Origin of the sequence: Ewingella americana, from assembly GCF_006438725.1 — a bacterium.
Lineage (GTDB): Bacteria > Pseudomonadota > Gammaproteobacteria > Enterobacterales > Enterobacteriaceae > Ewingella > Ewingella americana_A.
Map to the genome: position 1 here is coordinate 576716 of NZ_RCZD01000001.1, position 166373 is coordinate 743088.

Genomic DNA, 166373 nt, shown 5'->3' on the forward strand with positions numbered 1-166373 from the left:
AGTCAGCGCACTGGTCATTATTCTGGTCGTCACTTGCGGACTGAGTTTTTTAGATCTCAATCTGGCGCTGACACTGGGCGCCATTATGATGGCGCTGATGCTGTTGTTGCCGGTGATTTTCTACCGCGCCGGGCAGCCGATTGGCAGTGAACTGACCAGCCTGCGCGGCGCTTACCGCACGCAATTGAATGCCTGGTTACAAGGCCAGTCTGAACTGGTGATATTTGGCGCTGAAGCACGTTTTCGCCAAACGCTGGATGTTATAGAACGCAGTTGGATGTCTCGCCAGCAACAGCAGGCCAAACTTGCAGGCTTGTCACTGGCAATGATCATTGCATGCGCGGGGCTGACCGTGACACTGATGTTGTGGCTGGCTGCGGGCGGATTTAGCACTCTCGCCCAGCCCGGTGCACTGATCGCCCTGTTCGTCTTCACACCGCTGGCTGCCTTTGAGTCACTTGGCCCGGTCGCGGCCGCGTTTCAGCATCTGGGACAGGTCATGGCTAGCGCCAACCGTGTCAGTCAGGTGATCGAACAGCAACCGCTGGTCACCTTCCCGAAGCAGGGTGCTTCAGCACAACAGCAGGCCGCCCTGCACATTGAAGACCTGAATTTCACCTATCCAGGACAGCCGTTGCCGGTACTTAAAAATATTGTGTTGAATATCCATGCGGGTGAGCACGTGGCTTTGCTCGGCCAGACCGGCTGCGGTAAATCCACACTGCTGCAACTGATTACCCGGGCGTGGGATGCCGACAGCGGCAATTTAAAACTCAACGGCGCACCGCTGGCCAACTATGCTGAATCAACCCTGCGCCAGATGATGACCGTGGTCAGCCAACGGGTACATATTTTCAATAATACGCTGCGTGAAAACCTGCTCATGGCCTCGCCTCACAGCAGTGATGCAGAGCTCGCGAGCTCGCTGGAAGCGGTTGATTTACATGCCCTGCTCGAAGGCGAAGGGCTAAACGCCTGGCTGGGAGAAGGCGGCAGGCAGCTTTCTGGCGGCGAACAGCGCCGACTCGGGCTCGCGCGCGGTTTATTGCACAACGCGCCGCTGTGGCTGCTGGATGAACCGACAGAGGGGCTGGATGCCGAAACCGAGCGTCATATTCTGGCGTTACTGCGCAAGCACTGCCATAACCGGACATTGATACTGGTGACTCACCGTCTGTACGGCCTTGAAAATATGCACAAGATTTGCGTAATGGAAGAGGGTCACATTGTTGAGCAAGGCGATCACCAGACCCTGATGACCCTGGCTGGCCGCTATGCCCGTTTTCGCGCACGTGGTTAATCAAATCTCTTAATGATGAGTAAGGTCTCCGATGCAGCTAGTTAAACTTGAGGCGAATTCATTCAATTTCCCTGACCCTGAAACGGCCTTGCAGGAGCCTAATGGGCTACTGGCGCTGGGTGGGGATTTAACGCTGCCGCGCCTGCTTTCTGCTTATCATCAGGGTGTTTTTCCGTGGTTCGACCCCGGCGAGATGATCCTGTGGTGGTCGCCAGACCCCCGTGCCGTGTTATTCCCGTCCGAACGGCACGTTAGCCGCAGCCTGCGACGTTTCATGCGTCAGGAGCCTTACCGGTTCACTCTGAACCGCGCGTTCAGTGACGTGGTCAATGCCTGCGCCCAGCAGCGTGAAGAAGGTACCTGGATTGGCCCGCTGGTAAAACGTGGCTATCAGGAACTGCATGATGCGGGACACGCACATTCGGTGGAAGTGTGGTCCGGGGATGCGCTGGTCGGCGGGATGTACGGAGTAAACGTTGGCGGCCTGTTCTGCGGTGAGTCGATGTTCACCCGTCAGATAAACGCCTCAAAATGCGCAGTGATGATCTTTTGCCAACATTTTACCCGCTATGGCGGAGAACTGATTGACTGTCAGGTGCTCAACCCTCACACTGCGTCGCTGGGTGCGAGAGAGATCCCCCGCCGCCAATTTTTGCAGCTGCTTTCCCGGCTTTCACAGCATCAATTACCGCCGGAATGCTGGCTGCCCCAAGACTTATCCCCACGTTATGAAGACCTGCCGATAGTCCCGAAGGATAGGGAATAGATGCGATCGTGGTCCATATATCTTTACATAATGTGGGTTTTTCGGCATTATCTTGCCGGTTAAAAACTATGGTAGTTAGACCTAGAGGATTCGATGGCCAAAGAAGACAATATTGAAATGCAGGGCACCGTACTTGATACGCTGCCAAACACTATGTTCCGCGTTGAGTTAGAAAACGGTCACGTAGTCACTGCACACATCTCCGGTAAAATGCGTAAGAACTACATCCGCATCCTGACGGGCGACAAAGTCACTGTAGAGCTGACCCCGTACGACCTGAGCAAAGGCCGCATTGTCTTCCGTAGCCGCTAATAAGCGGTTTACTCATCGCTGATTTTTCTGGCGATACCTGAGGATACCCTTTTCGCCCTTCCTGCTATTGCAAGGGCGTTTTGTGGTATCCGCAATTCGGCTTTTATTCAGCGAGTCCCTGCTTTAGATTCTCTGTAAATTCCCGGTTTTATCTAACAGCAGGCATAAAAAAAGGCGATGAATTCATCGCCTTTTTCACTTTTACGCTCTCTGCTGCCGCTTAATGCACGGCACCTTCGGCTTTTTTCTTCTGCGCACTCATAAAATGGTACGTCAGTTTGTCAGTACTCTTATCGAGCGCAACGGAAACTGAACCGCCGTCAACCAGCGAACCAAACAGCAATTCGTTAGCCAATGGTTTCTTCAGGTTCTCCTGCACGGCACGCGTCATTGGACGTGCGCCCATGGCCTTGTCGTAACCTTTAACGGTTAACCAGTTGCGGGCTTCGTCACTGACTTCCAGCGAAACGCCCTTCGCATCCAGCTGCGCCTGCAGTTCCACAATGAACTTGTCAACCACCTGCTGAATCACTTCAGTGGACAGATGGTTGAACCAGATCACGTTATCCAGGCGGTTACGGAACTCTGGCGTAAAGACTTTCTTGATCTCATCCATCGCATCCGGGCTGTTATCCTGATGCACCAGACCAATCGACTTACGTTCAGTTTCACGCACGCCGGCGTTGGTGGTCATCACCAGAATGACGTTGCGGAAGTCCGCTTTGCGGCCGTTGTTATCGGTCAGCGTACCGTTGTCCATCACCTGCAACAGCAGGTTGAAGACGTCCGGGTGCGCTTTCTCGATTTCATCGAGCAGTACAACAGAGTGCGGATGCTTCAGCACAGCGTCAGTCAGCAAACCACCCTGATCAAAGCCGACATAGCCTGGAGGTGCACCAATCAAACGGCTGACGGTGTGACGCTCCATATATTCGGACATATCAAAACGCAGCAGTTCGATATCCAGCGCTTTTGCCAGTTGCACCGTGACTTCAGTTTTACCCACACCGGTAGGACCGGCGAACAGGAAGGAACCAACAGGCTTGTGATCCTGCCCCAAACCGGCGCGGCTCATTTTGATCGCCTCGGTCAGCGCTTCAATCGCCGGATCCTGCCCGAACACCAGCATTCTCAGGCGATCGCTAAGGTTCTTCAGCACATCACGGTCGGTAGAAGAGACGGTTTTTTCCGGAATACGCGCAATACGCGCAACCACGCTCTCAATGTCGCTGACGTTAACGGTTTTCTTGCGTTTGCTGACCGGCATCAACCGGCTGCGGGCACCCGCTTCATCAATAACATCGATAGCTTTATCCGGCAGATGGCGGTCATTGATGTATTTGACCGACAGCTCAACCGCCGCACGCACTGCTTTCGCGGTATAACGTACATCATGGTGCGCTTCGTATTTGGTTTTCAGACCGTTGATGATCTGCACGGTTTCTTCGACTGAAGGCTCAGTGATGTCAATCTTCTGGAAGCGACGTGCCAAAGCACGATCTTTTTCGAAGATGTTGCTGAATTCCTGATAGGTCGTCGAACCGATAACACGGATTTTACCGCTCGATAACAATGGTTTAATCAGGTTTGCTGCATCCACTTGCCCGCCAGACGCCGCACCCGCACCGATGATGGTATGGATCTCATCGATAAACAGAATGCTGTTCTTGTCTTGCTCAAGTTGTTTAAGCAGCGATTTGAAACGTTTTTCGAAATCGCCACGGTATTTGGTGCCAGCCAGCAGTGAACCGATATCCAGAGAATAGAGGGTGCAGTCGGCAATCACTTCCGGCACATCGCCCTGCTCGATTCTCCATGCCAGACCTTCGGCAATGGCGGTTTTACCCACACCGGACTCGCCCACCAACAATGGGTTGTTTTTACGACGACGACAAAGCACCTGAATCGCACGCTCAAGCTCTTTGTCACGGCCAATCAACGGGTCGATCCCTCCCACACGCGCCAACTGGTTAAGATTTGTGGTGAAGTTCTCCATACGATCTTCCCCCGCCGACTGCTCTTCGTTAACTGGGTTTTCTGCATTGTTTGGCGTCTGGCCCGGTTCGTCTTTACGCGTACCGTGAGAGATGAAGTTGACCACATCAAGGCGGCTGACGTCATGTTTGCGCAGCAGATACGCGGCCTGGGATTCCTGCTCGCTGAAGATGGCGACCAGAACGTTTGCGCCAGACACTTCACTACGGCCGGAAGATTGAACGTGGAATACCGCACGCTGCAACACGCGCTGGAAACTCAGCGTAGGCTGGGTGTCACGTTCTTCTTCACTGGCAGGTAAGGTGGGCGTGGTTTGTTCGATGAACGCTTCCAGCTCCTGGCGTAACGCCACCAGGTCAACGGTACAAGCTTCAAGCGCTTCACGGGCTGCAGGGTTGCTGAGCAACGCCAGCAGCAGGTGCTCCACGGTCATAAACTCATGCCGGTGCTCACGGGCTCTTGCGAAAGCCATGTTGAGACTGAGTTCAAGTTCTTGATTGAGCATAGGCACCTCCCAAATAGATTGCCTTAATCAGGCTTTTTCCAGCGTACACAGCAACGGATGCTCATTCTCCTTGGCGTACTCATTTACGTGTGCGACCTTGGTTTCAGCGACTTCCGCAGTGTAAACACCACAGATAGCTTTGCCTTTATAGTGCACCTGGAGCATCAGTTGCGTTGCACGTTCAATATCATAAGAAAAGAACTTTTGCAGAACGTCAATCACAAATTCCATTGGAGTGTAATCGTCGTTGTTTAATATAACTTTATACATAGATGGCGGTTTTACCTCATCCTTTAACTTATCCGCCGCTAAATGTTCGAAATTCAGCCAGTCTTGATTCTTACCCATTGCCTGTCCATCACCTTCTGAGGGGCTATTGTGACCAAAATGACAAGGACACCTGTGGTGTTTTGTCTTTAGTCATAACGTTTATCATTCATTTTACCATTTCTTACACCATCATGCCCCAGCACATAAACCTCTCTTTGTTATCGGCGACACTGTTTAAATAATGACCTAATTATTTCAATAGCGTTACCTGCTTCAAAGTTTGGTTATCTGCCCCAAGCCGACAAATGCCGTTCCCTTGACGTCCGGATCAATTCCACTAGAGTGTAATTTCGTGGGCTGAATACCTATCAGAAACGCCTGCATTCAGCGACGTACGGGCATTCGTGCTCACCAGCTGGCTTAATCTTTTCAACTCACCCAATAGTCATGAGAGGGAAGTAGAAGCATGGAGACGGGTACTGTTAAATGGTTCAATAATGCTAAGGGCTTTGGCTTCATTTGCCCCGTTAATGGTGGTGAAGACATCTTTGCGCATTACTCTACAATCCAAATGGAGGGTTATCGCACCCTCAAAGCCGGACAACAAGTCAGCTTCGATGTTCATGAAGGGCCAAAAGGAAATCATGCCAGCCTCATCATCCCAGTGGAAAGTGAAGCGGTTGCCGAACCAGCTGCATAACGCTTATCGTCATACCCTCTTGCTAAAGATTCTTTTCCAAATGCCGGTCTTACATTGACTGGCATTTTTATTTATGGGGGAGAATTGCCTGGGCTTCAAGTCCTGAGGCGGAAAAAGGCACTTATTTGTCAGGTTTAGCGGAGGAAAATTGGCGCACAACGCTACCTTCATTGATATCTGCTCATCCAAAATAAACAGAATCCAAACAATTGTAAGGATTTCTACACCACCAAATCACCGTTGCATTTTGGTTTATTAACCACCTGTTCAAATAGTCTCATTCGGCCTCTCAGGCCCGTGATGAACAGGTACTTAACAATGACAACCCTCGTTTACCCTTTCGAAACCGATAAAAAACTGTCTGGTTTACAACTGCTGTCAGCGCTGGTTTTACATCGACTGGTGCCCGGCAGCGCATGGAACCGAACCCGCTACCGCATAAAGTTTTTGCTGCGCACGCTGTGTTCGCCGCGTCTGACGCTAAGCTTACTCGGCTACGTGGCTCAGCACCCGCAGCGTGATGAGATCCTGCATGCCATGCCACCACTGCCCTGCAAACTGCACCGAGTCTATCAATCCGTGAACGTCAGCCGCGAGACGGCGCTGAACAATATTATCGCGCATTATGAGCACCTGACGTCACACGTGCCACCGGCGATAAACCATGCACTCCTGGCGGAAAAGCCTCTGTACATCGCCAGCCTGGAAGGCAAAGAGGGGCAACACTTTAGAATTCGGTTCAACGCCCTCCCCCGGCAGGACAAAGAGGGTGAAGTCTCTTTGGTGTTCACCAATGAAACCGACGAGCCTGTTGCCACGGTGACCTTCTCGTTGATTAATTACCTGGGCCAACCCACGCTGTTCATCGGGGCGATTCAGGGACCTAGAGCCTATGTTGACCATGCTGAAATCCAGCGCGTCACCAAAGCCTGCCACGGGTTGTTTCCGAAACGGCTGATCATGGAAGCGGTAATGCTGGTCGCCGAATTGACCCAAATGACGCAGATCGTGGCCGTAAGCAATGACACCCATATTTATGGGCACCCGCGTTACAAAAAACGTAAGGGCATGATCTTTGCCGATTACGACAACTTCTGGGAAACCCTGAACGGCACACGGAGCAAAGAGGGTTATTACCACCTGCCGCGCCAAATTTCCCACCGCCCGCTGGAAGAGATCGCCAGCAAGCGCCGTTCAGAATATCGCCGTCGTTACCTGCTGCTCGACGAGTTGGAAAAACAGATCCGTCAGGCCTTTTCGCAGAGATAATCGAAAGAAGCTACGCCAACGCGACTTAGTCCGCACGCCCGCGTGCCAGCCATGCTACCCGAGAAAACATCTGCTTCAGCAAAGGCGGCACAGAGCTGACGCCGCGCTGAGACGCCGCCAGAGCCACATCAATCGCCAGGTCCGGTTTTGAAGTACGGTGGATGGCCTTATCGATGATCCGGCGCGGTGACATCGGTACGTTTTCCGGTAACGCCGCGTGCCGACGGTATACCTCTTCAAAACCACCGCGATACAGGAAATGTTCAATGTCCTGCGTAGGCAACGCTGTCAGGCGGTAACGCAACGTGTCGTCATGAGCTTCAACGTTGCTTATTACCGTGGCGGCATATTTCTTGCCCGCGTCGTCCCCGTCCACTAACACATGCCATTCGATCCCCATCTGTCTGGCAAAACGCAATAACGGCTTCAGCCCGGATTGGGCAAATTCAATCACCTTGATCCCTTCCGACTCAAAATGATAACCGCACAGCCGCGCCAACTGGTTCAGGAGCCACACCTCGGTTTCTCCTTCCACCAGCAACCAGCAGCGGGCAAAAAGGGACGAGGGCCGGTTGAAGCGGATATGAAAAGCAATCCGGCGGCTGTCTTCTGCACTTAGCCCCTGTGGTCCGATGCTGTACGCCGCCACCCGCCCCGATTCGCGCACCAGTCTGCAGATCTGCTCGACCGGCACCAACGACAACAATTCGCCGGAATTGGTGGTGGTAATGCGTTGCAGAGGCAACTGGTCAAGAAGTCCCCAGGCCACCGACAGCATGATCGGATGCAAACGGGTTTCAGGGTCTTCTATCAATAATAGCGGACGAGCATCAGGATGCAGTAGCACAGAGCCTTTCGCCTGCAACAATGTCGAGAACATCCCCAGCAACATGACCCGCATACTGCGGCTATTGGGTTCGGCAATCATCCGGTTGATATTACCCAGTGACCGCCACGCCCGGCGGCTCTCTGCCCTGCCGTATCGCTTTTGCTGCCACGACACACTGTTGTTGGTTCCCTGCTCGGCAAAATAGTGCTCGAGCAGTTGCTGCATGGCCGCCAGTCCGCTGCGCAACTCACTGTTAGTCAGATTCTGTGGATTGTGGATCAGGCCACGCGTCAGCTCGTCCAGCTCTTTGGCCATCTGTTCGTTATTTTTTGCCAAACGCGGTGCCAGCGTTTCACTGCGTAACCGACGGATGAAACGCGCATCGCGCAAGCGTAAAACGGGGTTGAGGGTGATAAGCGCCTGAGCCAGAGGATCGATAGTTTGCAGATTCAACATCTGCCCATTGGCGGAGAGAAAGCTGCGCAGCGTCAGTACGCTGCCATCGTCATCCAGTTCGCCTTCAAGGCGGTAATAAATCCGCGTTAGCTTATCGGGGCATTTCACCCATAAAGGAGAGAGCGGATTAAAGCGGGGCGAAGTGTGATGTCCTGCCTGATTTTCACAGAACGTAAATACCACGTGCAGGTATTTGGTTTTTTCCTGCTGCTCTCCCGCCGGGAAGTAAAAATCCTCTTCTTTAAAGCAGTAAAGCTCCGGCTGCGGTGAGAGTAATAGCGTCAGGGCATCCAGCAAACTGGATTTACCCCAGGCATTTTCACCAATCAGTACGGTATTGGTGGTGACCGAAGAAACGCTGTCTTCGTTGAGCGGGCCGGTGATAGATGCCCCCCGCCGCACGGGTTGCGTCAGCGTCAGTGAAAGCCGGTTAAGACCGCGAAATCCTGCAATGTCGATATGTTCCAGATACATCAGACCGCTCCCCTGTGCTTTCCTCTGATATGAGCATGGCGGTAAAAACGCTTATCGGTCAAGCACTCTGCAAGCAGCCTGCGTGTTTAAGCGACTTTACAGTTCGATAACTTTTGGTTAGCGTGTGGACCGCCCATTCAGGATTTTTATCTTATACGGATTCATCTCATGTACTCAGGTTTGTTGATCATTCTTCTGCCGCTGATCATCGGCTATCTCATCCCGATAAAACAGAGAGCACTTCTTCATATCATCAACCGGTTACTGAGCTGGATGGTGTATGTGATCTTGTTCATTATGGGGATCAGCCTGGCATTTCTGGACAATCTGAGCACCAACTTAGTGCTGATATTCAAATACGCCGCCGTCTGTTTTCTGTGTATTTTCATCATCAACTTTGCGACCCTGTGGCTGCTCGAACGCCGCAAGCCCTGGAAAACCACTCATAAGCAGGAATCCCTGCCGTCACGTCTGAACATGGCGCTGGACTCGCTGAAGTTATGTGGCGTAGTTGTGGCCGGTTTCCTGCTCGGGCTGACCCAATGGCACTGGCTGACCTTTGCGTCTCAGGCCAGCGAAGCTGCGCTGATTTTCCTGCTGGCGCTGGTGGGCATGCAGTTACGTAATAGCAGCATGACGCTGCGCCAGATCATCCTCAATCGTCGCGGTATGCTGGTGGCCTCGGTCGTGGCGGTCAGCTCACTGCTTGGCGGCGCGCTGGCGGCCGTGATGCTCGGCTTACCCGTTAAAACCGGCCTGGCGATGGCCTCCGGTTATGGCTGGTACTCCCTTTCCGGTATCGTGCTGACGGACTCCTTCGGGCCGGTGGTCGGCAGTGCCGCATTCTTTAACGATCTGGCCCGCGAACTGGTCGCCATCATGCTCATCCCGACCTTAGTGCGCACCAGCCGTTCGTCTGCACTGGGTCTGTGTGGTGCGACCTCTATGGACTTCACTCTGCCGGTATTGCAGCGCAGCGGCGGTCTGGACATGGTGCCGCCTGCCGTGGTGCACGGTTTCCTGCTGAGCCTGCTGGCACCGGTCCTGATGGCCTTCTTCTCTGCCTGATTCTCCCCCTGCTGGTCTGCGGACCGGCAGTTTTCAGCCCGCCGAATACTTGCGTTAAATCAACTCTCTCGCACATATTCCAAAAAGCGCTTCAATTTTTGCCTCATCAGTTCTAGGCTCATTTTAAAACACGCATTTAAAATGCAACTTATAAAAGGAACTGATGATGTTTTGTGTGCAATGTGAACAAACGGTCCGCACCCCGGCGGCAAATGGCTGTGCTTATGCGCAAGGCATGTGTGGCAAAACGGCAGAAACGTCAGACCTGCAAGATCTGCTGGTTGCTGTGCTGCAAGGTCTGTCGGCCTGGGCGCTGGCTGCCCGAGGGTATGACATCGTCGATGCTGAAATCGACGCTTTTGCGCCACGGGCCTTCTTCTCCACCCTGACCAATGTGAATTTCGACTCTGAACGCATTGTGGGCTATGCCCGCGAAGCCATTTCACACCGTGAATCACTGGCCGCACGCTGCCGTCTGATGGACCCATCCATCACGGTGGATCACCCGCTGGCGCAGCTGACACTGGCAGGCGAAGCCCTCGCTGAATTACAGCTTCAGGCACAGCAATTTGCGCTCAACAGCGACAAAGCGGCGGTCGGTGATGACATTCACGGCCTGCGACTGCTGTGTCTTTACGGTCTGAAAGGCGCGGCGGCCTACATGGAACATGCGCATGTTCTCGGTCAATCTGATGTCAGTATCTATGCTGACTATCACCGTTTGATGGCGTGGCTCGGCACTCAGCCGGCCGATATGAATACCCTGCTGGAAAACGCTATGGGTATCGGCCAGATGAATTTCCACGTGATGGCGATTCTGGATAAAGGTGAAACCGACGCCTACGGCCATCCGGTACCGACCGTGGTAAATGTTCGCCCGCGCGCGGGCAAAGCCATTCTGATCTCCGGCCATGACCTGAAAGACCTGCAAATGCTGCTCGAACAGACCGAGGGCCGCGGTATTAACATTTATACCCACGGTGAAATGTTGCCTGCCCACGGATATCCGCAGTTGAAAAAATATTCGCATCTGGCCGGTAACTACGGCAGCGGTTGGCAGAATCAGCAGATCGAATTTGCCAAATTCCCGGGGCCCGTGGTGATGACCTCCAACTGTATTATCGATCCGAATGTCGGCAACTACGGTGACCGCATCTGGACCCGCAGTATTGTCGGCTGGCCGGGTGTGAAACATCTCGAAGGGGAAGATTTCGCGCAGATCATTGCTCAGGCGCTGGAACAGCCGGGCTTCCCTTATGACGAAATCGAGCAGGAAATTACCGTCGGCTTCGGTCGCGAAACCTTGCTGGGCGCGGCCGATACCGTGATTGATCTGGTGGCCACTAAGCAACTGCGTCACATCTTCCTGATTGGTGGTTGTGACGGCAGCCGTGGCGAACGCAGCTACTTTACCGATCTGGCCCGCGCCGTGCCTGAAGACTGCCTGATCATGACGCTGGCCTGCGGCAAGTACCGCTTCAATAAACTTGATTTCGGCACTCTCGGTCCGTTGCCGCGCCTGCTTGACGTCGGCCAGTGCAACGACGCCTATTCCGCCATTATGCTGGCGGTCAATCTGGCCGAAAAACTGGGCTGCGGCGTGAATGACTTACCGTTAAGTCTGGTGCTGTCATGGTTCGAGCAAAAAGCCATTGTGATCCTGCTGACGCTGCTTTCGCTCGGCGTGAAGAATATTGCCACCGGCCCGACGGCTCCGGCTTTCCTGACGGACAACCTGCTGGCGATACTCAACGAAAAATTCGGTCTGCGGGCCATCAGCTCAGTTGAGCAGGATTTGAAAATGATGTTGCCGGAGTAATACGCGATGAATTTTCCTTTATTTGCCGATCAACCCACGCTGCTGTGTCAGAACCGGATGCAGGTGCATGATATTCTCCGCGAAACGCCCGACGTCTGGACGATTTCGCTGTTCAGCCACGTCCTTTACCCGTACCAGCCCGGCCAGTTTGCGCTGGTCAATACCGGCCACGGCGGTGATGTGCAACGCGCCTATACGCTCTCGTCCACGCCGGGTGTCAGTCGCTTTATCACCCTGACCGTGCGAAATATTGAAAACGGCGCAGGTTCCGGCTGGCTGACGCAGCAGGTAAAACCGGGCGATTACCTGTGGCTGTCTGATGCACAGGGGGAATTCACCCATGCGGGCGAACAGCCACTGTTACTGCTGGCGGCAGGCTGCGGCGTGACGCCGGTAATGTCGATAGCGCGCGACGTGCTGGCTCATCACCCTTCGCAAAGCGTGCAGGTGTTTTACAGCGTACGCACTCCGCAGGACATTATTTTTGCCGCCGAGTGGCAACAGTTGCTGGCACAGTATTCACAACTTAGCCTGACCATTCTGGCCGAGCATGATGCCCAGCCCGGCCAGATCGCCGGGCGCCTGAGTCAGGATCTGCTGCAACAACAGGTGCCCGATATCCGTTCGCGCCGGGTGATGATTTGCGGTCCCGCGCCGTACATGCAACTGGCAGGAAACTGGGCAGGCGAGCTGGGCGTAAAGACGGAAAATATTGTCAAAGAACAGTTTCAGGCCACTGAAGCACCGGTTTCTGACCATGATCAGCTCACCCTTACCCGCCTGACGCCACTTCAGCACTATCGCGTGCCGGTCGGCACCACGCTGCTCGCCGCCATGGAGCAGCATGGCATACCCGTGACAGCAGCTTGCCGGGCGGGCGTGTGTGGCAGTTGCAAAACCCACCTGACCTCCGGCGACTATCGCACCACCAGTCAAATGACACTAAGCGAAGACGAGATCGCTCAGGGGTATGTACTGGCCTGTAGCTGTCAGCTTCAGGGCGACGCCACCCTCGCCTGATCCTCTGCCCGTTCATGACTTTTTACAGTCAGGGCGGGCAATTTTACAAATTTACAGATCCCTTGCGCCTCTACTTAGGTATGGTTTAACGCTGAGCATTCATCGCCGTAATCATTGAACTATGATTAACGCAGTTATTTTTGAATACACGGTAAGGATCTAAAAATGAAACACAGCGTAGCGTCATTACTGGCAAAAACTCTTGAGCAGGCAGGCGTCAAAAGGATTTGGGGCGTTACCGGCGACTCATTAAATGGACTGAGCGACAGCCTGAATAAAATGGGCACCATCGAATGGATGGGTACTCGTCATGAAGAAGTGGCGGCGTTTGCGGCCGGTGCCGAAGCGCAACTGACGGGCGAACTGGCAGTGTGTGCCGGTTCCTGCGGGCCAGGCAACCTGCATCTGATTAATGGCCTGTTCGACTGCCATCGCAACCACGTCCCCGTGGTGGCCATCGCCGCACATATCCCTTCCAGTGAAATCGGCAGCGGTTATTTTCAGGAAACCCATCCAACCGAACTTTTCCGCGAGTGCAGCCATTATTGCGAAATGATCACCAACCCGGAGCAGCTACCGCAGGTGCTGGGCATCGCCATGCGCAAAGCCATTCTCAACCGGGGTGTTTCGGTGATCGTATTGCCGGGTGACGTGGCGCTGAAACCTGCACCGGAAGAGGCCACTGCCAAATGGTATCCGCCGCAGTTGCCGGTGGTGCAGCCAAATGCTTCCGAGATGGAAAAACTGGCCGTTGCGCTCAATGGCGCGAAAAATATTACCCTGATGTGTGGCAGCGGCTGCGCCGGGGCCCATGACGAAGTGGTGAAACTGGCTGAAATCCTCAAAGCACCGGTAGTACATGCCCTGCGAGGCAAAGAGCATATCGAATGGGACAACCCTTATAGCGTCGGCATGACCGGCCTGATTGGTTTCTCCTCCGGCTTCCACGCCATGATGAATGCCGACACATTGATCCTGCTCGGCACTCAGTTCCCCTACCGCGCTTTCTACCCGACCGATGCCAATATCATCCAGATTGATATCAACCCAGGCAGCATCGGCGCGCATTGTCAGGTCGATATGGCGCTGGTCGGCGACATAAAATCAACCCTGACCGCCCTGCTGCCTAAGTTGCAGGAGAAAGCTGACCGCAAATTCCTCGACAAAGCGCTGAAGCATTACGCCGAAACGCGCAAAGATCTGGACGGCCTGGCAACGGCCAACGATAAACAGGCGATCCATCCACAATATCTGGCACAACAAATCAGCCGATTTGCCGACGCCGACGCGGTGTTTACCTGCGACGTTGGAACCCCGACCGTCTGGGCCTGCCGCTACCTGCAAATGAACGGCAAACGCCGCCTGATTGGTTCGTTCAATCACGGTTCTATGGCCAACGCTATGCCGCAGGCCCTGGGCGCACAGGCCATCGACCGCAACCGGCAAGTGGTGGCGCTGTGTGGTGACGGCGGGTTCACCATGCTGATGGGAGATTTCCTCACGCTGGCCCAGCAAAAATTGCCGGTGAAAATCATTATTTTCAATAACAGCGTGCTGGGCTTTGTGGCGATGGAAATGAAAGCCGGGGGTTACATGACCGACGGCACCGAACTGAAAAACCCGAACTTTGCTGCCATGGCAGAAGCCGCCGGTATCAAAGGTATTCGCGTGGAAAAATCCTCGGAGGTGGATGCCGCATTGCAGGATGCTTTCGCCTATCAGGGTCCGGTATTGGTGGATGTCGTCACCGCCACCGACGAGCTCGCCATGCCACCGCAGATAAAATTCGAGCAGGCCAAAGGCTTTAGTCTCTACATGCTGCGTGCGGTGATTAACGGCCGTGGTGATGAAGTGGTGGAACTGGCGAAAACCAACTGGCTGCGATAACCCAGACGGCGCTATAGTGGAGGATGACTACGGGGCATATTGCTTCTTTTATTGCTTAAATATGTTGCCCGTATTTCCTGCACTTACATTCACCCAGCAGAAGGAAACCGACGTTGATCGATTTACGCAGTGATACCGTAACGCGCCCGAGTGCGGCAATGCGTCAGGCAATGGCCTGTGCTGAAGTCGGCGATGATGTTTACGGTGATGACCCGACCGTCAACGCTTTACAGGAGATGGCCGCTACGCTTACCGGTAAAGAAGCCGCGCTGTTTTTACCCACCGGCACCCAGGCCAATCTGGTGGCGCTGCTGACTCACTGTCAGCGCGGCGAAGAGTATATTGTTGGCCAGAAAGCGCACAACTATATGTATGAAGCAGGGGGTGCCGCCGTGCTCGGCAGCATTCAGCCGCAGCCGCTGGACATGGACGCCGACGGGTCAATCCCTCTGGATAAAGTCGCAGCTGCCATCAAACCGGACGACATTCACTTCGCTCGCACCCGTCTGCTCAGTCTGGAAAATACCCACAGCGGTAAAGTCCTGCCTTTGGATTATCTGCAAAAAGCCTTCGCCTTCACCCGTGAAAAAGGTCTGGCGCTGCACATTGATGGCGCGCGTATCATGAACGCTGCCGTCGCGCTGAATGTGCCGCTGAGCGATATCACCCAATACTGTGACTCCCTGACTATCTGCCTGTCAAAAGGGCTGGGTACGCCGGTCGGTTCTCTGCTGTGCGGCAGCAAAGAGTATATCCACCGCGCGAACCGCTGGCGGAAAATGACCGGTGGCGGTATGCGTCAGGCGGGCATTCTCGCGGCAGCAGGCATCTATGCGCTGGAAAATAACGTCGCACGTCTGCAGGAAGACCACGACAACGCACGCTGGCTGGAACAGCAGTTACGCAATATTGGTGTGGAAATCGCCGAGCCGGGCGCGCAGACTAACATTTTGTATATCAGGCAAGATGCTGATCTCGCTGCTAAAATGGGGCCGTGGATGCGTGAGCGAGGCGTCCTTATCAGCGCCGGTCCGCTTACCCGCGTCATTACACATATCGACATCAGCCGCACTGACCTGCAGAAAGTGGTGTCGTTGTGGCAGGACTTCCTGCACCATCACGCCTGACAAGAGTTCTGGCGGCACACTTCGGCAGCTAAATACGCCCCGATGTGCCGCTGGTTTCCACTTCTTTCCCCCTCAATGAGCAAAATGGATGATGCCTGCTTCAACACGTAACGGACGGGTAGTGGTGCTCGGTGCCAGCGGTTATGTTGGCCAACACCTGACGTCTCATTTAAGCCAACAGGGCTTTCAGGTTACCGCTGCCGCCCGCCGTCTCGACTGGCTGCAACAGCAAAAGTGGCCCAATGTGCGCTGCTGCTTTGCAGATGTTTATCAGACTAAAAGCCTGAAAGAGGCCTTCGAAGGCGCCGAGGTTCTGGTCTATCTGGTTCATGCCATGGCAGAAGAAGATGACTTGCTGGAAAAAGAGCGTCAGGCGGCGCAAAACACATTGCTGGCGCTGAAAGGCTCCACCATCAGGCACATCGTTTATCTTGGTGCCATGCAACCTCATGAGAGCCAATCGGCACATCTGCAAGCCCGAAAACTGACGGGTGATTTACTGCGGATGGGCGATATTCCGGTCACCGAACTGCGTGCAGGTATTGTGATTGGTGCCGGCTCGGCCGCTTTCGAAGTCATGCGCGACATGGTGTACAACCTCGCCATCCTCACGCCACCACGCTGGGTGCGTTCCAAATCGTCGCCGCTGGCGCTCGAAAACCTGCTGACCTATCTCAGCGGCCTGATCGCCCTGCCTGCTGAATCGCACCGGCAGTTTGACGCGGCAGGACCGGAGTACATCAGCTATCAGACCCTGTTCGAACGCTTTATCGCCATCAGCGGAAAACGCCGCTGGCTGGTGCCTGTTCCGCTGCCAACGGCGATGATTTCAGTCTATTTCCTCAGCCTGATCACCTCGGTGCCAACGCCGCTGGCCAAGGCGCTGATTCAGGGACTGAACCATGATTTACCGACTGACAGCGCCGCATTGGAAGCCTTAATCCCGCAGGAGCTGATTCCGGTTGAAGAGGCTATCCGCCGAACGCTGGCGAAAGAAGAACAGCAGGTTCTCGACTCGTCTGACTGGCACTACGACGCCGATGCCCGCGCGCGTTGGCGGCCAGGCTACGGTTATTACCCGAAACAAGCCGGTTTTACCCTTGAAACCTCAGCCTCTAAAACCGCGTTGTGGCAGATCGTGCAGCAACTGGGGGGGAAAGAGGGCTATTTTTACGCGAATGCGCTCTGGAAGTTGCGCGCACGGATAGATGACCTGATCGGCGGGCGCGTGGTCTATGGGCGACCGCCGCGGGACTCGTTAAAAATTGGCGATAAAATTGACGGATGGAAAGTGATTGGTCTGAAACCGCAACGGGAACTGTCGCTGCTTTTCGGCATGAAAGCGCCAGGGCTGGGCCGTCTGACGTTCACCATCACCGACCACGGTGAAAGCCGCAGTATCGATGTTCGCGCATGGTGGCATCCGGCCGGTTTCAGCGGTTTGCTATACTGGTTCAGCATGATGCCTGCGCATCAGTTTATTTTTCGCGGCATGGCTAAACGTATCGCGAGCCTGGCACGGCAAAAAGACCGCTGCGGCCGCTGATAGCGGCTCATTTAGCGCGCAGTCGCACAGTTTCAGACAAGCAGACATACCTTACCCATTGCAACCCGCACAATTTCACGAAAGAATGGCATCCTTCTTGCTGAGGGGTGTCAGGCAGACCGTCAGCCCCAAAAAAAGCCTTGGAATTGATCTACTAATGAAGGTACTTGTTACTGGCGCCAGCAGCGGTTTAGGCCGCAACGCGGTGGAATTTCTGCTCAATAAAGGCATCAAAGTCAGGGCGACGGGCCGTAATGCCGCCATGGGACCCCTGTTGCAGAAAATGGGTGCTGAATTTATTCACGCCGATCTCACCACGCTGGTTTCCGCCCAGGCGAAAGCCCTGCTGGCCGATATCGATACGCTGTGGCACTGCTCCGGGATGATTGCCCCGTGGGGCAATGAACAGGAGTTCGAACTGGCTAACGTACGCGCTACCCGGCGGCTGGGTGAGTGGGCTACGGCGTATGGCGTCGGAAACTTTGTGCATATGTCCTCTCCGGCGGTTTACTTCGATTTCCATCACCATCGCAATATCAAAGAAGATTTCCGCCCACATCGCTATGCCAACTCGTTTGCCCGCAGCAAGGCGGCGGCTGAACAGGTGATAAGCACGCTGGCGCTGTCAAATCCGCAAACTCAGTTCACGATCCTGCGCCCTCAGGGGGTATTTGGCCCGCATGACAACGTTCTGTTGCCACGCCTGCTGCAGATGCTGAAATACAGTGGAACGCTGATGATGCCGCGCGGTGGTGAGGCACTGGTGGACATGACTTATGTAGAAAATGTGGTGCAGGCCATGTGGCTGGCATCCCAGGCGCCGATCACCGAGTTGGGGCGTGCCTTCAATATTACCAACCAGCAACCCCGCCCGCTACGCACACTGGTGCAGCTCCTGATGGATGCGCTGGAGATGAAGTACCGCATCCGTTCGGTGCCCTATCCTTTGTTAGACATGATGGCGCGCGGCATGGAGAAAATCAGCAAAAGCTCTCACAAAGAGCCGGTGCTGACCCACTACAGTGTCGCAAAACTTAACTTCGATTTAACCCTCGATACCCAACGTGCACAGGATGAACTGGGCTACCGCCCATTGGTGTCGCTCGATCAGGGCATCATCCGCACCGCCAATTGGCTACGCGACCACGGCCGCCTGCAAGGCCTGCACGGCGTCGGGCCACATCGCGACTGACCCCCTTCTCAGTTCCTGTCCGGGTATTGCTGTAACAGCGCGCTGACGATGGCGTCGGTTTCAGCATCGGCTTCACCACGATAATCCCGGGGTCTGAAATGCATCTGGAACGCAGCAATCACGCGGCGTTGCTGGCTGGCCGTCATGTTGTCGGCCAGTGGATAACCGTACTGCCCCAGTTTAGCCAAAAGAGTCGAGGTATCCACCGTCTGATGCGGGTCGCGTCCGGCCAGGTTTACCTGTACCCGATGTGCATCTGGCCATGCGCCAATGCCGCGCTTCGCCATTTCCTGCCAGGGAAAGAGCGGCCCCGGATCGTCCTTGCGTTGCGGCGCGATATCGCTATGCCCGACGACATTGCGCGGCTCAATCTGATAGCGTGCGATGATCTGTTGGCTCAGCGATGCCAGCAGGTCAATTTGCGCCGGCGGGAACGGATAGAAACGTTTGCCGAGCAAATGCTTGCTATAACCCTTATTTTCCAGCTCGATACCGATTGAAGTGTCATTCAGATTATTACGCCCGCGCCAGCCGCTGGCACCGGCGTGCCATGCCCTTTCTGACTCAGGGACCAGTTGCCAGGCCACCGGTTTACCCTCTTCCACCGGCGGGCTGGCTGGGATCAGATAATGCGCACTGACATGTTCATCGGTAAGCGTGTTTAATGCGTTGCTGAAATCTTCGGCGGTGTAGTGAATCACCAAAAAACGCACGCGCGGGTCAGCACCCTGTGCCTGACGCTGACTTTCCAGCCGGTAGGGAAGAGCATTTCCTGCCGGCGGCGATGACTGGCAACCCGCCAGCATCAGTATCCCAGTCAACACCGCGCACATGGCGTGAAGTCGCCGTCTCATAGCCAAAGTAATTGAGTTGAAAATTGCATAAGTATTCCTTATCAGTGGTCATCCATTAGAAAAGCTTGCCCCGAATGACCTGGCAGCCAGTATAGCGCAGGCCATTGCGCCTGATTTCGCAGCGCACCATGCAGCAATTCAAATCGGTTTTATACTGTATGATAAAGAAAGTCATGGTGAAAACGTTCAATCTTTCAGTAAGGAAAACGATGAAATATAAAACACTTGCCGCCGCGATCCCTCTGGTGCTGACTCTGAGCGCTTGTACTACAGTCGATCCCGTATTTAAGGACATTGGCACGCGGTCCGCACCATGCGTTGACGGCGGCCCGGACACTGTAGCGCAGAAATTTTACGACCTGCGAATTCAGAAAGGCGGCATGGGCATGCCCAATAGCAGTCAGCTGGCAGAATACCGCCCTTACCTGAGCACCGGCTTGTATAATGAGCTAATTAAAGCGCAGTCAGGGCATAAAGTAGATATTGCCGCCACCCCGAATGAAAAATCGGGCGCCCGCGATGGCGATGTGTTCTCAAGCCTGTTTGACGGCCCGACGTCAGCCACTGTAGACAGCGCCTCCACCATTCCGAACACAGATGCCCGTAACATCCCTCTACGCGTTACAATGTCGCGTGAAAAAGATAACGCCGCGAAATCCACCTGGAAAGACGAAGTGTTAATGGTACGTGAAGGCCAGTGCTGGGCCGTTGACGATGTGCGCTACATGGCTAACCTCGACTTCGCCTCCAGCGGCTCTCTGCGTCAGGTTTTGGAAAATCAGTAAGTTTGCATAACGTCAGTCGGGCCCGCGTGAGCGGGGCCTGACTTTCGCTGCGTTAACCGAACTGCAACAATATCTTGTGCTATCCTTTAGGGCTTACACCCCTCATTCATAAATTTTAACCCGCGATCGTTGCATAACTATGCTACGGAAGTTACCATCTGCGGCATCAATGGCTATTCACTATTTGCGCATGAGTATTCAACTTAATAGCATCAACTGCTTCTACGGCGCGCATCAGGCGCTGTTCGACATTCAGCTCGACTGCCCTGCCGGAGAAACACTCGTGTTGCTCGGGCCAAGCGGTGCGGGGAAAAGTTCTCTTCTGCGGGTGTTAAACCTGCTGGAAATGCCGCGTTCGGGCACCTTGCAGATAGCCGGGAACACCTTCGACTTTACTAAGAAACCTGACGAAAAAGCGGTGCGTGAACTGCGCCAAAACGTCGGCATGGTATTTCAGCAATACAACTTATGGCCGCACCGCACGGTGCTCGACAATCTCCTTGAAGCGCCCTGCCGTGTGCTGGGCCTGAGTAAAGATGTTGCCATGAAGCGTGCTGAAAAACTGCTCTCCCGCCTGCGTCTGACAGATTATGCCACCCGCTTCCCGCTGCATCTTTCCGGTGGCCAACAGCAACGCGTGGCCATTGCCCGTGCGCTGATGATGGAACCACAGGTGCTGCTGTTTGACGAACCGACCGCCGCGCTGGACCCGGAAATCACCGCCCAGATCGTCAGCATCATTCGCGAACTGGCTGGCACCGGCATTACTCAGGTCATCGTGACCCACGAAGTGGAAGTGGCGCGTAAAACCGCCAGCCGCGTGGTGTACATGGAAAACGGTCGCATCATTGAACAGGGCGATGCCACCTGCTTTACCCAGCCGCAAACCAAAGAGTTTGCCAGCTATCTGTCTCATTGATCTCATTGATGGTTAATACGGAGTTTGCGATGAAAAAATTATTAATTGCTGCTGTTCTGGCAAGCGTCAGTTTATCCGCCAGCGCGGCTGACACTATCCGTTTCGCGATGGAAGCCTCTTATCCTCCGTTCGAATTCATGGATTCCACGAATAAAATGCAGGGCTTTGATGTCGATCTGGCTAACGCCATGTGTAAACAGATGCAGGCAGACTGCACCTTTACCAACCAAGCCTTCGACAGCCTGATCCCAAGCCTGAAATTCCGTCGTTTTGACGCGGTCATTTCCGGCATGGACATCACCGAAGATCGTCAGAAACAAGTGGCCTTCACCGATGCTTACTACGATAACTCCGCCATTTTCATCGCTGAGAAAGGCAAATTTGCCGACCTCGCCGCGCTAAAAGGCAAACGTGTCGGGATGCAGAACGGTTCAACCCACCAGAAATTCCTGATGGAAAAACACCCGGAAATCACTGCCGTGCCTTACGACAGCTATCAGAATGCCGTGTTGGATCTGAAAAATGGCCGTCTTGACGCCGTGTTCGGTGACACCGCCGTCGTTAACGAGTGGTTGAAGCAGAATCCCAATCTCGCTGCGGTTGGCGACAAAATCACCGATAAAACCTACTTCGGCACCGGTCTCGGCATCGCTGTTCGCCTGAACAATACTGAACTGTTGACTAAAATGAATGCAGCCCTGGCGAAAGTGAAGCAAGACGGCACTTACCAGACCCTGTATTCAAAATGGTTCCAGCAATAAGTTTTGCAATCAATGAATGAACTCCAACCTTTAGCCAGCGCCGCCGGGATGACCGTCGGCCTTGCCCTTTGTGCATTGATCCTCGGCCTGTTTCTGGCGATGATTTTTGCCGTTTGGGAATCCGCACCCTGGAAACCACTCAGTTGGCTGGGTACCGCCTGGGTCACTGTCCTGCGCGGCTTGCCGGAAATTCTGGTGGTGCTGTTTATCTATTTTGGCTCATCACAATTGCTGGTAGTACTGGCCGATGGCTTCAACATCAATTTCGGCCTGTTCCAACTGCCGGTAAAACTGCCTATCGATAACTTCGAAGTCAGCCCATTTGTCTGTGGGGTGATCGCGCTGTCACTGCTTTATTCTGCCTACGCGTCACAGACGCTGCGCGGCGCACTAAAAGCCGTACCGCAAGGCCAGTGGGAGTCAGGTCAAGTATTGGGCATGAAAAAAGCGGCGATTTTCTTTCGTCTGATCATGCCGCAGATGTGGCGCCATGCCCTGCCGGGCCTGAGTAATCAGTGGCTGGTATTACTTAAAGATACTGCACTGGTGTCACTGATCAGCGTCAATGATCTGATGTTACAAACCAAGAGCATCGCCACCCGGACTCAGGAGCCATTCACCTGGTACATGATTGCCGGTGGCATTTATCTGATCGTTACCCTGTTCAGCCAGTTTGTTATCAAACGCATCGAACTCCGTACCACCCGCTTTGAACGGAGTGCTTCCTGATGTGGGATTACTTACCTGAAGTCATGAAAGGGCTGCACACCAGCCTGACCCTGACCGCTGCGGCGCTGGTCGTTGCCCTCTTGTTGGCGCTGATGTTCACCGTCGTGCTGACGCTGAAACTGCCGGTGGTGAGCCAGATAGTGAAGGGTTACATCACGCTGTTTACCGGTACACCGCTGCTGGTGCAAATTTTTCTGCTCTACTACGGCCCTGGGCAGTTTCCCTCCATTCGGGAGATCCCATGGTTATGGGAAGTGCTGTCGCAGCCGTGGCTCTGCGCGATGTTTGCGCTGGCGCTAAACAGTGCTGCGTACACCACGCAACTGTTTGCGGGTGCGATGCGGGCCATTCCGTCGGGCCAGTGGCAGTCGTGTGAAGCGCTTGGGATGTCAAAAAAACAGTCGCTGCGCATCCTGTTGCCTTTCGCCTTCAAGCGCGCACTGTCGTCCTATTCCAATGAAGTGGTGCTGGTATTTAAAAGTACCTCGCTGGCCTACACCATCACGCTGATGGATGTCATGGGCCACAGCCAGTTGATGTATGGTCGTACCTACGACGTCATGGTGTTTGGGGCCGCTGGGGTCGTTTACCTCTGCGTCAACGGCCTGCTGACGCTGATGATGCGCCTGATTGAACGCCGTGCACTGGCCTTCGAACGCCGCAACTGAGCCATTGTCTTTAAAGACGCTAAGCTGAAAAGGCGACCTTCGGGTCGTCTTTTTTATGCGCGGGAAAAAGTATTTTCCACACAAAACTTGCGAGACATCTCGCATCCCTGCAACAACGCATTCAATTTTCATAAAAATAGAGATACACGTCACATAAAAACAGGTAAAAGGCTCATAGAATGATTTCCCGTAAATCCTGAAGGATCACACCTCATGCATTCCCGTTTCTCTGACGCATTCGCCACACTGCCCGCCGCTCTTCAGACCGCACTCGAACCGTTACTCCGCCGTGACGATTTCCCGGCTATGCTGACCGCCGCGCAGGTTGCCGACGTCCGTGCGCAAACCGGTTTGGATGATGATGCACTGGCATTTGCATTGCTACCGCTCGCCGCTGCCTGTTCCATTACGCCAATTTCGCATTTCCACGTCGGTGCCGTCGCCCGTGGGGTTTCAGGGAATCTTTACTTCGGCGCTAACATGGAGTTCAGCGGCGCATCCATGCAACAAACCGTGCATGCTGAACAGTCCGCCGTAACTCACGCCTGGTTGCGCGGCGAAGCCAAACTGGCTTCCATCACCGTCAACTACACGCCGTGCGGCCACTGTCGCCAGTTTATGAATGAACTCAACAGCGGTACTGAGCTGAATATTCATCTGCCGGACCGCGACGTCGCGACACTTGGCGACTACCTGCCCTACTCCTTCGGCCCGAAAGATCTGGATATCGCCACGCTGCTAATGGATAAGGTCGACCACGGTTACACCCTGACAGAGACTGATGCCCTGACCCAGCAGGCGTTGCAGGCCTGCAACCAGAGCCATGCGCCTTACAGTCAGTCGCACAGTGGTATCGCACTGGAAACCCACAGCGGCAAAATATTTGCCGGGCGCTATGCTGAAAACGCCGCTTTCAACCCAAGCCTGCCGCCGTTACAGGGCGCGCTTATCCTGCTGAATCTTTCCGGCGAAGACTGCCTGAAAGTGCGCCGCGCAGTGTTGATTGAACGCTCACAACCGCTGGTCAGCCAGCGCGATGCCACCCGTTCAACGCTGGCCGCGCTGGGTTGCAATGAACTTACTGCCCTGACATTGTAATTTCCCGCTAAACACATTGACGGGGGCTTCTTCGCCGCTGCCCGTCAATGCACCCTGATTTGAAATCCTCCGTTGCCATTGTTACCCTTCCCTGCAGAAACTCGATACAAATCACAAATTCCCGGCCTTTCGTCATAGACTGATAACAAATACTGTACATATTTACTTAATCTCTTAGGATCAGCTTCCTAACATAGTGAATACTAAGAAATCAGCCACCCGCTCCGAGAGCCTGAAGAGTAAAATCAATGGAACTTGAATACGAGAGTAAACGCCCGCTGTATATCCCCCATGCAGGCCCTATCCTGCTGGAATTCCCGCTGCTCAATAAAGGCAGTGCCTTTACCGAAGAAGAGCGCAGTAATTTCAACCTGCACGGACTGCTGCCAGAAGCCGTTGAAACGATAGAAGAACAAGAAGAACGCGCTTACCGCCAGTTTCAGGATTTCAAAACCGATATCGATAAGCATATCTATCTGCGCAATATTCAGGACACTAACGAAACCCTGTTTTACCGCCTGATTGACTCCCATCTCAGCGAAATGATGCCGGTGATTTACACCCCGACCGTAGGCGAAGCCTGCGAACATTTCTCGGACATTTATCGCCGCGCACGCGGGCTGTTTATCTCTTATCCGAACCGCGCCCACATCGACGACATGTTGCAAAATGCCACCAAGCAGCACGTTAAAGTGGTCGTAGTGACCGACGGCGAACGTATTCTGGGCCTTGGCGATCAGGGCATCGGTGGGATGGGCATCCCGATCGGTAAGCTGTCGCTCTACACGGCCTGCGGCGGCATCAGCCCGGCTTACACCCTGCCGGTCGTGCTGGATGCGGGCACCAATAACCCGCAACTGCTCAATGACCCGCTTTATATGGGCTGGCGTCACCCGCGCATTACCGGCGACGAATACTACGATTTCGTGGATCAGTTCATTGAAGCCGTCAAAGTACGCTGGCCGAACGTGCTGTTACAGTTCGAAGACTTCGCACAGAAAAATGCCATGCCGTTGCTGACCCGCTACCGCGACGAACTGTGCTGCTTCAACGACGACATTCAGGGCACGGCGTCCGTGACGCTCGGCAGTCTGATTGCCGCCTGTAAAGCAGCGAACAGCCGCCTGCGCGACCAGACGGTGACCTTCCTCGGCGCCGGTTCCGCCGGTTGTGGCATCGCCGAACAGATCATTGCCCAAATGAAATCCGAAGGATTGAGCGAAGAAGAGGCGCGTGCACGGGTCTTTATGGTGGACAGATTCGGCCTGCTGACCGACAAACTGCCTAACCTGCTGAATTTTCAGAGCAAACTGACGCAAAAAAGTGCCGACCTGAGCATCTGGGGGCTGAACAATGACAGCATCTCGCTGCTGGATGTGGTTCGTCATGCCAAACCGACCGTGCTGATTGGCGTATCAGGCCAGCCGGGGCTGTTCACCGAAGAGTTGATCCGCGAGATGCATAAACACTGCGCCCGCCCGATTGTCATGCCGCTGAGCAACCCGACGTCACGCGTTGAGGCGCAACCGGCCGATATCATCAACTGGACCGACGGTGCGGCGCTGGTCGCAACCGGCAGCCCATTCGCGCCGGTGCATTACAAAGGTCAGGTCTACCCCATTGCCCAGTGCAACAACTCCTATATCTTCCCAGGTATTGGTCTGGCGGTCGTCGCTTCGGGTGCAACCCGCGTCACTGATGGCATGCTGATGGCCGCCAGCCGCGCGCTGGCCGAGTGTTCACCGCTGGCGACCGACGGCGTAGGTTCTCTGCTGCCAGACGTTGACGATATTCAGGGCGTATCAAAATGCATCGCGATGGAAGTGGGTAAAGCGGCACAATTGCAGGGAGTGGCCATGGTGACCTCAGAAGATGCGCTGTCTAAAGCCATCGAACATAACTTCTGGGCACCGCAGTACCGCGATTACAAACGCACCTCCTTTTAACTGAAAGAGATTTTGCGTCATAACGTGTCCGGGCCAATGTTAAAGAATATTGGCCCTTTTTTATCTGCAAAATGCAGCGCTGATTCCAAAATCTGGAGTAATTCACTGAAAAACGCTGGAAATTTCCGCGAAGCCCCGCGATCGCGCTTTGTGCTTATTGCATGGTTCTCACAGGTCAAGTAGCCTTGAAATCCTGGTTTCCGGCTATTAACTTCCACACAGGGCACAACCATGTTTAAAAGGCTCCTCTTAGGCTTCACCGGCATCATCATTCTGATGCTGGTTGTCGCTATTGGGCTTGACCGATGGATGAGCTGGAAAACTAAAGATTTTATCTATGATGAAGTGCAGGAATTACCGCACCGCCAGGTGGGTGTGGTGCTCGGCACGGCGAAATATTACCGGGCTGGCGTTCCGAACCAGTACTACCATTACCGCATTCAGGGTGCCATCAACGCCTATAACAGCGGCAAAGTGAAATATCTGCTGCTCAGCGGTGATAACGCCCAGCAAAGTTACAATGAACCTATGACCATGCGCCGTGACCTGATGGCAGCAGGTGTTCCGTCTAGCGATATCGTGCTCGACTACGCCGGGTTCCGCACGCTGGACTCCATCGTGCGCACCCGCAAGGTGTTCGACACCAATGATTTCATCATCATCACCCAGCGTTTCCACTGTGAGCGTGCACTCTACATCGCGCTGCATATGGGCATTCAGGCGCAGTGTTTTGCCGTGCCATCACCGAAAGATATTATGACCGTGCGGGTGCGCGAAATTTTTGCCCGTCTCGGTGCGCTGACGGATCTTTATATTCTTAAACGCGAACCCCGTTTTCTCGGCCCGCTGATCCCTATCCCAGCCGTACAACATATTCCCGACGACGCACAGGGCTACCCAGCGGTGACACCAGAACAGCTGCTGGTATTACAACAACGTCTGGCCGATGAGAAAAAAGTCGCCGAAGAAAAAGCCGCACAGCTCAAAGTGGCCGCAGAGAAAGCGGCAGCAGACAAGGCAGCGGCAGCAGAAGCCGCCCGAATTAAAGCCGAGCAGGACGCCCGCGATGCCGAGCAAGACGACACCGAAGAGGTCACTCCGGCTCCGGCGCCTGCTATTCCAACCGTTCCCGGTAGAAACCCGTTCTCACAGACACGGCCTTTCACCCATTGATATGAAACGCCAAAGGGCGCCGGGGCGCCCTTTGGTTTATTTACCGACTCTCAGTGCTGAAATAGCGCTTACTTCTTCTTGGCGTATTTCAGTGAATCCAGCGCCACAGCGAAGATAATGATCGAACCCTTGATGATGTACTGCCAGTAAGGGTTAACGCCAATGTATGTCAGGCCGTAGTTGATGACGGTGAAGATAAGTACCCCGGTCACCACCCCCGCAACAGAACCTACCCCCCCGGCGAAAGATACCCCACCGACCACACAGGCTGCGATAGCATCCAGCTCATACATAAAGCCGAGGTTGTTGGTGGCACTGCCGATACGCCCCGCTTCCAGCAGACCGCCGAAGGCATAGAACACGCCGGATAAAGCATAAATCATGATCAAGTTTAACGGTACGTTAACGCCAGAGACTTTCGCCGCTTCCGGGTTACCGCCGATGGCGAAGATGTTTTTACCGAAACGGGTTTTATTCCACAGTACCCAGACGAAGCCAATAGCCACCAGCGCGTAGAAGGTAATATAGGAAATCTTCAGGCCACCCAGGTGGATAAAGCCCTGTGCGAAATGCGAGAAGCCCGGATCAAAACCAGCTACCGGTGAGGAACCCACATAGTCGTAATACAGTGAGTTAATACCGTAAACGATGATCATGGTGCCTAAGGTCGTAATAAATGGCGTTACGTTCAGATACGCGATAATAATACCGTTGAGTAAACCGATCAGTGCGCCAATAATACAGACGGTCAGAATAACCAGCGGAATAGGCACAACGTCAAGGCTCGGGAACACCTTGTTAACGTTGTCCATCGCTTGCAGCATGGTAGCCGCAACCACCGCAGCCAGACCGACCTGACGCCCGGCTGACAAGTCAGTCCCCTGCGTCACAATCAGACCCGCTACGCCGAGTGCAATAATGACGCGCACGGAGGATTGGGTAAGAATGTTACTTAAGTTGACCAGGCTGAGGAAACTTGGATCCTGGATAATAATAATTGCCAGTAATACCAGCAACACCACATAAATCCCGCCCTCTTTTAAATAAGTGAGCAAACTTTTCTTATTTAATGCTTTCATAATAAGAACCCTTAAAAATTAGAGGTGCAAGGATGCAAGGCGTAAGATTTCATTCTGCGACGTTGTTTTTGTGTCAACAATCCCCGCAACCTGTCCATTGCTCATAACCAATATTCTGTCTGTAATTCCCAGAAGTTCTGGCATTTCGGAAGAGATAATAATGATCCCTTTCTCTTTTTTCGCCAGTTCGGTGATTAACTGATAAATTTCAAACTTAGCCCCAACGTCAATACCGCGCGTAGGTTCATCCAGCATTAAGATCTCAGGCTGCGTTAATAACCAGCGGCCAATGATCACTTTTTGCTGATTGCCGCCAGAGAGCGAACCAATACTGGTACGATGCCCTGGCGTTTTCACTCTCATCGCATCGATAACCCATTGGGTATCGCTTTTCATGCGACCGACATCCAGCAAGCCCATTTTATTTTTGTAATTACGGATATTCGAAATCAGCGAGTTAAAGCCGATATCCAGATACGCATAAATACCGGTAGAACGGCGCTCTTCGGTGACCAGGGCAAAGCCGTGGTTAATGGCTTCGTTGGCGCTGTGATTATTAATTTTCTTGCCATGCAGCTTAATGGTACCGGCCACTTTCTCGCGGATCCCAAACAGGGTTTCCACGATATCAGTACGTTTTGCACCGACCAGACCGGCAATCCCGAGAATCTCACCCTTGTGTAAATCAAAGGAGATATCACGGATGGAAGGCTGGCGCAGCGACGTCAGATTACGGACTTCAAGAATGACCTCTCCCGGTACATTCAGGCGATCTGGAAAACGCTGGCTAAGAGAACGGCCCACCATCATGGAGATAATTTTATCCATGTCCAGGCCTTCAAGCGGCTGGGAAATGATCCACTGACCATCGCGCAGAATGGTTATTTCATCGCACAGCTGGAAAATTTCTTCCATCTTATGAGAGATATACACAATGCCGCAGCCACGGTCTTTCAGCTTGCGGATAATAGTAAACAGATGGTTGACCTCTTTTTCGGTCAGAGAAGAGGTCGGCTCATCCATAATCACGATTTTCGCGTTATAGGAGAAAGCTTTGGCAATCTCGATCATCTGCATCTGTGAAACCGACAACTTACCCACTTTTTCGCGCGGATCGATCTCAATATCCAGCTCGTCGAAAATGGCTTTGGTGTCTTGGTACATCTTGTCATGATCGACAAAGAAGCCCTTGGTCGGATAACGCCCGAGCCACATGTTGTCCATCACGGTACGCTGTAACACCAGGTTTAACTCCTGGTGAACCATCGACACGCCCTGTTCAAGCGCTTCTTTCGAACTTTTAAAATTGACTTCCTGCCCCTGAAAAAGAATGGTGCCGGAATCTTTGCTGTAGATACCAAACAGGCATTTTAATAATGTGGATTTTCCCGCGCCATTCTCGCCCATCAGGGCATGAATAGAGTACGGGCGTACTTTTAAATTCACATTATCTAATGCCTTAACGCCAGGAAATGATTTATTGATGCCACTCATTTCCAGCAAAAACTCACGCTGTTGCTCGCTGTTTTTATCAGACAATATTATGTCAGGGCTGTTCATATCGGCCATAGTTGTACCAGGCTAAAAATAAAAAGAAACTGAGTTATTAATTCCTGACATCGTTAAAACGACCGGTCAGCGAACTGACCGGCGTTTCCGACATAACGTCCTGTTAGCAGGTATTAACGTCGTTCAACCTATAAGCGAAAAACATCTTTCACTTTTATTACTTATTAATGCCACTGCTTAGCTATATATTTAGCTATTTCTTATCAGCCCAACTTTGTGCCTTTCGCCATAAAAAATGACGGGTCTTTACTTAACAAAGTTAGAAAGATTGTCTTGATCTACTGCCACGTAAGGAATACGGACGACTTTGTCTTCAATTTTCCAGTTGGTGCCTTCAGCTGCTGGTTTACCTGCTGCCAGGTTTTTCGCCAGATCAAACGTCGCTTTAGCCTGATTGGTCGCATCGTTTAGCACGGTACCGGCCATTGCACCGGATTTCACCAGCGCCAGCGCTTCTGCCAATGCATCCACACCGAAGACTGGAATGCTCGACTTGTTGTGAGATTTCAGTGCTTCTACAGCGCCCATTGCCATCGCATCGTTGTTGGCGATAACCACTTCGATTTTGTTAGCGTTTGGACCCGACAACCAGGCATCCATCTTGTCTTTCGCCTGTGCGGTATCCCACATGGCGGTATCAAGTTGTAACTGCTGGGTTTTCAGACCTTCTTTACCATTCAACGTACTGATGACGTACTTGGTACGCGCTTCGGCATCCGGGTGGCCCGGCTCGCCTTTAATCAGCACGTATTGGATCACGCCGTCTTTGTTCAGGTCCCAGGCTGGGTTCGCTTTCCAGTGTTTTGCAATCAGTTCGCCCTGGATAACGCCAGACTCTTTAGAGTCAGTACCTACGTAATAAGCCTTGTCGTAGCTGTCCAAATCTTTACGGGAAGGTTCTTTGTTATAGAAAACAACAGGAATGCCAGCACCGCGGGCTTTCTCAATAATGACCGGGGCCGCAGCCGGGTCAACCAGGTTGATTGCCAGCGCCTTAACACCCTTCGCCAGCATGACGTCGACCTGGTCATTCTGGGTGGACTGGCTGTTTTGCGAGTCATTCATCAGCAGTTGCACATCTGGAGAAGCTTTTGCATCTTTATCGATGGCTTTGCGAACTTCTGACATGAAGTTGTCATCATATTTGTAAACGGTGACGCCGATTTTTGTATCGGCAGCATGCGCGGCAAAACCAAACATCATGCTTGCAGCCAGAGTCGCCAGGGTGAAGACCTTCTTATTCATTTGTATCTCCGGTTATGTAGGGTGTTACAGAATTTGGCACCGGCAATCCCTGCGGGAGCAGTGCGTCCGCGCCTCGACAATCGTGCGGTGCCTGCCTTCCTTGACGTCTGACTTCCTGACTCGCTGTGAAACCTGTCCGTACGTTCGGACTAAAACTAATTCATATAGAAAACGCATGAATCATAATGGCGCCGATGTTAATAAACTGTGAAAGTTCTCACAGATTGAAAACGGTTACACACCGTTATTTAATCAATAAGTGACGGGTGCCACATTTTGCCAGGGTGCAACCGAATGGCGCCTGACCAGCGTGGGCATAAAACAGTGCGAAACCCCTGCTACCAGCTGGTTTGCGGCCCCCTGAAGAGCCAGTTCAGTGGCTAATGTCGCCATAGAAACAATTGGATAGCGAACCGTCGTTAATTTCGGGCTGGTGTAGCGCGCAATCGGGATATCATCGAAGCCAACCAGTGAAAAATCCTGCGGAACATTGATACCGTTTTCTTTCAGCACCGCCAGCGCACCCGCTGCCATCGCATCGTTGTAAGCAAAAACGGCGCTCAGATGCAGGTTGCGGCCTAATAATTCAACCATCGCCGCTTCTCCGCCCTGCAAATCCGGTGACCCCTGCGCCCGCCAGCTGTCTGGAGGTGACTGACGTGCCTGCGTCATTGTCCCTGACGTGTCCGCCGTCATCGCTGCCAGATATCCCTGATGGCGCTGCAATTCGTCTTCAATTCCATGGTTCGAACCGATGTAACCGATACGCTTATGCCCCTGCGACAGTAACAAACGCGTGGCCATTTCCGCGCCGACGACATTGTTGAGACAGACGCAGCGATGCTCATAACCGGCGATCACGCGGTTGACCAGCACCATACCCGGCACTTGATCGAGAAAGCGCGCAAGCTCAGCATCTCCTAACGCTTTTGCATGCACTATCAGCGCGTTACAGCGCTGTCTGATCAGGACTTCTATCGCATTGCGCTCTTTTTCTGCCTCATGATAGCTGTTACCAATCAGCACATACTTCTGATGGCGCTGCGCGACCATATCTACCGCTTTAACCAGTGCACCAAAAAAAGGGTCGGAAACGTCCATGACGACGACACCAATGGTGTCGCTGCTTTGCGTTGCCAGCGCCTGTGCGTTGGCATTGGGCCGGTAACCCAGCACGGCTACCGCCTGCAACACCTGTTCGCGGGCCTCTTTGCTGGCAATGGCGGGATTGTTCAGCACACGCGATACCGTCGCGACCGACACACCGGCCAGTTTGGCTACATCACGAATGGTGACCATAGGCCGCTCCGTGTTCTGACGGTGCAGGCGTTACGCGAGCCGCATCGGCCCGAAAGGAATAGGGAGGAAAACTGAGGGATAACGCCCAGGTGGTGATAAAGGACCTCAAGTAAGGCCGCAGTACAGTGATCATGGTGTTTCCTGTTTTAGTGTAACGATCGGCTAACTCTGCACGACCGCTATCCTAAACGCTTTGCGAAAACACCTGCGTGAATCTCGTCACAGGAAAGAAAACGTTTACATACAATTTTGCAACGTCTCTCTCAAATTCATTATTTTGATGAATATTAGCCCTGCGTTTTTAACTCCACGCCGGACGCCCTGACCGTCAATTTTCGCCACACCCACTCCACCGGTCCCTGCTGGAAATATCGCAGCCAGGCCAGTGTCACCAGCAGGTTAATGGCCCAGACCAGGGGAACCAGCGCCAGTAATTGCAGCCGGTCGAACTGTTGGTAGAAACCGAAAATATTGAAGAAAGTGGTGCAGATCAACGTCTGTAACAGGTAGTTGGTCAGCGCCATGCGTCCGACCTGGGAAATCCAGTGCACCAGGCGCAGCCGAGAAAGCGCAGGCCAGAAGCCATAACAGAGCGCGAGATAGCCTACAGCCTGCATCAGACCGCCTATTTCACGGGGTGCCTGCAACAAAAAACCGCTCCAGCGGTAGTCCCAACCGAGATGCCATTGCAGGTAAATCGCCGGAATTTGAATCAGCAATGAAAACGGTAACAGTAGTGCGGCCAGATGCCGGTAGTGACGCAGGCTATAGCCGCCGCGTAACCAGGTGCTGCGCATCAGCCCGGCCCCGAGCAACATCGCCCCGGCCAGTTCCCAGCCATACTGCACGCCAATCGCAATCAGACTTGATGAGAGCAAATCCAGGCGGTTACGGATAGCTTCCAGTCCGCCTTTCAGCTTCCAGAACTGTTCATATTGGATCTCCGCCGGACCGGGCAGCCAGAAACTCCCCGGCTTGGGTGTAGAGATAAATCCCAGCATCAACAGCACCGCCACACCGATCAGATAAAGCACGATGCCGGTGTGGATCAGCGACTGACTGCTGCGCCCTTCCCTCACCATCCGCCAGCACACCAGCCCGATCAAACCATAGGAGAGCAGAATATCGCCATCCCAGAAAAAGGTGGCGTGGAGCAGACCGCACATCACCAGCAACGACAGACGCGACTGGATCCAGTGTTTACCCCGGGGCAACAGCAGATAAATACCGCCACCAAACAAGATGGCAAACATCATCAGGAATTTGCTCTGCGCCAGTGCGTCGAGAATAGCCCAGGTCCAGGCGTCGCGGGGTGACGGTTGACCAGCAAATGCCGGGTTCAGATAGGCCGCTTTCGGCAAAGCAAACGCACTGATATTAAGCAGTAAAATACCGAAAATGGCGATGCCACGGGCAAAGTCCAGCGTGGCAATACGTGGGCGCATTCCTGATGTTCCTTTCTGGAATTGAGGGGGATTTCTAAGAATAAATCAAAAAGGGGAAGACGACATCCGAAGTCACTGGCGTGGCAACAGCAACGCAACAGCGAAAGCTGCTGCGTTTTCTGTTACTAAGAGTGGCGCACTGTGCGGAGAAATTCCTGACGCGTATTCTGGCTGGATTTAAACAACCCGCCGAGCGACGTGGTGGTGGTGGCGCTGGTGGCGTCACGGATACCCCGGGCTTTAACGCAATAGTGAACGGCGTCAATCGACACGGCCACATTGGTGGTACCCAGCAGGGTTTGCAACGCCAGCAAAATTTGCTGGGTCAGACGCTCCTGCACTTGCGGACGTTGCGAGAAGAACTGCACGATGCGGTTAATCTTCGACAAGCCAATCACTTTATCTTTCGGAATATAGGCCACGGTGGCTTTGCCATCGATGGTCACAAAGTGATGTTCGCAGGTGCTGGTCAGCGTAATGTCACGCACTGTCACCATTTCATCCACCTTCATCTTATTCTCGATGACGGTGATTTTTGGGAAGTTGGCGTAATCCAGACCGGAGAAGATCTCATCCACATACATCTTGGCGATGCGGCGTGGCGTTTCCGTCAGACTGTCATCAGTGAGATCAAGATTGAGCAACTGCATGATGCCCGTCATATGCTCCTGAATCCGCTGTTTACGCGTTTCATTATCGATAGGCAAGGGTTCACGCAGTGGGGTTTCCAGACCACGGGCCATTAATGCCTCATGGACCAGAATGGCTTCTTTACTCAATGTCGACATATTTTCTCTCCAGCAGCTCCCGCAAATGTAGTCAATTTGATGCAGATCACACCAAATTGAGGTGGCTTACTGTAGTGGAGAGCGGATCCATAATCCAGTGATTGTGTTTCATGATGAATGAAATAGCTGCAAGTTATCATTGCAGGTTTGCCACCGGGCGGCGCACGACCAGCGCCCCGGCAATAATAAACCCCACCAGCGCGACATACAGCGCCGGTTCCAGACGATGAGTCAGCGACGTCGAGACCGCGGATAATATTGGCCCGCACAGCTGACCAATGGCATAGCCGGTGGTCAGCAAACCCGCCAGGTAGCGGCTGTGATTAGGCGCCAGCTCGCGGCCATATTGCAGGGCCAGTTGAACGACGCTGAGGAAACCACCGCCGACCAACAGCGCGCCAAGCACCAGCCCGGTTACGCCCGGCACCACTTCAGCACACAGGATCCCCAGCCCCTGCGCCCATAACGTCAGCGCCAGACGCGTATGGCTGGTCAGACGGTGGCGGGTCAGGATACCGATAACAATCCCAATCACCGCCGCACCGCCAAATACCGGCCAGACAAATTGCGCGAACAGGCTGTCAGGAAAACGAGCATTCGCCATCTGCGACAAAAATGTCGCAGGCAGAATATAACCAAAGCCGGCCAGGCTATAACTGAGCACCAGACGTTTGAGCGCTGGCGTCATTTTCAGCGGCTCCGCCACCACGTGAGCGCGGTGTAACTCTCCTTTGCGCGGCAGATTCACACTGATTAAGGCAATAAAGATCAGCGCCAGCACGCCATATACGGCCCACGCCTGCGCGGAACTGAGCTGCAGGCTATGAATGCCCACCGCCAGCATTCCGCTGAGAAAAATCCCCGCACCCGGCCCGGCAAATACCGCCGCACTCATGGCCGGACGGCCATAGTGCATCAGCCGCTCATTACACCATGCGGCCACCATCACCATCGCCCAGCCGCTGGTCCAGCCAATCATAAAGCGGATCACGCTGTGTAGCACTTCACCGGTCACCGCTGCTGAAAGCAGCGTCAGTACCACTGCGCCCCATACGCCCAGCCACAGGCGGCGCTCCAGATGCCGGGTAGCTCGCATGGCGTCAAAAGCCCCGCACAGATACCCAAGATAATTCACTGCCGCCACCAGCCCGGCTCCGGTCAGGGTGAACTGATGTTCAGCTATCATTAAAGGCACCTGCGGCGTGAAGGCAAACCGCCCGATGCCCATCGCCACCACAAAAGCCAGAAAACCACTTAATGCAATACGAAATGCCATAACCGCTCCGCCATGAAGAAACTGAAACGCAACATATAAGAAACAATGAATAAACATACTCAATGCAACTGTACGAAAACAGTGAATTTCTCTCTTTCCCCAGCAACAGGGTTAAAAGAATGTTGTGGTCATGATGCAGCAAAGATACAATCACGAAAACTGAATAATAATCACCAAGTTCTTTCCTTTTAGAGAACAGCACACTTTCTAGCCCCGGAGAACAGATAATGGATCTCACCCAACTGCGGATGTTTTGCAGTGTGGCCGAAACGGGATCGCTGGCCCGCGCCGCTGAACAACTGCACCGCGTACCGTCGAACCTGACCACCCGCCTGCGCCAGCTTGAGCTGGAACTCGGCACCGATCTGTTCATCCGTGAAAAACAGCGCATCCGCCTGTCGGCGATGGGTCACAACTTCCTCAACTATGCCCAGCGCATTCTGGCGCTGAGCGATGAAGCCATGAGCATCACCCATGCCGGTGAACCGGCCGGGAGTTTTGCGCTGGGTTCCATGGAGAGCACCGCAGCCACCCGCTTGCCGGGCCTGCTGGCGGCTTATCATCAGCACTATCCGCAGGTGGCGCTGTCGCTCACCACCATGACCTCCGGCGAAACCATCGATGGTGTACGTTCCGGGCGTCTGGCTGCGGCACTGGTCGATGGACCGATCGACTTTGACGACATCAATGGCTGCATCGCCTTTCGCGAGCGCATGGTGGTCATCTCCCCGCTCGGTGAATCACCGCTGGAAAATCCGCCCGGTCGCCCCGGCCATACCGTTTTCGCCTTCCGCCCAAGTTGTTCGTACCGCTCCCGCTTACAGGCGTGGATAAAACACACCGGCCTGTCGGTCACTAACACCATGGAAATTCAGTCCTACCATTCGATGGTGGCCTGTGTCGCCAGTGGTGCAGGCATTGCCATGGTGCCGCGCAGCGTACTCGAGCAACTGCCCGGCCACGAGCGCGTGCAGGTCAATGAAATTCCTGATGAGTTCGCCGATACGGCCACCTGGCTTATCTGGCGACGTGATGCCTTCAGCCCCAATGTCCGGGCACTGAAAGAATTGATAATCGTACAAAATGACGGCGTCGTGCCGTTGCTAAAACACCCGATTGCCGGTGAAAACCACCCGGTGATGAATTCAGGAGCACTACCATGAGCACCAATATGAAAATGATCAAAACCCGCGCGGCAGTTGCCTGGGGCCCTAATCAGCCGTTGTCCATCGAAGAAGTGGACCTGATGCCGCCGCAAAAAGGCGAAGTCCTGGTGCGCATCGTGGCGACCGGCGTGTGCCATACCGATGCCTACACGCTGTCCGGCAAAGACCCTGAAGGTGTCTTCCCGGCCATTCTTGGTCACGAAGGCGGCGGCGTGGTGGAAGCGCTCGGTGAAGGCGTCACCAGCGTAGCCGTGGGCGACCACGTGATCCCGCTCTACACCCCGGAATGTGGCGAGTGCAAATTCTGTAAATCCGGCAAAACTAATCTGTGTCAGGCGATCCGCGCCACCCAGGGTAAAGGCCTGATGCCCGACGGCACGACGCGTTTCTTCAAAGACGGCAAGCCGATTTTCCACTATATGGGCACCTCGACCTTCTCCGAATACACCGTGGTTCCTGAGATCTCACTGGCGAAAATCAACAAAGAAGCGCCACTGGAAGAAGTCTGCCTGCTGGGTTGTGGCGTCACCACCGGCATGGGTGCGGTGATGAACACCGCCAAAGTACAGAAAGGCGATACCGTGGCGATCTTCGGCCTTGGCGGCATTGGTCTGTCGGCGATTATTGGCGCGGTGATGGCCGGTGCGGGCCGCATCATCGGGATTGATCTCAACACCAGCAAATTCGATCTGGCGCGCAAACTCGGTGCCACTGATCTGATCAATCCGAAAGATTTCGATAAGCCGATTCAAGACGTGATCGTCGAAATGACCGACGGCGGCGTGGATTTCTCTTTCGAATGCATCGGCAACGTTAACGTGATGCGTTCCGCACTCGAGTGCTGCCACAAAGGCTGGGGTGAATCAGTCATTATTGGCGTGGCCGGTGCCGGTGAAGAGATCTCCACCCGTCCGTTCCAACTGGTCACCGGTCGCGTATGGCGCGGTTCAGCATTTGGTGGCGTCAAAGGCCGTTCGCAGTTGCCGGGCATCGTGCAGCGTTATCTGGATGGCGAATTCGCCCTCAATGACTTTATCACCCACACCATGCCGCTCGAACAGATCAACGAAGCCTTTGATTTAATGCATGAAGGGAAGTCAATTCGCACGGTTATTCACTTTAATAAATAAGGAATTCTGGCGATGAGCAGCTCGATAGAACTTCTCGAAGAACACCGGATGTTTGGCGGCTGGCAGCAGCGCTACCGCCATACGTCCGGCAGCCTCAATTGCAGCATGACGTTCAGCATTTACCTGCCGCCGCCGCGCGATGATAACCCGCCGCCGGTGCTTTACTGGCTGTCAGGGCTAACCTGCAATGACGAGAACTTTACGGTGAAAGCAGGCGCGCAGCGCATCGCCGCTGAACTCGGTCTGGTACTGGTCATGCCGGACACCAGCCCGCGTGGCGACAACGTCGCTAACGACGAAGGTTACGATCTGGGCCAGGGCGCCGGTTTTTACCTCAACGCCACTCGTTCGCCGTGGGCCGAACATTACCGCATGTACGACTATGTGATTGATGAACTGCCCACGCTGATTGCCGGGCATTTCAGCGTCAGCGACAAGCAATCAATCTGCGGACACTCCATGGGTGGCCACGGCGCACTGATGCTGGCACTGCGCAATCCGCAGCGCTTTCGCTCGGTGTCCGCCTTTGCGCCCATCGTCAATCCGTGTCAGGTGCCGTGGGGCCGCAAAGCCTTCAGTGCCTACCTCGGTGAGGATGAAACCCAGTGGCTGCAATATGACAGTTGCCATTTGCTGAGCGCCCTGCCGAAAGATCAAAAACCGTTCCCGATTTTAGTCGATCAGGGCGATGGCGATCAGTTCCTGGCCGATCAGTTACAGCCGTCGAAACTGGTGGAGATCGCCCGTCAGCGCGGCTGGCCGTTACAGCTGCGGGCGCAGCCGGGGTATGATCATAGCTATTTCACGATAGCGACGTTTATTGAGGATCACCTGAGGTTTCATGCAAGGTGGTTGCACGGTTAAGGTCAAGGTCGTGGGCTCGCCGCCCACACCGCTAAACCTTGGGCTGCTGCCCTAACCTGCTTTTAAATCTTTAAATTCAAGGTCAAGGTCGTGGGCTCGCCGCCCACACGGGCCCAAAGGAGGTTTAAACGAACCTCCTTTGGAATCCTGCGTTTTTTAACTGCGCGCTATCGCTGAATCGGGATGGCCGTGTTCCAGGTATCTCAGTGATAGCCGCAAAATGTCGCCGCTTAGGCGGTGCCTTCGCTGCGGGTTACAACCCGCGAAAAAACACTCGCGGTTTTTCACCTCTTGCTCAGCGCCATTTTTGAATGCGGCCCACGCATTTTTAAAAGATAAAAACGAGTCTGGTTTTGAATTTAGAAAAGCCTCAGCCGCGTTCAAAACGACGTCGAGGGAGAGGCGGAAAACCGCGTGGGGTTTACGCGGGTTGAAGCCCGAACTGAGAGTACCGCGCAGCGGCGGAGTTTGCGGCTATAACAGAAATTCCTGAAACACGGCCATTGTGACCAGCGCAGCTGCTGTTGTTTATAGCGCAGGGTTCCAAGGGAGTCGCGCGCGGCTCCCTTGGTCGGTGTGGGCCGACGCCCACGACCTTGAATTTGAATTTGAATTTGAATTTGAATTTAAAGTTGAATTTAAAGTTGAATTTAAAAGCGGCATTTGGGCCGCCCCCCAAAACTCACCCCTTTAGCTTGGGGTCAAGCGCATCTCTGAGCCCATCGCCTAACAGGTTAAACGCCAGTACTGTCAGGAATATCGCCAAACTTGGGAAAATCGCCACGTGTGGCGCCATCACCATATCGGCGCGGGCTTCGTTGAGCATCGCACCCCATTCTGGCGTCGGGGGCTGTGCGCCCATGCCGAGAAATGAGAGGCTGGCGGCGGTAATGATTGACGTGCCGATGCGCATGGTGAAATAGACCACAATGGCCGAGAGCGTACCGGGCAGGATGTGGCGAAACAGGATGACAGCGTCCGATGCGCCGATGCTGCGCGCGGATTCAATATAGGTCTGATGTTTCAGCACCAGCGTATTGCCGCGCACTAAGCGAGCGAAAGCCGGGACGCTGAAAATCGCCACGGCGATGATCACGTTCGACATCCCGTTGCCCATCACAGCAACCACCGCGATCGCCAGCAAAATGCCGGGGAAAGCAAACAGTACGTCGCAAATGCGCATGGTGATGCGATCCCACCAGCCTTCGTAGTAACCGGCCATCAGCCCAAGTACTGTGCCAATCGCTCCGCCTAATACGACGGACAAGACACCTGCGGCTAATGAGATCCGCGCGCCCATCAGGATACGGCTGAAGATATCCCGCCCGAGAGAGTCGACGCCCAGCCAGTGCACCAGCGAGGGCCCCTGATTGAGTCGGTCATAGTCGAAATAGTTTTCGGCATCAAACGGCACCAGCCACGGAGCGAGCGCGGCTATGGCGATCATCAGCAGGACAAAAACGCCCGCCGCCATCGCGATGTGCTGTTTACGAAAGCGTCGCCAGAAGGCTTTCCATGGCGTGCGCACCGTCTGTTTTTGTACCGACTCCGCGGTCATTACCGGCATCGACGCCAGCACGGCATTTCGCCGCCAGTTTTTCATGCGCTTGCTCACTTGTATCGGATTGAAGGGTTGATGACCGCGTACAGCATGTCCACCAACAGGTTGATCAGGATGAATTCCAGCGAGAACAGCAGCACTTCGGCCTGGATCACCGGGTAGTCGCGCATCTCGACAGAATCAATCAGCAGCCGTCCGAGACCCGGCCAGTTGAAGACTTTCTCCACCACAATTGAGCCGCCGAGCAGGAAGCCAAATTGCAGCCCCATCATGGTCACCACCGGGATCATGGCATTGCGCAGGCCATGTTTGACCACCACAAAAAACTCATGCACACCTTTAGCCCGCGCGGTGCGCATGTAATCTTCCTGCATGACTTCCACAAATGACGCACGGGTGAAGCGCGCCATAATGGCCGCTACCGCCGCGCCGAGGGTGATGGAAGGCAGAATATAGTGTTGCCAGCTATCAGCACCCACAGTGGGCAGCCAACCGAGTTCCACCGAGAAGACCTGCATCAGCAGCATGCCGAGGGCGAAAGCCGGGAAAGAGATACCTGAAACGGCCAGCGCCATACCCAGACGGTCCGGCCAGCGGTTGCGCCAAACGGCAGACACCACACCAATCACCAGACCAAAAATCACCGACCACACCATGCTGGTGAGGGTCAGCCACAGGGTCGGCAGAAAACGAGAACCGATTTCATCCATCACCGGACGTTTCGACACCATCGAATGGCCGAAGTCGCCCTGCAATGCATGGGAGAAGAAGGTGAAAAATTGCTGGTAGAGCGGTTTGTCGAGACCGAGATCTTTACGCACCAATTCAACCACGCTTTGATCCGCATCCTGCCCGGCCAACAACCTTGCGGGGTCGCCCGGCAGCAGATGCACAAACAGGAATACCAGTACCGCCACAATCAGCAGCGTCGGGATAAGGCCAAGTAATCGTTTTAGAAAGTAATTCAACATGGCAAATCAGGTACGTTCATGAATATTCGCTTTTGTGAAACCGTTTAGGTTTAGCCCGAGATACACGGGGCGACCGCGGCGTGCTCCTCCCGGCGGGAAGAGCATCACCGCGTTTCCCCTAAAATGTAACGTTGTTAATTCAAACGATGTTACTTGATATCGGCATTATCAAAGTTGAACGATGTATCCGGCATCACATAGAAGCCGATCAGGCGTTTGTTATTGGCCGACACCAGACGTTCGGTCACCAGGAATGCCCAAGGTGCGTCGGCCCAGATTTTGCTCTGCGCATCGGCATACAGTTTGGCTTTCTCGGTTTTATCCGTGGTTTTCAGCGCGTCACTCAGGTCTTTATCCACCTGCGGGTTGCTGTAAAACGCGGTATTAAACTGCTTTGGTGGCGCTGACTGGGTGGCGAACAGCGGCGTTAACGCCCAGTCCGCTTCACCGGTAGAGGCTGACCAGCCGGTGTAGAACATACGCAGACCCGACTCTTTCTGCCCCACGTTTTCGACCTGAGCAGCGCGCTGTGCGGCGTCCATGGCGGTGACGGTGACTTTAATGCCCACCTGCGCCAACTGCTGCTGAGCAAACTGAATCACTTTCTGCGCGGTGCTGCTGTTATGCGATGACCACAGCGTGGTGGTGAAACCGTTCGGGTAGCCCGCTTCTTTCAGCAGTTCTTTGGCTTTAGCCGGGTCATAAGGCCAGGGTTTGAATTTCGCGGCGTACTCGATGCCCTGCGGCAACGGACCTTCAGATGGCACAGCATAACCGGCAAAGGCCACTTTGATCAGCGCATCTTTGTTGATGGCGTAGTTAATGGCCTGACGCACTTTCAGGTTATCAAACGGCTTTTGTGTCACGTTGAAGCTGATGTAACGGTGCAGGATGGAAGGGGCTGACACCAGATCCAGTTTGCTGTTTTTCTCCAGCAATGCGGCCTGCTCGTAAGGTACCGGGAAGGCGAAATCGGCTTCGCCGGTCTGCAGCATGGCGGCGCGGGTGTTGTTATCCGCCACCGGGCGGAAGGTAATGGTATCGAGTTTCGGCTCGCCTTTTTTCCAGTAACCGTCGAATTTCTTCACTTTCACAAAGTCGGTCTGGTTCCACTGGTCCAGCACGTACGGGCCGGTACCCACCGGGTGGAAGCCAATGTCTTTACCATATTTGGTCAACGCGGCCGGGGAGATCATCACAGCCGACGGGTGCGCCAGATTGTTGATAAAGGCGGAGAAGGGTGTTTTCAGGGTAATTTTCACCGTGTTGGCGTCAACCACGTCGGTCTTATCGATGTTTTTAAACAAGTTATAACGTTTAAGATGACTATCAGGATTGCTGGCGCGGTCAAGGTTCACTTTGACCGCAGCGGCGTTGAAATCGGTGCCGTCGGAGAACTTCACACCCGGATGCAATTTGATGGTGTAAACCAGGCCATCTTTGCTGACGGTGTAACTTTCAGCCAGCACGTTAACCAGTTTGATGTTCTTGTCAAAGCCAAACAGCCCCTGATAGAACGACTTCGCCACCGCCTGCGACAACGTGTCATTGGCGTCATAGGGGTCGAGCGAGGTGAAGTTAGAACCTACAGCGATGGTGACATCTTTTGTCGCCCAGGCGGAACCGGAAGCCAGCCCGCCGACGATAGCGACAGCGAGGATGGCTTTACGCAGCCCTGTCTTACCCTTCAAAGTCTGAGTCATGTTTGTTCCTTGTTTTTTTATTGGTCTGTCAAAAATAAACTACCCGTTATACGTACTCAAAAAACGCGACTGAAATTAATACAGCCCGCCGACGGCGTGTCTGGCCACAAAATGCCCCGCACCAACCTGAACCAAAGGGAATACCACCGGTTCATCATGTAACGCGCGGATAGGGCTCGGGATGTCATCCACCAGCAAGGTGTGTTCTTTACGGCGATGCGCCGGGTCTGCCACGGGTACAGCGGCCATCAGTTTGCGCGTATAGGCGTGCTGAGGATGTTCAAATACTGCACGGCGCGGGCCGATCTCCACAATCTGCCCGAGGTACATCACCGCTACGCGATGGCTGATACGCTCCACCACCGCCATGTCGTGAGAGATAAACAGAAAAGCGATGCCGAATTCGCGCTGTAAATCCATCAGTAAATTGACGATTTGCGCCTGAATCGACACATCCAGCGCCGAGACGGATTCATCGGCGATCACCACTTTCGGGTTGAGCGCCAGCGCACGGGCGATGCAAATACGTTGCCGCTGCCCGCCGGAAAACTCGTGCGGATAACGCTGGGCGTGCTCCGGCAGTAAACCGACTTTCTCCAACAGCCAGGCCACCCGCGCTTCAGCGTCTTTGCCGCGCGCGACGTTGTGCACCAGCAGCGGCTCCATAATCGAGTAGCCCACCGTCAGACGCGGATCCAGCGACGCATAAGGGTCCTGAAAGATAAATTGTATGTCACGGCGCAAATGTTGCAGCGCCGGGCCTTTAAGATCGGTGATGGTCTGGCCGTTAAAGGTAATACTGCCGCCCTGACTCTCCACCAGCCGCAGCAGGGAGCGCCCGGTGGTGGATTTCCCACAGCCAGACTCGCCCACCAGCGCCAGCGTTTCGCCGGGGTAGAGATCAAAACTGACTTTCTCCACCGCATGCACCTGACGGGTAACACGGTTGAGAATGCCGCTGCGCAGGTCGAAACGGGTCACCAGGTCGCGCACCTGCAATACCGGCTGCGCACCGGGCGTCAGCGTATTTTGGGTCAGATCGCTGGCGGAACCGGTCAGGGTTTCATCGTGATGTAACAAAGGGAACCGCGCAGGTAAGGCTTTGCCGGTCATCGAACCGAGTTTCGGCACGGCGGCCAGCAGCGCTTTGGTGTAGATATGCTGCGGCGCACTGAAAATGGTGCCGACCTCGCCCACTTCCACTTTATTGCCCTGATACATCACCAATACGCGTTCGGCAATTTCAGCCACCACGCCCATATCATGGGTGATAAAAATCACCCCCATGTTCATCTCTTTTTGTAGCACACGGATCAGTTGCAGGATCTGCGCCTGAATGGTGACGTCCAGCGCCGTGGTGGGTTCGTCGGCAATCAATAAGGCCGGTTTGCACGACAGCGCCATGGCAATCATCACCCGCTGGCGCATGCCACCAGAGAGCTGATGCGGGAAGCTGTCGAGAATATTTCGCGCTTCGGGAATACGGACCAAATCGAGCATACGCAGGGCTTCGGCCCGTGCAGTGCGGTGGTCTTTTCCCTGATGCAACCGGATGGATTCAGCAATCTGCTCGCCGACCGGAAACACCGGGTTCAGCGAGGTCATCGGTTCCTGAAAGATCATCGCCATATCGGCACCGCGCAGGGAGCGCATCGTAGACTGCGGTGCTGCGGTGATCTCCACCACGTCGCCATTGCGACGGCGAAACTGCACCTCGCCCTGGGTTATCTGCCCGCCGCCCTGCTCCACCAGCCGCATCAGCGCCAGTGAAGTCACCGACTTGCCAGAGCCTGACTCGCCGACAATCGCCAGCGTTTCGCCACGGTTCACCTCAAAGCTCAACCCGCGGACAGCTTCAATCGCCTGGCCTTCGTGTTCAAACCGCACGCTGAGATTGCGCGCTGCCAGCACCTGATTGTCGGGAAGTATTAAAGGAGAGTTGCTCACTGATAAATCGCCACCTGCGGGGCTTCGTCGACGTAACCTACGCCGCGATACATGCCCTCGCTGTTGAACGGCAGCGCCACATTGCCCAGATGGTCAATGGCAATCATGCCGCCGGAGCCGCCGAGCGCCACCAGTTTTTCCATGACCACTTTGTCGCTGGCCTGTTGCAGGGTCAGCCCGGCGTAATCCATCAGCGCGGCGACGTCATACGCCGCCAACGTGCGCATAAAGACTTCGCCAGTGCCGGTGCAGGAGACCGCGACCGTGCGGTTGCTGGCGTAGCAGCCCGCGCCAATAATGGGTGAGTCGCCAACGCGTCCGGCCTGTTTGTTGGTCATCCCGCCGGTGGAGGTCGCCGCAGCAAGGTTGCCCTGCGCATCAATGGCGACCGCGCCTACGGTGCCAAATTTGCGATCAGCATCGAGCGGGTCATCAGAGCCGGATGCGGCCAGCGCGGCACCGTCATGATCCAGCACCACGCCGCTTTCGCTGCTTTTGGCGCGTTGTAGCTGTTCGAAACGCTCATCGGTATGAAAGTAGTCGGCACCGACCATTTCCTGGCCGTGCTCGCGGGCAAAATTCTCGGCACCTGCGCCGGTAAACATCACGTGCGGGCTGAGTTCCAGCACTTTGCGCGCCGTCAGAATCGGGTTGCGGATATGGTTCACACAGCTGATGGCACCGGCGTCAAGCGTGCGGCCATCCATAATGCTGGCATCCAGTTCGTGGGTGCCCTGATGGGTAAAGACTGCGCCTTTGCCTGCATTAAATAACGGGCACTCTTCCAGCAAGCGCACCGCTTCGGTCACGGCATCCAGTGCACTGCCACCGGCGGCCAAAATGGCCTGCCCGCTGGCGACGATATCTTCCAGCGCCTGTAAATAGTGTTGCTCTTTTTCGGCACTCATGGCCGCACGGGTAATGGCCCCTGCGCCACCGTGAATGGCAATGACCGGGCGCTTCTTGTTCGAAACGGAAGCTGCTGAATTATCAGTAGAAGAACTCATTAGCGCTGCACCCTGTGTTGGTGTATCTATGTGCATAGAAGGATGATAGGTCTATTTTTGACTATATTTAGCCCGCTACAGTATGTAAAGCGGAAATGCATAACCAGAAAAAAGGGGCTAATTGCTTAGAATATTTAGGAAAATTAAATAAGGGGAAGGTATAAACGCGCGAGACAAACATCTAAAGAACAGGAATAATAAACGTTCTAATGGTGGGTAAAGCCCCTCAGGCAAAGCTTTCCACGCTTTTTTTTAATTTACTTTTTACTTACTCAATATCATTCGAATTTCAGGATGAGAGTACTTTTAGGAATGACAATGGATACTGTTTACAACCGTCGGCGGATCAATGTGATCTCCTGGCTGAGCTACTTCTTTACCGGCGGGCTGGTTTCTACTCTCGGTATTGTTATCGGACCCGTAGCCACAGCGTTTAATAAAGACCCTGCCTTTATCGGCCTCATGTTTTCACTGATGAACATCGGCCTGTTCCTGCCGATCATGATCAGTGGCATCCTGATGCGTAAGTTTGATTTGGGCAAACAGCTGATCACCGGCTCAGTCATTTCCGTACTGACCTGTATCGCCCTGTTCCTGATGCCGTCGATCACGCTGTTTGGTATTGGCGTCTTCCTGATTGGTGCAACGGCGGGCCTGATGATGTCTATCGGCAGCTATCTGGTGGTGCGAATCAATGATGACCCGAAAAAACGTTCGGCCAACCTGATCTTCACCGACTTCTTCTTCGCGCTGTCCGGGATGACACTCTCTCTGGTGCTCGGCTTCCTGTTCAAGCATGGCGCAAGCTGGCTGGCGATGTACGGCATCATGGGGACACTGAGCCTGCTGATGATCCTGTTATGCGTCGGGCAGAAATTCCCATCCGTACCGCAACCGGAGAAAGTCGCCAAAAGCGATCGCGTGGCCAAAGAGCCGTGGGGCATTGCTGCGTATGTGCTTTGCTTCGCCCTGTTTGCCTTCGTGTTCAGCGAACTGGTCTTTACTCTGTGGATGCCAAGCTGGCTGCTGGAGCATTTCGGGCTGGATGCTGACCGCGCCGCGTTCTACATCACCATCTACTGGACGGTGAAGGCGATTGGTCTGTTCCTGAACCAGTTCACCGTGCGCTTTGTCAAACTGCGCACCTTCCTGCTGGTCTCTGCCGTGGTGGGCTTTATCAGCCTGAGCATTGTGACCCACAGTGAATCCACCTCGCTGGTGCTGATTGCCGTCGGCGTATTCGGTTTCTGTAACTCAGGGATGTTCTCCGGCCTGATGAGCTACGGCAGTTTGCAGGTGAAGAAATCACCGCCAACACTGACGTCAGCCCTGCTGACCACCGCTTCCGTCGGTACGCTGATTTTCGCCTCGTTTTCCTCTTTCATTCACCGCGAATTTGGCCTGTTCTGGGCACTGAATATCGCCACTATCTCTTACGTGATGCTGGTGATTGCGGTCATTATTGCGGGAATTAAGAGCAAAGCAGAAAAGATTAATCACGACGTTTCCGCGCACTAAACGACGCGGTGTGATGTTTGAAAACAGCCGCCGGGCTCATCCCCGGCGGTTTTTTTATGCGCTTTTTCCGCTCTCCAGCATCGCCAGAAAACGCAGCGCCACGGGTGTGACCGTCTCGGTCTGATAAATGGCGTAGAGATCGGCGGGAAGCCGCTCCTGCAGGGCGCAAAAACGCACGCCGGGCCAGTGAATACGCGCATAACTTTCCGGCAGCAGGGTGATGCCATAGCCGTTAGCCACCAGCGCCAGCGCGGTTTGCGGCTCATTCACCTGATGCCTGACCTTCGGTAAAAAACCGTGCTGACGGCAGCGGGCATAGAGATAACTGCCGAGGCTTGAGGCACTCATCGGCATCAGCACGAAATCTTCATGCTCCAGTTCACTCAGCCCGACACTGCTTTTCGCGGCTAACGGATGTTTATCCGGCAGCGCCAGCGCCACATTTTCATGGCCGAACAGCGTGCTGACCATGCCCGGCGGCAGCGCGGTATTGGCTTCACGCCAGATGCCGATATCAATACGATTTTGCTGAAGGGCATCAATTTGCTGGACCGGCGTCAGTTCGGTCAGAGACCAGCTGATTTCCGGCGCACCGGCAGTAAAAGCGTTCAACGCCGGCAATAGCGGGCCCCAGACGGCGGTCCCTACCGTACCAAACTGAATATGCCCCACTTCACCGCGACCGATTTTCCGTACGTGATGCAGCGACCGGTTGATGCCGTCGAGCATCAGCCCGGCTTCGCGCATCAGCGCTGCACCGGCAGGCGTCAGCGATACCGAACGCGTGGTGCGGTTAAACAGCGGCGTGCCGAGCAGTAACTCCAGCTCTTTGATGTGCAGGCTGAGCGGTGGCTGCGACATGTTCAGGCGTACTGCGGCTTTGCTGAAATTCAGCTCTTCCGCCACCACGCGAAAATAGTGCAGCAACCGCAGATTGATCTGCCCCAAATCAAAAGGGGAATCGGTAAAAGGTTTGGTCATCAACAGGTTTCCTGACAGGCTGACGGATTTATAGGGTTTCCCTATAAATAGGGTCCGATAACGGTATTAGACGTGATATGCCGCTCACCCTAGCATTGGAGGTAACCCAATCCTACCGTGAAAGACGAGAGAAGCGATCATGCTCAATAACCTAGACTTTAATAATCATCCTTTTGACTGCGCCGCATTAATCCGCCAGCGTGCGCCCGGCTTTATTCCACGCGCTGCGCTGATCCTCGGCTCCGGCCTTGGCGCATTATGTGACGCCATGACCGACGCCATCGCCATTCCCTATCACGAGCTGCCGGGCTTCCCGCAAAGCAGCGTGGTCGGCCACGCCGGTGAACTGGTGCTGGGTAAACTCGAAGGCGTGCCGGTGATGTGCATGAAAGGCCGCGGGCATTTCTACGAAGGCCACGGCATGTCCGTGATGACCAGCGCGGTGCGCACCTTCAAACTGCTCGGTTGCGAATTCTTACTGGCCACCAATGCCGCCGGTTCATTGCGAAAAGAGGTGGCGCCGGGGCGTCTGGTGGCACTGACTGACCACATCAACTTTATGCCTGAATCCCCACTGGTCGGCCCTAATGATGAACGCTTCGGCCCGCGCTTCTTCAGCCTGGCCAATGCTTACGACAAAGATCTGCGTACGCAGTTGCATCAGGTCGCCGGGACGCTCGGCATCGACGTGGCGGAAGGTGTTTTCGCCTCTTATACCGGCCCGAATTTTGAAACTCCGGCGGAGATCCGCATGATGCAAACCCTTGGCTGCGATGTTGTCGGTATGTCCGTCGTGCCGGAAGTGATTTCAGCGCGTCATTGTGGCCTGAAAGTGCTGGCCGTCTCGGCCATGACCAATTATGCCGAAGGGCTGTCAGACACCGTGCTGTCCCACGAGCAGACCCTGAAATGTGCCGCACTGGCGGCCGGTGATTTCACCCGTCTGATCCGCGCCTTCTTCGCCGTAATGGCCCGCGCAGAAAAATAAGGAGTCCGCCATGGAACAGACCTTCAACCGCCGGCGAATCAATATGATCTCCTGGTTGAGTTACTTCTTTACCGGCGCGCTGGTTTCCACTCTCGGCATTGTTATTGGTCCGGTGTCTGAAGCTTTTGGCAAAGACCCCGGTTTTATCGGCCAGATGTTTACCCTGATGAACATCGGTCTGTTCCTGCCGATCATGGTCAGCGGTCTGCTGATGCGTAAGTTTAATCTGGGTAAGCAGCTGATCACCGGTTCAACCGTATCCGTGCTGACCTGCATTGCGCTGTTTCTGATGCCGTCGATCACCATGTTTGGCATCGGCGTGTTTCTGATTGGTGCGGCGTCTGGGATCATGATGTCCATCGGCAGCTATCTGGTGGTGCGTATTAATGAGGATCCGAAAAAACGTTCAGCGAACTTAATCCTGACCGACTTCTTCTTTGCGTTGGCGGGGGTAGTGCTTTCGCTGCTGCTGGGTTATTTGTTCCAGCATGGCGCCAGCTGGCTGGCAATGTACGGCGTGATGGCGGTGCTGAGCCTGATGATGATCGTGTTATGTGTCGGGCAGAAGTTCCCTTCCATTCCGCAGGCGCCTGCAGCTTCTTCCACTCAGGCTAACCAGCCGCGCTGGGGAATGTCAGTGTGGGTACTCTGTTTTGCGCTGTTTGCTTTCCTGCTGGCCGAGCCGATTTTCACCATGTGGTTGCCGAGCTGGCTGAAAGAGCACTTCGGCATGGCCGCCGACCGCGCTGCGTTTTACATCACCACCTACTGGACGGTGAAATCCATCGGCCTGTTTGTGAATCAGTTCACCGTGCGTTTCATTAAACTGCGCACCTACTTGCTGATCTCCAGCGTGGTTGGCCTGGCGTGTCTGGCCGTGGCGGCCAACAGCAACCAGCCGGGGCTGATCCTGATTTGCGCTGGTCTGTTTGGTTTCTGTAACTCGGGGCTGTTCTCGGGGATCATGAGCTACGGCAGCCTGCAGGTACGCAACTCGCCGCCAACGCTGACCTCGGCGCTGCTGACTATCGGCACCATCGGCACGCTGATTTTCTCCACCCTGTCGTCGCTGGTCTACAGCCACTACGGTCTGTTCTGGGCGCTGAATACCGCGACGGTCTCCTACGTGTTCCTGCTGGTGGCGCTGATTCTGGCCTGCGTAAACAGCAAGGCCGAAGGGTTTGAGCAGCAGCCTGCGCACGGATAATACATATTTCGGGCATGAAAAAAAGGGAAGACCATGAAGTCTTCCCTTTTGCGTTCTTAAATCTGCGGGATTTTACAGCTGCGGTGCGCGCTGCAAGCTGTTCATCCAACCGGTGACGGGTTGCTGAATCAGGCGGCGGGCGCGGCCGTGGCGGCGCAAAATCAGGCCCTGATCCTGCATTTCACTCAGGTCACGGCGGATGGTTTCCAGGCTGACTTCCAACCATTGCGCCAGTTCACTGACCTGCACCACTTCATGCTGATCCACCAACCGGAGAATGGCTTGATGGCGGTTTTTTTTCATCACGATGCAACTCCCGTTGGCACTCGACATTTATTTGTGAACAAAGTCACAAAACTGACGGCAATCATACGCAGGTTTTCAGCTTAATTTTGGGATCGATCTCAATTTTTAGAAAAAAGCTGCGGCTTTTTTGCACCGGGAGATTTTTGGTCAGCGTGATTTCTCAGCCACTCTTTACTCTGACATAATAGCCGGATGCTTTTTGCCACGTTCCGCTGCCGTCTGGTGCGGAGGGCACCACAAGGAATTTAAGATGGAATTCAATACCGCCGGTTTGATCTCACTGCAGGACGCGCTGGACAAAATGCGCGCCCATACACCTGCTAAAACAGAAGAAGATGTCGAATCCTTGCCGCTGGCCGCCGCCGCCGGGCGCATCACCGCCGCGCCAGTGCGCTCACCGGTGTTTGTGCCACCGTTTGATAATTCGGCGATGGACGGTTACGCCCTGCGCACAACCGACCTGCACGACGGCGCTGTTTTTCCCGTCGCCGGTAAAGCCTTTGCCGGTGTGCCTTTCCACGGTGAGTGGCCAGCCGGAAGCTGTATCCGCATCATGACCGGCGCACCGGTGCCTCCGGGCGCGGATGCGGTGATCATGCAGGAACAGACCGAAGTGACTGACGCGGGCGTGCGTTTAACCGCCAGTGTGCGGCCAGGTCAGAACATTCGTCTGATCGGTGATGACATCAAACAGGGTGACAGTGTGCTGGCGCAAGGCGTGCGTCTGGGCGCTGCCGAATTACCGCTGCTGGCCTCGCTCGGCGTGGAGCACGTTGACGTGTACAAGCCGCTGAAAGTGGCCATTTTCTCCACTGGCGACGAACTGCAACCGGTCGGTACGCCGCTGCAGGAAGGGCAGATTTATGACACCAACCGTTTTGCTGTGCGCCTGATGCTCGAGCAGATCGGTTGTACAGTGCTGGATTTAGGCATCATCCGCGACGACCCGCAGGCGCTGCGTGCAGCCTTTGAACAGGCCAATGACTTTGCCGATCTGGTGATCTCCAGCGGCGGTGTGTCGGTCGGTGAAGCGGATTACACCAAGAAAATGCTCGATGAGTTGGGCGAAATTGGTTTCTGGAAACTGGCGATTAAACCGGGTAAACCTTTCGCTTTCGGCAAGCTGAAAAAAGCCTGGTTCTGCGGCCTGCCGGGTAACCCGGTTTCCGCTGCCCTCACCTTCTATCAGCTGGTGCAGCCGTTTATCGCCGGGCTGAGCGGTCATACGTCATGGACGATGCCGCCGCGTCTGAAAGCCAAAGCGACTACGCCATTTAATAAATCGCCGGGGCGTCTGGATTTCCAGCGCGGTATTTTCAGCACCAGCGCCAGCGGAGAACTGGAAGTGCGCACCACGGGTCATCAGGGTTCACACGTCTTCAGCTCGTTCAGCCAGGCCAACTGTTTTGTGGTGCTGGAACGTGAACGTGACCGCGTGTCCGCAGGTGAGTTGGTCGACGTCGAACCTTTTAACGCACTGCTGCGGAGCTGAATATGACGACGCTGCCGGAACTGACCGACGCCGAAACCCTGCGCTATAACCGCCAGATCGTGCTGAAAGGGTTCGATTTCGACGGGCAGGAAAAACTGAAAGCCAGCCATGCGCTGATTGTCGGGCTGGGCGGCCTGGGCTGCGCTGCGGCGCAATATCTGGCGGCCGCCGGGATCGGATCCCTGACGCTGCTGGATTTCGATACCGTGTCGCTGTCTAATTTGCAGCGCCAGACGCTGCATACCGATGCCCGTATCGGCATGAGCAAAGTGGCCTCGGCACAGCTGGCGCTGAAAGCGATTAATCCGCATGTGGCCATCACGCCAATTGACCGTCAACTGGATGACGCAGCGCTCGCCGATACTATCCGCCGGTGCGACGTGGTGCTGGACTGCACCGACAACGTCGCCACCCGCGACCAGCTTAACCGCGCCTGTTTTGCGTCGAAAACGCCGCTGGTTTCCGGCGCGGCTATCCGCATGGAGGGCCAGCTCAGCGTCTTCACCTATCAGCCCGACGAACCCTGTTACCGCTGCCTCAGCCGCTTGTTTGGCGAGAATGCCCTGACCTGCGTGGAAGCCGGTGTGATGGCACCGCTGGTCGGCACCATCGGCAGTTTGCAGGCCATGGAAGCCATCAAACTCTTGACGGATTTCGGGCAAGTTCTCCACAGCCGTTTGCTGATGTTTGATGCAATGACGATGCAGTTTCGGGAAATGAAACTGATGAAAGATCCGCGGTGCGAGGTGTGTGGGGGGCATTGATTCGCTGAATTTTGAGTATAAAAAAGTCCGCACGTTCGCGGACTTTTTTATTATGCAACACAGTAATCCCCAAAATCATTCGCGTTGAATCACAAAACCTGCTGCAAGCAGGTTTTGAACGCTGCTTACAGCGGCCCCTTTAGGGGCGAGGCCTGGAAATAGGCCTCGTAACGCGGCAACCGGATAAACCCCGGGAGCATACATCAGTATGTGACCGGGGTTCGTGAAGGCAGCCAACGCAGAGTCAACGCGAAGGATGAAGCAGGTTTAGTCGTTGATGCCCTGGCTACGCAGATAGTCTTCGTAGTTACCGGAGAAGTCGATGATTTTAGTCGGCGTCATTTCGATGATACGGGTCGCCAGTGAGCTGACGAATTCACGGTCGTGGGAGACGAAGATCAACGTGCCTTCGTACATTTCCAACGCCATGTTCAGCGACTCGATGGATTCCATATCAAGGTGGTTGGTCGGTTCATCCATGATCAGGATGTTAGGACGCTGCATCATCAGTTTCCCGAACAGCATGCGGCCTTTCTCACCACCGGAAAGCACTTTCACTTTCTTCTTAATGTCGTCCTGACCGAACAACAGACGGCCTAAAATGCCGCGCACTGCCTGTTCGTCATCTTTCTCGGACTTCCACTGGCTCATCCAGTCGAATACGTTCAGAGAGTCGTCGAATTCATATTCGTGATCCTGCGCGTAGTAACCGATTTTGGCGTTTTCAGACCATTTCACCGAACCGCTTTCCGGCTCATGCTCACCCACCAGCGTTTTCAGCAGGGTGGTTTTACCGATACCGTTGGCGCCCAGAATGGCAATTTTCTCGCCCACTTCCAGCATCAGGCCAAGATTTTTAAACAGCGGGCCGTTATCAAAACCTTTGGTGATTTTTTCCACTTCCAGCGCATTACGGAACAGTTTCTTGTCCTGCTCAAAACGCATGTAAGGGTTCTGACGGCTGGACGCTTTGATTTCGTCGAGCTGGATTTTGTCAATCTGACGGGCACGGGACGTCGCCTGCTTAGATTTTGAGGCGTTGGCACTAAAGCGGCTGACGAAGGATTGCAGTTCAGCAATCTGTGCTTTTTTCTTGGCGTTATTGGCGCTCAGAAGTTCACGTGCCTGCGTTGCCGCCGTCATGTATTCGTCATAGTTACCCGGATACACGCGCAGCTCGCCGTAGTCCAGATCCGCCATGTGTGTACACACCATGTTCAGGAAGTGACGGTCATGCGAAATGATGATCATGGTGCTGTTACGTTCGTTCAGCACCTGCTCCAGCCAGCGAATGGTATCGATGTCCAGGTTGTTCGTCGGTTCGTCGAGCAGCAGAATTTCCGGGTCAGAGAACAGTGCCTGCGCCAGCAATACGCGCAGTTTAAAGCCCGGTGCGATTTCGCTCATCAGGCCGTAATGTTGTTCTACCGGAATGCCAACGCCGAGCAGCAGTTCGCCCGCGCGAGATTCCGCACTGTAGCCGTCCATTTCGCCGTATTCGACTTCAAGGTCTGCCACTTTATAACCGTCGGCTTCGCTCATTTCCGCCATCGCGTAAATGTGGTCACGCTCTTCTTTCACGGCCCACAATTCAGCGTGGCCCATGATCACGGTGTCCAGCACGCTGAACGCTTCAAAGGCGAACTGATCCTGGCGCAATTTACCCAGACGCTCGTTCGGGTCAAGTACCACGTTGCCGCCTGATGGCACTAAGTCGCCACCAAGGATCTTCATGAAAGTGGATTTACCGCAACCGTTAGCGCCGATCAAACCGTAACGGTTACCGCCGCCAAATTTCACGTTAATATTTTCAAATAACGGCTTGCTGCCGAATTGCATGGTGATGTTGTAAGTACTTAACACAACGCTCGCTCTTAATTAGGAATGTGATTTGGCGCGCATTATGCCACAACGGCGCAAGGAGATCGCCTGTTGGGGTGGTTGTTTTTCAGGCAAACCTCTTCACATCGGTAACTTTTTGTTAATTTTAGCCGGATGCATGTTCTGGCGCTTTGCATTACACTGCGGCTCATGAAAAAAATCCGTCTGTTGATTCTGCTTATTCTTAGCATCACGCTGCCTTCTTTAGGGCTGGCGTCGGTGAATTTGATGGCGCAGTGTTCTACGCTGACGGAAATGACTACCAGCGGGCCGACGGCTATGCCGGGCATGTCCGCGATGACCGACTCTCCTGATGACTGCATGACACCAAAAAGCGACATGTCGTCAAAGGGCAAACAGCAAGGCGGCCAGAACTGTAAGTTTGGCGCTAACTGTAATCTCAGCACGATCCTGACCTCTTTCGTTCCCCTGACATTATCTTCCCCCTATCAGGACAACGTCTTACCGACGCCTGAAACTCCGTTCTCCCCGGCCCTTGAAGGCCAATGGCGCCCTCCCCGGTCCGTCTGATTCTTATCGATAGTTAACGCCGTTTGGCCTGTAGCTGACGGAAAAGGTATGCCTTGGTGCGTGCCGTTACTTTCATGGAATCAATACGATGTCCTTCAAATCGATCTATGTCCCTGCGCAGCTTTTGCTTGCGGGAATAACCCCGTTCGCCCATGCCGCGCCGCTGACCTTCAGCTACGCGGTGAGCAGTGCGTTGCAGCAATCTCCCGAACTCTCTGCCAGCCGGACTGGCATTCATTCCGCACAGGCAGCGGCTATTCCTGCCGGAGCCTTGCCAGACCCAAAATTGATCACCGGCCTCGACAACTTCCCGGTCTCCGGCCCGATGGCAAACTCCCTGACCGAAGAATCCATGACCATGGAGAAAATTGGGTTGATGCAGGAATTTCCCAATTCAGCCAAGCGCGATGCCCGCGAGGAGGTCGCCAGCGCGCAGATCCAGCAGGCGGGTTCACAGCACAGCATCTTGCAGGTTGATGTCGCGCAGGGCGCTGCCTTAGCCTGGCTCAGCCGTTATTATCTCGAACAACAGCTTGGGCTTTTACAACAGCTGGAACATGAAAATGGCTTGCTCGGCACAGCGTTACAAGCACAGATCGTATCGGGGCGAACGCCCCTTGCCGACGTACTGAATGCCGACGAAAAACAGGCCGAACTGGCCGACCGTGAAGACCAACTTCAGCGGGATCTGCGCACCGCCACAGCCAGTCTCAGCCGTTATATTGGCGCGGACGCACAACAGCCACTGGTGGGCAGCGCGCCGGACTTACCGGTCGATGCGACGAGCTATCTGAAAACCTTGCATAACACGCCAAAGATTCAGGCATATAACAGTGAGACGGCGAAAGCGAAGGCTGAGCTGCGTGCAGCCCAAGCCGAGAAAAACCCCGACTGGAGTGTCGAACTGGATTACCAAAGGCGCGACCCGCAGTACGGCAACATGGTGTCGGTGCAATTTACCGTCGGCCTGCCGGTGTTTGCCGCCAACCGTCAGGATCCGATTATCGCGGCCAAAACCCTCGACCTGACGCAGGTCGGTGAACTGCGTGATGCCGCCATCCGCCAGCAAACCAATCAACTTAATAACGACCTCGCAGAGTACGCCACCCTCACCCGCCAGATTGAACGTATCGACCAACGCTGGCTGCCGCTGGCCCGGCAGAAAGTCACGCTATTGAACGCAGGTTACTCGCGCGGTACCAGCGATAGCGCCGCACTGATCAATGCCCGCAGCGCCGTGCTTGAACAGCAAATCCGCAAAGTCGGGCTGCAAAGTGAACGTGCACAACGGGCAGCGGCCCTCTATTACACCTTTGCAGGAGTGCAACAATGAAACGGAAACCCTTTCAACTGGCGGCTCTGGCTGTGGTTTGTCTTGCTGCGGGTGGCGCGACAGGTTATTGGTACGCCAACACGCAGACGGTCCCCCCGCACGATAGTATCGCCAAAGACGCGGCACCCACCGGGGGCAAAGTCCTCTACTGGTATGACCCGATGGCCCCGGCTCAGCATTTTGATAAACCGGGAAAATCCCCGTTTATGGATATGCCGTTAACGGCAAAATACGCCGACCAGACAACCCCGGATAACAGCGTGCGCATTGACGCTGGCATGGTACAGAACCTGGCCATCCGCTTGGCGACGGTGACCCATAGTCAGGTCGAAAACCGTGTCAGTGCGGTCGCCAACGTGGTACTCAATGACCGCGATGTCGCGATTGTGCAGGCGCGCAGTAATGGCTTTGTGCAACACAGTTATCCGCTGGCAGCAGGCGATATCGTGAAGGCAGGGTCACCGCTGGTGGACTTATTGATGCCAGACTGGGCCGGTGCGCAGGGTGAATACCTGGCGATGCGCAGCACCGGGGACACCGCACTGACCAACGCGGCTAAACAGCGGCTGTTACTGCTGGGGATGCCACCGTCCCTAATACGCCAGGTGGAACAAAGCGGCAAACCGCAGCCGGTCTTTACCCTCACTGCGCCGATCACAGGCGTGATTCAGTCTCTCGATGTCCGCCAGGGAATGGCCGTTGCCAGTGGGAATACGCTGGTGACACTCAACGGTATTTCCTCCGTATGGCTGGATGTCGCGGTGCCTGAAGCGCAAGGCGCGCAGGTGGTGTTGGGCCAACCGGCACAGATAATTTTCCCGGCTTATGCCGGAAAAACGTTTACCGGCAAGGTCAGCGCCATTTTACCCGTCGCCGACGCCGCCAGCCGGACCCTGAAAGTCAGAGTGGAACTGGCTAACCCTCAACAACAGTTCAGACCGGGCATGTTTGCCCAGGTCAGTTTGCATAACAGTAACGCGCTGGAAAACCTCACCGTACCGAGCGAGGCGGTGATCCACACCGGTCTGCGCGATGTGGTGATCGTTAGCGAAGGAGATCACCATTTTTCCCCTGTTGAAGTGCAAATAGGGCCTGACGCTGCGGGAAAAACAGCGATTCTCTCCGGCCTGACTCAAGGCCAGCAGGTGGTGGCGTCCGGCCAATTCCTGATTGACTCAGAAGCCAGCCTGCAAGGTGTTCTTGGCCGGATGGGCAGTGCTGAAAATCAGGGGAATCAGCCATGATTGCACTATTGATTCGCTGGTCAGTCGCCAACCGGTTTCTGGTACTGATGGCAACGCTGTTTATCGCCGCTGCCGGTGTCTGGGCCATCAACACCACGCCAGTAGATGCCCTGCCCGATCTGTCCGATGTTCAGGTGATCGTCAGGACCAGTTACCCGGGCCAGGCGCCACAACTGGTTGAAAATCAGGTGACCTATCCACTGACCACCACCATGCTCTCGGTGCCGGGGGCACAAACCGTGCGCGGTTATTCCTTCTTCGGCGACTCTTTTGTTTACGTGATTTTCAAGGAAGGCACCAATCTGTATTGGGCGCGTTCGCGGGTGCTGGAGTACCTCAGCCAGGTGCAGTCACGCTTACCTGCCGGAGCCAAACCCGCCCTTGGACCTGATGCCACGGGTGTCGGCTGGATTTATGAATACGCCTTGGTCGATAAAAGTGGAACTCACGATTTAAGCCAGTTGCGCAGTTTGCAGGACTGGTTCCTGCGCTTCGAATTGAAAAGCATCCCAAATGTGGCCGAAGTGGCCAGCGTCGGCGGCATGGTGAAGCAGTATCAGATTGTGCTCGACCCGGTAAAAATGGCCGCCTATCGTCTGCCTCAGCAGGCGGTGATCGCTGCCGTACAGCAGGCCAATCAGGAGGCCGGTGGATCGGTGGTCGAACTGGCGGAAACGGATTACATGGTCAGGGCTTCCGGCTACCTGAAAACCCTGGATGATTTCCGGCTGATCCCGCTCGGTGTCGTAAATGGCATTGCGGTTACCCTCGGGGATGTTGCCAGAATACACATCGGCCCGGAACTGCGTCAGGGCGTGGCCGAACTTAACGGTCAGGGGGAAACCGTCGGTGGCGTGATTATTCTGCGTTCCGGCGAAAATGCCCGCACCACCATTGCCAGCGTGAAACAGAAACTCCACGAGTTACAGCGCAGTTTACCCACCGGCGTCGAAATCGTGCCGGTGTATGATCGCAGTAAGCTGATTGACCGCTCCATCGATAACCTCAGCCATAAACTGATCGAGGAGTTTGTCGTCGTGCTGCTGGTTTGTGCGCTGTTTTTATGGCACTTCCGCTCAGCGCTGGTCGCTATCATCTCGCTGCCGCTCGGTATCATGATCGCCTTTATTCTGATGCGCATTCAGGGGATCAACGCCAACATGATGTCTCTGGCAGGTATCGCCATTGCCATCGGGGCGATGGTCGATGCCGCTATCGTGATGATCGAAAACGCCCACAAAAAGATTGAACACTGGACCCACGATCACCCCGGCGAGAAGCTCGAGGGGCAGGCGCATTGGGAAGTGATCACCGAGGCGGCAACCGAAGTTGGCCCCGCGCTGTTCTTCAGTTTGCTGGTGATCACCCTTTCGTTTATCCCTGTCTTCACACTCGAATCGCAGGAGGGCAAACTGTTTGGCCCGCTGGCCTTCACCAAAACCTACGCCATGGCGGGTGCTGCCCTGTTGTCGGTGACACTGATCCCGGTACTGATGGGCTACTGGATACGCGGCCGCATCCCCGATGAGCGCCGCAACCCTATCAATCGCGGCCTGACCCGCGTCTACCGGCCAATGCTCAATGGGGTACTCACCCACCCTAAACTCACACTGCTGCTGGCGGCCCTTATTCTATTGACCACACTATGGCCGCTCAGCCGCATCGGTTCGGAATTCATGCCCGCTATTGATGAAGGTGACTTGCTGTATATGCCGTCGGCCCTGCCGGGCCTTTCGGTATCTAAAGCGGCCGAACTGCTGCAACAGACCGACCGGCTGATCAAAACCGTGCCGGAAGTGCAGAGCGTCTTTGGCAAAGCCGGACGGGCGGAAAGCGCCACCGACCCGGCACCGGTGGAGATGTTTGAAACCACCATTCAGTTCAAACCCCGCGACCAGTGGCGCCAGGGTATGACGCCGGAAAAACTGGTGAAAGAGCTGGACAGCATCGTGAAAGTGCCAGGTTTAGCCAACATCTGGGTGCCGCCGATCCGCAACCGTATCGACATGCTGGCCACCGGGATTAAAAGCCCGATCGGCGTGAAGATCTCCGGGCCGACGCTTAGCGCGATCAACAGCACGGCACAGGCCGTGGAACGGATCGCCAAAACCGTGCCGGGCGTGAATTCTGCGTTAGCGGAGCGCTTAGCCGGTGGCCACTATATTGACGTCGATATCAACCGGGCCTCTGCCAGCCGTTACGGACTGAATATCGCTGACGTGCAGGCGATTGTCTCTTCGGCTATCGGCGGGGCAAATATCGGCGAAACCGTCGAGGGGCTGGCGCGTTATCCGATCAACCTGCGTTATCCGCGTGAAACCCGTGACTCACTCGGCGGATTGCGCGAGCTGCCCATTTACACGCCGTCAGGCCAGCAAATCACCCTTGGCATGGTGGCGACGCTGAACGTCAGCGAGGGGCCACCGATGATCAAAACGGAAAATGCCCGTCTTTCTGGGTTGGTCTATATCGACGCCAACAACAGCGATATTGCTAACGTCGTCGAGACGCTGCGCCATGCGGTTAATCAGCAATTGCAACTCGCGCCCGGCGTCAGCCTCGAATATGCCGGGCAATTTGAATACCTGCAACACGCGTTACAACGTCTGAAACTGGTGGTTCCGGCAACGCTGGCCATTATCTTCTTCCTGCTCTATCTGATCTTCCGCCGGGTGGAAGAAGCGGCGCTGATCATGCTGACCTTACCTTTTGCCATGATTGGCGGTATCTGGCTGCTTTATCTGCTCGGCTACAACCTGTCGATAGCTTCTGGCATTGGCTTTATCGCGCTGGCCGGTGTTTCGGCGGAATTTGGCGTGATCATGCTGGTCTATTTGCGTCAGGCTATGAGCGTGCACAACCCACACAACCTGCCGCTGACGGCGTCAGAAATGGATGCCGTTATTCGTGAAGGGGCCACCTTACGCGTCAGGCCAAAAGCCATGACGGTGGCGGTGATCCTGGCCGGGCTGGTGCCGATTTTACTCAGCAGCGGCACGGGCTCCGAAGTGATGAGCCGCATTGCAGCACCGATGGTCGGCGGCATGATAAGCGCCCCGCTGCTGTCGATGTTTCTTATACCCGCGCTCTGGCGTTTGCTCGCAGAACGTGAATTCTCTGGACGTAAATCCTCAGCCTCTTTGCAGGCTACCCGTTCCCATGATCTTAATAAGTGAAGGAAATATCATGTCTAACATCATCAATATCATCGCTCTCTCAGTGCTGTTTGCCGCTGCTGCTCCGGTAATGGCCGCAGACACCAGCATGGCCGGTATGCAAATGGCAGACACACCGGCAAAAAGTGATACCGCCAATGCCAGCGGTGTGGTGAAAAAAATCGATACGGCAGCAGGCATGGTGACGCTGCAACACGGCCCGATTCCGGCCATCAACTGGCCAGCCATGACCATGGGTTTTAAAGTGGCGGATCCGGCATTGCTGAAGAATATTAAGGAAGGGGAAACCGTCGATTTCACCCTGAAAGCAGAAAATGGCAATGAAGTCGTGATGGCGATTCAGGCTAAGAAATAGCGCCATAAAAAAACCCGGCAATGCCGGGTTTTCATTTTTGAACTTTGCGGGTGAGATTAGAAGCTGTAACCGATCACGCCGTAGTAACCCCAACCGGTGGACTTCACGTCGAAGTTACCGTTGCCGAAGTTCAGCTCAGCACCGTCTTGCCACTGGCCGCCGTTATGGAAGTAACGCGCCACGAACGAGTAATGCCAATGCGTATAGTTCAGCGCAAGGATGTGGCTGGACGCAACAGAGTTACTTGAACGTGCCTGACGCCCATTAACGTCATTGAAGCCGCCGTCGCCCAGATCAGAACCCCAGTCGAAGTTGGTGAACCCGATGTAGCTCAGGCTACCGCCCCACAGCTGAGTTAAGGGTACGAAGTATTTCACTTTGAAACGGTAACCATCCCAGCTGTTTTCATTGGCTGCACCGTAGTTTTCCCATTGGTATTTCGCATATACGTTCAGGGAGAGACTCATTGGCAGATGAGTATCAATATCAGTACCCAGACCCATGAACCAGGTGTTCTGGCGGTTATCGCTATCCGGCCCCATATCGTAGATATAGTTGTTGGCGAAGTACCACTCTTTGAACGGGCCGAAGCTCAGATCGGTGTTGGTCATTTTATCGATAGAGAAGCGCGGTTCAATTTCCATAAACATCGGGGAACCGTTCTTATCCCAGATACCGGTGTCGTTGCCATTACCGGCGCCGAAGGTTTTTGGAATATCGATGTAGCCGTAGAAATCAAACCAGTCTTTGTGTGCGAAGGCTTCATATTCGAGGTAGACGTCGTTACGAATGGTTGGTCCGAAACGGGTATCGGCGCTGCCGACTACGTTAACGCTCTGATGCCACCAGTCGGAAACGAATTCACCCTTGGTGTCATCAGCCAGCACAGTCGCGCTGTAAGACAAAGCTAAAAGTGCGCCAGCTGCAATAATTTTATTTTTCATTTGTTTACCAGAAGCGGGTTAGGAAGCAACTCCCTGCCAGAAGGAGACAATTTTTTACGAAACATTCAGCGTCTGAATATTTATTCAGGGCCACTGCCTGCTTAAAACCGTAATTGGCGTGCCACATCACTACGCATAAAAAAGAATCTGAAACTGTGACCTGCAACCGATTGCCATGCCTTAATACAAAGGTTGAGCAAATACCAGCCACCTAAGATCAGATTCAACGTTTGATAGCTAATAAATAGATTTGGTCAAGGTTTGTCAATTTCTGTTTCATTCCGATACATAGTTTGTGTGATGAGAGTCACACAAAATTCACATATTGCTGATAAGGACGTTTCTTATACCGCTCGATATCGATTGTGCAAAATGCGTACAATTGACAATTGTCGTGCTATTATTATGACAATTAGCGAAAAAAGGAGTCCATCATGCAAACCAAAATTTCCGAGCTGCATTCCAAAAATCCCCCCGTGCCTGCAATGCGCCTTTGGCAATCTGCGGGGCTTCCCGCAAGTGGTGGAATAAGTTTGATCAATGCCATACAAAAGGGATTTTCAGTTGATAGTATTCATCGCCTAAACGCCGAACTGGGATGGTCAAAAATGGCTTTGCTGGAAATCATGGGAATAAACGAACGCAGCTTTGCACGCCGCAAAGCGGAGAACGGTCTGCTGAAAACCGACGAAAGCGAACGCGTCGCACGCCTGATCCGAATCGTGGATGCGGCCACTGACTTATTCGAAGGCGACCGCAGCGCCGCGCTCGACTGGATACGCCGCCCAGCTCCGGCGCTTGGTGGTGTTCCACCGGTAGAGATGCTGGCCTCAGAGGCGGGTGCGCTGGAAGTGAATCGCCTGATTGGCCGTCTGGAATACGGGGTCTTTGGGTGAGGCTATATCGCATAGTGAAAACCAAACATCTGGCGACAGCCTGGTCGGGTTCCGGCGCGCAACTTTATGGCGGCCGCTGGAACCCACCCGGAAAACCGGTGGTATACCTCGCCACCAGCATTTCACTGGCCATACTGGAAATCATGGTGCATCTGCAAAGTAGCCTGTTGTTACAGGCCTATACGCTGCTGAGTATCGATGTACCCGATGAGATGCTGCCCTCGCTCGATACATCAGCACTCAATACCGACTGGAAAGATCCGTCGCCGCCTGACAGTACGCAAAATTTGGGGGAAGCCTGGTTACTGGCCGGGGAAAGTGTCGGATTAAGAGTGCCGTCGGTGATTGTACCGAGCGAATTCAATGCCATTATGAATCCGCAACATGCCGATTTCGCCGCCCTGCTTGAGACAGTAAAAACAGAAGCGATGATATTTGATCCGCGCCTGACCTGACGGCCAGACGCGTGATGTGGTTTAGGACGAAGCGTTTATGATGACTGGCGATTGCTGCGGTAAATCAGCCATAAAGCGATCGCCAGGCAGGGAACCGCAGCCATGCGTTGCCATGAAAGGCCGATCGTCGGGTTTTGCAACCAACCGAAATTATCAATCATCATCCCCATCGACAACTGCCCAAGAATAACCGCCACCGTCGCGGCGGCAGTGCCAATCCGTGGTACAGCGGTGACCATGATGATGATGTACGGCACGCCAAACAGTGCGCCCATCAGTTGCCATTTCGGCACAGTCAGCAGCGTGGCAGACTGCGGTGTCTGGATAAACAAAATCAGCACGCCGGTGATGGCTGCGCCTACGCTGAAAGTCAAAAATGCACTTTTCAGCACGCCGACTTTTTCGCCCAGTTTACCATTGACCGCCGCCTGCATGCTTAGTGCGGATCCGGCTACCACAGCCAGAATAATCATTATGACTTCCGTCATGTTCAGCTCCAGGCAATCAAAATTAACGCGACGACAATAAACGCCAGCGCCAGCAAGCGCTCAACGCCCACTTTTTTCGCCGGGCTGCCAAACCAGCCAAAATGGTCAATCAGCAAGCTCTTAGCCACCTGACCGGAAAGAATGGCGATCATCGTCAGGCCGATACCAATCAGCGGCGTCGCCAGTGTCAGCACAATCACGTAAACCGGCCCCAGTACACCGCCCAGCAGTTGCCAGCCCGGCAGTTGAGTAAACGCCGGGGCATTGCGCGGACTGAAAAACAGCACCAATAAACCGGTCAGCACAGCACCAACCCCAAAGATACTCAGCGTCGCCCATAAATGGCCGACCTCCGTTCCCAGCGGTCCAAGCAGCCCGGCCTCCAGCGATAGCCCCATGCCAGCCAATACCACCAGCGGAATTAAGATCAGATTCATTATTTTCCAGTTACGCCCTGATAAAAGAAACGGACTATAGCGTAGCGTTTCATTGCGAAAAACAGGACAATCAGGAAAATACTTTTGCCGGATACGCACAGATGGAAGGTTTTAATCAGATCAACTTCAAGGCACTGCGTCTGTTTGTCGCAGTGGTGGATCAGGGCAGCTTTTCCGAAGTGGCGCGCCGCGAAGCCATGTCGCCGTCCACCATTTCCCGCGCCGTGCAGCAGATAGAACAAGCCTTACAGACTCAGTTGCTGTATCGCAATACCCGCGCAGTCAGCCCCACCGAGTCGGGGAACCTGCTCGCTCATCATGCCCGGCAGGTTTTGGATCAACTCGATCAGGCTCAGCGCGGTTTACAGGAGCAGGATCTGGAGCCGGGCGGACTGGTGCGCATCAACGCCCCCGTGGTGTTCGGCCAGCGCCACATTGCCCCCTGGTTGCATGAACTCTGCGCACGCTATCCCAAACTTCACATTGAGCTGATGCAGACAGATGATTTTATCGATCCTTTGCATGATGCCACCGACTTGCTGATCCGCATCGGCGTTATGGCCGACTCCACCTTGCAATCGCGCACGCTCGGGCATCAGCGCTTCAGGCTTGCTGCCAGCCCTGCCTACCTGGCCCGCGCCGGAACCCCAGCTTCGCCCGCAGAACTGGCGCAACACAGTTGCCTGGTTTTTAAAGGTTTTGCCGGTTCGCAGCGCTGGTTTTTCCGCCAACCGCACCATGAATGGCAACCGTACAGTTTGCACGGCGCACTCACCAGCAACAATGCAGAAACCCTGACACAGGCCGCTATCGACGGCGTGGGGTTGGTGGTCTTCCCGACCTGGCTTATTGGCGATGCGTTGCATGACGGCCGTCTGGTCAACGTGCTGGGGGGCTTTGACGTCTCCACCTCGCTGGAAACACAAACGATCTCTGCCGTGTATCCGCACAGTAAAAGGCTGTCGATTAAAGTCCGTGCGGTGATTGATTTTCTGCGGGAGAAATACGGCGAGACACCCTATTGGGAGAGATAATGGCTGACGCATAGCCAACGTCCATCAGGCACAAAAAACGCGGCCAGAGCCGCGTTTTTTGTTACTACTATTCTGTGTCTGAAAATGCCTGTCTTTTTTGCTCACTACACTCAGCAACAGGTTAGAACTGATAAACCAGACCGACCGCCGTCACATCATCGGTATTGATACCGGCGTTGTCGGTGAAGGTGCTGGCGTCGATCAGGTTGATTTTGTAATCAACATAAGCCGACATGTTTTTGTTGAAATAGTAGGTCGCACCCAAGTCAACAAACTTCACCAGGTCCTGATCATCGTAGTTATTGCCTAAACGGTCACTGCCCAGATCTTTACCGCGAGTCTGGTTATAGGCCACGAACGGACGCAAACCAAAGTCGAACTGGTAACTTGCATAGGCTTCAAACGCCTGTGACTGGTTAGCATAACCATAAGCTTCTGAATCGGTAGAACCGAAGCGTGAAGCGTTATAAGCCTGAGTAAACATCGCGGCCAGATAGACGTTGTTCGCGTCATATTTCAGACCACCGGTATAACCTTCCGCTTTTTTACCGCCACCCATAATACCCGCTGCAGAATTTTGCTCATCTGTACGGTCTGAGTTGAAGAACGCACCGGCAACGCTGACGCCAGCGCCGATATCGTAGCTCAGGGACATACCGTAACCGTCGCCATTCTGCGTCAAGACATCACGCGTACCGGGTTCAGCACCGCCGCTATCGTTTTTACCCTGATACTGAAGAGCAAACTTCAGGCCATCAACCAGACCAAAGAAGTTGTTATTACGGTAGGTGGCGACGCCATTAGTACGCTGGAAAAGGAACTGGTCAGCGCCATAGGTAGAGCCATCAAACTCAGGCTGCATATCGGTCCATGATGCAACGTCATACATCACGCCATTGTTACGGCCATAATCGAATGAACCGTAGTCGCCAAATTTCAAACCAGCAAAACCATAACGGGTGAAGGAATTATCACCAGAATCAGAGCTTTCAGCGTGGTTAGCCTGAACCTGATACTCCCACTGACCATAACCGGTCAACTGGTCGTTGATCTGGGTTTCACCTTTGAAACCCAGACGGATGTAGCTCTGGTCACCATCAGAGCCAGCATTATTTGAGAAATAGTGTAAGCCATCAACCAAACCGTACAGGTCCAGTTTATTACCATCTTTATTATAGACTTCTGCCGCACTTGCTGATCCTGCCACTAATAATGCAGGGACCAAGAGAGAAAGAATTCGATATTTCATTTGAGCTATCCTCGTAAGGTGTCGGGCGTGCCACTGATTGAAGAGTCTTGGGTGAAGTAAAACGATTAAAATTATATGCCCGACATGGCAAATCCATTCTCTGTATATAAAGTCTATTAATCCAGAAAGAAAATGATACCAACTTAGTGATAGTGTTTCGTATCTATTATTAAATGTAACATAATGTTAATGGTGACGAACTTTCTTGAAAAAACTCAATTGTTAAAATATAGCACTTATCGCTAATTTATTAAAAAATACATATATATCAATAAAATAAGAACAACCCATAGAGCACTAAGTGATAAAGCAAAAAATCAATAATTCTATATAATCCCACTTGCTATCATCATTATTTGTTATTCATTACCTTCATTCCACATTTTATGGAAACGACAGCCGGCCTTATGGCCGGTTTTTTTTCGCCTTTTGTGCGGTAGTTACAGCATGTGACATTGTCAAAATCGGGTTATTTCATACCGGTAGTACAATACGGATAATTTATCAATATTCATATTCACTCATTCATCCTTGTCATTATTCCCTCTTATTTATCTTATTCCCTTCACAATCTGAACAGTAATTTATTAATATCTGATACAAAAACAATCAATTATAGCGGCCATAAAACAATCAGTTAATTGGTCATCGCCGGTTTTCTCCACAAAAAAATCAATTTTTGTACAGTGTTGGTCACCTGACAGGTTAATCCGTTACTATAAGACCAATCTAAGAGCAATCCCGCTGATGTTGCCCTTCTCAGCCGATACACTCTTGCTTTGCCCGCGTCTGACTGCCTGTCAGGCTAAAGCGCGCCACATTCACGCCCGGACTCAAGGAACCTCATGTCACAACAGGATCAGCACGACAACCTCTCAAAAGCCAGAATGCTTCTGGCAACACGCCGTTTTGCTAAACTCGACGAGTGGCTGTTGACGCTGATGCGCGGTTGGCAGAACCAGACGGATAGTCACAGTGACTACGGTCTGGTTCTGCACCCGGGAACGCTGACGTCCGGGCCGGAGACCCAAACGCTTGATCCGCTCGATGTGTTCAGTGACTGGGTGCAGCAGTGCCCTCACAGTTACCATGCCCATGTTCTGCTGGGGATGTTCTGGCATGAGCAGGCGTGGAGGATCCGTCAGGGAAACGGAAAAGATGACATTGAAGACAGCCAGTGGCTGGGCGCACAACTGTGCTGCGACTACTCGGTACTGGCTTTTTTACGCGCCATCGAACTGCATCCGCGGCCAACCCACGCGTTTCGTCATCTGATGAACCTGAGCGGCGGTTTTGGCGAGCCTTATTGGTTACGCGACCTGTTTGCCGGGCGGTCTCCCCTTCCTTTGCACGAAAAATTTAACATTGCCGGCAGCCCTGTCTGGCATACCGGCGTGGCGCATCTGCACGCGCTGGGCATCGAGCCCGCTACCCATTGGCCGCAAACGCTCCCCGCCGCCTTGAGAAACACCCGTCAGGAGGAGGAACAGGCGCTGGATCACTGGCTGCGCATGGCGATGTCAGTGCGCCAGAGTGATGTGGGAACGATGGAGTCGTACCTGATTTTCCACTCTGCCGCCTGGGGCGGGGATGACAACCAGCAGATGGCGATTATCGACGGGCCACTGTGTGCCGAGTTTAGTGAAGATGAGCGTAACTATTTTCGTGCTAACGCCCTGACTGACGCGCTGTCCGGCGACATTGCCGATCGTGATTCAGAACGCGCTAATCAACTGCAACAGCGCCTGCAACAACTCCTCGCGCAGCCGCTGGAGGATACCGTCCGCATCCGCCTGCTCGACCTTTATGGCACCTGTGCCGCTTACTGGCAGGATGACGATCAGGCTGGCCTGGCGGTCTACAACGCCTTGTTTGACCTCTCACCGCAGGCGATGCCGGGCCATTTTGCCGCGATGTTTATCTCCCGCGCTGTGCTCGCCAATGGTGAACAGCAGGGGTTAGCGACGCTGACGTCCTTACTGATCCGTGCCATCAACCAACCCGACGACGCCGTATTGGTGGCCTATGCCGCCGCTGCGGTGCAGTACGGATTGTATGGCCTGCCGCTGCAACCAGAGCTCAGCCGGGGTCTGATGGATCATGCGGCCTCACTGATACAGCAGTCTGGTGAGGACACCAGTGCAAAAGATCTCATCACCATCGCCCACGATATGGCGATCAATGACAACTTCGACGCCGCGCACTTCCTGATGACCGAAATGGCCCGCCGTGGCAGCGCATTGCACAGCTACGAGCTCTATTTCTTCTATCGCAACGGCTGGCATCAGGATGTTCCTGAGACTTTCCACAGCGACAGCAACGCCATGGACTGTGTGCTCAGCGCCGCCCGTTCGGGCATGGTTCCCGCCATGTTCACCTGTGCGAATGCGTTGCGTGAAGGTATCGGCGGCGAAACCGATTATCAACAGGCTATGCAGTGGTATCAGCGGGCAATCGACGCCGGACACCCCTCCTCCTCATACTGGCGTGCGAGTTGCGCACTGGATCACGGCCCTGAGCAGGATAAACGCCTGGCCGCTGAGCAGTGGCTACCCGCCATTTTGCTTGACCCGCAACATCCCGATCGCAGCGAAGCCGCCTACACCCTCGGCATGGCCTGGCTGACCGGCAGCGGTGTCAAAAAGAATCGCCACACTGCCGCGCAATTTATGGAATTCGTTCTCGAACTGGATCCAGCATCCGACGCTGCCCGCCAGGTGCTCAATGAACTGACCGGCTCCCTGCGCAACCGTATGAGCCTGTGGCAGGACAAACGTAAAACCGACGAAACCGACGCCGTGGCGAAATACCGCGTGATTTAACGTTCCCGCAGCGACTCTTTGACCTTATTCAGCGGTTTAATCAGGTAATCCAGCACAGTTTTCTGGCCGGTTTTAATCTCGACGCTGGCGACCATGCCGGGAACGATGGGGAACTGGCGGCCGGCTTTGTTGGTCAGGACAGCTTTGTCGGTGCGCACATAGACGCGGTAGTAGAACTGGTCGCGTTTGACTTCATCCTGCAACGTATCCGGCGAGACGCTTTCCACCTGCCCTTCCAGATCGCCATAAATCGAGGAGTCGTAGGCGCTGATTTTTACCGTGGCGGGTAATCCGGGGCGGATGTAGGCGATATCACGCGGGTTGATGCGGGTTTCGATCAGCAACTGGTCTTCAATCGGCACAATCTCCATCAGCTTGCCGCCGGGTTGCAACACCCCGCCGACGGTACTGACCTGAATATCCTTCACGATGCCATGCACCGGCGAGAACAGCTCAGAGCGGGTGACCTGGTCCTCTTTACCGGCCATCACCTGCAGTTCGGCGTCGAGATCGGCGTTGTTCTTCACCTGCTCCTCACGGGCACGAACGGCGTACTGGTTAGTGGCATCATCAATTTTTCCGCGCAATTCGCTGGCCTGACGTTTCAGACGAATCACTTCCACCTGCCCCGCCGCGCCCTTAGCCACCAGCGGCTGTGTCATGTTGATTTCATCATTAACCAGTTTCAGCGACTGTTGCAGGTTGCTGACGGTTTCATCGCGGTTCTGTTTGCGCGAGAGGTAAAGCTGGCGTTCGCGGGCCACCAGCTCCGGGGCTTTCATGGTTTCACTGCTGAATTTCAGCGGTGCGCCGGTCAGTTCTGCACTCAGACGTTCAGACGACGCCCGCAGCGTACGCACCCTGGATGCCGCTTCACCGTAATTGGACTGCGAACGCGTCGGGTCCAGCTGCGCCAGCATCTGCCCGCGGTTAACGATCGACCCTTCCTGCACCATCAGTTTGAGGATCACACCGCCGTCGAGCGAGTCGATCTGCTGCGCTTTACTTGAAGGCGTCACTTTACCGGTGCCGACCGTCACTTCATCCAGCGTGGCAAAATAGGCCCAGACAAAAAACAGCAACAGTCCCGCCAGCGAGACCCAGACAATACCGGACACTTTTCTCTGCTGGGCATCCAGCTCGTCGTGCAAGGTTGCGTGTGTCATAAGGACTCCTTAAGCCGAAGCCGCGACGGCGGGAGGGGGCGTATTCGAAACCGCACTGGCGAGGATCTGGTCACGCGGCCCGTCGGCCACCACGCGTCCGTTATCCATCACCACGATGCGGTCTACCAGTTTGAGCAGGGCCGGACGGTGTGTTACCACCACCAGCGTGCGGCCGGTGAGCCAGGTGTGCAGCTGGCGGATCACATACTCCTCCAGCGCTTCGTCCATTGAGGCCGTCGGCTCGTCGAGCAGCACCACCTGCGGATTACGCAGGATCAGGCGGCTGAGCAGCACCATCTGGCGCTGTCCGCCGGACAATCCGCGCCCACCTTCATTGATGATTTTGTCCAGACTGGAGGCGTCGGCCTGCACCATCGACAGTGCGCCGCTGATGCGCAGCGCCTGCAACATCTCCTGATCGGTGGCGTGCGGGTAGCCCAGCATCAGGTTCTGGCGCAGCGTGCCAAAGAACAGCCGTGAATCCTGCGACAGATAGCCGAGCTGGCGGCGCACGTCGGCCGGTTCAATGCGTTTCATGTCCACGCCGTCGATAAGAATTTTGCCCTGCGACGCGTCAGCCTGGCCGGACAACAGCTTGAGCAGCGTTGATTTTCCGGCCCCCACTTTGCCCAGAATCGCCACCCGCTCGCCGGGTTTAATCTCCAGTTGATTGATCCCCAGCACGTTCGGCGACTGCTCTTTGTCATAGGTGTACTGGACGTTACGCAGCTGATAGTGGCCGCTGAGCGTCGGGCAGTGCGACAGTTCAGCATCCTCCGGGCGGTCGATCGGTTTTTTCAGCAAGTCATCCAACCCGCGCATGGCGCTTTTGGCGTGCTGCCAGCGGGAGAACACCATGGTCAGCTGCATCAGCGGCGCGATAGTGCGCGACGACAACATACTGCTGGCCACCAGCGTACCGGTGGTGATCTCCCCCGCCAGCACCAGATACACCCCAAACACCAGCATACTGGCGTAGGTCAGTTGCTGAACGGTCGACGCCCAGCCGGTCAGACGCGCGCCCCACAGCCGTTGTTTCATGCCCACCGATGCGCTGACTTCATGCGTCTGTTCCCACTGACGCTGAAAATAGGCTTCCGCCTGCAACGCTTTAATGTCCTCAATGCCTTCAATGGTTTCCACCAGCACCGCATTACGCAGCGCCCCTTCGCGCATTCCCTCTTTCGCGAGCTTTGCCATCGGCCACTGGATCATGATGCCGGGAATAACAATCAGCGGGATCGCCAGCAGCGGGATGATCACCAGCGGACCGCCGATGAAAAACATAATGGCGAGGAACAGCAGCACAAACGGCATATCGGCAGCGGCGCTGACGGTGGTGGAGGTCAGCAGTTCGCGGACCTGATCGATTTCACGCAACTGGGAGATAAAGGAGCCGGTGGATTTGGGCCGGTGGTCATTTTTGATGTTCATCGCCCGCACAAAAAACAGCGACGACACGTTGAGGTCAATGCGTTTCCCCATCAGGTCCGAGACCAGGGTGCGCATCAGGCGGATGACATATTCGAGTGCCGCCGCCAGCACCACGCCGAAAAACAGCACCCACAGCGTCGGCAGCGACTGGGCAGGAATGACCCGGTCGTAGATTTGCATCGAGAACAAAATACCGGCCAGCGCCAGCACGTTGCCGATCACCGAGGCCAGCGAGATCTCCGCGATTTTCCGTCCCGCGCCACGGAAATTGTCCCAGAACCAGTGTTTTTTATACGGCTGAACAAATTCATCGATGCGCTGATCACGCCCACGGGCTGCCACACCGACCAGAAACACCGGCCCGTTACTTTGCTCGAGCAAGGTCACCAGTTCGGCTGAACGCAGCAGGTCGCCGCCGTCGTTGAGCCAGTAGTCCGCCAGCCCGTCATCATGCAGGCGTTCAATCACCGCGATGCCGCCCTGCTCCAGCTGAATAATGGCCGGCAGCACTTCGGCCCGCCAGCGGACTTTGGTCCAGCTGACCATGCCCACCTGCAGGCCCATCAGGCCGCTCAGACGATCCAGCTGGCGGCCCAGCGGCTGATGTTCAAACCAGCGCATCTGCTGGCGTAAATATTGCGGATCGGCAGGTTTGCCGAAAATTTCGGCCACCCGGACCAAGGCGCTGATCCAAACCTCTATCGACTGAGGTGTCGGGGTACTGGTTGTGGTTTCAGTGTTCATATCACCTCTTTCGCGCATTCTGTTCGGACAAATTTATAAGCTTGGCAGGCTGTCGCCGGTCTGTTTTTGCCGGTCGATACCCAACATGTCCACCAGATTGTCTACGGCGGCGGCATAGCGCACGGTGGCGTCCCAGCCGTCATACAGTGCGCCGATGCGCATGGTCTCGGCCTGAAAAACGTCCTGCTCAACGCTCAGCAGATCGTTGAGGCTGCGCTTGCTCAGTTTGTACTCGTCCTGATAGACACTGCGGGTGTGAGTGGCGCTGGCGTACTGGTCCTCACCGGCCGCCTGCCGCTGCTGACCGCCAATCATGTCGGCGTAGGCAATGGAGGCTTTCTGATTGATATCCAGCTTGGTCTTCTCGACATCCGCCTGCGCCGCCTGCCGCTCACCTTCCGCCGCGCGGGCTTTGGCGCTGACCGCACCGCCCTGATAGACCGGCGCGTCTACGGCCAGTTGCAGTTCGTCGTCCCAGTAGGAACCGCCGCTGCTGCTGGCGTTCTGATAACGGGTGCGCCCGGCCTGCACTTTGATGGTCGGCCAGTGCTGCGCCTCGGCCTGATTCACCCGCTCGATAGCCGCCTGCTGTTTGGCCTGCGCGGCACGCACCAGCGCGCTGTTTTCATACGGGATTTTGTTGAGGGTGACTTTCTGATTCAGCAGGCTTTGCGGCAGGTCCGGCAGGTTATCGGCCACCACGCCGGTCAGCACGGTGAGCTGTGCCTGCGCTGAACGCTGCTGGGCGCGGTACTGCTCGACGGTTGCACGCATACCGGCAATGCGGGTTTCTGCCTGTAAGACGTCAGACTGGGAACTTAACCCGGCGTCGGCGCGCAGTTTGGCGGTGTCCGCCACGCGTTGCAGCGAGTCAATATTGTCGCGGGCCGCCACGCTCAGCGCCTGATAGCGCTTCACTTCCAGGTAGGCCTGTAAAGTACTGAGCGCCACGTCGGTCATGGTGCCGTAAAGGGAGTAACGGTAGGAGTCGGACAGGCGTTCCTGCTCATCAATGCTACCGCCGGTACGGCCAAAGTCGTACAGCAACTGGCTGAGCTGAACACCGCCCGACGCGTTGTTATCAAGGGTGCCGGAAGAGTCGGTCTGGCGCGATTTACCGGCCGTTCCCTGCAATGAGATTTGCGGATACCAGGCACTTTTGGCCGCATCCAGATTGCCGCTGCCGACGCGAATCTGCGCCGCCGCCTCAGCGATCTGCGGGTTACGGGCAAAGGCGCGCAATATCGCATCGCGCAACGTCAGGCTGGCCTGCATCTCCTCACTGGGCGCGGCCTGCCAGTCAAATTCGGGCTGCTTAGGGGCTGCAACCGCACTGCTACTGTTTGTACCGGCAACCACTATCCATAGCGTCCCGAGTACCGCGGCAAAACGCCGGGCTGTTCTGTTTTTTTTCATGAGCGACACCACTTATTTTCGCCGGACTTTTATTATTTTTTCAGCCTCTTGTGGCCTGATAAATTCGGGCAGTGCAAAAAATGCCCCCGGTGCATACGCACCTGAGGGCTTTATTATCAGTTTTGTTGAACGTGCAGACCGTGTTGAACCAACACGTCTCCCAACGTGTTGGTGTCAGACAGGGATGCGTTGTGATAAACGTCGAACGTCAGGCCATCGACGGTGCGCTGGCCGGTTTCGCTCCACGCGCCGTCGTTGCCTGCCACCAGGTTCACCAGACTTCCGGTTCCCCCTTTGATGATCACTTCGTCGGTCGGGTTGTCTTTCACCGTCAGCGCCTCATGCAGATTCAGCGAGATGCTGTTGGTGCCAGACGTACCGAGGTCGAAGATGTCGATATGCTCGACTTTCAGCCCCAGCAGCGTCAGATCCAGATGCTGATTGGTGCCCGCCAGCAACAGGGTATCGACACCGGTTCCGCCGTCGACTTGTGAGAAATCGAGGGTATGAACCGAAATGGTGTCGTTGCCTGCACCACCGACCGCCACGCCGTCAGTGGCCGTCAGCTCAATCGTCACGCCGCCAATCGAGAACGCCGCTTCCGCATGAGAAGTCGTTTCCACCGGGGTGGTCGTGGTGTTCGAAGCAGACGAACTGGTGTCAGCCGTCACCAGCGGATCGGTGAGCGTACTGGTGGTGTGCGTTGTGGTGTCCGTGGTTGAACTGCTGGTATCCGTGGTATGAACCGCCGCCAGAGTGTGGGTGTCATCCACCGACAAGGACGCGGCAACGACGCTGGTATCCGCTGGTAATGTTGAACCCGCGGTCAGCCCGATGTGTGCGTCGACGGTATTCCCGGCAGCATCGGCGGCATGAATATCAATCACGGTGAGAACACTGGTTAATATTCCCAACAGATTGAGTGCGCCAATGCTACTGAGTAATGCGCTGCTGAATTTGACCGTCCATGATCCGTCTGCCTGAACCGTTCCCGACAGCGTGTTACCCGCCAGCGTGACGCTGATCTGACCGTTCTGCCCAACGTTGCGGCTGGTCCCGCTCAGCGTTAACCCTTGCCCGCCCAGAATGTTGAGTACAAGTCCCAGCGTGACGTTGAGTAATGGATTGAGCGCCACCAGCGGCAGTTCATGTGTTTTGATGATAAGTGGACTGGTCTGCATGGTGGTGTTGCCCACGGCGTCCGTGACCGTGACATTGACCGTCGTCGTACCATCGGTAATGCCTTTCAGCTCTGACGAGGTATAAACCACATTCCACACGCCTCCGGTGACTGTGCCGGTATGCACGATCCCGCCGACATTCACCGACACCGTGCCGGTCTGCACGTTAGTGGTGCCGCTCAGGGTTTCATTACTGCTGGCTTCAGACAGGTTGAGGTAGCCGTCGCCGCCAAACAGCGTGCCAAGCACCAGCGATGGCAAGGTATGAATACCCACCGTCGCCGTGGCGCTGCCGGTCGTACTGTGGCCAGCGGCGTTAGTGACAGAGGCGCCGACGTTCAGCGTTCCGTCAAGCAAGCCAGACAGTACCGCAGGCAGTACGCTGACCGAGAAGGTGCCATCGGCTTTCACCAGTGCATTCAGCGTGGCACCGCCCACCGTCAGGGTGACAGTCGACCCGACGGCGTTGGTGGTGGTCCCGCTGATGGTTTGGGTCAGCAGTGCATCGGCCGCGTTGAGCAGCCCGTCACCAAACAGCGGGTTAAGGCTGATGGTTGGCAGGGACTGCGCGATGACACTGAGCAGACCGGTGGCGGACGCCGGGTTACCCGTGGCGTCAACCACGCTGGCCGCGACGTTAATCGTACCGTTAAGGATCGCCCCCAGATCCAGCGGTGGTACGGTGACGCTGAACGCGCCGCCGATCCCCACGGTGGCCGAATAGTTTTTGCCATTAAGGGATACCTGAACCTGCGTGCCCTGCGCGACGTTGGTGGCAATACCGCTGATGGTTTGCCCGGTCAGCAGGTCAACCACGTTGAGCACGCCATCGCCGAAGATTGGGTTAAGAACAATTGACGGCAGGTTGTGAATACCGACCAGGATGCCAGCGCTAGCGCTGCTGGCGTTACCCACGGCATCGGTCACGGTGGCGCTGACGCTGATATTGCCGTTAAGCAGCTGCGACAATTGTGCCGGTAACAGTGATGCGCTGAAGTGCCCGCTGCCATCCACCGTCGCCGTCAGGTTAAGCGTGCCGACAGTGATGTTGACGCTGGAACCCGCGGCGGCGTTCGTGACGGTGCCACTGATGGTTTGCGTCAGCAGGGCTTCTGCCGCATTCAGGATACCGTCACCGCCGAAGACCGTATCCAGCACCACTTTCGGCAACTGGTTGATGATCACATTAGCATTCGCAGATATTGATGCCACGTTACCGGCATCGTTCGCCACCGATACACCAATTGCCAGCGTACCGTCGGTCAGCGCTTTCAGGTCACCCGGTTGCAGGGTGACGCTGAAATTGCCGCCTGCATCGGTCACGCCAAGGAAAGTTTTGCCGCCAATCGTGACATTCACCGTGGTCCCTGCGGTCACACCGCCCACTACGCCACTGATGGTTTGCGCCGTCAGCGCATCAACGGCGTTAAGTACGCCATTATCCAGAATGGAACTCAGTGAAATGGTCGGTAACGCCACGTTGACCGCAACCAGTGCGGAGGTATTGGCGCTGTTGCCGGTGACGTCGGTGACACTGACATCAATGCCCAGTGTGCCGGTCAACAGGCCTGCTAATGAACTGGCCGGGACGGTAACGCTGAAGTGTCCGCTGGCATCAACCAGGGCATTCAGCGGTGGCGAACCATTGCCAAGCGTGACCAATACTGTCGTACCGGCCGCCACATTTTTGACCGTACCGGTGATGGTCTGGTTAAGCAGCAAATCTGCTGCATTCAGCAGGCCATCGCCAAACAGCGGGTCGAGAATAATTTGTGGCAGATTATGCAGCGCCACGGTCAGTGGGTTGAGGGTCTGGGAAACGGTGTTACCCGCTGCATCGGTCAGGGTGAGAACCACCGGCACGACGCCGTCCGCCAGCGTAGTCAGCGCTCCGGCCGGAACGTTGATGCTGTAAAGGTTATTCAACACGGTGCCGGTAAAGGTTTGTGCGCCAACCGCCAGCGTGACGACCGTTCCGTTCGCCGCCGTCACTGCGCCGCTGACGGTTTGTGCCGCCGCAGACTCAGCCACGTTAAGAATGCTGTCCACGCCGCCGAGGGCTGACGTGAGCGCGCCAATGACCGGTACGGTTTTCGCGATATCGAGGTTCAGCACATCGACTTTGCTGTTGCCCGCCGCATCGGTCACGGTGAGATTCAGCGCCAGCGGGCCATCGGCCAGATTTGCCAGCAGCGTTGGTGGGATCACCAGACTCCAGGCCCCGTTCGCGCCCACGTTGGCACTGACGGTTTGCCCGCCGACCTGCACGGAAACCACTGCGCCCACGCCCGCATCGGTAGTCACACCGCTGAGGGTCTGGCCGAGCAGCGCACCGGCGGCGTTAAGCACGGTGTTACCGACCGAGCCGAGACCACTGACCACCGAGACGTTCAGCAGGCTGTTGAACAGAATGTTCAGGCCGAGATCGACACTGGTGGTATTACCCGCCTGGTCGGCAACGGTAGCATTGAGGATAGTCGGACCGTCGAGCAATCCTGAAAGCTGGTTAGGCAGCAGTTGCAGGCTCCATGCCCCGCCCGACTGGATCACCGCCGTGCCGACCGTCACCCCCGCCAGCGTGACGGTCACGGTCTGCCCGTCGGCACCGCTGGAGGTTCCGCTTAACAGCGTACCCAACAGGGATTCGGCCAGGTTAATGACGTTATCCCCCGCCACCACGTTGAGGTTCAGCAACGGCGCTGAGGTGTCGGTGGTGAATGTGTGGGTATCGGTGGTGACGTTACCGGCGGCGTCGCTGATATTGGCAGTCAGGGTATTGCTGCCCTGCGGCACTGCCTGCAAATCACCGGCCGCAATAGTGGTGCTCCAGGTGCCATCACCGGCCACGACGGCGGTGTAGGTTTTACTATTGAGTGTGACGGTGACGGTACGGCCCGCTTCCGTGGTGGATGCCGTACCGCTGACAATCTGGCCCGCGGCCGCTTCGGTGCTGTTCAGCACGTCGTTACCCGCGAAGGTATTTATCGTCAGCGTTGGCGGTGTACGGTCAACAACCACCGTTTCGCTGACTGTCGCCACGACCGTTCCCGGGACCGGCAGAATACTGACAAGCTCAGCGGAAACGGTGTAAGTGCCGTCCAGCGGGAAGGTGGTTAACGACACCAACGGCACCGCCAGGCTCCAGGTTCCGTCCCCCGCCAGAACGATGGGTGCCGTCCCCACGACGACGCCATCCACGAACACGTTCACCGTTTGTATCACCGCCGCGTTGCGATACTCACCGCCTACGGCCAGCGTCAGGTTGAGGTTATCTCCCACGTTGATAATGTTGTCGGTGCTGATCGGGTTGAGGGTGAGGAACGGGTTGACCGGTGCGGTGAGATCTACCGTGAAGCTGGTGCCGCCGGTAGCCGTATTGCCCGCCAGATCGTTAACGCTGATCGTGACGTTTTCGGTGCCATTCCCCAACCCTTGTAGCTGGGCAGGCGTCAGGGTCAGGCTCCAGCTGCCGTCGGCCTGTACCAGCGCCGTCAGCGGACCGGTGACCCCCGGAATGGTGATGTTAACTGTCTCGCCTTGCTGGACATGCGTGGTGGTACCGGACAACACCTGCGGCACGCGGCTTTCAGCGTAATCCAGCGCGTTATCACCGGCAAAGGTGGCAACAGACACGGTTGGCAACAAGGTATTAGCAATACCGACCTGGGTACTGATGTTGCTGGTATTGCCAGAGACGTCGGTGGCGGTGACCACCATCGTCTGGTCACCCTGTGGCAGGGTCGCCAATTGCGCTGGTGTCAGGTTCAGTGTCCAGACGCCGTCAAGTACCGTGGCATCAAACGGCACGCCGCCAATGGTGACATGCACTGCTGTGCCGTCCGTGGTGCCCGTGATCCCGGCGTTAGACTGCGCTTCCGTAGCGTTCAGATAGCCATCAACGAACACGCTGGTGACAGCAACAACGGGTGGCGTAAAGTCCGTGGTGAACGGCAGTGCGGTGCTGGCGGTGTTGCCGCTGGCATCGGTGACGGTCACGTTGACTGAATGCGGAATACCGGTCAGCGTGCTGAGCGTGCCCGCAGGCAGTGTCAGGCTCCAGCTGCCGTCGGCCGCCACGGTGGCGTTGTACTGCACGCCGTTGAGGTCGATAGACAGTTTCACATTCTGGTTATCACCCTGGATCCCGGTGATCCCGGTAATGGTCTGCGCAGCGCCCGCTTCGGCGATATTCAGGATATTGTCGCCGCCAAACAGCGCATTGATGGCTGGCGTTGGTGTGGCAAAATCCACGTCAAAGGGCAGCGGCGCACTGCTGCTGCTGTTGCCGAACTCATTGGTGCTGGTGACGGTGATCGTATGGCTCGGCAGACCGCCCAAATCGGCCAACTGTAACGGGGAGAGATTCAGGGTCCAGGTACCGTCCGCCGCCACGGTGGCAGTGAATGGTGTAACGACACCGGCGAAGGCAACGCTGACCGTCTGACCGGCACCGGTGACGCCGGTCGAACCGGTAAGAATCTGCCCCGCTGCCGCTTCGGCATTGTTAAGAATACCGTCACCGAACGGCAGCCCGATGGTTGGGATGGGTGGTGGTGTCAGCTGTACACCCAGAATTTCATTGGCACTGCTGGTGTTACCGACCGAGTCTGTCGCGGTCACGGTGACCGTCCAGTTGCCGTTCGGCAAGGTTTGTAACAGCGACGGCAGCAAGTCGAGCGACCAGGTCCCGGCCGTATCAATCACGTTGGCGGTGTAGTTTTGGCCGTTGATATTGACGATGACACTTTGGCCCAGGCTGGTGATCCCGGTGACGCCACTGAGCAAACCACCGGCGGCGGCTTCATTAGCATTGATGAGCCCGTCGAAGCTGTCGGTGACGGTCACCACCGGCAGGGCATGGATCAGCGCAGTAAAGGCCAGTGTGCCGCTGGTGCTGTTGCCCCCGGCATCCGTCACGGTGACGGAGACGGTATTCGGGCCATCCGGCAAGCCTGCAAGGGTGGCGGTCGGAAGGGTCGCCGTCCAGGAGCCGTCCGGCCCAACGGTGGCGGTGACGTTATGCGCCGGATTGCCGTCCACGCTGACCACCACCGTTTGCCCCGGTCCGGTGAGACCGGTTGAGCCGGTGATGATCTGATTCACGCCCGCTTCCAGCTGGTTCAGCGCACCATCGACAAACGGCGTGTTGATCACCGGTACCGGCGGTGCAATCAGGTCTACGGTCAGGCTATGGCTGGTGGAGGCCGGGTTGCCATTGGCATCCGTGACGCTGACCGTGACCGTGTTGACTCCCTCGGTCAGACCGTTAAGCAGATTGGCGCTGACCGGCGCACTCCAGATCCCTCCCGTGACCGTTCCGTTAACGATAGTTCCGCCGATATTTACCGCCACAACGGTGCCGTCCGGCAGATTGGTGCTGGTCCCGGTGATGGTGAAGTTTGCGGCTGATTCAGCAATATTGAGGATGTTGTCGCCGGTGATGGCATCCAGTGTCAGCGTTGGCAACGCGTGAATAGCCAGTGAGATTTCCGGGGCGACCGACACGATGACATTATTGCCTGCCGCGTCGGTGGCCGTTGCAGTGATCGGCAGCAGACCGTCAGTCGGGATCGCCTGCAAATCACCGGCGGGTACGGTCAGTGACCAGGTTCCGTCCCCCAGTACCACGGTGGTGTAATTGACATTATTGAGGGTGACGGTCACGGCCAGCCCCGCTTCGCCAGTGCCTGATACCGGTAAACCGGCCAGCGCTTCGGCCGCGTTGAGAATGTTGTCTACACCGGTGTCCACCGTGATCGTCAGCAATGGCGGCGTGGTATCAACAGTCAGGGTATGGGTGCCGGTGGCGACGTTATCGGCCACGTCGTTGCCGGTGGCGGTCACGGTGTAGGATTGGTTTTGCAGCGCTTCGACCGCGGAAGCCGGGACTGTCACCGTCCAGGTGCCATCCGCCGCAACGGTAGTCGGATACCCTATGTTATTGAGGTTAACGGTGATCGTTTCACCCGCCACCAGATGATTGGAAGTCCCGCTGATCACCAGCGGCTGGCTGTGCTCCGTACTGTTGATCACGTCATCGCCGGAGATTGGCGAAATGGTGATAGAGGGTAAATCAGCCGGATCGGCAATCACGTCAACGTTGTGCGTCGCCGAGGCCGGGTTCCCTGCCAGATCGCTGCTGCTGGCGGTGATCGTGGTCTGGCCGTCGGACAGGTTAGCGAAATCACCCGGCTGAACGGTCAGGGTCCAGGTACCATCGCCCACAATGTTCGTCGTGTAGTTGTTTCCGTTGAAGACCACGGTAACAACCTGTCCTGCTTCCAGATGGGTCGAGGTACCGCTGATCACCAGCGGCTCCCCTTTCTCGGTCGCGTTGATGTAATCATCGCCGGACATCACACCAATGCTCAGGGTTGGCAGACTGGCGGCGTTCGCATCCACGGAGAAGCTGTGCTGCTGGGTGGTGGTGTTGCCTGCGGCATCGGTAATGCTGGCGCTCAGCAGATAGGTGTCATTCGCCAGCCCCTGCACCACGTTGCTCGGCAGGGTAAAGCTCCAGGTGCCATCGGCATGCACCAGGGCGGTATAGTTAACGCTGTTGAAACTCACCGTGACTGTCTGCCCGGCATCACTGAGCGACGCCGTACCGGAGATAACGACCGGTTGCAGTGCTTCGGCGGCGTTAATGATGTCATCGGTGGCGACCGGGCTTATCGTCAGCGTTGGCGCGACCAAATCGACCGTGACCACGCTGTTGACGGTGCCAACGTTGCCGACGCTGTCTGTCGCGGTCACGGTAATGGTTTGTGCACCTTCGTCCAGCACTTGTAATGCTGCACCTGGCACGCTGACGTTCCAGATGCCGTTGACATCGACGGTGGCGTTGTAGCTCACGCCACCCAGCGACACGACAACCGTCTGCCCGTCGCCCATTTCACCGGTAGTCCCGCTGAGGATTTGCGGCCCGGCGGCCTCAGCAATATTGAGGAAGGTGTCGCCAAACGGCGTGTTAATGGAAGGCACTGGCGCGGTATCCGCCCCCGCCACGGTGTAATTCTCCGTGAAGGTGGTGGTGTTACCCGCCGCATCGCTCAGCGTGGCTGTCAGCACATATTGGCCACTGGCAACGCTGTCGAGCGTTCCGGCCAGAACCGGCACGGACCATGTGCCATCGCCGGCCACAACTGCCTGATAGTTCTGTCCACCAAAGCTGATGTTTACCGTGCGCCCGGCTTCACTGACTGACGCGGTACCGGCCAGGGCAAAGCCATCGGCATTTTCGCTCACGTTCACCGTGCCATCGGTGGCGACCGGCGCCACGGTCAGGGTTGGTGGTGTAAAGTCGACGGTCACCGTTCCAGGTATGGTTGCGCTGTTACCCGCGGCATCCGTGGCGACCACGCTGATTGCGTCCGGCCCCGCTGGCAGTGCCTGAAGGTCAGCGGACGGAATACTGACGGTCCAGTTGCCGCTGATGTCTACCGTCGCCGTGTAGTCATGACCACCAAGGCTCACCGTGACGGTTTGCCCGTTGCCGGAAACACCGGTAGTCCCGCTCAGCGATTGTGCCGTGGTGGCTTCGGTGTTGCCCAGTAAACCATCGGTAAAGGGTGTGTTGAGGGTCGGTGCAGGCAGATCGTGAATATACACACCGAGATCACCGGTGTTGGTAATGGTGACGCCCGCTTCATCCGTAGTAGAAACGCTCACCAGATTCGGGCCATCGGTCAGCGCGTTCAGGGCCGCTGACGGTACGGTGGTGGTCCATGTGCCGTCGGCAGCGACGGTCGCGTTATAGTTCTGGCCATTGAGTGTCACCACCACTGCGGTGCCCGCCGCGACATCCGCCGTGGTGCCGCTGATGGTGATGCCCGCTGCCGCTTCGGTTGCACTGACGTTGCCATCCCCGCTGATCGGGTTGATTGCAATACCGCTTAACGTACTGTTCACCGTAAAGCTTTCGCTGCCCGTGGTCGGGTTGCCCGCGACGTCAGACACGCTGACGTTGAACGTCGCCGTGCCGTCGGCCAGCGCTTGCAGCACCGCCGTCGGGATGGTGGCGCTCCATGCGCCACTGGCCAGCACCGTCGCAGAATAGCTTTCCGCTCCGATGGTAATGGTGACAATCTGGCCGGATTCCACATGGGTGGTCGTCCCGCTGAGGGTCTGATCCACCGTCCGCTCTGCGCCATCCAGTATGTTATCAACGGCAAACGCGTTCAGGGTAATGGTCGGTAACAACAGCGGATCCGCCGTCAGTGTGACGTTCGAGGTAATGGTGGTGGTGTTTCCGGCAGCGTCAGACAGCGTGGCGGTCACGGTGTACTCCCCGTTCGCCAGACCGGCCAGCGCATTGGCTGGAACAGACGTACTCCAGGAACCATCACCCGCCACCACGGCGGTATAGGTCTGCCCGTTAATGTTCAGAGTGACGGTGCGGCCCGCGTCGCCAATGTCTGCCGTCCCGCTGACCGGAATGGCCGCCGCAGCTTCAGCAGCATTGATGATGCCGTCGGTGGCGATGGTATTGATGGTCAGGGTTGGCGGCGTGAAATCAACCGTGACGTTGCTGGTCAGGGTATCGGTATTGCCTGCCGCATCGGTCGCCGTCACCAGAATCGGGTTGGCTCCCGGCGGCAGAGTTTGCAAATCAGCGGACGGTACCTGAACGGTCCAGAAACCGTTGTCGCCCACGGTGGCCGTATAGTCATGGCCGTTAATGGTTACGACGACAGTCTGGCCGTCGCCGGTGGTGCCGGTCGTACCACTTAACGTTTGGGCTGCCGCCGCTTCAGCGGTGCCTAACAGACCATCACCAAACGGGGTATTGATGGTGGGATCCGGCAGATCATGGGTATACACACCGACGCTGACGCTGTTGCTCAGCGGATTACCCGACGCATCAACCGCCTGCGCGGTAATGGTATTCGGGCCGTCCGTAAGCAGTGCCAGATCTGCCGTTGGAATGTTGGTGTTCCAGGTACCGTCCGGCCCGACGGTGGTGTTGTAGGTTTTGCCGTTGAGGGTAACAATCACCGTAGCGCCCGCTGCGACGTCAAACGACGTGCCGCTGACCACTACCGGTGCGCCCGCTTCGGTGGCATTGATGCGGTTATCTCCGGCAATGGTGTCTATCCCCAGCCCACCCAGCTCGACATTCACCGTGAAGTTCTCGGTTGCCGTGCCGACGTTACCGGCTTTGTCCGTAACATTCACACTGATGGTCTGCGTGCCGTCGGTCAGGGTCAGCAAATCCGCAGCCGGGACAGAGACACTCCAGGCGCCACTGTCCTGCACCACTGCCGTGTAGAGGTGTCCGTTGAGGTTAATGCTCACCAGTTGACCGGCTTCCACATTGGCCGTCGAGCCACTGAGCACCTGCGGTGCCTGCCGTTCCGCACCATCCAAAATATTATCGCCCGCGAAGGCGTTCAGTGTAACGACCGGTTGAACGGCCGGGTCGGTCGCCAGCGTCACGCGGGTGTTATTCGTGGTGGTGTTGCCTGCTGCATCGCTGAGGGAGACCTGCACCGGCAGCGTGCCGTTGGCATGGCCGGTCAGTGCATCGGCCGGAATAGTGATGCTCCAGTTGCCGTTGCCCAGTACCGTACCGGTGTAGCTGACATTGTTGAGGGTCAGCGTCACGGTGCGGCCCGCTTCTGAAATGGATGCCGTGCCGGTGACGGCGATGTCCGCATGGGCTTCAGCGACGCTGATCAAGCCGTCGCCGGAAATCGGATTCACCGTCAGGGTTGGCGCAGTGAGATCGACACTCACCGTCGGGCTAATTGTGCTGCTGTTGCCGACGCTGTCGGTGGCTGTCACGTTAACGGCATTGTTGCCCGCTGGCAGCGCCTGCAAATCTGCCGCCGGAACCGTAACACTCCAGTTGCCGGTGGCATCAACAGTGGCGGCGTAGTTTTTGCCATTCAGGGTGACCAGCACGCTTTGACCGTCGCCGGAAACACTGGTCGTGCCGCTGAGGGTTTGCGCGACGGCGGCTTCGGCAATATTCAGCACGTTGTCGCCAAACGGTGGTTCAGCAGCGGGACAGGCAGCGAGGTGAATACGCCGACATCCAGACTGTTGGTCAGCGGATTGCCCAGACTGTCTGTAGTGCTGACACTGACTGCCTGTGATCCTTCGGCCAGATTGAGCAGGTCGGCTGGCGTCAGGTTGACACTCCAGCGGCCGTTTGCCAGTACCAGCGCGGAATAGGTGTGTCCGCCGAAGGTGATAACCACCGGCGTACCCGTATTTACACCCAGCGTGGTGCCGCTGATAGTGATACCCGCTTCGCTTTCCGCCAGACTGATTTTGTTATCGGCCGTAACCGGGTCAATCGCCACGCCGTCCAGGCCATTATTGACTGTGTAAGTTTCACTCGCCGTGCCGGTATTACCCGCGCGGTCAGTCACTGTCGCAGTCAGCGTGCCCTGCCCGTTGGCTAACAGCGCCACGTCGGCAACCGGAACAATCACGCTCCAGCTGCCACTGGCCCCGACTTCTGCTGTGTAGGTTTTACCATTAAGCGTCAGGGTGATAATTTGCCCCGCCTCAACATTGGTCGCGCTGCCGCTCAGTACCTGTGATACCGCCAGTTCCGCGCCATCAACCAGATTGTCACCGGCAAACGCATTCAGCGTCAGGGTTGGCTGCACGGTCGGGTCGGTCGCGAAATGCTGATCCAGCGTGACCGTGCCGGTGTTACCAGCGGCGTCAGTCAGGGTGGCGGTGATCGGGTAATTGCCGGTCAGGCCGCTCAGCGTACCGGCAGGCAGCGTGGTACTCCAGGTGCCGTTGTCCTGAACCACAGCGGTAAAGCTGTGGCCGTTAACGGTGATATTGACGGTTTTCCCGGCATCGCTGGCGGTAGCCGTCCCGGTCAGGGTTTGCGCGAGAGCAGCTTCCGCCAGGTTAATCTGGCCGTCGCCGGTCAGCGGATTGATGGTCAGGGTCGGCGGGGTCATATCCACCGTCGCGCTGCTGTTGAGGGTATTGGTGTTACCCGCCGCATCGGTGACAGTGACGCTGATTGGCGTGGTACCTTCGGGTAAAACGGTCATTGCCGCGGAAGGAATGGTGACGCTGTAGTTGCCGCTGGTATCGACTGTGCCGGTATATTGCTGGCCGTTAAGCGTGATCACCACCGTCTGCCCGGCTCCGCTGACCCCGGTAGTCCCGGTCAGGATCTGTGGCTGGCCAGCTTCCGCAACATTGAGAATACCGTCGCCAAAAGGCGGATTGAGGGTGGCGTCCGGCAGGTTGTGGATCACCACATTGAACGTCGCGGTCTGCGTGATAGGCTCGCCTAATGCGTCGGTGGCACTCAACGTCAGGGTTGCGGTGCCATCTTGCAAAGCGGCCAGGGCGCTGGCCGGAATACCAATACTCCATACGCCATTGGCCGCCGTGGTGCCGGTATAAGTCTCACCGTTGAGGAGCACGGTGATGGTGGTACCCGCCGTAAAGCCGGTTGTGCTCCCGGAAATCGTCAGCGTTGATGCGGCTTCCACCGCATTGAGCGTGCCGTCGCCCGCGACAGCATTGACGGTGATTTGCCCCGCATTGTCATTGACCGTGACCTGCACTGGCGTGCTGCTGCCGGTATTGCCTGCGGCATCGGTCAGGCTGGTGGTCAGGGTTTACTGGCCATTGCCGAGTGCCGAAACGACGTTGGCCGCAATAGTGACCGACCATGTGCCATCGGCATTGACCGTAGCGCTGTATTCCGTGTTGTTGAGGGTCACGGTGACCGTGCGACCGGCTTCAGACACCGAAGCCGTTCCGCTGATATTCAGCGGCTGGTTATGTTCCTGCGCATCGATGATGTTATCGCCGTCGATTGGATTAACGGTAAGCGTGGGTGGCGTGGTATCCACACCGACGGTCACGCCCTTCGTCACCGTCAAACCATCGGTGCCGGTAACGCTGGCGCTGGCGATGTAAGTGCCGTCGGCCAACGCCTGCAGGTCACCCGCTGGCAGCGTAATGCTCCATGAGCCATCGGCCGCCGTCGTAGTGGTATAGGTTTTGCCATTGAGCGTCAGCGTCACGGTCTGCCCAGCAGTGACATGCGTGGTGGTACCGCTAAACACCTGCGCACTGCCGACTTCAGACATGTTTAAGACATTATCACCAGCAAAGGTGGCCAGCGTCAGTGTGGGCGCCTGAAGGGTGCCGCCGGGACTTCCGCCGGTATTTCCCCCGGTGTTGCCGCCGTCCGAACCGCCGTTACTGCTGCTCCCGCCGCCACCACCACCGCCACCGCTGCTGGCAGCAATCGCAACCCCCGCACCGAGGGCAATCGCGCCCAGAACCCAGCCCAGTGTCGCCGGATCAAAGTGGGTGCCATCCAGCACCAGGGCGCCAACATTGGGAATGGTTTCATAACCGGGGACAACCGCAATCGCCGATCCCGGAGCAAGGCCAGTATCAACAAACGTTGCATGTTCAATAGGATGCACGCCGTCATCAAACACCAGTTCACTGTGATGACCTTTGCCGTCGGTGTTGAAGAAGCTGTGGTAACGGACAACGCTGCCGTCCTGCATGTGGACAATCAGATCATTGCCCACGCGCTCGTAGCGGGTCACCGCCGCACGGGTGGCGTGAACGCGAACAATGCTGAGTTGGTTGAGGTTGACGGTCTGGCTGGCGCCTGAAACCTGGGAGACTACGCTGCCGTTTATGCGTGACAGTACATCGACGATGACATTGCCATTTTGAGCCATGCTGTGCCCCTTCTAAACCCAGATAAGTAAATACGCACCGCAAAAATTTCTGTCCGATGCAACGGAGAGAGACTGAGGTGAATTTATGAGCATAAAAACTATGATTTACTTTCCAACTGGTGGGGGTATTGCGTCATGTACTGCCAAAACGTGCAGATAACCCTATCCTGATTCACTGACAGGATTTTTTTGTTTAAAACCCGGCGTTTCGCCGGGCTACTTCATAAGTTATATGCATCATTCAGAGCAAAGACATTAAAAAATTGTTATCTTCAGGATAAATAAAATCGATTAAAATGTTTATAAATATAAGCTTGACGAGCGAGCCTTGTTCATCTACCTGCTAAAATTTGGCTTTAATAAGATGATTAACAAGGGATTTGATTTAAATTATGGGGGGCGGGAAGGGATAAAAAAGCCCAATGGTTAGTTTTACTTACCTTATAAACGCATAAACAAAACTTAATGATTGTGCGATGTAACCAAAAAAATCACATTTTATTCACATTTGAAGGTGTAACAAATAAGACTTTAGGTAATAACGTCCAGGCAGGCTTACTGTTAAAATATGTCGCCTTAAAATAAAGGGAGAGTTGCCAGCGTTTACGGGGTATGTGATAAATCAACGTCCTGTAACGATTTGGTTTCTTTCTTTCCCTCATACTTCACGAAGCATCAAAACGGACCCCGAGATCATGCCGAGCGACACCACCACATCAGGCGATGCGTCTGCGGTTTCTCCTGCCCTTCCGGGTCGTGCTCAGCAACATGCCACCCGGATCATTTTTCTGCTCTGCGGTTTTGCCATGGCTGCCTGGGCACCTTTGGTCCCTTTTGTGAAACTGCGGCTGGATATCAGCGACGGCACGCTCGGGCTGCTGCTGCTGTGTATCGGGGCGGGGTCTACGCTGTCGATGCCGCTGACCGGCATCCTGACCGGGCGGCTGGGCTGTAAGGCGGTGATTTTGCTCGCCTCGGTGATCCTGTGTCTCGACTTACCACTGCTGACGCTGATGGATTCAGTGGGAGGTATGGCGGTGGTGCTGATGGTGTTTGGTGCGGCCATCGGTATGGTGGACGTCGCGATGAACGTTCACGCCGTAGTCGTGGAAAAAGCCAGTGGCAGGGCCATGATGTCCGGTTTCCACGGCTTCTTTAGCCTCGGCAGCATTTTCGGCGCCCTGGCCGTCAGTGCCCTGCTGTTTTACGGTCTCTCGCCTTTTCAGTCGATTTTACTGGTCGTCGCCCTGGTGGCGGTGACGCTGATCCCCACCAGCCCGCACTTCTGGCGCCATACGCATAGTGGCGGCGACGGTCCGATGTTTGTATTGCCGCGCGGCTGGGTGGTTTTCCTCGGCCTGCTCTGTTTTGTGATGTTCATGACCGAAGGCGCAATGCTGGACTGGAGTGCGCTGTTCCTCGCGACAGAACGCGGTGTCAGCACCCATCAGGCCGGGATCGGTTACGCCGTATTCTCCATTGCCATGACGGCGGGGCGATTGACCGGCGACCGGATTATCAGCGCGATCGGCCGTTTTTACGTGCTGCTGTTTGGCAGCCTGCTCGCCAGCCTGGGCATGGTGTTGCTGGTCAACGTAGATAACCTGTGGATTGCCGGGCTGGGATTCATTTTGACCGGCTTTGGTGCTTCGAACCTGGTGCCGATTATGTTCAGTGCGGCAGGGAGTCAAACCACAATGCCTGCTAATCTGGCGATTGCTTCTGTGACAACGCTCGGCTATGCCGGTATTCTGGCTGGCCCGGCGTTAATTGGTTTTATTGCCCAACTCAGCAGCCTGTCGGTTGCCTTAAGTTGCGTAGCCGCGTTGTTGTTGCTGGTGACCGCCAGCGCACGCGCCGTGACTCGATAATCAAGGAAATGCGTCACCATCATGCCAAGTAAATATCTTTCGCTGACTTCAACCAACATCACGCGTTTCTTTTGGTTGTTCATTTTGCTGCTGGCAATGGGCCTGGGCATGTATGGGTACAACTACACCAATGCCTATCTGAAGGATAAGCAGCGAACGCTGCAAACCACCGCCGAACGTCTGCAAAAACGCATCGATCATTACCGCTATATCACCTATCAGATTTATGACAATTTTACCGGCCAACCATTGACGCCGGAGCTCACTACCGCGCAGGAATTGCGACTGCGCCAGGATATGTACTACATCACTAAGCCGCATAAAAAAACCGATGCGCTGATTTTTGGCACCCATGACAGCTCAACGCTCGATCTGACGCTCAAAATTTCTGCATTCCTGGACGATCAGTGGGGCGCGAAAAACCTGCCTTACTCGATGTATTACCTGAACGGTCAGGACAACAGCATGCTCCTGATCACCACGCAGCCTTTGCAGCAGCAGGATTCGCGGCTGAAAGAGAACTCTTTTACCAGCACGCTACAGGCACGCCGCGCAGAGATGTTGCAACAGGCCAATACACTCGACGAGCGCGAGAGCTATTCGAATCTGCGTAAATCGCGATTATCCAGCGACTATTTCTTCTCGCTGCGCACCACGTTTAATAACCCCGGCCATCTGGCTACCGTGATCGCGTTTGATCTGCCGATGAGTGATCTGATCCCGCTGTCGATGGCACGGGATAATTTTCAGCTCAATACGAACAATGGCACGGTTAATGAGGGTGATCCGGCACAGAGTACGGACATCAGCAGCATCACGCTGCAGGGCTGGGCGGTGAGCTTCACCGCACCGCTGAGTAATTCGCCGCTGACGCTGACTTACCATGTGCCGGTGGTCAGCATGTTGATGGACCTGTCACGCAACAACTTCTGGCTGGTGCTGGTCAATCTGCTGTTACTGGGGCTGGCGATGGCGGGGATCTATTTTATCCGCCATCAGTATATCCGTCCGAGCGAAAATATGGCGGCGCAGTTGCATACCCAACAAGCACTCAATCAGGAGATCATCTCCAGCCTGCCGATTGGTCTGCTGGTCTACAACTTCAGCAATCACAGCGTGGTGGTCAGTAACAAAATTGCCGACCAGTTACTGCCACACCTCAGCCTGAACAAAATCGCCAATATGGCAGAGCAGCACCATGGCGTGATCCAGGCGACAGTCAACAACGAAGTGTATGAAATCCGCATGTTGCGTAGTCAAATCTCACCGGAGACTTACCTGTTCCTGCTCCACGATCAGGACAAGGAAGTGATGGTCAATAAGACGCTACAGCAGGCACGCCGCGAGTTCGATAAAAACCTGCAGGCCCGTAAACTCATGCTGCACAATCTGGGGATTGAGCTTAATCAGCCACTGAACGAACTCAACGAGCTGGTGCATTCCCTGGCAGAAAACACCGATGCGCAGGAGCGCAATACGCTGAATGCTCGTCTGTTGAATGAGTCAAACAATGCGCTGACGCTGGTGGACAACATCACCCTGCTGACCCGTCTGGAAACGCAGGACTGGCAGCCTGCGCAGCAGGCTTACGCGCTGTCACCGCTGGTGGATGAACTTCTGCTCGAAGCATTGCCAAAATTGAATCAGAAAGGGTTGGTAGTCCTTAATCATTTCCATCCTGAACCGGAAGCCCGTTTTATCGGCGACGGTCCCGCGCTGAAGAAAGTGCTGTCTCTGCTGATGGATTACGCGATTGTAACCACCTCCGTGGGCAAGGTGACCCTGACCACCGAGCACGACGCAGAACAACCGGGTCAGCTGATTTTCCACATTACTGACACCGGAAGCGGCATTTCGAAGGAAGAATTGAGCAATCTGAATTATCCTTTCCTGAGTCAGACAATGGTTGACCGGTTTAATCACGGTTCGGGCCTGACCTTCTTCCTGTGTAATCAGTTGTGCAAGAAACTCGGCGGGCAGCTGGAAATCCGCAGCAAACTGGATATCGGCACGCGCTACACGGTACGGATCAAGCAGACGCTGGAAGAAACTGAACCACAGGCAGCCCATGAAAAGCTGCTCGATGACGTCACGCTGTTGCTGGATATCACCTCCGAAGAGGTACGCGGTATTGTGACCCGCACCCTGAACGCCTACGGCGCGGTGTGCATTGTGGCCGACGAGCGTCAGGTAGCCCGCGAATACGACGTGTTACTGACCGATAACCCGCAGAACAGTGACCATTACACGCTGTTGCTGACCAGCGATGAAGCCGGTTTCCAACAGCTTGAAAAACATTACATTCGCGTCAACTACAACATCAGCAGTGCGCTGATTGACGCAACCTTACTGTTAATCGAACAGCAATTTGCGGTTCCCGATGACAGTGTTCCATCCGAAGAACCCGGGGAAGACTCTCTCGACTTTTATGAAAAACAGCTCAAATCAAGTGACTATTATCAGCTGTTTGTTGAGACAGTACCGGAAGATCTTGAGAAACTGTATAATGAAAATCAACGTCGTGATTTTACATCACTTTCCCAGACCGCCCATCGCCTTAAGGGAGTGTTCGCTATGCTGAACCTGACCCCAGGCAAGCACTTGTGTGAAACGTTAGAACAACATATCGTCGCTGGCGACGTTTTGATGATCACCGATAACATTAATCACATTGATTCTTTTGTCTCCAGACTGCTGCAGCAAGGTAGCTAATCACATGAATAATATGAACGTAATTATTGCTGATGACCATCCTATTGTCCTGTTTGGGATCCGTAAATCACTCGAGCAAATTGAATGGGTAAACGTCGTAGGAGAGTTCGAGGATTCTACTGCACTGGTCAATAGTTTGAGCAAACTTGATGCTCATGTTTTGATCACTGACCTGTCAATGCCGGGCGATAAATACGGCGACGGCATTACGCTTATCAAGTACATCAAACGCCATTATCCTCAGTTGTCGATCATCGTGCTGACCATGAACAACAACCCGGCAATCCTTAGCTCGGTGTTGGATCTGGATATCGAAGGCATTGTGCTGAAACAAGGCGCGCCGACCGACCTGCCAAAAGCCCTGGCCGCCCTGCAAAAAGGCAAAAAATTCACGCCGGACAGCGTGGCGAAATTGCTGGAAAAAATCAGTGCCAACGGTTACGGCGACAAACGTCTCTCTCCGAAAGAGAGTGAAGTGCTGCGCCTGTTCGCTGAAGGTTTCCTGGTGACTGAGATCGCCAGAAAACTCAACCGCAGTATCAAAACCATCAGTAGCCAGAAGAAATCAGCCATGATGAAACTGGGTGTGGAGAACGATATCGCGCTGTTGAACTATCTCTCTTCCGTCAGTTCTCAGCCGGTTGACCGTGGCTAAGCCAAATGCGCAAGCATTGGATTGGCACAGTGAGAAAGTCAGTAGATTCGATAGATGAAGAAAAGGCACCTGAAAAGGTGCCTTTTTTGTGGCTCGGTTTTAGTGGGTGTCTCGCGCTCGCCTGACCGCTTTGCTGTAGAAGGCCAACGTATCGCGCAGCGTTTCCAGAGTGACCGGTTTTGACAGGCAGTTATCCATGCCCGCTTCAAGACAACGCTGGCGCTGTTCCGCCAGCGCATTCGCCGTCACACCAATGACCGGCAGGGTATATCCCAGTTCACGCAGCTTCTGAGTGAAGCCGTAACCATCGAGTCTTGGCATATTTACGTCACTGAGCACGATATCTACGGTGTGCACTTTAATCGCATCCAGCGCGTCCATACCGTCGTTCGCCGTCACCACCGGATATCCCATCGAGCTAAGTTGATCGGCCAGCAGACGGCGGTTAATCGGATGGTCATCGACCACCAGCAGGTGAATATCACTGTTGTCCTGCGTCGTCGCGGCTCCCGCTACCGGCAATGATAAAGCACTCTCTCCTGCCGGGTCGCTCAGCTGATAGATGCGGTTGAGCAGCGCGGTGACTTCCAGAGGCGTGGAGGTACTGTGGGTCCAGTAGCCCGCACGAGTTTCTACCGGTGGGCCAATGTGATCAATCGAGAATTCGATCTGCGCGACCAGTTCTCCATTGTGAATCAATGAGGTATCCGTTATGAGTACATCGTCAATATGGCTAATGCTGTCTGCCTGCAAACGCTGAACATCAGCGCCCTGGTGGCGCAGAAGCTGCATCAGGTAGCTTTCGAGATGCGCATTGCGGATCGCCAACCACAGGATTTTGCCTTGCCACAGATCGAGCGGTTGTTCCGATGGGAAAGTCGCGCTGTAGAGCGGAATGCGCACGGTAAACTGGCTGCCGAGGCCCGGTTCAGAATCAACCGAGATATCCCCGTCCATCAGGTTAATCAGCTTCTCGCAGATGGCCAGCCCCAGCCCGGTTCCCTGAAAATGACGCTGCACACCGGTTCCGACCTGGAAGAATGGGTCAAACAGACGGGTGATCTCCCGCTCAGGAATACCACAGCCGGTATCGCGGATCTGGAATTGCATATAGTTACCGCAGGTGCGTGCATGCAGCACGATACAGCCGGTATCAGTGAACTTAATCGCATTATTCAGAATATTGGACAACACCTGCTGCAGGCGTACAGGGTCACCCTGAAACGTCATTGGCACGTTGTGTTCAATAAAGCAGTACAACCCGAGGTGTTTTTTCACCACCAGGGGTAAATAGTTACCTGCAATATGGGCCAATACTTCGCGGCAGGAGAACTCCTGCGGCTCAATTTTCAGCTGCTCTGATTCAATTTTCGAGAAGTCGAGAATATCGCTGATGATTTTTAATAACAGTGCCGACGAGTTGTTCATCGCCGTCACCAGGCGGTCAACACCCTGCGGCAAGCCCTGCGTCTGTAACAAGTCCAGATTACCGATAATGCCGTACAACGGCGTGCGCAGTTCGTGACTGACGGTAGCAAGGAACATCGATTTTGACTGGCTGGCCTGCTCAGCGGCATTGGCCATCTCTTGCAACGACTCTTCCATCCTGACCCGCGCACTGACGTCAATCAGCACGCAAATCGCCACGTCTTCATTGCGGTAACGAGAATGGACAAAGCTGAGCTGGATGTTGTTGTTATCTTTAGTCAGCACATCGACAAGATTAACCTGCTGGTCGCAGATAATGCGCGTAATACGCTGGCGATCTTCCGCCGTCAGCATATTGATGTAGTTATGCGCCAGCTCATTACTGAGGATATTCACGCCATCGCTGATACGCAAAATGGAGATGCCCACGGGTGCAGAGGCGACAATTTTATGGTTGAACTGCTCGTGCTCTTCGAGGCGGAAAGCATTCTCTTCGGCGGGCAGGAACATTTTTCGCTCAAACACCCACGCCAGAATAAACAGCAACAACGCAGAGAAAATATTCAGTAATACCGCATTGAAGATCAGGATCTTAAAGCGTTCAATCACGGTATTAAACGGCAGCGAATAGACCACGCTCAAACCGGAAGGGGACAGCGGCTTTTTATAGATCAGATCGTTATAGCCATTCATGTAACCAAAATAGGTCGGATCTTCGGGGTAATTCCCGAGCAGTGAAGCATAACGCTCCCCTTCGGGGAAACGCAGCAACGGCTGATTGTTGTCATCGAGCAGCGTCACACCGGTATGCTGTGAACCCGGTGCCACCATGTCTTCCAGACGCAGGGTCTGCTGAATGCCCATGAGCGCTTCCAGCTTGTTGCCGACGTAAATCGGCGTCAGAACATACAAGTAACCCACATCTTTATTCGGACCGGATGAAACCCAGTACAGGCTGTTCTCTTTATCCTGACTTTTACCGTTGCGGTATTGCAGAATCTTCTCATGCAGTGATTTCAGCACCGTACTGTTTTCGCGCTCAATCGGCAGGCTGGTGATACCAAAATCCACCATGCACAGGCTTTCGCCACCGATGAAAAACACCCGGTTCAGGTCATAAGCGTCGGAGAAATTATCTTTCCAGTAGTGGATCATATTGCCGAGCGAGGTCAGCGAGTTTCGATAGCTGTCATTAAGCTGAGAGCAGTCGGATTCGGAATAGAGCGGATGATAGGTCGGCGTAATGGTTTTGCTGCTGATGACACCGTTGATGATGTCGAGGCCATTCATGGAGTCGTTGAGGCGTTTCTCGGCCATGTATTTGATATCCCGCATGATATCTGCAGAATTTCGGATATAACTTTGTGCCTGATCGTAGTTGAGGTTGTCCTCGTCACGGATCTCCGACTCTTTGGTATGGAAAATACTCAGCACGTAGAACGTCGTCAGCAGTGCGCCGAGTGACCACAGCATAAAGGCCAGAACCCGAAAAAGGTAACGGGAGATCCTGAGCGTTGTTCTAAACGAGGTAAGATATTTCAAAGGGCTACCATTAACATTACGACGTCACCACAGCGGAAAACGGCCATCAGAATACACTATAGTTGCACGGACTAAAAAGGCCGGTCAAAAAGAAAGGGCACACCCCCGTGAGAGGGTATGCCCTGTTTCAACGCGCCTGAAACTTATTCTTTATCAGAATCCGCTTCGTCAGAATCGACATCATCTTCAATAACTTCATCGTCTGATTCTGTTTCATCCGGCAGGTCGCTCGCCTGAGCGGCTTCCAGTTCACCTTCTTCGGTCGCTACGCCGTCGAGTTCTTCGTCTTCGACTGGCTCAGCCACACGTTGCAGGCCAACCACGTGTTCCTGTTCCGCAGTACGGATAAGCGTCACACCCTGGGTGTTACGGCCTACGGTACTGACTTCAGAAACACGGGTACGAACCAGCGTGCCGGCGTCAGTGATCATCATAATCTGATCGGCTTCATCTACCTGAATCGCACCAACAACCGGACCGTTACGCTCACTCACCTTGATCGAGATAACGCCCTGCGTCGCACGGGACTTGGTTGGATATTCCGCTGACTCGGTACGTTTACCGTAACCGTTTTGCGTGACGGTCAGGATAGAACCTTCACCGCGAGGGATGATCAGTGACACAACGCTGTCGCCGCTACCCAGACGGATACCGCGAACACCGGTCGCCGTACGGCCCATCTTACGCACCGCTTCTTCAGAGAAGCGCACCACTTTACCGGCGGCGGAGAACAGCATGACTTCATCTTTACCGTCAGTCAGGTCAACACCAATCAGCTCATCACCCTCATTAAGGTTGATGGCGATGATGCCAGCGCTGCGTGGACGGCTGAAATCAGTCAGTGCAGTTTTCTTCACTGTACCGCTGGCGGTGGCCATAAACACATGGCGACCTTCTTCGTATTCACGTACCGGCAGGATCGCGGTAATACGTTCGTTCGGTTCAAGCGGCAACAAGTTGACGATTGGACGCCCGCGCGCACCACGGCTGGCTTCAGGCAGTTGGTAAACCTTCATCCAGTACAGACGACCACGGCTGGAGAACATCAGAATGGTGTCGTGGGTGTTGGCCACCAGCAGGCGGTCGATGAAATCTTCTTCTTTGATGCGTGCTGCAGACTTACCTTTACCACCACGGCGTTGCGCTTCGTAGTCGGTCAGAGGCTGGTATTTCACATAGCCCTGATGCGACAGCGTTACCACAACGTCTTCCTGATTGATCAGGTCTTCGATGTTGATGTCGGAGGTATTGGCAGTAATTTCGGTGCGGCGCGGATCACTATACTGGTCACGAATGGCTTCCAACTCTTCACGAATGACTTCCATCAGACGATCAGGGTTTTCCAGAATGAAGATAAGCTCTGCGATTTGCGTCAGCAGTTCTTTATATTCATCCAGCAGTTTTTCATGCTCAAGACCGGTCAGTTTCTGCAAGCGCAGATCCAAAATGGCTTGTGCCTGCTGTTCGGTCAGGAAGTATTTGCCTTCGTGAATACCGAATTCCGGTTCCAGCCACTCAGGACGCGCAGCGTCATCACCGGCACTGGCCAGCATGGCAGCTACGTTGCCCAGATCCCATGAACGAGCAACCAGGCCCGCTTTCGCTTCGGCCGGAGATTGCGCAGCACGGATCAGCTCAATGATCGGCTCAATGTTCGCCAGAGCAATCGCCAGCGCTTCAAGGATATGGGCACGATCACGGGCTTTACGCAGTTCGAAAATAGTACGGCGTGTCACCACTTCGCGACGGTGGCGGACAAACGCAGACAAGATGTCTTTCAGGCCCAAAATTTTTGGCTGCCCCTGATGCAGGGCAACCATGTTGATACCAAACGTGGTCTGCAACTGAGTCAGGGAGTAGAGGTTGTTCAGAACCACTTCACCCACGGCGTCGCGTTTGATTTCAATAACAATGCGCATCCCGTCTTTATCAGACTCATCGCGCAGCGCACTGATGCCTTCGAGACGTTTTTCCTTCACCAGCTCGGCGATCTTTTCGATCAGACGGGCTTTGTTCACCTGATACGGGATCTCGTGAACGATGATGGTTTCGCGGCCGGTTTTGGCATCAGCTTCCACTTCCGCACGCGCGCGGATCAGAATTTTGCCACGGCCGGTGCGGTAGGCTTCTTCAATCCCACGACGGCCATTGATGATGGCTGCGGTCGGGAAGTCTGGCCCAGGGATGTGTTCCATCAGCCCTTCAATGCTGATGTTTTCGTCGTCGATAAACGCCAGACAGCCGTTGATCACCTCGTTGAGGTTATGTGGCGGGATGTTGGTCGCCATACCGACGGCAATACCCGAAGAACCGTTCACTAACAGGTTCGGAATACGGGTTGGCATGACGGCAGGGATCTGCTCGGTGCCATCGTAGTTCGGCACAAAGTCGACGGTCTCTTTTTCTAAGTCAGCCAACAGTTCGTGGGCGATTTTGGACATACGGATTTCGGTATAACGCATGGCAGCAGCGGAATCGCCGTCTACCGAACCGAAGTTACCCTGCCCATCCACCAACATGTAGCGAAGTGAAAAAGGCTGAGCCATACGAACAATGGTGTCATAAACCGCGGTATCACCATGCGGGTGATACTTACCGATAACGTCACCGACCACACGGGCCGATTTCTTATAGGCTTTGTTCCAGTCGTTACCCAGAACATTCATTGCGTAAAGTACGCGGCGGTGCACCGGTTTCAAACCATCGCGCACATCTGGCAGCGCACGTCCGACAATAACGGACATGGCGTAATCCAAATAAGAGTTTTTCAGCTCTTCTTCGATGCTTATCGGTGTGATTTCTCTGGCAAGGTCGCTCATGGAGCTGCTATCCCTCTACTGATTATTCATGGCCGCTGCCTGTATAGGCAAAGGTGTAAAACTATACCACAAAGCTGTGATCTGTGGAAAAGAACCTCCCTTTTTCTCGCCATTATTCGGCGCGTTTCAAACCCTTGCCTTCGCGCATCGCAAGCGGCGTTGCAAAGTGCGGCATTTCGCGCAAACATTCGCCACACACAAACCTGAACCCACTTCCTGGAATATGTATAATCTGGCTTAACGAGGAATAAGGAGTTCATCACGCTAATGAATACAGCATCCAATGCCAACAATCAGAATATTGACCACAATGAGATCGCCAAATTCGAGGCAGTTGCCTCGCGCTGGTGGGATCTGGAAGGTGAATTCAAACCGCTGCACCGTATCAATCCACTGCGTCTCAACTATATTCTTGAACGCGCAGACGGTCTGTTTGGCAAGACCGTTCTCGACGTCGGCTGCGGCGGTGGCATTCTGAGTGAAAGCATGGCGGTTGCCGGAGCCCATGTCACCGGGCTGGACATGGGCGGCGAGCCGTTACAGGTTGCGCGCCTGCATGCGCTGGAAAGCGGTGTGAAAGTGAATTACATCCAGGAGTTCGTGGAAGCCCACGCTGAGGCTAACCCACAGCAGTATGACGTGGTGACCTGCATGGAGATGCTCGAGCATGTGCCGGACCCCGCTTCTGTGGTCGCCGCCTGTGCACGGCTGGTGAAACCGGGAGGCCACGTATTTTTCTCCACCATCAACCGCAATAATAAAGCCTGGCTGATGGCGATCTTCGGCGCAGAGTACGTGCTGAAAATGGTGCCGAAGGGCACACATGACATCAAAAAATTCATCAAACCCTCTGAGTTACTGGCGATGGTTGACCGCACCCCGCTGTTTGAACGTCATATTATGGGCCTGCATTACAACCCGCTGACCGATCATTTCAAACTTGGGCCAAATGTTGATGTGAACTACATGGTTCACACCCAGGCGCTGCAGCAATAACGTCCGCGTCAAGCGAAAAAGTGTTAATCCGGGCGCAGAAAACCCTGCCTGAGGGCCAATTCGGCGTCCTGATAATCACTAAAAGCTTAGTTTTTAGCGCGTTGGTAAAGCATGACTGCGCAACATGATTTTTTAGAATAGTTATCTACATCAATATAGCGTTTTTTTCTAACGTTTAAGAAATCGGCAGTCGATCAACATTTCAAAAAATATAAGAAAATCGTATCGAAGTTATTGACACTCCTTTGGTGCCAGCAACCACGGACGCTTCAGGGCTTACCCCGCAAATTTCTCCCCAACTTATCCACAAAATCGGCCATGTTGTTCACTTGCAAAAGGCATCTTCAGACACTATCTTGTCATCAGAAAATAACAAATCCACAATATATTGTGTTTATATCCTGACCAGCACACTAGGGACGAGTGAAGCCACCTCGGTCTGTTTTTGTGTCTGGTCAGCCTGTTTATAGACCTCTAAGGTACAGTCCCTCATGAATCAAAGTCTTCTTGTTACTAAACGCGATGGCCGTAAAGAACGCATCAACCTTGATAAAATTCACCGAGTCATCGACTGGGCAGCTGAAGGTCTGCAAAACGTCTCCGTTTCACAAGTCGAACTCCGATCTCATATCCAGTTTTATGACGGCATTAAAACCAGCGATATTCATGAAACCATCATCAAGGCTGCAGCTGACCTGATCTCTAAAGATGCCCCGGATTATCAATATCTGGCGGCGCGCCTGGCGATTTTCCACCTGCGCAAAAAAGCCTACGGCCAGTTTGAACCTCCGGCCCTGCTCGCTCAGGTGAACCGCATGGTTGAGATGGGAAAATATGACAAACATCTGCTGGAAGACTACACGGCTGAAGAGTTCGAGCAGATGGACAGTTATATTGATCACTGGCGTGACATGAACTTCTCTTACGCGGCGGTCAAACAGCTCGAAGGCAAATACCTGGCGCAGAACCGCGTCACCGGCGACATCTACGAGAGCGCCCAGTTCCTGTATATTTTGGTCGCCGCTTGCTTGTTCTCCGGCTACCCGCGAGAAACCCGTCTGGATTACGTGAAGCGTTTCTACAATGCGATCTCCACCTTCAAAATCTCGCTGCCAACACCGATCATGTCCGGCGTTCGCACCCCGACGCGTCAGTTCAGTTCCTGCGTGCTGATCGAGTGCGGCGACAGTCTGGACTCCATCAACGCGACCTCCAGCGCCATCGTAAAATACGTTTCCCAGCGCGCCGGTATCGGCATCAACGCCGGCCGCATCCGTGCACTGGGCAGCCCAATCCGTGGCGGCGAAGCCTTCCACACCGGCTGTATCCCGTTCTACAAACATTTCCAGACGGCGGTGAAATCCTGTTCTCAGGGCGGCGTGCGCGGCGGTGCAGCGACCCTGTTCTACCCGATGTGGCATCTGGAAGTGGAAAGCCTGCTGGTACTGAAGAACAACCGTGGCGTTGAAGGCAACCGTGTCCGTCATATGGATTACGGCGTGCAGATCAACAAACTGATGTATCAGCGTCTGGTCAAAGGCGGCGATATCACCCTGTTCAGCCCGTCCGACGTCCCTGGTCTGTACGATGCGTTCTTCGCCGATCAGGACGAGTTCGAGCGTCTGTATGAAAAATACGAGCAGGACAGCAGCATCCGTAAACAGAAAGTGAAAGCGGTTGAACTGTTCTCACTGATGATGCAGGAACGAGCGTCCACAGGCCGTATCTACATTCAGCACGTTGACCACTGCAACACCCACAGCCCGTTTGACCCGGCTATTGCGCCGGTTCGCCAGTCCAACCTGTGTCTGGAAATCGCACTGCCGACCAAACCGCTGGATGACGTTAACGACGAAAACGGTGAAATTGCGCTGTGTACGCTGTCTGCCTTTAACCTCGGTGCTATCGAAAGCCTGGATGATTTGGAAGAGTTGGCGGTGCTGGCCGTTCGTGCGCTCGACGCCCTGCTCGACTATCAGGATTACCCAATCAAAGCCGCCAAACGTGGCGCAATGGGTCGTCGTACTCTGGGTATTGGCGTGATTAACTACGCATATTATCTGGCGAAGAACGGCGTGCGTTACTCTGACGGCAGCGCAAACAATCTGACGCACAGAACGTTCGAAGCCATTCAGTATTACCTGCTGAAAGCCTCCAATGAGCTGGCCAAAGAGCAAGGTGCATGCCAGTGGTTCAACGAAACCACCTACGCGCAAGGCATCATGCCGATCGATACCTATAAAAAGGATCTCGATGCCATTTGCAACGAGCCGCTGCATTATGACTGGGACACACTGCGTAACGAGATCAAAACCCACGGTCTGCGCAACTCCACGCTGTCGGCATTGATGCCATCCGAGACGTCATCGCAGATCTCCAACGCCACCAACGGTATCGAGCCACCGCGCGGCCACATCAGCATTAAAGCCTCGAAAGACGGCATTCTGCGTCAGGTCGTGCCCGAATATGAGCGCCTGAAAGATCAGTACGAATTGCTGTGGGACATGCCAAACAACGACGGTTACCTGCAACTGGTTGGCGTGATGCAAAAATTCATCGACCAGGCGATTTCGTCTAACACCAACTATGATCCGTCGCGCTTCCCGAACAGCAAAGTGCCGATGAAGCAGTTGTTGAAAGACTTGCTGACGGCCTACAAATTCGGCGTAAAAACTCTGTACTATCAGAACACCCGTGATGGTGCTGATGATGTACAAGAAGACATGAAAGCCGACGTAGCTGACGACTGCGAAAGCGGTGCCTGCAAAATCTAATCATCTGTTTTGATTTATCATTTTATAGAAAGCCCCTGCACAGGGGCTTTTGTCCGAGGACAATATGGCTTATAGCACTTTCTCTCAGAACAAGAACAACCAGCTGCTGGAACCGATGTTTTTCGGCCAGTCGGTCAACGTTGCCCGTTTCGATCAACAGAAACATGAAATCTTCGAAAAGTTGATTGAAAAGCAGCTTTCCTTCTTCTGGCGTCCTGAAGAGATTGACGTTTCCCGTGACCGTATCGATTTTCAGGCACTGCCGGATCACGAAAAACACATCTTCCTCAGCAACCTGAAATACCAGACGTTGCTGGATTCTATTCAGGGCCGCAGCCCGAACGTCGCCCTCTTGCCGCTGATTTCTATCCCGGAGCTGGAAACCTGGGTCGAAACCTGGGCATTTTCAGAAACGATTCATTCGCGCTCTTACACGCACATCATCCGTAATATCGTCAACGATCCGGCGGTAGTGTTTGACGATATCGTCACCAATGAAGAGATTCTCAAGCGCGCAAAAGACATCTCCGGCTATTACGACACATTGATCGAAATGACCAGCTACTACCATCTGCTGGGTGTAGGTACGCATCAGGTCAATGGCAAAACAGTCGTCGTCGATTTGCATGAACTGAAGAAAAAACTCTATATCTGCCTGATGAGTGTTAACGCGTTGGAAGCCGTGCGCTTTTACGTCAGCTTCGCCTGTTCCTTTGCCTTTGCCGAGCGTGAACTGATGGAAGGCAACGCCAAGATCATCAAGATGATCGCCCGCGACGAAGCCCTGCACCTGACCGGCACCCAGCACGCGCTGAACCTGCTGCGCTCTGGTCAGGATGACCCGGAAATGGCGGAAATCGCCAAAGAGTGTGAGCAGGAGTGCCATGACCTGTTCGTGCTGGCCGCGCAGCAGGAGAAAGAGTGGGCCGAATATCTGTTCCGTGACGGCTCGATGATCGGTCTGAACAAAGACATTCTGTGTCAGTACGTGGAATATATTACCAATATCCGCATGCAGGCTGTGGGCCTGACCGCACCGTTCAAAACCCGCACCAATCCGATCCCATGGATCAACGCCTGGCTGGTGTCGGACAACGTGCAGGTTGCGCCGCAGGAAGTGGAAGTCAGTTCTTACCTGGTCGGTCAGATTGATTCAGAAATGAACGCCGACGACCTGAGCGATTTTGAGTTCTAAAATGTCTCAGCCTATCGTGACCTTATCAGCAAATGGCAAACGGCTGGCCTGTCTGGCTGGCCATAAAAATCTGCTGGACGTGTTTGAACATCACGACGTAGATGTTGAGTATCAATGTCGGGAAGGTTATTGCGGATCGTGCCGGATGCGGCTGGTCAGCGGGGAAGTCACTTACAGTGAGAAGCCACTGGCATTCATCTCGGAAGGCGAGATTTTGCCGTGTTGTTGCCTACCCATTGGTGATGTAGAACTTGAGTTCTAGGTGGGTTGCGGCCCACCATTCCGCTTTATATTTTTAATTTCAAATCTTTTAATTCAACTTCAAATTCAAAACCGTGGGCGTCGGCCCACACCGACCAAGGGAGACGCGCGCGCCTCCCTTGGAACCCTGCGCTAATCACTCCGTTGCTTCGCAAGTTGGGATGGCCGTGTTTCAGTTACCTTGGTGATAGCCGCAAAATGTCGCCGCTTAGCGGTCCCTTCACTACGGGTTCGAGCCATAGGTCTCGAACCTCTTGCTCAGCGCCATTTTTGAATGCGGCCTCGACATTTTAAAAGATAAACACAGTCTGGATTTTGAATTTAGAAAAGCGTCGGCCGCGTTCAAAACGACGTCGAGGGAGAGGCGCAAAACCGCGTGGGGCTTTACGCGGGTTGAAGCCCGAACTGAGAGCACCGCGCAGCGGCGGAGTTTGCGGCTATAACAGCGGCACCTGAAACACGGCCATTGTGACCAGCGCAGCTGCCGGTGTTGCAGCAGCAAAAAAACGCAGGATTCCAAAGGGTTTCGTTTCAAACCCTTTGGGCCCGTGTGGGCGGCGAGCCCACGACCTTGAATTTAGAGATTTAAAAGCGGGTTTGGGCTGCAAGCCCAAAAAACTACGCCTTAGCGATTCTCTCTAACCACGGGTAGTCAGCCACCGGATCCCAGCCATTCAGATACCTGCGAAGCATATCCATCGCCACCATCGCAATGGTCTCCTGGCGCAGGGCGAGACCATGACGGGTGGCGGTGTAACGCAGCGTTAAACCGTGGGTACCTGAAGGCGTATGCAGCGCCAGACTTAACTCTTCACCTGACATCGCACCCACTGCCAGTGCCAAATGTGCGCCTGTTCTTTTAGCCAGCTGCTGCGCACGTGCCAACGTGTTTTGCAGGGATTTATCCGGGGAAAGCTCAGCATCAGCAGGTAAAAGTTCACCCGCGGCCAACGGCATACCGGCACTTTGCAGACGCCAGTTGAGCAGACCGCCGGTAAAGCTTTCACTGACCGACACGCGCAGATCCTGTTCCAACAAACGCCCGGCCAGGCACGCAGGCAAGCTGCCGAAACCTTCAAAAATAGTGCTTTCACCGGCCACTTCACGCACGCGCTCGAAGGCTTTACGCATTGCAGCTTCCTGCGAACGCGGCCCGGTCACTTTCAGCTCAATGATTGGCGAGGAAGAGCGGTACCCCATCGTCACCCCTTCAGGCAGAACCATCGCATCCAGATCGGTGGCAAGGTCACTTTCGCCACGGCCAAACGTGGTCAGGCGAAGACACAACGGCGCTTCGAGAGCCGGGTATTTCTTGTGCAGACGCGGAACAATTTGCTGCTCAACCATCACTTTAAATTCAGACGGCACGCCAGGAGTGAAGAAAATCTGGCAGCGGTTGAGCGTTATGCTGAACCCGCATGCCGTCCCCACCGGGTTATCCAGCACTTCGGCACCTTCGGGAATTTGCGCCTGTTTGCGGTTCGACTCGGCCATCGGGCGGCCTCGTCCGGCAAAGAAAGCCTCCATCGTGCGGATCCAGTTGGCATCTTCCACCAGCCTGACACCGCAAGCGGTAGCGGCTGCCAGCGCGCTTAAATCGTCACTGGTCGGTCCGAGCCCCCCGTTGACGATCAGCACATCGGCAATGTGGCTGCGCTCTTTCATCACGCTGACCAGCTCTTCCAGACTGTCACCCACCGTTTCACGGCTGGTCATTGGCAGACCTTCATCAAACAGATAACTGGCCAGCCAGGCGGCGTTGGAATCCACGATTTGACCGTGCAGAACTTCTTCGCCAGTACTGAGCATCTCAACCCTAAGCATCATTTTCTCCTCTCATTTTATCCCTCCACTGTAGAAAGGCTGCAGCCGAAAAACAATCACATAGGCACAAAGTGATATCACCGACGAAAAAAAAGCCTGCTAAGCAGGCTTTTAAAATTTACACATCGACTATCCCAAGAGATTTCGAGTCGCCTAGAGGCGCCTACTTTTGGTGTAGTAACGCGGCAAGTGAGTAAATCCCCGGGAGCTTACATGAGTAAGTGACCGGGACGAACAAACGCAGCCAACACACCTACAACTCGAAAGAGGCAGGGATATTAGAAGTTGATTGCGCCGCCAACATACGCACCGTCAGCGACGATGTTGTCACGGTTGCCATCTTTGCCATCCAGCGCCATGTAGCGGTAACCCACACTCACAGTGACTAATGGAATAGCGGTCAGACGGACGCCCGCATTGGCTTCTTTGTAGTTGCCGATACCGCTGGAGAGTGAATCTGGGGAATAGTAGTAGTCACCGTAGAGGGTGAACATTTTAGCGATTGGCAACTGTAAACCACCGCCAAGAGCCGCAGCATAACCTTCGTCACCGTTTTTAGGGTTGGTGTACAGGCCTTTGCCGCCTACGGTCGCCATGAATGGACCTAATGGGATGTTATAGCCCAGACCCAGACCTGCAACATCACCGTCGTCATCGTTGTGCGTCCAGTCACCCGTCAGTGCCAAGCCTGGCGTGGTAGTACCGAAACCTGCGCCCAGATGGGTGTAATGCTCGCCAACTTCACCGTTGACACTGATGGCGCTGGCAGAAGCAGCAACCAACATCAGGCTGGCGGCAGCGCCAGCGACAAGTAATTTTTTCATTATTTATCCTAAATAATTGCTATACAGCAGTAAAACTTCCCTGCGGAGTCTAAAGCAATTTACCCTCATGCAACATCTTTTTACCTTGCAAACTTATCAGTTAAGACGCGGAAAATTGTAAGAATCATCGATTACATTGATGAAATGAAGATCACTGATTGGAATGATAACCCCCACCTATTTGCCCTCGATCAACAATTGACCTTAAATTAGAGTTAGAGTGAATTAACCTAAGGAAAGGCCCCCGCGCAGGAGCGCTGAATCAGATTCACCTTGATCGAACACGTTGATCTCATTTCCCTACACCCACTGAATACTGGAAGGATCTCGCCATGAAGAAAAAAGGATTAACCACCGCAGCCGGTGCTCCCGTTGTTGATAACAACAATGTCATCACTGCCGGTCGCCGTGGGCCGCTGTTGTTGCAAGATGTATGGTTTCTCGAAAAATTAGCCCATTTTGACCGTGAAGTGATCCCTGAACGTCGTATGCACGCTAAAGGTTCTGGTGCCTACGGGACATTTACCGTGACTCATGACATCACCCAATTCACCCGCGCCAACATCTTCTCTGAAATTGGCAAGCAAACCGAGATGTTTATCCGCTTCTCCACGGTGGCTGGCGAACGTGGCGCAGCAGATGCTGAACGTGATATTCGCGGTTTCTCGATGAAATTTTATACCGAGCAGGGCAACTGGGATCTGGTGGGTAACAATACGCCGGTATTCTATCTGCGTGACCCGCTGAAATTCCCTGACCTGAACCACGTCGTCAAACGCGATCCCCGCACCAACCTGCGTAACCCGGCATACAAATGGGACTTCTTCTCCCACCTGCCAGAATCGCTGCATCAGCTCACCATCGACTTCAGTGACCGCGGCCTGCCTAACTCATACCGCCACATTCACGGTTTCGGCAGCCATACTTTCAGCTTTATCAATGCCGAAAACGAGCGTTTCTGGGTGAAATTCCACTTCGTCTGCCAGCAGGGTATTGAAAACCTGATGGATGACGAAGCGGAGAAACTGGTCGGCGAAGACCGCGAAAGCTCCCAGCGTGACCTGTATGACGCTATCGAACGCGGTGATTTCCCACGATGGAAGTTGTTCGTGCAGCTCATGCCAGAGCATGAAGCCTCAGAATTGCCGTACAACCCGTTCGACCTGACCAAAGTCTGGTTACACGGTGACTATCCGCTGATTGAAGTGGGTGAGTTCGAGCTGAACCGTAACCCGGAAAACTACTTTGCTGAAGTAGAGCAAGTGGCGATGAGCCCGGCGAACGTAGTACCTGGCGTGGGCTTCTCCCCGGACCGCATGTTGCAGGGGCGTCTGTTCTCCTACGGCGATGCGCACCGCTACCGTCTGGGTGTGAACCATCACCAGATCCCGGTGAACGCACCAAAATGCCCGTTCCATAACTATCACCGTGATGGCGCTATGCGCGTGGACGGCAACAGCGGCAACAGCGTGACCTATGAACCAAACAGTGCCGGTTTGTTCCAGGAGCAACCTGATTTCAGCGAACCGCCGTTGACGATTGAAGGCGCTGCCGATCACTGGAATCACCGCGAAGATGACGATTATTTCACTCAGCCGCGTCTGCTGTTCAATCTGCTGTCTGACGAAGAACATCAGCGCATGTTTGGCCGTATCGCCGGTGAGCTGAAACACGCGTCAGCTGAAACGCAAAAACGCCAGCTCGACCTGTTCTATAAAGTCGATCCTGCTTATGGCGCAGGCGTGGAACAAGCGCTGAAAGCGTAATCTCGTTTAGCCCATTCAAGTGAAAAGGGCCGCACTGTCTAACCAGCGCGGCCCTTTTTTAAAATTGATGCATTGTCAGACTGGTTGTTTTTCCAGCCACAGTTTCAGTTGCTGGCGGGAAATCTTAATCCCCCCCTGCGCGACCTCCTGCGGCAAAGCGTAGTAACGCACCGGCAGTTGGAACCGCGCCAGTTTGTCCTGCAGCCACTCAGCTAAATGCTCAAAGGTTGCCCCTGGATGGGCGTCCACCAGCGCTACCGGCCGCTGACCAAATTCGTCATCCTTCACGGGCAGTACGAAGGCGCGATCTACCTGCGGATGCGACTGTAACACCCGCTCGATGTCTTCGGGTTGAATCCCCTCTCCGGCGCTAAAAAACAGATTATCCAGTCTTCCGGCGATATGCAGTTCATCGCCCTGCCACTCACCACGGTCGCGGGTGTGAAACCAGCCCTCAGCATCGGTTAATGGCGTCAACGCCCCGGACTTCCAGTAACCGGCAGCCAGACTTGGGGTGCGGATCAGCACTTCGTCATTTTGCAGCATCACTTCTTTACCGGCGAGAGCATGGCCGACCCCCCGTGAACCATCGGCACGTTTAGCCGTCACGGTCGAAGCGGTTTCTGTCATGCCATAGCCACACCAGCAGCGGATCCCCGCGCGCTCAGCCTGTTCGGTAAGTTCCTGAGGAATATGCGCACCGCCGAGCAGGACATCCTGCAATTTTTCTGGCCGTTGTGGTTGCTGTAGCAAACGCCAGAGCTGCGTCGGCACCAGCGAGGCATGGCTGCAATTGTCCAACGCGGCGTCGAGTGATTCACCGTCAGCCAGTACCCGCAGCGTGGCACCCGCACTCAGCCAGCGCCAGATAATCCCCTGTCCTGAAACATGGAACAACGGCAGAGAAAGCAACCAGCTGTCGCCCGGAGAAAATGGAAGTAACCCGAGTACGCCCGCCGCACTGGCGAGATGCGCCTGTGCACTGTGTGCGGCAGCTTTCGGCAATCCGCTGGAACCTGAGGTGAGCGTCAGCGTCGCCAGGCGCTCAGGATGCCACGCGGCAGTCGTGGTGCCAGAACCGGCATGGCGTAGCTCAAGCGCATACGGGGCCAGTTCAGGTGGCGAATCACTGAGATCGAGAATAAAGCGGATATCCAGCGACGGCAGCAGTTCTGCGCACAGCGAAGCGGGCAACTGCGGATTGAGCGGCAATAAGCGGGCACCGGTTTGTAACAACGCCAAATAGGCCAGCAACGCGTCGGGGCTGTTTTTACTGCGCAACACAACGCCAGCGCCTTCACTGACGCCCTGCTGAATAAACCCCGCCGCCAGTGAATCTATGCGCTGTAATAAATCGCGCCAGCACCATGCGGTGCCGCGTGACTTCAGCGCGACAGCAAACGGCGTCCGTTCGGCCCATACACGCCAGGGCCAGTTGTTCATGCCTGCCATATCGGCTCCAGTTGTTCTTCTGTTATAAGCGGCAGCGGCGAATCAGGCCAGCGGCGGACCAGTTGCGACTGCATCAAGTCCAGCGTGTCCAGCCCTGGCACGGCATCCGGTGTCAGCCATGCAGCCATGCGCGCCAACTGATTCAGCCCCAGACTTGATTCAATACTGGAGCTTATCACTGCCGCCAGTCCGGCGCGGTGCGCCTGGGCAATCAGCTCGCGGCAGCGAGTCAGGCTACCGGTTAAGGTCGGTTTGATGATGATGGCTGCCAGCCCCGGTTCAGCATGGACCTCAAAACCTTTTTCACGCACGCTTTCATCCCAGGCAATAGCAATCCCGGTAGCGAGGGCAAATTCTCGCGACTGCTCGCGCGTGTTACAGGGTTCTTCAATAAAGACGATACGCGAACGCAGGGCCGGGGCCACGTAGCGGGCAAAGGCTGCGGCTTTAGCGGGTGTCCAACTGCGGTTGGCATCCAGGCGCAGATGCAAATCAGGCAAGGCTTCCAGCAACATCGTAACGTTCAGACCATCACCGACGGCTTCATACAACCCCACTTTGACCTTCGCCACTTTCTGCCCCTCAACGTCGCCGGGCAATGCGCCAAGACGGGTATACAGCTCGTCAGGATCACCATGGCACAGCGGCGCGCTGCGGGTATTGGCCTCTGTGGGCAACTGCTCACGCAGTTCAGCATCGGCCATACTTAAACCAAAAGCCACCGATGGCAACGCGCCGAATGCCGAAGCTACCGCACTGAGTGACGCCCCCTGCAACCACTGCGCCAGCGCATGTTGCGCCGCCTGTTGTGCTTGATCGAGGCTTTCCAGGCTGAAGCCCGGCAAGGGGGCTATTTCACCCCAGCCGGTTTTATCATCCTGCCATAGCTGCACCAGCAGCCCGTCGCGGGATTTCAGCCGCTGATTTCGCAACACTACGCCTGCCTCCATTGGCAGGCTGTACCGGTACACCGAGGCGCGGCGCATTACGGATTACGCTTGAATTTGCTGAAGTCCGGCTGGCGTTTTTCGTTAAACGCGTTGCGGCCTTCCTGACCTTCTTCAGTCATATAGAACAGCATGGTGGCGTTACCCGCCAGTTCCTGCAAGCCTGCCTGTCCGTCGCAGTCGGCATTGAGTGCCGCTTTCAGACAACGCAGCGCCATCGGGCTGTTTTCCAGCATTTCACGGCACCAGCGCACGGTCTCTTTTTCCAGATCCGCCAGCGGAACCACGGTGTTCACCAGTCCCATATCCAGCGCAGCGGCCGCGTCGTACTGACGGCACAAGAACCAAATTTCGCGGGCTTTTTTCTGACCGACGATGCGGGCCATGTAAGAAGCCCCCCAGCCGCCATCGAACGAACCGACTTTCGGGCCGGTCTGGCCAAAAATAGCGTTATCGGCCGCAATGGTCAGGTCACACATCATATGCAACACATGGCCGCCACCGATGGAATAACCCGCCACCATCGCCACCACCGGTTTCGGACAGGTACGGATTTGACGCTGGAAGTCGAGTACGTTGAGGTGATGCACCCCGCTGGCATCCTGATAGCCACCGTAGTCGCCACGCACTTTCTGATCGCCACCCGCGCAGAAAGCTTTGTCGCCTTCGCCGGTCAGGACAATCACACCGATATTATCGTCATGGCGTGCGTCGTCCATCGCGCGGATCATCTCTTTTACGGTCAGCGGGCGGAAGGCGTTGCGTACCTGCGGACGGTTAATGGTGATCTTGGCGATACCATCCACGGATTTGTGATAGCGGATATCTTCGTATTCACCGCTAAAGTCCAGCCATTCGACCGGTGCATACAATTGTTTTTCATCAGGATAGATCATGTTCTACTTCCTTTAAGACAGGTGAAGTAATCAGGGCCAGCGCCTGGCGGGCAAAATCCGCCGGATTGGCACGATGGGCGTTATGCCCGGCATTGGCGATGAGTCGCAGCGGGAAATTCGCCTGCTGCGCAAGAGTGATAAACTTAGAATCAAGGCTGCCACACAGCCAGACGACCGGCAGCGGCAAACGTGAAATACGTTCGCGCAGATCAGGCTGTACTGCCAGCGAGGTAGCGCCGAGCATGGCTGCCAGTGTAGCCGGATTATTATTGAGCCGCAGGGCCACCAGTTGCTGGCGCTGCTCGTCGGTAAGATCGCTAAACACCGGCTGGCGGTACCAAAGTTGTAACGCCTGCTGCCAGGTTTGATGCAAGAACCGCGTGGCCCACAGATGATCATGATGACGGCGTTGCTGGCGATCACGCAGGCTTTTGAACCCCGGATGAGCCCCTTCCACCATCACGCCACGCAGCCCCCGGATATCGCCGTGGGTGGCGTGATAAAGACTGATGCGCCCACCAAGGGAGTAGCCGATCAGCCAGTGATCGTGAATCTCCATCTGTTGCAACGTTGAGCTTATTAATTGGCTGACATCGGCAAAACCGGCGGCAGTCACGTTGGTTGAAGCACCATGGCCAGGCAGATCAATCAACAGACAAGGCCAGTCAGATAGCCAGGGCATCAGTGATTGCCAGTCTTCGCTACTGCCGAGCAGACCGTGCAGGAAGACCAGCCAGGGTTTCCCGGTGATGTGGCCATTCACGCGTTGGCATGACAGGGTCATAAGTCTCCCGCCTGCGTCACCAGTTCACGCAATATGTCAGCACCGTCGGTGGGGCTGACTTTCAGTTCAATGAGTTTCACGCCACCGTGCTGCCAGCAGTGATTCACCGCTTCGCTCAGCGCCGCAAAATTGTTTGGACAGGCATAACTCAGCCCGAACATGGCTGCCGCGTGGCTGAATTCAACATTCTGCGGCATGCAGTAGAAACGTTCTCGCTCCGCCTGTGGGGTCGGTAACAGCGAGAAAATCTGCCCGCCATTATTGTTCACAACGATGATAACCGTCGGGGCTGAACTTTGACGCATCAGCGCCAACGCATTGAGATCGTACAGTGCTGAGAGGTCGCCGATCAGCACCAGCGTCGGTTTCCCGGTCGCGCGCTGCACCCCGGCTGCGGTTGAAATTAAACCGTCGATGCCGCTGGCACCCCGATTGGCAAACACCGGATACCCGGCAGGCAGTTGCGCCAAAGCGTCCACCAGCCGGACCACCAGACTGTTACCAAGGAACAACTGACCCTGTTGTGGCAGCAGCGCAGGTAATTGCCGGGCCAGTGAGGCTTCGCCGAAATGATCGTCAAGCCGACGCTGAACCCGCTCGCTCACCTGCAGAGAGAGCGTTTCCAGCGCCGAGGCCCAGTGGACCTGAGGCTGCGCCGGGTGCAGTGTCAGCCAGTCACTGATCGGCATCTGTAAACGCCGGCCACGATGCTGCGCCGGGTCAAGACGCCCCGGCAGCGGATCCACCAGCCAGTACTCTTCTGGCTGGCAGTTAGCCTGCCATTGCAGTAAGCGTTTGCCCGTCAGGCTGGAACCCAGTTGGACCACCAATTGCGCTTTCGCCAGCACGCTGTGTGCCTGCGGGTTCGCCAGCCATAAATCGGCGCAGGGCAGCGGATTATCGGTGTGTGATTGCACATCGCTCAGCAGCGGCCAGCCGAGGGTTTTTGCCCACTGTGCCAGTTGCAACCCAGCCTGCGCACTCATTCTTCCGGCGATAATCACCCCGCGCTTTTGCCGCCAGTGTGACCAGTCAGGCTGGGTGAGGTGCGGTTGCGGTGCGCAAGAGCGCAGCCATGGCTGAGTACCCTGCCACCAGTCGCCCAGGCTTTGGGACCAGTCGAGATAGTCATCCCCCTGCTCGCCATACAGCGGCTCAGCAAAGGGACAGTTGATATGCAGCGCGCCATGACTCAGCGCTGAAATGCCGTTATCAATCGCGGAGACCAGCCAGCGGGCGCTGATGTCTGGCGTCGGGCGCGGCAGGTTAAGGGCTTGCTGCGCATGACTGGCGAACATTTCTGGCTGGCGGATGGCTTGATTAGCCCCGCAGTCAATCAGCTCTGGCGGGCGATCGGCAGTGAGCATGATCAGACGCTCGCCGGTCAGTCCGGCTTCAATAATGGCCGGATAGAGGTTCGCCACCGCGGTGCCTGACGTCACAATCACCGCCACCGGCTGACCGCTGGCTTTCGCCAGCCCCAGAGCCAGATGCCCTAATCCCCTTTCGTCAAAGTGCGTATGGCAAATCAGACGCGGGTTGGCCGCCGCCGCCAGCGTGAGAGAGGTCGAACGCGAGCCTGGCGCAATACAGACGTGCTGTACCTGATGACGGCTCAGCGCTTCCAGAATGAGCGTCGCCCAGCGGCGATTAAAAATGGCGGTAGAAAGCGTCAATGACATGAGTGACTCCGGCAAAACGGGCTTAACCGGCCCGGACGGCACGCGCATAATTTTCGTCTGACAGAACGCTTTCAACGGACTGAACGTTCTCTTCCAGCAGGGTGCGCAACCCGGCGGCTTTGTTCTCAATCTCCTGCCATTCCTGTGCAGCGTCAGAGCCGGCTACAATGCCCGCTCCGGCGAATAAATCCAGTAAATTACCGGTCACCGCCGCAGAACGTAATGCCACGGTGAATTCACTGCGAGCAAGACTAATATACCCGGCAGACCCGGCATACCACTGACGGTCAAAAGGCTCGTGCTGCGCAATAAATTCCCGCGCAGCCTGGCGCGGTAGCCCCGCGACGGCTGCAGTGGGTTGCAACCGTTGCAGACAGGTGGCGTCATCGGCACAGGTGAGCACGGCGCGAATGCTACGACGCAAATGCTGCACTTTCCGCAGACGCAGAATCTCAGCGGGCATGACATCCAGTGAATGTGCGCTGCCCTGTAAACGCTGGCAGATATCGTCAACCACCAGCATGTTTTCGCGCTGGTTTTTAGCATCTTTCAGCAGCCACTGCCCCAGTTCATGGGCCAGGTGGTTATCCGCGGCACCCGCAACCGTACCGGCCAGCGCCTCAGTAAAAAGTTCATTCTGTTCACGCAGGAACAGGCGCTCCGGGCTGGAGCCGAGAAACGCCTGCTGTGCCGAAAAGGCCATCATAAAGTGATAACAGTGATGATTCACGGCGCGGCTGGCCGCGAGAAATGCCACGGCATTCAGCGGCTGGCTGAGGGTCAAGGTGGTTTTGCGTGCCAGCACCACTTTGTCGAACTGGCGCAGCTCAATGCAGGCCAGTGCGGTGTGGATCATGGATTGCCACTCTGGCAGGGCTGGCAGATGCTGATGTTGTAAGACACGGGATGCCAGCGCGGGCAGACGGCGGCGGTTAACCAGCGAACGCAGGAAAGCCCGCATTGTTGGGGCCTCATCACGCAAAGAGTGCGCACTGTAGAGGTTACAGCGCAAAATGCACAGCCCCTCGTGGCGGCTGATTTCAATACGCGGCAGAAAGAGTGAATTGGCATCTGACGCACAGACGTCGGCCCCATGAAAGGCGTTCAGCCCCCAGATACGTAATTCAGGCAGCTGCGGATGCTGTTGCAAAAAAACCTGCGCGGCAGACAAGTGACCGAAGCTACAGGCGTCGCCACACAGGGCCGCCTCTTCATTTTCATCACGCTGTTGCCAGTAGAATTTGGGATAACAGCTTTGCGCGTTCAACCATTCCAGCATGCCACTTTCCGGTTGGTCAGCCAGCGCATAACTAAACTGCCGCAGACCCGCTGCGTCAGGGAAATCCCCCGACAGGGCCGTATCCAACTGGTCAAGAATTGCCGAAATTTGTTTCACCGTAACCTCAGGCTGCATCCGATGGATTTGATGACGGGCAGGAATGCCCATCTGGATCAAAAAACGGGGTAAATCAAATACGGGAGAATTATGCGGCGTTACGCAGATTGATAATATGCGGCAGATCAAACCGTAGCCAGAGGCGGTGGATATGAAGGGGTAGATCGTACTTCGCAGGAGTCATTGAGGGGGAAAACGAAACAGAGACAGTCTTAGCTGCCTCTGTCATGAAGGCTTAGCGACGCAACAGAAGACCAATGACTAAACCTAAGGCGGCACCCGCACCGACGCCGTGCCATGGGTTATCGCGCACGTAGCTGTCAGTCTGTTCGGCAACCTGTCGCGCTTTGGCGCAGTAGGAGTTTGCTGTGCCATTAAGGCGTGATTTCACTTCTTCCAGCGCCTGCTCTGCCCGGCTCTTAATGTCGATGTACTTCTGGTCCGCTTTATCACCGGAAGACTTCAGGACTTCTTCCAGTGTTTCAGAAAGCATTCTTAAATCATCGTCCAGCGAGGTTTGCTGTGGTTCAAATTGGTTAGACATAGATATCTCCTTATTTGTGGTTATCACATACCCATTAACCCTAGCGCAAATTTGCTCTGCGTGCAGTGCCAAAAACGGAGAGATACGCTGCCATTGCGCTTTTAAGAACCTTCCGACCGCTGTACCGGGGAGAATGACGCATCCTGAGGCGTTTTTGGCAGCGCCGCACGCCGCTGTTTTTCACGCCGCTCGGCCAGCCACAGGCCACTGTTTTTCATCGCGTAGCCAAATAACAAACCGACCAGCAGTGATAACACAACCTGACGCCAGTCCCCTTGTGCGGCGAAGGTCGCGCAGGCACCGATGAAAGTCCCTGGCACAAAAGCCAGCCACTGCTGCCATGCCTGAAGACACATCAAAAATGCCACAAAACCGGTGAGCATATAACCCACAATGGTCCATTCAGGGCGCAGGCTGCTGCCTGCAATGATCACTTCGGCCCAGAACACACCGCTCAGGCAGGTCAGCGTGCTGATAACCAGCCCACGCAATCCCCCTTTCGGGCAGGCAAAATAAGCCGTGCAGCCAAGAAACCCCGCCCAACTTATCAGGCCAAGGCTGATAGCCACCCAGCCCCAAATGCCGGAAAGAATGCCGGTAGTAATGGCGATCATCACCAATACATTCATGATGTGTGAACCTATAGGAATTTGGACAAGCGCGCAGTGTACGCATTGGCAGAAAGAATGGAATGGGAGAGATCACAATATCGATGTAATTTATCTATGAACGTACATATAAATGTGACTTATATCACATAAATATGTTTTGTTGTGCAAAAAACAGGCGTAAAAAAGCCGCTCACAGGAGCGGCTTTGGGATATTCAGAGCCCGGCCTTATAGCAGCGGCTGCGCCATCTGAACCAGGGTAATGAGCGGTTGCGGGTAGATACCCAGAGCCAATACCAGAATCGCGGAGATCAGCACCACCACACCACCGGCAGTCAACGCCCAGTTGTTCGGGGTATCACGCACCAGCGTTTCCGGCGCGCTGAGGAACAGGCTCACCGTCACGCGCAGGTAGTAGTAAAGACCAATCGCAGAACCGACGACTACAGCACCGGTCAGCCACCACAGATGCGCGGTGACACCGGTCGCAATCACGTAGAACTTACCGATAAAGCCAAGCGTCATCGGGATACCGGCCAGTGACAGCATCATCACAGTCATTACCGCAGACAGAATCGGCTTATGCCAGAACAGACCACGGTAGGAGAACAGGGATTCGGCATCCGGGCCTTTGTACGGGCTGGACATCAGGCTGACTACACCGAATGCACCAAGACTGCTGAACAGGTAACCGGCCAGATACACACCCACGGTCTCCATCGACAGCTGATGGGTTTGCACCGCAATCAGTGCCACCAGCAGATAACCAAGGTGCGCTATAGACGAATAACCCAACAGACGCTTAATGTTGCTCTGACTGATAGCCATCAGGTTACCGACCAGAATCGAGCAGAAGGCGATAATGCCCAGCACGGTGCGGATCGCTTCGCTGTCCGCCACCGGTGCGTACAGGAACAGACGCATCACCACGGCGAAGATAGCAATCTTGCTGGCGGTAGCCAGGAAAGTTGATACCGGTGCAGGTGCGCCCTGATAGACGTCCGGCGTCCACAGGTGGAAAGGCACCAGTGACAGCTTGAAGCCCAGGCCAACAATCATCATACCCAGACCCGCCAGCAGCAGCGGCTGATGCAACATCACGCCATCGGCCAGATTTCTGCCCAGTGCGACGAAGCTCAGGTTACCTGACTGTGCGTACAACAGGGCCATACCAAACAGCAGGAAAGATGACGCAGCGGCAGACAGCAGCATGTACTTGATACTGGCTTCCAGCGAACGCTTCTGACGGTAGGCATAACCAATCAGACCAAACAGTGGCAACGAAATCAGTTCGATCCCGAGGAACATGGAGGCCAGATGGTTAGAACACGCCAGCAGAATGCCACCCATGGCCGCAATCAGCACCAGCAGGTAAAACTCTTCGCGATTGTCCGGGTAACCGGCCAGCCAGGCGTAAGCGAACGTGCTGGTAGCGAGGCTCGCCAGCAGCACTAACCCAATGTAGAACATTGAGTAACCGTCAATACGTAATAGCGGCGTGACGTCCTGAGGCCCGACCTGCCCTACGTAGTACAGGGAAAGCAGGGCAACGTTAAGACCGATAACGGTCAGTGTGGCATTAAGAAAATGGTCGCGTCGCCACGCAATGGACAGCATCACCACCACCACTGTCAATCCGACGATCATCAGCGGTAACAGTGCGATCAGATTTTGAAGTGTAAATGTCATGGCGAGTTACGGCCTTGTCGTTGAAATAGTGGAAACTGATGATCCGAACCAGTGCTGCACGTTGCTCATCGCTGCGCTCGACGTATCGAGGACCGGCTGCGGGTAAACACCCAGCGCCACCAGCAATACCACCAGTAACAGAATGATCGACAGTTCACGTGTGCTCATGCCCGGTAATGGCTCGTCAGACTTCGCTTTACCGTAGTAAGCGCGTTGCATCATCACCAGCGAGTAAACCGAAGCAAACACCAGACCAAAGGTCGAGATGACAGTGATAACCGGCACAACCGGGAAGCTGCCAAACAGGATCATGAATTCACCGACGAAGTTACCGGTGCCCGGCATACCTAAAGTCGCAACCGCGAAGAACAGCGACAGTGCAGGCAGGTATTTTATCCGCCCCCACAGTCCGCCCATCAGACGCATATCACGGGTATGCAGACGCTCGTACAACTGGCCGCAGATGATGAACATACCGGCTGCGGACAGACCGTGTGCAATCATCTGGATCACTGCGCCCTGGTACGCCAGCTGGCTGCCGGTAAAGATGGCAATCAGAACAAAGCCCATGTGCGAAACCGAGGTGTAGGCAATCAGACGTTTGATATCCGTCTGAGAGAACGCCATCCACGCGCCATAGAAGATACCAATCACCCCGAGCCACATAGCAATAGGCGCGAACTCATGCGACGCATTCGGGAAGAATGGCAACATGAAGCGCAGCATGCCGTAGGCCGCGGTTTTGAGCAAGATACCCGCTAAGTCAACGGAACCTGCGGTCGGTGCCTGACTGTGCGCATCCGGCAACCAGCCATGCAACGGCACGACCGGCATTTTCACCGCGAAGGCGATGAAGAAGCCCAGCATCAGCAGGTATTCAACGTTGTGGGACATTGGCGTCTTCAGCAGATCTTCGTAGTTGAAGGTCCACGCGCCGGTCGCGTTGTAGTGCACAAACACCAGGCCCAGAATCGCAATCAACATCACTAACCCGCTGGACTGGGTATAAATGAAGAATTTGGTTGCGGCGCTGATACGGGTTTTACCGTCTGATGCTTTGTGTCCCCACAGTGCGATCAGGAAGTACATCGGCACCAACATCATTTCCCAGAAGAAGAAGAACAGGAACATGTCGATGGCGAGGAACACGCCGATCACGCCGCCGAGGATCCACAGCAAGTTCAGGTGGAAGAACCCCTGATACTTCTGGATCTCACGCCACGAGCAGAGGATAGCCAGTACGCCGAGCAAGCCGGTCAACACCACCATCAGCAGGGACAAACCGTCCAGAGCCAAATGGAAGCTGATACCAAAACGAGGGATCCACGGCACTGAAAATTCAGACTGCCATTGCGGAATACCCGCCGGATGCATTAATGAGTAACCTCCCTGCAACCACAGTTGCAGGGAAAGTGCCAAGGTCAGCCCCATCGCAATCAGAGCTATCCAGCGCGGTACTTTGGTCCCGAAGCGCTCAGTCTGCCAGCACAGCAGCCCGCCGATAAAGGGGATAAATATTAGCCAAGGTAATAGCATGGCGTTTTGTGTCCCTATTTTTTTCTAAATAACCAGCAACAGTGCCAAAACAACCACTGCTCCCAAACCCATTGACGCGACATACCAGCGTGTCTGCCCATTTGCACTCAACGTCAGCCCACGGTTCCCCAGACGGGAAAGCACAGCGGGCAGATACATCATGGTGTTCAGCGGATCGCGTTGTAGTAGCTTAGCGATGGCCAAATATGGCTTGACGAAAATCATGTCGTACAACCAGTCAAAGCCCCATGCATGGAACCACCACACCGTGAAGAAGCGGCCAATGGCGCTTTTCGCGATGCTGTTGACCAGTGAGCGTTTACCCAGGTACAGCGCAGCGGCCAGCAAAATGCCGACAATCGCCACAATGCCCGAGGTAATTTCCAGGGTCAGTATGCTGCCATGCGCCAGTTCAGTGGTGTCCGGCAAGACGCCTTTCAACGGTGGCACAATCATCGCACCGATAAAGGTCGACAGTACCAGCAGAACCAGCAGTGGCAGATGGTGAGTGATGCCTTTACCCGCATGGGCTTTAATTTTTTCTTCGCCATGGAACACGATGAAGATCATGCGGAAGGTATACAGGGAGGTCATGAACGCACCAAGCAGACCAGCAATCATCAGATTGAGATGGCCGTTTGCCAGTGCGCCAGCGAGGATCTCGTCCTTACTGAAGAAACCTGCGGTAATGATTGGCAGAGCTGACAGCGCAGCACCACCGACCAGGAAGCAGACATACACCAGTGGAATCGATTTACGCAGGCCGCCCATCTTGAAGATGTTCTGTTCGTGATGGCAGGCAAGGATCACCGAGCCAGAGGACAGGAACAGCAGCGCTTTAAAGAACGCGTGGGTCATCAGATGGAAGATTGCTGCATCCCAAGCCTGAACGCCAAGCGCCAGGAACATGTAACCAATCTGGCTCATGGTCGAGTAAGCAAGGACGCGTTTGATGTCGGTCTGCACCAGGGCAGCAAAACCTGCCAGTACCAGCGTCACCGCACCGATTATGCCCACCAGATGCAGAACGTCAGGTGCCATCAGGAACAGGCCATGCGTACGTGCAATCAGGTAAACACCGGCAGTCACCATGGTCGCAGCGTGGATCAGTGCGGAAACCGGTGTCGGACCAGCCATGGCGTCTGCCAGCCAGGTCTGCAACGGAAGCTGCGCGGATTTACCCACTGCCCCACCGAGTAACATTAATGTTGCCCAGGTGATAGCGGTATCGCCAACGGCCAGTTTCTGAGGTGCCAGCACCATCAGTTCACGGATGTTCAGCGTACCCAGTTCACGGTACAAAATGAACAACGCGAAGGCCAGGAATACGTCACCGACGCGGGTCACGATGAACGCTTTCATCGCTGCCGAACCGTTAGCCGGATGCGTGTAGTAGAAACCGATCAACAGGTAACTGCACAGACCCACACCTTCCCAACCGAGGTACATCAGCAACAGGTTGTCTGCCAGTACCAGAATCACCATGCTGGCGATAAACAGGTTAGTGTATGCGAAGAAGCGCGAATACCCTTCTTCACCGCGCATGTACCAGGAAGCGAACATGTGGATGAAGAAACCGACGCCAGTGACCACAGACAGCATGGTCATCGACAAGCCGTCGAGGGTTAACGTAGCGGCGATGTTGAAGTCGCCGACCTGCATCCAGTTCCACAGGTTCTGGTTGAAGATTTCAACGCCAGCAGCACGCTGGGTCATGAAATCGAAGCCGACATAAATTGCTGTCAGCGCAGCCAAACCAATTGAACCCACGCCAACGGTAGCGGAAGTATTTTCAGACCAACGACCGCGAGAGAAGGCCAATAAAATAAAGCCAATCAGCGGAAACAGAATTGTTAAATATAATAGGTTCATCCGCGCATCTCACTGACAGTGTCGATATTCAGGGTGTGGCGACGGCGATAGAGTTGCAACAACAACGCCAGACCAATACTGGCCTCGGCCGCTGCCAGACTGATTGCCAGTATATACATCACCTGACCATCTGCCTGACCCCAATAGCTTCCGGCCACGATGAACGCCAGCGCTGCTGCGTTGATCATCACTTCCAGACTGATCAGCATAAATAGCAGGTTACGGCGAACAAGCAGCCCGGTCAGCCCCAAAACAAACAAGATTGCGGCCAAGATCAGGCCATGCTGTAGAGGGATCATGCTCTCTCCTCCGTTTTTCTTTTCGCCATTTCAGTCGTGGCAGGTGCATCACCAAACACTTCACCCGCTTTGTGTTCACGGCCAATATGGAAGGCCACCACTAAACCGGCCAGCAGCAACATCGATGCCAGCTCAACCGCCAGAACGTAAGGACCAAACAACGCGATACCCACCGCTTTCGCGTCGACCATCGTGCCTTTGATGCTTTGATCATGCAGACCAAGAATTGAGGTGATCATCACGCCCAACAGCACCACCGCCAAAATCGAAGGCCCGATCCAGGTAGAAGGTTTCAGCCAGACACGTTCCTGTTCCTCGACGTTGCCAAGGTTCAGCATCATCACCACGAACACAAACAGCACCATAATGGCACCGGCATAAACGATGATCTCCAGCGCACCAGCGAAATACGCACCGAGCGAGAAGAACACTGCAGCGATCGCCAGAAGCGAGACGATCAGATACAGCAATGCGTGAACAGGGTTGGTGTGCGTGATAACACGCAATGTCGCCAACACGGCCACCACGGCTGCAATATAAAATGCAAATTCCATGCTTGCGGCTCCTTAAGGCAACAGACCTTTGACGTTGATCGGTTTGGCTTCGTTTTCGGCTTCGCCTTTCGACTTGCCGTCAACTGCCATACCGGCCATCCGGTAGAAGTTATATTCCGGATATTTACCCGGACCCGAGATCAGCAGATCTTCTTTTTCGTACACCAGATCCTGACGTTTGAACTCACCGAGTTCGAAGTCCGGCGTCAACTGAATAGCCGTAGTCGGGCAGGCTTCTTCACACAGACCGCAGAAAATACAGCGCGAAAAGTTGATACGGAAAAACTCTGGATACCAACGACCGTCTTTATGTTCCGCTTTTTGCAGTGAGATGCAGCCGACCGGGCACGCTACCGCACACAGGTTACAGGCTACGCAACGCTCTTCACCGTCGGGGTCGCGCGTCAGCACAATACGGCCACGGTAACGGGCAGGTACGTTAACTTTTTCTTCCGGGTACATCTGGGTTTCGCGCTTGGCGAAGGCGTGCAGGCCTATCATCCACAAGCTACGAACCTGGGTGCCGAACCCGACAACTATGTCTTTCAATGTCATGGTTAAATCACCCCTTATTACGCGTTGTACAAGATGACCGCAGCGGTCGCCAACAGATTAAGCAAGGTCAGCGGCAGGCAAACTTTCCAGCCGAATGACATCACCTGGTCGTAGCGCGGACGCGGCAGAGCAGCACGGATCAAAATAAACATCACCATGAAGAACGCGGTTTTCAGCGCAAACCAGATAAACGGCGGCAGGAACGGACCCTGCCAGCCACCGAAGAACAAGGTGACAATCAGTGAAGAGACGGTAACGATACCGATGTATTCGCCCACGAAGAACAGACCAAATTTCATACCGGAGTATTCAATGTGGTAACCGTCGGCCAGTTCCTGCTCGGCTTCCGGTTGGTCAAACGGATGACGGTGACACACCGCTACGCCCGCTATCGCAAAGGTCAAGAAGCCAAAGAACTGTGGAATGATATTCCACATGTGCGCTTGAGAATTGACGATATCTTGCATGTTGAACGAACCGGCTTGCGCCACCACGCCCATCAGTGACAGGCCAAGGAACACTTCGTAGCTCAGAGTTTGGGCAGATGCACGCATCGCGCCTAACAGGGAGTATTTGTTGTTACTTGACCAACCAGCGAACAGCACCGCATAAACGGTGAGGCCAGCCATCATCAGGAAGAACAGAATACCGATGTTGAGATCAGCTGCAAACCAGGTCGGCGTAACCGGCACGATGGCGAAAGCAATCAGCATGGAGCTGAAAGCGATCATCGGCGCGAGGGTGAAAATCGCGCGGTCGGTGAACTTCGGTACCCAGTCTTCTTTAAAGAACATCTTGATCATGTCAGCAACCAGCTGCAGCGAGCCGCCCCAGCCGACACGGTTTGGTCCGTAACGGTTCTGGAACAGGGCCAACAGGCGGCGTTCACCGAAACTCATGAACGCACCACAGGTCACGACCACTAACAAGATCACTATGGCTTTGAGCACGGCGATAAGCGTCGCGATCACTTCAGGTGTAAACCAGCTCATCGCACTGCCTCCCGCAGATTTTCAACCGTTGCGCCAACCAGAACCGGAGGAATTCCCGGCAAGCCCAGTGGCAAACCAACCTGTCCCTGACTCAAGGTGTCACTCAGGCGTACCGGCAAGCTCAGTGTCTGGCCGCCACAAGTGAATTCCACTTGCGAACCGGCATTGACGCCTAACTGCGCGGCATCCGCTGGGTTAACCATCACGTAAGGTTGTGGCATACGCTGCTGAATCACGCTCGCACGTTGGCTCATCTCTTCGCTGCCGAACAGATGATAGTACGGAGCAACACGCCATTCGGTAGTCGAAGCGATGAAGGCCGCAGGAATGTCGGAGAAGTAATCCAGCGTCCCTTCGCCTGCTTCGATCATGCGCACACCCGGATCACCGTGACGCAGGCTGCCCCCCACTTCGCTCTGGAATTTGTTCCAGGCTTGTGGTGAGTTCCAGCCCGGCGCCCAGGCAAACGGCACCTGGTTACGTTCGGCTAACGGGTTGTTGTTCCCTTCCATTGAGAAGGCAAACATGGTGTCTTTATCTTGCGGTTGACGCGGTTCATGCACGCTGATGTTGGCGCGCATGGCGGTACGTCCACTCGAACGGTGCGGAGAACGGGCCAGTTTCTGACCGCGAATACGGAAGCTGGCGTTAGGAGCAGCTTCTACCATGCCTTTCAGCTGTGGCAGTGCTTCAACACAGGCTTCAATCACGTGATCAAGCTGAGTCCAGTCAACGTGGCGGCTGTTAAGCGTGGAGTGCAGCGAATGCATCCAGCGCCAGCTTTCCAGCATCGCGACGGTGGTGTCGTAATACGCCGGGTCATAAACCTGGAAGAAGCGCTGGGCGCGGCCTTCCTGGTTCACCAGCGTACCGTCACTTTCAGCAAAGCTTGCCGCAGGTAGGATCAGGCTGGCCTTATCCATAATGCGGGTACGCTGATGGTCAACAACCAGCAGATTTTGTACTTTTGCAAGAGCGGCATCGACTGTAGCTTCTGGCGCATGACGGTAAAGATCATTTTCCATCACGATGGCACTATCCGCGCCGCCGTTGGCCAGCAGTTCCAGTGCCGCGTCCAGCGTACCGCCACCAATCATCGACAATCCGATGCTGTTGGCCGCTGAAGCGACAAAGGTAATTCCGACGTCACTACCGCGGGCTTTCAGCGCTTTCGCCACGTTAGCGGCTGCCGCGATGATTGCGTCACTGCCCGCATTGCTGCCGGTAATGATCAACGGTTTACGTGCATCCGTTAAGGCCTGCACGATCACGTCGATTTTTTTGTCGAGACCGGCCGCCAAATCGGTGACCGCCGGGGCTGAATTATCCAGCGCATGAGCGATGGCGAAGCCGAAACGGGCCTGATCATCCACCGGCGCACGGTAATTGTAGGCAGCGATATCATCGAGGCGGGTGTTATCGACGTTGGTCATAAACAGCGGATGCTTCGAGTGCTGACCAATGTTCTGGATTGCAGCAATCTGCCAGTCAGCAACGCGCTGGGCCGCAGCCATCGCGCGGGCCTTGCCTTTCACAGCCTGACGTACAGACAGCGCAATACGCGCACCGGTCTGGGTCAGATCTTCGCCCAGAATCAGTACGGCGTCATACTCCTCGATTTCACGCAGCGCTGGCGTATGCACGCCGCTGTTGCGCAGAACGTTGAGCATCAGCTCAAGGCGGCCCTGTTCGGCAGCGTTGATGCCGGTATAGAAGTTGTCAGCACCGACCAGATCACGCAATGCAAAGTTGCTTTCGAGACTGGCGCGCGGTGAACCGATACCGATGGTTTTCTGTGCCTGACGCAGAATATCTGCCGCGCCCTGCATTGCCTGTTCAGCGTTCAGTTCGATCCAGTCGTTGCCACGCAACTGCTGTGGTTTCTTCGGACGATCTTTCGCATTGACGTAGCCATAGCCGAAACGGCCACGGTCACACAAGAAGTAGTGGTTCACGGTGCCGTTGTAGCGGTTTTCGATACGGCGCAGTTCGCCATAACGCTCACCCGGGCTGGTGTTACAGCCAACGGAACACTGCTGGCAGATGCTTGGCGCAAACTGCATGTCCCATTTACGGTTGTAGCGTTCGGAGTGCGTTTTGTCGGTGAACACGCCGGTTGGACAGACTTCTACCAGGTTACCGGAGAACTCGCTTTCCAGCGGGCCATCTTCCGGGCGACCGAAGTAGACGTTGTCGTGCGCGCCATACACACCCAGATCGGTACCGTCCGCATAATCCTTGTAGTAGCGGACACAGCGGTAACAGGCGATGCAGCGGTTCATTTCGTGAGAAATGAACGGGCCGAGATCCTGGTTGTTATGGGTGCGTTTGGTGAAGCGGTAGCGACGCATGCTATGACTGGTCATGACCGTCATATCCTGCAGGTGGCAGTTGCCGCCCTCTTCACACACTGGACAGTCGTGCGGATGGTTAGTCATCAACCACTCGACCACACTTTCACGGAACTCTTTGGCTTCGCCGTCATTGATGGAAATAAAGGTTCCATCAGACGCCGGTGTCATACAGGACATCACCAAACGACCGCGCGTGTCTTCCGCGTTTTGGTATTGCTTAACCGCACATTGGCGGCAAGCGCCGACGCTTCCCAGCGCCGGATGCCAGCAAAAATAAGGAATATCGAGGCCAAGAGAGAGGCAAGCCTGCAAGAGGTTGTCCGCTCCATTTACATCGTATTCTTTGCCGTCTACATGAATCGTAGCCATAGTCAGCATGCTTCCACGTGGCCCACTTTACAGCAGGCGTTAATCAAAAATTCTTGCCGGGTTGGCGATTATCATCTTGGCAGCGCGTCCTTTTTAAGGCTTCGCACGCAGTGGGCTCACCGTCCACTGTCTGTTGCCACTCTGTCTACTTAATCTGCTACCAACGCTGTTTGAGCAGATTGTTTGGCTGAATGCCGCCAATTGCCCGCGCATTGCTGTAATGCTGTTTGGCGATGCCCGCTTCAAACTCTTCCCGGAAATATTTAATCGCACTCTGCAATGGCTCCACGGCACCCGGCGCGTGTGCGCAGAAGGTTTTGCCCGGACCCAATTGACGGCAAAGCTGCTCAAGGGTTTCGATATCCCCCGGCTGGCCTTCACCACGTTCCAGTGCGCGCAGGATCTTCACACTCCACGGCAGACCATCACGACATGGCGTACACCAGCCGCAGGACTCGCGAGAGAAGAACTCTTCCAGATTGCGGACCAGCGACACCATACCGATTTCATGGTCGACAGCCATTGCCAGACCAGTACCCATACGGCTACCGGCTTTACCGATGCTTTCGAAATCCATGGGCAGATCAAGGTGATCGGCCGTCAGGAAGTCGGTCCCTGCTCCGCCCGGTTGCCAGGCTTTGAATTTCAGGCCATCACGCATGCCACCGGCATAATCTTCCAGGATTTCACGTGCAGTGATACCAAAGGGTAGCTCCCAAACGCCCGGGTTTTTCACCCGACCCGAGAAGCCCATCATTTTGGTACCGGCATCATTACTTTTGCCTGCGGAAATGCTTTTGTACCACTCGACGCCGTACTCAATGATGGCTGGTACGTTGCACAAGGTTTCGACGTTGTTCACACAGGTCGGTTTACCCCACACGCCGGATGATGCCGGGAAAGGGGGCTTGGAGCGCGGGTTAGCGCGGCGACCTTCCAGGGAGTTGATCAGTGCAGTTTCTTCACCGCAGATGTAACGCCCGGCACCGGTATGCACCACCAGCTCGAAGTCAAAACCGGTGCCGAGGATATTTTTACCCAACAGTCCAGCCGCTTTGGCTTCTTCAATAGCTTTGCGCAAGTTCACAGCCGCTTCGATGTACTCACCGCGCAGGAAGATGTAACCACGGTAGGCTTTCAGCGCGAATGCTGCGATCAACATGCCTTCCACCAGCAGGTGTGGCATTTGCTCCATCAGCAAACGGTCTTTATAGGTACCCGGCTCCATCTCATCGGCGTTACACAGCAGATAGCGGATATTCATGCTTTCGTCTTTCGGCATCAGGCTCCACTTCAAACCCGTGGAGAAACCTGCGCCGCCGCGCCCTTTCAGGCCAGCGTCTTTGACTAAAGACACCACGTCATCCTGCGCCATACCTTTCAGTGCTTTCTCTGCACCGACGTAGCCATTTTTGCTACGGTATTCGTCGAGGAAAACCGGTTGTTCATCTTCACGCATACGCCAGGTCAGCGGATGCATTTCCGGCGTGCGGTCGATCTGTTTTGGTGTAAATCCCTGGAATGTCATAAGTAACGCTCCAATAATTCACTGATTTTCTCAGGCTGCAAACGACTGTGTGTGTCCTCGTCGATCATCATCGATGGACCTTTATCACAGTTGCCCAGACAGCAAGTTGGCAGCAGGGTAAATCGCCCATCTTCGGTCGTTTCGCCCGGTTTGATGTTCAATTGCTGCTCGAGAGCGGCCTGGATGCCCTGATAACCGGTGATGTGGCACACCACGCTGTCACAGTAACGGATCACATGGCGGCCAACCGGCTGGCGGAAGATCTGGCTGTAAAATGTCGCCACGCCTTCCACATCACTTGCCGGAATACTCAGGATATCAGCAATGGCATAAATTGCGCCATCAGGAACCCAGCCTCGGTGTTTTTGCACGATTTTCAGTGCTTCGATAGACACCGCACGCGAATCTTCGTAGTGATGTTTTTCATGCTCAATGGCTTCGCGCTCAGCGTCATTGAGTTCAAACGCGGGTTGCACGTTTGGCTCTGAAACGTTGATGAACTGAAGCTCTGAATTGTTGATGGAATTTGTCATCGTTAGCGGTCCACATCTGACATTACGAAATCGATACTGCCCAGGTAGACAATTAAGTCCGAAACCAGGCTGCCACGGATAACTGATGGGATTTGCTGCAAATGCGGATAACTTGGCGTACGAATACGGGTACGGTAGCTCATGGTGCTGCCGTCACTCGTCAGGTAGTAGCTGTTGATCCCTTTGGTGGCTTCAACCATCTGGAAAGATTCTTGCGCAGGCATAACCGGTCCCCACGACACTTGCAGGAAGTGCGTGATCAGGGTTTCGATGTGTTGCAGCGTGCGCTCTTTCGGTGGCGGCGTTGTCAGCGGGTGATCGGCTTTGAACGGGCCTTCCGGCATGTTTGCATAACACTGTTCCAGGATACGCAGGCTCTGACGCAACTCTTCCACTTTCAACATCACGCGGGAGTAACAGTCACTGACGCCATCACCGACCGGCACTTCAAAATCGAAGTTTTCGTAACCTGAATACGGGCGCCATTTGCGCACGTCAAACGGGATACCCGTTGCGCGCAGGCCAGCGCCGGTGGTGCCCCATGCCAGCGCGTCATCCGCGTTGTAGGCTGCAACACCTTTGGAACGGCCAATCAGAATGGTGTTTTTCAGCGCAGCTTTGACGTAGGAGTCTAAACGGGCTGGCATCCAGTCCAGGAATTCACGCAGCAGACGTTCCCAGCCTTTCGGCAAGTCGTGAGCCACGCCACCGATACGGAACCAGGCCGGGTGCATACGGAAACCGGTGATCGCTTCAACCAGATCGTAGATTTTCTGACGGTCGGTAAAGGCGAAAAACACGGGAGTCATCGCACCGACGTCCTGAATGAACGTACTGATGTAAAGCAGGTGGCTGTTGATGCGAAACAGTTCGGACAACATCACGCGGATGGTGTTAACGCGGTCACCTACGGTGATCCCGGCCAGTTTTTCAACCGCCAGCACGTAAGGCATTTCGTTAACGCAACCGCCAAGGTATTCGATACGGTCAGTGTACGGAATGTAGCTGTGCCATGACTGACGCTCGCCCATTTTTTCCGCACCACGGTGGTGATAACCAACATCCGGTACGCAGTCGACAATCTCTTCGCCATCAAGCTGCAGGATGATACGAAAAGCACCGTGCGCAGACGGGTGGTTTGGACCGAGGTTGAGGAACATGAAGTCCTCGTTTTTGGTACCGCGCTTCATGCCCCAGTCTTCAGGCTTGAAAGTCAGCGACTCCATCTCCAGATCTTCTTTCTGCTTGGTCAACTCGAAAGGATCGAATTCGGTCGCGCGCGCAGGATAGTCCTTACGTAGCGGGTGCCCTTCCCAGGTCTGCGGCATCATGATGCGCGTCAGGTGCGGGTGGCCATCGAAGGTGATACCAAACATTTCCCAGGTTTCACGCTCATACCAGTTGGCGTTCGGGAACACCTTGGTGATCGTTGGGAGATGCAGGTCGTTTTCCGCCAGCGCGACTTTGAGCATGATGTCGCGGTTACGCTCAACAGAAAGCAGGTGGTAGAAAACGGAAAAATCCGCGGCCGGTAAACCGTCGCGGTGGGTACGTAAACGCTCATCCATGCCATGCAGGTCAAACAGCATGACATAAGGTTTTGGCTGTTTGCGTAGAAAGGTGATCGCTTCAAGTATCTGTTCGCGCTTAAACCATACCACGGGTATTCCGGTACGGGTCGCTTGAACAGTAAAGGCCTCAGGCCCAAAACGGTTGCGCAATTCGCCGATGACCGGATCATCAAGATGATCGCGGGTCTGCCATGCTGGCTGAGCGGTGTCTTGCGTCGTCAAATCTGTCATTTTATTTTCACCACACTAAATGGTCATTTATGCCGTAAGGGGGGATCCGTCACCCTCAGGGTTGACTCTCAGACCGCAGTGTTAAATCTCGTCAGGAGACTTCAGATTCGTCACGGCGATACGCTCTGCACGTTTACGCTCTTTCTCAGATTGCATATTCGCGCGGTAAACGCCCTGATCACCAACGACCCACGACAGCGGGCGGCGCTCTTTTCCGATGGACTCTTGCAGCAGTAACAGGGCCTGCATGTAAGCTTCAGGACGCGGCGGGCAGCCTGGGATATACACGTCGACCGGCAGGAATTTATCCACACCTTGCACTACGGAATAGATGTCGTACATGCCACCTGAATTTGCACAAGCCCCCATGGAGATCACCCATTTCGGCTCAAGCATCTGATCATACAGACGCTGAATGACCGGGGCCATTTTGGTGAAGCAGGTGCCAGCAACGACCATGAAATCAGCCTGACGCGGCGAAGCACGCAGAACTTCTGCCCCAAAACGCGCAACGTCATGCACCGCAGTGAATGACGTCACCATTTCAACGTAGCAGCAGGAAAGGCCGAAGTTGTAAGGCCAAAGAGAGTTTTTGCGACCCCAATTCACCATCCCATGCATCGCCTCTTCGAGGTTCCCCATAAAGACGCTGCGTTTAACCTGCTCCTGAAGAGGATCGCCAACGATCTCTTGTTTTTGCAGGGGGTACCGGTCGTTCTCACCGTCCGGGTCTATGCGGGTGAGCGTATAGTCCATCTTAATGCCTCGCTATTACTTACTGCGGATGACTGTTGGTGTTAATCACTGGGCTCGGCTTAACAGGTCCTTTCGAACGTGTTGGTGTCCAGTCCAGTGCGCCAATACGCACCAGATAAAACAGACCGGCTAACAGGACTAAAATGAAAATGGTGGCTTCAACGAACCCGGTCCACCCGCTTTCACGGATAGAGGTTGACCATGCATAGAGATACAGGGCTTCAACGTCGAAAATAACGAAGAACATCGCAACCAGATAGAATTTGGCGGAAAGACGCATGCGGGCGGTACCCACAGATGCGATACCAGACTCAAAAGGTGTGTTTTTGTATCGCGCTCTGGCTCTCCCGCCAAGGAACGCTGCGCCCAGTAACATCAGGCAACAAAGACCCATTGCGACGATCAGAAATACCGCGAACGCCCAGTGTTGAGCGATAACTTCAGTGGCTGTTGACATACTCTTATACTTACTCATCAAAAGCGGCGCTATAGCATCTGCTCTTTGACGGCAGCTTGCGCACCACATCGATTCAAGGGAAGGATTAATAACCACACCGTTTCACGGCTTATAAACGGTTTAAGCCAGTGATTTACTGTGGGCTTTTTACCCCTTTCTATAACCTTTTGTCAACTTAGACAAAAGTATCTCCACATTAATTTACATGCGCATCATTTTATTAACATAACATGCGGCCACGATGTGCTAAATCGTGTCAGTTAAATTGTCTGACAGAACAAGGGCATGTTCTCGGGATTAATGCTTCGGGTTAAACAATAACATTGTCTGAGGAATAAACGGTTCTTCCACGTTAAAAACAAGGTTATTTTTTTGATCCAGCACACGTTTTAGGCAACTTTGGCGCTAAAAAACACAGCGATTTAACAACTTTTTTTGAAAACCAAAACTGAATACGCATTCTGGAACCAAATAAGCAACGCCAAAAAATGACAAAAAAATCTGTTGTATCACTTTTCCTTAAGCATGCAATGCTCAACAGCAATGGCGACTTTCAAGGGAGAATAGCGGAGTTTAATAGTAATAAATAGAGCTTATAATTACCAAAGAATATCAAAGCTTCGTTTTCATTACTTTTACTACTTATTAGGAGGGATAAGCCTTTACCCCCCGTCCTCAAACTTACCGAAGGCTGGGGGTAAAGTGGACTCAGAAAATGAGCTTATGCTTTGGGTTTTGCAGCGTTGACCTGTTGGTCATCAACCGCAGGACGCTGAGCATATGAGTTCAATGAATACGGGTCGTTGCCCTGCTCTACGGCGTTAAAAATTGCCATGGCCAATTCATTTTCACAATGCGCGTTCTTATACAAAACATATTGCGTATCAGGCAGGCGGGGTAAACCATCCTGTTCGCCCAACACCCGCAGTTCAGGACTCATCATCTCAATCGGTCGAGCAGTCACGCCCAGTCCGGCCCTTACGGCAGCGCGGATAGCAGATAGCGTCGACGCAACGTATGCAATGCGCCAAGGGATGCCTGCTTGGTTAAGGTAATCGATTGCCATAGACCGGTAAGGGCTGGGCTCATCGAGCAAAACTAATGGCACGCTGTCACCCGAAGGATAGGAAAAATCAGCCGAGCAGTACCACAATGTTGGAGAAGTCCGTAACACGATATGCGGATGATCGGTCGTGGTCATGGTGGTAATGGCCAGATCCACTTCCTCACTTTCCAACATTGAAAGCATAAACGGGCTGCGCTTTACCCTGACATCAATAGAAAGTTTAGGGTACACAGACGTCACGCGGCTGAGAAGGAACGGCAGGATCGTGTCTGCGGTGTCGTCAGAAGCCCCGATGACAATTCCGCCCTGCACATTGCTATACATAAGGGACGTGCAGGCTTCATCGTTAAAACGCAGTATTTTTCGCGCGTATCCCAACAGTTGGATACCGTGCTCAGTCAATAATTTATTACGTCCATGTCTGGCAAACAGCTCTTTCCCTACCAGTTGTTCGAGACGCTGCATTTGCTGGCTGACCGCTGATTGTGTACGACATACCGCAGCTGCCGCTGCAGCAAACGTATTTAAATCAGCGACTGCAACAAAGGTCCTCAGCAGATCTAGGTCAAGATTGAGGATTGGACGATTTGCATTTGTCATAGTTTTTCTTCACTTTTAAAATCTAATAACAAGCTACCCTGATTAATGCGGCAAAATCCCCCGCAAAATGCAGAATACCAGATATGGCAGACACTCACTCATTTGATAAGTAGAAATGAGAAATATTTCTGCAATATGATTCAAATTTATGGGGAATTTTCCCTCGTTATGTTCTTGAGCCCTAAATATTGCCACATCCCAAATAAATAAAAATGATTAGAGCAACTGATTTTAGACTTTTTGGTCATTAGTGAAATGCCATTGCCCCCTGCCGAGTGACCCCCTGCTAACAGGCCTCTCAGCCTAGTCGCTGCTGCACAACGGCTACTAAATATAAGATTTATTGATTAATAACATTAATTACCTGAAATATAATCGAGTAAATTCATTGATTCAGTTAGAAAACCCTATAATGAATGTGTCCATTAAGTTAAAGCAAACTTAAGAGTTTTCCACTTTCATTGTTATTATCATTACTTAGCACAAATTACTTATATTGATTCGTCTGGCTTACGAATTACTGGTTTGCATTTACATTGCGCTTACGAAGATCTGTTAATTTATCCAGTACTTCATAAAAAATAGACATAAACACCTTAGGATATCTTTTATACACTAAACATTATCTGAAGAATCTGTGTCAGCTCTCTTTTTTAATTTTCCCTTAATATCCCTAAGCTTAGCTCAGCCCTTAAATTATGCAGTCGGTAAGACAACAGACACGAACATCCGTAGGTGATCGCAGGTAAAGGCCACTCAATTAAAATATTATTCTTTATAAAACATAAAAAGTAGAGCATTAAATCGTAAAATATAAAATCATAAACATAATATTTCAAAATCACTATAGCACGTGCTGTTTTACACCAAAGCCTGACGCCCCCCTTCAAAAGCCACGCTGGGGGGAGTAAATTGTGCCCTTCGCTTTGTTCCACGGCCGTTATGTGCCAGGGAAGAACAGGCTTTACAGAAAAAGGCTCACATTTCATGTCCCCGATTGAAAAATCCCGCAAACTGGACAACGTCTGCTATGACATTCGCGGCCCGGTGCTTAAAGAAGCAAAACGTCTGGAAGAAGAAGGCAATAAAGTACTCAAACTGAATATTGGCAATCCTGCGCCGTTTGGATTTGATGCGCCGGACGAAATTCTTGTCGACGTTATCCGTAACTTACCGACCGCCCAGGGTTATTGTGACTCGAAAGGCCTCTTTTCTGCCCGTAAAGCGATCATGCAGCACTATCAGGCTCGTGAAATGCGCGACATGACCGTTGAAGATATTTATATCGGCAACGGCGTTTCAGAATTGATCGTGCAATCTATGCAGGCGCTGCTCAATACCGGCGATGAAATGCTGGTCCCGGCACCGGATTACCCGCTATGGACTGCAGCCGTATCACTTTCCGGCGGCAATGCCGTTCACTATCTGTGTGATGAAGGAGCCGACTGGTTCCCTGATCTGGACGATATCCGCGCGAAAATCACTCCGCGAACTCGCGGTATTGTGATCATCAACCCGAACAACCCGACCGGTGCGGTGTACAGCAAAGAGTTGCTGATGGAGATCGTCAAAATCGCCCGTGAGCATGACCTGATCATCTTCTCAGACGAAATCTACGACAAAATTCTGTATGACGATGCCGAACACATTTCCATCGCCACCCTGGCACCAGATTTGTTAACCGTGACCTTCAACGGTCTGTCAAAGACCTACCGCGTGGCGGGATTCCGTCAAGGCTGGATGGTCCTAAACGGGCCGAAAAAACACGCGAAAGGCTATATCGAAGGGCTGGAGATGCTGGCCTCAATGCGGTTGTGCGCTAACGTACCTATGCAGCATGCGATTCAGACAGCACTCGGCGGCTATCAAAGCATTAGCGAATTCATTCAGCCTGGCGGACGACTACTCGAACAGCGAGATAAAGCCTGGGAATTGATCAACCAGATACCCGGCGTGTCCTGCGTGAAACCAAAAGGTGCGTTGTATATGTTCCCGCGCATTGATGCCAAGCGTTTTAATATCCACGACGATCAGAAAATGGTTCTCGACTTGCTGTTACAGCAAAAGGTTCTGCTGGTTCAGGGGACGGCGTTTAACTGGCCTTACCCGGATCACGTGCGCATTGTGACCCTGCCACGCGTAGACGAGCTGGAAATGGCCGTAGGCAAACTTGGCCGGTTCCTCGAAACCTATCGTCAATAATGCTCATGGGCGTGGCTGCGGCTGCGCCCTGCTTTATCTTTCCCTTCGCCCTTGCCGATTGCCCCTCGACTGCTCACAATAGAATCTCATTCGCTGTTGTTTTGAGAGTCTTATGAGCCAAAGCCACTTTTTTGCCTACTTATCCCGTTTGAAACTGATTAGCCGCTGGCCGCTGATGCGCAATGTGCGTACAGAAAATGTGTCTGAGCACAGCTTGCAGGTCGCGTTTGTGGCCCATGCACTGGCCGTGATTAAAAACCGTAAATTTGATGGGCACCTCAACGCAGAACGCGTGGCGCTGCTAGCGATGTATCACGACGCCAGTGAAGTACTGACCGGCGATATGCCCACGCCGATTAAGTATTACAATCCGCAGATCGCCCATGAATACAAAAAGATAGAAAAGATTGCTCAGCAGAAAATGATTGAGATGCTGCCAGAGGAACTTCAGGCCGATTTCCGTTCGCTGATCGATGAGCATTATTACAGCGAAGAAGAAAAGCTGACGGTGAAACAGGCTGATGCGCTGTGCGCCTATCTGAAGTGCCTCGAAGAGTTGTCGGCGGGAAATACTGAGTTCACCTTGGCGAAAGCCCGTCTGGAGAAAACTCTCGCACTGCGCCAAAGCCCGGAAATGGACTATTTTATGGATGTCTTCATTCCGAGCTTCAGCCTGTCACTGGATGAAATCAGTCAGGATTCACCGCTGTGAATCTCAGAACGGGAACAGGACCGGAATCAGCAGGACGCTGGCGACCATCACCAGCAGAGTGAAAGGCACGCCAATTCGCATAAAGTCGCCAAAGTGGTAATTCCCTGGCACCATCACCAGCGTATTCACCGGTGATGAAACCGGTGTCATGAAAGCCGCTGAGGCAGCGATGGCGATGATCATCGTAAACGGATAAGGCGAGAGACCCATTTGGTGCGCAGTGGCGATGGCAATGGGTGCCATCAACACTGCGGTGGCCGTATTCGAGATAAACAGACCAATGGTGGCACAGAGCACAAACAGGCTGAGCAACATAATACGCGGGCCGTGACCACCGCTGACATCCGTCAGCCCCTCAACAATCAATGCCACCCCGCCGGTTTTTTGCAGTGCAAGCGCGAACGGCATCATGCCGACAATCAATAATAAGCTGGGCCAGTGAATCGATTTATACGCCCCTTCCATCGTGATACAACGGAATTTCCCCATCAGCAGACAGGCAACAATCGCGGCGATCGCGTTGGGCACTTCGTCGGTAAGCATCAGCGCCACCATTAACGTCAGGCAGAACAGTGCATGCGGAGCCTGGCTGACTGCGGGTGCCACATCATCGACCTCTGCGGGAAGATTCAGCACAATAAAGTCATGCATCTGTTGTTGCAGTTGGCGGATAAGCTTCCAGTCGCCAATCACCAACAGCATATCCCCGAGTTGCAACTCCTCATCAACCAGCTTACCTTCCAGCGCTTCAGCCTGACGGCGTATTCCCACGACGTTCAATCCGTAACGCGACCGAAACCCCACCTGGCGCAGACTTTTACCCAGGAGTTCTGAATCGGGGATCAGCGACACCTCGGCCATGCCGACGTCGCGGGATTGTTCGGAGAAATACTCACCGCGCAGCACCATCGGCTCAAGCTGTTCCTCTACGCAGAATTGACGGATGGAAACTTCGCTGTCCGACATATCAAGCAACAGGACGTCGCGCGCACGGAGCTCGGTGCTGCCGGTCGCGCTGACCATCACCCGACGGAACTTACGCCAGCGTTCAATACCCACCACATTCGCCCCGTAACGCGAGCGTAAATGCAGGTCGTCCAGCGTCTTACCAACCAATGGCGATCCGGGTCGGATCGCCATCCGGCGCGCCCTGCCGGTAAGCCGGTAGTCGCGGATCAGATCACGAAAGGTGCGGCGCTGCCAGGTCTCTTTTTTCTCATTGCCATTTTCCGAAGAGAGCCAGCGTCGCGCCACCAGCATGTAAACTACCCCCATGGACAGCACCACTAACCCTACCGGCGTCACACCAAAGAAGCCGAAACCGTCAAAGCCTTCACGCAGTAATTCGCTGTTCACGACCATATTCGGCGGTGTAGCCACCAGCGTCATCATTCCGCTGATAAGGCCGGCAAAACTTAGCGGCATCATCAACCGCGCCGGGGCAGTTTTCATTTTGGCCGACACACTCAACACCACCGGGATGAAAATCGCCACCACGCCGGTAGAACTCATAAACGCGCCCAGACCGGCAACAGTTATCATCAGTAGCACCAACATGCGGGTTTCACTGTTTCCGGCGACCTTCATCAGCCATTCACCCACCTGATACGCCACGCCCGTTCGCACCAGACCATGGCCGACCACAAACAGTGCGGCAATCAGAATCACGTTCGGGTCACTGAATCCAGCCATGGCTTCATTGAGAGTCAGCGTTCCGCTCATTACAAAAGCGATGATCACTAACAGGGCCACCACATCCATGCGCAACTTGTTACTGGCGAACAGCACCATCGCGGCCAATAGCAGTGTCAGTACCCAAATCAGTTCACTGGTCAAAACAAGGCTCCCTTTGTGATGAAAAGGCAAAAGCAGTAAAAGCGTGTCTGAAAGAATGCCATAAAAAAACCCCGCAAGGGCGGGGTCAATATCAACAAAATTGAGGTATTCATCAGCAAAGTGCAGTTTAGCGCAGCGTCACGCTGACCCGCTGCCCGATCGCTTCTACCACCAGAACTTCCAGTGTGGTCAGGATCATGTCCACCCGGTCCATCCCCGGCGTGTCAGAGGGTGCATTGACGGCAATCACTTTACAACCTGCGGCCAGCCCGGCCATCACTCCGGCCGCCGCATCTTCCACCACGACACAATCCGCTGGTGCCAGGCCTAAACGTTCCGCCCCCAGCAGGTAGGCATCCGGCTGCGGTTTGCCATGTTTGACCTGCTCTGCAGTGATAAAGACTTCGGGTTTTGGTAAATAAGCCGCCGCATGGCGCGCATGGGCCACCGGCACAGAACCCGAGGTCACAATCGCCCAGGGAATATTCTGGCGGTTCAGTTCACTGAGCAACACATGCGCACCTGGAAGCGCAGTAACACCTTCGGTATCCGTCGCTTCACTCTGCTCGAGTTTCAAAAACTCACGCTGAATGGCTTCTTCACTTTCGCTCTGCATAAAATGACGTAAAGAAGTGATCGCCTGTTTGCCGTGAATAAACGCCAGCACCTCTTGCGGATTGATGCCGCGGCTTAGCGCCCAGCTGATCCACGCACGTTCAACGGCAGGCAGTGAATCCACTAACGTTCCATCAAGGTCGAACAAGAAACCTTTACACTCCACAAGCGACTCCTTTTTTAGTCTCAGGCATTAATAATCTGTGCGATCTCAACCGCACTTAAATGATACTGACGCGGACAGGCCAGCCAGATAGCCAGCATGCGTTGGTATTTTTCCCACATTTTGGTTTGGGAATTGAAACCGTGCGTTCCTGAATCAAAATCGGTGTAGCGCCCTTCGGTGTTCACCATAAAGCGGACATAGCTGAGATAGCGGGATTCAGTGGCGGCATCAAAACCGAGGAATTCCAGACGGCGGCGATCCAGCCCCTGGGTGTCTTTCAGATTGGTCCATGAAACCTGCATCGCGTGGTGCATTTCCATGATGTTAATGACGGTGCGGCAGGTCTCTTCTGACAATTCGCCAAAATCACGATCGAGTTCACGCATCTGCAGGCCAAAACCACGTTCGATCACGGTTTGCAGGCGGCGATAACGGTCAGCGTTGTCCGGGTCCAGCATGGTCATCATTTTATATTGGTTGGATAAAATCAGGCGTTGAGCGTTTGTCATTTCCATCGTGAAACTCCTCGTGTCTGCATAATGACCAAAGCATGGCACAGGGCAAACTTGTGCGAAATCGCAAGCTGACCATTCTTTGATTTGAACCCATAAACTGAGTTGAAATGCATTTAATTAAGAAGCCTGAATGAACAACGAAGAAGTGCATTCAGCAAAACGGATGTCGCAGCCTCCGCTAAATATCGTCAAAGAAGGTTTTATCCAACTGCTTGAAAGCCCGTTTCAGCACATCGGCCAGCGACTGGTAGGTTGGTGTACCTTCTACCGGTGCCAGTGCCTGCCCGGCTTCCACCAGCTTTTGCCGCACGTCGTGGAACCAGCCCAACAACGTCGGTGGCAGAGGGGTCAACGAGCGACGTCCCAGCCACCAAAGGCCTTGCATCGGCAGGCTACAGGCAAAAATTGAGGTGGCAACCGCAGGGCCGAGCTGGCCGCCGAGGGCAATTTGCCAGCTTAATGTGAAGACAGCCAGGGGTGGCATAAAGCGCACAGCAAAACGCGTCGCCGTGGATATGCGGTTCTCAGGAAACATCGGGGCCAGGCGCTTATCGGACGGCCATGTTTTCATATAATGCTGCCCGCGCTGGAATACCTGAAACCAACTGACAGAACCTGATGGTTTAGTGGTCATGATGCACCTCAACTTCACATATAAAATTTAAAAAAAAGTTGTAAATAACAAACGAGTTTTTAGCACGATTAAATATATTTTGTTTTTGCCGACACCTGTCGGTATCCTGTCCCAGCAAAATCGGGGCGTTTTAAAAAGTGTCTCATCCAGCCTGCTGGCGGTTTGATGGCCCTTAACCCTTTTTTACAGAGGACTGGTTGCATATTGCCTCTGCACGCGCTGTTTTGTAATTAAATATCGCCTTATTTGTTAGTGTTTTTACAAACAAACAACACTAACAAATAACATTTTGAAGAGCCGATAACAGGCGCGTTTTGTTCGAAGCCCTGATAGTTTTTGCTCTATGATGGCCTGGAAAATCTCAAGCCAGTTTTTCATTGTCATGCCGGTTTTGGTTGTCTGGCATGATGCTAATCATAATTGTCAGCGCCATTATGCGCTACGCTTGATGTCAGACTGACGATTTATTAACCATGTGTATTGTTTTCCTTCTTAAACAGCACCAACTATCAATAGGTACTTCCATGTCGAGTAAGCTAGTTCTGGTTCTTAACTGTGGCAGTTCTTCCCTTAAGTTCGCCATCATTGATGCAGTGAACGGCGAAGAGCATATTTCTGGTTTGGCCGAATGTTTCCACCTGCCTGAAGCCCGCCTTAAATGGAAAATGGACGGCAAGAAAGAAGAAGCCTCTCTGGGTGCTGGTGCAGCGCACAGCGAAGCACTGAAATACATTGTTAACAACGTCTTGTCACAAAAACCTGAACTGTCTGCTGAACTGGTTGCCATCGGCCACCGCATCGTTCACGGCGGCGAAAAACTGACTCAATCCATGCTGATCGACGACGCAGTGATTCAGGGTATCAAAGAATCCATCCCGTTTGCACCACTGCATAACCCTGCGCACCTGATCGGCATCGCTGAAGCGTTGAAATCCTTCCCGAAACTGGCCGATAAAAATGTCGCCGTCTTTGACACCGCATTCCATCAGACTATGCCGGAAGAGTCCTATCTTTACGCTCTCCCGTACAGCCTGTACCGCGATCACCACATCCGTCGTTATGGCGCACACGGCACCAGCCACTTCTACGTGACTCAAGAAGCCGCGAAAATGCTCAACAAACCCGTGGACGAAGTGAACCTGATCACTTGCCACCTGGGCAATGGCGGTTCTGTCAGCGCCATCCGTAACGGTAAATGTGTTGATACCTCTATGGGTCTGACCCCGCTGGAAGGCCTGGTTATGGGCACCCGCAGCGGTGACATCGACCCGGCTATCATCTTCCATCTGCATGACGCACTGGGGATGAGTGTTGATCAAATTAATAAGCTGCTGACCAAAGAATCTGGCCTGTTGGGCCTGACTGAAGTGACCAGCGACTGCCGTTATGTTGAAGATAACTACGCCACGAAAGAAGATGCCAAACGTGCAATGGACGTATTTTGTCACCGTCTGGCAAAATACATCGGTTCTTACGCTGCACTGATGGAAGGTCGTCTTGACGCTGTGGTCTTCACCGGAGGGATTGGCGAGAACGCAGCGATGGTTCGCGAATTGTCTCTTGATAAGTTGGCTCTGCTGGGCTTTGAAGTTGACCATGAACGCAACCTGGCTGCCCGTTTTGGCAAATCCGGCGCTATCAACAAAGAAGGCACCCGTGCCGCGCTGGTCATCCCGACCAACGAAGAGCTGGTTATTGCTCAAGATGCGGCCCGTCTGACCGCATAACATGCATCCCACTGCCAGCGTCTGCTGGCAGTTTTTTTCATAACAGGCGAGCGTAGCCAGTCCGGAAGCAGCCAGCGTAAAGTAGCCCTCGAACCCTGTTTACATACAGTCTGGCGAGCGCGCGCAGCCCCTTCCCAACCGTGTCATGCGTCGTCTGGCAAACCAGAGAGGTTTAGCCGTGTCCCGTACAATTATGTTGATCCCTACAGGCACCAGCGTGGGTCTGACCAGCGTCAGCCTTGGTGTTATCCGTGCCATGGAACAAAAAGGCGTCAGCCTGAGCATCTTCAAGCCTATCGCGCAACCACGCACCGGCGGCGATGCACCTGACCAGACCACCACCATTATCCGCGCCAACTCGAACGTACCAGCGGCTGAACCGCTGAAAATGAGCCACGTGGAAGCCTTGCTGAGTTCCAATCAGCAAGACGTGCTGATGGAAGAGATCATTGCCCGTTATCACGAAAATACCAAAGATGCCGAAGTGGTGCTGGTTGAAGGTTTAGTGCCAACGCGCAAACACCAGTTTGCCAACGCGCTGAACTATGAAATTGCTAAAACCCTGAATGCAGAAATTGTGTTTGTTATCGCCCTCGGTAATGACTCTCCGGCGCAGCTGAAAGAGCGTATCGAACTGGCAAGCAGCAGCTTCGGCGGCAGCAAAAACAAAAACATTACCGGCGTTATCATTAACAAACTGAACGCACCGGTTGACGAACAGGGCCGCACCCGTCCTGATCTGTCTGAAATCTTCGATGATTCCACCAAAGCCAGCGTCGCGAATGTTGACCCAAGCCAGCTGTTTGCCAACAGCCCGCTGCCAATCTTAGGTTGCATTCCATGGAGCTTCGAACTGATTGCCACCCGCGCAATCGACATGGCAAAACACCTGAATGCACGCGTGATCAATGAAGGCGACATTCAGACCCGCCGCGTGAAATCCGTGACTTTCTGTGCGCGCAGCATCCCGCACATGCTGGAACATTTCCGCCCAGGCTCACTGCTGGTGACCTCCGCTGACCGTCCTGATGTGCTGGTTTCTGCCTGCCTGGCCGCAATGAATGGCGTTGAAATCGGCGCTATCTTGTTGACCGGCGGTTACGACATCGACGATCGCATCAATACTCTGTGCGAACGTGCATTCAAAACCGGCTTACCGGTGTTTATGGTAGAAACCAACACCTGGCAGACCTCGCTCAGCCTGCAAAGCTTCAATCTCGAAGTGCCTGCTGATGACCATCAGCGCGTTGAGAAGCTGCAACAGTATGTTGCCTCGCACATCAACAGCGACTGGATCAACTCCCTGAGCGCCCATTCAGAACGTTCACGTCGTCTCTCTCCACCAGCGTTCCGCTATCAGTTGACCGAACTGGCACGCAGTGCCAACAAACGCATCGTGCTGCCAGAAGGCGACGAACCACGTACTGTGAAAGCCGCATCACTGTGTGCTGAACGTGGTATTGCAGAGTGCGTACTGCTGGGCAACCCGGAAGAAATTCAACGCGTTGCTGCCGCTCAGGGTATTGAACTGGGCAAAGGCATCAAGATTGTTGACCCGGTTGTCGTGCGCGAAGAGTACGTGGCCCGTCTGGTTGAATTGCGTAAAAGCAAAGGCATGACCGAAGTAGTCGCCCGTGAACAACTGGAAGACAACGTGGTTCTCGGTACTCTGATGCTGGAAAAAGGTGAAGTCGACGGTCTGGTTTCTGGCGCGGTTCACACCACTGCCAACACCATCCGCCCACCGTTGCAGTTGATCAAAACCGCACCAGGCAGCTCACTGGTCTCTTCTGTGTTCTTCATGCTGCTGCCTGACCAGGTTCTGGTCTACGGTGACTGCGCGATTAACCCGGACCCAACCGCTGAACAGCTGTCTGAAATCGCGATTCAATCTGCCGATTCCGCCGCTGCCTTTGGTATCGAACCGCGCGTTGCGATGATCTCCTACTCCACCGGCGACTCCGGTGCCGGTAGCGACGTTGAGAAAGTACGTGAAGCTACCCGTCTGGCACAGGAAAAACGTCCAGACCTGATCATCGATGGTCCGTTGCAATATGACGCCGCCATCATGGCCGACGTTGCCAAATCCAAAGCGCCGAACTCTCCGGTTGCAGGTCAGGCTACTGTGTTTATCTTCCCGGATCTGAACACCGGTAACACCACCTACAAAGCGGTTCAGCGTTCAGCGGACCTGGTCTCTATCGGGCCAATGCTGCAAGGTATGCGTAAACCTGTTAATGACCTGTCCCGTGGCGCACTGGTTGACGATATCGTCTACACCGTTGCCCTGACGGCGATTCAGTCTGCACAGGCCGAAGCTGCTGCTAAAGCGTAATAACGCTTTGCAGTGCAAAACGCCGACATCATGTCGGCGTTTTTTTTGACTTCCGTTCCTGTATCACATCATCACAACAGCGTTTTCGCCGCTTCCAGAATATGTTCGGCCGTCAGACCATACTCCTGCTGTAAAAACTCCTGCGTGCCCACCTGACCGTAACGCCCTTTGACACCGACGCGGCGCATCGGTACCGGATGGTGCTCAACCAGAACTTCCGCCACTGCCGATCCCAGCCCGTTGTGAATACTGTGGTTTTCGCAGGTCACAATTTTGCCGGTTTTGGCGGCGTACTTCTGGATGATCTCCTTATCAATAGGCTTGAGGGTGAACATGTCGATGACGGCGGCGCTCACGCCTTCACGTTCCAGCATTTGTGCCGCTTTCAAAGCTTCCGCCACCATAATACCGTTGGCGATCAGCGTAATATCGTTACCGTCGCGCAGCAGGTTGGCTTTACCGATAGTAAAAGTCGAGCCTTCCTGATAAATCTGTGTCGCCTGTTTACGGATAGTGCGTACCCAGTAAAAGCCTTTTAAATCCATCAGCTGCAACAGGATATTGCGGAACATTACTGCGTCCGTTACTTCCAGCACCACTGAATTAGCCAGCCCGCGCACAATGCCCATATCTTCGAATGACATATGGGTACCGCCGTTGTGGCAGGCGGTGACACCGGCATCGGAGGCGATGACTTTGACGTTGTTTTTCTGATAATCCAGCGACATAAACAGCTGATCGAAACAGCGGCGACTGGCGAACGCAGTAAAGGTGTGAACAAAAGGCACACGCCCGGTAAGCGACAACCCTGCCGCCACGCCAATAACATTGGCCTCCATAATGCCGCAGTTAATCACGTGCTGCGGGTGATCTTTATGTACTGCGTCCATCGCCATCGAGCTCATCAGATCGGCTTCAAGAGCAATGATCGGCGTGTTCTCAACAATCTTCTCACGCACGGTGTTGGCATACACTTTGCGCATTTCCGTGGTATCAGGTTTCAGTTCCAGCGTGACTTCAAACATGCGCGGCCTCCAGTTCTGCAATGGCGTTTTCAATTTCCAGTTTCACATCCGGCGTTAAACGCAGATGGTGCGAATTCGCCAGTTGCTCGAGATATTTCACGCCCTGCCCTTTCTTGCTATCGAGCACTACCACCAGCGGGCGTTGCTCGCCCTGACGAACCGGCGTCAGCGCCTGTTGCAGTGCGACCACGTCATCACCCTTGATGGTCAACACATCAAAGCCAAACGCACTGAATTTCGCCGCCAGATCGAAGGGTTTAATCACTTCATCAAGCAGGCCGTCGAGTTGCTGTTTGTTGTAGTCGATAAACAGCGTCAAATTATTCAGATTATGATGAGCAATAAACTGGAAAGCCTCCCAGCACTGGCCCTCGTTGAGTTCGCCGTCACCCAAAATACAGAACACGCGGTTGGCGCGGCCTGCCAGTTTGTGCGACAGCGCCATGCCGGAAGCAATGGAAACACCCTGTCCAAGAGAGCCGGTGGTGGCGTCCACGCCGACCGTGCGCAGGCGATCCGGATGGCTCGGCAGTTTGGTCCCATTCTGGTTCAGCGTTTTCAAATCGGACTGTGGAAAGTAGCCTTTCAGACCCAGCGTGGCATACAGCGCCGGGCCCGCATGGCCTTTTGACAGTACGAAATAATCGCGCTCCTGCCAGTCAGGGCGTGCCGGGTCAATACGCATCACATCGCCGTACAGCACCGCCAGCGTTTCCACCACCGACATGCTGCCGCCGTAGTGACCAAAGCCTAATCCGGTGAGCATTTTCAGTGTCTCAATGCGGATTTGACGAGCAAACTCACGAACCTCTTGGACATCTTTCATGTTGTTTGGTCCTTATTTTAGTTAGCACTCGACCCGGCCCGTTAGTTGTTAACAGCGACTAACGGGCCTTGCGTAGTGTTTTCCCGGAGGGTTAATGGTGACTAACGGAGAACTTATTTTTCGATAACCGCTTTTTCTGCGGCTGGCTTTCTCGCCAGATAGTTGTAGGCAACCAGAGCGGCGAAAATGGCAACAATCAGCGCCATAATGGCTTCTTTGGACATAAAGCGCGCCAGATTGCCGAGCAGGATCCCGATGACACCAAAGTCAGCATCAGAGAAGGTGGCGTTGGCAAAGCCCAGCGCACCCAGCACCGGCAGCAGTAAGACTGGCAGGAAGGTGATCAAGATGCCGTTGGCAAATGCACCGGCCATCGCACCGCGGCGGCCACCGGTCGCATTACCAAACACGCCCGCCGTTGCACCGGTAAAGAAGTGCGGTACTACGCCTGGGAGAATCAGCACCATATGCATCTGACCCAGCAGGAACAAACCGACAAGACCGCCGAGGAAGCTGAACAGGAAACCAATCAACACCGCGTTTGGTGCATACGGATAGACCACCGGACAGTCGAGCGCCGGACGGGCATTCGGTACCAGTCGCTCAGAGAAGCCGACGAACGCCGGGACGATTTCCGCCAAAATCAGTCGCACGCCTTGCAGGATGATGAAAACACCGGCCGCAAAGGTGATCGCCATAATGATGGAGTACACCAGATAGTTCTGGCCTGCGCTGTAGGTGGCCTCGACGAAAATCTGTCCGGCGAAGACCGCCATAATCAGATAAATGATGATCATGGTCAGCGAGATGGAGATGGAGCTGTCGCGCAGGAAGCTGAGGTTTTTCGGCAGGTTCATCTCTTCGGTAGAGCGTGAACCTTTACCGACTTTGCTGCCGATCCAGCCGGAAAGCACATAGCCGATGGTGCCGAAATGACCGAATGCAATATCGTCATTGCCGGTGATTTTACGCATATAACGCTGCGCCAGTGCCGGGAAGAACGCCATGATGAGGCCGAGCGTCAGAGAACCGGTGAAGACCAGCGCCACGCCTTCAAAACCGGCTACGGTCAGGATGACGCTGATCATACAGGCCATGTAGAACGTATGGTGTCCGGTTAAGAATACGTATTTGAGACGGGTGAAACGCGCCACGACAAGATTAGCGACCATACCAAAGGCCATAATTAATGCCGTCGGCGCACCGAATTTCTCCATCGCAATGGAAACAATCGCTTCGTTATTCGGAATGATCCCCTGAATATTGAAGGCGTGTTCAAACATCCCGCCCAACGGATTTAACGAGCCGACTAATACCGTCGCACCGCCCGCTAAAACGAGAAAACCCAGTATTGTTTTAACCGTACCTTTTACCACATCAGAAAAGTTTTTCTTTTGCGCGACCAGACCGACTAATGCAATGATCCCCACCAGTACGGCAGGCACTTTTAATATATCAACCACAAACTTGAGCGTTTCCTGGATAAACATACCCACCTCAATATTCTATTTGTTTTATTCGTAAGGTTTTTATTCAATACCCGTCAGGATATTGGATGCTTTTCGAAGTGGGCGACTAACTTCGTCTCCAGCTCATTGATATCCACAATATTAGTAATGACGACCAACTGATTTTCAGGGATATTCGCGCTGGCAGCGATATCTTTCGCCATCACGAACAGGTCAGCTTCACCAGGGATGGCCGAGGAGAGGTCTGAGTGCTCGACGTCAGCCTGGATATTTAATTTCTTCAACACTTTCTTGATGTTCATTTCCACCATAAAGCTGCTGCCTAAACCGGAACCGCAAATCGCCATAATTTTCATGATATTTACCTGTGTTTTAAAGTTTGTAGGGTAGCGCATCAGAATAGAGTCTGATGTCAATATCGGTTAACTGCTTCCATGTTTAACTGACGTTATTCCCTTGACTGGCTCAGGAAATTAGAATTTAGATAAAATCTCCTGAATAGTTTTAATGTCTTTTGCCTGATGTATTTCTTGCATCGCTTCTTCGTTTGAAAATAACTCTGCCAGTTCAGAAATCAATTCAATATGGCTATGTTTATCGGGTGCAGCCAGCATCACCACGGTATAAACCGGATCATTATCTTCTGAATTAAATTTAACGCCGTGTGGAAGATTCAGCAGCGACAACCCTAACGCATGTGCGCCTTCTTCGGGCCGCGCATGGGGCATCGCAATTCCCGGAGCCAGCACATAATAGGGTCCGAGTTTTTCATGCTGGGCGAAAATAGCCTGCACATACTCTGGTGTTATGGCTCCCTTTTCCAGCAGCGGCTCCGCGCTGGCCTGTACGGCATCGCGCCAGGTGGTGATATCATTTCTAATGTGAATCGTTTCTGCTGTCAGCCAATCGTTAAGCATTGCTACTCCCAACTATTCTTGTCTTGTTTTGCGATGTTGTTCTGATGCGTCTTCAGGCCCGCTGATTTCTCCCTCCTGTTGAAGTTAAAAACCACCCCCGATCCTGTTAACGATCCAGACTTTACTCATCGATAGCGTTAACATCTGTGATACATCTCACAAAGATAGCGCTACCAAAAAGCCACCATCAGATTCTGTGATAGCGCTATCAAAAATAGTCACTTCAGGATATCGCCTCCCGCGTCGGACAGGAAATAAGGATATACTTTGGCTGCGAATTGCCGATAATTCATCACATCTGCCGCTGTTGACCCCGGAACCCGTGTGGGATCCCACCGGTCGCGGCCCGCTGTTTTCGCCATTATTGTGCGCACGATGCGCAGTTGAAAGTCAGGATTGGGAATGTCGATTAACAAAAAACGACGCAGTACCGGAAGAGTGACGCTGGCCGATGTCGCGCAACTCGCGGGGGTCGGCAGCATGACCGTATCCCGGGCGTTGCGAACGCCGGAGCAGGTGTCGGACAAGTTACGGGAAAAAATTGAAGAAGCCGTCAGTCAGCTAGGCTATTTGCCTAATCAGGCCGCCAGTTCGCTGGCTTCCGCCTCGTCTTATACCATTGCAATGATTGTGCCGAGCCTGTCGGAATCAGGTTGTGCCGAGATGTTTGCCGGATTGCAAAAAATCCTGCAACCGGCAGGCTATCAAATCATGCTGGCCGAATCGCAGCACCGTATGGACCGTGAAGAGAAATTATTGGAAACCCTGCTCTCCTATAATTTGGCGGCGGCGATTTTACTCAGCGTTGAGCACTCACCCAATGTCCGTAATTGGCTCGATAACACTTCGATACCGGTGCTGGAAATCGGTGCGCTGACCGACTCGCCTATCGACATGAATATTGGTATTGATAACGTCGAAGCGATGTATCAGCTGACTAAAACCGTGATCGATAAAGGCTACCAGAACATAGGAATGCTGTGCGCCAATCAGGAACAGTGGATTTTCCAGCAGCATCTGCAAGGCTGGCACAAAGCCATGCTGCGGGCGCATATGTCAGTGCACAGGGTGATTAACTCGGCAGAACCGGCCAGCTTTTCGACCGGAGCACGGCAGTTACCCGAATTCCTGCTCGCCTGGCCTGAACTGGATGCGCTGGTTTGTGTTTCTGACGAACTGGCTTGTGGCGTGCTGTACGAATGTCAACGCCGACGCATTAAAGTCCCCGACGATCTTGCCGTCGTCGGCTTTGGCAACAGCGACGTCAGCCGCGTATGCCAGCCCCCGCTGACGACCATTGCCATTCCTCACAAAGAGATCGGTACCCGCGCAGCGCAGGCCTTACTGGCCAGAATTCATGATGAAGAGTGGGAAGAGGTGACGATTGCATCGTCATTATGCAAACGCGACAGTTGCTGAGAGGCTGGGGCTAAGTAGAGTAAAACAGCGGACGGACTGAGCCGCCCCACTGTAGACGGGGTTACACCCCGTCGTTTTTTTTGCTTTCATCGACCGAACCAAGCGAGAACGATGAACTTTCAACCGGCAGTGGATCGCCTGGTAAGATTCTCTCCTCACGCACCAGCGGCTTACCGTGATCTTTCTCGTTGTTACGGGTCATCCACAACGACAGTGCTTTGAGCGAGTCTGGGGTAAATTCGTCACAACGTGCAGTAATTTCTTCCGGGGTCATCCAGCGCACTTCGTCGATCTCTTCTTCCTGTAAAGCGAAGGGACCATGCGACACGCAGCTAAACAATGCACCCCATACACGGCATTTATTCGGTTCTTCGAAATAGAACATGCCGTGCTCAGCGAAAGGCACACCGGCGATACCCAGTTCCTCTTCCGCTTCGCGTCGCGCGGAATCCAGCACCACTTCACCGCTTTGCACTACGCCGCCCGCCGTGGCATCAAGCCAGCCGGGAAAGAAATCCTTGGTCTCGGTGCGACGCTGCACCAGGATATTACCCATACCATCATGTACCACAATGTAGCTGGCACGATGGCGCAGGCATTGAGCTCGCATCTGCTGACGGCTGGCCTGGGCGATAACTTCATTTTCTTCATTGACGATATCAACCCATTCGCCGGTGTCGGTGTTCTGCTCTTGTTCCGCCATCCTATGAAACCTTCTCTTTGAGCGCAGGCTTATGCGCGATTGTTGTACTATCGGGGAAGTTTTATGACTTACTCAACACCTTCTTTCAAAAGAAGGCCAGTGTTCGCTGATTCTATCTGTCTCGGTGGGGGGGCTCAATAGCAACCAATGCGTTGTCGATATGTTAAACCTATGACACCCTGCGTGGGAAACCATCAGACTAGTCTCACAGTGACGATGAGCCTAACCTGCTATGTTAACCCAAGGCCGGGGACTTTAAAGTGAACAACCCGCGCAAATTTTTAAACTGATTATTTCTTAGTAAATTAGACGCATCCAGCCCTGCCGATCGGCGGTTTACACGCCCACGGACAGAGAATTAAATAACGCAGGAGGCACCATGATTGATCTTTATTACGCACCAACACCAAACGGTCACAAAATTACGCTGTTCCTCGAAGAAACCGGATTACCTTATCGTCTTCACCGGATTGATATCAGCGCCGGTGACCAGTTTAAGCCCGAGTTTTTAGCCATCTCCCCCAACAACAAAATTCCAGCCATTGTCGACCATCAACCTGTCGACGGCGGTGCTCCCCTCAGCGTGTTTGAATCAGGGGCGATTTTGCAATATCTGGCGGAGAAAACCGGCAAACTGCTTAGCCAGGAGCTGCGAGAACGCACGCTGACGCTTGAGTGGTTGTTCTGGCAAATGGCCGGATTCGGCCCGATGCTCGGCCAGAATCACCATTTCACCCATTACGCTCCGCAACCGGTGCCTTACGCCATTGAACGCTATCAGCAAGAGACCAAACGCCTGTACGGCGTGCTGAATACTCAACTCGGCAAGCACGCCTACATGGCCGGTGAGAATTACAGCATTGCTGATATCGCCACCTATCCCTGGGTTGCCTCTCACGAGCGCCAGCGCATAGATCTGGCGAATTTCCCTGCGGTGCGTAACTGGTTCGAACGCATTAAAAATCGCCCAGCCACTGAAAAGGCTTACGCGATCGCCGAACAAAAATAAGCGGTTACCCTCTGGAATTCTCCCGAGGGTTTCTTTTGAGCAACCCCACTGATAGAAAATAAATACGTCGGGATGTGCTCCATATCGCGTGTTTAGCTGCAGGAGTAACCTATGCTGAAAAGAAGCGTTCGCGCACGCATTCAAACAGTTAAGGAGCCAGCCTATGCAAATCTTGATAACCGGAGCCACCGGCCTTATCGGACGCAGACTCACCGAACGCCTTCTTGGCCAATCACACCACATCACCGCACTGACCCGCGCACCTGAACGGGCAGCAAAACTCCTCGGCCCTGAAGTATTGCTGTGGAAAACACTGGACGACAAAACCTCGCTCGATGGCTTCGATGCCGTGATCAATCTGGCGGGAGAACCCATTGCCGACAAGCGCTGGACCAAAGAACAGAAACAAAAATTATGCGATAGCCGCTGGAAAATCACCGAACGTCTGGCGACGCTGATCAATGCCAGCAAGAACCCGCCGTCAGTGTTTATTTCCGGTTCCGCCGTGGGTTATTACGGCGATCAGGGACAGGCTTTAGTGCCAGAGGATGAGCCACCTAACAAGCAGTTTACCTGGCAACTTTGTGCCCGCTGGGAAGCGCTGGCGCTGGCAGCTGAAAGTGACCGCACCCGAGTCTGCCTGCTGCGCACCGGCATTGTTCTGGCGAAAAAAGGCGGTGCACTGGCAAAAATGGTCCTGCCGTTTCGCGCCGGTCTCGGCGGCCCTTTCGGCAACGGGCAGCAATACATGCCATGGATCCATCTCGACGACATGGTAAACGGCATCATTTTCCTGCTGATGCACGAAACCCTTAACGGCCCGTTCAACATGGTTTCGCCCTACCCGGCTCGTAACGAACAGTTCAGCGCCCTGCTCGGCGAAGTCCTGAACCGTCCGGCCTTTATGCGCGTTCCTGCTGGCGTAGTCAGGCTGCTGATGGGTGAATCCGCCGTCCTGGTGCTCGGCGGCCAGCGAGCCGTCCCTAAACGGTTGGAAGATGCCGGGTTTGTTTACAGTCATCAGGAGCTGAAAGAGGCCCTTGAGGATGTTCTTGGGGAGTAGCGCCCCGTGACCTTGGGCGGCAGCCCACACCGGTGAACCTTGGGCTGCCGCCCAAAACCGTACAAAAGGAGGCGTAAACCGTACAAACTGGGCTGATAGGTAACACTTTAGACCGGGCTGATGGGTAACAGTTATAACTGGCAAGGCACGTGTTTCAGGCACTCCCGTTCACGGCGCAAAATGTCACGGCTTCGCCGTCCCCGTATTTTGGGTTTCGCGCCTCAGGTCTCGAATCTCTCATCCGGTGCCATTGTTGACTGCGCCTTAGCGGCTATATAGGTCAAATGATGAAAGGCAAAAAAGAAGGGACGTCTACGATTTTTTTAGCCTGACGCCATACTGCACGTCAGGCTGATGAAATGCGGGGAAATTCGAACGGATTAGATCAGTTCCAGCGTTTATCTGCCCAGGTCTTTTGCTGCCATGGCGTGAGGAATGTCCAGGCGACAAAGCGGCTGATCTTATTGCCCTGCGTCATTTCAACGGTCCGCACGTCGGTAGCTTCCAGTTCTTCCAACGCTTCGTAAATCAGGGGCAGCGTCGTTTTCTTAGAAATCAAAACGGTGAACCACAGGCAGTTATTGCGTTTTTCAGCGCTCTCTTCTGCCATGCGCACGACGAAGGACTCTTCACCGCCTTCGCACCATAATTCATTGTGCTGGCCGCCGAAGTTCAGTTCAGCTTTGCCGGTGCGGCGATCGATGCCCAGATTCTGGCGCTTGCGCTGGCTGCTGCCCGCCGCTTCTTCCGCAGATCCGTGGAACGGTGGGTTACACAGGACCGCGTCATAACGTTCGTCATGACGGATGATAGTGTCGAAAATACGCGGCGGTTTAGCCTGTAAACGGAAACGTACCTGATTGGTCAGCAAGGGGTTGGTGGCAACGATTTTCTTCGCTGCAGCCATCGAGGTGGCATCGATTTCACTGGCCGTAAAACGCCAGCCATATTCACGCAAGCCGATAATCGGATAGATGCAGTTTGCGCCCACGCCAATATCCAGAATGGCAATATCTTTACCTTTAGGAATTTCATCCTGATTACTGCTGGCCAGTAAATCAGCCAGATGATGAATATAATCGGCACGGCCGGGAATTGGCGGGCAGAGGTAATCGGCCGGAATTTCCCAATTTTCAATCTGATAGAAATGGCGCAGCAACGCACGGTTCAGCGCTTTTACCGCCTGGGGATCGGCGAAATCGACGGACAGATCGCCCCATTTGTTCTCAGAGACGAACGGCTCAAGCTCAGGGCTGCTGGCGATCAGGGCCGGGAAGTCATAGCGGCTGCGGTGGCGGTTGCGCGGATGCAGGCCGCTTTTTTCTTGCGGGAAGATTTTCTTGTTTTCCACCTGAATGACTCTCCGGAATGTTTTTATGAAAAATAGTTTTATAAAACGTATGGGGTGATGAAACGGCAGGCTTTGCGAATGATAACCAACCTGTCGTAATTTCTGGCGCGTAAGATAACACAAACCGCTCGCCTCTGCCGGACACTGACTGGCAGCGATGCAGAAAAACGGTTAACGTGCTAACCAACACACCGCATATTTCGCGCCAAAGGACCCCCATGAGCACAGACGAACGTTATTATTATGAGCCTTCTGCCGGTCACGGCCTGCCACATGACCCTTTTAACGCCATCGTCGGCCCACGGCCCATCGGCTGGATAGCCTCACGCAACGCCGCCGGGCAGCGCAATCTTGCGCCCTACAGCTTTTTCAATGCGTTCAACTATCATCCGCCGATCATTGGTTTTGCCAGCAGTGGCTGGAAAGACAGCGTGGCTAATATTGTTGAAACTGGCGAGTTCGTCTGGAACCTCACTACCCGCACCTTGCTGGAAAAGATGAACGAAAGCTCAGCCTCCCTGCCCCGTGGCAGTGATGAATTTGAATTTTCCGGTCTGACACCGCGCCCCGGGCGCATCGTCGCCGCAGATTGCGTGGCAGAAAGCCCGGTCAATTTTGAGTGCAAACTGACGCAATGCATTCAGTTGCAAAGCGCTGCCGGAGAGAAAGTCGATACCTGGCTTATTTTAGGCGAAGTTGTCGCGGTTCATATCGCACCGTGTTTACTGATCGATGGCATTTACCAGACGGCGCTGGCCGAGCCGGTACTGCGCGCCGGTGGTCCGACGGCTTACTACGGTATTTCTGAAGAGAACCGTTTTGATCTGACCCGCCCTGACGCCCGCTGACCCCTGCCATAAAAAAGGCGCAGGGATCGCCCCGCGCCTGATTCTCTGAGTGCTGCTATTTGCCCAAATAGGTCTGTTCGACAAAATCGGCGAAGTCCTGACACATGGCATCATCGCCGTCAGCGCTGTCGGCCAGTACGCGGCTGCCATCTACCACCAGGATATGCACGTTGAGGTCAAAATCGGCCACCGGTTGTTCACGTTTCGCCGCCAGTTCGATGGTGTATTGCGCCTCTTCCCATGCCGCCGCAACCGTCTGATTACACACCTGAGCCAGATAATCAGGGTTAAAGCCTTCGCCGGTCAGGCTGCGTAAGGTGTCGTCATGGCTGACGCTGTTGCCCGGCGTCCAGTAATGTTTGGCTAAATCAGGGCCGATGGCCGGGTTATCCGTCAGGTAACCATCGCGTTTGAGGAAGAAGGCGCGGGTCTGTTCGACGGCCATCAACGCCAGCAAATATCCCTGATAGGAGCAGGCGGAATCCATCGACAACAGATGCGGGATGGCCAGCGTCGGGCGCGGGCTGCCGGTGACACCCAGAATATGCGTTTCGACATCGCGCGCCAGCGCCAGCATCGCCTCCGGCGTACGTTTTTCATCTGGCCATTGATACAGCTGCCATTCGAAATAAGGTACCAGCAAAATATGGCGCTCATTGAATGCGCGCATCGGTTGGCGTGCAGCGATACTGTCATGGATCAGCGTATCCGGCACCGGTTCGCCCTGTGCATTTTTCGCATAACGTTTCAGCCAGTCTGCATCATCAAGCAGGCTGTCGCAGAACATTGACTGGGTTTCCGCATAGGCCATCGAGGTCGGTGGGAACTCTTGGGAGAAGCACGGCGCATTCTGGCGGATATTGGCAAAATGCGCCGCATGGCCGCCTTCATGGAACAGCGTATTCAGACCGCTGGCTCCGCTGCCCACCTGATCCGGTTTTGCCAGGCTGGTAAAGTTGATCACGCCAGACACCCATTGAGCGCCGTCATAAAATGCCGGTACCGGGCTGTGCATAAAGCCATTCTCATATTTGCCTTCGCGCACCAGTAAATCGAGCTGCATTTCGGCGCCGTTAAAACCGATATTCAGGCGTTTGAAGCTGTCGAGCCAGCGGCGCAAAGAATCAGCAAACGGGAAATAAGAGTCGAGTTGACGGGTGACATCACCCGCGCTGGCAAAGCGGATGTTCCACGGCAGCAGTGCAGCGTCGCCTTCACGTGCCACCAGCTCGTTGAGGCTACGCACGTTACCTTCACGGGTCTGCTCTTCAAAGCGGTCAAGAATGGCGAACAACTGTTCCGGCGTCATGCGCTCGGTTTTGTTCACCTTATAATCGAAATAATTGCGGAAACCCAACTGACGCGCAAAGCGGTTGCGCAGGCCAATCAGTTCAGGGAAACCGTTGTGCAGCAACCACTCTTCCAACTCGCGCAGGGCAATTTGCGAACTGCGGCGGTAGGCTTCATTTTCATTGTTAGCCTGGTTGGTCAGCAATTCCCCAAGCGACGCATTAACTCGCTCGCCTTTGGCATTGATGTGGGTCAGACGGTGCTGTTTGCGTTTAGTGTACAGGGCAGCTTCTGCCTGAATGATTTCATCCAGCAGCGCCTGGGCTTGGGGGTCTTCAATCGCGTTGCAGTCAAAGAAACGGTACCAACCTTGCAGGCCGTGCAGCAACGCTTTGCCACTGTCGTCGAGTCTGTGCTTTTCCAGCCCGGCAATCAGCTCACGAAGCTCACCTAAGCGGCTTGGTTCAGAGATGAAACGCTTATAAGCGCTCTCTGCCGCCGAAAACTCTGCCGAAACGTTCTCGTCGCCAGTGCCCATATAGTTCTGCCAGAACAGATTTTCTTTGGTTTTGTGGACATTGAGGTAGTCGTGATTCAGGGCGTTAAAATAGTCTTGAGGCTTTTTCATGCAGTCTTCTCTACTGAAAGTTAACGAGATTATGCATTGAGTGTATGTTCAGACAGCGGTTATGTCGATGTAACAAAACCGCTTAACGTGCTGACAGGGTAACGCGCAGGAAATTAGTTTTTCTTCACGAACTCAGATTTCAGTTTCATCTGGCCGAAACCATCAATCTTGCAGTCGATGTTGTGATCACCTTCGCACAAACGGATGGCTTTCACTTTAGTGCCAATCTTCAGCATCGACGAGCTACCTTTAACTTTCAGGTCTTTGATCACGGTGACAGAATCGCCGTCTACCAGCACATTCCCGTTAGCGTCAACCACCACCAGCGCGTCGTCCTGAGCTTCAGCATCGCCTTCCAGTGACCAGACATGTCCACATTCAGGACAGTTCAGCATCGCACCGTCCTGCCAGGTGAATTCAGAACTACAGCTTGGGCATTTAGGTAACTTTTCCATCTGATAACCTCATTAAATTTTTTTATAAAAAATGAATAAAATTAGGATGTAACTCCTTAATACCGGGTATTTTACCCTTTTAAGGGGGAGTTTGATAGGAGGCGCCCTAATATCGCTTTTAAATCTTTAAATCTTTAAATCTTCAAATCTTTAAATTCAAGGTCGTGGGCGTCGGCCCACACCGACTTGGGGCGGCCAATCGCCGCCGCCCCAAGACCCCGGGCTCTTTTAAAAACAGCAGCTGCGCAGGTCACAATGGCCGTGTTTCAGGTGCCAAAGTGATAGCCGTAAAATGTCATCGCTCCGCGATTCCCGGCTGCGGGTTCGAGCCAACGGTAAAAATGTTGTCTCTCCACCGACTTGCCGGTGACATTTTGAACACGGCCGGGGCTTCTTTAAAGTCAAAACCGGCACAGTGTCTGTTTTTAAAAAAGCCAAGGCCGCATTCAAAAATGGCGCCGGAGGAGAGGTGAAAAACCGCGCGTCTTTTTGCGCGGGTTGTAACCCGAACGGAGGGGACCGCAACGCGGCGCTATTTTGCGGCTGTCACTGTGGCACCTGAAACACGGCCATCCCGATTCAGCGATAGCGCGCAGTTTAAGAGCCGGGGATTCTGAAGGGGTGTGGCGATAGACACCCCTTCAGGCCGGTTTGGGCGGCAGCCCAAGGTTTTGAATTTGAATTTGAATTTGAATTTAAAATTTTACTTACGCTTTTCCAAAAAGCCTAAAACACCTGCTCGATGATCATTCTCGCTTCTTCCATATCCCCCGATATTCCCGCCCCGACCAGACAGCACATCAGTTGATTAAGGATCGCCTGGGGAATCGCGCGCTGGCCGCTCAGGCATTCCTGAGTAAAAGCGACGGTCGCGACAACGTCTTTTGATGCAGGCAGTTCGACGTTTTCGAAATCCTGCCTGTCAGATAAAATCTCCTGGATACCGTTGGCAATCAAATGGATTTGCGGGAAGCGTTGCGGGTTGGCGTAGACTTCGCCTTCGGTCCCTTGCGACAGCAATGCACGCCCTTCCACCTGACGGAAAAACGACGAAACTTTCTGAATATATTCAGGATGCGATACGCTCGACAAACGCAGTGATTCTTGTCCGGCAAAAGGTGTGATCAGCTTTGCCAGCGTATGGCTGCTGTTACGCACGCCCATTTGCCAGCGCAGCGCAAGCTGCTTGTCTATCGCTGCACACAGCACCGATACCGGGACAAACACCGGCAAACCTCCTGCATCAAGCTGCTGTTGCGCCTGCAGTTGATCTTGCGCGGCCTCAACGCCCAGTGCGCGGAAAATCTCAGCGCTGGTGATGCGTGTCGGGTCTTCATCCACGCCGTGAACCAGCACGGGCAAACCGAGTTTACTGAGCAGCATCGCCAGCAGTGGCGTCAGGTTGGCCTGTTTACGTGCACCATTATAAGTTGGGATCACCACCGGCATCGGGCGTTCAGCCGGGGCCTGAAGTGGCATCACCTGTTCTTCCATCGCCTGATAAAAACCCAGCATCTCCTCTTCGGACTCGCCTTTGATGCGCAGGGCAATCAGCAAACCGCCGAGCTGCAAATCAGGCACCACGCCTGCCAGCATTTCGCGGTAAAGCGCCAGCGCCTGTTCACGGTCCAGATCGCGGGCGTGGTTCTTGCCGCGACCGACTTCTTTGATAAGTTTGGTGTAATCCATTGCTCCGCCATTAATTAATATCGAATGCTGCCCGCCTTCATGTAGCGTGGTGAGCTCCTGCCATAGCCTGAGCAGCCATTGGCTGCTCTCAATAATTTTCGCCTCCTCGTTCATCCGTTATCAGGCTTTATTGATAATGGATGAACGAGGGGACGTAAAGATACAGAGGAAAGTGATTTCAGGAATACAGATCGAAAATTTACCGGGCCTTGCGGCGGCGCTTCACGGTTTTGGTGGCACTTTTGAGCAGGTCGGGGCGTTTTACTGAACCTGGCTCTGGCATTTCACGGTGCTCAATAGGGAAGATGGGCAAGGCCGCCAGCAGGCGGGCACCGTAATTTTTGGTGATCAACCGGCGGTCATAAATCACGATCTCGCCCCGACATTCGTGGCTGCGGATCAGTCGCCCGACCTGCTGGATCAGATTGAAAGAGGCGCTTGGCAGGCTCTGCACTTCGAACGGGTAACGCTTCAGGGTTTTCAGCCATTCGCCTTCGGTCAGAATGACCGGGCTGTCGATAGGCGGGAAAGCGATTTTATGGATATGAACCTGCGTGAGCAGATCCCCTTTCAGATCCAGCCCCTCCGCGAAGGATTGCAGGCCGATAAGCACGCTGGTGCTGCCGGCTTCCACCCGCTTGCGGTGCTCTTCCACCAGCCGGTAACGCGGCTGATCCCCTTGCACCAGCAGCATCAGACGCAAATCAGGCAGCAGACTGACAAACTGTTGCAGCGCCCGGTTACTGGCGAACAACACCAGTTGGCCTCTGTGCAGTCCTTTGGCCAGTTCGGCGCGGAAGAATTCTGCCATTTCAGCCAGATGCGCCGGTTCATTAGCCATCAGCGGTTCATTAATCATCTGCGGAATGACCAGTTTGCCCTGTTCGATATGATTGAACGGCGAATCCAGGCTGATAAAGCGGTCGCCGGCTTTCTCATTCAGACCGCTCATCTCTTGCAGGCGGGCAAAACTGTTGAGTGAGCGCAGCGTCGCGGACGTGATCACCACATGCGGCACCTTGCGCCACAGCAGCTTTTCCAGCTGTTCACTGACACGAATGCCTACGCAGTGGAAAACCAGATGGCTCTGATTATCGAAGTATTGGCGCGTCACCCATTTGCCGATCGGCGCATTGGAGGCTTTCTCCATTGCCGCCAGTTTCCACAGTTTGCTCATGGTTTCGAGATAACCCTGCATGCGGCTCATGTGCAAAATGGCACGGTGCAGACGCATGATGTCGTGCTTACCGGTCTTTTCGCTGAGATCATTAACCATGTATTCCGCCAGACTGCGCAGGCCGTCGGTCAGCTTGAACAGGCGGGCACACAGTTCGGTCAACGCAGGCGGCAGCGCGCCCATTTCGAAGCGGTACTCGGCTTCGGGCACGTCCGGCGGTAAATACTGGCTGACCTGTTGTTCAATCAGCAACAGCAGTTCGCGCATCTCGGCGCAGTGAGTGTGCAGGCGTTCGGCATTGGTCAGCGGTGGCGGGTTCTTCGGCGTGAACAGCGCCAGACATTGTTCAATCTGGCGGACAAAATTATCAAGTTGCAGGTGGTTCCACACGGCGGTGATTTCCGCCTCAACTTCAAGCGCATCGCGGGCCACATCGGGCAGATGATGGCCTTCATCCAGCACCAGCAATAAATCTTTGGCCGGCGGAAGCACCGATTCTGACTCCAGCGCCGCCATCACCAGCGCGTGGTTGGTCACCACCACATCGGCACTTTCAATCTCTTTGCGCGCCACAAAGTACGGGCACGCTTTGAAATAATGGCAGTTGCGACCCAGGCAGTTGGCTTTATCAGTGCTGATTTTGGCCCACAGCGGATCCTGAATCGTCAGCTTGTAGTGATCACGCAATCCGTCCCACTCGTAGCGGGCCAGCGCGGTTTCCAGGGTTTTCGACAGTTTTTGCTCTTCGCCGCTGGAAGGCGCTAATTCATCCCCGAGGAACAACCCCAAATCACCCTGCGCATTCTCATTACTCATCATCGACAGATTACGCGGGCAGACATAACGACCCCGACCAAACGCACCGGTGAATTTTAAATCTGGAATGATTTTTTTCAGCAGCGGTAAATCTTTGCTAAAAATCTGGTCCTGCAATGCCACGTTGGCGGTGCTGACGATCAGCGGTTTCTCCTCCTCACGGCTGACAGCAATGCCGGGGATCAAATAAGACAGGGTTTTGCCGACACCGGTTGGCGCCTCAATCGCCAGATGGCGTGCGGAATCCCCGGAGAATGCCTTCGCGACCTCAGCAATCATCTGACGCTGTGGCGCACGGGAAATAAAGTCCGGGATTTGCTGTTGCAGGGCTTTGTACCACTGACTTATCTGAGCTTTAACTGCGGGGGAAAGCGCCATTCATCTCTTATAAAGTTGCGTTATTAAGGGAACATCCGGCGGGCATTGTCCCACAGACGGGCCTTGGGATCAGCCTGCAATTGTTGTTACTGAACGTGTAAAAATCAGTTCACTTGTAAAATATCTATAAAGTTCATTTTCACTTGTCATAAATAGGTCACATAAATAAGGTAAAAAATCCTCGCTGTGAGAATTTCAGGCACACATTGAAAGCACAGTACACAAGATGAAAGCGTCTTTTTAATGAAACCTTTTAATACTCTCTCCAATGAAAGGGTTTAAAAGAAAGCAGGGTAAAAAAAATGAAACATAAGATTCTGGCATTATTAATTCCTGGTTTATTGATTGCGTCCGGGGCTCACTCAGCAGAAATTTATAATAAAGACGGCAACAAACTGGATCTGTACGGTAAAGTCAAAGCAGAGCATTATTTCTCTGATGACAACAGCAAAGACGGTGACCAGACTTATGTTCGTATGGGTTTCAAAGGACAGACACAAATTAACGACATCCTCACCGGCTATGGCCAGTGGGAATATCAGGTAGCTGCTAACCATTCCGAATCACAAGGCACTCAGGACACTAAAACCCGTCTTGGTTTCGCCGGTTTGAAAGTCGCCAACTACGGTTCATTCGATTACGGTCGTAACTACGGCGCACTGTATGACGTCGAAGCCTGGACCGATATGTTCCCAGAGTTCGGCGGCGACGGTTATACCAAAGCTGACCGCTTCATGACCGGGCGTGCCAACGGCCTGGCAACTTACCGTAACCGCGGCTTCTTCGGTCTGGTCGATGGCCTGAACGTTGCGTTGCAGTATCAGGGTAAAAACGAAAACGACAGCCGTACCTCCACCACGGCGAACGGCGACGGTTATGCGCTCTCTACCACTTATACCTTTGGTGACTCAGGTATCAGTGCCGGTGGTGCATACGCGTCTTCTGACCGTACTAATGGGCAGACAGCCTCACGCTTTGGTAAAGGTGATAAAGCTGACGCCTGGACCGGTGGTCTGAAATATGACAACCACGGTGTTTATTTAGCCGCTATGTATGCTGAAACCCGTAATATGATCGGTATTTCCGTACCCGGCAGCCTGGCTGGAACAGCAGCATCTGTCAGCGGTTACGCAAATAAAACCCAGACATTTGAAACCGTTGCTCAATATCAGTTCGACTGGGGTCTTCGTCCGTCATTGGGTTATGTACAGACTAAAGCAAAAGATATTGAAGGCATTGGTGATGCTGACCTGACTAAATATGTCGACGTCGCTGCAACCTATTATTTCAATAAAAACATGTCTACCTTCGTTGATTATAAAATTAACCAACTGAGTGATAACAACACGCTGAAATTGAATAATGATGACACCGTGGCAGTCGGCCTGGTTTATCAGTTCTAAGATTGACCCGTGTGACCTTCACAAGTCCACACACCACCCTCATTGATAAAATTTTACTCGCTTCACTATTCGCCGGGCTCATCCCCCGGCTTTTTTATTGCCTGTGTCGCATGACCCGATCTTCACTCTTCACTAATCTCATGAATCTGCTAATGTTTTAAGGATTTTTCTTATAATGCATAAAGGTGATAGTGAATGAACAAGATGACGCTTTGCGCCACCGGCGCGTTAGTGATGCTGGCCCTGACCGGCTGTGCGCAACAAAAAACGGATGCCCAACAAAAGCTTAACGATCAATCTGTCATGGCGTTGAACTGGTTCCAGCAATCCGGAGAGTATCAGGCGCTGACCTATCAGGCATTCAATGCCGCCACGATGGCCTTTGATAATGCCAAACCTCTCGACGGCAAACCTAAAGCCGTGGTGGTCGATCTCGACGAAACGATGATCGACAACAGCGCCTACAGTGCATGGCAGGTAAAAGCCAACAAACCGTTCGACAGCAAAACCTGGTCTGCATGGACCTCAGCCAAACAGGCGCTGGCGATTCCAGGTGCCGTGAATTTTGCGAATTACGTGAATTCTCATGGCGGGACGATGTTCTACGTGTCGAACCGTAAAACCAGCGAATACGCCGCGACAATGGATAACCTAAACCGCCTCGGTTTTACTGGCGTGAACGAAAAAACTTTGCTGCTCAGTAGCAATACGTCGAATAAACAGACGCGCTTCGACGCGATTAAAGCCGCTGGCTACAACATTGTTATCTACGCCGGAGACAATCTGAATGATTTTGGCTCAGCCACTTATCATAAAGACAACACCCAGCGCCGCGCCTTTGTAAACCAGAACCACAGCCAGTTCGGCACGCAGTACATCGTATTGCCAAACCCACTGTACGGTGACTGGGAAAGTGGCCTCGCGGCAGAGTACAACAAGCTGACTCCAGAGCAGAAACTCAAGGTTCGCGATACGAATTTGCGGGCGTGGAGTGGGAAGTAAGGCTTTAAGCGCTTTAAAAAGCTAAGCAAAGTTTTTTAAGGTCAAGGTCGTGGGCACCGGCCCACACCGGTTTTAAATTCAACCTCAAAATCAAGACCTTGGGTTGCCACCCAACCCTGCTTTTAAAGTCAAAACCGTGGGCTCGCCGCCCACACCGAAGACCTTGGGCTGCCGCCCAAACCGGCCTTGAGGGGCGCCTATCGCCGCGCCCCTCAAGACTCCCCGGCTCTTTAACTGCGCGCTATCGCTGAATCGGGATGGCCGTGTTTCAGTTACCATTGCAATAGCCGCAAAATCCCGCCGCGTTGCGGTTCCTTCACTTCAGGTTCGGACCAGCTCGCAATAAAACCGCTCGCCGTTTCTCACCGTTCGTTCAGCGGCATTTTTGAGTGCGGCCCACACTTTTTTAAAAAACAGGAACAGTTCTTGTTTTGAATTTAAACATGACTTAGGAAAGACAAAATGAGTTTGGTTTTGAATTTAAAGAAGCTTCGGCCGCGTTCAAAAATGTCACCGGCAAGTCGGTGGCGAGACAACATCTTTACCGTTGGCTCAAACCCGCAGCCGGGAAGCCCGAAGGGCTGACATTTTGCGGCTATAACAGGGGTATCTGAAACACGGCCATTGTGACCAGCGCAGCTGCTGTTTTTAAAAGAGCGCGGAGTCCAGAGGATGAGGGATCCCCACAAATTACTCTTCTCACCAATGAGACACTGAGTCGTAGTTTTTTTGCCAGATATTGAAGGCGTTCAATATGTTGGCTGCTGTGATTAAATCGGATTCATGGCGCAGCACGTTTCTTGCTAATGTCTGGAATGAAAGGACCCTGCGAGTCTTTATTGTATTTGCCTGGTATGAATGATGTTTCCCTGTCAGTTCAATAAGATATCCAATGAACCATGTCATGACTGACGCTATCATTGACAGGAGGCACAGGACATTCAGCCGGGCTATTCCTGTACTCCCGCT

125 protein-coding genes and 1 pseudogene (1 of these 126 cut by a window edge) are annotated in these 166373 nt (G+C 54.3%); 55 read left to right on the top strand and 71 right to left on the bottom strand.

Going from position 1 to position 166373, the window contains the following annotated elements; genetic code table 11:
- The 3 genes from cydC to infA all read left to right on the top strand — a co-directional run.
- Positions 1-1300, top strand: the 3' portion of a protein-coding gene (gene cydC, locus EAH77_RS02490) for a heme ABC transporter ATP-binding protein/permease CydC (protein WP_140470208.1). The gene continues 422 nt to the left of window position 1, outside the view; only the last 1300 of its 1722 coding nucleotides appear in the window; its start codon lies off the left edge, out of view; the stop codon is at positions 1298-1300.
- 31 nt (positions 1301-1331) lie between these two features.
- Positions 1332-2066: a leucyl/phenylalanyl-tRNA--protein transferase gene (aat, locus tag EAH77_RS02495; protein WP_140470209.1), complete on the top strand. Its 735-nt coding sequence runs from the start codon at positions 1332-1334 to the stop codon at positions 2064-2066.
- A gap of 93 nt (positions 2067-2159) precedes the next feature.
- Positions 2160-2378 (top strand): translation initiation factor IF-1, encoded by a 219-nt coding sequence (gene infA, locus EAH77_RS02500; protein ID WP_002211347.1) that lies wholly within the window; start codon positions 2160-2162, stop codon positions 2376-2378.
- A 220-nt stretch (positions 2379-2598) separates the two neighbouring features.
- Here infA and clpA read toward each other — a convergent pair whose 3' ends face one another.
- Together clpA and clpS are read right to left on the bottom strand one after the other, a co-directional pair.
- Positions 2599-4878, bottom strand: a complete 2280-nt coding sequence (gene clpA, locus EAH77_RS02505; protein ID WP_140470210.1) for an ATP-dependent Clp protease ATP-binding subunit ClpA — start codon at positions 4876-4878, stop codon at positions 2599-2601.
- A gap of 27 nt (positions 4879-4905) precedes the next feature.
- A complete protein-coding gene (gene clpS / locus EAH77_RS02510) occupies positions 4906-5226 on the bottom strand; it encodes an ATP-dependent Clp protease adapter ClpS (RefSeq protein ID WP_140470211.1) in 321 nt (106 codons plus the stop codon).
- Positions 5227-5614: 388 nt separating this feature from the next.
- Here clpS and cspD point away from each other — a divergent pair, with 388 nt between their 5' ends.
- Entirely contained in the window at positions 5615-5848 is a 234-nt protein-coding gene (gene cspD / locus EAH77_RS02515; protein WP_140470212.1) for a cold shock-like protein CspD, read from the top strand.
- A gap of 318 nt (positions 5849-6166) precedes the next feature.
- Positions 6167-7117, top strand: coding sequence for a VirK/YbjX family protein (locus EAH77_RS02520; RefSeq protein WP_140470213.1), 951 nt, complete (start codon positions 6167-6169; stop codon positions 7115-7117).
- Between the two features lie 25 nt (positions 7118-7142).
- On the opposite strand, the gene EAH77_RS02525 is transcribed toward EAH77_RS02520, so the two are convergent.
- Positions 7143-8876: an ATP-dependent nuclease gene (locus EAH77_RS02525; protein ID WP_140470214.1), complete on the bottom strand. Its 1734-nt coding sequence runs from the start codon at positions 8874-8876 to the stop codon at positions 7143-7145.
- A 168-nt stretch (positions 8877-9044) separates the two neighbouring features.
- On the opposite strand from EAH77_RS02525, the gene EAH77_RS02530 reads away from it, so the two are divergent.
- The 7 genes from EAH77_RS02530 (at position 9045) to EAH77_RS02560 (ending at position 18535) form a co-directional block, all read left to right on the top strand.
- Positions 9045-9944, top strand: a complete 900-nt coding sequence (locus tag EAH77_RS02530) for a lysine exporter LysO family protein (RefSeq protein ID WP_140470215.1) — start codon at positions 9045-9047, stop codon at positions 9942-9944.
- Positions 9945-10110: 166 nt separating this feature from the next.
- Positions 10111-11763: a hydroxylamine reductase gene (gene hcp, locus EAH77_RS02535; RefSeq protein ID WP_140470357.1), complete on the top strand. Its 1653-nt coding sequence runs from the start codon at positions 10111-10113 to the stop codon at positions 11761-11763.
- 6 nt (positions 11764-11769) lie between these two features.
- Complete coding sequence (gene hcr / locus EAH77_RS02540; RefSeq protein WP_140470216.1) at positions 11770-12783, top strand: NADH oxidoreductase; 1014 nt, start codon at positions 11770-11772, stop codon at positions 12781-12783.
- A gap of 165 nt (positions 12784-12948) precedes the next feature.
- Entirely contained in the window at positions 12949-14670 is a 1722-nt protein-coding gene (poxB, locus tag EAH77_RS02545; RefSeq protein ID WP_140470217.1) for a ubiquinone-dependent pyruvate dehydrogenase, read from the top strand.
- 113 nt (positions 14671-14783) lie between these two features.
- Complete coding sequence (gene ltaE / locus EAH77_RS02550; RefSeq protein ID WP_140470218.1) at positions 14784-15797, top strand: low-specificity L-threonine aldolase; 1014 nt, start codon at positions 14784-14786, stop codon at positions 15795-15797.
- A gap of 91 nt (positions 15798-15888) precedes the next feature.
- Positions 15889-17343, top strand: coding sequence for a DUF2867 domain-containing protein (locus EAH77_RS02555; RefSeq protein WP_140470358.1), 1455 nt, complete (start codon positions 15889-15891; stop codon positions 17341-17343).
- A 157-nt stretch (positions 17344-17500) separates the two neighbouring features.
- Positions 17501-18535 (top strand): NAD-dependent epimerase/dehydratase family protein, encoded by a 1035-nt coding sequence (locus EAH77_RS02560; protein WP_140470219.1) that lies wholly within the window; start codon positions 17501-17503, stop codon positions 18533-18535.
- A gap of 8 nt (positions 18536-18543) precedes the next feature.
- On the opposite strand, the gene EAH77_RS02565 is transcribed toward EAH77_RS02560, so the two are convergent.
- Positions 18544-19368: an N-acetylmuramoyl-L-alanine amidase gene (locus EAH77_RS02565; protein ID WP_140470220.1), complete on the bottom strand. Its 825-nt coding sequence runs from the start codon at positions 19366-19368 to the stop codon at positions 18544-18546.
- 230 nt (positions 19369-19598) lie between these two features.
- On the opposite strand from EAH77_RS02565, the gene EAH77_RS02570 reads away from it, so the two are divergent.
- The 8 genes from EAH77_RS02570 (at position 19599) to sanA (ending at position 27468) form a co-directional block, all read left to right on the top strand.
- A complete protein-coding gene (locus tag EAH77_RS02570) occupies positions 19599-20174 on the top strand; it encodes a lipoprotein (RefSeq protein WP_140470221.1) in 576 nt (191 codons plus the stop codon).
- A gap of 190 nt (positions 20175-20364) precedes the next feature.
- Positions 20365-21093, top strand: coding sequence for an arginine ABC transporter ATP-binding protein ArtP (gene artP, locus EAH77_RS02575; protein ID WP_140470359.1), 729 nt, complete (start codon positions 20365-20367; stop codon positions 21091-21093).
- A gap of 29 nt (positions 21094-21122) precedes the next feature.
- Positions 21123-21854: an arginine ABC transporter substrate-binding protein gene (artJ, locus tag EAH77_RS02580; protein WP_140470222.1), complete on the top strand. Its 732-nt coding sequence runs from the start codon at positions 21123-21125 to the stop codon at positions 21852-21854.
- Between the two features lie 12 nt (positions 21855-21866).
- Positions 21867-22583 carry an arginine ABC transporter permease ArtQ gene (artQ, locus tag EAH77_RS02585; protein WP_140470223.1) on the top strand — a complete coding sequence of 239 codons (717 nt, stop codon included), beginning with the start codon at positions 21867-21869 and terminating at the stop codon, positions 22581-22583.
- Complete coding sequence (gene artM / locus EAH77_RS02590; RefSeq protein WP_140470224.1) at positions 22583-23251, top strand: arginine ABC transporter permease ArtM; 669 nt, start codon at positions 22583-22585, stop codon at positions 23249-23251. The genes artQ and artM overlap by 1 nt, the downstream gene beginning before the upstream one ends.
- Before the next feature lie 213 nt (positions 23252-23464).
- The gene (gene cdd, locus EAH77_RS02595) at positions 23465-24349 is read left to right on the top strand and encodes a cytidine deaminase (protein WP_140470225.1); all 885 of its coding nucleotides are present in this window, start codon (positions 23465-23467) and stop codon (positions 24347-24349) included.
- A gap of 248 nt (positions 24350-24597) precedes the next feature.
- A complete protein-coding gene (locus EAH77_RS02600; protein ID WP_140470226.1) occupies positions 24598-26295 on the top strand; it encodes an NAD-dependent malic enzyme in 1698 nt (565 codons plus the stop codon).
- A gap of 231 nt (positions 26296-26526) precedes the next feature.
- Positions 26527-27468, top strand: coding sequence for an outer membrane permeability protein SanA (gene sanA, locus EAH77_RS02605; protein ID WP_140470227.1), 942 nt, complete (start codon positions 26527-26529; stop codon positions 27466-27468).
- 68 nt (positions 27469-27536) lie between these two features.
- On the opposite strand, the gene mglC is transcribed toward sanA, so the two are convergent.
- The 7 genes from mglC to EAH77_RS02640 all read right to left on the bottom strand — a co-directional run bounded on the left by mglC (position 27537) and on the right by EAH77_RS02640 (position 36169).
- Positions 27537-28547 carry a galactose/methyl galactoside ABC transporter permease MglC gene (gene mglC, locus EAH77_RS02610; RefSeq protein ID WP_140470228.1) on the bottom strand — a complete coding sequence of 337 codons (1011 nt, stop codon included), beginning with the start codon at positions 28545-28547 and terminating at the stop codon, positions 27537-27539.
- Between the two features lie 18 nt (positions 28548-28565).
- A complete protein-coding gene (gene mglA / locus EAH77_RS02615) occupies positions 28566-30107 on the bottom strand; it encodes a galactose/methyl galactoside ABC transporter ATP-binding protein MglA (RefSeq protein ID WP_161985762.1) in 1542 nt (513 codons plus the stop codon).
- Between the two features lie 255 nt (positions 30108-30362).
- The gene (gene mglB / locus EAH77_RS02620; RefSeq protein WP_140470229.1) at positions 30363-31361 is read right to left on the bottom strand and encodes a galactose/glucose ABC transporter substrate-binding protein MglB; all 999 of its coding nucleotides are present in this window, start codon (positions 31359-31361) and stop codon (positions 30363-30365) included.
- A 252-nt stretch (positions 31362-31613) separates the two neighbouring features.
- On the bottom strand, positions 31614-32660 hold the full coding sequence (gene galS / locus EAH77_RS02625) for an HTH-type transcriptional regulator GalS (protein ID WP_140470230.1): 1047 nt from the start codon (positions 32658-32660) through the stop codon (positions 31614-31616).
- Between the two features lie 287 nt (positions 32661-32947).
- On the bottom strand, positions 32948-34105 hold the full coding sequence (gene yeiB / locus EAH77_RS02630; RefSeq protein ID WP_140470231.1) for a DUF418 domain-containing protein YeiB: 1158 nt from the start codon (positions 34103-34105) through the stop codon (positions 32948-32950).
- A 125-nt stretch (positions 34106-34230) separates the two neighbouring features.
- The gene (folE, locus tag EAH77_RS02635) at positions 34231-34893 is read right to left on the bottom strand and encodes a GTP cyclohydrolase I FolE (protein ID WP_140470232.1); all 663 of its coding nucleotides are present in this window, start codon (positions 34891-34893) and stop codon (positions 34231-34233) included.
- A gap of 136 nt (positions 34894-35029) precedes the next feature.
- Positions 35030-36169 carry a YbfB/YjiJ family MFS transporter gene (locus EAH77_RS02640; protein ID WP_140470233.1) on the bottom strand — a complete coding sequence of 380 codons (1140 nt, stop codon included), beginning with the start codon at positions 36167-36169 and terminating at the stop codon, positions 35030-35032.
- 227 nt (positions 36170-36396) lie between these two features.
- Between EAH77_RS02640 and ptrR the strand changes: the two genes are divergently transcribed.
- From ptrR to fghA, 3 genes are read left to right on the top strand one after another with little or no spacing between them, the layout of a single operon-like run.
- Positions 36397-37332 (top strand): putrescine utilization regulator PtrR, encoded by a 936-nt coding sequence (gene ptrR, locus EAH77_RS02645; protein ID WP_140470234.1) that lies wholly within the window; start codon positions 36397-36399, stop codon positions 37330-37332.
- A gap of 8 nt (positions 37333-37340) precedes the next feature.
- The gene (locus EAH77_RS02650) at positions 37341-38465 is read left to right on the top strand and encodes an S-(hydroxymethyl)glutathione dehydrogenase/class III alcohol dehydrogenase (RefSeq protein ID WP_140470361.1); all 1125 of its coding nucleotides are present in this window, start codon (positions 37341-37343) and stop codon (positions 38463-38465) included.
- 12 nt (positions 38466-38477) lie between these two features.
- The gene (gene fghA, locus EAH77_RS02655) at positions 38478-39329 is read left to right on the top strand and encodes an S-formylglutathione hydrolase (protein WP_140470235.1); all 852 of its coding nucleotides are present in this window, start codon (positions 38478-38480) and stop codon (positions 39327-39329) included.
- 682 nt (positions 39330-40011) lie between these two features.
- Here fghA and gsiD read toward each other — a convergent pair.
- The 5 genes from gsiD to EAH77_RS02680 all read right to left on the bottom strand — a co-directional run bounded on the left by gsiD (position 40012) and on the right by EAH77_RS02680 (position 46518).
- Positions 40012-40932, bottom strand: coding sequence for a glutathione ABC transporter permease GsiD (gsiD, locus tag EAH77_RS02660; protein ID WP_140470236.1), 921 nt, complete (start codon positions 40930-40932; stop codon positions 40012-40014).
- An 8-nt stretch (positions 40933-40940) separates the two neighbouring features.
- Positions 40941-41861 carry a glutathione ABC transporter permease GsiC gene (gene gsiC / locus EAH77_RS02665; RefSeq protein WP_140470237.1) on the bottom strand — a complete coding sequence of 307 codons (921 nt, stop codon included), beginning with the start codon at positions 41859-41861 and terminating at the stop codon, positions 40941-40943.
- 149 nt (positions 41862-42010) lie between these two features.
- Complete coding sequence (gene gsiB / locus EAH77_RS02670) at positions 42011-43564, bottom strand: glutathione ABC transporter substrate-binding protein GsiB (protein ID WP_140470238.1); 1554 nt, start codon at positions 43562-43564, stop codon at positions 42011-42013.
- A gap of 75 nt (positions 43565-43639) precedes the next feature.
- Positions 43640-45511 (bottom strand): glutathione ABC transporter ATP-binding protein GsiA, encoded by a 1872-nt coding sequence (gsiA, locus tag EAH77_RS02675; RefSeq protein WP_140470239.1) that lies wholly within the window; start codon positions 45509-45511, stop codon positions 43640-43642.
- Positions 45508-46518, bottom strand: coding sequence for an isoaspartyl peptidase/L-asparaginase family protein (locus EAH77_RS02680; protein WP_140470240.1), 1011 nt, complete (start codon positions 46516-46518; stop codon positions 45508-45510). The genes gsiA and EAH77_RS02680 overlap by 4 nt, the downstream gene beginning before the upstream one ends.
- 318 nt (positions 46519-46836) lie before the next feature.
- Between EAH77_RS02680 and tsgA (EAH77_RS02685) the strand changes: the two genes are divergently transcribed.
- Entirely contained in the window at positions 46837-48036 is a 1200-nt protein-coding gene (gene tsgA, locus EAH77_RS02685) for an MFS transporter TsgA (RefSeq protein WP_140470241.1), read from the top strand.
- A gap of 54 nt (positions 48037-48090) precedes the next feature.
- Here the strand turns inward: tsgA (EAH77_RS02685) and EAH77_RS02690 are convergent, their stop codons facing one another.
- Positions 48091-49017, bottom strand: coding sequence for a LysR family transcriptional regulator (locus EAH77_RS02690; protein ID WP_140470242.1), 927 nt, complete (start codon positions 49015-49017; stop codon positions 48091-48093).
- 139 nt (positions 49018-49156) lie between these two features.
- Here EAH77_RS02690 and xapA point away from each other — a divergent pair, with 139 nt between their 5' ends.
- Positions 49157-50005 (top strand): xanthosine phosphorylase, encoded by an 849-nt coding sequence (gene xapA / locus EAH77_RS02695; RefSeq protein WP_140470243.1) that lies wholly within the window; start codon positions 49157-49159, stop codon positions 50003-50005.
- A gap of 10 nt (positions 50006-50015) precedes the next feature.
- Positions 50016-51212 carry an MFS transporter TsgA gene (gene tsgA, locus EAH77_RS02700; protein ID WP_140470244.1) on the top strand — a complete coding sequence of 399 codons (1197 nt, stop codon included), beginning with the start codon at positions 50016-50018 and terminating at the stop codon, positions 51210-51212.
- 72 nt (positions 51213-51284) lie between these two features.
- Here tsgA (EAH77_RS02700) and EAH77_RS02705 read toward each other — a convergent pair whose 3' ends face one another.
- The gene (locus EAH77_RS02705) at positions 51285-51515 is read right to left on the bottom strand and encodes a DeoR family transcriptional regulator (protein ID WP_140470362.1); all 231 of its coding nucleotides are present in this window, start codon (positions 51513-51515) and stop codon (positions 51285-51287) included.
- Positions 51516-51768: 253 nt separating this feature from the next.
- On the opposite strand from EAH77_RS02705, the gene moeA reads away from it, so the two are divergent.
- Positions 51769-53010, top strand: coding sequence for a molybdopterin molybdotransferase MoeA (moeA, locus tag EAH77_RS02710; RefSeq protein WP_140470245.1), 1242 nt, complete (start codon positions 51769-51771; stop codon positions 53008-53010).
- Positions 53011-53012: 2 nt separating this feature from the next.
- A complete protein-coding gene (gene moeB, locus EAH77_RS02715) occupies positions 53013-53774 on the top strand; it encodes a molybdopterin-synthase adenylyltransferase MoeB (protein ID WP_140470246.1) in 762 nt (253 codons plus the stop codon).
- Positions 53775-54041: 267 nt separating this feature from the next.
- On the opposite strand, the gene EAH77_RS02720 is transcribed toward moeB, so the two are convergent.
- Positions 54042-55637, bottom strand: coding sequence for an ABC-F family ATPase (locus EAH77_RS02720; RefSeq protein ID WP_140470247.1), 1596 nt, complete (start codon positions 55635-55637; stop codon positions 54042-54044).
- Positions 55638-55805: 168 nt separating this feature from the next.
- Here EAH77_RS02720 and EAH77_RS02725 point away from each other — a divergent pair, with 168 nt between their 5' ends.
- From EAH77_RS02725 to EAH77_RS02745, 5 genes are all read left to right on the top strand, one after another.
- A complete protein-coding gene (locus EAH77_RS02725) occupies positions 55806-56186 on the top strand; it encodes a hypothetical protein (RefSeq protein WP_140470248.1) in 381 nt (126 codons plus the stop codon).
- An 88-nt stretch (positions 56187-56274) separates the two neighbouring features.
- A complete protein-coding gene (locus EAH77_RS02730) occupies positions 56275-57519 on the top strand; it encodes a TolC family protein (protein ID WP_140470249.1) in 1245 nt (414 codons plus the stop codon).
- Positions 57516-58763 (top strand): efflux RND transporter periplasmic adaptor subunit, encoded by a 1248-nt coding sequence (locus EAH77_RS02735; RefSeq protein ID WP_140470250.1) that lies wholly within the window; start codon positions 57516-57518, stop codon positions 58761-58763. Before EAH77_RS02730 ends, EAH77_RS02735 begins: the two co-directional genes overlap by 4 nt.
- A complete protein-coding gene (locus tag EAH77_RS02740; RefSeq protein WP_140470251.1) occupies positions 58760-61939 on the top strand; it encodes an efflux RND transporter permease subunit in 3180 nt (1059 codons plus the stop codon). Before EAH77_RS02735 ends, EAH77_RS02740 begins: the two co-directional genes overlap by 4 nt.
- A 10-nt stretch (positions 61940-61949) precedes the next feature.
- Positions 61950-62294 (top strand): copper-binding protein, encoded by a 345-nt coding sequence (locus tag EAH77_RS02745; protein ID WP_161985760.1) that lies wholly within the window; start codon positions 61950-61952, stop codon positions 62292-62294.
- Between the two features lie 56 nt (positions 62295-62350).
- Here EAH77_RS02745 and EAH77_RS02750 read toward each other — a convergent pair whose 3' ends face one another.
- Positions 62351-63238 (bottom strand): nucleoside-specific channel-forming protein Tsx, encoded by an 888-nt coding sequence (locus EAH77_RS02750; protein ID WP_140470253.1) that lies wholly within the window; start codon positions 63236-63238, stop codon positions 62351-62353.
- 434 nt (positions 63239-63672) lie between these two features.
- Between EAH77_RS02750 and parS the strand changes: the two genes are divergently transcribed.
- Both parS and EAH77_RS02760 read left to right on the top strand, forming a co-directional pair.
- The gene (gene parS, locus EAH77_RS02755) at positions 63673-64134 is read left to right on the top strand and encodes a type II RES/Xre toxin-antitoxin system antitoxin (RefSeq protein WP_140470254.1); all 462 of its coding nucleotides are present in this window, start codon (positions 63673-63675) and stop codon (positions 64132-64134) included.
- Positions 64131-64589 carry an RES family NAD+ phosphorylase gene (locus EAH77_RS02760; protein ID WP_140470255.1) on the top strand — a complete coding sequence of 153 codons (459 nt, stop codon included), beginning with the start codon at positions 64131-64133 and terminating at the stop codon, positions 64587-64589. Before parS ends, EAH77_RS02760 begins: the two co-directional genes overlap by 4 nt.
- A 35-nt stretch (positions 64590-64624) precedes the next feature.
- Here EAH77_RS02760 and EAH77_RS02765 read toward each other — a convergent pair whose 3' ends face one another.
- The gene (locus tag EAH77_RS02765; protein WP_140470256.1) at positions 64625-65077 is read right to left on the bottom strand and encodes a DMT family transporter; all 453 of its coding nucleotides are present in this window, start codon (positions 65075-65077) and stop codon (positions 64625-64627) included.
- Positions 65078-65079: 2 nt separating this feature from the next.
- Complete coding sequence (locus EAH77_RS02770; protein ID WP_140470257.1) at positions 65080-65514, bottom strand: DMT family transporter; 435 nt, start codon at positions 65512-65514, stop codon at positions 65080-65082.
- 101 nt (positions 65515-65615) lie between these two features.
- Between EAH77_RS02770 and EAH77_RS02775 the strand changes: the two genes are divergently transcribed.
- Positions 65616-66548 (top strand): LysR family transcriptional regulator, encoded by a 933-nt coding sequence (locus EAH77_RS02775; RefSeq protein WP_140470258.1) that lies wholly within the window; start codon positions 65616-65618, stop codon positions 66546-66548.
- Between the two features lie 121 nt (positions 66549-66669).
- Here the strand turns inward: EAH77_RS02775 and ompC (EAH77_RS02780) are convergent, their stop codons facing one another.
- Positions 66670-67797: a porin OmpC gene (gene ompC, locus EAH77_RS02780; RefSeq protein WP_140470259.1), complete on the bottom strand. Its 1128-nt coding sequence runs from the start codon at positions 67795-67797 to the stop codon at positions 66670-66672.
- Positions 67798-68642: 845 nt separating this feature from the next.
- On the opposite strand from ompC (EAH77_RS02780), the gene EAH77_RS02785 reads away from it, so the two are divergent.
- On the top strand, positions 68643-70619 hold the full coding sequence (locus tag EAH77_RS02785) for a DUF4034 domain-containing protein (RefSeq protein WP_140470260.1): 1977 nt from the start codon (positions 68643-68645) through the stop codon (positions 70617-70619).
- Here EAH77_RS02785 and EAH77_RS02790 read toward each other — a convergent pair.
- The 6 genes from EAH77_RS02790 to EAH77_RS25450 form a co-directional block, all read right to left on the bottom strand.
- Positions 70616-71785 carry an HlyD family efflux transporter periplasmic adaptor subunit gene (locus tag EAH77_RS02790; RefSeq protein WP_140470261.1) on the bottom strand — a complete coding sequence of 390 codons (1170 nt, stop codon included), beginning with the start codon at positions 71783-71785 and terminating at the stop codon, positions 70616-70618. The two genes, EAH77_RS02785 and EAH77_RS02790, sit on opposite strands and share 4 nt — an antisense overlap.
- A gap of 9 nt (positions 71786-71794) precedes the next feature.
- On the bottom strand, positions 71795-73963 hold the full coding sequence (locus EAH77_RS02795) for a type I secretion system permease/ATPase (RefSeq protein ID WP_140470262.1): 2169 nt from the start codon (positions 73961-73963) through the stop codon (positions 71795-71797).
- 33 nt (positions 73964-73996) lie between these two features.
- On the bottom strand, positions 73997-75379 hold the full coding sequence (locus EAH77_RS02800; RefSeq protein ID WP_140470263.1) for a TolC family outer membrane protein: 1383 nt from the start codon (positions 75377-75379) through the stop codon (positions 73997-73999).
- 116 nt (positions 75380-75495) lie between these two features.
- The gene (locus EAH77_RS02805) at positions 75496-86541 is read right to left on the bottom strand and encodes an Ig-like domain-containing protein (protein ID WP_241673379.1); all 11046 of its coding nucleotides are present in this window, start codon (positions 86539-86541) and stop codon (positions 75496-75498) included.
- Positions 86535-88112: an Ig-like domain-containing protein gene (locus EAH77_RS25445; protein WP_241673380.1), complete on the bottom strand. Its 1578-nt coding sequence runs from the start codon at positions 88110-88112 to the stop codon at positions 86535-86537. Before EAH77_RS25445 ends, EAH77_RS02805 begins: the two co-directional genes overlap by 7 nt.
- A gap of 54 nt (positions 88113-88166) precedes the next feature.
- Positions 88167-89255: a BapA prefix-like domain-containing protein gene (locus EAH77_RS25450; RefSeq protein WP_241673381.1), complete on the bottom strand. Its 1089-nt coding sequence runs from the start codon at positions 89253-89255 to the stop codon at positions 88167-88169.
- A gap of 695 nt (positions 89256-89950) precedes the next feature.
- On the opposite strand from EAH77_RS25450, the gene EAH77_RS02810 reads away from it, so the two are divergent.
- Genes EAH77_RS02810 through rcsB form a run of 3 tightly spaced genes read left to right on the top strand, consistent with a single transcriptional unit; the run spans position 89951 to position 94493 of the window.
- Positions 89951-91126, top strand: a complete 1176-nt coding sequence (locus EAH77_RS02810) for an MFS transporter (RefSeq protein WP_140470264.1) — start codon at positions 89951-89953, stop codon at positions 91124-91126.
- A gap of 21 nt (positions 91127-91147) precedes the next feature.
- Complete coding sequence (rcsD, locus tag EAH77_RS02815) at positions 91148-93838, top strand: phosphotransferase RcsD (protein ID WP_140470265.1); 2691 nt, start codon at positions 91148-91150, stop codon at positions 93836-93838.
- 4 nt (positions 93839-93842) lie between these two features.
- Positions 93843-94493 carry a response regulator transcription factor RcsB gene (gene rcsB / locus EAH77_RS02820; protein ID WP_140470266.1) on the top strand — a complete coding sequence of 217 codons (651 nt, stop codon included), beginning with the start codon at positions 93843-93845 and terminating at the stop codon, positions 94491-94493.
- 99 nt (positions 94494-94592) lie between these two features.
- On the opposite strand, the gene rcsC is transcribed toward rcsB, so the two are convergent.
- On the bottom strand, positions 94593-97463 hold the full coding sequence (gene rcsC / locus EAH77_RS02825) for a two-component system sensor histidine kinase RcsC (RefSeq protein WP_140470267.1): 2871 nt from the start codon (positions 97461-97463) through the stop codon (positions 94593-94595).
- Between the two features lie 143 nt (positions 97464-97606).
- The gene (gene gyrA, locus EAH77_RS02830; protein ID WP_140470268.1) at positions 97607-100282 is read right to left on the bottom strand and encodes a DNA topoisomerase (ATP-hydrolyzing) subunit A; all 2676 of its coding nucleotides are present in this window, start codon (positions 100280-100282) and stop codon (positions 97607-97609) included.
- 267 nt (positions 100283-100549) lie between these two features.
- Here gyrA and ubiG point away from each other — a divergent pair, with 267 nt between their 5' ends.
- The 4 genes from ubiG (at position 100550) to yfaE (ending at position 105509) form a co-directional block, all read left to right on the top strand.
- Positions 100550-101278 carry a bifunctional 2-polyprenyl-6-hydroxyphenol methylase/3-demethylubiquinol 3-O-methyltransferase UbiG gene (gene ubiG, locus EAH77_RS02835; protein WP_140470269.1) on the top strand — a complete coding sequence of 243 codons (729 nt, stop codon included), beginning with the start codon at positions 100550-100552 and terminating at the stop codon, positions 101276-101278.
- A 491-nt stretch (positions 101279-101769) separates the two neighbouring features.
- The gene (gene nrdA, locus EAH77_RS02840) at positions 101770-104052 is read left to right on the top strand and encodes a class 1a ribonucleoside-diphosphate reductase subunit alpha (RefSeq protein WP_140470270.1); all 2283 of its coding nucleotides are present in this window, start codon (positions 101770-101772) and stop codon (positions 104050-104052) included.
- 64 nt (positions 104053-104116) lie between these two features.
- Entirely contained in the window at positions 104117-105247 is a 1131-nt protein-coding gene (nrdB, locus tag EAH77_RS02845) for a class Ia ribonucleoside-diphosphate reductase subunit beta (protein WP_140470271.1), read from the top strand.
- 1 nt (position 105248) lies between these two features.
- A complete protein-coding gene (yfaE, locus tag EAH77_RS02850) occupies positions 105249-105509 on the top strand; it encodes a class I ribonucleotide reductase maintenance protein YfaE (protein ID WP_140470272.1) in 261 nt (86 codons plus the stop codon).
- A 617-nt stretch (positions 105510-106126) separates the two neighbouring features.
- On the opposite strand, the gene EAH77_RS02855 is transcribed toward yfaE, so the two are convergent.
- Entirely contained in the window at positions 106127-107332 is a 1206-nt protein-coding gene (locus EAH77_RS02855; RefSeq protein ID WP_140470363.1) for a nicotinamide mononucleotide deamidase-related protein YfaY, read from the bottom strand.
- Between the two features lie 278 nt (positions 107333-107610).
- Positions 107611-108156, bottom strand: a complete 546-nt coding sequence (locus tag EAH77_RS02860; protein WP_140470273.1) for a YfaZ family outer membrane protein — start codon at positions 108154-108156, stop codon at positions 107611-107613.
- Positions 108157-108488: 332 nt separating this feature from the next.
- Between EAH77_RS02860 and EAH77_RS02865 the strand changes: the two genes are divergently transcribed.
- Entirely contained in the window at positions 108489-109922 is a 1434-nt protein-coding gene (locus EAH77_RS02865; protein ID WP_140470274.1) for a catalase, read from the top strand.
- A gap of 75 nt (positions 109923-109997) precedes the next feature.
- Here EAH77_RS02865 and menE read toward each other — a convergent pair whose 3' ends face one another.
- The 22 genes from menE to lrhA all read right to left on the bottom strand — a co-directional run bounded on the left by menE (position 109998) and on the right by lrhA (position 135194).
- Positions 109998-111374 (bottom strand): o-succinylbenzoate--CoA ligase, encoded by a 1377-nt coding sequence (gene menE / locus EAH77_RS02870; protein WP_140470275.1) that lies wholly within the window; start codon positions 111372-111374, stop codon positions 109998-110000.
- Entirely contained in the window at positions 111362-112360 is a 999-nt protein-coding gene (gene menC / locus EAH77_RS02875; protein WP_140470276.1) for an o-succinylbenzoate synthase, read from the bottom strand. The genes menE and menC overlap by 13 nt, the downstream gene beginning before the upstream one ends.
- Positions 112360-113217, bottom strand: a complete 858-nt coding sequence (menB, locus tag EAH77_RS02880; RefSeq protein WP_140470277.1) for a 1,4-dihydroxy-2-naphthoyl-CoA synthase — start codon at positions 113215-113217, stop codon at positions 112360-112362. The genes menC and menB overlap by 1 nt, the downstream gene beginning before the upstream one ends.
- Entirely contained in the window at positions 113204-114001 is a 798-nt protein-coding gene (gene menH, locus EAH77_RS02885; protein ID WP_140470278.1) for a 2-succinyl-6-hydroxy-2,4-cyclohexadiene-1-carboxylate synthase, read from the bottom strand. The genes menB and menH overlap by 14 nt, the downstream gene beginning before the upstream one ends.
- A complete protein-coding gene (gene menD / locus EAH77_RS02890; RefSeq protein WP_140470279.1) occupies positions 113998-115683 on the bottom strand; it encodes a 2-succinyl-5-enolpyruvyl-6-hydroxy-3-cyclohexene-1-carboxylic-acid synthase in 1686 nt (561 codons plus the stop codon). Before menD ends, menH begins: the two co-directional genes overlap by 4 nt.
- A 22-nt stretch (positions 115684-115705) precedes the next feature.
- On the bottom strand, positions 115706-117079 hold the full coding sequence (menF, locus tag EAH77_RS02895; RefSeq protein WP_140470280.1) for an isochorismate synthase MenF: 1374 nt from the start codon (positions 117077-117079) through the stop codon (positions 115706-115708).
- 235 nt (positions 117080-117314) lie between these two features.
- Positions 117315-117623 (bottom strand): stress response protein ElaB, encoded by a 309-nt coding sequence (gene elaB, locus EAH77_RS02900; protein ID WP_140470281.1) that lies wholly within the window; start codon positions 117621-117623, stop codon positions 117315-117317.
- Positions 117624-117724: 101 nt separating this feature from the next.
- Positions 117725-118252: a DUF1097 domain-containing protein gene (locus EAH77_RS02905; protein WP_140470282.1), complete on the bottom strand. Its 528-nt coding sequence runs from the start codon at positions 118250-118252 to the stop codon at positions 117725-117727.
- A 208-nt stretch (positions 118253-118460) separates the two neighbouring features.
- Complete coding sequence (nuoN, locus tag EAH77_RS02910; RefSeq protein WP_140470283.1) at positions 118461-119921, bottom strand: NADH-quinone oxidoreductase subunit NuoN; 1461 nt, start codon at positions 119919-119921, stop codon at positions 118461-118463.
- A gap of 6 nt (positions 119922-119927) precedes the next feature.
- Positions 119928-121457, bottom strand: coding sequence for an NADH-quinone oxidoreductase subunit M (nuoM, locus tag EAH77_RS02915; RefSeq protein WP_140470284.1), 1530 nt, complete (start codon positions 121455-121457; stop codon positions 119928-119930).
- A 24-nt stretch (positions 121458-121481) separates the two neighbouring features.
- The gene (nuoL, locus tag EAH77_RS02920) at positions 121482-123329 is read right to left on the bottom strand and encodes an NADH-quinone oxidoreductase subunit L (protein ID WP_140470285.1); all 1848 of its coding nucleotides are present in this window, start codon (positions 123327-123329) and stop codon (positions 121482-121484) included.
- Positions 123326-123628, bottom strand: coding sequence for an NADH-quinone oxidoreductase subunit NuoK (nuoK, locus tag EAH77_RS02925; protein WP_004936014.1), 303 nt, complete (start codon positions 123626-123628; stop codon positions 123326-123328). Before nuoK ends, nuoL begins: the two co-directional genes overlap by 4 nt.
- Positions 123625-124182, bottom strand: coding sequence for an NADH-quinone oxidoreductase subunit J (nuoJ, locus tag EAH77_RS02930; RefSeq protein ID WP_140470286.1), 558 nt, complete (start codon positions 124180-124182; stop codon positions 123625-123627). The genes nuoK and nuoJ overlap by 4 nt, the downstream gene beginning before the upstream one ends.
- Before the next feature lie 12 nt (positions 124183-124194).
- A complete protein-coding gene (gene nuoI / locus EAH77_RS02935) occupies positions 124195-124737 on the bottom strand; it encodes an NADH-quinone oxidoreductase subunit NuoI (protein ID WP_140470287.1) in 543 nt (180 codons plus the stop codon).
- A gap of 17 nt (positions 124738-124754) precedes the next feature.
- Positions 124755-125729, bottom strand: a complete 975-nt coding sequence (gene nuoH / locus EAH77_RS02940) for an NADH-quinone oxidoreductase subunit NuoH (RefSeq protein WP_140470288.1) — start codon at positions 125727-125729, stop codon at positions 124755-124757.
- Complete coding sequence (gene nuoG / locus EAH77_RS02945; RefSeq protein ID WP_140470289.1) at positions 125726-128452, bottom strand: NADH-quinone oxidoreductase subunit NuoG; 2727 nt, start codon at positions 128450-128452, stop codon at positions 125726-125728. Before nuoG ends, nuoH begins: the two co-directional genes overlap by 4 nt.
- Before the next feature lie 157 nt (positions 128453-128609).
- Complete coding sequence (gene nuoF / locus EAH77_RS02950; protein ID WP_140470290.1) at positions 128610-129980, bottom strand: NADH-quinone oxidoreductase subunit NuoF; 1371 nt, start codon at positions 129978-129980, stop codon at positions 128610-128612.
- On the bottom strand, positions 129977-130513 hold the full coding sequence (gene nuoE / locus EAH77_RS02955) for an NADH-quinone oxidoreductase subunit NuoE (RefSeq protein ID WP_140470291.1): 537 nt from the start codon (positions 130511-130513) through the stop codon (positions 129977-129979). Before nuoE ends, nuoF begins: the two co-directional genes overlap by 4 nt.
- A 2-nt stretch (positions 130514-130515) precedes the next feature.
- Positions 130516-132315, bottom strand: a complete 1800-nt coding sequence (gene nuoC / locus EAH77_RS02960; RefSeq protein WP_140470292.1) for an NADH-quinone oxidoreductase subunit C/D — start codon at positions 132313-132315, stop codon at positions 130516-130518.
- Between the two features lie 81 nt (positions 132316-132396).
- Positions 132397-133071: a NuoB/complex I 20 kDa subunit family protein gene (locus tag EAH77_RS02965; protein ID WP_140470293.1), complete on the bottom strand. Its 675-nt coding sequence runs from the start codon at positions 133069-133071 to the stop codon at positions 132397-132399.
- Between the two features lie 19 nt (positions 133072-133090).
- Positions 133091-133528, bottom strand: a complete 438-nt coding sequence (locus EAH77_RS02970) for an NADH-quinone oxidoreductase subunit A (RefSeq protein WP_140470294.1) — start codon at positions 133526-133528, stop codon at positions 133091-133093.
- A 721-nt stretch (positions 133529-134249) separates the two neighbouring features.
- The gene (gene lrhA, locus EAH77_RS02975; protein ID WP_140470295.1) at positions 134250-135194 is read right to left on the bottom strand and encodes a transcriptional regulator LrhA; all 945 of its coding nucleotides are present in this window, start codon (positions 135192-135194) and stop codon (positions 134250-134252) included.
- 987 nt (positions 135195-136181) lie between these two features.
- On the opposite strand from lrhA, the gene EAH77_RS02980 reads away from it, so the two are divergent.
- Both EAH77_RS02980 and yfbR read left to right on the top strand, forming a co-directional pair.
- Positions 136182-137396, top strand: coding sequence for a pyridoxal phosphate-dependent aminotransferase (locus tag EAH77_RS02980; RefSeq protein ID WP_140470296.1), 1215 nt, complete (start codon positions 136182-136184; stop codon positions 137394-137396).
- 112 nt (positions 137397-137508) lie between these two features.
- Complete coding sequence (yfbR, locus tag EAH77_RS02985) at positions 137509-138108, top strand: 5'-deoxynucleotidase (RefSeq protein ID WP_140470297.1); 600 nt, start codon at positions 137509-137511, stop codon at positions 138106-138108.
- 3 nt (positions 138109-138111) lie between these two features.
- On the opposite strand, the gene EAH77_RS02990 is transcribed toward yfbR, so the two are convergent.
- The 4 genes from EAH77_RS02990 to yfbV all read right to left on the bottom strand — a co-directional run bounded on the left by EAH77_RS02990 (position 138112) and on the right by yfbV (position 141874).
- Positions 138112-139944 carry an SLC13 family permease gene (locus EAH77_RS02990; RefSeq protein WP_140470298.1) on the bottom strand — a complete coding sequence of 611 codons (1833 nt, stop codon included), beginning with the start codon at positions 139942-139944 and terminating at the stop codon, positions 138112-138114.
- 127 nt (positions 139945-140071) lie between these two features.
- A complete protein-coding gene (locus EAH77_RS02995; RefSeq protein WP_140470299.1) occupies positions 140072-140725 on the bottom strand; it encodes a sugar phosphatase in 654 nt (217 codons plus the stop codon).
- A gap of 20 nt (positions 140726-140745) precedes the next feature.
- Positions 140746-141240, bottom strand: coding sequence for a YfbU family protein (locus tag EAH77_RS03000; RefSeq protein WP_140470300.1), 495 nt, complete (start codon positions 141238-141240; stop codon positions 140746-140748).
- Positions 141241-141418: 178 nt separating this feature from the next.
- On the bottom strand, positions 141419-141874 hold the full coding sequence (gene yfbV, locus EAH77_RS03005) for a terminus macrodomain insulation protein YfbV (RefSeq protein WP_140470301.1): 456 nt from the start codon (positions 141872-141874) through the stop codon (positions 141419-141421).
- A 524-nt stretch (positions 141875-142398) separates the two neighbouring features.
- Here yfbV and ackA point away from each other — a divergent pair.
- Together ackA and pta are read left to right on the top strand one after the other, a co-directional pair.
- Positions 142399-143601: an acetate kinase gene (gene ackA / locus EAH77_RS03010; protein ID WP_140470302.1), complete on the top strand. Its 1203-nt coding sequence runs from the start codon at positions 142399-142401 to the stop codon at positions 143599-143601.
- A gap of 193 nt (positions 143602-143794) precedes the next feature.
- Complete coding sequence (pta, locus tag EAH77_RS03015; protein ID WP_194150473.1) at positions 143795-145936, top strand: phosphate acetyltransferase; 2142 nt, start codon at positions 143795-143797, stop codon at positions 145934-145936.
- Between the two features lie 71 nt (positions 145937-146007).
- On the opposite strand, the gene EAH77_RS03020 is transcribed toward pta, so the two are convergent.
- The 5 genes from EAH77_RS03020 to EAH77_RS03040 all read right to left on the bottom strand — a co-directional run bounded on the left by EAH77_RS03020 (position 146008) and on the right by EAH77_RS03040 (position 150173).
- A complete protein-coding gene (locus tag EAH77_RS03020) occupies positions 146008-146961 on the bottom strand; it encodes a transketolase family protein (RefSeq protein WP_140470304.1) in 954 nt (317 codons plus the stop codon).
- Positions 146954-147787 (bottom strand): transketolase, encoded by an 834-nt coding sequence (locus EAH77_RS03025; protein WP_140470305.1) that lies wholly within the window; start codon positions 147785-147787, stop codon positions 146954-146956. Before EAH77_RS03025 ends, EAH77_RS03020 begins: the two co-directional genes overlap by 8 nt.
- A gap of 113 nt (positions 147788-147900) precedes the next feature.
- Positions 147901-149277 carry a PTS ascorbate transporter subunit IIC gene (locus EAH77_RS03030; RefSeq protein WP_140470306.1) on the bottom strand — a complete coding sequence of 459 codons (1377 nt, stop codon included), beginning with the start codon at positions 149275-149277 and terminating at the stop codon, positions 147901-147903.
- 53 nt (positions 149278-149330) lie between these two features.
- Positions 149331-149612: a PTS sugar transporter subunit IIB gene (locus tag EAH77_RS03035; protein WP_140470307.1), complete on the bottom strand. Its 282-nt coding sequence runs from the start codon at positions 149610-149612 to the stop codon at positions 149331-149333.
- 117 nt (positions 149613-149729) lie between these two features.
- Complete coding sequence (locus tag EAH77_RS03040; protein WP_140470364.1) at positions 149730-150173, bottom strand: PTS sugar transporter subunit IIA; 444 nt, start codon at positions 150171-150173, stop codon at positions 149730-149732.
- Positions 150174-150575: 402 nt separating this feature from the next.
- On the opposite strand from EAH77_RS03040, the gene EAH77_RS03045 reads away from it, so the two are divergent.
- Complete coding sequence (locus tag EAH77_RS03045) at positions 150576-151592, top strand: LacI family DNA-binding transcriptional regulator (RefSeq protein WP_140470308.1); 1017 nt, start codon at positions 150576-150578, stop codon at positions 151590-151592.
- Between the two features lie 61 nt (positions 151593-151653).
- Here the strand turns inward: EAH77_RS03045 and yfcD are convergent, their stop codons facing one another.
- Positions 151654-152295 (bottom strand): NUDIX hydrolase YfcD, encoded by a 642-nt coding sequence (yfcD, locus tag EAH77_RS03050; RefSeq protein ID WP_241673382.1) that lies wholly within the window; start codon positions 152293-152295, stop codon positions 151654-151656.
- Positions 152296-152674: 379 nt separating this feature from the next.
- On the opposite strand from yfcD, the gene yfcG reads away from it, so the two are divergent.
- Complete coding sequence (gene yfcG, locus EAH77_RS03055) at positions 152675-153304, top strand: GSH-dependent disulfide bond oxidoreductase (protein WP_140470309.1); 630 nt, start codon at positions 152675-152677, stop codon at positions 153302-153304.
- Between the two features lie 163 nt (positions 153305-153467).
- The gene (locus EAH77_RS03060) at positions 153468-154367 is read left to right on the top strand and encodes a TIGR01777 family oxidoreductase (RefSeq protein WP_140470310.1); all 900 of its coding nucleotides are present in this window, start codon (positions 153468-153470) and stop codon (positions 154365-154367) included.
- A 385-nt stretch (positions 154368-154752) separates the two neighbouring features.
- Here the strand turns inward: EAH77_RS03060 and rlmF are convergent, their stop codons facing one another.
- Complete coding sequence (rlmF, locus tag EAH77_RS03065; protein WP_140470311.1) at positions 154753-155718, bottom strand: 23S rRNA (adenine(1618)-N(6))-methyltransferase RlmF; 966 nt, start codon at positions 155716-155718, stop codon at positions 154753-154755.
- A gap of 218 nt (positions 155719-155936) precedes the next feature.
- On the opposite strand from rlmF, the gene EAH77_RS03070 reads away from it, so the two are divergent.
- Positions 155937-156566 (top strand): flavin reductase family protein, encoded by a 630-nt coding sequence (locus tag EAH77_RS03070; RefSeq protein WP_140470312.1) that lies wholly within the window; start codon positions 155937-155939, stop codon positions 156564-156566.
- Positions 156567-156621: 55 nt separating this feature from the next.
- Here the strand turns inward: EAH77_RS03070 and EAH77_RS03075 are convergent, their stop codons facing one another.
- The 4 genes from EAH77_RS03075 to dinG all read right to left on the bottom strand — a co-directional run bounded on the left by EAH77_RS03075 (position 156622) and on the right by dinG (position 162999).
- Positions 156622-158484, bottom strand: coding sequence for a M3 family metallopeptidase (locus tag EAH77_RS03075; protein ID WP_140470313.1), 1863 nt, complete (start codon positions 158482-158484; stop codon positions 156622-156624).
- 113 nt (positions 158485-158597) lie between these two features.
- Complete coding sequence (locus tag EAH77_RS03080; protein WP_140470314.1) at positions 158598-158939, bottom strand: zinc ribbon domain-containing protein YjdM; 342 nt, start codon at positions 158937-158939, stop codon at positions 158598-158600.
- A 726-nt stretch (positions 158940-159665) separates the two neighbouring features.
- The gene (gene ybiB, locus EAH77_RS03085) at positions 159666-160628 is read right to left on the bottom strand and encodes a DNA-binding protein YbiB (RefSeq protein ID WP_140470365.1); all 963 of its coding nucleotides are present in this window, start codon (positions 160626-160628) and stop codon (positions 159666-159668) included.
- 199 nt (positions 160629-160827) lie between these two features.
- Positions 160828-162999: an ATP-dependent DNA helicase DinG gene (gene dinG / locus EAH77_RS03090; RefSeq protein ID WP_140470315.1), complete on the bottom strand. Its 2172-nt coding sequence runs from the start codon at positions 162997-162999 to the stop codon at positions 160828-160830.
- A gap of 302 nt (positions 163000-163301) precedes the next feature.
- Here dinG and ompC (EAH77_RS03095) point away from each other — a divergent pair, with 302 nt between their 5' ends.
- Both ompC (EAH77_RS03095) and EAH77_RS03100 read left to right on the top strand, forming a co-directional pair.
- Positions 163302-164402 carry a porin OmpC gene (gene ompC / locus EAH77_RS03095; protein ID WP_140470316.1) on the top strand — a complete coding sequence of 367 codons (1101 nt, stop codon included), beginning with the start codon at positions 163302-163304 and terminating at the stop codon, positions 164400-164402.
- A 195-nt stretch (positions 164403-164597) separates the two neighbouring features.
- Positions 164598-165404 (top strand): 5'-nucleotidase, lipoprotein e(P4) family, encoded by an 807-nt coding sequence (locus EAH77_RS03100; RefSeq protein ID WP_140470317.1) that lies wholly within the window; start codon positions 164598-164600, stop codon positions 165402-165404.
- Between the two features lie 699 nt (positions 165405-166103).
- Here EAH77_RS03100 and EAH77_RS25360 read toward each other — a convergent pair.
- Positions 166104-166373 (bottom strand): annotated as a pseudogene (locus EAH77_RS25360) (IS4 family transposase); the annotation flags it as partial.

Excerpts from the sequence above, each read along its gene's own strand:
- EAH77_RS02725 (WP_140470248.1), top strand. The coding sequence starts at position 55,806 with ATGAAAAAAATCCGTCTGTTGATTCTGCTTATTCTTAGCATCACGCTG.
- EAH77_RS02705 (WP_140470362.1), bottom strand. The coding sequence starts at position 51,515 with ATGAAAAAAAACCGCCATCAAGCCATTCTCCGGTTGGTGGATCAGCAT.
- ybiB (WP_140470365.1), bottom strand. The coding sequence starts at position 160,628 with ATGGATTACACCAAACTTATCAAAGAAGTCGGTCGCGGCAAGAACCAC.
- aat (WP_140470209.1), top strand. The coding sequence starts at position 1,332 with ATGCAGCTAGTTAAACTTGAGGCGAATTCATTCAATTTCCCTGACCCT.
- nuoH (WP_140470288.1), bottom strand. The coding sequence starts at position 125,729 with ATGAGCTGGTTTACACCTGAAGTGATCGCGACGCTTATCGCCGTGCTC.
- folE (WP_140470232.1), bottom strand. The coding sequence starts at position 34,893 with ATGTCGACATTGAGTAAAGAAGCCATTCTGGTCCATGAGGCATTAATG.
- yfcG (WP_140470309.1), top strand. The coding sequence starts at position 152,675 with ATGATTGATCTTTATTACGCACCAACACCAAACGGTCACAAAATTACG.
- pta (WP_194150473.1), top strand. The coding sequence starts at position 143,795 with ATGTTGATCCCTACAGGCACCAGCGTGGGTCTGACCAGCGTCAGCCTT.
- rcsB (WP_140470266.1), top strand. The coding sequence starts at position 93,843 with ATGAATAATATGAACGTAATTATTGCTGATGACCATCCTATTGTCCTG.
- yfaE (WP_140470272.1), top strand. The coding sequence starts at position 105,249 with ATGTCTCAGCCTATCGTGACCTTATCAGCAAATGGCAAACGGCTGGCC.
- artM (WP_140470224.1), top strand. The coding sequence starts at position 22,583 with ATGTGGGATTACTTACCTGAAGTCATGAAAGGGCTGCACACCAGCCTG.
- EAH77_RS02775 (WP_140470258.1), top strand. The coding sequence starts at position 65,616 with ATGGAAGGTTTTAATCAGATCAACTTCAAGGCACTGCGTCTGTTTGTC.
- EAH77_RS02565 (WP_140470220.1), bottom strand. The coding sequence starts at position 19,368 with ATGTGCGCGGTGTTGACTGGGATACTGATGCTGGCGGGTTGCCAGTCA.
- EAH77_RS03070 (WP_140470312.1), top strand. The coding sequence starts at position 155,937 with ATGAGCACAGACGAACGTTATTATTATGAGCCTTCTGCCGGTCACGGC.
- clpA (WP_140470210.1), bottom strand. The coding sequence starts at position 4,878 with ATGCTCAATCAAGAACTTGAACTCAGTCTCAACATGGCTTTCGCAAGA.
- gyrA (WP_140470268.1), bottom strand. The coding sequence starts at position 100,282 with ATGAGCGACCTTGCCAGAGAAATCACACCGATAAGCATCGAAGAAGAG.
- fghA (WP_140470235.1), top strand. The coding sequence starts at position 38,478 with ATGAGCAGCTCGATAGAACTTCTCGAAGAACACCGGATGTTTGGCGGC.
- cspD (WP_140470212.1), top strand. The coding sequence starts at position 5,615 with ATGGAGACGGGTACTGTTAAATGGTTCAATAATGCTAAGGGCTTTGGC.
- yfbR (WP_140470297.1), top strand. The coding sequence starts at position 137,509 with ATGAGCCAAAGCCACTTTTTTGCCTACTTATCCCGTTTGAAACTGATT.
- EAH77_RS02855 (WP_140470363.1), bottom strand. The coding sequence starts at position 107,332 with ATGCTTAGGGTTGAGATGCTCAGTACTGGCGAAGAAGTTCTGCACGGT.
- EAH77_RS02600 (WP_140470226.1), top strand. The coding sequence starts at position 24,598 with ATGGAACTTGAATACGAGAGTAAACGCCCGCTGTATATCCCCCATGCA.
- EAH77_RS02770 (WP_140470257.1), bottom strand. The coding sequence starts at position 65,514 with ATGAATCTGATCTTAATTCCGCTGGTGGTATTGGCTGGCATGGGGCTA.
- lrhA (WP_140470295.1), bottom strand. The coding sequence starts at position 135,194 with ATGACAAATGCAAATCGTCCAATCCTCAATCTTGACCTAGATCTGCTG.
- EAH77_RS25450 (WP_241673381.1), bottom strand. The coding sequence starts at position 89,255 with ATGGCTCAAAATGGCAATGTCATCGTCGATGTACTGTCACGCATAAAC.
- artP (WP_140470359.1), top strand. The coding sequence starts at position 20,365 with ATGAGTATTCAACTTAATAGCATCAACTGCTTCTACGGCGCGCATCAG.
- moeB (WP_140470246.1), top strand. The coding sequence starts at position 53,013 with ATGACGACGCTGCCGGAACTGACCGACGCCGAAACCCTGCGCTATAAC.
- EAH77_RS03000 (WP_140470300.1), bottom strand. The coding sequence starts at position 141,240 with ATGGAAATGACAAACGCTCAACGCCTGATTTTATCCAACCAATATAAA.
- EAH77_RS02790 (WP_140470261.1), bottom strand. The coding sequence starts at position 71,785 with ATGACACACGCAACCTTGCACGACGAGCTGGATGCCCAGCAGAGAAAA.
- EAH77_RS02795 (WP_140470262.1), bottom strand. The coding sequence starts at position 73,963 with ATGAACACTGAAACCACAACCAGTACCCCGACACCTCAGTCGATAGAG.
- menB (WP_140470277.1), bottom strand. The coding sequence starts at position 113,217 with ATGATCTATCCTGATGAAAAACAATTGTATGCACCGGTCGAATGGCTG.
- EAH77_RS02520 (WP_140470213.1), top strand. The coding sequence starts at position 6,167 with ATGACAACCCTCGTTTACCCTTTCGAAACCGATAAAAAACTGTCTGGT.
- clpS (WP_140470211.1), bottom strand. The coding sequence starts at position 5,226 with ATGGGTAAGAATCAAGACTGGCTGAATTTCGAACATTTAGCGGCGGAT.
- EAH77_RS02650 (WP_140470361.1), top strand. The coding sequence starts at position 37,341 with ATGAAAATGATCAAAACCCGCGCGGCAGTTGCCTGGGGCCCTAATCAG.
- EAH77_RS02965 (WP_140470293.1), bottom strand. The coding sequence starts at position 133,071 with ATGGACTATACGCTCACCCGCATAGACCCGGACGGTGAGAACGACCGG.
- nuoL (WP_140470285.1), bottom strand. The coding sequence starts at position 123,329 with ATGAACCTATTATATTTAACAATTCTGTTTCCGCTGATTGGCTTTATT.
- hcr (WP_140470216.1), top strand. The coding sequence starts at position 11,770 with ATGAATTTTCCTTTATTTGCCGATCAACCCACGCTGCTGTGTCAGAAC.
- nuoJ (WP_140470286.1), bottom strand. The coding sequence starts at position 124,182 with ATGGAATTTGCATTTTATATTGCAGCCGTGGTGGCCGTGTTGGCGACA.
- mglA (WP_161985762.1), bottom strand. The coding sequence starts at position 30,107 with ATGAACAGCCCTGACATAATATTGTCTGATAAAAACAGCGAGCAACAG.
- ompC (WP_140470316.1), top strand. The coding sequence starts at position 163,302 with ATGAAACATAAGATTCTGGCATTATTAATTCCTGGTTTATTGATTGCG.
- EAH77_RS03075 (WP_140470313.1), bottom strand. The coding sequence starts at position 158,484 with ATGAAAAAGCCTCAAGACTATTTTAACGCCCTGAATCACGACTACCTC.
- nuoM (WP_140470284.1), bottom strand. The coding sequence starts at position 121,457 with ATGCTATTACCTTGGCTAATATTTATCCCCTTTATCGGCGGGCTGCTG.
- nuoI (WP_140470287.1), bottom strand. The coding sequence starts at position 124,737 with ATGACATTGAAAGACATAGTTGTCGGGTTCGGCACCCAGGTTCGTAGC.
- yfcD (WP_241673382.1), bottom strand. The coding sequence starts at position 152,295 with ATGGCGGAACAAGAGCAGAACACCGACACCGGCGAATGGGTTGATATC.
- dinG (WP_140470315.1), bottom strand. The coding sequence starts at position 162,999 with ATGGCGCTTTCCCCCGCAGTTAAAGCTCAGATAAGTCAGTGGTACAAA.
- menE (WP_140470275.1), bottom strand. The coding sequence starts at position 111,374 with ATGGCAGGCATGAACAACTGGCCCTGGCGTGTATGGGCCGAACGGACG.
- EAH77_RS02905 (WP_140470282.1), bottom strand. The coding sequence starts at position 118,252 with ATGAATGTATTGGTGATGATCGCCATTACTACCGGCATTCTTTCCGGC.
- EAH77_RS02785 (WP_140470260.1), top strand. The coding sequence starts at position 68,643 with ATGTCACAACAGGATCAGCACGACAACCTCTCAAAAGCCAGAATGCTT.
- EAH77_RS02690 (WP_140470242.1), bottom strand. The coding sequence starts at position 49,017 with ATGACCAAACCTTTTACCGATTCCCCTTTTGATTTGGGGCAGATCAAT.
- rcsD (WP_140470265.1), top strand. The coding sequence starts at position 91,148 with ATGCCAAGTAAATATCTTTCGCTGACTTCAACCAACATCACGCGTTTC.
- EAH77_RS02555 (WP_140470358.1), top strand. The coding sequence starts at position 15,889 with ATGCCTGCTTCAACACGTAACGGACGGGTAGTGGTGCTCGGTGCCAGC.
- EAH77_RS02800 (WP_140470263.1), bottom strand. The coding sequence starts at position 75,379 with ATGAAAAAAAACAGAACAGCCCGGCGTTTTGCCGCGGTACTCGGGACG.
- gsiC (WP_140470237.1), bottom strand. The coding sequence starts at position 41,861 with ATGTTGAATTACTTTCTAAAACGATTACTTGGCCTTATCCCGACGCTG.
- elaB (WP_140470281.1), bottom strand. The coding sequence starts at position 117,623 with ATGTCTAACCAATTTGAACCACAGCAAACCTCGCTGGACGATGATTTA.
- sanA (WP_140470227.1), top strand. The coding sequence starts at position 26,527 with ATGTTTAAAAGGCTCCTCTTAGGCTTCACCGGCATCATCATTCTGATG.
- nuoE (WP_140470291.1), bottom strand. The coding sequence starts at position 130,513 with ATGACAAATTCCATCAACAATTCAGAGCTTCAGTTCATCAACGTTTCA.
- EAH77_RS02730 (WP_140470249.1), top strand. The coding sequence starts at position 56,275 with ATGTCCTTCAAATCGATCTATGTCCCTGCGCAGCTTTTGCTTGCGGGA.
- EAH77_RS02570 (WP_140470221.1), top strand. The coding sequence starts at position 19,599 with ATGAAATATAAAACACTTGCCGCCGCGATCCCTCTGGTGCTGACTCTG.
- moeA (WP_140470245.1), top strand. The coding sequence starts at position 51,769 with ATGGAATTCAATACCGCCGGTTTGATCTCACTGCAGGACGCGCTGGAC.
- galS (WP_140470230.1), bottom strand. The coding sequence starts at position 32,660 with ATGGTCACCATTCGTGATGTAGCCAAACTGGCCGGTGTGTCGGTCGCG.
- nrdA (WP_140470270.1), top strand. The coding sequence starts at position 101,770 with ATGAATCAAAGTCTTCTTGTTACTAAACGCGATGGCCGTAAAGAACGC.
- EAH77_RS03060 (WP_140470310.1), top strand. The coding sequence starts at position 153,468 with ATGCAAATCTTGATAACCGGAGCCACCGGCCTTATCGGACGCAGACTC.
- EAH77_RS02640 (WP_140470233.1), bottom strand. The coding sequence starts at position 36,169 with ATGGCATTTCGTATTGCATTAAGTGGTTTTCTGGCTTTTGTGGTGGCG.
- EAH77_RS02680 (WP_140470240.1), bottom strand. The coding sequence starts at position 46,518 with ATGAGTTCTTCTACTGATAATTCAGCAGCTTCCGTTTCGAACAAGAAG.
- EAH77_RS03030 (WP_140470306.1), bottom strand. The coding sequence starts at position 149,277 with ATGTTTATCCAGGAAACGCTCAAGTTTGTGGTTGATATATTAAAAGTG.
- EAH77_RS02765 (WP_140470256.1), bottom strand. The coding sequence starts at position 65,077 with ATGACGGAAGTCATAATGATTATTCTGGCTGTGGTAGCCGGATCCGCA.
- EAH77_RS02865 (WP_140470274.1), top strand. The coding sequence starts at position 108,489 with ATGAAGAAAAAAGGATTAACCACCGCAGCCGGTGCTCCCGTTGTTGAT.
- EAH77_RS02860 (WP_140470273.1), bottom strand. The coding sequence starts at position 108,156 with ATGAAAAAATTACTTGTCGCTGGCGCTGCCGCCAGCCTGATGTTGGTT.
- parS (WP_140470254.1), top strand. The coding sequence starts at position 63,673 with ATGCAAACCAAAATTTCCGAGCTGCATTCCAAAAATCCCCCCGTGCCT.
- EAH77_RS02980 (WP_140470296.1), top strand. The coding sequence starts at position 136,182 with ATGTCCCCGATTGAAAAATCCCGCAAACTGGACAACGTCTGCTATGAC.
- xapA (WP_140470243.1), top strand. The coding sequence starts at position 49,157 with ATGCTCAATAACCTAGACTTTAATAATCATCCTTTTGACTGCGCCGCA.
- hcp (WP_140470357.1), top strand. The coding sequence starts at position 10,111 with ATGTTTTGTGTGCAATGTGAACAAACGGTCCGCACCCCGGCGGCAAAT.
- EAH77_RS02810 (WP_140470264.1), top strand. The coding sequence starts at position 89,951 with ATGCCGAGCGACACCACCACATCAGGCGATGCGTCTGCGGTTTCTCCT.
- nuoK (WP_004936014.1), bottom strand. The coding sequence starts at position 123,628 with ATGATCCCTCTACAGCATGGCCTGATCTTGGCCGCAATCTTGTTTGTT.
- ubiG (WP_140470269.1), top strand. The coding sequence starts at position 100,550 with ATGAATACAGCATCCAATGCCAACAATCAGAATATTGACCACAATGAG.
- ptrR (WP_140470234.1), top strand. The coding sequence starts at position 36,397 with ATGGATCTCACCCAACTGCGGATGTTTTGCAGTGTGGCCGAAACGGGA.
- EAH77_RS02560 (WP_140470219.1), top strand. The coding sequence starts at position 17,501 with ATGAAGGTACTTGTTACTGGCGCCAGCAGCGGTTTAGGCCGCAACGCG.
- EAH77_RS02525 (WP_140470214.1), bottom strand. The coding sequence starts at position 8,876 with ATGTATCTGGAACATATCGACATTGCAGGATTTCGCGGTCTTAACCGG.
- EAH77_RS02530 (WP_140470215.1), top strand. The coding sequence starts at position 9,045 with ATGTACTCAGGTTTGTTGATCATTCTTCTGCCGCTGATCATCGGCTAT.
- artQ (WP_140470223.1), top strand. The coding sequence starts at position 21,867 with ATGAATGAACTCCAACCTTTAGCCAGCGCCGCCGGGATGACCGTCGGC.
- nrdB (WP_140470271.1), top strand. The coding sequence starts at position 104,117 with ATGGCTTATAGCACTTTCTCTCAGAACAAGAACAACCAGCTGCTGGAA.
- EAH77_RS03040 (WP_140470364.1), bottom strand. The coding sequence starts at position 150,173 with ATGCTTAACGATTGGCTGACAGCAGAAACGATTCACATTAGAAATGAT.
- cdd (WP_140470225.1), top strand. The coding sequence starts at position 23,465 with ATGCATTCCCGTTTCTCTGACGCATTCGCCACACTGCCCGCCGCTCTT.
- EAH77_RS03080 (WP_140470314.1), bottom strand. The coding sequence starts at position 158,939 with ATGGAAAAGTTACCTAAATGCCCAAGCTGTAGTTCTGAATTCACCTGG.
- EAH77_RS02750 (WP_140470253.1), bottom strand. The coding sequence starts at position 63,238 with ATGAAAAATAAAATTATTGCAGCTGGCGCACTTTTAGCTTTGTCTTAC.
- EAH77_RS02735 (WP_140470250.1), top strand. The coding sequence starts at position 57,516 with ATGAAACGGAAACCCTTTCAACTGGCGGCTCTGGCTGTGGTTTGTCTT.
- yfbV (WP_140470301.1), bottom strand. The coding sequence starts at position 141,874 with ATGACCACTAAACCATCAGGTTCTGTCAGTTGGTTTCAGGTATTCCAG.
- nuoG (WP_140470289.1), bottom strand. The coding sequence starts at position 128,452 with ATGGCTACGATTCATGTAGACGGCAAAGAATACGATGTAAATGGAGCG.
- yeiB (WP_140470231.1), bottom strand. The coding sequence starts at position 34,105 with ATGCGCCCACGTATTGCCACGCTGGACTTTGCCCGTGGCATCGCCATT.
- menH (WP_140470278.1), bottom strand. The coding sequence starts at position 114,001 with ATGACCCTGTCATGCCAACGCGTGAATGGCCACATCACCGGGAAACCC.
- EAH77_RS02970 (WP_140470294.1), bottom strand. The coding sequence starts at position 133,528 with ATGTCAACAGCCACTGAAGTTATCGCTCAACACTGGGCGTTCGCGGTA.
- ackA (WP_140470302.1), top strand. The coding sequence starts at position 142,399 with ATGTCGAGTAAGCTAGTTCTGGTTCTTAACTGTGGCAGTTCTTCCCTT.
- menD (WP_140470279.1), bottom strand. The coding sequence starts at position 115,683 with ATGTCATTGACGCTTTCTACCGCCATTTTTAATCGCCGCTGGGCGACG.
- mglC (WP_140470228.1), bottom strand. The coding sequence starts at position 28,547 with ATGAAAGCATTAAATAAGAAAAGTTTGCTCACTTATTTAAAAGAGGGC.
- nuoC (WP_140470292.1), bottom strand. The coding sequence starts at position 132,315 with ATGACAGATTTGACGACGCAAGACACCGCTCAGCCAGCATGGCAGACC.
- tsgA (WP_140470244.1), top strand. The coding sequence starts at position 50,016 with ATGGAACAGACCTTCAACCGCCGGCGAATCAATATGATCTCCTGGTTG.
- mglB (WP_140470229.1), bottom strand. The coding sequence starts at position 31,361 with ATGAATAAGAAGGTCTTCACCCTGGCGACTCTGGCTGCAAGCATGATG.
- EAH77_RS03100 (WP_140470317.1), top strand. The coding sequence starts at position 164,598 with ATGAACAAGATGACGCTTTGCGCCACCGGCGCGTTAGTGATGCTGGCC.
- EAH77_RS02740 (WP_140470251.1), top strand. The coding sequence starts at position 58,760 with ATGATTGCACTATTGATTCGCTGGTCAGTCGCCAACCGGTTTCTGGTA.
- tsgA (WP_140470241.1), top strand. The coding sequence starts at position 46,837 with ATGGATACTGTTTACAACCGTCGGCGGATCAATGTGATCTCCTGGCTG.
- gsiD (WP_140470236.1), bottom strand. The coding sequence starts at position 40,932 with ATGAAAAACTGGCGGCGAAATGCCGTGCTGGCGTCGATGCCGGTAATG.
- EAH77_RS03035 (WP_140470307.1), bottom strand. The coding sequence starts at position 149,612 with ATGAAAATTATGGCGATTTGCGGTTCCGGTTTAGGCAGCAGCTTTATG.
- nuoN (WP_140470283.1), bottom strand. The coding sequence starts at position 119,921 with ATGACATTTACACTTCAAAATCTGATCGCACTGTTACCGCTGATGATC.
- artJ (WP_140470222.1), top strand. The coding sequence starts at position 21,123 with ATGAAAAAATTATTAATTGCTGCTGTTCTGGCAAGCGTCAGTTTATCC.
- EAH77_RS03020 (WP_140470304.1), bottom strand. The coding sequence starts at position 146,961 with ATGTTTGAAGTCACGCTGGAACTGAAACCTGATACCACGGAAATGCGC.
- ompC (WP_140470259.1), bottom strand. The coding sequence starts at position 67,797 with ATGAAATATCGAATTCTTTCTCTCTTGGTCCCTGCATTATTAGTGGCA.
- gsiB (WP_140470238.1), bottom strand. The coding sequence starts at position 43,564 with ATGACTCAGACTTTGAAGGGTAAGACAGGGCTGCGTAAAGCCATCCTC.
- EAH77_RS03025 (WP_140470305.1), bottom strand. The coding sequence starts at position 147,787 with ATGAAAGATGTCCAAGAGGTTCGTGAGTTTGCTCGTCAAATCCGCATT.
- EAH77_RS03045 (WP_140470308.1), top strand. The coding sequence starts at position 150,576 with ATGTCGATTAACAAAAAACGACGCAGTACCGGAAGAGTGACGCTGGCC.
- poxB (WP_140470217.1), top strand. The coding sequence starts at position 12,949 with ATGAAACACAGCGTAGCGTCATTACTGGCAAAAACTCTTGAGCAGGCA.
- nuoF (WP_140470290.1), bottom strand. The coding sequence starts at position 129,980 with ATGACATTCCAGGGATTTACACCAAAACAGATCGACCGCACGCCGGAA.
- EAH77_RS02745 (WP_161985760.1), top strand. The coding sequence starts at position 61,950 with ATGTCTAACATCATCAATATCATCGCTCTCTCAGTGCTGTTTGCCGCT.
- menC (WP_140470276.1), bottom strand. The coding sequence starts at position 112,360 with ATGCGCCGCGCCTCGGTGTACCGGTACAGCCTGCCAATGGAGGCAGGC.
- infA (WP_002211347.1), top strand. The coding sequence starts at position 2,160 with ATGGCCAAAGAAGACAATATTGAAATGCAGGGCACCGTACTTGATACG.